The sequence below is a fragment of the Streptomyces sp. NPDC104309 genome (assembly GCF_055584025.1).
Map to the genome: position 1 here is coordinate 111,330 of NZ_JBVJMV010000002.1, position 226,794 is coordinate 338,123.

General features: G+C 69.9%; 205 protein-coding genes, 3 tRNA genes and 9 pseudogenes (1 of these 217 cut by a window edge). 114 read left to right on the plus strand and 103 right to left on the minus strand.

Annotated elements, in window-relative coordinates:
- The first annotated feature begins 519 nt into the window (after nt 1-519).
- The 4 genes from ACZ68L_RS02265 (at nt 520) to ACZ68L_RS02280 (ending at nt 2,964) form a co-directional block, all read left to right on the plus strand.
- Entirely contained in the window at nt 520-699 is a 180-nt protein-coding gene (locus tag ACZ68L_RS02265) for a 2'-phosphotransferase (RefSeq protein ID WP_469573488.1), read from the plus strand.
- Nucleotides 700-1,163: 464 nt separating this feature from the next.
- Nucleotides 1,164-2,027 (plus strand): isocitrate lyase/PEP mutase family protein, encoded by an 864-nt coding sequence (locus ACZ68L_RS02270; RefSeq protein WP_469573490.1) that lies wholly within the window; start codon nt 1,164-1,166, stop codon nt 2,025-2,027.
- A 220-nt stretch (nt 2,028-2,247) separates the two neighbouring features.
- Nucleotides 2,248-2,742, plus strand: coding sequence for a hypothetical protein (locus tag ACZ68L_RS02275; RefSeq protein WP_469573492.1), 495 nt, complete (start codon nt 2,248-2,250; stop codon nt 2,740-2,742).
- 75 nt (nt 2,743-2,817) lie between these two features.
- On the plus strand, nt 2,818-2,964 hold the full coding sequence (locus ACZ68L_RS02280; RefSeq protein WP_469573495.1) for a hypothetical protein: 147 nt from the start codon (nt 2,818-2,820) through the stop codon (nt 2,962-2,964).
- 118 nt (nt 2,965-3,082) lie between these two features.
- Here ACZ68L_RS02280 and ACZ68L_RS02285 read toward each other — a convergent pair whose 3' ends face one another.
- Nucleotides 3,083-4,213, minus strand: coding sequence for a serine hydrolase domain-containing protein (locus ACZ68L_RS02285; RefSeq protein ID WP_469573496.1), 1,131 nt, complete (start codon nt 4,211-4,213; stop codon nt 3,083-3,085).
- A gap of 309 nt (nt 4,214-4,522) precedes the next feature.
- On the opposite strand from ACZ68L_RS02285, the gene ACZ68L_RS02290 reads away from it, so the two are divergent.
- The 7 genes from ACZ68L_RS02290 (at nt 4,523) to ACZ68L_RS02320 (ending at nt 14,065) form a co-directional block, all read left to right on the plus strand.
- The gene (locus ACZ68L_RS02290; RefSeq protein WP_469573498.1) at nt 4,523-5,257 is read left to right on the plus strand and encodes a GbsR/MarR family transcriptional regulator; all 735 of its coding nucleotides are present in this window, start codon (nt 4,523-4,525) and stop codon (nt 5,255-5,257) included.
- A gap of 427 nt (nt 5,258-5,684) precedes the next feature.
- Nucleotides 5,685-6,629: an LLM class F420-dependent oxidoreductase gene (locus ACZ68L_RS02295; RefSeq protein ID WP_469573499.1), complete on the plus strand. Its 945-nt coding sequence runs from the start codon at nt 5,685-5,687 to the stop codon at nt 6,627-6,629.
- A 10-nt stretch (nt 6,630-6,639) separates the two neighbouring features.
- Nucleotides 6,640-7,437 (plus strand): SDR family NAD(P)-dependent oxidoreductase, encoded by a 798-nt coding sequence (locus tag ACZ68L_RS02300; RefSeq protein ID WP_469573501.1) that lies wholly within the window; start codon nt 6,640-6,642, stop codon nt 7,435-7,437.
- 109 nt (nt 7,438-7,546) lie between these two features.
- Nucleotides 7,547-8,674: an LLM class flavin-dependent oxidoreductase gene (locus ACZ68L_RS02305; RefSeq protein ID WP_469573502.1), complete on the plus strand. Its 1,128-nt coding sequence runs from the start codon at nt 7,547-7,549 to the stop codon at nt 8,672-8,674.
- Nucleotides 8,675-9,037: 363 nt separating this feature from the next.
- Nucleotides 9,038-10,777, plus strand: a complete 1,740-nt coding sequence (locus tag ACZ68L_RS02310; protein ID WP_469573504.1) for an N-acyl-D-amino-acid deacylase family protein — start codon at nt 9,038-9,040, stop codon at nt 10,775-10,777.
- The gene (locus ACZ68L_RS02315; protein ID WP_469573506.1) at nt 10,774-12,255 is read left to right on the plus strand and encodes an aldehyde dehydrogenase family protein; all 1,482 of its coding nucleotides are present in this window, start codon (nt 10,774-10,776) and stop codon (nt 12,253-12,255) included. The genes ACZ68L_RS02310 and ACZ68L_RS02315 overlap by 4 nt, the downstream gene beginning before the upstream one ends.
- Before the next feature lie 247 nt (nt 12,256-12,502).
- On the plus strand, nt 12,503-14,065 hold the full coding sequence (locus ACZ68L_RS02320) for an APC family permease (protein WP_469573508.1): 1,563 nt from the start codon (nt 12,503-12,505) through the stop codon (nt 14,063-14,065).
- Nucleotides 14,066-14,283: 218 nt separating this feature from the next.
- On the opposite strand, the gene ACZ68L_RS02325 is transcribed toward ACZ68L_RS02320, so the two are convergent.
- Together ACZ68L_RS02325 and ACZ68L_RS02330 are read right to left on the minus strand one after the other, a co-directional pair.
- Nucleotides 14,284-14,982, minus strand: a complete 699-nt coding sequence (locus tag ACZ68L_RS02325) for an endonuclease (RefSeq protein ID WP_469573509.1) — start codon at nt 14,980-14,982, stop codon at nt 14,284-14,286.
- Nucleotides 14,979-15,623, minus strand: coding sequence for a DNA polymerase ligase N-terminal domain-containing protein (locus ACZ68L_RS02330; RefSeq protein ID WP_469573510.1), 645 nt, complete (start codon nt 15,621-15,623; stop codon nt 14,979-14,981). The genes ACZ68L_RS02325 and ACZ68L_RS02330 overlap by 4 nt, the downstream gene beginning before the upstream one ends.
- A 228-nt stretch (nt 15,624-15,851) precedes the next feature.
- Between ACZ68L_RS02330 and ACZ68L_RS02335 the strand changes: the two genes are divergently transcribed.
- Entirely contained in the window at nt 15,852-17,300 is a 1,449-nt protein-coding gene (locus ACZ68L_RS02335; RefSeq protein ID WP_469573512.1) for an MFS transporter, read from the plus strand.
- On the opposite strand, the gene ACZ68L_RS02340 is transcribed toward ACZ68L_RS02335, so the two are convergent.
- Nucleotides 17,254-18,762, minus strand: a complete 1,509-nt coding sequence (locus ACZ68L_RS02340) for a CehA/McbA family metallohydrolase (RefSeq protein WP_469573987.1) — start codon at nt 18,760-18,762, stop codon at nt 17,254-17,256. The two genes, ACZ68L_RS02335 and ACZ68L_RS02340, sit on opposite strands and share 47 nt — an antisense overlap.
- 214 nt (nt 18,763-18,976) lie before the next feature.
- Here ACZ68L_RS02340 and ACZ68L_RS02345 point away from each other — a divergent pair, with 214 nt between their 5' ends.
- The 4 genes from ACZ68L_RS02345 to ACZ68L_RS02360 all read left to right on the plus strand — a co-directional run bounded on the left by ACZ68L_RS02345 (nt 18,977) and on the right by ACZ68L_RS02360 (nt 22,302).
- Nucleotides 18,977-19,822 (plus strand): LLM class F420-dependent oxidoreductase, encoded by an 846-nt coding sequence (locus tag ACZ68L_RS02345; protein WP_469573514.1) that lies wholly within the window; start codon nt 18,977-18,979, stop codon nt 19,820-19,822.
- 107 nt (nt 19,823-19,929) lie between these two features.
- Nucleotides 19,930-21,411 (plus strand): peptidoglycan D,D-transpeptidase FtsI family protein, encoded by a 1,482-nt coding sequence (locus ACZ68L_RS02350; RefSeq protein WP_469573516.1) that lies wholly within the window; start codon nt 19,930-19,932, stop codon nt 21,409-21,411.
- Nucleotides 21,412-21,638: 227 nt separating this feature from the next.
- Nucleotides 21,639-22,100 carry a hypothetical protein gene (locus tag ACZ68L_RS02355; RefSeq protein WP_469573517.1) on the plus strand — a complete coding sequence of 154 codons (462 nt, stop codon included), beginning with the start codon at nt 21,639-21,641 and terminating at the stop codon, nt 22,098-22,100.
- A 1-nt stretch (nt 22,101) separates the two neighbouring features.
- Complete coding sequence (locus ACZ68L_RS02360) at nt 22,102-22,302, plus strand: hypothetical protein (protein WP_469573519.1); 201 nt, start codon at nt 22,102-22,104, stop codon at nt 22,300-22,302.
- Between the two features lie 499 nt (nt 22,303-22,801).
- Here ACZ68L_RS02360 and ACZ68L_RS02365 read toward each other — a convergent pair whose 3' ends face one another.
- A complete protein-coding gene (locus ACZ68L_RS02365; protein WP_469573521.1) occupies nt 22,802-23,047 on the minus strand; it encodes a DUF7848 domain-containing protein in 246 nt (81 codons plus the stop codon).
- On the minus strand, nt 23,035-23,286 hold the full coding sequence (locus ACZ68L_RS02370) for a hypothetical protein (protein WP_469573988.1): 252 nt from the start codon (nt 23,284-23,286) through the stop codon (nt 23,035-23,037). The genes ACZ68L_RS02365 and ACZ68L_RS02370 overlap by 13 nt, the downstream gene beginning before the upstream one ends.
- A gap of 274 nt (nt 23,287-23,560) precedes the next feature.
- On the opposite strand from ACZ68L_RS02370, the gene ACZ68L_RS02375 reads away from it, so the two are divergent.
- The 3 genes from ACZ68L_RS02375 (at nt 23,561) to ACZ68L_RS02385 (ending at nt 25,987) form a co-directional block, all read left to right on the plus strand.
- Entirely contained in the window at nt 23,561-24,280 is a 720-nt protein-coding gene (locus ACZ68L_RS02375; RefSeq protein ID WP_469573989.1) for an XRE family transcriptional regulator, read from the plus strand.
- Nucleotides 24,281-24,282: 2 nt separating this feature from the next.
- Nucleotides 24,283-24,753: an NUDIX domain-containing protein gene (locus ACZ68L_RS02380; RefSeq protein ID WP_469573523.1), complete on the plus strand. Its 471-nt coding sequence runs from the start codon at nt 24,283-24,285 to the stop codon at nt 24,751-24,753.
- A 589-nt stretch (nt 24,754-25,342) separates the two neighbouring features.
- A complete protein-coding gene (locus ACZ68L_RS02385) occupies nt 25,343-25,987 on the plus strand; it encodes a hypothetical protein (protein WP_469573525.1) in 645 nt (214 codons plus the stop codon).
- A gap of 106 nt (nt 25,988-26,093) precedes the next feature.
- On the opposite strand, the pseudogene ACZ68L_RS02390 reads toward ACZ68L_RS02385, so the two are convergent.
- A pseudogene (locus ACZ68L_RS02390) lies at nt 26,094-26,358 on the minus strand (tyrosine-type recombinase/integrase); the annotation flags it as partial.
- A gap of 686 nt (nt 26,359-27,044) precedes the next feature.
- Here ACZ68L_RS02390 and ACZ68L_RS02395 point away from each other — a divergent pair.
- The gene (locus tag ACZ68L_RS02395) at nt 27,045-30,545 is read left to right on the plus strand and encodes a hypothetical protein (RefSeq protein ID WP_469573526.1); all 3,501 of its coding nucleotides are present in this window, start codon (nt 27,045-27,047) and stop codon (nt 30,543-30,545) included.
- Between the two features lie 76 nt (nt 30,546-30,621).
- Here the strand turns inward: ACZ68L_RS02395 and ACZ68L_RS02400 are convergent, their stop codons facing one another.
- Nucleotides 30,622-31,284 carry an HAD family hydrolase gene (locus ACZ68L_RS02400; RefSeq protein ID WP_469573991.1) on the minus strand — a complete coding sequence of 221 codons (663 nt, stop codon included), beginning with the start codon at nt 31,282-31,284 and terminating at the stop codon, nt 30,622-30,624.
- A gap of 171 nt (nt 31,285-31,455) precedes the next feature.
- Between ACZ68L_RS02400 and ACZ68L_RS02405 the strand changes: the two genes are divergently transcribed.
- Nucleotides 31,456-32,310: an NmrA family NAD(P)-binding protein gene (locus ACZ68L_RS02405; RefSeq protein WP_469573528.1), complete on the plus strand. Its 855-nt coding sequence runs from the start codon at nt 31,456-31,458 to the stop codon at nt 32,308-32,310.
- 25 nt (nt 32,311-32,335) lie between these two features.
- Here ACZ68L_RS02405 and ACZ68L_RS02410 read toward each other — a convergent pair whose 3' ends face one another.
- The 3 genes from ACZ68L_RS02410 to ACZ68L_RS02420 form a co-directional block, all read right to left on the minus strand.
- Nucleotides 32,336-33,268 carry a helix-turn-helix domain-containing protein gene (locus ACZ68L_RS02410; RefSeq protein ID WP_469573530.1) on the minus strand — a complete coding sequence of 311 codons (933 nt, stop codon included), beginning with the start codon at nt 33,266-33,268 and terminating at the stop codon, nt 32,336-32,338.
- A 308-nt stretch (nt 33,269-33,576) separates the two neighbouring features.
- Complete coding sequence (locus ACZ68L_RS02415; protein ID WP_469573531.1) at nt 33,577-33,822, minus strand: DUF397 domain-containing protein; 246 nt, start codon at nt 33,820-33,822, stop codon at nt 33,577-33,579.
- Nucleotides 33,819-34,685 carry a helix-turn-helix domain-containing protein gene (locus tag ACZ68L_RS02420; RefSeq protein ID WP_469573532.1) on the minus strand — a complete coding sequence of 289 codons (867 nt, stop codon included), beginning with the start codon at nt 34,683-34,685 and terminating at the stop codon, nt 33,819-33,821. Before ACZ68L_RS02420 ends, ACZ68L_RS02415 begins: the two co-directional genes overlap by 4 nt.
- A 135-nt stretch (nt 34,686-34,820) precedes the next feature.
- Between ACZ68L_RS02420 and ACZ68L_RS02425 the strand changes: the two genes are divergently transcribed.
- Nucleotides 34,821-35,240 carry an ATP-binding protein gene (locus ACZ68L_RS02425; RefSeq protein ID WP_469573534.1) on the plus strand — a complete coding sequence of 140 codons (420 nt, stop codon included), beginning with the start codon at nt 34,821-34,823 and terminating at the stop codon, nt 35,238-35,240.
- Nucleotides 35,241-35,392: 152 nt separating this feature from the next.
- Complete coding sequence (locus tag ACZ68L_RS02430) at nt 35,393-36,184, plus strand: DUF2785 domain-containing protein (protein WP_469573535.1); 792 nt, start codon at nt 35,393-35,395, stop codon at nt 36,182-36,184.
- 126 nt (nt 36,185-36,310) lie between these two features.
- Here the strand turns inward: ACZ68L_RS02430 and ACZ68L_RS02435 are convergent, their stop codons facing one another.
- The 5 genes and pseudogenes from ACZ68L_RS02435 to ACZ68L_RS02455 form a co-directional block, all read right to left on the minus strand.
- Nucleotides 36,311-37,318, minus strand: coding sequence for a hypothetical protein (locus tag ACZ68L_RS02435; RefSeq protein ID WP_469573537.1), 1,008 nt, complete (start codon nt 37,316-37,318; stop codon nt 36,311-36,313).
- A 76-nt stretch (nt 37,319-37,394) separates the two neighbouring features.
- Nucleotides 37,395-37,493, minus strand: a pseudogene (locus ACZ68L_RS02440) (site-specific integrase); the annotation flags it as partial.
- 42 nt (nt 37,494-37,535) lie between these two features.
- On the minus strand, nt 37,536-37,955 hold the full coding sequence (locus ACZ68L_RS02445; protein WP_469573538.1) for an RNHCP domain-containing protein: 420 nt from the start codon (nt 37,953-37,955) through the stop codon (nt 37,536-37,538).
- 39 nt (nt 37,956-37,994) lie between these two features.
- Complete coding sequence (locus ACZ68L_RS02450) at nt 37,995-38,396, minus strand: RNHCP domain-containing protein (protein ID WP_469573540.1); 402 nt, start codon at nt 38,394-38,396, stop codon at nt 37,995-37,997.
- 419 nt (nt 38,397-38,815) lie between these two features.
- Entirely contained in the window at nt 38,816-40,513 is a 1,698-nt protein-coding gene (locus ACZ68L_RS02455) for a TlrC/CarA/OleB/SrmB family ABC-F type ribosomal protection protein (protein ID WP_469573542.1), read from the minus strand.
- Nucleotides 40,514-41,058: 545 nt separating this feature from the next.
- Between ACZ68L_RS02455 and ACZ68L_RS02460 the strand changes: the two genes are divergently transcribed.
- Nucleotides 41,059-43,641 carry a bifunctional FO biosynthesis protein CofGH gene (locus ACZ68L_RS02460; protein WP_469573544.1) on the plus strand — a complete coding sequence of 861 codons (2,583 nt, stop codon included), beginning with the start codon at nt 41,059-41,061 and terminating at the stop codon, nt 43,639-43,641.
- Nucleotides 43,642-43,816: 175 nt separating this feature from the next.
- Here the strand turns inward: ACZ68L_RS02460 and ACZ68L_RS02465 are convergent, their stop codons facing one another.
- Both ACZ68L_RS02465 and ACZ68L_RS02470 read right to left on the minus strand, forming a co-directional pair.
- Entirely contained in the window at nt 43,817-44,707 is an 891-nt protein-coding gene (locus ACZ68L_RS02465) for an alpha/beta fold hydrolase (RefSeq protein ID WP_469573546.1), read from the minus strand.
- Between the two features lie 1,561 nt (nt 44,708-46,268).
- Nucleotides 46,269-46,760 carry a helix-turn-helix domain-containing protein gene (locus tag ACZ68L_RS02470; RefSeq protein ID WP_469573547.1) on the minus strand — a complete coding sequence of 164 codons (492 nt, stop codon included), beginning with the start codon at nt 46,758-46,760 and terminating at the stop codon, nt 46,269-46,271.
- Nucleotides 46,761-46,866: 106 nt separating this feature from the next.
- On the opposite strand from ACZ68L_RS02470, the gene ACZ68L_RS02475 reads away from it, so the two are divergent.
- On the plus strand, nt 46,867-48,168 hold the full coding sequence (locus ACZ68L_RS02475) for an MFS transporter (RefSeq protein ID WP_469573549.1): 1,302 nt from the start codon (nt 46,867-46,869) through the stop codon (nt 48,166-48,168).
- Here ACZ68L_RS02475 and ACZ68L_RS02480 read toward each other — a convergent pair.
- Entirely contained in the window at nt 48,162-48,362 is a 201-nt protein-coding gene (locus ACZ68L_RS02480; RefSeq protein ID WP_469573550.1) for a DUF397 domain-containing protein, read from the minus strand. The genes ACZ68L_RS02475 and ACZ68L_RS02480 overlap by 7 nt on opposite strands.
- Entirely contained in the window at nt 48,359-49,183 is an 825-nt protein-coding gene (locus ACZ68L_RS02485) for a helix-turn-helix domain-containing protein (protein WP_469573551.1), read from the minus strand. The genes ACZ68L_RS02480 and ACZ68L_RS02485 overlap by 4 nt, the downstream gene beginning before the upstream one ends.
- A gap of 154 nt (nt 49,184-49,337) precedes the next feature.
- Between ACZ68L_RS02485 and ACZ68L_RS02490 the strand changes: the two genes are divergently transcribed.
- Both ACZ68L_RS02490 and ACZ68L_RS02495 read left to right on the plus strand, forming a co-directional pair.
- Complete coding sequence (locus ACZ68L_RS02490; RefSeq protein ID WP_469573553.1) at nt 49,338-49,718, plus strand: hypothetical protein; 381 nt, start codon at nt 49,338-49,340, stop codon at nt 49,716-49,718.
- 138 nt (nt 49,719-49,856) lie between these two features.
- A complete protein-coding gene (locus tag ACZ68L_RS02495) occupies nt 49,857-50,972 on the plus strand; it encodes an ADP-ribosylglycohydrolase family protein (protein ID WP_469573555.1) in 1,116 nt (371 codons plus the stop codon).
- A gap of 89 nt (nt 50,973-51,061) precedes the next feature.
- Here ACZ68L_RS02495 and ACZ68L_RS02500 read toward each other — a convergent pair whose 3' ends face one another.
- Together ACZ68L_RS02500 and ACZ68L_RS02505 are read right to left on the minus strand one after the other, a co-directional pair.
- Entirely contained in the window at nt 51,062-52,645 is a 1,584-nt protein-coding gene (locus ACZ68L_RS02500) for a sodium:solute symporter family protein (RefSeq protein ID WP_469573557.1), read from the minus strand.
- 361 nt (nt 52,646-53,006) lie between these two features.
- A complete protein-coding gene (locus tag ACZ68L_RS02505; RefSeq protein WP_469573559.1) occupies nt 53,007-53,789 on the minus strand; it encodes an SDR family oxidoreductase in 783 nt (260 codons plus the stop codon).
- Nucleotides 53,790-53,869: 80 nt separating this feature from the next.
- Between ACZ68L_RS02505 and ACZ68L_RS02510 the strand changes: the two genes are divergently transcribed.
- Nucleotides 53,870-54,709, plus strand: a complete 840-nt coding sequence (locus tag ACZ68L_RS02510; protein ID WP_469573560.1) for a hypothetical protein — start codon at nt 53,870-53,872, stop codon at nt 54,707-54,709.
- A 372-nt stretch (nt 54,710-55,081) separates the two neighbouring features.
- Here the strand turns inward: ACZ68L_RS02510 and ACZ68L_RS02515 are convergent, their stop codons facing one another.
- The 3 genes from ACZ68L_RS02515 to ACZ68L_RS02525 all read right to left on the minus strand — a co-directional run bounded on the left by ACZ68L_RS02515 (nt 55,082) and on the right by ACZ68L_RS02525 (nt 57,437).
- A complete protein-coding gene (locus tag ACZ68L_RS02515; protein ID WP_469573562.1) occupies nt 55,082-55,288 on the minus strand; it encodes a DUF397 domain-containing protein in 207 nt (68 codons plus the stop codon).
- Between the two features lie 278 nt (nt 55,289-55,566).
- A complete protein-coding gene (locus ACZ68L_RS02520) occupies nt 55,567-56,436 on the minus strand; it encodes a helix-turn-helix domain-containing protein (RefSeq protein WP_469573563.1) in 870 nt (289 codons plus the stop codon).
- A 278-nt stretch (nt 56,437-56,714) separates the two neighbouring features.
- Entirely contained in the window at nt 56,715-57,437 is a 723-nt protein-coding gene (locus ACZ68L_RS02525) for a GOLPH3/VPS74 family protein (RefSeq protein WP_361443514.1), read from the minus strand.
- 164 nt (nt 57,438-57,601) lie between these two features.
- Between ACZ68L_RS02525 and ACZ68L_RS02530 the strand changes: the two genes are divergently transcribed.
- From ACZ68L_RS02530 to ACZ68L_RS02555, 6 genes are all read left to right on the plus strand, one after another.
- Nucleotides 57,602-60,274: a D-alanyl-D-alanine carboxypeptidase family protein gene (locus ACZ68L_RS02530; protein WP_469573565.1), complete on the plus strand. Its 2,673-nt coding sequence runs from the start codon at nt 57,602-57,604 to the stop codon at nt 60,272-60,274.
- 740 nt (nt 60,275-61,014) lie between these two features.
- Nucleotides 61,015-62,832: an MFS transporter gene (locus ACZ68L_RS02535; protein ID WP_469573567.1), complete on the plus strand. Its 1,818-nt coding sequence runs from the start codon at nt 61,015-61,017 to the stop codon at nt 62,830-62,832.
- A gap of 102 nt (nt 62,833-62,934) precedes the next feature.
- On the plus strand, nt 62,935-63,216 hold the full coding sequence (locus tag ACZ68L_RS02540; RefSeq protein WP_469573569.1) for a hypothetical protein: 282 nt from the start codon (nt 62,935-62,937) through the stop codon (nt 63,214-63,216).
- A gap of 62 nt (nt 63,217-63,278) precedes the next feature.
- A complete protein-coding gene (locus tag ACZ68L_RS02545; RefSeq protein WP_469573570.1) occupies nt 63,279-63,962 on the plus strand; it encodes a hypothetical protein in 684 nt (227 codons plus the stop codon).
- Nucleotides 63,959-64,969: an isocitrate lyase/PEP mutase family protein gene (locus ACZ68L_RS02550; protein ID WP_469573571.1), complete on the plus strand. Its 1,011-nt coding sequence runs from the start codon at nt 63,959-63,961 to the stop codon at nt 64,967-64,969. The genes ACZ68L_RS02545 and ACZ68L_RS02550 overlap by 4 nt, the downstream gene beginning before the upstream one ends.
- 568 nt (nt 64,970-65,537) lie before the next feature.
- Nucleotides 65,538-65,951 carry a hypothetical protein gene (locus ACZ68L_RS02555; RefSeq protein WP_469573573.1) on the plus strand — a complete coding sequence of 138 codons (414 nt, stop codon included), beginning with the start codon at nt 65,538-65,540 and terminating at the stop codon, nt 65,949-65,951.
- 43 nt (nt 65,952-65,994) lie between these two features.
- On the opposite strand, the gene ACZ68L_RS02560 is transcribed toward ACZ68L_RS02555, so the two are convergent.
- From ACZ68L_RS02560 to ccmA, 13 genes are all read right to left on the minus strand, one after another.
- Entirely contained in the window at nt 65,995-66,192 is a 198-nt protein-coding gene (locus ACZ68L_RS02560; RefSeq protein WP_469573575.1) for a hypothetical protein, read from the minus strand.
- Nucleotides 66,193-66,327: 135 nt separating this feature from the next.
- On the minus strand, nt 66,328-67,224 hold the full coding sequence (locus ACZ68L_RS02565) for a lantibiotic dehydratase C-terminal domain-containing protein (RefSeq protein ID WP_469573576.1): 897 nt from the start codon (nt 67,222-67,224) through the stop codon (nt 66,328-66,330).
- Nucleotides 67,221-69,710 (minus strand): hypothetical protein, encoded by a 2,490-nt coding sequence (locus ACZ68L_RS02570; RefSeq protein ID WP_469573578.1) that lies wholly within the window; start codon nt 69,708-69,710, stop codon nt 67,221-67,223. Before ACZ68L_RS02570 ends, ACZ68L_RS02565 begins: the two co-directional genes overlap by 4 nt.
- Before the next feature lie 113 nt (nt 69,711-69,823).
- On the minus strand, nt 69,824-71,002 hold the full coding sequence (locus tag ACZ68L_RS02575; RefSeq protein ID WP_469573580.1) for a PqqD family peptide modification chaperone: 1,179 nt from the start codon (nt 71,000-71,002) through the stop codon (nt 69,824-69,826).
- A gap of 94 nt (nt 71,003-71,096) precedes the next feature.
- Nucleotides 71,097-71,279, minus strand: coding sequence for a thiocillin family RiPP (locus ACZ68L_RS02580; RefSeq protein WP_266418116.1), 183 nt, complete (start codon nt 71,277-71,279; stop codon nt 71,097-71,099).
- Nucleotides 71,280-71,346: 67 nt separating this feature from the next.
- Entirely contained in the window at nt 71,347-71,523 is a 177-nt protein-coding gene (locus ACZ68L_RS02585; protein WP_469573582.1) for a thiocillin family RiPP, read from the minus strand.
- A gap of 40 nt (nt 71,524-71,563) precedes the next feature.
- The gene (locus tag ACZ68L_RS02590; RefSeq protein ID WP_469573584.1) at nt 71,564-71,734 is read right to left on the minus strand and encodes a thiocillin family RiPP; all 171 of its coding nucleotides are present in this window, start codon (nt 71,732-71,734) and stop codon (nt 71,564-71,566) included.
- Nucleotides 71,735-71,846: 112 nt separating this feature from the next.
- Entirely contained in the window at nt 71,847-72,605 is a 759-nt protein-coding gene (locus ACZ68L_RS02595; RefSeq protein ID WP_469573585.1) for a nitroreductase family protein, read from the minus strand.
- Nucleotides 72,606-72,608: 3 nt separating this feature from the next.
- On the minus strand, nt 72,609-74,282 hold the full coding sequence (locus tag ACZ68L_RS02600; RefSeq protein WP_469573587.1) for a nitroreductase family protein: 1,674 nt from the start codon (nt 74,280-74,282) through the stop codon (nt 72,609-72,611).
- Nucleotides 74,283-74,293: 11 nt separating this feature from the next.
- The gene (locus ACZ68L_RS02605; RefSeq protein WP_469573589.1) at nt 74,294-75,004 is read right to left on the minus strand and encodes a TOMM precursor leader peptide-binding protein; all 711 of its coding nucleotides are present in this window, start codon (nt 75,002-75,004) and stop codon (nt 74,294-74,296) included.
- 39 nt (nt 75,005-75,043) lie between these two features.
- Entirely contained in the window at nt 75,044-76,378 is a 1,335-nt protein-coding gene (locus tag ACZ68L_RS02610) for a YcaO-like family protein (protein WP_469573590.1), read from the minus strand.
- Nucleotides 76,375-77,415 (minus strand): ABC transporter permease, encoded by a 1,041-nt coding sequence (locus tag ACZ68L_RS02615; protein WP_469573592.1) that lies wholly within the window; start codon nt 77,413-77,415, stop codon nt 76,375-76,377. Before ACZ68L_RS02615 ends, ACZ68L_RS02610 begins: the two co-directional genes overlap by 4 nt.
- Nucleotides 77,415-78,623 carry a heme ABC exporter ATP-binding protein CcmA gene (gene ccmA / locus ACZ68L_RS02620; RefSeq protein ID WP_469573594.1) on the minus strand — a complete coding sequence of 403 codons (1,209 nt, stop codon included), beginning with the start codon at nt 78,621-78,623 and terminating at the stop codon, nt 77,415-77,417. The genes ACZ68L_RS02615 and ccmA overlap by 1 nt, the downstream gene beginning before the upstream one ends.
- A gap of 81 nt (nt 78,624-78,704) precedes the next feature.
- Here ccmA and ACZ68L_RS02625 point away from each other — a divergent pair, with 81 nt between their 5' ends.
- Nucleotides 78,705-79,553, plus strand: coding sequence for a helix-turn-helix transcriptional regulator (locus tag ACZ68L_RS02625; protein WP_469573595.1), 849 nt, complete (start codon nt 78,705-78,707; stop codon nt 79,551-79,553).
- A gap of 24 nt (nt 79,554-79,577) precedes the next feature.
- Here the strand turns inward: ACZ68L_RS02625 and ACZ68L_RS02630 are convergent, their stop codons facing one another.
- From ACZ68L_RS02630 to ACZ68L_RS02650, 5 genes are all read right to left on the minus strand, one after another.
- Nucleotides 79,578-80,756 (minus strand): amidohydrolase family protein, encoded by a 1,179-nt coding sequence (locus ACZ68L_RS02630; protein ID WP_469573596.1) that lies wholly within the window; start codon nt 80,754-80,756, stop codon nt 79,578-79,580.
- 25 nt (nt 80,757-80,781) lie between these two features.
- Nucleotides 80,782-81,933 (minus strand): MAB_1171c family putative transporter, encoded by a 1,152-nt coding sequence (locus ACZ68L_RS02635; protein ID WP_469573598.1) that lies wholly within the window; start codon nt 81,931-81,933, stop codon nt 80,782-80,784.
- A gap of 2 nt (nt 81,934-81,935) precedes the next feature.
- Entirely contained in the window at nt 81,936-82,529 is a 594-nt protein-coding gene (locus ACZ68L_RS02640) for a hypothetical protein (RefSeq protein ID WP_469573600.1), read from the minus strand.
- A 1,228-nt stretch (nt 82,530-83,757) separates the two neighbouring features.
- Nucleotides 83,758-83,830: transfer RNA gene (locus ACZ68L_RS02645), tRNA-Arg, on the minus strand.
- A 1,024-nt stretch (nt 83,831-84,854) separates the two neighbouring features.
- Nucleotides 84,855-86,069: a globin domain-containing protein gene (locus tag ACZ68L_RS02650; RefSeq protein ID WP_469573601.1), complete on the minus strand. Its 1,215-nt coding sequence runs from the start codon at nt 86,067-86,069 to the stop codon at nt 84,855-84,857.
- A gap of 329 nt (nt 86,070-86,398) precedes the next feature.
- Here ACZ68L_RS02650 and ACZ68L_RS02655 point away from each other — a divergent pair, with 329 nt between their 5' ends.
- Nucleotides 86,399-86,671, plus strand: coding sequence for a DUF6225 family protein (locus tag ACZ68L_RS02655; RefSeq protein WP_469573602.1), 273 nt, complete (start codon nt 86,399-86,401; stop codon nt 86,669-86,671).
- A 37-nt stretch (nt 86,672-86,708) separates the two neighbouring features.
- On the opposite strand, the pseudogene ACZ68L_RS02660 reads toward ACZ68L_RS02655, so the two are convergent.
- A pseudogene (locus ACZ68L_RS02660) lies at nt 86,709-87,323 on the minus strand (TetR/AcrR family transcriptional regulator).
- Between the two features lie 39 nt (nt 87,324-87,362).
- Nucleotides 87,363-87,739, minus strand: a pseudogene (locus tag ACZ68L_RS02665) (Tn3 family transposase); the annotation flags it as partial.
- 348 nt (nt 87,740-88,087) lie between these two features.
- Here ACZ68L_RS02665 and ACZ68L_RS02670 point away from each other — a divergent pair.
- The 3 genes from ACZ68L_RS02670 to ACZ68L_RS02680 are packed head-to-tail and all read left to right on the plus strand — an operon-like array spanning nt 88,088 to nt 90,144.
- Entirely contained in the window at nt 88,088-88,471 is a 384-nt protein-coding gene (locus ACZ68L_RS02670) for a DNA-binding protein (RefSeq protein WP_469573604.1), read from the plus strand.
- A gap of 3 nt (nt 88,472-88,474) precedes the next feature.
- Nucleotides 88,475-89,548 (plus strand): PEP/pyruvate-binding domain-containing protein, encoded by a 1,074-nt coding sequence (locus tag ACZ68L_RS02675; protein WP_469573606.1) that lies wholly within the window; start codon nt 88,475-88,477, stop codon nt 89,546-89,548.
- Nucleotides 89,545-90,144, plus strand: coding sequence for a transcriptional regulator (locus tag ACZ68L_RS02680; protein WP_469573608.1), 600 nt, complete (start codon nt 89,545-89,547; stop codon nt 90,142-90,144). The genes ACZ68L_RS02675 and ACZ68L_RS02680 overlap by 4 nt, the downstream gene beginning before the upstream one ends.
- Before the next feature lie 97 nt (nt 90,145-90,241).
- Here ACZ68L_RS02680 and ACZ68L_RS02685 read toward each other — a convergent pair.
- Nucleotides 90,242-90,544, minus strand: a pseudogene (locus ACZ68L_RS02685) (IS5/IS1182 family transposase); the annotation flags it as partial.
- A gap of 224 nt (nt 90,545-90,768) precedes the next feature.
- Nucleotides 90,769-91,005 carry a hypothetical protein gene (locus ACZ68L_RS02690; protein ID WP_469573609.1) on the minus strand — a complete coding sequence of 79 codons (237 nt, stop codon included), beginning with the start codon at nt 91,003-91,005 and terminating at the stop codon, nt 90,769-90,771.
- A 541-nt stretch (nt 91,006-91,546) separates the two neighbouring features.
- Between ACZ68L_RS02690 and ACZ68L_RS02695 the strand changes: the two genes are divergently transcribed.
- The 4 genes from ACZ68L_RS02695 to ACZ68L_RS02710 all read left to right on the plus strand — a co-directional run bounded on the left by ACZ68L_RS02695 (nt 91,547) and on the right by ACZ68L_RS02710 (nt 94,740).
- Nucleotides 91,547-92,158, plus strand: a complete 612-nt coding sequence (locus ACZ68L_RS02695; protein WP_469573610.1) for a DedA family protein — start codon at nt 91,547-91,549, stop codon at nt 92,156-92,158.
- Nucleotides 92,159-92,405: 247 nt separating this feature from the next.
- Entirely contained in the window at nt 92,406-92,774 is a 369-nt protein-coding gene (locus tag ACZ68L_RS02700; RefSeq protein WP_469573611.1) for a BlaI/MecI/CopY family transcriptional regulator, read from the plus strand.
- Entirely contained in the window at nt 92,771-93,682 is a 912-nt protein-coding gene (locus ACZ68L_RS02705) for a M56 family metallopeptidase (protein ID WP_469573612.1), read from the plus strand. The genes ACZ68L_RS02700 and ACZ68L_RS02705 overlap by 4 nt, the downstream gene beginning before the upstream one ends.
- 401 nt (nt 93,683-94,083) lie before the next feature.
- Nucleotides 94,084-94,740: a class I SAM-dependent methyltransferase gene (locus ACZ68L_RS02710; protein ID WP_469573613.1), complete on the plus strand. Its 657-nt coding sequence runs from the start codon at nt 94,084-94,086 to the stop codon at nt 94,738-94,740.
- A gap of 86 nt (nt 94,741-94,826) precedes the next feature.
- Here ACZ68L_RS02710 and ACZ68L_RS02715 read toward each other — a convergent pair whose 3' ends face one another.
- Nucleotides 94,827-96,440, minus strand: a complete 1,614-nt coding sequence (locus ACZ68L_RS02715) for a multicopper oxidase family protein (protein WP_469573615.1) — start codon at nt 96,438-96,440, stop codon at nt 94,827-94,829.
- A 951-nt stretch (nt 96,441-97,391) separates the two neighbouring features.
- On the opposite strand from ACZ68L_RS02715, the gene ACZ68L_RS02720 reads away from it, so the two are divergent.
- The 3 genes from ACZ68L_RS02720 (at nt 97,392) to ACZ68L_RS02730 (ending at nt 100,169) form a co-directional block, all read left to right on the plus strand.
- Nucleotides 97,392-98,243, plus strand: a complete 852-nt coding sequence (locus ACZ68L_RS02720) for a hypothetical protein (protein WP_469573617.1) — start codon at nt 97,392-97,394, stop codon at nt 98,241-98,243.
- 39 nt (nt 98,244-98,282) lie between these two features.
- Entirely contained in the window at nt 98,283-98,813 is a 531-nt protein-coding gene (locus ACZ68L_RS02725) for a carboxymuconolactone decarboxylase family protein (protein WP_469573618.1), read from the plus strand.
- A gap of 81 nt (nt 98,814-98,894) precedes the next feature.
- Nucleotides 98,895-100,169, plus strand: a complete 1,275-nt coding sequence (locus ACZ68L_RS02730; RefSeq protein WP_469573620.1) for an MFS transporter — start codon at nt 98,895-98,897, stop codon at nt 100,167-100,169.
- Nucleotides 100,170-100,384: 215 nt separating this feature from the next.
- Here the strand turns inward: ACZ68L_RS02730 and ACZ68L_RS02735 are convergent, their stop codons facing one another.
- The 8 genes from ACZ68L_RS02735 to ACZ68L_RS02770 all read right to left on the minus strand — a co-directional run bounded on the left by ACZ68L_RS02735 (nt 100,385) and on the right by ACZ68L_RS02770 (nt 109,060).
- Nucleotides 100,385-101,422 (minus strand): C40 family peptidase, encoded by a 1,038-nt coding sequence (locus ACZ68L_RS02735; RefSeq protein WP_469573621.1) that lies wholly within the window; start codon nt 101,420-101,422, stop codon nt 100,385-100,387.
- Nucleotides 101,423-101,668: 246 nt separating this feature from the next.
- A complete protein-coding gene (locus ACZ68L_RS02740) occupies nt 101,669-102,262 on the minus strand; it encodes a hypothetical protein (RefSeq protein WP_469573623.1) in 594 nt (197 codons plus the stop codon).
- 49 nt (nt 102,263-102,311) lie between these two features.
- Nucleotides 102,312-102,767 carry a hypothetical protein gene (locus ACZ68L_RS02745; protein ID WP_469573624.1) on the minus strand — a complete coding sequence of 152 codons (456 nt, stop codon included), beginning with the start codon at nt 102,765-102,767 and terminating at the stop codon, nt 102,312-102,314.
- A 95-nt stretch (nt 102,768-102,862) separates the two neighbouring features.
- A complete protein-coding gene (locus tag ACZ68L_RS02750; RefSeq protein WP_469573625.1) occupies nt 102,863-104,686 on the minus strand; it encodes an alpha/beta hydrolase in 1,824 nt (607 codons plus the stop codon).
- The gene (locus ACZ68L_RS02755; protein ID WP_469573626.1) at nt 104,674-105,525 is read right to left on the minus strand and encodes a S8 family serine peptidase; all 852 of its coding nucleotides are present in this window, start codon (nt 105,523-105,525) and stop codon (nt 104,674-104,676) included. The genes ACZ68L_RS02750 and ACZ68L_RS02755 overlap by 13 nt, the downstream gene beginning before the upstream one ends.
- 925 nt (nt 105,526-106,450) lie before the next feature.
- Entirely contained in the window at nt 106,451-107,251 is an 801-nt protein-coding gene (locus tag ACZ68L_RS02760) for an FAD:protein FMN transferase (RefSeq protein WP_469573628.1), read from the minus strand.
- Entirely contained in the window at nt 107,244-107,687 is a 444-nt protein-coding gene (locus ACZ68L_RS02765) for an FMN-binding protein (RefSeq protein ID WP_469573629.1), read from the minus strand. The genes ACZ68L_RS02760 and ACZ68L_RS02765 overlap by 8 nt, the downstream gene beginning before the upstream one ends.
- 11 nt (nt 107,688-107,698) lie before the next feature.
- A complete protein-coding gene (locus ACZ68L_RS02770; RefSeq protein ID WP_469573631.1) occupies nt 107,699-109,060 on the minus strand; it encodes a ferredoxin reductase family protein in 1,362 nt (453 codons plus the stop codon).
- 171 nt (nt 109,061-109,231) lie between these two features.
- Here ACZ68L_RS02770 and ACZ68L_RS02775 point away from each other — a divergent pair, with 171 nt between their 5' ends.
- The 3 genes from ACZ68L_RS02775 (at nt 109,232) to ACZ68L_RS02785 (ending at nt 113,539) form a co-directional block, all read left to right on the plus strand.
- Nucleotides 109,232-109,969, plus strand: a complete 738-nt coding sequence (locus tag ACZ68L_RS02775) for a response regulator transcription factor (RefSeq protein ID WP_469573633.1) — start codon at nt 109,232-109,234, stop codon at nt 109,967-109,969.
- A complete protein-coding gene (locus ACZ68L_RS02780) occupies nt 109,966-111,390 on the plus strand; it encodes an ATP-binding protein (RefSeq protein ID WP_469573634.1) in 1,425 nt (474 codons plus the stop codon). The genes ACZ68L_RS02775 and ACZ68L_RS02780 overlap by 4 nt, the downstream gene beginning before the upstream one ends.
- A 334-nt stretch (nt 111,391-111,724) precedes the next feature.
- Nucleotides 111,725-113,539, plus strand: coding sequence for a class I adenylate-forming enzyme family protein (locus ACZ68L_RS02785; RefSeq protein ID WP_469573635.1), 1,815 nt, complete (start codon nt 111,725-111,727; stop codon nt 113,537-113,539).
- Nucleotides 113,540-113,578: 39 nt separating this feature from the next.
- On the opposite strand, the gene ACZ68L_RS02790 is transcribed toward ACZ68L_RS02785, so the two are convergent.
- Nucleotides 113,579-114,856: a M6 family metalloprotease domain-containing protein gene (locus ACZ68L_RS02790; protein ID WP_469573637.1), complete on the minus strand. Its 1,278-nt coding sequence runs from the start codon at nt 114,854-114,856 to the stop codon at nt 113,579-113,581.
- Between the two features lie 400 nt (nt 114,857-115,256).
- Here ACZ68L_RS02790 and ACZ68L_RS02795 point away from each other — a divergent pair, with 400 nt between their 5' ends.
- Together ACZ68L_RS02795 and ACZ68L_RS02800 are read left to right on the plus strand one after the other, a co-directional pair.
- Nucleotides 115,257-115,919 (plus strand): TetR/AcrR family transcriptional regulator, encoded by a 663-nt coding sequence (locus ACZ68L_RS02795; RefSeq protein WP_469573638.1) that lies wholly within the window; start codon nt 115,257-115,259, stop codon nt 115,917-115,919.
- 363 nt (nt 115,920-116,282) lie between these two features.
- Complete coding sequence (locus ACZ68L_RS02800) at nt 116,283-117,815, plus strand: MFS transporter (protein WP_469573640.1); 1,533 nt, start codon at nt 116,283-116,285, stop codon at nt 117,813-117,815.
- A gap of 90 nt (nt 117,816-117,905) precedes the next feature.
- Here the strand turns inward: ACZ68L_RS02800 and ACZ68L_RS02805 are convergent, their stop codons facing one another.
- Complete coding sequence (locus ACZ68L_RS02805) at nt 117,906-118,418, minus strand: MarR family winged helix-turn-helix transcriptional regulator (RefSeq protein WP_469573641.1); 513 nt, start codon at nt 118,416-118,418, stop codon at nt 117,906-117,908.
- Nucleotides 118,419-118,554: 136 nt separating this feature from the next.
- Between ACZ68L_RS02805 and ACZ68L_RS02810 the strand changes: the two genes are divergently transcribed.
- On the plus strand, nt 118,555-119,337 hold the full coding sequence (locus tag ACZ68L_RS02810) for a dioxygenase family protein (RefSeq protein WP_469573642.1): 783 nt from the start codon (nt 118,555-118,557) through the stop codon (nt 119,335-119,337).
- Nucleotides 119,338-119,413: 76 nt separating this feature from the next.
- Here the strand turns inward: ACZ68L_RS02810 and ACZ68L_RS02815 are convergent, their stop codons facing one another.
- Together ACZ68L_RS02815 and ACZ68L_RS02820 are read right to left on the minus strand one after the other, a co-directional pair.
- A complete protein-coding gene (locus tag ACZ68L_RS02815) occupies nt 119,414-120,517 on the minus strand; it encodes a questin oxidase family protein (protein ID WP_469573643.1) in 1,104 nt (367 codons plus the stop codon).
- A gap of 71 nt (nt 120,518-120,588) precedes the next feature.
- A complete protein-coding gene (locus ACZ68L_RS02820; protein ID WP_469573644.1) occupies nt 120,589-121,128 on the minus strand; it encodes a GNAT family N-acetyltransferase in 540 nt (179 codons plus the stop codon).
- Nucleotides 121,129-121,276: 148 nt separating this feature from the next.
- Between ACZ68L_RS02820 and ACZ68L_RS02825 the strand changes: the two genes are divergently transcribed.
- Entirely contained in the window at nt 121,277-122,275 is a 999-nt protein-coding gene (locus tag ACZ68L_RS02825; protein ID WP_469573645.1) for a sigma-70 family RNA polymerase sigma factor, read from the plus strand.
- A gap of 87 nt (nt 122,276-122,362) precedes the next feature.
- Here the strand turns inward: ACZ68L_RS02825 and ACZ68L_RS02830 are convergent, their stop codons facing one another.
- Nucleotides 122,363-123,433 carry a helix-turn-helix transcriptional regulator gene (locus tag ACZ68L_RS02830; protein WP_469573647.1) on the minus strand — a complete coding sequence of 357 codons (1,071 nt, stop codon included), beginning with the start codon at nt 123,431-123,433 and terminating at the stop codon, nt 122,363-122,365.
- 93 nt (nt 123,434-123,526) lie between these two features.
- Between ACZ68L_RS02830 and ACZ68L_RS02835 the strand changes: the two genes are divergently transcribed.
- Nucleotides 123,527-125,107, plus strand: a complete 1,581-nt coding sequence (locus ACZ68L_RS02835; RefSeq protein WP_469573649.1) for an MFS transporter — start codon at nt 123,527-123,529, stop codon at nt 125,105-125,107.
- A 120-nt stretch (nt 125,108-125,227) separates the two neighbouring features.
- Here ACZ68L_RS02835 and ACZ68L_RS02840 read toward each other — a convergent pair whose 3' ends face one another.
- The 3 genes from ACZ68L_RS02840 to ACZ68L_RS02850 form a co-directional block, all read right to left on the minus strand.
- Nucleotides 125,228-125,998 carry a DUF6227 family protein gene (locus ACZ68L_RS02840; RefSeq protein WP_469573650.1) on the minus strand — a complete coding sequence of 257 codons (771 nt, stop codon included), beginning with the start codon at nt 125,996-125,998 and terminating at the stop codon, nt 125,228-125,230.
- 134 nt (nt 125,999-126,132) lie between these two features.
- Nucleotides 126,133-127,242, minus strand: a complete 1,110-nt coding sequence (locus ACZ68L_RS02845) for a P1 family peptidase (RefSeq protein WP_469573993.1) — start codon at nt 127,240-127,242, stop codon at nt 126,133-126,135.
- 225 nt (nt 127,243-127,467) lie between these two features.
- Nucleotides 127,468-128,616: a low temperature requirement protein A gene (locus tag ACZ68L_RS02850; RefSeq protein WP_469573652.1), complete on the minus strand. Its 1,149-nt coding sequence runs from the start codon at nt 128,614-128,616 to the stop codon at nt 127,468-127,470.
- Nucleotides 128,617-128,862: 246 nt separating this feature from the next.
- Between ACZ68L_RS02850 and ACZ68L_RS02855 the strand changes: the two genes are divergently transcribed.
- The 6 genes from ACZ68L_RS02855 (at nt 128,863) to ACZ68L_RS02880 (ending at nt 134,742) form a co-directional block, all read left to right on the plus strand.
- Nucleotides 128,863-130,149: an MFS transporter gene (locus tag ACZ68L_RS02855; protein WP_469573654.1), complete on the plus strand. Its 1,287-nt coding sequence runs from the start codon at nt 128,863-128,865 to the stop codon at nt 130,147-130,149.
- Nucleotides 130,146-132,470, plus strand: coding sequence for a molybdopterin oxidoreductase family protein (locus ACZ68L_RS02860; protein WP_469573656.1), 2,325 nt, complete (start codon nt 130,146-130,148; stop codon nt 132,468-132,470). The genes ACZ68L_RS02855 and ACZ68L_RS02860 overlap by 4 nt, the downstream gene beginning before the upstream one ends.
- A gap of 7 nt (nt 132,471-132,477) precedes the next feature.
- Entirely contained in the window at nt 132,478-133,080 is a 603-nt protein-coding gene (locus ACZ68L_RS02865; protein ID WP_469573657.1) for a 4Fe-4S dicluster domain-containing protein, read from the plus strand.
- Nucleotides 133,077-133,826: a Rieske (2Fe-2S) protein gene (locus ACZ68L_RS02870; protein WP_469573658.1), complete on the plus strand. Its 750-nt coding sequence runs from the start codon at nt 133,077-133,079 to the stop codon at nt 133,824-133,826. The genes ACZ68L_RS02865 and ACZ68L_RS02870 overlap by 4 nt, the downstream gene beginning before the upstream one ends.
- Before the next feature lie 298 nt (nt 133,827-134,124).
- Nucleotides 134,125-134,511 carry a hypothetical protein gene (locus tag ACZ68L_RS02875; RefSeq protein WP_469573659.1) on the plus strand — a complete coding sequence of 129 codons (387 nt, stop codon included), beginning with the start codon at nt 134,125-134,127 and terminating at the stop codon, nt 134,509-134,511.
- A 21-nt stretch (nt 134,512-134,532) separates the two neighbouring features.
- Nucleotides 134,533-134,742, plus strand: a complete 210-nt coding sequence (locus ACZ68L_RS02880; RefSeq protein ID WP_469573660.1) for a hypothetical protein — start codon at nt 134,533-134,535, stop codon at nt 134,740-134,742.
- A 176-nt stretch (nt 134,743-134,918) separates the two neighbouring features.
- Here ACZ68L_RS02880 and ACZ68L_RS02885 read toward each other — a convergent pair whose 3' ends face one another.
- From ACZ68L_RS02885 to ACZ68L_RS02905, 5 genes are all read right to left on the minus strand, one after another.
- Nucleotides 134,919-135,503, minus strand: a complete 585-nt coding sequence (locus tag ACZ68L_RS02885; protein ID WP_469573662.1) for a hypothetical protein — start codon at nt 135,501-135,503, stop codon at nt 134,919-134,921.
- A gap of 460 nt (nt 135,504-135,963) precedes the next feature.
- Nucleotides 135,964-136,797, minus strand: coding sequence for an S-methyl-5'-thioadenosine phosphorylase (locus ACZ68L_RS02890; RefSeq protein ID WP_469573663.1), 834 nt, complete (start codon nt 136,795-136,797; stop codon nt 135,964-135,966).
- A gap of 144 nt (nt 136,798-136,941) precedes the next feature.
- The gene (locus ACZ68L_RS02895) at nt 136,942-137,292 is read right to left on the minus strand and encodes an FmdB family zinc ribbon protein (protein ID WP_469573666.1); all 351 of its coding nucleotides are present in this window, start codon (nt 137,290-137,292) and stop codon (nt 136,942-136,944) included.
- A 66-nt stretch (nt 137,293-137,358) separates the two neighbouring features.
- Nucleotides 137,359-138,642, minus strand: coding sequence for an MFS transporter (locus ACZ68L_RS02900; RefSeq protein WP_469573667.1), 1,284 nt, complete (start codon nt 138,640-138,642; stop codon nt 137,359-137,361).
- Nucleotides 138,643-139,138: 496 nt separating this feature from the next.
- Nucleotides 139,139-140,677: a potassium/proton antiporter gene (locus ACZ68L_RS02905; protein ID WP_469573995.1), complete on the minus strand. Its 1,539-nt coding sequence runs from the start codon at nt 140,675-140,677 to the stop codon at nt 139,139-139,141.
- A gap of 288 nt (nt 140,678-140,965) precedes the next feature.
- On the opposite strand from ACZ68L_RS02905, the gene ACZ68L_RS02910 reads away from it, so the two are divergent.
- The gene (locus ACZ68L_RS02910) at nt 140,966-143,716 is read left to right on the plus strand and encodes a penicillin acylase family protein (protein ID WP_469573669.1); all 2,751 of its coding nucleotides are present in this window, start codon (nt 140,966-140,968) and stop codon (nt 143,714-143,716) included.
- Here the strand turns inward: ACZ68L_RS02910 and ACZ68L_RS02915 are convergent.
- Entirely contained in the window at nt 143,706-144,293 is a 588-nt protein-coding gene (locus tag ACZ68L_RS02915) for a 5-formyltetrahydrofolate cyclo-ligase (RefSeq protein ID WP_469573671.1), read from the minus strand. The genes ACZ68L_RS02910 and ACZ68L_RS02915 overlap by 11 nt on opposite strands.
- Nucleotides 144,294-144,399: 106 nt before the next feature.
- Here ACZ68L_RS02915 and galU point away from each other — a divergent pair, with 106 nt between their 5' ends.
- From galU to ACZ68L_RS02950, 7 genes are all read left to right on the plus strand, one after another.
- A complete protein-coding gene (gene galU / locus ACZ68L_RS02920; protein WP_469573673.1) occupies nt 144,400-145,302 on the plus strand; it encodes a UTP--glucose-1-phosphate uridylyltransferase GalU in 903 nt (300 codons plus the stop codon).
- Nucleotides 145,283-146,620 (plus strand): molybdotransferase-like divisome protein Glp, encoded by a 1,338-nt coding sequence (gene glp / locus ACZ68L_RS02925; protein ID WP_469573675.1) that lies wholly within the window; start codon nt 145,283-145,285, stop codon nt 146,618-146,620. Before galU ends, glp begins: the two co-directional genes overlap by 20 nt.
- Before the next feature lie 124 nt (nt 146,621-146,744).
- A complete protein-coding gene (gene moaC / locus ACZ68L_RS02930) occupies nt 146,745-147,245 on the plus strand; it encodes a cyclic pyranopterin monophosphate synthase MoaC (protein WP_469573676.1) in 501 nt (166 codons plus the stop codon).
- Entirely contained in the window at nt 147,242-147,823 is a 582-nt protein-coding gene (locus ACZ68L_RS02935; protein ID WP_469573678.1) for a MogA/MoaB family molybdenum cofactor biosynthesis protein, read from the plus strand. Before moaC ends, ACZ68L_RS02935 begins: the two co-directional genes overlap by 4 nt.
- Nucleotides 147,820-148,452, plus strand: a complete 633-nt coding sequence (locus tag ACZ68L_RS02940; RefSeq protein WP_469573997.1) for a GNAT family N-acetyltransferase — start codon at nt 147,820-147,822, stop codon at nt 148,450-148,452. The genes ACZ68L_RS02935 and ACZ68L_RS02940 overlap by 4 nt, the downstream gene beginning before the upstream one ends.
- Nucleotides 148,453-148,610: 158 nt before the next feature.
- The gene (sepX, locus tag ACZ68L_RS02945; RefSeq protein WP_469573680.1) at nt 148,611-149,735 is read left to right on the plus strand and encodes a divisome protein SepX/GlpR; all 1,125 of its coding nucleotides are present in this window, start codon (nt 148,611-148,613) and stop codon (nt 149,733-149,735) included.
- 97 nt (nt 149,736-149,832) lie between these two features.
- Nucleotides 149,833-149,906 (plus strand) — tRNA-Ala (locus ACZ68L_RS02950).
- A gap of 103 nt (nt 149,907-150,009) precedes the next feature.
- On the opposite strand, the gene ACZ68L_RS02955 is transcribed toward ACZ68L_RS02950, so the two are convergent.
- Nucleotides 150,010-150,282, minus strand: a complete 273-nt coding sequence (locus tag ACZ68L_RS02955; RefSeq protein WP_469573681.1) for a hypothetical protein — start codon at nt 150,280-150,282, stop codon at nt 150,010-150,012.
- Between the two features lie 229 nt (nt 150,283-150,511).
- On the opposite strand from ACZ68L_RS02955, the gene ACZ68L_RS02960 reads away from it, so the two are divergent.
- From ACZ68L_RS02960 to ACZ68L_RS02970, 3 genes and pseudogenes are all read left to right on the plus strand, one after another.
- Nucleotides 150,512-151,108: an ArsR/SmtB family transcription factor gene (locus tag ACZ68L_RS02960; RefSeq protein ID WP_469573682.1), complete on the plus strand. Its 597-nt coding sequence runs from the start codon at nt 150,512-150,514 to the stop codon at nt 151,106-151,108.
- 187 nt (nt 151,109-151,295) lie between these two features.
- On the plus strand, nt 151,296-152,093 hold the full coding sequence (locus ACZ68L_RS02965) for an SAM-dependent methyltransferase (RefSeq protein ID WP_469573684.1): 798 nt from the start codon (nt 151,296-151,298) through the stop codon (nt 152,091-152,093).
- Nucleotides 152,094-152,124: 31 nt separating this feature from the next.
- Nucleotides 152,125-152,251: pseudogene (locus ACZ68L_RS02970) on the plus strand (serine hydrolase domain-containing protein); the annotation flags it as partial.
- 14 nt (nt 152,252-152,265) lie between these two features.
- Here ACZ68L_RS02970 and ACZ68L_RS02975 read toward each other — a convergent pair.
- The gene (locus tag ACZ68L_RS02975; protein WP_469573686.1) at nt 152,266-152,745 is read right to left on the minus strand and encodes a GNAT family N-acetyltransferase; all 480 of its coding nucleotides are present in this window, start codon (nt 152,743-152,745) and stop codon (nt 152,266-152,268) included.
- 50 nt (nt 152,746-152,795) lie between these two features.
- On the opposite strand from ACZ68L_RS02975, the gene ACZ68L_RS02980 reads away from it, so the two are divergent.
- Nucleotides 152,796-153,611, plus strand: coding sequence for an exodeoxyribonuclease III (locus ACZ68L_RS02980; protein WP_469573688.1), 816 nt, complete (start codon nt 152,796-152,798; stop codon nt 153,609-153,611).
- Between the two features lie 87 nt (nt 153,612-153,698).
- On the opposite strand, the gene ACZ68L_RS02985 is transcribed toward ACZ68L_RS02980, so the two are convergent.
- A complete protein-coding gene (locus ACZ68L_RS02985; RefSeq protein ID WP_469573998.1) occupies nt 153,699-154,349 on the minus strand; it encodes a MerR family transcriptional regulator in 651 nt (216 codons plus the stop codon).
- A gap of 167 nt (nt 154,350-154,516) precedes the next feature.
- Between ACZ68L_RS02985 and ACZ68L_RS02990 the strand changes: the two genes are divergently transcribed.
- From ACZ68L_RS02990 to ACZ68L_RS03005, 4 genes are all read left to right on the plus strand, one after another.
- Complete coding sequence (locus ACZ68L_RS02990; RefSeq protein ID WP_469573689.1) at nt 154,517-156,055, plus strand: flavin-containing monooxygenase; 1,539 nt, start codon at nt 154,517-154,519, stop codon at nt 156,053-156,055.
- Nucleotides 156,052-157,035, plus strand: coding sequence for an alpha/beta fold hydrolase (locus ACZ68L_RS02995; protein WP_469573690.1), 984 nt, complete (start codon nt 156,052-156,054; stop codon nt 157,033-157,035). The genes ACZ68L_RS02990 and ACZ68L_RS02995 overlap by 4 nt, the downstream gene beginning before the upstream one ends.
- Complete coding sequence (locus tag ACZ68L_RS03000; RefSeq protein ID WP_469573692.1) at nt 157,032-157,925, plus strand: SDR family oxidoreductase; 894 nt, start codon at nt 157,032-157,034, stop codon at nt 157,923-157,925. Before ACZ68L_RS02995 ends, ACZ68L_RS03000 begins: the two co-directional genes overlap by 4 nt.
- A gap of 85 nt (nt 157,926-158,010) precedes the next feature.
- The gene (locus ACZ68L_RS03005) at nt 158,011-158,235 is read left to right on the plus strand and encodes a hypothetical protein (protein ID WP_469573693.1); all 225 of its coding nucleotides are present in this window, start codon (nt 158,011-158,013) and stop codon (nt 158,233-158,235) included.
- 367 nt (nt 158,236-158,602) lie between these two features.
- On the opposite strand, the pseudogene ACZ68L_RS03010 reads toward ACZ68L_RS03005, so the two are convergent.
- A pseudogene (locus ACZ68L_RS03010) lies at nt 158,603-159,637 on the minus strand (threonine/serine dehydratase).
- A gap of 232 nt (nt 159,638-159,869) precedes the next feature.
- Complete coding sequence (locus tag ACZ68L_RS03015) at nt 159,870-160,211, minus strand: DUF397 domain-containing protein (RefSeq protein ID WP_469573694.1); 342 nt, start codon at nt 160,209-160,211, stop codon at nt 159,870-159,872.
- A gap of 331 nt (nt 160,212-160,542) precedes the next feature.
- Here ACZ68L_RS03015 and ACZ68L_RS03020 point away from each other — a divergent pair, with 331 nt between their 5' ends.
- From ACZ68L_RS03020 to ACZ68L_RS03040, 5 genes and pseudogenes are all read left to right on the plus strand, one after another.
- Nucleotides 160,543-161,343: a hypothetical protein gene (locus ACZ68L_RS03020; protein ID WP_469573695.1), complete on the plus strand. Its 801-nt coding sequence runs from the start codon at nt 160,543-160,545 to the stop codon at nt 161,341-161,343.
- A 507-nt stretch (nt 161,344-161,850) separates the two neighbouring features.
- Complete coding sequence (locus ACZ68L_RS03025) at nt 161,851-161,991, plus strand: hypothetical protein (protein ID WP_469573696.1); 141 nt, start codon at nt 161,851-161,853, stop codon at nt 161,989-161,991.
- A gap of 319 nt (nt 161,992-162,310) precedes the next feature.
- Complete coding sequence (locus ACZ68L_RS03030; RefSeq protein ID WP_469573697.1) at nt 162,311-163,090, plus strand: helix-turn-helix domain-containing protein; 780 nt, start codon at nt 162,311-162,313, stop codon at nt 163,088-163,090.
- 14 nt (nt 163,091-163,104) lie between these two features.
- Nucleotides 163,105-163,338: pseudogene (locus tag ACZ68L_RS03035) on the plus strand (winged helix-turn-helix transcriptional regulator); the annotation flags it as partial.
- Between the two features lie 107 nt (nt 163,339-163,445).
- Complete coding sequence (locus ACZ68L_RS03040) at nt 163,446-163,793, plus strand: VOC family protein (RefSeq protein WP_469573698.1); 348 nt, start codon at nt 163,446-163,448, stop codon at nt 163,791-163,793.
- Nucleotides 163,794-164,034: 241 nt separating this feature from the next.
- Here ACZ68L_RS03040 and ACZ68L_RS03045 read toward each other — a convergent pair whose 3' ends face one another.
- Together ACZ68L_RS03045 and ACZ68L_RS03050 are read right to left on the minus strand one after the other, a co-directional pair.
- Nucleotides 164,035-164,238: a DUF397 domain-containing protein gene (locus ACZ68L_RS03045; protein ID WP_469573700.1), complete on the minus strand. Its 204-nt coding sequence runs from the start codon at nt 164,236-164,238 to the stop codon at nt 164,035-164,037.
- On the minus strand, nt 164,219-165,070 hold the full coding sequence (locus ACZ68L_RS03050; RefSeq protein WP_469573701.1) for a helix-turn-helix domain-containing protein: 852 nt from the start codon (nt 165,068-165,070) through the stop codon (nt 164,219-164,221). Before ACZ68L_RS03050 ends, ACZ68L_RS03045 begins: the two co-directional genes overlap by 20 nt.
- Before the next feature lie 117 nt (nt 165,071-165,187).
- Between ACZ68L_RS03050 and ACZ68L_RS03055 the strand changes: the two genes are divergently transcribed.
- Both ACZ68L_RS03055 and ACZ68L_RS03060 read left to right on the plus strand, forming a co-directional pair.
- On the plus strand, nt 165,188-165,409 hold the full coding sequence (locus ACZ68L_RS03055) for a hypothetical protein (RefSeq protein WP_469573702.1): 222 nt from the start codon (nt 165,188-165,190) through the stop codon (nt 165,407-165,409).
- Nucleotides 165,406-165,885 carry an ATP-binding protein gene (locus ACZ68L_RS03060; protein WP_469573703.1) on the plus strand — a complete coding sequence of 160 codons (480 nt, stop codon included), beginning with the start codon at nt 165,406-165,408 and terminating at the stop codon, nt 165,883-165,885. The genes ACZ68L_RS03055 and ACZ68L_RS03060 overlap by 4 nt, the downstream gene beginning before the upstream one ends.
- An 18-nt stretch (nt 165,886-165,903) precedes the next feature.
- Here ACZ68L_RS03060 and ACZ68L_RS03065 read toward each other — a convergent pair whose 3' ends face one another.
- Nucleotides 165,904-166,812 (minus strand): RNA polymerase sigma-70 factor, encoded by a 909-nt coding sequence (locus ACZ68L_RS03065; protein ID WP_469573704.1) that lies wholly within the window; start codon nt 166,810-166,812, stop codon nt 165,904-165,906.
- A gap of 62 nt (nt 166,813-166,874) precedes the next feature.
- The gene (locus tag ACZ68L_RS03070; protein ID WP_469573705.1) at nt 166,875-168,032 is read right to left on the minus strand and encodes an NAD(P)/FAD-dependent oxidoreductase; all 1,158 of its coding nucleotides are present in this window, start codon (nt 168,030-168,032) and stop codon (nt 166,875-166,877) included.
- A 266-nt stretch (nt 168,033-168,298) separates the two neighbouring features.
- Here ACZ68L_RS03070 and ACZ68L_RS03075 point away from each other — a divergent pair, with 266 nt between their 5' ends.
- Genes ACZ68L_RS03075 through ACZ68L_RS03085 form a run of 3 tightly spaced genes read left to right on the plus strand, consistent with a single transcriptional unit; the run spans nt 168,299 to nt 171,116 of the window.
- Nucleotides 168,299-168,607 (plus strand): FeoA family protein, encoded by a 309-nt coding sequence (locus tag ACZ68L_RS03075; RefSeq protein ID WP_469573706.1) that lies wholly within the window; start codon nt 168,299-168,301, stop codon nt 168,605-168,607.
- Nucleotides 168,604-170,541: a ferrous iron transporter B gene (feoB, locus tag ACZ68L_RS03080; protein ID WP_469573708.1), complete on the plus strand. Its 1,938-nt coding sequence runs from the start codon at nt 168,604-168,606 to the stop codon at nt 170,539-170,541. Before ACZ68L_RS03075 ends, feoB begins: the two co-directional genes overlap by 4 nt.
- Nucleotides 170,538-171,116 carry a NifU family protein gene (locus ACZ68L_RS03085; protein ID WP_469573709.1) on the plus strand — a complete coding sequence of 193 codons (579 nt, stop codon included), beginning with the start codon at nt 170,538-170,540 and terminating at the stop codon, nt 171,114-171,116. Before feoB ends, ACZ68L_RS03085 begins: the two co-directional genes overlap by 4 nt.
- A gap of 36 nt (nt 171,117-171,152) precedes the next feature.
- Here ACZ68L_RS03085 and ACZ68L_RS03090 read toward each other — a convergent pair whose 3' ends face one another.
- On the minus strand, nt 171,153-174,443 hold the full coding sequence (locus ACZ68L_RS03090; RefSeq protein WP_469573711.1) for a S41 family peptidase: 3,291 nt from the start codon (nt 174,441-174,443) through the stop codon (nt 171,153-171,155).
- Between the two features lie 165 nt (nt 174,444-174,608).
- Between ACZ68L_RS03090 and ACZ68L_RS03095 the strand changes: the two genes are divergently transcribed.
- Together ACZ68L_RS03095 and ACZ68L_RS03100 are read left to right on the plus strand one after the other, a co-directional pair.
- On the plus strand, nt 174,609-175,181 hold the full coding sequence (locus tag ACZ68L_RS03095) for a TetR/AcrR family transcriptional regulator (protein WP_469573713.1): 573 nt from the start codon (nt 174,609-174,611) through the stop codon (nt 175,179-175,181).
- 138 nt (nt 175,182-175,319) lie between these two features.
- Nucleotides 175,320-177,539, plus strand: a complete 2,220-nt coding sequence (locus tag ACZ68L_RS03100) for an MMPL family transporter (RefSeq protein WP_469573715.1) — start codon at nt 175,320-175,322, stop codon at nt 177,537-177,539.
- Between the two features lie 248 nt (nt 177,540-177,787).
- On the opposite strand, the gene ACZ68L_RS03105 is transcribed toward ACZ68L_RS03100, so the two are convergent.
- Nucleotides 177,788-178,153 carry an SsgA family sporulation/cell division regulator gene (locus ACZ68L_RS03105; protein WP_469573717.1) on the minus strand — a complete coding sequence of 122 codons (366 nt, stop codon included), beginning with the start codon at nt 178,151-178,153 and terminating at the stop codon, nt 177,788-177,790.
- A gap of 180 nt (nt 178,154-178,333) precedes the next feature.
- On the opposite strand from ACZ68L_RS03105, the gene ACZ68L_RS03110 reads away from it, so the two are divergent.
- From ACZ68L_RS03110 to ACZ68L_RS03130, 5 genes are all read left to right on the plus strand, one after another.
- The gene (locus ACZ68L_RS03110) at nt 178,334-179,392 is read left to right on the plus strand and encodes an energy-coupling factor ABC transporter permease (RefSeq protein WP_469573719.1); all 1,059 of its coding nucleotides are present in this window, start codon (nt 178,334-178,336) and stop codon (nt 179,390-179,392) included.
- 1 nt (nt 179,393) lies between these two features.
- A complete protein-coding gene (gene cbiQ, locus ACZ68L_RS03115) occupies nt 179,394-180,155 on the plus strand; it encodes a cobalt ECF transporter T component CbiQ (RefSeq protein ID WP_469573721.1) in 762 nt (253 codons plus the stop codon).
- Entirely contained in the window at nt 180,152-180,925 is a 774-nt protein-coding gene (locus ACZ68L_RS03120) for an energy-coupling factor ABC transporter ATP-binding protein (protein WP_469573722.1), read from the plus strand. Before cbiQ ends, ACZ68L_RS03120 begins: the two co-directional genes overlap by 4 nt.
- Nucleotides 180,926-180,991: 66 nt before the next feature.
- Nucleotides 180,992-182,155, plus strand: coding sequence for a serine hydrolase domain-containing protein (locus ACZ68L_RS03125; protein WP_469574000.1), 1,164 nt, complete (start codon nt 180,992-180,994; stop codon nt 182,153-182,155).
- Nucleotides 182,152-182,952 (plus strand): SDR family NAD(P)-dependent oxidoreductase, encoded by an 801-nt coding sequence (locus ACZ68L_RS03130; protein ID WP_469573724.1) that lies wholly within the window; start codon nt 182,152-182,154, stop codon nt 182,950-182,952. Before ACZ68L_RS03125 ends, ACZ68L_RS03130 begins: the two co-directional genes overlap by 4 nt.
- Before the next feature lie 61 nt (nt 182,953-183,013).
- On the opposite strand, the gene ACZ68L_RS03135 is transcribed toward ACZ68L_RS03130, so the two are convergent.
- Nucleotides 183,014-183,829, minus strand: a complete 816-nt coding sequence (locus ACZ68L_RS03135; RefSeq protein ID WP_469573726.1) for an aminoglycoside phosphotransferase — start codon at nt 183,827-183,829, stop codon at nt 183,014-183,016.
- Between the two features lie 380 nt (nt 183,830-184,209).
- The gene (locus ACZ68L_RS03140; RefSeq protein ID WP_469573728.1) at nt 184,210-184,797 is read right to left on the minus strand and encodes an RICIN domain-containing protein; all 588 of its coding nucleotides are present in this window, start codon (nt 184,795-184,797) and stop codon (nt 184,210-184,212) included.
- Nucleotides 184,798-185,159: 362 nt separating this feature from the next.
- Here ACZ68L_RS03140 and ACZ68L_RS03145 point away from each other — a divergent pair, with 362 nt between their 5' ends.
- Nucleotides 185,160-185,498, plus strand: a complete 339-nt coding sequence (locus ACZ68L_RS03145; protein ID WP_469573730.1) for a hypothetical protein — start codon at nt 185,160-185,162, stop codon at nt 185,496-185,498.
- Between the two features lie 285 nt (nt 185,499-185,783).
- On the opposite strand, the gene ACZ68L_RS03150 is transcribed toward ACZ68L_RS03145, so the two are convergent.
- From ACZ68L_RS03150 to ACZ68L_RS03170, 5 genes are all read right to left on the minus strand, one after another.
- The gene (locus tag ACZ68L_RS03150; protein WP_469573732.1) at nt 185,784-186,212 is read right to left on the minus strand and encodes an SRPBCC family protein; all 429 of its coding nucleotides are present in this window, start codon (nt 186,210-186,212) and stop codon (nt 185,784-185,786) included.
- Between the two features lie 298 nt (nt 186,213-186,510).
- Nucleotides 186,511-187,362, minus strand: coding sequence for an EamA family transporter (locus tag ACZ68L_RS03155; protein WP_469573734.1), 852 nt, complete (start codon nt 187,360-187,362; stop codon nt 186,511-186,513).
- Nucleotides 187,359-187,856: a YbaK/EbsC family protein gene (locus ACZ68L_RS03160; protein WP_469573736.1), complete on the minus strand. Its 498-nt coding sequence runs from the start codon at nt 187,854-187,856 to the stop codon at nt 187,359-187,361. Before ACZ68L_RS03160 ends, ACZ68L_RS03155 begins: the two co-directional genes overlap by 4 nt.
- A 160-nt stretch (nt 187,857-188,016) precedes the next feature.
- A complete protein-coding gene (locus tag ACZ68L_RS03165) occupies nt 188,017-189,651 on the minus strand; it encodes a penicillin-binding transpeptidase domain-containing protein (protein WP_469573738.1) in 1,635 nt (544 codons plus the stop codon).
- A gap of 172 nt (nt 189,652-189,823) precedes the next feature.
- On the minus strand, nt 189,824-191,590 hold the full coding sequence (locus tag ACZ68L_RS03170) for a dolichyl-phosphate-mannose--protein mannosyltransferase (RefSeq protein ID WP_469573740.1): 1,767 nt from the start codon (nt 191,588-191,590) through the stop codon (nt 189,824-189,826).
- Nucleotides 191,591-191,643: 53 nt separating this feature from the next.
- On the opposite strand from ACZ68L_RS03170, the gene rsmI reads away from it, so the two are divergent.
- From rsmI to ACZ68L_RS03200, 6 genes are all read left to right on the plus strand, one after another.
- On the plus strand, nt 191,644-192,540 hold the full coding sequence (gene rsmI, locus ACZ68L_RS03175) for a 16S rRNA (cytidine(1402)-2'-O)-methyltransferase (protein ID WP_469573742.1): 897 nt from the start codon (nt 191,644-191,646) through the stop codon (nt 192,538-192,540).
- Between the two features lie 159 nt (nt 192,541-192,699).
- Nucleotides 192,700-193,074 carry a hypothetical protein gene (locus ACZ68L_RS03180; protein WP_469573744.1) on the plus strand — a complete coding sequence of 125 codons (375 nt, stop codon included), beginning with the start codon at nt 192,700-192,702 and terminating at the stop codon, nt 193,072-193,074.
- 58 nt (nt 193,075-193,132) lie between these two features.
- Entirely contained in the window at nt 193,133-193,999 is an 867-nt protein-coding gene (locus ACZ68L_RS03185; RefSeq protein WP_469573746.1) for a TatD family hydrolase, read from the plus strand.
- Between the two features lie 113 nt (nt 194,000-194,112).
- Nucleotides 194,113-194,607: a ubiquitin-like domain-containing protein gene (locus tag ACZ68L_RS03190; RefSeq protein WP_469573748.1), complete on the plus strand. Its 495-nt coding sequence runs from the start codon at nt 194,113-194,115 to the stop codon at nt 194,605-194,607.
- Between the two features lie 134 nt (nt 194,608-194,741).
- Nucleotides 194,742-195,650 carry a 16S rRNA (adenine(1518)-N(6)/adenine(1519)-N(6))-dimethyltransferase RsmA gene (rsmA, locus tag ACZ68L_RS03195; protein WP_469573750.1) on the plus strand — a complete coding sequence of 303 codons (909 nt, stop codon included), beginning with the start codon at nt 194,742-194,744 and terminating at the stop codon, nt 195,648-195,650.
- Complete coding sequence (locus ACZ68L_RS03200; RefSeq protein WP_469573752.1) at nt 195,647-196,540, plus strand: 4-(cytidine 5'-diphospho)-2-C-methyl-D-erythritol kinase; 894 nt, start codon at nt 195,647-195,649, stop codon at nt 196,538-196,540. Before rsmA ends, ACZ68L_RS03200 begins: the two co-directional genes overlap by 4 nt.
- Nucleotides 196,541-196,571: 31 nt before the next feature.
- Here ACZ68L_RS03200 and ACZ68L_RS03205 read toward each other — a convergent pair whose 3' ends face one another.
- Complete coding sequence (locus ACZ68L_RS03205; RefSeq protein WP_469573754.1) at nt 196,572-197,132, minus strand: lipoprotein; 561 nt, start codon at nt 197,130-197,132, stop codon at nt 196,572-196,574.
- Between the two features lie 264 nt (nt 197,133-197,396).
- Between ACZ68L_RS03205 and ACZ68L_RS03210 the strand changes: the two genes are divergently transcribed.
- The 4 genes from ACZ68L_RS03210 to ACZ68L_RS03225 all read left to right on the plus strand — a co-directional run bounded on the left by ACZ68L_RS03210 (nt 197,397) and on the right by ACZ68L_RS03225 (nt 204,847).
- On the plus strand, nt 197,397-199,214 hold the full coding sequence (locus ACZ68L_RS03210) for an ABC-F family ATP-binding cassette domain-containing protein (protein ID WP_469573756.1): 1,818 nt from the start codon (nt 197,397-197,399) through the stop codon (nt 199,212-199,214).
- A 732-nt stretch (nt 199,215-199,946) separates the two neighbouring features.
- On the plus strand, nt 199,947-201,848 hold the full coding sequence (locus ACZ68L_RS03215) for an outer membrane protein assembly factor BamB family protein (protein ID WP_469573758.1): 1,902 nt from the start codon (nt 199,947-199,949) through the stop codon (nt 201,846-201,848).
- 132 nt (nt 201,849-201,980) lie between these two features.
- Nucleotides 201,981-203,936: an outer membrane protein assembly factor BamB family protein gene (locus tag ACZ68L_RS03220; RefSeq protein ID WP_469573760.1), complete on the plus strand. Its 1,956-nt coding sequence runs from the start codon at nt 201,981-201,983 to the stop codon at nt 203,934-203,936.
- 215 nt (nt 203,937-204,151) lie between these two features.
- Nucleotides 204,152-204,847, plus strand: a complete 696-nt coding sequence (locus ACZ68L_RS03225) for a helix-turn-helix transcriptional regulator (protein WP_469573761.1) — start codon at nt 204,152-204,154, stop codon at nt 204,845-204,847.
- A 99-nt stretch (nt 204,848-204,946) separates the two neighbouring features.
- On the opposite strand, the pseudogene ACZ68L_RS03230 reads toward ACZ68L_RS03225, so the two are convergent.
- Nucleotides 204,947-205,314, minus strand: a pseudogene (locus ACZ68L_RS03230) (sodium:solute symporter family transporter); the annotation flags it as partial.
- 69 nt (nt 205,315-205,383) lie between these two features.
- Here ACZ68L_RS03230 and galT point away from each other — a divergent pair.
- The 4 genes from galT to ACZ68L_RS03250 all read left to right on the plus strand — a co-directional run bounded on the left by galT (nt 205,384) and on the right by ACZ68L_RS03250 (nt 209,652).
- Nucleotides 205,384-206,427 (plus strand): galactose-1-phosphate uridylyltransferase, encoded by a 1,044-nt coding sequence (gene galT, locus ACZ68L_RS03235; protein WP_469573762.1) that lies wholly within the window; start codon nt 205,384-205,386, stop codon nt 206,425-206,427.
- The gene (galE, locus tag ACZ68L_RS03240) at nt 206,424-207,404 is read left to right on the plus strand and encodes a UDP-glucose 4-epimerase GalE (RefSeq protein ID WP_469573764.1); all 981 of its coding nucleotides are present in this window, start codon (nt 206,424-206,426) and stop codon (nt 207,402-207,404) included. Before galT ends, galE begins: the two co-directional genes overlap by 4 nt.
- The gene (galK, locus tag ACZ68L_RS03245) at nt 207,401-208,567 is read left to right on the plus strand and encodes a galactokinase (RefSeq protein WP_469573766.1); all 1,167 of its coding nucleotides are present in this window, start codon (nt 207,401-207,403) and stop codon (nt 208,565-208,567) included. The genes galE and galK overlap by 4 nt, the downstream gene beginning before the upstream one ends.
- A gap of 305 nt (nt 208,568-208,872) precedes the next feature.
- Entirely contained in the window at nt 208,873-209,652 is a 780-nt protein-coding gene (locus ACZ68L_RS03250) for a LuxR C-terminal-related transcriptional regulator (RefSeq protein ID WP_469573768.1), read from the plus strand.
- Between the two features lie 62 nt (nt 209,653-209,714).
- Here ACZ68L_RS03250 and ACZ68L_RS03255 read toward each other — a convergent pair whose 3' ends face one another.
- A complete protein-coding gene (locus ACZ68L_RS03255; protein ID WP_469573769.1) occupies nt 209,715-210,212 on the minus strand; it encodes a MarR family winged helix-turn-helix transcriptional regulator in 498 nt (165 codons plus the stop codon).
- Nucleotides 210,213-210,299: 87 nt separating this feature from the next.
- Between ACZ68L_RS03255 and ACZ68L_RS03260 the strand changes: the two genes are divergently transcribed.
- On the plus strand, nt 210,300-211,097 hold the full coding sequence (locus tag ACZ68L_RS03260; protein WP_469573770.1) for a trans-aconitate 2-methyltransferase: 798 nt from the start codon (nt 210,300-210,302) through the stop codon (nt 211,095-211,097).
- Nucleotides 211,097-211,459: a VOC family protein gene (locus ACZ68L_RS03265; RefSeq protein WP_469573772.1), complete on the plus strand. Its 363-nt coding sequence runs from the start codon at nt 211,097-211,099 to the stop codon at nt 211,457-211,459. The genes ACZ68L_RS03260 and ACZ68L_RS03265 overlap by 1 nt, the downstream gene beginning before the upstream one ends.
- Before the next feature lie 9 nt (nt 211,460-211,468).
- On the opposite strand, the gene ACZ68L_RS03270 is transcribed toward ACZ68L_RS03265, so the two are convergent.
- The 3 genes from ACZ68L_RS03270 to ACZ68L_RS03280 form a co-directional block, all read right to left on the minus strand.
- Nucleotides 211,469-212,071 (minus strand): Uma2 family endonuclease, encoded by a 603-nt coding sequence (locus ACZ68L_RS03270; RefSeq protein ID WP_469574002.1) that lies wholly within the window; start codon nt 212,069-212,071, stop codon nt 211,469-211,471.
- 93 nt (nt 212,072-212,164) lie between these two features.
- Nucleotides 212,165-212,851 (minus strand): TetR family transcriptional regulator, encoded by a 687-nt coding sequence (locus ACZ68L_RS03275; protein ID WP_469573774.1) that lies wholly within the window; start codon nt 212,849-212,851, stop codon nt 212,165-212,167.
- Nucleotides 212,848-213,849 (minus strand): acyl-CoA desaturase, encoded by a 1,002-nt coding sequence (locus ACZ68L_RS03280; RefSeq protein ID WP_469573775.1) that lies wholly within the window; start codon nt 213,847-213,849, stop codon nt 212,848-212,850. Before ACZ68L_RS03280 ends, ACZ68L_RS03275 begins: the two co-directional genes overlap by 4 nt.
- Nucleotides 213,850-214,189: 340 nt before the next feature.
- Between ACZ68L_RS03280 and ppc the strand changes: the two genes are divergently transcribed.
- Nucleotides 214,190-216,919 (plus strand): phosphoenolpyruvate carboxylase, encoded by a 2,730-nt coding sequence (gene ppc, locus ACZ68L_RS03285; protein WP_469573776.1) that lies wholly within the window; start codon nt 214,190-214,192, stop codon nt 216,917-216,919.
- A 27-nt stretch (nt 216,920-216,946) separates the two neighbouring features.
- On the opposite strand, the gene ACZ68L_RS03290 is transcribed toward ppc, so the two are convergent.
- From ACZ68L_RS03290 to ACZ68L_RS03320, 7 genes are all read right to left on the minus strand, one after another.
- A complete protein-coding gene (locus tag ACZ68L_RS03290) occupies nt 216,947-217,417 on the minus strand; it encodes a hypothetical protein (RefSeq protein WP_469573778.1) in 471 nt (156 codons plus the stop codon).
- A gap of 122 nt (nt 217,418-217,539) precedes the next feature.
- A complete protein-coding gene (pth, locus tag ACZ68L_RS03295; protein WP_469573779.1) occupies nt 217,540-218,133 on the minus strand; it encodes an aminoacyl-tRNA hydrolase in 594 nt (197 codons plus the stop codon).
- Between the two features lie 133 nt (nt 218,134-218,266).
- On the minus strand, nt 218,267-218,848 hold the full coding sequence (locus ACZ68L_RS03300) for a 50S ribosomal protein L25/general stress protein Ctc (protein WP_469573781.1): 582 nt from the start codon (nt 218,846-218,848) through the stop codon (nt 218,267-218,269).
- Nucleotides 218,849-219,030: 182 nt separating this feature from the next.
- Nucleotides 219,031-220,005 (minus strand): ribose-phosphate diphosphokinase, encoded by a 975-nt coding sequence (locus tag ACZ68L_RS03305; protein ID WP_366135762.1) that lies wholly within the window; start codon nt 220,003-220,005, stop codon nt 219,031-219,033.
- Between the two features lie 118 nt (nt 220,006-220,123).
- Complete coding sequence (glmU, locus tag ACZ68L_RS03310; protein ID WP_469573782.1) at nt 220,124-221,572, minus strand: bifunctional UDP-N-acetylglucosamine diphosphorylase/glucosamine-1-phosphate N-acetyltransferase GlmU; 1,449 nt, start codon at nt 221,570-221,572, stop codon at nt 220,124-220,126.
- A 110-nt stretch (nt 221,573-221,682) separates the two neighbouring features.
- Nucleotides 221,683-221,755: transfer RNA gene (locus ACZ68L_RS03315), tRNA-Gln, on the minus strand.
- Between the two features lie 15 nt (nt 221,756-221,770).
- Complete coding sequence (locus tag ACZ68L_RS03320; protein WP_469573784.1) at nt 221,771-222,634, minus strand: hypothetical protein; 864 nt, start codon at nt 222,632-222,634, stop codon at nt 221,771-221,773.
- Nucleotides 222,635-222,789: 155 nt separating this feature from the next.
- Here ACZ68L_RS03320 and ACZ68L_RS03325 point away from each other — a divergent pair, with 155 nt between their 5' ends.
- On the plus strand, nt 222,790-224,103 hold the full coding sequence (locus tag ACZ68L_RS03325) for a sensor histidine kinase (protein WP_469573786.1): 1,314 nt from the start codon (nt 222,790-222,792) through the stop codon (nt 224,101-224,103).
- 38 nt (nt 224,104-224,141) lie between these two features.
- Here ACZ68L_RS03325 and ACZ68L_RS03330 read toward each other — a convergent pair whose 3' ends face one another.
- Together ACZ68L_RS03330 and ACZ68L_RS03335 are read right to left on the minus strand one after the other, a co-directional pair.
- Entirely contained in the window at nt 224,142-224,675 is a 534-nt protein-coding gene (locus ACZ68L_RS03330) for an SUKH-3 domain-containing protein (protein WP_469573787.1), read from the minus strand.
- Nucleotides 224,676-224,685: 10 nt separating this feature from the next.
- Nucleotides 224,686-225,210 carry a YwqJ-related putative deaminase gene (locus tag ACZ68L_RS03335; protein ID WP_469573788.1) on the minus strand — a complete coding sequence of 175 codons (525 nt, stop codon included), beginning with the start codon at nt 225,208-225,210 and terminating at the stop codon, nt 224,686-224,688.
- 291 nt (nt 225,211-225,501) lie between these two features.
- Between ACZ68L_RS03335 and ACZ68L_RS03340 the strand changes: the two genes are divergently transcribed.
- On the plus strand, nt 225,502-226,479 hold the full coding sequence (locus ACZ68L_RS03340) for an SMI1/KNR4 family protein (protein ID WP_469573790.1): 978 nt from the start codon (nt 225,502-225,504) through the stop codon (nt 226,477-226,479).
- Between the two features lie 5 nt (nt 226,480-226,484).
- A protein-coding gene (locus ACZ68L_RS03345; RefSeq protein WP_469574003.1) for an SUKH-4 family immunity protein crosses the window boundary here: on the plus strand, nt 226,485-226,794 show its beginning. 2,093 nt of this gene lie beyond the right edge of the window; only the first 310 of its 2,403 coding nucleotides appear in the window; the start codon lies at nt 226,485-226,487; its stop codon lies beyond the right edge, outside the window.

Genomic DNA, 226,794 nt, shown 5'->3' on the forward strand with positions numbered 1-226,794 from the left:
CCCGACCGGTGCGACCGCGCCGGCGCGCGCCGGCCGTACTCCCGTGAAGGGGCCGGCTCAGGTACTCGGGGGCCGACGCGTCTGCCGAGGCAGCCCGCCACGCGCTGACGTTCCCTGCGTACGGCCCGAGCGTCGGCCGCGTCACCGACCTCAACTCGCCTTCCCCGCACGGCACACAACGCGTCCGGTGGCACGGGGCGGCCCGCTCCGCCCGGCCAGTTTCCCTCCACGCATGGACGAAGCGGCAGCGGACGACTTCAACCGTCCGACGACGCGCGCCTGAGTGGAGGAGAGCCTCGCGCCGGGCGAGCGGATCGACCGCTCGGAGCGGCTGCGCGGCGGGTGGACCTCGCGGATGCGCAGGCTGGACGTCTCCGGCCCGCAGGGCGGACGTTCGCTCGTACTAAGGTCCTTCGTCAAGCCCTTCCACGTGCCCACTGTTCGACGGCGTCGGCGCTGCTGCACGGCTTCCCGGCCGGGATGAGCTTCCCTGCGAAATACGCTGACGCGGGTGGGGAGTTGGCGCGGGATGCGACGGACCACCTGTACTGGCGGCTGCTGGACGCGCCGGCCTGCGCCCCGGACGCGGAGAAGATCGCGGTCCCGTGGCGGGAGCCGGGGTGGTCCGATCCGACGGCCGAGGTGCTCACGGCACGGCTGGAGGAGTACCTGCAGGGCCTGTTCGACCGGTTCGGCTGAGCCGCCACGGCTCCGGGGCCCGGCGTCGTGCCCCGCTCCTCAGCAGGACCGTCACCCCGGTTACCGAAGGTGCGCCGCATCGGCGATGTCGATGATCCGAAGGGAAACGGTCCCGGTTTCGTGACGTCGTCAACCTGTCAACGGCACATACCCGCGAAGTGTCGTACGCAAGGTCAAGCGCGGCGTGTCCCTGGGTAAAGGGACGGTCACGTCTGTATAGGTATACGCGTCTTCGTAAAAGAGGGCAGTTTTCGCTTCCCGGTGTTCCCGCACTCGCCGCATCAGCCGACTGCTGAACCGCCGGAACCCGCGAGCCGCCGATTCACCTCCCGGTGTTCCGGCGGCTCTTGGTCCCGGCCCGGTCCCGGTATCACCGGATTCCACTTCATTGAGCCGCCGCTCGGCGCATCAGCGATGCGCCGTGCGCCGATTCATGAATCAACGAGCCATTGCAAGGAGACGCTGTGCGTTACGGAAGTGCGCTGAGGGAAGAAGTCCGATCCCCGGGAACCACTCCCCTCATCGGTATTTACGACATGTATTCGGCGTCCGTCGTCGCCCGGCACTACGACGGATTCTTCGTGTCCGGATTCGGCTTCGCCGCCTCCCACTACGGGCTCCCCGACATCGGCTTCATCGCCTGGCCGGACATGGTGGCCTTCGTGGAGCGGCTGCGGCTGGCCTTCCCCTCCCACCACCTGCTGGTCGACATCGACGACGGCTATGTCGACCCCGAGGTCGCCTGCCACGTGGTGCAGCGGCTGGAGCGGATCGGCGCGTCCGGCATCATCCTGGAGGACCAGAAGCGCCCCCGCAGGTGCGGTCACGCGGACGGCAAGCAGGTGCTCCCGCTGGAGGAGTACCTGGAGAAGCTCAACCTCGTGCTGGAGAGCAGGCGCGATCTGGTGGTCGTCGCCCGCACGGACGCCACGGAGGAGGACGACATTCTCCGCCGGGCGCAGGCGCTGGCCGAGACGGACGCCGATGTCGTCCTGGTCGACGGGGTGCGCAGCGTCGAGTGGATCCGGCGCATCCGCAAGGTGGTCGGGGACAAGCCGCTGCTCTTCAACCAGATCGCGGGCGGGAAGTCCCCGAGGCTGTCGCTCTCCGAACTGACGGATCTGGACTGCCAGGTGGCCATCTACAGCACCCCGTGCCTCTTCGCCGCACACGCCGCCATCGACGCCGCGCTCACGGATCTCAAGCAGTCCGACGGGCGGCTTCCCGAGTTCACTCCCTCCGGCGGAATCGGTGTGCGGCGTTCGACGGAACTGCTGGAGAAGAACATCAGCAGGCACCACGCCCTCCGTGAGCCCGTGTCCGTCTGACGCGCACTTCGACGCGTTTCCTCCGACGCGTTTTCACCGGCGCGCTCTTCCGACGCGGACGACGCGCCGGGAGCGGGCGGCCCGGCGCGTCACGGTGCCGCCCGAACACCGGGGCCCGGCGGCACACTTCACGCGTCACCGGGGACCCGGCGCACCCGAGCCACAACGAAACAGGCCGTGCCCGGACCGGGTCCGTGCGGCCGGAAGGAAGAGCCGGATCATGGGATTCACCTCGTCGAAGGCGCGCGCGGCCCTGGTGGTCGCCCTCAGCGCGCTCTGCCAGGGCCAGTTGGCCGCCGGCACCGCCTGGGCCGACGCCCCCGACGGCGGCATGGAGACGCACCATGGGCCCTCGTTGGTCACCATCGACAACTCCAACGCCGACTCCTGGCTGGAAGTGGACCGGACCCTCAACGTGCTGGGCCCGTTCAGCAAGGGCACGGCGGGCAGCGACCACGACGGCGGCGGGGGCGCGATCGACCAGAACGTTTCGAGTTCGCAGGGCGTGGGCGTCCAGGCCGCGCCGGACGAGCAGGCGGACGAGGAGGAGGAAGAGGACGAGGTAGCGGTGAGCCCCGGGAACGCGACGGCTCCGGGCGGCGCGGCGAGGCCCGAGAGCGCGGCGACGGGAGGGGACGACGACGAGGGCGACGCCGACCGGGAGTCCACCCGTGCGCCGGGCCCGTCGGGCGCATCCGCACCGTCGCGGCCCTGAGAGGACCGGCCCTGGGAGACCGGCCCCGAGGGCACCGGGTCGGCCGGCGCCGGGGGAGGCGGCGTTCGCGCGCTGGTGGCGCCGTGCGAGGGCGGGGCCGGCGACCGCTTCCGGCTGCGCTGGACCGCGGTCTGCGAGGACGTGAACTGCTACGACGGGAGCAAGTCCCCGACCCGGGTGGAGATCGACGGCAAGTTCCTCTTCCGGGACGCCCGCGCCTGACCCGGGACGCCTGTGCCCGTACCCGCACCGCGCGGCCATGCTTCGGCCGCGCGGTGCGCGGGCGTCGGCCGGGATGAGCGGGCTGACCCGGCCCGCACGGGTCCACTCCGCTCGGCCCTTACCGAGCCGTCTCGGCCGCGTCGGCCGGCCCCGCCTGCCCGCAGCCGAACACCTCCTTGACGAGCCTTTGCGTCGCGCTCCCGAACGCCGCTGCCATGGACAGTGCGGCGTCGTCGACATAGTTCAGCGCGGCGGTCAGGGTCTTGCCGCCGTCGGGCGTGCTGTACATCAGCGCCGCATGGCCCGCCATGCCACCGTTGTGGGTGATGACGATGCCGCCGTCTTCGCCCGCGTCCTGCACGAACACCCCCAGGCCGTAGCCGGCCTTGGGATGCGGCTTGCACATCTCGGCCAGTAGCGGGGCCGGCAGGAGCTTGCCGCCCATCAGTGCGGAGATGAACGTGTGGAGGTCCTGGGTTGTCGAGATCATGTCTCCGCCGGTGGAGATCCAGGAGGGGTTCTGGCGGGTGACGTCGACCGTCTTCTGTCGGCCGGCGTCCTCGTACCGGTAGTAGGCATGGGGGTGCGGCTCGGGGATCTCCGGACTGGTGTCCGGCACCACGGTGTCCGACAGCCCGAGCGGTCCCAGGATCAGCCGCTGCATCTCCTCGGCGAGCGAGTGGCCGGTGACCTTCTCGATCAGCAGCCTGGCCAGCACGTAGTTGGTGTTGGAGTAGCTCCAGTCCGTTCCCGGCTCGAACCGCGCCGGCTTGGACGACGCCAGCCGTGCCAGTTCTTCCGGCCGGTAGGTCTTGAACCGGTTGCCCACCCACTCCTGGCCCGCGGTCGTGGCGGGGATCCCCGGTGCGAACGTCCCGTCGTCGTAGTACTCGCCGGTGAAGTTGAACACCCCGCTGGTGTGCTGCAGCAGCATCCGCACCGTGATCCTCGGGTCCAGCCCGAACCCGGGCAGGTGGTCGGCCACCGGGGCGTCCAGCCCGATCGTGCCCTCGGCCACCAGTTGCAGCACCACGGTCGCGGTGAAGGTCTTGGTGTTGCTGCCTATCCGGACGTGCCCGTTCGTCGGCGGCTTCACGGTCCCGCCCAGCTCGCGCACCCCGGCGCTGCCGACCCACTCGCCCCGCTCGTCGTGCACGCGCATCGTCACCCCGGTGAAACCGGACTCGGCCATCTCCTCGATGGCCTTCTGCAGCTCCGGGCGGTCCTGGTCGGTGAGAGTGATGGACATGGTCGTGTGCTCCTTCGGGACTGTTACGGAGTTCAGCTGAACGGATGTGACCGCCGCGCTTGGGGGGGGGCTCCTTCCACAGGCCGCGCGGTGGTTCGGCGTTCCGAATGTTGCTGACAATGGAAACGCTACGTTGCATTCATGGATGGGGCAATTGATTCGTTGCGCATATGCATCGTCGTGGCAGGTGAAGCCCAGGCAATCATTGCAATGGTGTTAAATTCAATGCAACAACCCTACGTCTGTGCGTTGCAATTGATTGGCGGTGAACGCTATGGTGGGGACACCACGGACACGAAGGAGGCCGCGATGCCGGGAGGCAGGCTCACCCAGCAGGAACGCCAGCAGATCGCGCTGGGACTGGCCGACGGCCTCGCTTACGCGGAGATCGCCCGACGCCTCGACCGTCCGACCTCGACGATCACGCGTGAGGTGATGCGCAATGGCGGCCCCACCGCCTACCGCGCCGACCTCGCCCACCGCGCCACCGAACGCCGCGCCCACCGTCGCAGAAAGGCTGCGCCCCGAGACCCCGGCGCGCCCGCGCAGGCCCACGGACGCGATGCCGAGGCCGTACGCGAGTACGAGGAGACGTTCACCACCGTCTTCATGCAATCGGGCCTGCCCAAAATGACGGCCCGGGTGCTGGCAGGCCTCTACACCACCGACGCCGGCAGCCTCACCGCCTCCGAACTCGCCGGGCGCCTCCAGGTCAGCCCGGCATCGGTCTCCAAGGCGGTCGCGTTCCTCGAAAGCCAGGGCCTCATCCGCCGGGAACGCGACGAACGCCGCCGCGAACGCTATGTCGTCGACGACGACGTCATGTACCAGTCCACGATGGCCGGCGCCCGGTCCACCGCCCGCCTCGGCGAGATCGCCCGGCAGGGTGTGGGCGTCCTCGGCCACGGCACGCCGGCCGCCGCCCGCCTGGAGAACATCGCCCGCTTCGTCGACTTCGTCTCGGAGAGCATCGCCCGCGCCGCGGATCAGGCCCGCGAGGTCCTCCACACGAAACCCGAAAGGACCTCGGACAGCCCTTCCTGAGCCACCTGCGCATCGCGGTCCGGTGGCCTCGGCGACCGCCGCCGCGTCGACCGAGCCGGTGTGCGGAGAGCTCGTCCATCCGCTCCCGGGCCTTCGCCGTGCCCGTTCCCGTCGCCCTCGTTGGCGGGCGGTGCGGCCGCACCAGCTCCGAGGACCGTCGTTCCTCCGGCGCCTGGAGCGGCGCCACCAGGTCCGCCGCAGCCGCCCACCGGGTGGTGTCCGCGGGTGCGGCACGTCACCGGGGCGGCTGACGGCGTGGTGTCCGGCGTGGTGGCGGCCGTCCTGGTGGCGGTGGCCGCCCGGGTGTGCGCCGGACGCCGCACCGGATCGCCCCCGCCTCTTGTCTGATGTGACGTCAGGTACGACGATGGCCCCCGCGCCCGTCAGTTGACGATGCGTCAGATTCCCTCGGGAAGGAGGCCGTTCGGTGCCGATACTGCCCACCGGGCCGCTGTCGTACGGGATGCAGCTCCCGATTCAGTCGCAGAGCACCATCTACGCCGAGGGGTGGGAGGTCGAGGCCACCCCCGCCGACCTCGCCGAGATCGCCCGCACCGCCGACCGCACCGGCTTCGCCTATCTGGCGAGCTGCGACCACGTGGCGATCCCGCGGCGGCTGGCCGGGGTGATGAGCACCGTCTGGTACGACCCGGTCGCCACCCTCGCCTTTCTCGCGGGGATCACCGAGCGGGTCCTGCTGATGAGCCATGTCGCCGTCGTCGGCCTGCGGCACCCGCTGGTCTCCGCCAAGCAGTACGCCACCCTCGACCACCTCTGCGGCGGCCGGCTGATCCTCGGGGTCGGGGCCGGGCACGTGCCCGAGGAGTTCCGGGCGCTCGGGGCGGACTTCGACGGGCGGGGCGGGGTCCTCGACGAGACCATCGACGCGCTGAAGGCGGCGCTGGGCCCCGAGGAGTACCCGGAGTTCGCGGGGGAGCGGTTCTCCTTCGCCGGTCTCGGGCAGCGGCCGCGTCCGGCCCAGGAGCGGGTGCCGGTCTGGGTGGGGGGATCCTCGCCCGCCGCCGTGCGCCGGGCCGCGGTGCGGGGCGACGGCTGGCTGCCGCAGGGTGATCCGCGGGAGAGGCTGCCCGCGCAGATCGCCCGGCTGAGGGAGCTGCGCGAGGCGGCCGGGATCGAGGACCCGATCGTCATCGGTGCGATCACCGAGCCGCTGTACGTCGGTGAGCCGGAGTGGTCCGTGGGGCGGCGCACCCTCAAGGGGAAGCCGGAGGCCGTCGCCGAGTCGCTGCGCGCGTACGGGGACATGGGCGTCCACCAGATCCAGGTGCGGTTCCGCAGTCGGAGCCGTAGCGAACTGACCGACCAGATGGCGGCGTTCGCCGCCGAGGTCGCACCCCATCTCGACAGGTAGGAGTCAGGACATGGGCAAGCTGGACGGACGGGTCGTACTGATCAGCGGCGCGGCGCGCGGACAGGGCGAGCAGGAGGCGCGGCTCTTCGCCGCGGAGGGTGCGCGGGTGGTGATCGCCGATGTGCTCGAAGAACAGGGCGAAGCGCTGGCCAAGGAGCTGCGGGAGGAGCTGGGGGAGGACGTGGCCCGGTTCGTGCGGCTGGATGTGAGCCGGGAGGAGGACTGGGGGGCCGCCGTCGCCGCCGCGAAGGACGCCTTCGGGAAGATCGACGGGCTGGTCAACAACGCGGGGATCCTCCGGTTCAACGAGCTGGTGGCCACGCCGCTGGAGGAGTTCCAGCAGGTGGTGCAGGTCAACCAGGTGGGTGCGTTCCTCGGGATCAAGAACGTCGCGCCGGAGATCGAGGCCGCCGGTGGCGGGACCATCGTCAACACCGCCTCGTACACGGGGCTGACGGGCATGGCGTTCGTGGGCGCGTACGCCGCCACCAAGCACGCGGTGCTCGGGCTGACCAAGGTGGCGGCGGTGGAGCTGGCCGCGAAGGGGATACGGGTCAACGCCCTGTGCCCCGGGGCCGTGGACACCGCGATGACCAATCCGGCGGCGCTGGACCCGGGCGCGGATCCGGAGGAGTCCAGGGCGGCGGTGGCCGAGCTGTACCGCAAGCTCGTACCGCTGGGGCGGATCGGGCAGCCGGAGGAGGTGGCCGCGCTGGCGCTCTTCCTGACCTCGGACGACTCCTCGTACATCACCGGGCAGCCGTTCGTCATCGATGGCGGATGGCTGGCCGGAGTGAGTCTGTTCTGAATATACCTGACGGTGCGTCAGGTATTGACGGGTACGGGTGCCGGTGGAACAGTCGGACGCATCACGATCTGACGATGTGTCAGAAGTCGATTGAGGACGGTGAATCCCCTTGGAATTCGGGCTCTTTGTACAGGGGTACGTGCCCGCCGCGCGGGCCAGGACCGACCCCGAGGCAGAGCACAAGGCGCTGATCGAGGAGACCGAGTACGTCATCCAGGCGGACAAGTCCGGCTTCAAGTACGCCTGGGCCTCCGAGCACCACTTCCTGGAGGAGTACTCGCATCTCTCGGCCAACGATGTGTACCTGGGCTACCTCGCGCACGCCACCGACCGCATCCACCTCGGATCCGGCATCTTCAACCCGCTCGCCCCTGTCAACCACCCGGTGAAGGTGGCCGAGAAGGTCGCCATGCTCGACCACCTCTCCGAGGGCCGGTTCGAATTCGGCTCCGGACGCGGGGCCGGCAGTCACGAGATCCTGGGTTTCATGCCGGGCATCACCGACATGAACCACACCAAGGAACTCTGGGAGGAGACCATCGCCGAGTTCCCCAAGATGTGGCTCCAGGACGAGTACGTCGGCTTCCAGGGCAAGCACTGGTCACTGCCGCCGCGCAAGATCCTGCCCAAGCCGTACGGGAAGTCGCACCCGGCGATGTGGTACGCGGCCGGTTCGCCGTCCTCGTACGCGATGGCGGGAAAGAAGGGGCTCGGTGTGCTGGGCTTCAGCGTGCAGAAGGTCTCCGACATGGAGTGGGTCGTCGAGTCGTACAAGACGGCCGTCAAGGAGGCCGAACCCGTCGGCGACTTCGTCAACGACAACGTCATGGTGACCTCCACGGCCATCTGCGCCGAGACGCACGCCAAGGCCGTCGAGATCGCGGTGGGCGGCGGGCTGAACTACCTGCAGTCACTGCTGTTCCGCTACCACGACACGTTCCCCCGGCCGGAGGGCATCCCGGAGTGGCCCGAGCTGCTGCCGGAGTACTCCGAGGAGATCATCGAGCTCCTGATCGCCGAGGAGCTGATGATCTGCGGCGATCCGGACGAGGTGCTGGCGCAGTGCAAGCGGTGGGAGCAGGCGGGGGCCGACCAGCTGAGCTTCGGGCTGCCGATCGGGATCAGCCCTGAGGACACGCTGAACTCGATCAAGCTGATCGGCGAGCACGTGATCCCGAAGATCGACACGGACCCGGTGCACCGGACCTCGCGGTTCCGGGGGGCGGCGGGGGCGTAGGGGGTGGGCGTCCGTGGCGGTGGTGGTGCGGGTGCGGGTTCGTCTGTGGGGGTGTGGGTGCGCCTGCGGCGGGCCTGTTCCCCTACCCGCCCCTTCCCGTAACCGGGGCTCTGCCCCGGACCTCGCGCCTCAATCGCCGGCGGGGCTGGTTTTCGGCTCTGCCCCGGACCTCGCGCCTCAATGGCCGGGGGGCTGGTTTTCTGCTCCGCCCCCGGACCCCGCGCCTCAATTGCCGGCGGGGCTGGAAGCAGCGGCGTCTTCCCGGACCGCCGCTCCGTGAGCCGGGGTGCGTACCGCGGCCGTGCGCACCCCGGCCGCACACCCCCGCACCTGCCACAGGAAACACGGAAGGGAACCCCCGTCATGCTCGACCACCTCATCCGCGGCGCGACCGTCGTGGACGGCACAGGCGGACCCTCGTACCCCGCCGACGTCGGCCTCCGCGACGGCCGCATCGCCGTCATCGCCGAACCGGGCACGCTCACCGAGGAAGCCGTCACCGCCGAGGACGCCACCGGCCTGGTCCTCGCCCCCGGCTTCGTCGACCCGCACACCCACTACGACGCCCAGCTCTTCTGGGACCCGTACGCCACCCCGTCCATGAACCACGGCGTCACCACCGTCGCCGGGGGCAACTGCGGATTCACCCTCGCCCCGCTCCATCCCGGACGCCCCGAGGACGCCGACTACACCCGCCGCATGATGGCGCGGGTGGAGGGCATGGCCCTCAAGGCCCTGGAGGAGGGCGTCGACTGGACCTGGTCCAGCTTCCGTGAATACCTCGACGCGCTCGAAGGACGGATCGCCGTCAACGCCGGGTTCATGGTCGGCCACTGCGCCCTGCGCAGGCACGTCATGGGCGCCGACGCGATCGGTGGACAGCCCACCCCCGAACAGCTCGACGCCATGCTCGCCCTCTTCCACGACGCGATGGACGCCGGAGCCTGGGGGCTGTCCACCACCCAGTCCGCCACCCACTCCGACGGGGACGGACAACCGGTCGCCTCCCGGCACGCGCTCCCCGAGGAACTCCTCGCCCTGTCCCGTGCCGTCGGCGAACACGAGGGCACCCAGCTCGAAGCGATCGTCGCGGGCTGCCTCGACCAGTTCTCCGACGAGGAGATCGAGCTCCTCGTCGACATGACCGCCACCGCCGGCCGCCCGCTGAACTGGAACGTCCTCACCATCGACGCCGCCGTGCCCGAGCGCGTACCGCGCCAGCTCGTGCCCAGCGAACGCGCCCGCCGGGCCGGCGGCCGGATCGTCGCCCTCACCATGCCGATCCTCACGCCCATGAACATGTCACTGGGCACCTTCTGCGCGCTCAACCTGATCCCCGGCTGGGGCGACATCCTCGCCCTCCCCGTCCCCGAACGCATCGAGCGGCTGCGCGACGCGGACACCCGCGCCGAAATGCTCCGTCGAGCCGACAGCAAGGAGGCCGGTGTCTTCCGCCGCCTCGCCGACTTCGGCCGGTACGTCATCGGGGACACCTACAGCGCGGCCAACGACGGGCTCGGCGGCCGTGTCGTGGGCGACATCGCCGCCGAACGCGGACAGGATCCCTTCCACTGCCTCGTCGAGATCTGCGCCGAGGACGGGCTGCGTACGGTGCTGTGGCCCATGCCCACCGACAACGACCCCGACTCCTGGGAGCTGCGCCGCCGCACCTGGGCGCACGAGGACGTCATGCTCGGCGGCTCCGACGCGGGCGCGCACCTGGACCGCATGTGCGGCGCCCCGTACACCACCCGCTTCCTCGGCGACTGCCTGCGCCGACGCGGACTCGTCCCGCTCGAACAGGCCGTGCGGATGCTCACCGACGATCCCGCCCGTCTCTTCGGGCTCCGCGACCGCGGCCGGATCGAGGAGGGCTTCCACGCCGATCTCGTCCTCTTCGACCCCGAGCGCATCGACGCCGGGCCCGCCACCCTCGTGCACGACCTGCCCGGCGACAGCCCCCGCCTCGACTCCAAGGCCATCGGCATCGTGTCGGTCCGGGTCAACGGCGTGGAGACCCTGCGCGACGACAAGGTGACCGGCGCGGTCCCCGGTACGGTGCTGCGCTCCGGCCGCGACACCCGGACGGTGAGCACCGTATGAGCGACGGAACCGTGACGCGCGACGGGAAGCAGCGTCTGTTCATCGGCGGGCGGTGGACCGAACCCGACCACGGCCACTACGAGGTGATCAACCCGGCCACGGAGGAAGTCGTCGGCCTCGCCCCCGAGGCGAGCCGCGAGCAGGTGTACGCGGCGGCGGCCGCGGCCCGCGAGGCCTTCGCCGACTGGTCGCGCACCCGTCCCGAGGAGCGGGCCGCCATCCTGGACCGGGCCGCCGACCTGATGCAGCGCGACCTCGCCGGCAACGCCGCGCTCGCCCAGGCGGAGAGCGGCGCCACCACCGGGACGGCCAGGGGCATGCAGGTCGCCGTCGGCGCCGCCCGCTTCCGCCGGTACGCCAGGGGGGCTCTGGAGCCGGTCGAGGAAGCCGTCGCACCGCAGATCAACGAGGCCGGTCCGATGGGGCGGGCCGGTGTCTTCGGGGCACTGGCCGTACGCCAGCCGGTCGGCGTCGTCACCTGCGTCACCTCGTACAACAACCCGTGGGCCAACCCGGCCGGCAAGGTCGCTCCGGCCCTGGCCATGGGCAACACGGTCGTCGTGAAACCCGCGCCGCAGGACCCGCTCTCCGTCTACCGGATGGCCGAGGCGCTCGCAGAGGCGGGCGTTCCGGCGGGCGTGGTCAACGTCGTCACCGGCTCGGGGCCGGAGGCGGGCGAGGCCGCCGTCGACTCACCGGACGTCGACATGGTCAGCTTCACCGGCTCCACGGCCGTCGGACAGCGCATCGCCGAGGTGTGCGGGCGTTCCATGAAGCGGCAGTTGATGGAGCTGGGCGGCAAGGGGGCCGCCGTCGTTCTCGACGACGCGGACCTCGACTCCGCGGCGGCGGGCATCGGCACCACGTTCTCCTTCTACAGCGGCCAGATCTGTACGGCCCCGACCCGCGTCCTCGTCCAGCGCGGCGCCCATGACGCCCTGATCGACAAGCTCACCGCGTACGCGGGGTATCTGAAGGTCGGGGACCCGACGGCCCGGGGCACGGTCGTCGGCCCGGTCATCTCCGCCGCCCACCGCGACCGCGTCGAGTCGTACGTCGAACTCGGCCGGAAGGAGGGGGCGAGGATCGTCACGGGCGGCGAACGGCCGACCGGTCTCGACCGGGGCTTCTACGTCGCACCCACCCTCCTCGCCGACTGCACCAACGACATGCGCGTCGTCCGGGAGGAGATCTTCGGCCCGGTCGTCGTGGTCGTCCCCTTCGACGACGAGGAGGAGGGCATCGCACTCGCCAACGACAGCGACTACGGGCTGATCAACTACGTCTGGTCCTCGGACGTGGCACGGGCCTTCCGGGTGGCCCGGCGACTGCGGGCCGGCGGGGTCGGCGTGAACACCATCGGCCGGAACATGGAGGCCCCGTTCGGCGGGTTCAAGAAGAGCGGTGTCGGGCGCGACGTCGGCTCGTACGCCCTGCACGCGTACAGCGAACTCCAGGCGATCGTCTGGCCGGGCTGAGGCGGCACACCCCGTGAGTGTCCGCTGAGCGGACACTCACGGGAAAATTTTGAATCACCACAAAACGGACAGTGCTGCGATTCTCGTATGGCGTTGCGATCGGGCATCAACCTCGCATCGGAAGGGGGTTTCTGAAATTGGCCTTCAATTCAATCCTGCGTAACCGTCATGTTGCTTGAATTTAAAGGGTGAGTTGGCGGAGTCTCAGCCTCCGAATGTGGATATCGCAGCGCATACCGTCCTCTACATGACACAGTTGGACGCGCGGCCGCAGGCCGGAGACCCAGTACGGGACACCGCCCCGGCCGACGGTGTACGCGGCAAGGGCCTCGGCGGGAACTCCGTCGGCCTGATGGGCAGCGCCGTCATCGGGATCTCCACCGTCGCCCCCGTCTACTGCCTCACCTCCACCCTCGGTTCCACCGCGGGTGAGGTCGGCCTGCAGATGCCCGCCGTCTTCCTGGCCGGCTTCCTGCCGATGCTGCTCGTCGCATTCGCGTACCGCGAACTCAACAAGGCCGTGCCGGACTGCGGTACGTCCTTCACCTGGACGGTGAAGGCGTTCGGCCCGCGCGTCGGCTGGATGTGCGGCTGGGGCCTGGTCATCGCGACGATCATCGTGCTGTCGAACCTGGCGGGCGTCGCCACCTCGTACTTCTGGCTGCTGGCGGGCGAGATCTCGGGCAGCGACTCGATCGCCGCCCTGGACCACAACAAGCCCGTCCACATCCTCACCTGTCTGGTCCTGATCGCGGTCGCCACGGCGATCAGCTACCGCGGGATGACGGCCACCAAGGGCATCCAGTACGCCCTGGTGGGCCTTCAGCTCGTCGTCCTCGCGCTGTTCGTGGTGATGGCCGTGCACAAGGCGCACAGCGGGGAGTTCGCCTCGTCGCTGCACTTCTCCTGGTCCTGGCTGAACCCGTTCGCGGTGAAGTCGTTCGCGACGTTCACGGCGGGCCTGTCGCTGTCCATCTTCATGTTCTGGGGGTGGGACGCCTGTCTGACCGCCAACGAGGAGACCATCGGCAGCGAGAAGACCCCCGGACGCGCCGCCCTCATCGCGATGGTCGTGCTCGTCGGCTCCTACCTGGCGACCGGTGTCGCCGCCCAGATGGCCGTCGGCTCCGGCGGCTCGGGTCTCGGCCTCGCCAACCCGGACACCTCCGACAACGTCTTCGCCGCACTCGCCGGCCCGATCATGGGTCCCGGCCTCGGCGTCCTGCTCTTCATCGCCGTCCTGGCCTCCGCCGCCGCCAGCCTGCAGACCACCTTCATCCCGGTGGCCCGCACGGTCCTGGCGATGTCCACGTACGAGGCCCTGCCCGCCTCCTACGCCCGCGTCCACCCGCGCTTCAAGACCCCGGGGAGGGCCACCATCACGGCGGGCGTGGCGACCGGCGTCTTCTACACGGTCATGACCCTCGTCAGCGAGCACGTGCTGGTCGACACGATCTACGCGCTCGGCCTCATGATCTGCTTCTACTACGCGCTGACGGCCTTCGCCTGTGCCTGGTACTTCCGCGCCGAACTGACCCGCTCGGTCCGCGACCTGGTCTTCAAGGGCCTCTTCCCGGTCCTCGGCGGCATCCTGCTCGCCGCGGTCTTCGGCAAGACCCTCTACGACATGTGGGACCCGGCGTACGGCTCCGGTTCGTCCGTCTTCGGGGTCGGCTCGGTCTTCGTGATCGGTGTCGGGCTGCTGCTGCTCGGGGTGGTGCTGATGCTGGTGATGCAGCGCCGCAGCCCGGCGTTCTTCCGCGGTGAGGTGCTGACGAAGGAGACTCCGGCGCTGGTGGTGGAGGACTGAGGGCCGGACGCCTCCGGGCGCGCGCGGCGCTCAGTCCGTCGTCGCCGGGGCCGGCCGGCATTCCTCAGCCGGGCGGCCACCGCGGGGGCGTAGACGGCCGGCCCCGCGCCACGGACGCGTCCCGGAGCGCGGGCCCGTGCTCCGACGGTGGCCGCCGGAGCCTGTGCCCGGACCCGAGCTCGGGTGCGCGTTACGGTCGGTCGGCGGTCGGGCCGGCCTCAGACGGCCCGTGCCCTGACGTCGTCCACGACGTGCTTGTCCAGCGCCGCGCGCACCAGAGCGGCCGCGAGCTCGGCGGGCCCGTGGTCGCCCGCCTGCTCGGCCTGTTCGTCCGGCCCGGCCTCTCCGGCTTCCCCGGCCTGCTCCGCGAGCCGCGCCAGCTTCGCCGGTGAGGCGGGCAGACCGAGTTTCTCGGCGCCCTGCAGTGCCTTTCCGTCCAGGAACGGCGCCGTCTCCGGCCACACCGCCTGTACCTCGCGTACGAAGATGTCCGCACCGGCCGGGCCCATGCCCGGGGTCCTGCGCAGCCCGGCCCGCAGGATGTCCAGATCGCCGTCGGCCTCCCCGCGCAGTCGCCGCAGGTCGCCCCCGTACTCGACCAGCAGGAGCTCCGCCCCGTCGGCGAGCTGGGTGGCGGTCCGTTCGTCGTAGCGCCGGTAGCCGCCCTCGCCGAGCGCGTCGACGCGCTCCTGCCACGTCGACCCGATCATCCGGTCCGGGGACCGCAGGCCATGGGCGAACAGTGCACGCGCCGCCGCCACGGCCACGGACGCCCGGATGCGGGCGCTCAACAGATCGCTGAGGACGAGCAGTTGGTACAGGGGCTGGGGAGCGTTCCGCAACCGGATGCCGGCCTCGGCGGCATACGTGGTGCCGTAACGGCTGAGCAGAACCTCCACGGTGCCGCGGGCGGTCACCGGGACCCGCCCCCTTCCTCGGCCGCGACCTGCTGCAGGGTGCGCCCCGTACGGGCCGAACGTGCGCGGTACGGGTCGGGTGTGCCCGGCCCGTCATGGGTGGCGCGCCCGTCCCTTGCCTTGATCAGCAGCCATATCTCCCCGCTCGGCGCGTCGCTCTCGTCGCGTGCCTTGAAGCGCGTGAGGGCGAACTCGCCGTGCAGCTTGGTGCCGTCGAGCCAGAAGGTCGCGTGCCCGTTCTCCAGGGACTCCTCGAACGGCACCGGTCTGCCCCGGCGGTCGTGGCTGAGCGGCCGGTAGGTGCCCTGGTCCCACACGATCACCGTGCCGCCGCCGTACTCGCCCTTGGTGATGACGCCCTCGAACGTCCGGTACTCCAGCGGATGGTCCTCCGTGGGGACCGCCAGCCGCCGCTCGCGGGGATTCTCCGAAGGCCCGCGCGGCACCGCCCATGATTTCAGTACACCGCCGACCTCCAGCCGGAAATCGAAGTGCATGCGGCGCGCCTGATGGATCTGCACGACGAAGCAGGGCGCCGCGCCCGCCCCCTCGCCGTCACCGCGTGGCTCCGCCGTCGCGTCGAAGTGCCGTTTGCCGCGATGGTCCCGGAGCCGGTCGTCGTTCCCGCCGGTCACATCCATGCGGACACCTCCTCCGGCAGCCCCGCCCGGTGCCCCTCTTCCACTGTGACGCCGCCCGCCGTGAAGCGCACAGGGACGGGCGGGGCGGGGACGGGTTCGCCGAGAGCCCGTGTGGACGGAGCGAGTATGTCGATGTCAAGTATCTTGACATCGAGAAACCCTCCCGGCAGTCTTCCCTCTTGATCCATTGGTCTTTCGATGTCGGGGCAGATCCGAGGGGGCGGGCGGATGCGACGGGCGACGCGACGCGGCAGGGGCGGCGGGGAGGCGAAGTCCCCGAGGGACGAGCGGGGCGCACCGGGGCTGCTGGCCCAGCTGCGCGATCCGCCGGGCGGGCGCAATGCGCGGGTCATGCTGCTCGCGCTGAGCCTGGACCGGACCGGCTCGGGGCTGTGGGCCGCGTCCTCGGTCCTGTATCTGACCTTCGTGACGCGGCTGAGCGCCGAAGAGATCGGCGTGCTGCTGGGCGTGGCCGGAGTCGCGGGCATCGCGGGATCACCGCTGGCCGGACGGCTGGCCGGCCGCTTCCCGCTGCGCCCGTTGCTGTTCGGCTGCCATCTGCTGCGCCTGGTGACGATCGTCCTGGTCCTGGTGTGCGGCAGCTTCGAAGCGCTGCTGCCCGTCGTCGCCGTCACGTACCTGGGGGACAGGGCGGCGAAGATGCTGGAGATGCTGTTCGCCACCCGGACGGCGGGCGAGCGGCGCGCGGCCTACCAGGCGCTGTCCCGCAGTGCGTCCAACGCGGGATTCGGCCTCGGCGCCGGCATCGCGGCGATCGGCCTGGCCGTGGGAACCACCGACGCCTACCGGGCGCTGATCCTTGGCAACGCGCTGTCCTTCGCCGTCGCCGCGGCGCTGGTGTGGCGTACGGACGAGCCACGGGAGAGGACCGTCGAGGTGGCCGGGGCGCCGGCCGGCGCGGCGCCGGCCGGGGAGCGCCCGCCCGCCCGCACGTCCGGCCCGTGGCGGGACCGCGGCTATCTCACCTTCGTGCTGCTGGACATTCCGATGAACCTGGACGACTCGATCATCGGAGTCGGCCTGCCGCTGTGGCTGGTGAACCGCACCTCGGCGCCGCACGCCCTCGTCCCGGCCTTCCTGGTCATCAACACCGTGATGGTCGTGGTGCTGCAGATCAGCGTGTCCAAGCGGGCCGAGGGGCCGCGCCGGGCCACGCGGGCGGTGCTGCTGTACGGGGCCATGGTGTTCGTGTGCTGCGTGCTCCTGGCGGCGGCCACCCGGGGCGGGACCTGGACGGCCGCCGCCGCCCTGCTCGCCGCGGCGCTGGTGGTGACCCTGGCGGAGCTGATGCGGTCGGTGAGTTCCTGGGAGCTGGCGGTCCTGCTCGCACCCCGGGATGCCCGCGCCGCGTATCTGGGGGTGGCCGGGATGTCCCAGTCCATCCAGAAGTCCGCCGGGCCGCCGCTGCTGACCGGAGTGGTGATGGCGGCCGGACCGGCGGGCTGGCTGGTGCTGGGCACGCTGGTCGCGGGCTTCTCGGCCGTCCAGGGGCGGGCCTGCGCGCGACGGCTCCGCGCGCTCCCGCCGCCCGCCGCGCACAGGCCCGTCCCCGCACCGACGGACCCGGGACGCGTGTCGGACGTCCCGCCTGCCCGGCGGTCGGACGGAGCTACTTCCGAGGCGCGTCCTCACTCTCCAGGAACACCGGATTGGTGAGCGCCGCCAGTGCCCCCGGCAGCCCCGGCACCGTCGCCGGGTGCCGGACCTCGGCCCGCACATAGGCGGCGTAGGCCGGCGTCGTACGCCACTGGACCGTCCCCGTCCCCGACTCCGGCAGCGCGGCCGTGAACAGCGTGCCCTGGTCGGTGACGAAGTGCGCGGTGCAGCCGGGCGCCCCGGTCACCTCCAGCCGCACGGTGACCGGGGTGCCGTCCCCGTCCACCCGCAGCCGCTCGCCGATCCCGGCGTGCAGTCCGCGCCCGCCCGAGGCGCCGAAGGACAGGGTGACGGCGGACGACTCGGCGATGTACGAGCGCCCGGCCCGGATCCCGGCCGTGATCGCCCCGCGCGACAGCTCGTCGGCGAGGACGACGGTCTGCGGCAGTCCCACCTTGTCCGGCTCCCGGTGCGCGTCGCTGTTGCCCATCGCCGGAACCCACGGCTTCGAACAACGGACGGCAGCGACAAGGGAGTTGTCCCATTCGGCGAGGGCGATCTCGTCCTCCGGGGTGTAGGCCCCGTTCCACACCTCCACCGCGTCCGCCTCGCCGAAACCGAACTTCCAGTGGCAGCCGATGCAGGTGGCGTGCGGATGCGCGGGCACGACCAGACCACCGGCCCGCCGCACGGCCCTCGCGTAGTGCCCGAAGCGGTTGTCGCGGGCCCGGTAGCGCCAGTCGACGAACGTGCCCGGGTCGGTGCCGAGCGCGATCACATGTCCGTTGCGGGCGGTGACCTCCTCGCCCGTGAGGACGAGCAGATCGTCACCCCACAGCCCGCCCCACGCGCCGTGCGCGGAGTGCGTGTTGTGCTCGCTGCTGTTGATGAAGTCGAGCCCGGCCGCGCGAGCGGCGGCGGCGATCTCGGCCGGGGTGCGCCCGCCGTCCGAGTGGACGGAGTGGAGATGGCAGTCCCCGCGGTACCAGGCGCGCCCGCGCCCCTTCGCCCGCTCCGGCGGGTACACGGGCTTCGGCGTGGACCCGGCGGGCCCGAAGCGCAGGGTGATCGTCACCTCGTACGGGAGCCCTTCCGGGGCGACGGTGTACGGCCCGAGCGCGATGTTCCAGGTCCCGGCCCGTACCGGACCGGCGATGTAGCCGGGCGTCGCCTCGTCGGCCCGGACGAAGAAACCGCTGCGCGCCCCGCCGGACCACCCCCGGAACCCGCGCCCGCCCAGCTCCGTGCCGCGCTCGTCGAAGATGCCGATGTCGAGGGCGTTGCCCTGCGTCCCGGCCGGGACGGGCGTCTTCCGGTACGTGTACGAGACGGCGATCTCCCGTACCCCGCGCGGTACTTCGACCGGCAGATACACATAGTCGGGCGACCCGGTCGGCAGGGTGCCGCGCGCGGTCACGGTCCGGTCGGGGGCGTCGTTGCCGGTCGCGGCGTCGGCGAAGCTCACGGTGCCCAACGTTAGAGCGGTGGCCGCCGTCCCGACGAGAAGGCCGCGCCTGGCCATCGGACGGCCGTGGGCGGATTGCGATGAGGACATACGAGTGGCTCCCCGGGGTGTCGTGGTGGCGAGGATGACGTACTCGACCCTGGCGGGAAGCCGTGAACTCCGGAAGAACGCCGAGAGGCACGAGCGGGGCCCGTACCGCGCGACCCTCGGCTTTCCGCACCGCACGGCATACGTTGGGGCCGTCACCGGACCACGACGGAGGTGTCCTCGTATGCGGATCGCCACAACGATCTTCCTCACCGATGAGACGATCACACCGCTGCGGCTCGCCCGCGAGCTCGAACAGCGCGGTTTCGCCGGGCTCTACCTGCCCGAGCACACCCATATCCCGGTGAGCAGGGACACCCCCTACCCGGCCGGTGGCGAACTCCCGCCCGAGTACGGACGCACCCTCGACCCCTTCGTCGCCCTCGCGCAGGCCGCCGCGGTCACCGAACGCCTCGCCCTCGGTACCGGCATCACGCTCGTCGCCCAGCACGATCCGATCGACCTGGCGAAGCGGATCGCCACCCTCGACCATCTCTCCGGCGGCCGGTTCACGCTGGGCCTCGGCTACGGCTGGAACGTCGAGGAAGCCGCGGACCACGGGGTGGACTGGTCGACGCGCCGTGACCTCACCCGTGACCGGATGGCCCTGATGCGCGCCCTGTGGTCGGCCGAACCGACGGCGTACAAGGGTGAGTTCGGCTCGGTGAGAGCCAGCCACGCGTACCCGAAGCCGGTCCAGGAACCCCGCGGCCCGCTGAACGGCCCCCGCACCCTGATCGGCGGCGCGGCGGGCCCGAAGCTGTTCACACACATCGCCCAGTACGCGGACGGCTGGCTCCCGATCGGTGGCCGGGGCCTGACGGAGTCCGTACCGAAGCTCCGCGAGGCCTGGGAGTCGGCCGGCCGGGACCCGAAGCACCTCCAGGTGGTCCCGTACGCGGTACTCCCGAGCCCGGGGAAGCTGGCGCACTACGCGGAGCTGGGCATCGAGGAGCTCGTCCTGCAACTGCCCCCGGCGGGAGAGGCGGAGGTGCTGCGGGCGCTGGACGACTGTGCGCAGTACCTCTGAACGACCACGCCCACGGAAACAGATGGTTGCGGGTGCAACCATTTGCCCGTAATCGGTATCTTTCTCGGTCAAGGACCGAACAGTTGTGAGCGCGGGAGTGGATGAGGATGAACAGGCCGTTGCGGCGCATAGCCATATTCTGCGGGCTGCTGGTGATGGCGCTGCTGCTGCGGGCGAACTGGCTCCAGTACTTCCAGAGCGAGTCCCTGGCCACTCATGAGAAGAACCGCCGGGTGAAGATCGCCCAGTTCGCCACTCCGCGCGGCGACATCGTCGTGGGCAGCGACACGATCACCGGTTCCAAGGCGGTCGACGGAACGGACTTCAAGTACAAGCGGACCTTCAAGCAGGGCCCGATGTACGCCCCCGTCACCGGGTACGCCTCCCAGTCGCAGGGCATGTCCCTCCTGGAGAAGACGTACGACAGCATCCTCAGCGGGCAGGACGACCGGTTCGCGTTCCGGCACGCCAAGGACATCATCACCGGCAAGCAGCGGCGCGGCGGCGATGTGATCACCACGATCAACCCGAAGGCGCAGAAGGCCGGCTACAAGGGGCTGACCGACCTCGGCGCGCGGGGTGCGGTAGTCGCGCTGGAACCGGACACGGGGAAGGTCCTGGCCCTCGTCTCCACACCCTCGTACGATCCCTCCGTCTTTGCCGGGAACTCGTTCAAGGAGGGGGACAAGTTCCAGGCGCTCGTCGGCGACAAGGCCAAGCCGCTGGCCAACCGCCCGCTGCGCGAGACCTTCCCGCCCGGCTCGACGTTCAAGATCCTCACGGCGGCCGCGGCCCTGGAGAACGGCGTGGTCAGCGACGTCGACGCGCCGTCCGGCGCCGTCTCTCCGTACCCCCTGCCGCTCTCCACGAACAAGATCGGCAGCGAGGCCGGCGACGCGGTGTGCAACAAGGCGTCCATGAAGACCGCGATGCAGTACTCCTGCAACAACGTCTTCCTCGACGCGGCGTCCAAGGTCGGCGAGGAGAAGATGCGGGAGACCGCGGAGAAGTTCGGCTTCAACGCCGACGTCTACTCCAAGGAGTTCGGCGACATGCTCGCCACCAAGAGCCTCTACCCGAGCAAGCTGGACAAGCCCGGCACCGCGCTGACGGGCATGGGGCAGGGCAGCCTCACCAGCACTCCGATGCAGATGGCGATGGTGACGGCCGCCCTCGCCAACGACGGCAAGCTGATGCAGCCGTACATCGTCGACGAGCTGCGCGGCCCCGACGTGTCGGTCCTGGAGAAGAACGAACCGAAGCTCATGAGCCAGGCCGTGTCCGAGGGGACGGCGAAGAAGGTCCAGGAAATGATGGAGTTCACGGCCAGGGAGGGCAGCGCCAAGCGCGCCCTGATCGACGGCGTCACGGTCGGCGGCAAGACCGGCACGGCGCAGCGCGGCGTCAACGTGAAGGACGAGGTGCCGTACGGCTGGTTCGTCTCGTACGGCAAGTCCGGCGGCAAGTCGGTGGCGGTCGCGGTGTTCATCGACCCGACGGACATGGACATCTCCCGATCGGACATCTCCGGTGGGCGGCTGGGCGCGCCGATCGCGAAGAACGTGATGAAGGCCGTGCTGGGCAAGTAGCCAGGGGCCCGAACCGTAACTCGTACCGCTTCGACGCCCTGTGCATCGCGGGCCCCGAGGGTCCGGCCGCCGAGTGCGAGCAGGTCAGAAGGCGTCGCAGACCTCCTACAAGGCCGAGGCGGTCTGCCCGAGGCTGTGCGGCATGGAGCGGGTGACCGTCACGAAGCTGACCCCGGCCACCGGGGTCGCCGGAAGGACAGCGACCTCACCAAGGGCACCCCGACCGCGTGTGCGGCCGCCCCCGGCGTGAAGAGCCTCGGCGGCCCGGCGCCGTACCGACGCAGGCCGATCCCACTGGTCTGGCTCCTTGCGCGGTCGGCAAGCCGGCGTTCATCTGCGCCGACCAGGAACCCGACACCGAAAAGGTCAGCCATGGTACGAACAAGGCAGCGGGCGAAGTCCAGTACGCCAGGCAGCAGCAGGGCCAGGCGAAGCAGCGCATCAAACAGACCGCCAAGGCGCGCGGAGGGGAGCCGCTCGCCCGGGCGCAGCTCGCCGTCGTGGATCGTGGCGCGCAGGACGACGAGGTGCTGATCTACTCCGTCCAGGGCCGGGGTGTGTTCGTCCGCCGGCTCAGCCCGCGCGATCAGTTCCTCAAGCGCTACAACGAGTCGTTGGAGGAGATGGCGGCTCAGCGCCGGGCCCGCGGACGAGGAAGCCGTACGGCTCAGCGGCAAGACCGACGATGAGGTGGCCGCCGAACTGGAGGTCGCCGAGGAGCGGTTCGCGAAGGCCAGCGCCGAGTTCGAAGCCGCGACCATTCACCGCGACGTCATGCGAGCGGTCATGGAACAGCGCAAGCGCCTGAGCGGCAACTACACGCCCGAGGAGAACTCCGCCAAGGCCCAGCGCCTCCTCGACCGCCTGGCCGAAGGCAAGCGCCGACGCTGACCCCGGCCGGACGCAGCAGCAGGGCACGAGTCGCCCTCCGTGCGTCCTGAGCAGAGCTGTTCAGAGTTTCTTTACTTGATCAAGGGCGTCCCGCTGGCGCGGGCCGCCGCGAGCGTAAGCCGAACCACCAATCGGAAGCCCCGGTCCGACCGCTCAGCAGCAGGCTGGCCGGGCACCTGAGAGGCCGCCCGGCGGGCTCGCGCTCCCGGACGCCCATGCTTGCTGCCTGGCTGGGGGCCGTGACGATGGAGATAACTGGGCTGATGCCGGTGCGGGGTTGAGCGAGGCACACGTGGCGGGTGGTCGGTCGGCGCGCCCACCGTCGTGGCTGACCTTCTGTGGCAGAGGCCAGAACCCCCACAGTCATGGGCACGGCACGCACGTGAGGGCCCGTCCCTGCCGGGGCTGACGAGTGCGGGGGAGCCTCGATCGGCTGCGCCCGGCAGGGGCGGGAGTCGGGTGGGTCAGCGCGGTGCGGCGCCTGGGCGAGCGAGGCGGGTCACGTCTGGCGCCAGGTCCGCCAGGGGCGGGTGATGATCTCCCGGTAGGTGTGGTGGGACGGGTTCTGGCCGCAGTGCCGCAGTACCCAGTCCTGCGGTTCGGCGAAGTCCTCGCTTGTCGGTGAGGTTTCTCCGTCCACGGCGCACTGCATCGCGTACAGGACCGGCTCCGCGTCCGGCTCGCGGTTGGGCTGGAGCGTCCAGGTCTCGTAGCGCAGGACCGAGCGAGGGGTCACCGTCCCCACCGCCGGTTGGCCACGGCCACCTTCGCGCTCAGTTCCTCCGTCGGAGTCGGCGTCCGTACGTCCTCGGGCGGCACGTCCCACTCCTGGCCACCGCGCGGTGGCCGAAGCTGCACGTACGGCCCCACATGCCCCATCACCACGCCCACCTTGCCGCTCCGTCGGTCGACCACCAGGGCGCCGGCATCGGGCGAGACGGTGTGCCCGTCGGCATCAGGGGTGGGGGCCGTCATCGTGACCACCCCGGCGAGGCGGCGCGCGACCGGGCATCCGGTCGCAGGGCGGGAACACATGGGGTGGCGCACTTTCGCACGTTGACGCTCCTCGGCGGCGTTGATGCGTGCCCCTGGGCCTGTTGGTTGCCGCAGGGTCGGCACCGATCCTCACGCCGGTCACCGGGACGGAGGAACCTCCACCAAACCCCACTTCGGGACGTCCTGCACCGTGTAGAACGTCCCTAGTGTCGTCCTGAGACGAAGGGGGAGACCCGTGCCGAACGAGAGACTACGAGCCGTCATGGCGGCGGGAGGCTGGACGCACGCCGCACTCGCTCAGCAGGTCGAGGTCGACCCCAAGTCGGTCGAGCGCTGGGTGAATCTCGGGCGTATCCCACGTCGTGCCACAGCCCTGCAGGCGGCCAAAACCCTGGGAGAAGACGTGCACGCACTCTGGCCGGCACTCCGCCAAGCCCGCCCCGCCCGCGCCATCAGCCCCGAACTGGTCGCGCTCTACGAGCAGCGGGCCGACATCCCTGTCTCGACGTTCACCGACCTCTTGACCCAGGCCCGGGAACGGATCGACCTCCTCGTATACGCGGCCGTCTTCCTCCACGAGGCGTACCCGCGGCTGAACGAACTCCTCACCGAACGCGCCGCCGAAGGCTGCACCGTCCGCATCGCGATCGGGGACGCCGACAGCGACAACGTCCAAGCCCGGGGCAAGGAGGAGCGGTTCGGCCACGGCATCGAATCCCGCTGCCGCCTCGCGCTCATGCACTACAGGCCACTCGTCGGCACCCCCGGCATCGAAGTCCGCACCCACGGCACCACGCTCTACAACTCCCTCTACCGTGCCGACGACCAGCAACTCGTCAACGCACACGTTTGGGGCGTCAACGCCTACGCCGCCCCCGTGTGGCATCTTCGCCGATACCAGGAGAGCGGCATGTTCGACACCTACGCCGAGAGCTTCGACGCGGTGTGGGCGACGGCAACCCCCGTACGAGAGGAAGGCTGACCGTGGCGCGAACCGAGTACTACGACGACCCGAACGCACCCGAGCCGAACAGCGTGGTCGTCGCCACCTCCGCCGTCGTCACCGACGACCACGGGCGCATCCTCCTCCAGCGCCGCCGCGACAACGACCTGTGGGCGCTCCCCGGCGGCGGCATGGACCTCACCGACTCCCTGCCCGGCACGGCCGTCCGCGAAGTCAAGGAAGAGACCGGCCTCGACGTCGAGATCACCGGCCTGGTCGGCACCTACACCGACCCGAAACACATCATCGCCTACACCGACGGCGAGGTCCGCCGCCAGTTCAACGTCTGCTTCACCGCCCGGATCACCGGCGGTCAGTTGGAGATCTCCGACGAGTCCACCGAGCTCCGGTTCGTGCCGCCGGAAGAGACCGAGCGGTTGCCGATGCACCACACCCAACAGCTCAGGCTCCAGCACTTCCTGGAACAGCGCGAAAGGCCCTACCTGGGCTGAACCGACTGACGGCAGTAGCTGACGGCAACGACCCCGCACAACCACGGACACCCACGCACTCACCGGACCAGTAGACCGCACTTGACCTGCGAAAAAGCAGGTCGAGGGGTTCGCGTAGCACACGTACTATGTGCTGGCAGGCGCCACGCCGGTACTCGTTCACAATTGTGGCAGCGGACCTAGGTCATCTGACCGATAGGGCCGACGACTTGCATTCTCTGATTCCGTCAGGCGGTCAGCGGTACAGGACTACCGGGGTGCTGCACGCTGATGGGGTCGGTGGAGCTATTGATCTGTCTGCTGTTGGAGCGAGGAGTAACCTCACTCTGATTCAACGGGCTGATTCTCTTGATGCCGGGGAGTTGGCTATATCGATGAGTAATGGTGCACACGCTGAAGTGAAGCTAGTAACTGCGGCTTAGCACCTAGATCTTAATCCTGGCGGGATTGCAACGAATAGGCCTTTCTGTCTCGCTTGTTCTCAGTTCCTGACAAACCAGGGCGCGACACTTGTCAGCCCCAGGACCGCTCTGTGGCTTCCGCCCGGCGTAAGGTAACTCTCAATCGTGGGGGCATCGAAGGGGTGCAAATGCTCACCAAGGAAGAGATTGGCCGGATCGAGTCGGCATGCGGCGAGCTGGCGTTGAAGCGAGTGTTCGCGCTCTCTCTGTCCGCAGCCCATCGGACTCTTCCTGTCTACCAGGCATACAGTGAGGTCCATGCTGAGCTGGAAGGATACGGATTGGTTCACGACGGCTTGGTAGGAGCGTGGCGAGTTCTGCGAGCCAGGCCGGGCGCGTCTGTCGTCGAGCTTGCTCCCAGAGTTGAGGCTGCGATCAGAGGTGCAGAGTCAGACCTCGAGTCGATCGACGCGGCTGAGAGTTTTAGTCTCGCGGAAGCTTTGACTGTGGAGTCAATTACTGCCGTAACGCTCGCGTTGCGCGCCTACCTCGAAGACTCTCGAAGCGGTGCCTTCAATGCCGCTATCGGCGCTCTAGAGGTCGATATGGTTTGGGCGGAGGGAGAAGCTGAACGGTCAGGCGCCGAAGGCGTTGTATCGTGGGACAGGCTGATGGCTCACTATGGGCAGCAAGTGCGTGATATTGCCCTCCTGGCTGACACTGGTGAGTCTGACGAGAAGCTTGCTTTCCGTGATGTTGCAATGCGCGCCGAACGAGAGGGCATGCCCTTCCTTGTTCAGATGAGGGAACTCCTTTCAACCTCGCCCTCTTAGCCTCGTAAAGATTTGCGAAAGGTCGCGCATTTCAGCAACCAAGTGCCCCGCCGGATTGATTCCGGCGGGGCACTTGGGCTGTTTGACGGCAATGGTGACGGCAACGTCAGCGGACGACGGCTGCGAAGGGCGGGTCGTCGGGGTCATTGTCCGTCGGGCTGAGGGCGGTGCCGAGGGTGTCTATGGCCTGGCGCTGGAGGCGGAGTCGCACGGGGGCGTCAGACGGTGGCGGTGACTCCGATGTGGGCGTGGCCGCGGAGTTTTTTGATCACGACAAGTTCGACGCCACGTTCCATGAGCAGGGTGGCCGTCGAGTGCCGGAGGTCGTGGAAGCGGATGTGGCGTAGGCCGGCCTTGTGGAGGAGCGTGGTCCGTCGGCCGTTGCGATGGGGAGGTCGCGGTTGTTGGTGCCGATCTTCTCGGTGAGCGCGCTGAGTTCGGTCAGCGCGTCGGATGGTGCCGTAGAGGGGACGCGCTTGTGGGTGTTGCCGGGGCGAGCGCGTATCCAGCGGCTCCCGTCATCCGTCCTTGCGTTGGTAGATGGTCCCTTCGCTGTTGGTGCGGGTGCGGGAGCGGCGGGATGAAGCGGGGTGGGGCGGAGTCAGCAGGCCGCTTCCTGTTTGAGACGGGTACGGTCGGGGCCACCTCGCGGACGAGCGGCGCGAGCAACTCGTGGCCGCCGCCGCGACGGGCCGCGCCGACTTGCTCTCGAACATCGTGGGCACGATCGCTTTCCTCGCACCCTCCGCGGCACGCCATATCACCGGGCAGGTGCCGGATATCGACGGAGTCGCGCACTCGACCCGCTGAGGCGGGCCGCTCGTCGGTCCGGTGACGAGGCGGTGGCCTGCCGTTCGCGGCCGGTGGCGGGGTGCTTCCCCGGGCGCGCGTCGGCTGCCCGGAACGTAGGCCTGTTCGATGGGCGTGCGTGCGATTATCATGTGCGTTCTTTACAATTCGCGCACATGTTGCTTGCGCCCCGGGCCGTACCGCGTTCGTGAGCCGTTCGCGAAGTCCCGGCGGAAATCCTTCACTTCACCGGTCCGGGGGGAACGGAATGCCCAGCCACCATCATCCATGTACGGCCGCGAGATCCGGGGCGTACACCGCCTTGTTGCTCGCCCTGTCTGTCCTGCTCTCGTTGCTGATCCCCGCGACCGCCGCCCAGGCGTACGCCGGGGCGGCCCCCGCGGTAGCGGCAGCCGCTCCGGCCGACCAGGACTGTTCCGTTCTGCCGCTCTCCGCCTTCGGTGAAGCCGCTTCGGCGGAAGGCACCGTGACCATCCCCGCGGACGAGACGGCCTGCCTCACCTTCACGGCCGAGGCGCCCGGCCTGCACAAGGTCGTGCTCATCGGTGGCACCGCCGGGAGCACGTACGCCCAGGTCTTCGACGGCGAGGTGGAGATCAACTGCTACGACCGCGAATGGGGTCCCGGCTGGTGCGAGTTGCCCCATGCGGGCGCCTTCACGCTTCAACTGGTGAACAACTGGCCCGAGCCGAGCACGCCCACGGTCGCCGTCGTTCCCCTCGGCTCCACCAAGGGCTGCGCCCCGGAGATCAGCACCGCCTGGGACACCGCACCCGTCGTCGCCTCGGCGGCCGGGGCGAACGCGATCCAGTGCCAGCCGTTCGCGGGCAAGCCGGGTGAGCGGATCACCGACACCATCGAGACGACCGTGTACGGCGAGAGCCTGTCCTGGATCACCGACGAGACCGGTGCCCGGATCTGCCCGCACTTCAACGAGGACGACAACGACGGCTGCGTACTTCCCGGCGACGGCCCGTACCGGGTGCTCTCCCAGGTCAGGGAGGCTGAACACGGCTTCCCCGCCGAGTACACCCTCACCGTCCGGCGCATCTCCGACCCGGCCGGCTGCACCCACGTCCCCTTGAACGGATACAACTCCGCACCCACGATCGCGGTCCCGGCCAGCGGCTGCAAGACCTTCACCGCCCCGGCCGCCGGACGCTACAACACGTACGCCGTCCACGGCGGCGCCCGTTCGGTGCTCGCTGTGTACGACCGGGACGGCAAGACCGTCTGCACCACCTGGAACGGCTGCGAACTTCCCGCCGCCGGTGACTACACCGTTTTCACCGACCACCCGACCCTCATCCTCGACGGCTCCGCCACCACCGGCTGCGAGCCCGTCGAACTCGGCCTGTACCGTTCCGCGTTCGCAGCGGCCGGTGAGATCGACTGCCTGTCCCTGCCGCTTCCCGCGGACGCCCGTCTGGCCGTGCTGAAGAACCTCAACGGGTCCGGGCCGCGCCCCGAAGTGACCGTCGTGGACGCCGACGGTATACAGCGGTGTGACTGGACCGACCTCTCGGCGGGTACGTGCGCACTCACCGGCAAGGCCCCGTTCCGTGCCCTGGTCTCCACCGACGACTCGTCGGAGCCGACCGGCCCCTACGCTCTCGCCCTGCACCGCACCGACGCGGCGAGCGACTGTCCCGCCATTCCGGCGGGGGACTTCACCGCGAAGAGCCCGGCGGCCCGGTTCTCCACCGGCGACGGCGTCTTCTCGCACTGCCTGACCATCCCGGCCGACCACAGTGCCCGGGAGAACCTTCAGCTCCAGGCGGCACCCGGCACCACGTCCACCGCCGCCTTCACCGTCCTGGACCCCCACGGCAAGCAGGTCTGCTCCGTCTACTCGTCCCTCTCCGCCTGGACGACCTGTGAACTGGCCCCCGGCGTGGCCCACACCGTGCTCGTCACCGGCCGTGACACCGCCGCCGAGTACACCCTGACCCGCCGCGACGTCACCGCGACCGCGAAGGGCTGTACCCCGAACCCGGCGACGAAGGTCGGCGGCCCGTCCACCGGGGGCGCGATGGGGGCCCCCGGCGAGCTGCGCTGCCGTCAGGTCACCACCGCCGACGCCAAGGACATCCTGCACATGGACGTCCGTGACGCGCTCGGCACCGCGAACGTGGTGGTGTACGGCGCCGACGGCACCGCTCTGTGCAACAAGAATCAGGCGTGCGCCGTCACCGGTTCCACCCACTACCAGGTCCTCGTCACCGTCCGGACGGGCCTGAAGGCCGCCGACTCGTACCGCTTCGACGCCCTGCGCATCGCCGGCGCGGAAGGACCGGCCGCCGAGTGCGAGAAGGTCCCGAACGTCGCCTTCGGATACGGCCCGGTCACCGGCACCCTCGACGAGCAGCACACCGCTGTCTGCGCCGCGCTGCCCACCGGGTACCGCGACTACTTCGAAATGAAGATCAGCGACACGACGGGCGCCACCGAGACGGCGGTCCCCGCGCTGTACGGCCCGAGCCTCGACAACGGCTGCATGCGCTTCATCCCGACCGGCTACGACTGCGCCGTGCGCGAGCCGTACACCAAGGAGACCACCCCGAGCGTCCTCGTCCTCTCGCTGCCGGAGAAGGCGTCGAAGACCTCGTACAAGGCCGAGGCGGTCTGTACGTCCGTCCTCTGCGGTACGGAGCAGGTGACCATCGGGGAGATCGCCCCGGCCACCGGGGTCAGCGGCACGAAGGCGACGGTTCAGCTGAGCGGCACGTCCCTGCACAAGGACGACGAGGTCGTGCTGTCGCTCAACGGCAAGCAGATCACTTCGACCACCACCGCGGTTTCGGCGGACCGGAGGACCTTGACGGCCGTCCTCGACCTGACCGGGGCCGCCGTCGGCACCTGGAACGTCGGCGTCAACACCCACAACGGGTGGGGGTACCAGCGCGGCAGTTTCACCGTCACCGCGGCCCTGCTGAGGAACAGCGCGCCCCCGGCCATCACCGGTACCGCGAAGGTGGGTGAGCGGCTCACCGCCTCCACCGGCACCTGGACGCCCGCCCCGGCCTCGTACGCCTACCAGTGGAACGCCGACGGCAAGGCGGTGTCCGGCGCGACCGCGTCCACGTACACCGTCCCCGCGACGCTGCTCGGCACGAAGGTCACCGTCACCGTCACGGCCCGTCGCACCGGCACCCCGGACGTCCAGGCCACCTCGGCGGCGGTCACGCCCTCCCAGGGGGCGGCTCCCAAGGCGACGACCGTCCCGAAGATCACCGGAACCGCGAAGGTGGGCGCCAAGCTGACCGCCGCGTCGGGCAGTTGGACACCGTCCGCCACCTCGTGCGCCTACCAGTGGAAGGCGGACGGCAAGGCGATCAAGGGCGCGACCGCGTCCACGTACACCGCCCCGGCGTCGCTGCTCGGCAAGAAGATCACGGTCACCGTCACGGCTCGTCGCACCGGCCACGCCGACGGCTCCGCGACCACCGCCCCGGTGAAGATCGCCACGGGCAGCGCGCCCAAGGCGACCAAGCAGCCCACGATCTCCGGCACCGCGAAGGTGGGCCGCACCCTCAAGGCCGCCCACGGCACCTGGACGCCCGCTCCGGCCTCGTACGCCTACCAGTGGTACGCGAACGGCAAGGCGATCTCCGGCGCGACCAAGTCCTCGCTGACGCTCAAGTCCGCCCAGCGCGGCAAGAAGATCACCGTGAAGGTGACCGCCCGCCGCACCGGCCACGCCAGTGGTTCCGCCACCAGCCAGGCGACCAAGGTGGTCGCCCGCTGACATCGGCAGTGTGATCAAAAGGGCCGCGCCCCTCACTGGGAGTGGGGTGCCCGGCCCTTTCGCGTGCCGCCGCCGGTCAGAGTGAGGGGCAGAGTCCGGACAGCAGCACCGGCAGCTTGCGCATGTCGTCGAAGACCACGGTGTCCGGGCCCTCCAGCCAGTGCGCCGGGGTGAGGCCGCCCGCGTAACCCAGAGACCGCATCCCCGCCGAACGGGCGGCCTGGACGCCGTACTTGCTGTCCTCGACGACGACGCAGGCGGACGGCTCGACCCCCATCCGCCGGGCCGCGTGGAGGAAGAGATCGGGGGCGGGCTTGCCGTGCGCGACCTCACTGGCGCTGAAGATCCGGCCCTCGAAGTGGGAGTAGAGCTGCGTGTGGCCGAGGGTGTGCCGCATCTTGTCGTGGCTGCCGCTCGACGCCACGCAGCTGGGGAGCGTGAGGGCGGCCAGCGCCTCGTGGATGCCGTCGACCGCGACGAGCTCGGTGTCCATGGCGGCGCGGTGGAGCTCCTCGAAACGTTGCTGCCACGCGGCGGACCGGCCGGGCAGGCGGGCGTCGATCAGTTCGCCGATGGACGCGTTGGACCGGCCCACGAACTTCTCGACGACCTCGTCCTCCGTCAGCGCCCACCCCAGTTCGGCACCCACTTGGACCTGGACGCGTACGGCGATCTTTTCGCTGTCGACGAGCACGCCGTCGCAGTCGAATATGACGAGTTCAAGGGGAGGAGCAGCCATCGTGGTCATCCGGACAGGATAGGGACCGGCCGACGGTCGGCGACGGCGCGAGGACGATGGGGATGGGGCGGGGAGGCGCGGTTCGTCGGCCGTGCGGTTTCCGGGGCCCCGGTGGCAGGTCCGGCCACCGCTGGTAAGCATGGACGCATGCCCCTCGATCAGGGAGAACCCATGTCCATCGCAGTACTCGGAGCGACCGGAGGCCAGGGTGGCGCGGTGGCCGCCGCCCTGCTGGAGGCGGGGCTCGGTGTGCGCGCCGTGGTGCGCGACCCCGGCAGCGGACGGGCCAAGGCGCTGGCGGTGGCCGGAGCGGAAGTGGTCCCCGGGGACCTGTTCGACGCGGCCTCGCTCGCCGAGGCGTTCCGGGGCACGACGGCCGCGTTCGCCGTCACCACCCCGTTCCAGGACGGTCTGGACGCGGAGGTGGCCCAGGGCGCGGCGATCGTCCGGGCAGCCGCGGACGCCGCACTGCCGCATCTGGTGCTGGCCTCCGTCGCCAGTGCGGACCGCGGCACCGGCGTCCCGCACTTCGAGACCAAGGCCAGGACCGAGGAACTGCTCGCCGGCTCCGGGCTTCCGGCGACGGTGGTGGCGCCGACCTACTTCTACGACAACGCGCTGGGAGCCCTGGACGAGGTCGCCGCCGGCCTCCTCACCATGCCGCTCCCCGGCGACACCCCGCTCCAGCAGGTGGCCCGGCAGGACCTGGGCCGTGTCGTGGCCGCGGTAGTGGCCGATCCGGACCGCTGGACCGGGCAGCGGATCGAGGTGGCGGGCGACGATCCCACACCGGTCCGGATGGCCGAGGAGATCGGCCGGGCCGCCGGCGGCACGGTCGCGTTCCGGCAGACCCCGCTGGAGGACCTGCGCACCATCAACCCCGACATGTTCGCCATGTACAGATTCCTGACGGAGACCGGATACCAGGTGGACCTGGAGGCCCTGCGGGCGCAGTTCCCCGGCGTCCCCTGGACCTCGTACGCGGCGTGGGCGGACGCCCAGAACTGGCCGACACCCCGCCCGTGACCCCCGGGCGCTCGCTCCGAGCGCCTCAGCCCCCTTGGTGCGCGTCGGCCCGGCAGTCGCGGCAGTGGCCTGGGCCAGGGGAGCGGAAGGCGCGCTCGCAGCCGTCGCAGGTCTGGAAGGGCGTCACCCGGTGTACGGGAGTGCGGAGAGGAGTGAGGGGGAGAGGAGGCGGGAGGAGTGCGGTGAGGCGGTGCCGGAGGAATCTCGCGGGGTGTTTGAGGGGCACGGGGAGGTCGGTGGTCAGGGCGCGGCGGATGGTCTCGGGAGTGGCCTCGCGTTCGAGCCAGGTGGCGAGGGCCGGGCTGAGGCCATCGACGTCGCGTTGGGAGAGGTGCAACTGCGGGGCGTCCCGGCGCAGATCGGCGAGGAGATCGGCGGCGGTCCGGAGCAGCGGGGTGCTGGGGGTGCGGGGTGAGGGGAGGGGCGCGCGTTGAGCTCTGGGTGAGGCGGGCTGCGGTACGCGGCGGCTTGTGGGCGTGGAGAGTGCGGCGGGTGTGGGCGACTGCTCGGGTGCGGAAGTCTCACGAACGGGGCGGCGCGGTCCCGGCCGGGGCTGCGGCCGTGCTGCCGGGTGCTTGTGCGGGGCGGAGTTGTCCGGCTGGTTGTACGAGCAGGTGCGGGTGATGACGCGGCCGTCGGGGAGGCGTTCGCGGGTTCGCCGCAGGTAGCAGTGGGCTTCCAGTTCGCGCAACGCGGCGGCGATGCGGGCCTCGCTCTCCGGGAAGCGTTCGGCAAGGGTCTTGATGCCGATCTTCGCTCCGGCGGGCAGTGACTGGATGTGGGTGGAGAGCCCGATCGCGAGGAGGGAGAGCTCGCGGTGCTGGGCCAGGTGATTGCCGACCACGGTGAAGCGGCTGGTGTGCCGGGAATTGATGTGCATGACACCGGATGTCGGTGTGGCGTCCACGGGTACGCGGGACGGGGCACGCGAGGGCGCGCTAATCTGCTGGGTATCCATCGGGAAGGGCCTAACTTCCTCGGTGGTCAGGCCCTCGGTCAGGATTGCCGTCCTGGACGGGGGCCGACGCATGTCTGTGGTTGTCGCGGCGAGCATATGCCAGCCAACCGGTGCGAAATCCAGCTCAGTTGGCAAACCTCACCCGTGTGAGTGACGGGCCTCTTCCTGAGGCCGGGTGGGGTTGGGTTGGGGAATTTCTTCTCCCCAAAGCCTTGAAAGCCTTTTACGTCGGGCGCCGCCTCGACGCGGCCAGCCGGGTCGAGGCGGACCGGGTCGCGGCTGTCGCGACCCGGTGCCGCGCGGGTGGCTCAGCCCTGCCGCGCGTACGTGACGAAGGCGGACCAGGTGGCGGGGGCGACGTCGAGGTGGGGGCCCTGGGTGTTCTTGGAGTCACGGATGTGGACGGTGGTGGGGCAGGCGGCGACCTCAATGCACTCGCCGCCCCCACCACTGCTGTAACTGGACTTGCGCCAGTCGTAGGCGACCTCGATGCAGGTTCCACCTTCGCCGCCGCTGTAGCTGCTCTTGAACCAGTGCAGTTGCTCGGTGTTCATCGCTCTCCCAGCATCTTCTCGATCAGCGTCAGGGACTCCTGGGGGGTGAGAGCCGCCGATTGGATAATTCCATAGCGGACGGCCAGCACGCGGACTTCCTCCATTGCGGTGATCAGCCGCGGGTACGTGTGGATCTCCAGGTATGCCACCTGCTGTCGGCCTTTGGGCGTGACCAGGGTGAACGGGCCGTCCAAGCTTGGCTGTTCCGTGCGGTCCAGCGGCATCAGCTGAAGTTCAACTGTCCGGAGACGGCCGATGTGCAGGAGCTTTCGCAACTGCTCCCGATGTACGTCCCGTCCGCCGATGGGGCGCATCAGCACGCTTTCGTCCAGGATGAAGTGGAACGTCGGCGAGGGCCAGGGGGCGAAGATTGCCTGGCGATCGAGCCGGTCGGCCACCCTCTTTTCGATGGTGTCTTCACTCAGCAGCGGCCGCCATTGAGTGAAGAGAGCACGTGCATAGGCCTCTGTCTGGAGCAGTCCAGGCACGGACTGGTTGTTGTAGACGTAGAGCTGTGCGGCCTCCGCCTCCAACTTGGCGTAGCTGCGGTACCACTCCGGATGTCGCGTGCGCGCCTTGTTCCGTGCTTCCTGTGCGTCGGGGATCGCTGCCCGTAGTACCCCTCCTGCCCCCAGCAGATCATCGGCCCGGTCAAGGAAATCGACTTGCGGCGTCCTTACGCCACGCTCCATCGCGGAGATCAGGTCCTCCCCGCAATGCGCTGCAAGCCCCAGATCCTTCTGGCTCAGTCCCGCGCGTTCGCGCAGCACCTTGATCTGTCTGCCCAGCGCCCTGAACAGGTGCGCCGTGCCGTCCGACTCGGCCGGGCGTTCCGGTCGTTCTTCGCGTTCCGCGTTCGCCATCTACCCCGTACCGCCCTCTGTCCGTCCGGTCACGGCCGACGCCCCCGTACAGCCGACCGGGCGGGCCCGTACAGCTCCTCGGAGTCGTGGTGTCACTCCTGGTCAGCGTACGAGTAACCGGACACGCTGAGTCACATGAATGCCGAAATCACCCTTGTGGGCGCCGAGTTCGTCCAGCGGTTCAGCGCAACCCGCCGCGGGGCGCGGCTCGCCCGTCGGCTCGCTGTGCATCAACTCGACGAGTGGGGTGTGCCGTACGGGAGCGAGCTCTCCGACAACGCCGCCGTGGTCGTGGCCGAGCTGGCGGCCAACGCGGTGTTGCACGGGCGCGTAGCGGGGCGGGACTTCGAACTGAGGCTCGTCGCCTTCGCGGGCACGCTCCGTATCGAGGTGTCGGACGTGCGGGGCGAGCGGCGGCCCGAGCCGCAACCTCCCCGGCCCGACGCGGAATCGGGGTTCGGCCTGCATCTTGTCGGGGTGCTGGCGACGTCGTGGGGCGTGAAGGACCGGGGCGTGGGCAAGACGGTCTGGGCCGAGTTGGCCACGACCCCGTGACGGTCAGCCGACGCGGTCCCTGTCCGGCTTCGGCAGGCAGGGTGATACAGACGCCAGAACTGCTGAGTTTGGTCGGGCAGTTGACGGGTTGAGACGATACCTGGACATAATTCGCAGGCGTGCGGCAACGACAAGGACCTATTCTGCTCGTCATGATCGGCTGGAAGAGCGTCGAGGGCGCCGACTGTGCCGTGCCCGCCGACCGGCCCATGGACGACCTCGTCCGCGAGCTGTCCTGTGCCCTGGCGGATCCCGATCCACTGGTCCGGGACGGGGCGCCCTACACCGTCCTCGCGACCTGGATCGCCCGCGGGGTGATCGGGACGTCCCGGCGGCTGGAGCTGGGGGACGAGATGGCCACCCGGTTCACCGACCCGCGGGTCGAGGCCCGCACCTTCGCGCCCCTCGTGCTCGACATGCTGGTGGCCGCGGGGGACTTCAAGGCCGGCTGGGTGGACGCGTTCGAGCACTGGTACCCGGCGGAGCAGGATCTGCGCGGCCACGACGAGACGCTCGGCTGGCTTCACGCGGTGGCGCACGGCGCGGACCTGCTTGCCGGCTTCGGTCGCCACCCCGAGGTGGCGCCGGTGCGGATGCTGGACCTCGCCGCCGCTCGGCTGACGGCGCCCACCGACCACGTCTACGACCAGATGGAGGACGACCGCCTGGCCCGGGCGATCGCCCGGGTCCTCACCCGCACCGACCTGAGCGAGCGCGACGCCGTCGGCTGGCTGGATCCGATCGCCGACCGCTTCGGGGCCGACCGCATCAGCACGCCGGTGCCCGCCCACATCAGCAACTGCCTGCGCACCCTGCGCCTGCTCTACATCCTCGCCGACCGGGGCGTGCGCCCCACCAGCGAACTGCCCGCGGAACCCCTCCACCACTGCGACGCGGTCAAGTCCGGCGTCGCCACCGTCCTCGACCGGATCGTCAGACGCTGACCAACGGCACCCGGCGCGAACTGCGCGACCGGGGCGGCGTGCGGCCCACCTCCGAGGCCACGGCAAACGTGCGCTCGGGGGTGGGGCCGGACAGCGTGGCTGTCCGGCCCCACTTGCGCTAGCCGGTCACTTCCAATCGCACGCGTCGTTACGGAGAGGGTTCAGAACCCTCGCCCAGGAAACGTCAGCGTGCCAGGATTCGAGGTCCCAGGAGATGCCGCTCGTCCCATCCCCTCCGCCTGTGGGGACGTCGTAGACGGTGTGGCAGACGAACTGCTTGTACAGGGAGCTGTTCTCCGTTTTGGTCACCCCGTGCGGGTAGGGTGCCAGGCTCCACATCTCTTTCCAGGCTCCGGCGGGAGACACGCGGGCTTGGATGGTGCCTCTTGTCGTGGGGAACGCGCGGACGACGACGTTCTTGGTTCCGACGGGAATTTCGACCCGGGTTTCCTTGAACAGGTCGGTTCCTGTGGTGCCGGAATAGCCGACGCATTCCCCGTTGCATCCCTCTACGCCGTTTCCGGCGCTCCAGAAGAGGGTCAGGTTGTTGGTCGAGAAGCGCTGGTAGAACGACAGGTACTCCTTGTCCCAGCGTTCGTCGGACGTCGGGTATCCGAACGCCCCGGTCTCCCAACCGTAGTCTGCCCACAGTTGGCCGATCTTCCCCCACACGGGGTGTGCGCCGTGGGAGAGGGTGGGGTGCCAGTAGATGGTGCCGCCGTCGAACTGCTGGCGTTTGCCCTGGCCGTCGGAGTTGGTCAGCTCGTCCGTTACCGGGCAGCCCAGCTTCTCGGCGAGTTCCTGGTATTTCTTCAGGATCTCGCCGCCGACCTTGTGGCCGCAGATCGTCGGATCGTCGGCAAGGGCCGGGGACGCTTGGACGGTGAGGGCGATGAGTGTGGAAGCGAACGCGACGGCTGCCGACTTGAGCAGGGAGGCCTGCTGGGGCCGTAACCGATGCGATGGCTCTGTCTGAGAAATCCTCTGGCGAGTCACACCAGCAACGCTAGCCGTGAGGTACCGCTCGACCGCCGCGACGTACGACGCAGGCGGGGCGGACAGCGGCACCACCCGGGCGCGCGGCAACCGCAACGCGCCCCCGCTCCCGAGTTCGGTCACCGGTTCGATCGTCACGCTCGCCCCGCCCTTCCAGCGCTGCCGCAGTAGATGCGTACACCTGGGGGTTGAGGAACATCCATGTGAGCGTGCCCTTGCTGCGGGCGCCCTTCGCCTTGACCGCGCAACGGCGCCCCGTGAAGTCCAGTTCCTCGATCTTGACGCCGAGGATTTCCTCCGCCCGCCCGGCCGTCCGGTCCCCGCCGCGCACGCGGTGAGGACCGGACGTCCCGTGTCACAACGTGAGCAGTGCTCGCACGGGAATGAAGCTGTCCGACAGCGGGCGTACCGCCATCCGCATCAGGGCGAGGGCGTTGTCGTCCCCCGCGATGCGGTTGGCGCTCAACTCGCCGCAGGTCAGGCACTCGTGGATGATCGTCCACTCCCCGTCCTGCCGGACGGACAGACTGAGTGCCGTCATCCGCCCCCGGCAGCCGGAGGCCCGGTCGCCCGGTATCCGCCGGTCGACGTGGAGGCTGTTCAGGCAGTGCGGGCAGTGGTTGCGGTGGGCGGTGCCCGGTGCGGTCAGCGGTACGTCGAGTCGGCAGCCGACGCAGCGGAACGCGTCGCCGTGGGCGCCGCCCGGCCCGTGGAGGACGTCCTTGCGTCTCTGCGGGCGGTGGGCGGCCGGTCGGCGGGGTTTACGTCGTGGCACGGTGCGGCCTCCGTCCTGTCCTCGGTCGTCGTCGACGGCTCACAGGTCACCGAACGCTTCGAGAGGGAAGGGCGGTTGGGCCAGCGGTCGCACGGCCATCCGCATCAGGATCAGCTGGTTGTCGTCCCCGCAGATCGGGTTCGAGGTCAGCTCGTCGCAGCGGGTGCAACGGTGGATGACCATCCAGTCGCCGGTGCGGAGCACCGCGATGGAGATCGGGGTCATGCGCGACCCGCAGTCGGACGGGCCGCCCTCGATGTGGTCGAGGCAGTGCTGCGAGTGCAGGCAGCTGGGGCAGTGGTTGCGGCGGCTGCCGTCGGGCGCGAGCGTGGCGACGGTCAGCCCGCACCACAGGCAGGTGAAAGTGTCGGCCCGCAGGTAGGGGCTGGCGCCGTGGGCGGGGGACTTGGTCGGACGGTGTTGGGGGTTGTCGGTGGACACCCGGTTTTCTCCTTGCCGAAGAGGATGAGCAATGCAGCAGGGAAGTACCGAGCAGCCCTCGGGGGCACGGGTCGGAGAGGCGTGAGTCGTCAGCCGCGATCACGTACTGACGAGGCGGAAACGCGCACCGGTCAGGGCACGCGGGTCAGCGCGATGCCGCGGGCGTGCGCATGCACGCAGCTCCGATCGCCCCGGCGCGGATGAAGGCGCGACGAGGGAAACTCGGAACTACTGGCCGGGGCATACATCACTTCTTTCCAGGGCGGGCGCCCATGGCTCGGAGACGGTCGACACCGTGGTCGAGGCGACCGTAACAATGCGCCCGGGCCGGATCCAGCGATTATCGGGCCGCACGGATTCGGGTGGGGTGACCCGGCCGAAGATCGGGCCGGGCCACCCGGGCAGGGGAACGTGCGTGCTCAGGGGCGAGTCGGCGGGTGGATCGGGCTCCGGGCGGGGGCGGCCTGCTCCGTCGCCGTGAGTGACCGGTGCCGAGTGACGCGGCCTGCGTCCAGCTCCAGGTGGTTGCCGGTGAAGCGGGATCGCATGCGGCGGTCGTGGGTGACGACGACGACTGCCCCCGGGTAGCCGGCCAGTGCGCCTTCCAGTTCCTCGACCAGGGCGGGGGAGAGATGGTTCGTGGGCTCGTCGAGCAACAGCAGGTCGACGGGATCGCTCACCAGGCGGGCCAGTTCGATGCGGCGCCGCTGCCCGTAGGACAGCTCGCCGACCGTCAGACGCAGGTCGTCCGGGCGGAACAGACCGAGCGAGAGGAGGGTGTCGGTGTGCTCGTCCAGGTCCCCGGCCTTGTTGTGCGCGAAGGCCTGTGGCACTGTCAGGCCGGGCGGCCACGGTGTTTCCTCCTGCCGCAGGTGTCCGACCCGGCCCGTGGTGCGCACGGTTCCGTCGTCGGGCCGCAGTTCGCCCGCGAGGACCCGCATGAGTGTCGTCTTGCCGGCCCCGTTGGGTCCGGTGACCAGCAGCCGGTCCTCGCCGTTGATCCGCAGGGACGGCACGCGCAGCCGGTCGCCGACGCGGACGTCGGTGAGTTCGGCCGCCGCCTGCGATGTCCGAGGGCCCGCGGTGGCGATGCGGGCGGCGAGGACGAGCGGGTCGGGAGGCGGCGCGACGGGGCTGCCGGTGAGACGTTCGACGCGCTCCTTGGCGTTGCGGATACGGACCATCGCCCCGTGCCCGCGGCCACGGGTACGGAATCCGCCGTGCCCGAACACGGCGAGCGGCAGCTTGCGCGGAACGGCGTCGAGACGGGCCGCGTTCGTTGCGGCCAGCTTCTGGTTATGGGCCAGCTCCGCGCACCAGTGCTCGTACTCCAGCAGCCGGCGCCGACGTTCTGCGGCCTTGGCGGCGAGGTAGTCGTCGTAGCCGTTCCCGTAACGCGACACCTTGCCCTCATCGACCTCCAGGACCGTGGTGGTGACCCGTTCCAGGAAGACCCGGTCGTGGGTGACCGCGAGCAGCGTGCCGCGATGGGCGCGCAGACGCGCCTCCAGCCAGCTCACGGCCCGGTCGTCCAGATCGTTGGTCGGCTCGTCGAGCAGGAGCAGCTCGGGCCGGGAGGCCAAGGTGGCGGCCAGTGCGAGACGTGAGCGTTCGCCGCCCGACAGCGTGCCGAGCGCCCTGCCGCGCGCCAGGCCCGGCAGACCGAGTCCGTGCAGTGCGATGTCCACCCGGGCATCCGCCTCGTACCCGTCACGTGCCTCGTACCGGGCGACCAGCCGGGCGTAGGCGTCGAGCGCTGCGGCGAGCTCCGCCCCGGCCAGGTTCTTCAGCCCGGCCTCGGCGCGGCGCATCCGGCTTTCGAGGCCGCGCACCTCGGCGAGGGCCAGGTTCACGGCATCCTGGACATCGGCTTCGGGCGGCAGCGCCAGGGACTGGGCGAGATGGCCGACGCCACCGGGCGAGACCACGGTCAACTCGCCGTTGTCGGGCCGGTCCTGTCCGGCGATGAGCCGCAACAGGGTGGACTTCCCGGCCCCGTTGTCGCCGATGATGCCGGCCTTCTCGCCCGGTGCGACGGTGAAGGACACTTCGTTCAGCACGATGTGGTCGTCGTAGCGGCGGGTGATGTTGTGAAGGGAAAGTTGTGCGGTGGGCATGGAGGAGTCCCCTGTTCTCGGCTGGTGCCGATCGGAACGGGCAGCTGGACGCATCCGCACACGCCATGGCCCCTCACGGCCTGCCGCGCAGGCGGCATCGGCGCAGGAGAGGCAGGAGCACGGATGAGAACGTGCGACGGCGGAGCCGAGCTCAACGCGGTCGCACGGAGACTGTCACAGGGAACCCATACGCAACACCGTACGGGGAGATCTGCCGGCGCGCATGTCATTTGTCGTCCACGCGCCATGTGGCCGGTCAGGCCCGCCTCCCTCCCGCGTCATGACGCGTACGGGCCGGGCGCCCCGTCCGTGGCGGGGTGCCCGGCCCGTACGGGTGCCGAATGCCGTACTCGGCCGCCGTGGCGCGTACCGCGTCCAGTCGCTCCGCGAGGACCGGCCGAACCAGCGTCTTTCGTTTGGATCAGCCGGCATGATCCGAACGGGAGGCCCTGGCGCGGGCTGCTCGCGCGGGCACTTCCGGTGCGGGCGTCCTGCTCAGCGGAGTCCCCGGTCCGGGGCGCGGGCCCCGCTCGTATGCTCGCTTTATGACCGATCCTCAGCGCGGACGTCCGACCACCAATTCCATGCGGCGAGCCCTCAAGCGGGCCCGCGACGGTGTCGCTCTCGATGTGACCGAGGCCGCCGTTCTGCTCCAGGCGCGAGGCGACGACCTGACGGATCTCGCCGCCTCGGCCGCCCGGGTGCGTGACGCCGGTCTCGAAGCCGCAGGCCGGCCGGGCGTCATCACGTACTCCCGCAAGGTCTTCATCCCGCTGACCCGGCTCTGCCGCGACAAGTGCCACTACTGCACCTTCGTCACCGTCCCCGGCAAGCTCCGCCGCGAGGGCCACGGCATGTTCCTCTCGCCCGACGAGGTGCTCGACATCGCCCGCGAGGGCGCGGCCCTGGGCTGCAAGGAAGCCCTGTTCACGCTCGGCGACCGGCCCGAGGACCGCTGGCCCGAGGCGCGGGAGTGGCTGGAGGCCGAGGGGTACGACGACACCCTCGCGTACGTACGCGCCATGGCGATCCGGGTCCTGGAGGAGACCGGTCTCCTCCCGCACCTCAACCCGGGCGTGCTGACCTGGACCGACCTCCAGCGCCTCAAGCCCGTCGCCCCGTCCATGGGCATGATGCTGGAGACCACCGCCACCCGCCTGTGGTCCGAACCGGGCGGCCCGCACCACGGCTCCCCGGACAAGGAACCCGCCGTACGCCTGCGGGTGCTGGAGGACGCGGGCCGCTCCAACGTCCCGTTCACGACCGGCATCCTGATCGGGATCGGCGAGTCCTACGAGGAGCGCGCCGACTCCCTCTTCGAGCTCCGCAGGACCGCCCGCGCCTACCACGGCATCCAGGAGGTCATCGTCCAGAACTTCCGCGCCAAGCCGGACACGGCGATGCGCGGCATGCCGGACGCCGAACTGGAGGAGCTGGCCGCGGCCGTCGCCGTCGCCCGGCACGTCCTCGGTCCGTCCGCCCGCATCCAGGCCCCGCCGAACCTCGTCGACGCCGAGTACGCGCTGCTCATCGGCGCGGGCATCGACGACTGGGGCGGCGTCTCCCCGCTCACCCCCGACCATGTGAACCCCGAACGCCCTTGGCCGCACATCGACGAACTTGCCGCGCGGACCGCCGAGTCGGGCTTCGCGTTGCGTGAACGTCTCACCATCTACCCGGAGTTCATCCGGCGTGGCGAGCCCTGGCTCGATCCCCGCCTGCTCCCGCACGTCCGCGCCCTCGCCGACCCGGAGACGGGCCTCGCGAAGGAAGGGGCGATCCCCGTCGGCCTGCCCTGGCAGGAACCCGACGAGGAGTTCGGCGCCACCGGCCGCACCGATCTGCACCGCACGATCGACACCCGGGGCCGTACCGGCGACCGCCGCGAGGACTTCGACGAGGTGTACGGGGACTGGGAGGCGCTGCGTGAGGCCGCCGCCCCCGGAATGGTCCCCTCCCGCGTCGACGCCGATGTGCGCCAGGCGCTCGGCCAGGCCGCCGACGACCCGACGAAACTCACCGACGACCAGGCGCTCGCCCTGCTCCACGCGGACGGCCCGGCGCTCGACGAGCTGTGCCGGATCGCGGACACCCTGCGCCGTGACGTGGTCGGTGACGACGTCACGTACATCGTCACCAGGAACATCAACTTCACCAACGTCTGCTACACCGGCTGCCGCTTCTGCGCCTTCGCCCAGCGGCGCACCGACGCCGACGCGTACACCCTCTCCCTGGACCAGGTCGCCGACCGCGCCGCCCAGGCGTGGGACGTCGGCGCGGTGGAGGTCTGCATGCAGGGCGGCATCCATCCCGATCTCCCCGGCACCGCGTACTTCGACATCGCGCGGGCGGTGAAGGAACGCGTCCCCGGCATGCACGTGCACGCCTTCTCGCCGATGGAGGTCGTCAACGGGGCGACCCGCACCGGCATGTCCATCCGCGACTGGCTGATCGCCGCGAAGGAGGCCGGGCTCGGCTCGATCCCCGGCACGGCGGCCGAGATCCTGGACGACGAGGTCCGCTGGGTCCTCACCAAGGGCAAGCTGCCGACGGCGACCTGGCTGGAGGTCATCCGCACCGCGCACGAGGTGGGCCTGCGCTCCTCGTCGACGATGATGTACGGCCACGTCGACCAGCCCCGCCACTGGCTCGGCCACCTCAGGACCCTGGCCCGACTCCAGCAGGAGACCGGCGGATTCACGGAGTTCGTCACCCTCCCGTTCATCCACACCAACGCCCCGGTCTACCTGGCCGGCATCGCCCGCCCCGGCCCGACCGACCGCGACAACCGGGCCGTCACCGCCATGGCCCGGCTGCTGCTCCACCCGCACATCACCAACATCCAGACCAGTTGGGTGAAGCTCGGCACGGAAGGCGCCGCCGAGATGCTGCGCTCGGGCGCCAACGACCTCGGCGGCACGCTGATGGAGGAGACCATCTCCCGGATGGCGGGGTCGAGTTACGGCTCGTACCGCTCCGTCCAGGACCTGATCGCCATCGCGGAACTCGCGGGCCGCCCGGCGAAGCCGCGTACGACGCTGTACGGGGAGGTCCCCGAGGAGCGGGTGACGGCGGCTGCCGCGTCCGACGGACACCTGCCGGAGCTGCTGCCCGTGCTGCCGGACTGACCGTGTGCCGGTACCGGTCGGCCCATGCCGTTCCCGCGGCGGCGGGGGAGGGGCCGCGGCAGCCGGGGAGGACGGTGTCCGGTGTCCCCCGCCGGAGCGGCGGCAGCAAGGGCGGGTCCGGTCCGTGCCGCCTGCGCTGTTTCTCCGCCGTTTCCTCCGCCCGGTACCAGGATGCTCAGGCGGGTTCGGTGACGCCGGCGAGGAAGCCGCGCATCAGGTCGGCCACGGTGTGCAGCCGGCTCTCCAGCAGGAAGTGGCCGCCGGACAGGAGATGCACCCGGGCCGCCGGCAGGTCGCGGCGGAAGGCCTCCGCGCCGGCCGGGCCGAAGATCTCGTCGTTGCGCCCCCAGACGGCGAGCAGGGGCACCTGGCTGGTGCGGAAGTACTCCTGCACCGCCGGGTACTGACGTGCGTTGGAGGGGTAGTCGGCGTAGAGCCTGAGCTGGATCTCGGGGTTGCCCGGCCGGTTGACCATCGCGTGGTCGTGGTGCCAGGTGTCGGGACTGACCGTCTCGGGGTCCGCCACCCCGTGGACGTACTGCCAGCGGATCATGTCGAGGTCCAGGCTGCGGCGCAGCGGCCCGGCCAGCGACTCGTCGTCCGGGTTCCGTGCGTACGTCCACAGCGGATCCCAGAAGGAGGGGACGAAGCCCTCCTCGTAGGCGTTTCCGTTCTGGCTGACGATCGCGGTGATCCGGTCGGGATCGCGCAGCGCGAGCCGCCAGCCCATGGGGGCGCCGTAGTCCTGGACGTACAGGGAGAACGTCCTGATGCCCAGCTCGTCGAGGAGCCGGTGCTCCATCTCGGCCAGGGAGTCGAAGGTGTAGTCGAAGGCGTCGGGAGCCGGTGCCGACGAGAACCCGAAGCCGATCATGTCGGGAGCCACGACGTGATAGCGGTCCGACAGGAGCGGGATCAGGTTGCGGAACATGAAGGAGCTGGTGGGCATGCCGTGGAGCAGGACGACGGTCGGTGCCGCCGGGTCGCCCGCCTCCCGGTAGAAGACGTCGAGTCCGTCGATCCGCACCGTGCGGTGGTGGACGGTGGCCGGAGCGCAGGAATTCACGGGGTCTCCAAGGCTGAGGGGGCGTTCTGCCGGCGCGGCGGGACAGGTCCGGAGCGGCGCGGTGACGCGAAGGGAGATCCGACCTCCCCGGCGACCGACCTCCCCGGCGACCGGGCGACCGGGTGGGCCCTTTCCGGTCACCGTAGGTGGGGGACCCCCGTCCCGCACCTCGGCGCCCGCACCGGGGCGACCGGCCTCCACCGGGAGGAGCGAACGCAGGGGCCGCCGGGGCCGCGAGGCGCACCGGCCCGCCGGGAGGGGCGGGGCCGGTTGCGGCGCCTCCCGCGTCGTCAGCGGTCGGCTCGGCCGTCCTGGGCGACACGCCCTTCCGCCGTGGCGATCACGTCGTCCAGTACGTCCCGGGAGCGCAGCAGCTCGCTGATCTGCCGGTCGATGCGGTCGCGCTCCACGGTGAGGTCGCCGACGCGTACCTGATGTACGTGGGCGGGCCGACGGGCTACACGGACTACCCGCCCCTGCCCGCCGGCGCGTGGGGGCGTGCGGCGCGGGGTGAGGCGGGCCGGGGCCGGTCGTGGGACGGCCGACAGCCCGGTTCGGCCTGCGGGCCGTCCGTCCGCTCGGGTTGTCGTCGGCGCCCGGCCCCGAGGCCGGGCGGCCGAACTCGACGAGCGAAACCGGTCCGGCCGTTCACAGCCGGACCGACCGACCGGCTGACGTCGGGCCGTCCGTTGCCGGGTACGCAGGCCGCGTCGCGCTCGTCGCCATAGTGCTGGCCGGATTCTGGCCGGCCGTCCAGGGCTGGTACGCAGGACTGCCCGAGTCAGTGCCGGACCACAAGCCCTAGAACGGTGGAACGCCATCACCCATCACCGAGATCGGCACAGGCGTGCACTCACTGTCGTGCAGATGGCTCTCCGGCCGCTGATACACCCGCCGCGCACCAAGCGGTCCCCCGTACGCTCCCCGCCGTAGACTTATCAGGGAGCTTGAGCCTTGCCAGACGTCCAGTTCAGGCGGGCCCCGCGAGACTGATCCCGCCAAGGGCGGCGGGATGGGAGCTTCCCACGGCTCCAGCCATTGCGGGCTCTCTCCAATGAGCGGAAGTCCCTGCCTCGCTTTGCGGGCGGTGGAATCCCCCTCAGGAAGGACGTGGGCCAGATGAGCCACCTTGTGAGCCAGGTGCCCATCAGTGACATCACACTGGCCGCTTCGGCTGTGCGCTGGATTTTCCCCGTCGGTATAGCAGTGGTCGTAGTCGCTGTTCTGCTTGGCCTCGTCCGGTGGGACGTGCGCCGTCGGTCTCGGGCACAACAGCAGGGACCACGGGCCGAACCTTTCTCCCGAAGCAGCGAAAACTTGAGGGCTGCAGATGATTTCGGGGAAGGTATCAGCCCCTATGAGATCAACCGTCCCTCTTCGCCAAGGGACCTACCCAAGGATGACAACGGTGGGACTTTTGGCAGTGGAAGACCGGGCGGCTGACGGGTCGGCGACATCGGCGGCACATGCCGAGATCACCGCGCGGTCGGATCTGCTTTCGATACACGCCTGAGGGCTGTCCCGTTATCCCTGGCGCCCGCCAGGGATAACGGGACAGCCCTCAGGAAGGCCCGGCGGAGCCTTCCGGGCGGGCTGTCCGGTACTCGTCCGGCTCGTGTGGCGGGAAGAAGTCCGTGACGTGCGGCGTGCCGCTCAGCGCGGCGTCGACCCGGCCCCGGATGTAGTCGCCGGTCATCGGGCAGTCCAGGGCATCGTCGGTGCGGCAGCCGAGCATGTGGTTCAGGACCGCCACAGCACGGTCGAGCTTCTCGATGCGCCGGCGCATCGCGTCCCGCTGGGCGGTGATGAGCCCGAGGCGGTCCTCGACCTTCTCGCTGTCGACGATCGCGCTCGTCTCCGTGAGGGTCAGCATGCCGTCGTCGTGCCAGAGCTGCGCGTAGGCGAGCCGGGCGAGATCCTCGCGGGTGTAGTAGCGGACGCGCCCCCGGCGCACGCTGTGCCGGACGAGCCCGCGCTCCTCGTAGAACCGGAGCGCCGGGACCGTGAGCCCGAACGCGTCGGCGACCTCGCTGATCGAGTACAGATCCTTCACGGGCACCTCCGCCGGGTTCCCCGGCCTGCTGCGGCCCCCGCACACTTGCGCTCAAGTCTACTTGAGCGTGAAAGCTGGCGGGGCAGCCGACCACAGGAAGGTTCCCGTGTCCGTTCCCGCACCGGCGCCCAGCCGCTCCGCCCAGTCCCCGTCGCCCGTCCAAGGTCCGCCGCCCCGGGGGACATCCTCGGCCGTGGTCCTGGTGACCGGCTTCGTCCTGCTCAGCCTGAACACCCGCGTGGCGTTCGGGCAGCTCGGCCCGCTCGCGCCCGTGGCGGGCTTCGGGACCGGGACCGTCACCCTGCTCGGTCTGCTGCCACCGCTCTGCATGGGCGCGTTCGCGCCGCTCGTCTCACTGGTCCGGCGCCGGTTCGGGGAGGAGCGCGGCCTGTTCGCGGCCAGTGTCCTGCTGCTCGCCGGGGCGGTCGTCCGCATGCTGGGACTGCCCGGCCTGTTCGTCGGCACGGTGATCGTCAGCATCGCCACGGCGGTCGTGAACGTGCTGATACCGGTGTTCGTCCGCAGCCGCTTCGCCCACCGGCGGGTCGGCGTCATGATGGGTGTCTACGCCCTGTCGATGGGCGCGGGTTCGGCACTGATCGCGGCGCTGATGGTGCCGGTGTGGCAGGCGACCGGACACGCGTGGGAAACGGCGATCGGCCTCGCGGTGATCCCGGCGGCGCTCGCGGCGATCGGTGTCGCACCGCAGCTGCGGGGGTCCGCCGGCCCCCGGCCGGTCGACACGGCGCGGACGACACGGGAGGCGCCGGAGGCCCGGAGGGCCGAGGCAGCGGAACGGGGCCGGGCCGACGGCGTCCTGCGCACGCCGCTGGCCTGGAGCCTGGTCGCGTTCTTCGGCTTCCAGACGCTGCTCTTCTACACCACGCTCGCCTGGCTGCCCGCGATCCTCGTCGACGCGGGTGTCTCCGGGGCGACAGCCGGAAACATGCAGTCGCTGTTCATCGTCGGAGTCGCCGTCGGCGGCTTCACCGCCCCGGTGCTGGCGGCCGCACGTACCGATCAGCGCCCGCACATCGTCGCGATCATCCTGATCTGCGCGGCCGGTTACGTGGGCCTGCTGACCGCACCCGCATCCGCGCCCGCCGTCTGGGCGCTCGTGCTCGGGACCGGTCTCGGCGGCGGCCAGGCGCTGGCCGGGGTTCTCTACGTCAAGCGCGGCAAGGACCACGACCACGTGGCGGCCCTGTCCGCCGCCGCGCAGACCGGCGGCTACCTCCTCGCCGCCACGGGCCCGGCGACCGCGTCGCTGCTCCACACGGTGACGGGGGCGTGGACCGTGCCTCTCGTCACCGCCGTGGTCGTACTCGCGCTGAGCCTCCTGGCAAGCCTGCACGCCGGTCACGACCGGCAGCCCGCGACGACGGCGAGACGCCCCGCACCTCAGTGACCGGCGACGAACCCGACGAAGGCGGCCCAGGCGGGGGCGGTGATGAGGAGTGTGGGGCCGGTGGGGGTTTTGCTGTCGCGTACGGGGATGAGGCCGGGGTAGTTGTCGGCGACTTCGACGCAGTTGTTGGCGCCCCCGTCGCTGTAGCTGGACTTGCGCCACACCGCAGTGCTGAGGTCGGGGATACGGCTCATGATCTGTGCTCCTCCAGGATGCCTCTGATGAACGCGATGGAGTCCGACGGGGACCACGCCAGATCCCGGAGGCGATCGTAGGACAGCCGATAACGCGTGACCTCGGTCGGATCTTCGATCAACTCGGCGCAGCCGTTGCCTTCCGTGTAGGCAATGGCGCTGCCGTCGCCCTGCCACAGCAGCGTCAAGGAACCGTCCATCAGATGGTGTGCCCCCGCACTGAAGGGGAGAACCTGGAGAACGACCGACGACGTCTCGGCCATGTCGATGAGATGGGCCAGCTGCTCGTCCCACGCCTTGCCGTCCTTCACCGGGCGACGGAGCGCGTACTCGTCCATGATGATCCTGGCGGACGGGGCGGGCTTGCGGTGCAGCAGTTGCTGCCGCCCGATGCGCGCTATGACCTGCTCCTCCACCAACTCTGCCTCGTCGTCAGTTTCCTGAGCGCCGGACAGTAATTCGCGGGCGACCGCCTCGGTCTGCAAAATCCCCGGAATCCCCAACGTGAACAAGTGCATGATCCGCGCCGCCGGCTCCAGCCGCATGAACTCCTTGTACTTGTCCTTGAACACCTCCCTCCGCGCCACCTTCCACAGCTGAACCAGCAGCCCCCCGGACTCGTAGTGCCGGTCCAGGTCCTCCATCACCGCGAGCTTCGAGAGCCGCTGGCCCATCTCCAGTCGGTACAGATAGCTCTTGTCGTAGCGCGTCTCCTCGGCCAACTGCCCCAGCGACTTCCCTGCCTTCTGCCGCAGGTACCGCAGCGCTCTCCCCAGCGCCGCCCGCCCCGACTCCTCGTCCTCTTCGCCGAGTTCGGCCATGTCGGTCCCTCCCTGTTGCCCTGTCCGCGGGCAATCGCGTGCCTCTGTCGAGCGTAGGTCGACCGGCGTGACCATGAAGGCACGAACGGTAATCACCACCCCTCCGGGCCGTTCGTCGCGTTCCCCCACCCGATCTCCGCCGTAAGGAACCGCCATGGCCGATTTCCCGCTCCGTCTGCTCCCCTGGACGTCCCCTGAAGGCAGGCCCTGCTACCTCAGCACGGACAACCCTCACAGCAGGCTCTCCCGGCTGGCCGACGAGATGGAGGACGATCAACTCGACTGCGGGGAGGCGGTCGTGGCGGGAGCCGGGGCCGTGCTTGCCGACCAGGCGGCCGGTGAGCTCGCGCTCAGGTTCGCGCTCACCAGGGCCATCGAGTCGCTGCGCGAAGTGCTCCGGGTCGCGGAGAGCCGGGGTGTGCGCATTCGGGACGAGCCCTGCGCCGCCGACGGGGGGAACGTCGACCGGGATCGCCCCATGGCCGACTGCTGCTCCGAGACCCGGAAATCCCCGGAGAATGCTGCTCAAAAGTGATCGCAGGATCTACTCCGTACATTCCGTTCAGGCTCACAACCGGTCGTTCCGGTTCGATTACAGTGCTGCGCGTCAAAGCTGCGCAGTCGTACGCGCACGGCCTGCACGGACGGCTTGCGCGGACGGGGGAGGGGCACGGTGAGCACAGGGACCACAGCCGTCTGGGGCCGTGCCGAGCAGCAGGACTTCCGCAGCCGGGTGCGTGGGGCTCTGCTCGGCGGGGCCATCGGCGACGCGCTGGGAGCGGGTGTCGACGGGCTCACGCTCGAAGAGATCCGGGCGGCCCACGGCGTCGACGCGGTCACCGACTTCGTACCCGCGCACGGTGGGCGCGGCGTCGTCACCGCGATCACGCAGCTCACCCTGTTCACCGTGGACGGGTTGATCCGCGCCCAGGTCCGCCGCGACACCGGCGCCTGGCATCCGCCCACCGATGTGCACCGGGCCCATCTGCGGTGGGCGGCCACCCAGCGCGACTGGGGGCCCGACGAGCGGCGCAAGGACAACGGCTGGCTCGCCCTGCAGGAGTGGCTCTACGCCCGCCGCGCCCCCACCCGGGAGTGCCTGACCGGTTTCGGCGACACCACCATGGGCACCCTCGACCGGCCCAAGAACCCCACCGCGCGGGACTCGGCCGCCCTCACCCGGTCCGCTCCGTTCGGTCTGCTCGTCGGCTGGGAGCCCCAGCTCGTCCTCCAACTGGCCGTCGAGTGTGCCGCGCAGACCCACGGCCACCCCACCGCGCTGCTCTCCGCGGGTGCCCTGGCCGTCATGGTGCACGGGCTGGCCCGGGGCGAGACCCTGGACGGTGCCGTCCAGCACGCGCTGGCCCTGCTCGCCGAGCGCCCGGGGCACGAACCGGTCACCGAGGCGCTGAAGCGGGCTCTCGGCACCGTACGGCAGGGCATACCGGGGCCGGCCCTGATCGAGTCGCTGGGCGTCACGGACGCCGCCGAGGAGGTCCTCGCCGTCGCCCTCTACTGCGCGCTGGTGGGCGAGGACGTGCGGCACGGGCTGCGGCTGGCCGTGAACCACGGGGGGCCTTCCGCGGCCACCGGAGCCCTGTGCGGAGCGCTGCTCGGCGCGTTGCACGGCGAGACCGCGCTGCCGCCGGCCTGGCTCGCCGAACTGGAGGGCCGGGCCACCCTCCTGGAACTCGCCGACGACTTTGCGATGGAGATGACCCAGGGGCCCGCCCTGCACAGCCCGTCGGCCGCCGCCCCGGGCTGGCTGACCCGGTATCCGCGTGGCTGAGACCTCGAACCATGGGGGAAGGGGGCGAGGGACGGCCGCCGCCGCGGCCGTCCCCCGTCCCTCGCCGCCTTCCGTACGGACGGCGGGCGTCAGTCCTTCGCGCCCTCCACGACGGCGGCGTCCCCGGAACCGGGCTGCGCCCCCGCCTGCGCCGGAACCGTCGCTCCGGCTCCCGTGCCGTCACCGTCCGAGTTGATCTGCTCGATGACGGCGTCGCGCTCCGGGGTGTCCTCCGGCCTGACGAGGCCGATCACGATGTAGAGGACCAGCGAGATCGCCAGCGGCAGCGCCACCTGGTACTGCAGCGCGACGTCCGTCTTCACCGAACCGTCGAAGTTGTAGTTGGTGAAGTAGAACGCCAGCAGACCCGCCGCCCAGCTGGTGAGCGCCGCCGTGGGTCCGGACCTGCGGAAGCTGCGCAGCAGACCCAGCATGAACGGGATCGCGATCGGGCCCATCAGACCGGCGACCCACTTGATGACGACGGAGATGATGTCCTTGAACGTCGGCGAGTTGATCTGGGTGGCCAGCGCCATCGACAGACCGAGGAAACCGAGCGTGGACAGCCGCGCCGCCAGCAGCCCGGCCCGGCTGCCCCAGCCGCGCGCCGCCTTGGAGAGGACGGGCGCGATGTCGCGGGTGAAGACCGCCGAGATGGCGTTGGCGTCCGAGGAGCACATGGCCATCGTGTGCGAGAAGAAGCCGACGACGACCAGACCCAGCAGTCCGTGCGGAAGCAACTGCTCGGTCATCAGGGCGTAGCTGTCCGAGGCGTCGGGCTTCTGCGCGTGGACCAGCAGTGGGGCGCACCACATCGGGAAGAACAGGACGGTGGGCCAGACCAGCCAGAGCACGGCCGAGAGCCGGGCCGAGCGCTTCGCCGCGGCGGCGGACTCCGTTGCCATGTAGCGCTGGGCCTGGTTCCACATGCCGCCGTTGTACTCGAAGGTCTTGATGAAGAGGTACGCCAGCAGGAAGGTCACGGTGTACGGGCCGGCCGTCGGGTCGGTGTGGCCCTCGGGCAGCTTGTCCCAGACCGTCCACAGGGTGCTGACGCCGTCGAGTTCGGCCATGGCGGTGACGAGCATCGCGACCCCGGCGAAGAGCTGGATGACGAACTGCCCCAGCTCTGTGAGCGCGTCCGCCCACAGACCGCCGACCGTGCAGTAGACGGCGGTGATGCAGCCGGTGATGAAGATGCCCTGAGTGATCGAGATACCCGTGAAGACGGAGAGGAGGGTGGCGATGGCCGCCCACTTGGCACCGACGTCCACGATCTTCAGCAGCAGACCGGACCAGGCGAGTGCCTGCTGGGTCGGGATGTTGTAGCGGTTCTTCAGGTATTCGAGCGGGGACGCGACGTGCAGCCGTGAACGCAGCCGGTTGAGCCGGGGCGCGAAGAGCTGGGCGCCGATGCCGATGCCGATGGCGATCGGCAGCGACCAGGTCACGAAGGAGGTGACGCCGTACTGATACGCGATTCCGGCGTAACCGGTGAACATCACCGCGCTGTAGCCGGACATGTGGTGCGAGATGCCGGACAGCCACCACGGCATCTTGCCGCCGGCCGTGAAGAAGTCGCTGACGTTGTCCACACGCTTGTGGGACCAGAGCCCGATCGCGATCATCACGCCGAAGTAGCCGATGAGCACGACCCAGTCGAGACTGTTCATGTGTCCCCTCCTGGGGTCCGCCTTATGAACGGGGTGCGCACTTCGTCAGTGAGGCCGCTCAGCGGTGTCCCCGTGCGGGAGCGGGGACTTCGGGGATTGAACCGCCTGTGCGGCACCCCGGTCAAGGTTTCCGTGGTCAGGGATGTGAACGAGGATCAGCAAGGCGAACGGTTTTACTTGTTCTTGACTCGCGTGGGCGTTGTCGTGAACGTGACGGCGGCCACACGATGAGCGGGCACTTCGTCAGGCTGTGCAGAGCGTCGGAAGGACCGAGAAGCACAGAAAGACCGCACGGGATGCGGGTCCCGTGCGGCCGAGAAGGAGGAGAGCTGGCCCTGCGAGCCGGTCGTGCGAACCGGCCCTACCGCATCAACTCGCCCGCGTTGACCAGCAGGGACTGTCCGGTGATCGCCCGCGCCCGGTCCGAGGCCAGGAACGCGGCGGCCTCGGCGACATCGCCGTCCGTGGCGAGGTCCGGAAGCGCCATGCGCTCGGTGAGCCTGCCGAGCACCTCGGCCTCGGGCACGCCCTCGGTGTGCGCGGTGAACTGTACGTACGCCTGCACCGGCGGACCCCACATCCAGCCGGGCAGTACCGTGTTCACGCGGATCCGGTGCGGGCCGAACTCCCGGGCCATGGAGTACATCGCCGAGGTGAGCGCCCCCTTCGAGGCCGCGTACGCCGCCTGCCGCACCTGGGACGGGGCGGCCACCGAGGACTGCGTACCGATGACGACCACCGAGCCGCCCCGCTCCTTGAGGCCGGGCAGGCAGGCGCGCGTCATCCGCAGCGTGCCGAGCAGATTGACGTCGACGACCGACTGCCAGGTGGCGAAGTCGGCGTCCTCGATCCCGCCGAAGTAGCTGTCCCAGGCGGCGACATGGACCACCGCGTCGATCCGCCCGAACCGCTCCAGCGCCAGCGCGGCGAGCGCCTCGCACTGCGCCTCGTCCGTGATGTCGGTGGTCAGATGGGCGGTGCGCAGGCCGTCCGGGTCGATCTCCGCGGCCGACTTGGCGAGGTTCGCCGCGGTGCGCGCCCCGAGCACCGCGTTGCCGCCGTCCCGTACGACCGTCGCCGCGACCTGGTGCCCGAGCCCGGCGCCCACGCCGGACACGATGACGGTCTTCCCCGCGAGCAACATCGGTGGCCTCCCGGCTCTGGCAGTTCTCCTGACGGGGCGTCAGAGTAGGACGCCGCTGCGGAGTACGGAAGGGGAACGGCATGAGCGACGAGACGCGGAGCGACACCTACGCCGAACTGGCCGCGCTGGGACCGTACGGCGTCCATCCCGGCCACGCGCTGATCACCATGGTCGAACCGCACCCGGGCCATGAGTACGCGTACAACCGCTGGTATGAAGACGATCACTACTACGCAGGCGCGATGGCGATGCCCTGGATGTTCGCCGGGCGGCGCTGGGTGGCCACCCGGGAGCTCCAGCAGTTGCGCTATCCGGAGAAGTCCGCGGTCGCGCAGCCGGTCGGCGCGGGGTGCTACCTGTCCACGTACTGGGTGACGGACGGGCGCTACGACGACCACATGAAGTGGACCGTCGGGATCAACAAGCGGCTGAACCGGGACGGCCGGGTCTACCAGGACCGCACCCATGTGTTCACGTCGTTCCAGGACCACGAGGCGACGGTCTACCGGGACGGCGCCGCGGGGCCCCGGGACTTCCACGCGCTCGACCACCCCTATCGCGGGCTGGTCCTCCAGGTGATCGACACCGAAGGCGCTCAGCGGCGGGCCGAGTTGCTGGAGTGGCTGCGCTCGCGGCATCTGCCGAAGCGGCTGAGCGGCTCCCCGGCGGCGATGGTGACCGTCTTCCGTCCCACGCCGCTGCCCGGCGACCGGATGACCTATGTGAAACAGGTCGAGGGCGTCGACACCCGGCTGACCCTGCTGTGGTTCCTCCAGGAGGACCCGCGGGACTGCTGGGCCGGGCACTTCACCGGGCTCGACGCGCTGGTCGCCGAATCAGGCCTGGGGCGAGTGGAGCTGGTGGCACCGTTCATCCCGACGGTGCCCGGGACCGATCTGCATGTCGATCAACTGCGCTGAACACCGCTCGCCCTGCCGGGCATTCCCCCGTCAGGTATTCCCTGCGGGACATCCCCTGCGGGACATCCCCTGCAGGACATCCCCTGCAGGACATCCCCTGCGGGACATCCGCCGCAGGGCATTCCCCGCAGGGTATTCCTCGACCGGTCCCTTTCGGGTGGCCCCTTCCAGGCGGTCCTTTCCGGGCCGGCCGTTGCCGTTTCTGCCGATGTGCCCCGGTGTCCGGCAACGCCTACGCCGGTACAAGCGTGCCCCGGGGCGGGAATTCCCCGGGGCAGGCACCGGGCACCCTCGGCCAGGACGGCGGACCAGCCGAGAGAGCCGCACGCGACACCGGTACCGATGCTGCGGGCGAACGGTGGAAAGCAGCGGTCAGGCGTCGATGGCGCCCTTGCCGACGTCACGCACGAAGGCGTTCCACGCGGCGGGGACGAACGTGACCGAAGGACCCTCGGGGGCCTTCGAGTCGCGTACGGCGATTGCCTGCGCGAGAGGGGACTTGACTTCGACGCAGGCGCCGTTGCCCCCGGAATACGAGGACTTCGTCCACTTGTCCGTAGCACCCTGACGAATGGCCATGTTCACTCCGGTTCAGAGAGTCGTGTAAAGGACACCGACAGTGTTCCGTCAGTGCTCCATTTGGCGTGATCGACGCTACTCGCCAAGTCTCTTGAGTGAAGGGGGCATTCACTCGACCGGATGGTATATACCACCAAGGTCTTCCTCTGTGGGTGGGCGGCGGTGTACCTTACCGCCGCCCTTCCCGTTGCATCACTTCATTTCCCGCATACCGGACCATTGGGCTGTCCGGTTTTACGCGCCGGCGCGCTCGGTTTCACGCACCGGAGCTTCCGGTTTCACGCACCAGGGCTTCCCGCGTACTTCTTCGCGATGTCGCTGATGAAGTCCCGGGTCTGCTCCACGTTCAGCGCCTGGGCCCGCAGATGCTCGTACATGACGCTGTACCGCTGCACGTCATTGGATTTCTCCAGGTAGAGGTCGCTGGTGACGCCCTCGATATAGACGACACTGGAGTCCGCGGCGTCCGGGAATTCCAGGATGGCGTACTGCCCGTTGATGCCGGGGTGCGCGCCCATGTCGAACGGCAGGACCTGCACGGTGACGTGCGGCAGGTGCGACAGTTCGACCAATTGCTCCAACTGCTCGATCATCACCTGCCTGCCGCCTACCAGTCGGTGCAGCGCGGACTCGTCGATCACCACCCACAGCCGCAGCGGATGCTCCGGGTCGGTGATCCGGTCCTGGCGGCGGGCCCGTACGCTGACGCGCTTGTCGATCTCGCTCGGCGGGGCCTCCGGCAACGCGCCGCTGATCAGCGCCTCGGCGTAGCTCCGCGTCTGCAGCAGGCCCGGTACCACCTGGGGTTCGTACACCCGCAGCGACTCGGCGTCGGTCTCCAGACCGATGTAGACGCTGTACGGGATGTCACCGAAGGCGTGCCACCAGCCCTGCTGGCGCGAGTCCTTGGCCATCTGCATGAGCGAGTCGACGATCCGGTGGTCCTCGACCTCGTACACCCCGCAGAGATCGCGGACGTCGCGCTGACTGATGGAACGGCGGCCGTTCTCCAGGCGGCTGATCTTCGACTGCGACACCAGCAGTCGCTCCGCCACCTCCTCGGCCGTCATACCTTTGAGTTCGCGCAGTCGGCGCAATTCCTGGCCCAACCGGCGTCGCCTGACGGTGGGATTGACGTTGGACGGCACGGAAACGGCACCTCCGGCTATGTAGCTGTGCGTATCTACTGCTGAGCAGATTGCCACCCCTGCCCCTGGCCGCGCTGGGAAATGGACACACACGCAAGAGCGCGGGGCGGCCGTGAATCCGGCTGCCCCGCGCTTGGTGCGGCTCCCGAACCGGGTCTTGGGGACGGCGGTGCGGCGGTATTCGATTGGTGCGTCCGTGCCGTTGGTACGGCCGTGCCGTGTGGTGCCCTGCGCTGCCGTGCGGTGTGCCGCGCCCGCCAGGGATGACGGGACAGCCCTTAGTGGGCCGCGGTGTGCGCCATACTGCCGCGGCGTGACTGCGACTGCACTTGCGGTTGCAACGGCATTCCGGCCGCCTGGTTGCGGCGCGGCTGTGCGACCGCCCCGTTCTGGACGTCCATCACGGCATGCGCCACGAGTCCGCCCATCGGGTCGTGCCTGATCAGGTCCCGGAGCCTGGAGCGCGATGAACGCCCCTCGTTCCCGGGGTACAGGTGCTTGCCGAGTCCGACCGCGTGGGCCAGCGCGGCGAGCGCCGCGGTCCGCGGGTCCGGCGGTACGCCGGTGCGAATCGCGCTGTCCAGCCTGGCTCTGATGTCCCGGCTGATCGCCGTGTCCGTCGCCTGGTAGCGAGTCGTCGGCAGAACTCCGCACATCTGGCCCGCCACGGCATGCACCATGCCGCACCGCTCCAGATGAGCGAGGTAGATCTGACGCAGCCCCAGCCGGGGCCCGCCAATCCAGTGGACCGCCCGGACCGGGCTGCCGCGTCGGCGCAGCAGTTCCAGTGCGGAGTCCAGAGTCGGATCTCCTGTCGGCCGTGGCATCACCACGGCGATACGATCCCCGTCAGGGGCTATCCGTCCTGCCAGAGCCAGCTCCACTAGCTGAGCTCCGGCGAGGCCGAGGTCGAGCGACTGCGGCTGCGCTGTGGTACCCGTGGTCGGGTCCAGAGCGAGCAGCAGAAGCTCCTCCGGAATTGTTCTGCGGCTCCTGCCCATCCATGCCTCCCCGCGTGGATGAATGACAGGGTGACCCCTCTCACATTGGTCTGTCGAGAGCGCCTGGGTGCTTTGTATGGGAACCAGTAGGTATGTCGTTCTCGTCTAGCAGCCGGGCCGGTGGTTCACACAGGACACTGGTAGATGGTTCGGACAGCGCGGGGATGTCCCCGCGCCGCATGGAGGAGGCATCGGTGGCGGGCGAGTCCCCCGACAAGTCGAAGCAGCAGGAGTCGTCGGGGACGGCTCGCAGCGGGAGCGATCCGCGGCTTGCCGTCTTCCGTGAACCGCCCGCCGAGGCCGAGGCCCGCGGCGGGACGGACACGGCGACAGCGGTTTTCCGTACGGGGTCGTCCGGCGACGGCAACGGCGAGGGCGGCAAGGCGGACACGGCGACGGCCGTCTTCCGTACGCGATCGTCCGGGGACGACGAGGACGGGAAGCGCGACGAGAGCCCGGCGGCTCGGGAGGCCTCCTCGGACGGAGAGGCCTCCGGCGACTCCGACGGCTCCGAAGCCTCTGCGGGCGCCGAGGGTGCCGAGGGTGCGGAGAAGGCCGCTCAGGGCCCGGAGAAGGCGTCTGAGGCCCCTGAGCCCGCGAAGAGCGCGGCGGACGCGGACGTTGCCGAGCCTGCCGATGCGGCGGCTCCCGAGGCGGGTGACGCGCGGCTGCGCGCGGCGGTCGTCGCCTGGGTGTCGAAGGACGGCGGCGAGGGCGACGAGAGTGGCGAGGGCGGCGAAGGCTCGAAGGAGGCCGTCGACGCGAAGGGCGCCACGTCCGAGAGCGCGGCCGAGCCGGACGCGGACGCTTCGGGCGCGGACGTCACCGATGCGGATGCGGATGCTTCGGACGCGGCGACCGCGTCGAGCGATGACGCTTCCGACGAGGCCCGGGTCACCGCACGCGAGAAGACCTCGGACGACGAAGACGACGAAGACGACGAAGCCTCGGAAGGCGAGGCCGAGGTCACGGCCGGTGCGTCTGACGCGGGCGACGCGGGCGATGGCGACAAGGCGACGATCGCGGGCGGCGCGGCGAAGGCCAAGCGCACGGACAAGACCAAGAGCGCGGACGACGCCAAGGCGAAGGACGTCGACACCGGCAAGGACACCGCCGAGGCGAAGGACGTCGACACCGCCAAGGCCAACGCCAAGGACACCGGCAAGGACACCGCCGAGGCGAAGGACGTCGACGACGCCGAGGACGCGGACGGTGAGGACAAGGACGACACCTCCGAGGGCAAGCGCGGCGCCGATCAGCCGACCGCCGTCTTCAGGGCGCCCGCGGCGGCCAAGGTCGACCAGCCGACGACCGCGCTGAAGATCACTTCGCCCCCGTCGAAGCCGGACGCGGAGTCGAAGCCCGAGTCCGCCGCCGAGCGGACCAGCAAGTTCGTCCCCCTGCGCGGCGACGACGTGCGGCCGGCGCCGGCGCCCGCACCTCGCAAGCCCGAGGCACCGGCGGCCCTTTCCACCGCGACGCCCGGCGCGCCGCTTCCCGCTCCCGCGCTCTCCACCGCCGAGCGGACCACGCAGCAGCCGATGCCGCCCAAGCCGCCGCTCGATCTGCTGGCCGAGCTGACGAACACGCCTCCGCCGCCCGAGACGCCGGTCCGCTCCGCCGTGCGCCGGGTCAAGATCTGGACCCCGCTGGTCCTGCTTCTGCTGATCATCTTTGCGATCGTGCAGATGGTGCGCCCGCTCCCGGACCCCGAACTCCGGCTGTCGGCGAAGCCGACGTACACCTTCAAGGGCGATGGGCTGGACCTCGCCTGGCCGGCGCAGGGGCAGTCGGCGGTGAGTGTGGACGGTGTCGGTTCGATGGGTAGCGCCGGGGCCCGGAAGCCCGCGCCCATCGCCAGCGTCGCCAAGGTCATGACGGCCTACGTGGTCCTCAAGGACCATCCCCTCACCGGCAAGGAGCAGGGCGAGAAGATCACCGTCGACCAGCGGGCGGAGGACGAGTCCAAGCGTGAGGACGAGTCGACGGCGCCGATCACGAAGGGCCAGCAGTTCACCCAGAAGCAGTTGCTTCAGCTGCTGATGATCCCCTCGGGGAACAACGCCGCGCGCCTGTTCGCCCGTTGGGACGCCCCGTCCGAGGCCGAGTTCGTCACGAAGATGAACGACGCCGCCAAGGACCTCGGTATGAACGACACCACGTACACGGACCCGAGCGGCCTGGAGAAGACGACGGTCTCCACCGCCGAGGACCAGCTCAAGCTGGCCAGGGCGGTCATGCAGAACGAGGTGTTCCGGGAGATCGTCGACACCCCTCAGATCGAGATTCCGGGGATCGACCAGACGATCTACAACAACAACACCATCCTGCTGGAGCCGGGTGTGAGCGGCATCAAGACCGGCTCGTCCACTCCGGCCGGCGGCAACCTGCTCTGGTCCGCGAACACCGTTGTCGACGGGAAGAAGCTCTGGATCTACGGCGCTGTCATGGGCCAGCAGGCGGGCACCGGCCAGCCTTACGACAGCCTCAAGATGTCGCTGGACAACAGCCTCAAGCTGATCAAGGGTGCGCAGAAGGCCGTCACCTCGGCCACGGTCGTGAAGAAGGGGGATGTGGTCGGGTACGTCGACGACGGACTCGGCGGCCGGACGCCGGTGGTCGCGACCCGCGACCTGAAGGCGAAGGGCTGGCCGGGCCTCAAGGTCGAGCTGACCACGTCGGACAACGGCAAGCAGATCCCGCACAGCGCGGCGGCAGGCACCGAGGCGGGTGTGGTGACCGTGGGCACGGGGCCCGGCAAGGTCAGCGCGCCGGTGGCACTCCAGCAGGATCTGAAGCCTCCGAGCTCCGGCCAGAAGCTGACCCGGATCGGTTGATCCTGTCCGGCGGTCCGGCCTGTCGGCTGAAGTGCTGAAGACCTGTGCCCCGCAGCGCGACACGCGCCGCGGGGCACAGGTCTTCCGGGGAAGCGGTCGGCCGGTCAGCCGCAGTGGCTCCATCCGCTCGTCCACGACTCGTCGCTGCCGAACATGCCACCCCACTTCACACACGTGCCGCCTGCGGCCGGTCGCAACGGGCCGGCGTACGCGGTGTTAGGAGCCGCTGTCGCTCTGGGAGGCCGCCGCCCCGGACCTGGAGCGTGGCCTCCATGCAGGCGGCTCTCCCGGCCTGGTTGCGAATCGTCATGACGCAGTTCTTGCCGGCGCTGCCGCTGCAGAGGAGGTGGGCGGCGCCCCCGACGCCCTGGAATCTGTGCGAGTCGATGACCGAGTAGCCCGAACCGCAGAGGCCGGCCGGATCGGCCGCAGCTGCGTATGCGGGGGTGACCACTGGTGCCGAGCGCCATCACGCCTGCGGCGGCGGCAAGAGTTGCCGTGCGTGCCTGCCATCTGTGCATGGGAACTCCATGGTCGTTCGTGAGCTGGTGATCTCGAACGACTACTGCATGTCACTTTGTGAACTTCCCGCTTCAAGGAACCTTTCCGGACAGGGAGAAAAGCCGCGTGCTAGCGTCCCGGAAGCAACGCGTGGGCCCCGGAACGCGTCTTCCGGCCATGAGGCCCGTGCAGTAATTCGTCGGTTCCGACACGTCCGGGCGAGGACGGGGAGAGTCGCAGTGACCACTGCTGAGCCCACACGGGCGAAGCGCAGTACAGCCCGTACGGACTCGGCCGAGGGCTCTGCACGGGTTCCCGCGCCGGGCGGCAGCGGCCGGGTCGACCGCTTCAAGGAGCGCTGCCGCCGCCACCCGGTCCTGCTGACGACCGTGGTCGCCGCGGTCACGCACCTGCTCTGGTTCTTCTTCTTCGCGAACAGCGGCGGCGACCTCGCGGCCCAGGACGCCTGGGCGGAGTTCGTCGGCCGGCATCCCGGTACGGCGTACAACCTCGCCTGGTACGGGGGCATGCACCCCGTCTCGTACAGCGTCGTGTCGCCGTATCTGATGTCGGTGTTCGGCGTGCGGACGACGATGATGATCGCCGGGACCGTGTCGGCGGCGCTGACGGCGCTGATCCTGGTCCGGGTCCGGGCCGTGCGCAATCCGCTCGCCTGCTCGCTCGCCGGGCTGTTCGCGTATCTCTGCAACGCGCTGTCCGGGCGGGTGACGTTCGGGCTCGGCATGATGTTCGCGGTGGGGGCGGTCGCCGCGGTGTTCTGCTGGCCGCACCGCTGGCGGTACAAGCGGTGGGCGAAGGCGGCCGTCGCCGCCCCGCTCGCCGGCCTCGCGACGGCGAGCAGCCCCGTGGCCGGACTGTTCCTCGGCGTGGTCGCCGCCGCGCTCTTCCTGAACAAACGACGCCCCGGGGCGTACGCGCTGGGCCTGGCGCCGGTCGTGGTCGTGGCGCTGTCCGCGTGGCTGTTCCCGTTCTCCGGCACGCAGCCGATGTCGCTCGCGACCCTGTCGCTGCCGTTCCTCTTCGCGGCCCTCGTCTTCGTCCTCGTACCGCGCGACTGGAAGACGGTCCGCACCGCCGCCGCCGTGTACGGCGTCGGGACGCTGATGACCTATGTGATCGACTCCCAGATCGGCTCGAACGTCACCCGGATGGCGATGCTGTACGCCGGTGTGGTGCTGCTTGCCGCGCTGCCGTACGCGAAGCCGCGCTCCCGGCGCTGGTACGCACTGGTTCTGGCGTTCGTCGGGCTGAACTTCTGGATCGGCTTCAAGAGCGTCGACGACATCGTCCGGACCGCCCCCGCCGCCTCCTGGACGCGTGAGCTGGCGCCTCTGGTCAATCAGCTGCAGCAGGTCGGCGCGGAGCGCGGCAGGGTCGAGGTCGTGCCCGCCAGCAGCCACCGGGAGGCGTCCGCGCTCGCGCCGTACGTCAATCTGGCCCGTGGCTGGAACCGGCAGGCGGACATGGAGCGCAACCCGCTCTTCTACGACGACACCCTGAACAGCGCCGCCTACCGCGAGTGGCTCGACCGCTGGGCGGTGCACTACGTGGTGCTGCCCAAGGGAACCCCGGACTCCAGCGGCGCCGTGCAGGAGGCGGAGCTGGTCGACGCGGGGCTGCCGTACCTGAAGCCGATCTGGTCGGACGCCAACTGGCGGCTCTTCGCGGTCGACAGCCCGGTACCGCTGGCGGACCCGCCGGCCACGGTGGACCGGGCCGGCGCCGGCGAACTGACCATCCATGTGAAGAAGCCCGGCCGGATCCTGATCCGCATCCCGTACTCGCACTGGCTCGCCCTGGTGGACGAGAAGGGCAAGAGCGTGAAGCGGCCTCAGGAGACCGAGGCGTCCAAGCAGCGCGAGGACGAGAACACCCCCCGGACCTTCGTCAACACCAACGGCTGCCTGATCAAGGTCGAGGAGGACGCGGAGGGCGACGAGTGGACGGAACTGCTCGCGCCGCGGCCGGGCGTGTACCGGCTGGCCGCGCCCTACCAGCTGTCACCCGGCACACCGTGCCCGGAGGAGCTGCGCTGAACCCGGCCCCGGAGCCACCCGGTCGAGGACGAGATCCGGGGCCGGTGGCTCGATGGCCGGGAATCGGCATCGCCGGGCCGACTCCGCGGCCATAGTGGACGTATGAGCCTGACCACAGACGGAGAGCCGCCCGGCCCTGTGCGGTTCTACCTCGCGTGCGACCGCCGGGGCTGCCAGTCACGGGCCGTGTTCGACCTGGTCATCGCGGAGCCGCCGCCGGACATCGAGACCGACCTGTTCGGCCATGTGCTGCACAGCGCGACCGTCGCCTCCCCGTACATCGGGGAGCTCGGATGGATATTCATCCAGCAGGAGGGCTACTGGTGTCCGAACTGCGCCTCGCCGGGCCGGCGCCCGCGGTCGAGGGACGTCACGTCGTCCTGACCCCGAGAAGCGCCGACGACGGTTCGGCGGGGACCGAAGCGTTACGGATCTAGCGTCGAGGCATGACGGACACGAAGCACGTACCCGACGCCCTCGACGTACTCGACGCACTGCACGCACCTGACGGCCCCGACGCGCGGCACACGACCGACGCTCCCGTAGCACTGCACGCATCTGACGCATCGCACACACCTGACGCGTCCGGCCTGCTCACGCCGGACGCCCCCGACGCCCTCGACGACGCCCCGGTGACCGACGACCGCGACCCCGCGCGGGTCCTGACGGCCATGGTCGACCACGTGCTGGGCCTTGCCGGCACCTGGACCGGATGGGACGGCCGTCCCATCCCCGCCGACGACCGGATCTACACCCCGCACAAGGCGATCCGCCGCGTCGCCGACCACCTGGTCGACCATCTCGCGGAGATGGAGGCCAGACTCGTGGGTGAGGAGACGCAGCCGGACCACTGGCACGCCTCGGCCACCACGACCGAGGCGGACCTCGCCCCGTTCACCGAGGCCGACCTCGACGAGGCGCGCAGCAGACTGGTCCGCCTGGCCAGGATCTGGGCGAACCGCCTGGAAGCGCTGACACCCGATCAGCTCGACCGGTCGCCCGGAAAGGGGTGGACGTTCCGTCAACTCGCCTTCCATCTGGAGGGATCGGCGTACTACGCCGACTCCGTGGGGGACCTGACGGCGAGCGGCGCACCCGCTTCCTGCCCGGACCGGACAGCGAAGCCATGACACCGGACAACACGCCCGTCGAAGCCGCGCTGCCGGAAGACATGGGGGAAGACGCGAGGGGAGACGCGAGGGGAGACGCGAGGGAAGGCGCGAGGGGAGACGCGGCGCCCGACGTCACAGCACCCGGCACCACGGCGATCGGCCCAGCCTCCGCTACCGCCTCCGCCCCTGCCACCGCCTTTGCCGCCCTGCACTGTTCGTCCGGCCCGCCGTTCCTGATTCCCAACGCCTGGGACCATGCCTCGGCGTGCGCCCTTGCCGGGCAGGGCTTTTCGGCCATCGCCACGACCAGCCTGGGAGTGGCCGCCGCGGCGGGCCTGCCGGACGGTGCGGGAGCGACCCGGACGGAGACGCTGCTGCTGGCCCGGCGGCTCGGTACCGGGCCGTATCTGCTCTCCGTGGACGCCGAGTCCGGGTTCGGCGACGACCCCGACGAGGTGGCCCGACTGGCCCGTGAACTGGCGGACGCCGGGGCGGTCGGCATCAACCTGGAGGACGGCCGCCGCGACGGCACCCTCGCTCCGGTGGCGCTGCACGCGGCGAAGATCGCTGCGGTGAAGGCCGCCGTACCGGACCTGTTCGTCAACGCCCGTACGGATACGTACTGGTTGGGCGGCCGGGAGAAGGCCGCGACGACGTCTCGACTCCAGGCATACGAACAGGCGGGCGCGGACGGTGTGTTCGTGCCGGGGCTGACCGATGCCACGGAGATCGCCACCCTGGTGAAGCGGCTCGAAACCCCTCTCAACATCCTCTACGCGCCCTCCGGTCTCACTGTCCGCCAACTCGGTGACCTCGGGGTACGTCGGGTGAGCCTCGGCTCGCTGCTGTTCCGGACGGCGCTCGGGGCGGCGTTGGGCGCGGCAGCGGACATCCGGGCGGGCAGGCCGGTGGCCGGTGGAGGGCCTACGTACGCGCAGGTGCAGGCCCTGACCGGTCCGGCGTACGAGCAGGGAACTTCGCCCGGTAGCCGGGCAGATCCTGCAGGGGGCGGCGCCGGCCGGTGAGGAACCCGTCGGCGAACAGGGCCCGGAGGCGAACAGCGCGGTTGGGGTGAGCCTGGTCCCGGAGCGTTCGACGTCGTGCTTCACCAGCGTGTACCAGGCGTCCGGGAAGTGCTTCACCTCAAGGGTCTCGCGCGGAGGCAGCCGGCGGTGGGCGCTCTCCGTCTCGGCGACGTCCACGCTGATGTCATGGCCGCCCAGCGCCGGCAGGACAGGGATGCCGTACATCGCGCGCAGGTCCGCGGTGGCGTCAGCGGTGTAGTTCTTGGCGATGAAACGCCAACGGTCGGCCGACACGTCCCGGGTGTCTCCGGTCTCGCGGTGGTACTCGTCGAAGGTGAACGGAGAAAGAGGACACGGAGGCTTTGCCGTTCACGGTGTGGGCCGAATCGTTCGTTCTTGAAGTGAACGTATTGCACCCGAACGTACGTGACGGAACAGCGGCTCCTCGGGTGAGGGGGAACGATGAAGGAGCGCGGGCACGGCCTCGTGGAACACGGCGGGCCGGTGGTGCGCCGAGGGATTCCCGAAGGCGCCGAGACGCGCGTCGCGAAGCCCTGCTGGGACGCCTTTGGCCGCACGCTGGGCCGGGCCCTCAACCCACTCGACACCGCACGGGCGCCTTCCCCACGACGAGGCCATCGCGCGGGCCGGTGTCGCCGCCATTCTGCTGGGTGTTCCCGACATCGAGGTCGTCGCCGAGGCGGGCGACGGGCGCGAGACGATCGAGCTGGTCCGGCCGCACCGGGCGGCCGGACCGCTCAGCGGTGACGACCCGCCGTGGCTGCGGATCGCCGAGGTACCAGTGCGTGGTGCCGCGGTGGCGCTGAGCTGTCGCCTGACCGTCGTGGCGTCGGCTGTCCCGGTGGGCCCTGAGCCTGACAGGGGCCGGGGGTGCTGCCCGTTCACGGCGGAAGGAATCGGACTGTGTGTGGTTCACCGGGGAGCGCAGCGACTTGTGGAGCCGGATACGGCAACCACGTAGCCGCGCGCTTCCCGTACTGGTTCTGCGGCGAGTCTGCCACCGACTATCGACGGGCCCACAGCCGAGCCGCAGGGATCCCCACACCGATCGCACTGCCGATGCCGATGCCAACGCCTATACCCAGCCCGACGTTGTCCACGATGAACAGCCCGACCAGTAACCCGATAACGATGCCTGACAGCATGCCTACGACCAACCCTGTAGGGACGGACGGGGCTTTGAGTTCCTCATTGTTCGTCACTCGATCATTGTGCAGGAAAGCTGCGCGTAGCGCTGGCAACTGCTTGCGGTTGCGGCAGTGGGGGGGCGAGACGGCCGTCCAGACCGCTCAGGTCCGTGGGATGGCCGGAGCCGCGCGCCGGCGACGCCGAGCCGTCTAGATCTCTGCATCCAGCAGACTTTTCAACCGAGCGGCCTTGATCCCGAGGAGAGCCTCCTCGCGAGGCAGAATTCCCAATCGGTTGCACATCATGTGCGCTTGATGAAAGATCAAGTGGCCTGCACTGTAAGGTATGTGCTTCTCCGAGGCGCGAGCGAGATATTCTGACAGGGACTCTGTCCAGCTCTTGGTGTGCGCCTTCACTATCGGATCGCAGGCCAGGAGTTCAACTTTCTGGACGATTCCCCAGGGGTCCTGATCTGCGAGCCTGCGGAGCTGAGTGCGAAGCCCTTCACCTTCCCTTCCTGCGTCATGAGTCCACCAGGCCAGGTGCCGCTCCCAGAACTGTGGCACGCCAATGCCTCGTCCGCGTACATCAATTGCTGCCGCAGACGCATTGAGCAAGAGCACAGCCAGCGCCGCCCGGTCCGGGTGCCGTGGAAGTCGACTGGCCCACAAGGCCAGGTCGCTGGAGCGCTGGAACAGGACCTCGGCGAGTTCCGTACCGTCCGGCCCCCCATATTTGGTGTCTTCGGGTTCATAGACCGTCACATCAGCTCCCGCATGCCGGCCGCTGAAGGGGCGCAGCTCCAACGGGACCAGGGCCCCACGGCTCGGGACCGGCCGGCGTGTCAACTGCTTGAGCTCCGAATCAAGGTGGGGCAGTCGGCGATGCAACTGGTCGAGCACGCTTCGTGGCCCATGGACCCGGAGTCGTATATGAGGGCCCTTCCAGTCGGTGTACTGGATGAAGAACCAGCGATCGGCGCCGTGCGCGACCGCCAATTCGGCGAGCGGGGGCAGGCATGTGGAAATCGCCAGATCCAGACGGTCGATCCCGCCGGGATAGAGACGCGCGTACCACCAGTCCGCTTCAAGCAGAGCATTGCTCATCGGCTTTCTCCCATGCGCGCGCGCCCCGTTTCAGCACAAGGAGGGGTTCCCGGGGAAGGACGTTCCCACCGCATCAGTGCAACGTGTTCTGCGGCGTGATGACGCCCCAGTTCGTCGCGGACCCAAAAGGAAGACCGATCCGGATATGCCTCGGACAGGCGGATGGCTGTCGCCTGATTCGCTTTGCCGATGTGATTGAGGGCAGCCCATATTGCATGAGGGCTGCGGAAAGACAGCCAGAATGGCTTTCCGCTGGATGGTGTCATTTCTGTAAGGAGTGATGGGGACTCGACAGAGATGAACACCTCGTCCGGGATTCCCTGGTCGCTGCGCCACTGGTGCATGCGCCGAAAATACGCTGCAGAAGCTTCACCGGCACCGGGACGGGGCAGCGCGGACGGATCAAAGCGCCAAGTGCGCCGCCCGAGCACGAGGCGACGGTGTATTCTGCGGGGAATCAGTTCTATGGCCTTGTCGACAGGCGGTGGAGTCACGTCAATCGGGCTGCGTGTGCAGCACATTCGGGAACCATTGACCCACGGGTCGGCGAGGCAGAGCAGCAACCGTGCGACCCCTGGGACGAGATGCTGAGGCACAACGCCCAAATACACCGGGGCAATTGTTCCACCTTCTCGCCCTACGAATTCTAGGGTGCCAGTGGTCGGGTCGTGCCTCATTTCGAAGGGCACATCAGAATGTGGCGACTCGTCCCGTCTGCAGGGCTCATTCGGCCAGCGCAGCCGAGGCAGTATCCCGTCGGCCGCGTCATGCATGCCGTTGACGTCGCCGGCCAAGGTGACCTGGTGTGGGTCGGCCTGCGGAAACAATTCCGTCACCCAGTCCTGTAATTGTTGCGTGAGGCCTCCGCGGCGGGGTTTCGAGGAATCCAACTGCTTACGGAACCGGGCAATCAGCCCTCCGACCCCCGAGTTGTACTGATTGACGATGGTCTGGTGCCGACCGAGTTGGATATCCTCGGGTGACTGGGCCGCGACCTGATAAAGGGTGCCCGCCGTGGGGGGTGCACTGCTGGCGGACACAGGCAGCCACGCCCGGTCCGTGGGGCGACCTGAATCCCGGTGGTCCAGCTGAAGCGCCTGGAAAAGTTTGTTTTCGAAGCCAGGAGCAGCCGCAACCGCCCACAGGAATTCGTAAGCGTCCGCGCAGTATCCTCCTCGGCCGTACAGCGCAACGAACTCGTCCCGAACCCAGTCGTACACATGCGAACGAAAGATATAGGGTCGGATCAATTCGCCCAGCTCGACCAGGTCTTCCTGAATCCGCTGAGCCGGCAGGCTCAGCGGGATATCCGAGACGGCGTCCTCATATACCGCGAAGTGCACCGACGGTTGCGGATCGCCCTCCGGTGCCGACCCGATAGCCGAGATGAGGCGACCGACAGTCCGAACCCGCTCGCTTCCCGGAAGCAGATGAAGTCCCGCTGCTCCGCTCTGCAGTTGCCCGAGCAGTTCTGCGGTGCGTTGAGCAGCCGGGTGACGGACTGTTTCCACGGTCCGGGCAAGTGCCTGGAGAGGGTTCTGTTCGCCCGTGGTCCAGGGGAGCACGAGACAGATCCAGCCCGTGTCGAGTAGGCGCAGGAATCCTCCGAACGGGTCTTCGCCGCCAATCCGGACGAGACTCTCGGCAATGGTCATCCGGGGCCACGAGGCGAACTCTTCCGAAAGCGTGCTGTAGAGGGATGCGTCGACCAGCGTGTCTGTGCGCCAGGCGGCGTCGCCCGAGCCACCGTACGAGGGCATCAACAGGTGTGGGCGACCGGAGACGTAACGGGCCGACCGGTTGGGCTCGACCTGGAATGCCGCCGCGAACCGCTCGTCCCGCGCTAGGGTGTCCACCCAGCTGCGGACGTGCTGCTGGTCGGCATAGCTGTGACCGGCCCCATCGGCATGCTGCCCGTCGAGGGCGAGGGCCGTCAGGCGGCTGAAGGGACTGGTCTTGAGCGCCGCTCTGGAGACATACCCGAGTACCGAGCGAGCTGCCTTGCTGTTCGGTTCGAGACCCTTGGATGTCAGATGAGTCAGCAGATGGGGGCTCGCATGGGAGAGGCCCTGCTCGAAGCGCTGATCGGCAAGTACATCCCGGAGTCGCTTCGTCGCCAGTGCAGTCTCTGCTTCGTACTGTTGGTCGGTGTGCATGCGAAGCGCGGTCAGCTCTCGCATGTTGTCGAGCCATTGCGCCACCATGCGACCAGTGGTGCCGTCGAAGCTCTCCGGCAGCGACTGGACGACGTCCGCCGATAGCTTGGCGGGCCGGTGGTTGTGCACGGCTCGGCGTAGTTCAAGGGCTGCACGCCGGATGGCGGGTGCTTCCTCAAGCGTGGGGATCGCTTCATGCAGCGCGTCGGACAACGCCCCGGCATCTTCCTTGAGCAGCTGTTCCAGTGCGGTCTCACGCTCCAGCTGTTGTGAGGTGAGCGAGAGATCAAGGTCCAGCGCTTCGACCGGGAGCTGATTGATCCGGTGCACTGTACAACTGGAGAGGACGGGAGCGAGGACGCCTGTCGCCGGATCAACCGGTGAGTGGTTCTCCAGGGGCAGGGGCAGGGGCAGGGGCAGGGGCACGGTCGGTTGGGTGGTCATCAGCGTATGAATCCTTCGACGAGATGCCACCACCACATCAGGACAAACCCGACCATGAGGAGACCGTAGATTCCGCACACGATGCCGAAGACGCAGTACCCGACGCGCTTGGGCTTGCTGCTCGCCAAGAGGTGACTGGGCAACGGGGCCCTGGTGACCAGATGTACCAGGTAGGCGAAGGACCGGCCACGGATGTTGACGGAACCCATGGCGGACTCCAGCGCGTGATACCCGTCAGACGGCAGGAGCGGATTGAGATTCACGATCATCAGCAACAACTGGAGTTGGAGCAGCGCTCCCGCGATGTCGTGCACCGCCCCGCTGCTGTCGAGCAGGACCACACCGGTGATACCTGCCCAGATGGCATCGCTCATGGGACCGGCCAGCGCGATGAGCGCGCGGGGTGCGCGGCCGCGCACCCGGTAGGCGTCCGTACGGTCCACGTACGCCACCGGCATCACGTACAGCATCAGAGTGATACCGGCTTCTCTGACAGGGACGCGCAGGGTCTGGCACACCAGTGCGTGCGACAGCTCATGGACAGCGATCTGGAGCATGAGCAGCAGCGCTGCGAGCCACGACCACGATGAGTAGGACGGCATGCCCTCTTCGGCCAGGGCGTAACCGGCAGCAGCCAAGCCGGCGAGGGTCAGAACTGTCCACGCGGCGACGACAATCGAGACACGCGACTTCTGAACCAGGCGGGCCAGGGGCTCCAGCAGGACGTGAACTGAACTCGTCAGTGCCTTGCGTGGCATCTTCTGTTGCAGCGAATACTTCAGGACCCGCTCTCGGCGAGTCTGCTCCTGCGGTTCGAGCGTCAGGACGCCAGCCTGTCTGACCTCGGTCAGGAAACGTACGACTGCTGTCTCGATGAGGCCGGGGTCTCCGGACGATGACGAGGCCACCCGACGGACCACGTCCCGTGCTGTGGCACCCTCGGTCAGGAGCTTGAGAACGACCGTGCCTGCCTGGGAGACAGCCACGTATTTGCCGGTTTCGGCGTCGAAGAGCAGTGGTCTTCCGTCGAGGCCCACTGTCTGCTCGATGGTGTCCCTCAAGGCCAGGGGCTCGGTGTCCAGCCATGCGGTGTCCGTCGTGTTCACGTCCGCGGATTTCGAGTCGCTGTCGTCTGGCGCGGTTTCCTGGGGCGGGGTAGCCGCGGCGGTGGATCGCATGGGTGGCCTCCTGAGGGGGATAATGCTGAGGACCCTGCCCGGCCGGCACACTGAGACTGTGCCGGCCGGGCAGGGGGTCAGCGTCGGATCTCGATCAGCCGGCCGAGGAGGCGCTGCTGGCGGTACCGACACAGGCAGCCGGGCAGCTGGCCGAGGCGGCGGTGCCGAAGGACGCGGCGGTGCCGAGCAGGGCGCTGTCGGCGAGCGGCTCCACAGTCATGTCCTCAACGGACAGATCGATGACCATGACGTCCTGGGCGTTGTTGTCTGCGTACATGTTGATGCTCCTGTTTTCTCGGTGTTTTTATGGATGGACGGCCGGCATGTTGCCTGCCGTGGCTGGGTCAGCCCGCCGAAGAGGCGCTGCCGCCGGTCGAGGCGGTGGACGCGGGGCAGGTGGCACTGCCGAACGTGCCGATCGAGCCCCAGGTGCCCAGCAGCGCCGCGTCGTCGAGGACTTCAGCGGTCAGGTCGCCGGCGATGTCCTCGGCGAACAGGTCGATGATTGCGGTGTCGTTCACTGTGATGCTCCTTGCCTGTATGGCGGGTTGGGGAAGGTGGTCAGCCCTGGGAGCTGGCGGTGGCGGCGGTACCGATGGTGGAGCCGCCGAGGCTGCCGAACGTACCCACCGTCGAGATGGATGCCAGAGCCGCGTCGGTCGGCAGGGCGTCGATCGTCAGGGAGGCGTCCTCGGCGAACAGGTCGATGAGCATGTCGGTCTCGTTGGGCATTACGCCGCTCCTTGTGTGGTGTCTTGAGTGATCGGCGGTCGACACGAGAGGAAGCCGCCGCTTGACCGCACCCTTTTCGGGCACGGAGTCTTGGGGGGTGACGTTGTCGCTGTCAGAGTTCGTCGGCAGCGAGCGGGTAGCCGCAGGAGAAAGCCAGCAGCTGTGAGCTGCGGTAGCCGTCCGCCGGCACCAGCGGCTTGAGCGCCGAGGCCAGGAAGCCGGCGAAGATGCTGCCGACCAGCCCGCGGTCCAGGGCCGTGAGCCATGCTGTCTGGGAGGCGGCGCCGGCCCTGGCCAGCAGGAGCCGGTGGCCGTGTTCACCGTGGCGGTCCAGGGAGGCTGCCATCGGGCCGCAAGCCATCACGATCGCCGGCGCGTCGGCGAACTCCAGCTGAAGGACCAGGTCTCCCGCCGCTTCACCGGCCGGCAGATCGGCGAGCCGGATGAACTCACCGCTCGTCGGCGAGTAGAGGTGGATGCCTGTGGACAGTCCGGCTACGTTGCGGGCCGCCACCAGAAACTCCAGTTCGGCGCCGGCGTCGTGGTCGGGCCAGGCAAGGCGGTCGAACGCCGCAGCACGCTCGACCACGGCCGCGATCACTTCTACGGGGACGGACTGCGAGGCATAGGTACGCACCGACGACCGGCGGCGCAGTACCGCTTCCAGCGATTGCTCACTCGGTGGTGCGGCAACAGCGGCGGTCCTGTCGTGGTGCGTCGCACCGGCTGCCTGGAGCGCCCCGCGAAGTTCGGGAGCCGGTGCAGCGGGCGCTGTGCGCAGGGCTTCGGCGTCCAGCCGGGTGCGCACCTGTAACTGCCGCATGACTTCCTGGGAGTCGAGAAGCGCGGGCAGCGGAGAGATCGTCTGCATGGATCAGGCCTCGTCTGTGGTGAAGGGGCGGAGCTCCAGCACGCCCGTGATGGGCTCGGCATCAAGGTCGAGATCGAAGGCGGCGGCGAGCGCCGCATCGTCCCAACGGTCCATCGGGTGAGCCGAGATGCCGAGGGCACGTGCCGCATGGACCAGCTGCGCGATGGCCACACCGGCGTCGAGATGAACGATTCGCCAGGCGAAGGTGGAGTACTTTGACGCCACGCGGGCCAGGGCACCGGTGAAGACAATGGTTGCTGAGCACCCGGCGCCGGGCAGTTGGGCAAGGTCCATGGCAGCGGGCAGCTGGGCCAGACGGTGGCCCGTCGCGTCGTAACCCCACATGCCGGACGGCACACCTGTCACGTCCCGGACGACCGCGTGAAGGGTCACCGAACCCAGATTTCCTCCGGTGGGTGACCACCGGGCGACGCTCCGGGCCGAACCCGCCTCGTCCTTGCGTCCGGCGGCCACCAGCAGCAGCGACGCCAAATGGGATAGGTCGAGTTGGTTGATCACCGGCGGTATCGCCGGTTCCAGCGGCGCTTGCGGCAGTACCCCTTCCGTCGGAAGGGCGAGCGTGTACGCGCTCGGCCAGCGCTTGCTCTCGTGCTGCAGCGCGACGTTGCCCGGCTTGTAATGCACTTGGTGGTCCCGAGGGTTCAACAGTTTCCGAGGCGGGAAAGCGACCGAGGTCTCGAACATGACGGCGAGTGGGACGCCCGCCGTGGTGAGTGACGACCTGTTGTCCGCCTGCTCCGGGACCGGAGCCATGACGTACAGGTCCTGCTGCCACGCGTCCAGGTCGGTTCGGACGAGGCCGCGAAGGACCACGATGGAGCCCACACGCCCCACGATCGCCGTCACTTGATTGGTGATCATGGCAATGGCCATGGTGCGTGCAGCCGTTTCGTTCCGCACGGAGTTCTGTTGCTTCACAGCGGTGGCCGCGGCGCGCTGGCGTTCCACATCGTCGTAGGAGACGGTGAACGCGGGGTCGATGTACGGACCGAGATCCAGCGTGGAGCCGCTGAGATGTGCCGGCAGCATCGGAATCCCGCGGGCCGCGCACCACTGGCCCACCGCACGCAGATCCGTTTCCACACCGTCGCCGACCGCGACCACGAGATCCGGTTCGTCCTCGGGGGTGTCCGGCCCCTGGGAGACCTGAGTGAACCCGGCAGCGATCAGGCTCTCCTGGAGCAACGCTCCGTTCTCGCTGTCGCCGATCACGGTCACCCGTGTGCTTCTCAGCCGCTGGAGCACTTCGGACGCGTTGCGGTTGACCCTCGTGGAGTCGAGATTGCGTGACAGGAAGACGGCTGTGGGGGTGTCGGCCGCGGGGTCTCCCGCGCTTGTGCCTTCTTCCAGAAGCCCGCAGGTGTAGAGGAGGGCGAGAGCTTGTTCGACGTGCTGTACGGGGACTTCGGCCAGCCCAGCCACCTCCGCCGCGTCTCTCGTGCCGTCGAGCAGAGGAAGGAGGCTGGGGATCAGCTCACGCGTGGCGGCGCCGCGAAGTACCTGCCGTGTGGGCCCGCCTTCGACCAGTAATCCGTCCGTGAAGGGCACCACGACCAGGCCACGGCACAGGGCGGGGCGGACGGGGGCGTTGAACTGAGGATCCTGTGCGACGGCGCGTCGCATGTCCTCCGCGGATACGAGTCTGTTGTCGGCCATGGCGCGCTACCTCACTGATGAGCGGATATCGACGGTGCAGTCAGGGGGCCACCGTGGGCGGATGCAGCGGACTCACCGGGGGATGTCAGGAGGGGGGCCAGGTCCCGGGCCAGCTCTCCCCAGGTCGCCGTGGCCGGGTCCCTCGGCGAAGTGCGACAGCGGTCGCATCCGTGCACACCGACCACGTGCGCGCCCGTCACGTGCTGTTCGAGGACATGCCAGTGGCGTACATTTCCGGCGAGCTGGGCGGACTCTCCCGCCTCCAGGCGCCGTAGTACGTCAAGGGCCATGCCGGCCGCCATGTCCACGTGATGGGGCAGGAAACCGCCGGTTCCCGAGGTGGGGAAGGTGTCGTAATGGGCATGCAGGGTGGCGGTGTGCGCACCGTCTCGCTCGTGCTGACTGCGCCTTCGCCGGAAGCAGCGGTAACAGGCGCCTTCGCCGGGTACGACCACAGGACCGATGCGCAGCCGGGGGTGCTCGGTGACTACGGGGAACCAGATGGTGCCCCAGTCGGCCGACCGGGCATCCAGGATCTCCGCCAGCCTGGGGGTCTCTCGCCATGAGGCCAGGATTCTGACTTGTGCCGCCGGCCAGAGGGAGGAGTGTTCCAAAGCGCTGTTCTGGTCCGAGGTCACCGCGATGTCGTGGTGCTCCGGACGCAACCGGTCTGCCACGGCCGACCCGAAGTCACCCACTGCGAGTACGTGCACCTTCGTCATGGAATTGCCTTCCTGGGGCATGGGGTATCTGTCGGCGTATCAGGCGAAGGGCTGTGGCAGCGGATTGATCTCCGCCTCGCTCAGCACGGGATACCCCATACGAGCCGGCGCTTCGTACAGACGGGGATGCGCCAGGAAGCGGGCCCGGTGAGTGAAGGACAGCGGCATCAGCTCCGGCACTATGACACGGACCACCCTGAACCCCACGTCGCGGGCTTCGTCCGTCGTGCACTCCACGGCGACGACATTGCAGCCGGCCTGCTTGAGCCGGTTCACCAGCAGAGCCAGGTCCTGTCCGCTGTCACCGCTGGTCAAGGTGGGCATCATGCCGAACGGGCGGCGGGCGTCGTTTTCAAGGAGGAAGTCATAGTCCCCGCGTCGCTCCGGGCGTCCCATGTAGGAGGCGCCGTGGAATACGTGCAGGAAGTCGTCCACGGAGTCCGGCATCTCGCGCTGGACTTGCATGGCGATGCGCGACGACGCGGATTCGCGGATGATTTTGGCGATCGAATCGGCCGGATCCAGGCTGGTGTTGCACATCACCATCTGCCCCAGCACTTCGTTGTGCGGGGTGAGGTCGACCGAGTACACCGTGGGGATTCCGAGGTCGGTGGTCGCGTCGAAGAAGACCGTTTCCACCAGACTGTTGCGAGACTTCTTCAGGAACGGTGCCAGGTTCTCCGGCACGGCATCGAACTCGATCCGCGGGAGCGCCAGGCGCTGGTACCAGGTCAGTGCGATCGCGTCCCGCTCCACCACCTCGCACACCGCATTGACCAGCGCTTGGGCGAGGTCGGTGTGTGTGGCGCATCCGGTGGAGATGGGGTTTGCGTAGCGTTCGCCCCTGGACTGAGGCGGGATGTGCATCCACACCCCCACCGAGGGCACCCACTGCGGCTTTTCCAGGGTGAGGGACCACCCACGGACCCAGCGCATCGGTGACGTGGTGTCGATGTCGAAGGTGAGTGCCCTGGGGTGGGACAGCTCCCTTTCGGAGCAGCGGGGCAGTGTCGTCAGGTCGATGGCATCTTCACCGAGTTCCTCCGCGGTCGCCCAGATCACGCTTGCGGGCTGCATTACCGAGGTGGCGTAGCGCTCCAGAGCCTCGGCGACGCTCAGCCGGGCCGCTCGTTCCGGATCGGCGGCGCCACCGGCTCCGTCCATCTCGCCTCGGGCGCTGCGTCCTCGGGTGGACTCGGCGACGTTGTCGGCGACATGGCCGATCTCGCCGAGGGATGCGGAGTAGATCGGGAACCGAGGGTCTCCGGGGTGGTTGGGCAGCCTGTGGGTTCTCTCCACGACTCCGTAGGGGCCCACCAGAACGTCCAGGTCGGTGAGACGACCGAGCCCGGCCTGCAGTGCAGCTGTATTCATCGTCCTTCTCCCTGGTCCCAACGGAACAGTCGGGCTGCGAGCCCGCCGAAGATGATCGCGCCGGCCAGGAGGATCAGCCAGTCGGCAGTGAGGCTGTGGGCGGATGCGGCCGTGTTGAGGTCATGGTTGAGCGCGTCCACCAGGTAGGTCGTGGGCAGCGCTTTCGAGACCGTCTCCGCCACCGAAGGCAGCATGTCCATGGGAAGAAACAACCCACTGGAGAAGAGGATGAGGGGCATCAGCAAGCCCAGCAGACCGTTCACCACTTCGGCGTTGCGCATGCGAGATGCGATCAGGTAGCCGAAGGCGAAGAGCATGACCGCGCCGAGCAGTCCCGTCCCCATCAGTCGCAGTGTGCCGGCGAGTGGAAGGAAGCCCATCCAGACTGCGACAATTCCGAGTATCACCAGTTGTGCGGCGACCAGTGCAAGCCGGACAGGCGCCTGGGCGAGTACGAAGGTCATCCGGCTCAGCGGAGTGGTACCGAGCAACCGCAGTGTGCCCCGTGACCTCAGGGCGATCAGTGGAGTCGCGGTACCGAAGAAGGCGATGGACATCAAGGCCATGAGCAGCCCCGTCGGCAGCGCTGCCTTGAGCGGGTCGAAGGGGGCTCCGCCCTCCGGCGTGGTGAAGCTCATGTGCGCTTCACTGATCCCGCTGTCCGAGAGAGCAGATCGTAGATTCTTCAGCGCACCGAACTTCCCCGGGTCGATGACGACGGTGGCTGATGTCGATGTGACGCTCACGATTGCGTCGTAGCCTGCCAGGTCACCGGTTCGGGGCGGTTCTGCCTTCTTCCACTTCTCCACGTGGAAGCCATCGACCTTTTTCAAATGGCCGATGGGTGCCGTCTGTTCTGATGTGGATATCACCGCCATGCGGTAAGAGCTGCCCGCAGTCAGAGTGCCCAGACCGAGAAACATCGCGAGGAAGAGAAGAGGAAACACCAGGGTGAAGAACGCTGTCTTGCCGTCCCGGAAGAGCTCCCGGGAGTTCGTCTTGACCATCTGGCGAAATGCGGGGGTCATCGCGCTCATCAGTGTCCCGCCTTCCCCTTCTCAGACTTGCCTTCGTTCGCTGGTCCGTCGGCGGCAAGGCTGCGGAAGACCGCATCGAGCCCGCCCTTGCTGACACCGAGATCGGTGGCGAGCAGGTTCTGGTCGGCAGCGATACGCCTCAACGTCTGATCGCCGATCGTCGTACGCACCTGGACGGCGATCCGGCCCTCGGAGTCGGCAGTGCTCTCCACTGCTGTGACGCCAGGGAAGGCGTTGATCTCGCTGAGGTCCGCGTCCGCTGACGTAGTGAAGGTCACGGTGCTGCTGTCCGCGAGTTCCGAGACCAGGCGGGCCGGTGTGTCACAGGCGGCCATACGCCCACCCACGAGAACCGCCACCCGGTCGCACAACTCTGTGGCCTCGTTCATGTCGTGCGTGGTGAGAAGTACCGTGCCACCCGTGTCGCGGTGCTTCCGTATGACGTCCCACAGGTGTTCCTTGGCCTGGGGATCGAGTCCGGCGGCCGGTTCGTCCAGGACGAGTACGCGCGGGCGACCGACGACGGTGACTGCGAGAAGCAGCCGCCGCGCCTGTCCGCCGGACAGCGCCTTCACGCGCTGATGCCCCTCGTCCAGAAGTCCGACGCGTTCCAGTACTGCGTCGACGTCGTCGTGATCCTCGTAGAACGAGGCCCATAACTCGACGGTCTCACGCACCGTCAACTGTGGGAAGAGTGTGGCTTCCTGGGGCTGAACGGAGACCATCCGGCGCCATGCCGCATCTCTGGACGACGGGTCGGATCCCATGACGTCGATGGATCCAGAGGTCGGTCTGCGCAGCCCCGTCAGGCATTCCAGGAGTGTCGTCTTGCCCGCCCCATTGGGCCCGAGCAGTCCGAAGACTTCCCCCTGCAGGATTCTGAAGCTGACTCTGTCCAATACGGTACGAGAGTCGTACTGCTTGAAGAGATCACGAACGGTCGCGACAGCACTGCCGTGTCCTTCCCGTTCCATTCCTTCTCCCGTAATCTGCGCAGAATGCTTCATGCTCGATCCCGCCGTGCGGTTGTTCTTCGCTGGATGGACTAAGGGCCAGAGGGCGATGACGGCGGCCTGCCGCGAGGCAGGGTCGCTCAGGAGCTGGAAGGTGCTGGCCACGTAAAGAGGTGGTGGAGAATGCCCTGGGGTGTACGCCGGAGGCCGTTCGTTCGCTAAACTGAAGCTACCCCGATTTGGGAAACCAGTCAACTGTCTAAGGTTTCCTTTGTTTAGAGAACCAAGCTTGAGGGATGGGTCAACATGCCTACTCGTCGCTTTGACGGACGCCGAGTGCGGGCAGTGCGACGCGCCGCCGAACTCACGCAGAGCGAGGTGGCCAAGGCGGTTGGTGTCGCCGACCCGACCGTCGCCAGCTGGGAGACAGGCCAGTCATCCCCTGACGGAGAGAAGCTGCCGGCGCTCGCCAGGGTTCTCGGGCGGGCTCTGGATGACCTCTTCCCGCGGGCGGGTCTGCCCGACCTGACCGATCTGCGGTGCGACGCGGGCTACTCCCAGTACCGGACCAAGGCCCTGATCGGGACGAAGAGCGCAGGTCCGGTGGCCAACGCGGAGCGAGGCAAGCGACGGCTGAAGGACGACTACGCCCACCTCCTGGCTGAGGGGTACCGGGTGAGCCTGGGTGAATTGCTGGCGGCTCAGGAGCGGTCTTTCGGCCGCGATGTTCCTGCCCCGGCAGGCACGGGCGCCGATCCGGCCGTACAGGTTCCCCGCTCGTTGGCAGAGAAGATCGCCTACCTGCTCAGGCACTCATATCCGGGCAAGCAGACACCGCCCACGGACGCGGAGATCGCCGAAGCGGTCAGCGAGCATGCGGGCGGGCCGGTCATCTCCGAGGACGGTGTGCGCGATCTGCGGACCGGGGCTGTACGGACGGCCTCGCCCGTGGTCTGCGAGGGACTGGCCAGGGTGTTCGGCGTCTCACCCATGTTCTTTCAGCCCGATGACGCCGTGGCTCGGCAGGTACTCGAAGGGCTGCGGCTTCTGGCCTCTGCCCGTAAGGGAGCCGTCGGCCGGGTGGAGGCTCGCGGACTCGGTTCCGAAGGTCTTCCGGAGGACGTCCTGTCCTTCCTCAACGAGGTCGTCGCGGAGATGCAGGAACGAGATCTGCCCGGTCAGTAGCACCCCTTCCGATCGGCAGCTTCTCTACGGCTGGTAGCGGGTGCCCGCAGTGAACACGGCCTCGACTGCCCTCAGCGCGCTGAGATCGGCGAGAGGATCCCCGTTCACGATCAGGAGGTCGGCGGTGTATCCGGGGGTGATCCGGCCGGTCTGGTCGGCCACGCCCAGTGCGCGAGCCGCCTCGGTCGTGGCCATCTCGATGATGCGATTGTTGGTCAGTCCCAGGTGCTCGTAGAAGGCGAGGCTGGAGACCAGCCCGTCGAACCCGGCGCGTTGGACTCCGGCGTCGGTGCCGGCGATCAGACGTACCCCGGCATCGGCCATCTGCCGTACGAGGTCAAACATCGCTGCAGCCTTCTCGGGCCCGAACACCTTGGGCAGCATCTGCCAGTGGGGGCTGACGGCAGGGCAGACATGGATGTTCTTGGCGATGATCTGCGCCAGGACGTCCTCTCGGAGCCCGAAGCCCTCGGGCGTCATCCACGTGCAGTGCTCAAGCGTGTCGACTCCGGCCTCGACCGCGGCAGCGATGCCGTCTGTGCCATGGGCGTGGGCTGCGACAGGCAGCCCGGCCTGATGAGCCTCGTCGACGAGCGCGGCCAGCTCGTCCGGGCTGAACTGCGACTCCCAGCTCTTGGCGCCGCCCTTGGTGAGACCACCACCGGTTTCCATCACCTTGATGACCTTTGCGCCCGCGGCGACGTTGCGCCGGACAAGGCCGCGGATCTCGTCGATGCCGGACACCTCTCCACCGAGGAACCAGCAGTGTCCGCCGGGCGGAGTGACCGGCGTGGCCGCGGAGATGATGTGAGGACCGGCGACGGTACCGCCGCTGATCGCCTCGGCCAGACGCAACGTCAGGCCGTTGCGGTCACCCAGGTCGCGTACGGTCGTGACGCCGATGCTCAGGAGCCTCTCTGCCCGTACCCCCATGTCCTTGAAGAGGCGTTCGTCGTCGCGGTCCTGCAGAGTGGCGACAGGGTCAGGCCCTGCGTCAAAGGCGAGATGGACATGCGCATCGATCAGCCCGGGCAGGACCGTGGCGTCAGGAAAGGACAGGAGCGGTTCACCAGCGGGTGCTTGAGCCTCGATATCTGTACGTGGTCCTACTGCGACGATGGTCTGGTCATCGACGAGGACTGCGCCATCGGTGATGACTTCGCCCGATGTTCCGGTCATCACGCGGGCAGCGGTGATCAGCATCTCAACTCTCTTCCACTGAGGGGGGTCAGGTGGTGGAACGTAGGGCCTCTGACAGCGACAGGAGCTCCTGCACATCGGCATTCCGGTACTGCTGCTGAGGTATGGTCGGCGACACTCCCGGAGCCGCCCCCGCCGCCCATGCCGGCCCAACCGCTCCCGCGGTCTCGCGGTCACATGCGTGTGCGGCGTCTCGCAGGCGCCGAGCCACGCGTTCTGGCGTCGTGGCGTCAGAGGTCACGCTGCTGTGATCGAGTGCGGCGAGATAGGGGCTGATCTGGACCAGGCCATCGCGGCATTCGATGATGCGCCGGTGGTAGCGGCGATGCACACGGCGCGCACGCCACCTGTCCAGCCGGGAAGCCGACTTGCTGGTGTGAAGCACCGTGTTGGGAAAGGCCTCGGACAACAGCAGCCACAACGGGTGTAGTCGTCGGTGGAGTTGGCGGTGCTGGCGCCATAGATGCATTGCGGTGATGCGATTCCGGACAGCGGGGTAAGTGACACCGATCACGAACAGGGGCACCGTCATGACCAACATCACGGACGCGGCTGCCGTCAGCCCGTCAGGAACCGAGCTGCCCTGACTGCGGATCACCACGAACACCGCGCGAATGAGACAGGCCGCAGCCATGCCGGCCAGTCCCACCGCGGCCAGCCAGAGGCCGGTGGACAGCGGGCGCTGGGAGATGCGGGCGTAGCGCTGTGTCCAGCAGAAGGAAGCGGTGAGGGCGTACATCAGATAGAGACCCGCTACGAGATAGAACGCGGCGACGTGGGGGACAGTCATGTCCGCTGTGGAGAAGCTACCGACCAGCACGGTGCGTGGAGCAGTGATCGTTACGGTTGTGATCACTGCGGCGATCAGGAGCAGCCCTACGGCCTCCCGTTGAGCCCGTCGACGTCCTGCGCGACCGTCTGCTGCCGAGTACAGGTAGAAGCACATGAGGAAATAACACGTCGCCATCAAGAGCACGTTCTGCGTCAGCTTGGCTGCGCCGTGTCCGGCGACGGCATCGAGGCCTGTGGCACCGCCGGGCATGGCTAGTGGGTAGGAGCAGCCTGCACAGACCAGACAGAGCGTGATCGCGCGGAGCGACCGGTTTCCGGGGTCCTTGAACAGAAGGAAGAGCTTCCACACCACGGCGCATGCAAGCGCGGCCAAAAAGAGAACAGCCATCGTCAAAGCCACCCCCGTTTGTCGCCCAACACGTCCTGAATTCGTTGTGTCGACGGATCACCGGAGCTGGAAGGCATGACGTGGTCGAGTACGGAAGCCCACTCCAGGATGATCGTCGCGATGAGCTCCGCCTCGTGTTCCTGCTCGGTGCCGTACGAGCAGCGCTGCAACACGCGACGTATCGCGTCGATCCCAAGGCCGGGCAACAAGGCATCCCATTGCACGTCGACGCCTGCGCCGCGGTGGTCAGCCAGGATGTGGCCGACCTCGTGCAGGATGATGTGGTCCTGATGGAGCGGCGTCGTGTCCCTCTGGAAGATGATCAGATCCGCTTTGGCGGTTTCGAACCACAGGCCGATCGGGCCGGACGGTGGCAGCGGATACGACCGCAACTCGATGTGCCGACCCCTGCTCTGCGAGAGGGCCTGGCACAGCTCCTTCACATTGAGCGGAGGGCGCACATTGAGCGTCCGCAGGAGCTGGCTGATGCGTCGCTCCAGCTGCCACTCGGATTCACGGCTGCCCCCCGAAGGCTGTTTGTGGGATCTTCTGAGTCTGGTGCGCGCCGAGTTGGAAATGATGGTTCGCCACGACATGAATGGTTCGGTCCCCCCGCTCACGACCATCGATGCTGCTCGCAGTTTCGACAGTCGCCGTGTCGCCCGCCGGGGCTCCGTGCTCCGACAGGGTGGCGGAGGGGGAGCCAGGCGAGTAGGACGAACCCCGCAATGCGGTCCGTCCGATTTACATTGGTCTGGTGTCAGTGGTTCTGTAGTACGGAACGCGTTACAGCACTGCCCATCCGATGCCCCCGGTTGGTTCGATTGGCGGGATCCCCTTGTTTATTGCCTGCGAGGCCACCGTTTGGCCGAACGGGGCCGCTTTACTTCCGCCGTTGACCATGTTTGCACAAGTGGGCCTGGAACGGGCGAGGAGCCATCAGAAGAGATGGCTGAAACGCCGGCCCCCAACGGCGACGGCCCAGTTCGGACTACCTGGACCGGTGCGGAGCTCCGGGAGGGCGCACAGCTGCATTGGTGGCCCGTACGCATGCGGGGCACTGGGACAGGGTGGGGCGAGCGTCGCGACGGCTGATCCGGGCATGACACTCCTCACTCCTTTGCGAGACGGAACGTTTGGCTGGTTCTTCTCGCTACTCGTCGTACCCGCGTCGGTCGCAGGATGTGGGTGTGGATTCGCGAGTGAAGGCGCCGCTGCCGGACATCGAGGCGATCCGCAGGCGGCTCAGAACGGCCTGGACCTGACGAGCCGTCTCACCTTCGGCGAGTGACCGGACATGTGGCCGACGGGCAAGAAGGGGCGGCAGAGCGTCATCAGTCGCGCCGAGGGCAACATCCGCGTGCTACCTCAAACCGCGGATCGGGTACTACCGGCTCGACCGGCTTGAGGTTACTCACTTGTAGGAGACGTTCGAGGTCATCGCCGCGGCCGACGTGGAGATCGCCGAGGGCAACGCCGCGCGACGAAAAGCTGTGCGGATACGTACACACGAGGCTGTTCCCAGAGACCGACCTCGCCATCGCCGAGGCCGCTGCCCGGCTGGTGCCGCGCGCCAGCGCCGCCCGGGAGAACGCCGAGCTCGAAGCCGAGCCGGGGCCTACGAGTGTTGAAGAGTCCGGCACTGAGCCTGTGCCTGATGGTGCTGTGGAATCCGGAGAAATCTCGGGGCCTGGCAACCCGTCTGCTCACGCACCGCTCACGCACCGCTCACGCACCGCTCACGCAAACGACCCCGGACGAGGAGTCCGAGGCCGAGTACGGCTCCCTGGGGGAGAAACCCCAGGTCAGCCGCGTAATGCGCTGTGCCCCCGGCAGGATTCGAACCTGCGACACCCGCTTTAGGAGAGCGGTGCTCTATCCCCTGAGCTACGAAGGCGGGGGCTTGTAGGAAACCTTGGGGAAAACCCAGCGAGTGGATCTTCGACGAGGCGTACAAGCCCGCTGGTCAGGCGGGGTGCGGCGCTTTCTGCGATCTTGCTTGGGCAGACAGCGGGACACACCAGTGACCGACCAGGGACAGCCTAGCGGATCCGCGCCGCTGGGGGGTCTCCGTATCGGGCTGAGGGCTGTCCCGCAATCCGTGGTGGATCAGCGCGCGGCGTCGGATGCGGTGCATCGCAAGGCGGAGGGACGTCCGCATACTGGAGGTATGCGGATGTTCCGACGACGCGGCGAGGTGCCGTAGCTGGCGTCGTGCGCCCGCCAGGGATTACGGGGCAGCCCTTAGCTGCGTGAAAGCGGGCGTCGCACTGATACCAGAGGGCGGACGAGGCGCAGAATCTGTTCGCGGTGCTGGTGGTCAGCCGGCTGAGCAGTGCGCTCAGGCGTGCGATGACAGGGGTCGGTTGCAGACGTCAGCCGACCCCGATCTGCTGCTGAGGCATGCGCTCGCACAGGAGCCCGACGGGTGTGGTGCCGACGCCCAATTCACGCGCGAATGACCCCGGCGCTGTGGTGGAACTACCCTGCATGGCTGATCAACTCTGTACTTGAAGCGCTCCTCGTGGCCACCTATGCGCGTATCGGTGCGTCCGGAGCCTTTGAGCTCGCACCCGCCCGAGCACCCCTGCACCGGGCACCTGGTGCAGGGAGGAGAGGAGGCGGTGGTCATAACTCCATCGCATGCGCCGGTCTCGACTGTTCTACCGACGTCCAGCTCGGTGTACATGCCGTCCGCGTAGTGGCCCGGGAAGTCGCTTACCAGCTCGTAGCGGCCGGGCTGCGGCGTCACCGTGGTCCAAGCCGTCGCACCTGGGGCGATGCCGTCCCCGGCCCCCGTGCCGCAGCTGTGCGACGCCTCACCCAGGCTGCCCGTCTCATCGACGCGTCCATCGGACCCGGTGGGCCGACCGGTCCCCTCCGGCCGGACAATCGTGACCATCGCGGTCCGGGAATCCGGGTCAGTCCAGGTCGGCCTGCCACAGGTCGGGGCCGAACACCTCGTACTGGATGTCGCAGGGTGCGACGCCCTGCTCAATCAGTCGGCTCCGTACGGCCTGCATGAACGGCAGCGGGCCGCACAGGTAGTACAGCGCGTCCTCAGGCAGGTCGACCGCTGTGGGGTCCATCTGCCCCTGGAAGGCCCCATTCACCGGCTCGTGGCTTCGGGTGTCCTGTTCGTACCAGACGTAGAGCTGCGCGTTCTGCAGGGCCAGGACGTCGCTGACCACCTGGCGGCGCAGGGCGAAGGACGCCTCGTCGAGATCGGCGTGCAGAAGGATGACCTGCAGGCCCGACTGAGCCGCGACGAGGTGGGACAGCATCCCGGCCATGGGGGCGATCCCGATGCCTGCGCTGGCGAACACGACCGGCCGCCCGGAGTCGTCGAGCACGACGTCGCCGTAGGGCACCGACAGCGTGAGTGTGTCGCCCAGGCCCACCGAGTCGTGCAGAAGCGTGGACATCTCGCCGTCGGGCTCGCCGCCGCCGTCGCCGCCGACCCGCTTGACCGAGAACTGGCGGTGCTCGCCGTCGTCGGCCCGCGTCAGGCTGTACTGGCGCGGCTGGAGCACCCCGTCGGACATCCGCATCCGCACCGTGACGTACTGGCCGGGCAGCGAGCTCTTCACCAGGCGGTCGTCGGTCCGCTTGACCACGAAGGTGAGGACATCGGCGGTCTCACGGACCTTCCGTACCACCTGCCAGTTCCGCCACACCGTCTCCGGCCTGACGCCGCGCGCGCTGTAGAGGCCGCGTTCCTGGTTGATCAGGGCGTTGGCCATCAGCCAGTAGACCTCGTCCCAGGCCGCGGCGACCTCCGGGGTGACCGCGTCGCCCAGGACGTCGACGATCGCCCACATCAGGTTGTCGTGGACAACCTGATATTGGTCGGGACGGATGCCGAGGGACGCGTGCTTGTGCGCGATCCGGGAGAGCAAGTGCTCGGGTACCCGCTCCGGGGTCTCCACCAGGGTCGTCGCAAACCCCGCCACCGAACCGGCCAGCGCCTGCTGCTGGTCCCCGTGGACCTGATTGCCGCGGTTGAACACACCGTCCAGAAGCTCCGGATGTTCGCTGAACATGTGCTGGTAGAAACGCTGGGCGATCTCACCGATGTGCTCGGCGACGACCGGGAGCGTGGCAGTGACGACTGGCCGGGACTTGTCCGAGAGCACGAAGCATCCTCCAGACGTGGAGCGCGAGATGGATGACGCCATCCAGCCTTGTTCATACTTTCCTGTCGCGCTCGTCGGTACATCGACACGGCCTAAAGGCCCGCCCCTGGCGGGAGCCCCGGCGGTCAGCCGGCGAACGCTGCGGCGAACATGGCGGACAAAGGACTCTCCCGGGCTCCAGAACACGGACGGACGGTGCGGACGGATCAGCGGTCCGGTCCGGGGCACAGCCGCTCCCCCGCGCGACGACACGCCTTTTACCGAGAAGACTGCCCGGGGCGCAGCCGTGTCTTCACCGGCAACACGTCCCGGTCCGGCACTCTGTGCCCATGACCGACGTCTTCGAGCACACCCCGCAGGTCTGGAACGCCGCGCAACTGCGCGACGCACTCAAAGACCTGCCCGATGAAGCACCCATCCACATCGGCGTGGCAGACGACCCCGGCGACTTCGACGGATACCGGGGCTTCGTCCTCGTGGACGCGCATCAGGTGGAGAACTGGTGGCCGGCCACCTCCACGGCGCCGGAGCGTACCGAGACAGCGGAGGCGCTGACGCTGTTCGCCGACTGGGAGCCGGGCGTATACGACCGTCTGGACTGAACCGGCGAGATCGCCCAGTGCGAGGTCTGGCGGTGGCTCATGGGACGGGTGGCGGACGGTGAGCGCGCGGCGGTGGCTGCGCCGGTTCGGCGCATGGGCGCGCTTCAGGACACCAGTGCGCCAGGTGCAGTCCTGCGATGAGGATTTCGGCCAGTCGACGTGCGTCGTAGCCGGGATCGATGTCCGCGCCGATGCAGAGGTTGCCGACTCCGCGCATGAGTTCGTAGGCACTGATGTCGGAGCGGATCTCTCCAGCAGCTGCTGCGGCTTCGAGCAGCTGGGCGCAGACGGGCACGAGGCGGTCGAGGAACTAGGCGTGCAGCGTGTCGAAGGCGGCGTTGTCGGGCTGGAGCACCGCGGCGAGTCCGTGCTTGGTGACCAGGAAGTCGACGAAGAGGCTGATTCACCGTCCCAGTACCGCATGAGGAGTTGGGCTGGTCGCCAGGAGCGTTGGACCGGCCTCGGCGCAGGCGTCGACCTGGTGTCGGTAGACGGCGATGATGAGGTCCGCTCGCGTCGGGAAGTGGCGGTAGATCGTGCCCAGCCCGACGCCGGCCTTGGTCGCGATGTCGCGTACGGGCGCTTCCACTCCTGACGTGACGAAGGCCGCGGCAGCCGCGTCGAGCCCGCCCCCACGTCCTGATCCCGGCACGGATCCGCCATGCGGAACGCCCCCGCTGAGCGGCTCCCACTCTTCGGCGATGGCGTCCTTGTCACGTAGGGGCCGCATGCCGCCGGAAGGGTCCGGAAGGTGGAAGGAGTACCGGCCGAACATGTTGATGTGGTGCCGTACGAACGGCGAGAGGCGAGCCACGTCCTCGTCGCGGACGTCGAAGCCGTCCGCCCGCAGTTGGTTCACCGCAGCGTCCGTGTACCGCGTGTTGAACAGCACGAGGGCGTTGAGGACCAGGCCCAGGGCGCCGATCTGGTCTTCCATGCCGTCCTGGTAGCGCTGGTAGAGCTGCCCGGAGCGGCCGTGGAAGATTTTCCGGGCGAGGGAGCGGCGGCCCTTCTGGAGGCGGCCCGGCTCTTGATCTGGCGGCGGTAGCCGGGCTCGTCGGCCGGGCGGGACAACCTCATGTTGTCGCGTGGACAACATCCAACCCGTTCGGCACGGCCTCATGCGGGTGGATCGTTGTTTCGTGCTCGTGTGCCAAAGCGCACTGCACGACGCAAACGATCTCGGAGGAGGAGTCGTTGTGAGCGTCACGGCACCACATCAACATGCTCGGCCGTTACTCGTTCCGGCTCCCCGACCTGCCCGGTCGGCTGTGCCCGCTGCGCGACAAGGACGCAGCCGAAAACGAATGATGCGGGTCCGTGGGCGTCCTCCTCCACGGGTACTCCGGGCAGCCGCCAACTCCAGAGCATCAACATCATGTTGACAACATGATGTTGATGCTCTGGAGTGGTCGCATGGCCAGCACCGACCAGGACAACGCCGCCGATCTCGATCGGGCCCGTGAGGTCCTGAACACCGCCGGCGCGGCGGACCTGGAGCGCAGGCCGTGGCAGCACCCGGGTCAGCCGGCCTCGGACGCCGAGCTCGTACGCTTCGCCGCCTGGGCCGTGCGTGAACCCGACGCCGGTTCTCAGGTGCCGGCCGCAGGACTGCGCCTGCTGGCGTCGGCACGCGCGGAGCTCGACCAGATCGAGGCCGGACTACTGTTCACTGCCAGGGGAGCGGGAATGACGTGGCCGCAGATCGCGGGCGCGCTCGGCCTGGACTCGGCACAGGCAGCCCAGCAGCGCCTGAACCGACTGCTGGCCCGCGTCAGCGGCCCGACTGAGAAGGTCTGACCCGTGTTCGTTTCGCTGTCCGACGCCTCCGCGCGCTGTGGGACCAAAGCCGCCAACCTCGGACTTCTGCTGCGCGCAGGCTTCGCGGTGCCCGACGGTTTCGTGATCGACGACCCATGCGTCCACGGCTGGGAGCACGAGCTGGCGCCGGCCCTGCGGGCACTGGGGCGCGGGCCGTTCGCCGTGCGGTCCTCCGCGCTGGGTGAGGACGGGCCTGCGGCGTCGTTCGCGGGCCAGTTGCACACCACTTTGAACGCGGCCACCCCAACCCAGGTGGCTGAGGCGGTGCGGCGTACTTCGGCCTCGGCCGGCAGCAGCCGGGCCGCCGCTTACGCCGCTCGGACCGGTCACCGAGCGTCGGTTTCGCCGCGGGTGATCGTGCAGGTCATGGTCGCTTCCGAGGTCGCCGGGGTGGTGTTCACCCGGCATCCGGTCACCGGGGCCGACCAGGTGGTGATCGAGGCGACCGCAGGGCTTGGTGACAGGCTCGTGGACGGCACCGTCACACCGGAGCGCTGGACCCTCGACGCCGAGGCGACGGCCGGTCCGCACAGTGCCGGGGTCCTGACGCCGCGGCAGGCACGCGGTCTTGCCGAGATCGCTCGGCGGATCGAGGACCTGTTCGGCTGCCCGCAGGACATCGAGTGGGCCGTCGCCGGCGGCAGGGTGTGGGTGCTGCAGGCCCGCCCGATCACCACCGCCCCCCGCGCTGCGCCACGAACGGCAGCGCCTGCCGGGCAGGCGCTGGTGGCCGGGACCGCGGCCAGTCCCGGCATCGCCGTCGGCCCGGTGCGGGTGATCACCGGTCCGGACGACTTCGACCGCTTCACCGCCGGCGGCGTGCTGGTCTGCCGCACCACTTCACCGGCCTGGACGCCGCTGCTGGCCCGCGCGGCCGCGGTGGTCACCGAGACCGGAGGCATGCTCGCGCACGCCGCGATCGTGGCCCGGGAGTTCGCCATCCCCGCTGTTCTGGCCGCCGAGGGCGCCATGACGGTACTCGCCCATGGGCAGCCCGTGATCGTGGACGGCACCAGCGGTACCGTCACCGCCGTAGACGAAGGGACAGCCCGATGAGCCGGACCACCCCGAACGACCTTCTGGTCCTGCAGGCCACCCGCACCCTCGGCCACGCCACCGCCGCGCGCCTGGCCGAACGGGCCGGACTCTCCCAGGCCGAGACAATCGAGCACCTGTTGGACGCGCAGGCCTGCGGATGGGCAACCCACTCCTGCTTCGCCGGTGAGGGCGGCTGGTCCCTGACCGAGGCCGGCACACAGCACGGAGAGCGGCTCCTGGCGGCCGAACTCGACACTGCGTGCGCCCGTACCGCATTGGAGGAGGTCTACCAGGACTTCCTGCCGGCAAACGACGTGGTGGCCGCGGCCTGCACAGCTTGGCAGCTCGCTGAGATGGGCATCGGAGGGCAGCCGGTCACCCTCACCGCCACGATCATCGCGCTCACGCAGCCGGCCCGCACGCTGGCCCAGCTCGAGACCCGCCTGACCACCCACCTGGCCCGGTTTGCGGGATACCACCATCGCTTCACCACCGCGTTGCACCGAGCAAGCACCGAGCCGACATGGATCACGGGCACCGACCGGGACTCGTGCCACCGGGTCTGGTTCGAACTGCACGAGGACCTGATCGCAACACTGCGGCTGACCCGTTGATCACCAGCGCAACCGAGAATGATGCTGAGGCGCTGCCTATTCACGAAGAAGGATCAAGAAACGGCTCAGCGGCTGCTGTCGCCGGGTCGCTCGGTCCGAGGCCGATCATGCGGTCGTACGCCTCCAGTGGGAGGGCGCGGACCCTCTCGGATATCCCCAGTTCAGCCCACTGTTTGACGCGACGTCCGATGGTGCGGTCGGAGCATCCGGGGGTGGAGATGCGCTCGTAGCCTGAGCCGTGGACCAGCGCGAGCACGACGTGCTCGAAGGCCGTCCGGTCGGCGATCCGGCGCCGGTGGCAGCCCAGCGGGTGGTCAGCAGCGAACTCTCCCCGGGTGGGCAGAAGCGCAGCGAACTGGTCCCAGAGGGGTTTGAGCAGGCAAGACGGCAGTGCTGGCACGGCCGTCCTGCGTGATCACTGAGCGCAGAGAACTCCGTGATCACGTGGACCCGTGCCCGCACTGCACCCACCCCGCCCGATCACTCGACAGCTGCTGCCTCTTGCCGGTCGGCCTTGGACGGCGCTTGTTCGGCGCTGGTCCTGCCCGTCCGGTGCGGCCGTCCCGTCGCTCTGGACTTCGAAGCCGATGTCGACGGCCACCCGGTGCTGGTTGTTGTACGGGATCAGGTGGGGGCGGTCCGGTCGGGGACGGGCCGGCGCGGGTCCCGGGACCATACGGAGATCCCGGAGTCGTTCTGAACCGCTCCGGTGCGGAACCGGAGCGGCAGAACGAAGTCGCTGAAGGGCTGGCGCGCGTAGTACGGCAGGGCGAGTGCGGTCGGATGGGACGGCGAGAACAGGGGCACGGTGGCTCCGGAATCAGAGGAGTCGATGGTGCTGCGTGCGCTGTTGTCGCGCAACGCGGACCTCGTCCGGTGGGCAGCCGGGAATGGCACGGCCGCAGACGTCGGGAACTTCCACGCGCGTGTAGAAGTTCTACACGACGTAGGACTTCCGCGAAGCCTGCGACGGCTGGCTTCGAGTGAACAAACGGTGATCTGCACAGGCGCGCACCGAGCAGAAGGCAGACGATGCAGCCGATCCACAGCAGCACCGGATTGAGGCAGCCGGTGCGCAAATCGGTCGGCACGGTACGATCCGGGCCGTGTGCGTCGTGACCAGCCCTAAGAGTGATCGCCGCAGCGAAGACAACGATGGAGTTGCGGAGCCAGTGGCGCACCTGGGGCGTGGCGCGTCCTCACGCGGGGACAGTGGGAGCCTGAAGCGGCCGCCGCGCCAGGTGTGACATCAACCGACGCAAGGGCGGGCTTGATGGCGCACCAGTGAACACTGAGCGCCCCCCAGGCCCATGTACTACACATCGCAGAGTCCCGATCGGGTTCAGTTCTCGCCAGGATGCAGATCGTTACCGCGCGGACGCGGTAGAGAGAGGAACGGGGCATGCAGGCGATTACCGATTGGCTCGCCGGGCTGTCCGGACCCGTCGTATATGCCGTCGTCGCGGCCCTGGTCTTCTGTGAGGATGCGCTGTTCATCGGCTTTGTCCTGCCGGGGGAGACGGCTGTTGTTCTGGGCGGGGTGCTGGCCAGTCAAGGTCAGGTTTCGGTGTACTGGCTGGCCCTCACCGCCGTGGCGGCCGCGATCGTCGGAGACTCTGTCGGCTACGAGGTCGGCCGACACTTCGGGCCCGCGATTCTTCGCGTCCGTCCGCTGCGGCGGCACCAGGACGGCATCTCCGGCGCCCAGGATCTGATCCGCCGCCGCGGACCGGCGGCTGTGTTCCTCGGCCGGTTCATCGCTTTCTTCCGGGCGATGATGCCCGCACTGGCCGGCGTATCCCGTATGCACTACCGAACGTTTTTGCTGTTCAACGCGCTGGGCGGCCTCGTGTGGGGCGTCGGGTTCACCCTGCTCGGATACTTCGCCGGAACGGCCTACGCGCAGGTTGAGCATGCCGTCGGCCGGGCCCTGGCGATCATTGTGGCCGCCGTCGTCATCGCCGCCCTGGCGGTCTGGCATCTACGTCGCCGCCGCGCCCACCGCAGCAGGTGATGCTTCCAGCCGCGCGGAGGACATCACACCGGCCCCTGACGTCCGGTAGCTGCCGACGGCTTTGGACTCACATTCTCCGTTGCCGACCTCGGAGGTGGCGATCCGGGTCCCGCTTCCCGTCGGATCGCGGCGGCCGTGCACCGCCGGAGCCGATGACAGGCCCGGGCAAATCCCCTGGTTCCTCTGTCTGTCGTCTTGCCCATCTACTATGGAACTGCGTACTGAGCGACGGAAGGAAGGCAGAGCGATGCGGCGGCTGGGGGACCTTGAGGCGGAGATCATGGATCGCCTCTGGACGTGGGATCGTCCTGCGACTGTGCGCGAGGTCGTCGACGACATCAACGAGACCCGCCCCCTCGCCTACACCACCGTGATGACCGTCACCAACATCCTGTACTCCAAGGGCTGGCTGCTGCGCGACAAGGAGCGCCGTGCCTGGCTGTACACACCGGTCCGCAGCCGCGAGGCGTACGCTGCCGCGCTGATGGAGGACGGTCTGGGGGCCAGCAAGGACCGCTCGGCGGCGCTGGTGCATTTCGTCGAGGGCATGTCGAAGGACGAGGTAGCCGCCCTCCGCAGGGCGCTTCGCACCGTGGGGCGACAGGCCAAGCCGTGATTTCGGCGCCTGCTCTGATCGGCTATACGGCAGCCGTCGGATTCCTCGCCCCGAGAGTGTTGCTGCGCAGCAGTTGGCCGTACTGCGCTCCCGCCCTGGCGGCAGCGTTGTGGCAAGCCCTGGCGGTCTCGTTCTCGGTTGCGGCCGCGCTCACTGCCTACGCCTTGGCCACGCCGACCGAGCATCTGCACGCCGGCCTGTTGGCTCTGCTGCTTTCCTGCGGACTGGAGGCGAGTGCGGGTCGGCCCGACCCCGGCATGGCAGACCGGCTCGCCATCGCTCTACAGGCTGCCCTCGCGCTCGCCTTGGTCGCGAGTTTCTCCTGGCACGTCGTACGCGCGTGCAGAGCCCGAGCGCGGCATCGGGAAGCCGTGGACCTGGTGGGACGCCACTCGGCCCGGCTGTCTGCCACAGTCCTGCCGTATGACGTTCCCGCCGCGTACTGCTTGCCCGGCCGCCGCTCACGGATCGTGATCAGCGACGCGGCGGTACACCAATTGACGCCCGAACAGCTCGATGCCGTACTGAAGCACGAACAGGCGCACATCGCGGGCCATCACCACCTCGCCCTGGCCGCTGCTGAGGCGTTCCACTCCGTGTTCCGTCGGCTGCCGCTGGCTCGCCATGTCCGGGACCAGACAGCGCTCTTGCTGGAGATGGTCGCGGACGATCGCGCACTGCGCAGCCACTCCCACGAGGTGCTCGTCACCGCGATGTACGAGATGGCCGCGGCCCGGACCCCGGATGGAGCGTTCTCGGCGGGCGGCCATTCCGTACTGATCCGGGCGAAGCGGGTCCTGGGGCCGCGCACAGCGCCGCACCCGGCGCTGTGGGGGTCCGTCGCCGTCATGGTCGTGGTGGTTCCTCTGCTCCCGCTGCTGGTGGCCTGTCCGCCCGGTCTCGGCTGACCACAGTCGCGCCGAGGAGTCCAGATGGGGAACGTGCCGTCGGCCGATGCCACCCAACGGTGCGTGGCCGACCCACTTTCGTACGGGGCTCCGGCGCCGCCAAAGACCGCTTGTTGCTGCAAAGCAGGCAGCCACACGGCCACGGGGCTGCTCGACGCGCGGATCACTCAGCTCGACGCGGGCCTGCCATCACGACCTGCGCTTCCTGCCCGATGGCGGGTGCCGTCTCCCTCGCCGCAATCGCCGCGTACGCCTGGTTACTTGCAGGCTCAGTGGTGCTGATCGGTGCCACACCACTGAGCTGCGTGCCTGGCTGAACCAGTCATCCACTGCACAAGCTTGCTGCCTACGACGTGGGGGTAGTGGCTTGGGGCTGTCGCCTACCGAGGGAAGTTGCCGTCATGCCTGCTGCTACCGCCGGACATTCACGAGTGCGGCACCCGCTGTTCGCGCGGATCTATCCGAAGATCAACGCCTACGCGGAAGCCCATGGCGCTGTGGAGCACCGCAGAGAACTGCTCGCCGGCGCCAAGGGCTGCGTCGTCGAGGTCGGCGCCGGCACGGGAGCCAACTTCCCGCACTACCCAGCGCAAGTGGACAAGGTCATCGCGGTGGAACCTGAGCCGCGACTGAGGGCATTGGCCACGCGGGCGGCGGCCCGGTCCACCCTCGTGGAGGTCCGCGAGGGCCGGGCGGAGAACCTGCCGGTGGCGGATGGATCCGTCGACGGGGTCGTCGCCTCGCTCGTCCTGTGCAGCATCGCCGATGTCGAGCGGGCGCTGGCCGAGGTCGCTCGCGTGCTGCGGCCCGGCGGTCGGCTGTACTTCTACGAGCACATCCGCTCGGCCGATCCCCGGTTCGCGAGGAAGCAACGCAGGATCAACATCATTTGGCCGCTGCTCGGCGGAGGCTGCAACCTCGACCGGGACAGCGAGCGGGCCATCACGGACGCCGGGTTCACGATGGAACAAGCGCGGCACTTCGACTTTGTCGTCAACGGTCGCACAACGCCCAGCTCGCCGTGCGTCATCGGCGTCGCTCGAAAGCCGGAAGGCTGAGGAATCGCCGTGCCTCACGCCCCGGCCATCCCGTCCGAACGTGCCCATTCCAGGAAATGAGCCCGTCCGGACGGTGCGGGCACGAGTCAGCCCCGGTAGGCCACGTTCGCCATCATTCCGGCCTCACCGTGGTAGGCGTTGTGGCAGTGCAGCATCCACTGGCCCGGGTTGTCGGCATCGAAGAAGACGGAGAGCTTCTTCTTGGGCAGCACGATCGCGGTGTCCTTGCGTGGCCCGGAGACGCCGAGCTGGTACGTGTGGCCGTGCAGGTGCATCGGGTGCCACATGTCGGTGCCGTTGACGAAGTCGAGCCGTACCCGCTGTCCCTTCTCGACAAGGATCGGGTTCCCTTCAGGGTCGGCCATGTCGAACGGATGGCCATTGATGGTCCAGTTGTACTTCTCCATGCCGCCGCTCAGCCTGATCCGGTGTGTGACGTCGGCCTTCGCGGTCTTGAGCCGCACGTCGTCGGCAGCTCGAAGCTGTGACGACGTCACGAACACGCCGTCGAGTTCCTTCGGGCGGACGGTCGCCGACGGCTTCCTTCCCGAGCCAGTACGCACCAGAGCCAGGCCGTTCATGTTTTTGCCCTCGGCCAGGGCCACGAGCGGGAACACTCCATCGCCGAGGGTGACAAGGACGTCGTAGCGCTCGCCCATGCCGATCAGCAGGGTGTCCACCTCTCGATGCTGGACCGGGAAGCCGTCGGTGTGGGTGATGGTCAGCTTGTGCTCGCCGAGGGCGACTCGATAGGCGGTGTCCGAGCCCGCGTTGATGATCCGGAGCCGCACCTTGTTGCCGGGCTTGCCGGTGTAGACGTCAGGATCGTTCGCCACCCGCCCGTTGATGAGGTGGTGCGGGTACTTCACGTCGCCGGCGTCGCCACCGAGCAGCTCGCTGGTGGCGCCCATGAGCATGAACTTCATCGACATGCCGCCGGACGAGGCGGAGCCCGAAGGAGAAGGGGACGTGGAATCGCCCATGTCCATCCCGCCCATATCTCCCATGTGGCCGCCGTCCGGGCTACTGGAAGTCGAGCTGTGGCCCATGTCCATGCCGCCCATGCCCTGCTTGATTTCGGCGAAGGCCTCGTCGGGGGTCCCGGTTATGCCGTCGAGCCAGTCGTCGAGGACAATGACCCATTCGTCGTCGTACGCGAGAGTCTCCTTGGGATCGTCGACGATCAGCGGAGCGTACAGGCCGCGGTCGAGCTGGACGCCCACGTGCGGGTGGAAGAAATACGTGCCGGGGACGTCCGCGACGAAGCGGTAGGCAAAGGTGGACCCGGCACGGACAGCGGTCTGCGTGGCGGGCGGCACGCCGTCCATGTCGTTGCGCAGCGCGATGCCGTGCCAGTGGATCGACGTGGTCGTCTTGTTCGGAAGCTGGTTCGACAGCTCGGCAATCAGCGTGTCGCCAACGGAGAGCCGGACCTCCTTGCCCGGGGTGCGACCGTCGAAGGCCCAGGTTCTGGGCATGACGCCACCACCCAGGTCGATCTTGGCGGGCGCCGCGGTCAGGGTGAGCTTCTGCTGTCGTCCGGAGCCGGCGCGCTTCTTCTCTGCGTCGGCGACGACCGAGCCGGACGGACTGATCAGGCCGACACTGCTGCCGGAGCCATTGCTGCAGGCGGCGAGCGCGCCGACCCCGGCGGCTCCCAGCCCTGCGAGCAGGACTGAGCGGCGGTTGATGCTGTTCATTTCGTTGTGTCCTCTATGTCGAAACTGCTCATGCGGTCGCGAAGGGACGGCGCAGCACGTGCCGTCCGGTCGGCCTATACGCGCAGTCGAGAGAGGACGGACAAGTCGGGTGGGGCTCGGCCGACCGTGCCGACGGCGTAGCGTCCGCCGGCGGACCGGTGCGAGTCGGCGAGGGAGGCGAACCCGCTCTGCCCAGGCACTGTGAGGTGTACGGAGTCGACGCTCGCCGTGGTGCAGTGCTGCATTCCAGGGGTCGCGCACCCACCAGCGTCGGCGCTGTGAGTGGAAGAGCCCGACAGGGACTGTGCGGCCTCAGCCGATGTGGCATGAACCGCCGATGTGGCATGAACCGCATGGACGGAATTCTGTCCCGACGAGACTCCGGTCGTGGACGTCTCATGGTGGACGAGCACGGCCAGCGCGACGCACAAGGTGAGGAGCAGTCCGTACGCTCCGCGGACGGCTGTACCGCCGCAGCGAGCTGTTCGGATCGTCATGGTCTCCCACCCGTGATCACGTTCGCCTGGGTTCGACCACCTTACCCCCCGGGGGTTCCTGCCGGACTGTGAGCCTGCGCGCCGCCGTGGTTCCGCCTCGTGAGCCATCACTCAGCCACGCCCGTCAGGTCTCCGCTCGACGGTCCGATCCTGAGGAGCGGTTCCATGTGCGCCTGGCCCGCCCGCGGATGGGCAGCGGTGGCCGTAGTCGAGGGTGCCGGATTCCCTGCCGCGCGTCGGCGGACGCACTGACCCGTTCGTGCCGCCCGGCCGCGGCGGCCACCGCCGGGGCGGCCGTGCCGACACGCCGATGCCACGGGGTCGACAGGTGTCGGTGAGCCCCCTCGCGAGATTTCGACCATCGAGGCTCCGGAATACCCCCCGGGGGTATATGGTTATGGGCGTCGTCCTGAACGGATGACGCCAGAAGGCGCGTTACACCTAGGGAGATGCCATGAGAAATCACTCCGGCCACGACCAGACCAACCACGGTGTCCACGGCGGCCACGGCGGAGCCCAGCCCGGTGGGCTGTCGGTCTCCCGGAACGGGTACACCCTCGAACTCGACTCGACGATCCTCACCCCCGGAGTGCAGCCGATCAGCTTCCGGGTGACCGGCCCCGACGGGCAGGCGGTGACCGAGTTCATACCCGAGCACGAGAAGGAACTGCACTTCATAGCCGTCCGGCGCGACACGGCCGGGTTCCAGCACGTGCACCCGGTGATGGACGAGAAGGGCACCTGGAGCGTCGAACTGGCCCTGGAACCGGGGGACTGGAGGTTCTTCGCCGACGTCCACCCGGCCGGCCACGACGGGACCATGACGCTGGGGATCGACGTCGCGGTCGCCGGGCCGTACGACCCGAGGCCGCTCCCCGAGGTCACCGGGATCGCACAGACAGGCGCGTACACCGTCGCGCTCGACGGCGAACTCCTGCCCGGCGAGGCGAGCGAACTGACCCTCACCGTCAGCCGGAACGACCGCCCCGTCACCGACCTGCAGCCCTACCTGGCCGCGTACGGGCATCTGGTGGCACTGCGGGTCGGCGACCTGGGCTACCTCCACGTCCACCCGGAGGGCGAACCCGGTGACGGCACCACCGCACCGGGACCCGAGATCGCCTTCATGGCGGTCGCGCCTTCGGCCGGCACCTACCGCCTGTACCTGGACTTCCAGCACAACGACGTCGTCCGGACAGCCGAGTTCACGGTGCGGACCACCGCGACCGCCCCTCGCCCGGACGCGGCATCCCAGGCCGCACCCGAGCACAGGAGCCACCACCACGGCGGCCACGCACACCACTGACCGCATGAACGCCGCCATCCCCACATCGGAAGGAGCGTCATGCCCCGCCTGACCCGACTCACGCCCGACACGGCGGTCGGCACCTCGCGCGACCTCCTCGCCGAACTGGTCTCCCGTCATGGCCAGATCGGTGACATGGTCTCCACGATGGCGCACTCGCCGGCCGTACTGGGCGGCTACCTCCAGCTCAGCCGGGCCATGGGGCGAGCCGAACTCGACCGCAGGGCCAGCGAACGGATCGCGATCGCCGTCCAGGTCCTGCAGGGGTGCAGGCTGTGTCTCGACGCGCATGTCAGTGCCGCCCGCGCCATGGGAGTGGACGAGGAAGAGATCGAGCGAGCCCACGCGGGTACCTCGGCCGATCCCGCGATCGCGGCGATCCTCACCCTCGCCCTCCACATCTGTCGCGAGCCGACGTCGATCACCGACGAGCAGGTCATCGCGTTGCGTGAGCACGGCTGCAGCGACCGCGCGACAGCCGACGTCGTCGGCGTCGTCGCACTCAACATCCTCACTGGCGCCTTCAACCTGCTCGCCGGCCTCACACCGGGGAGCGACACCGGTGCGTAGAGACATCCCCGCCTGTACTCGCGGGACACGGCCGCCACCCCGGGGTCGTGCCCCGCCGCATGGATACGGAAGGAAGCCGCCATGCGTCTGTTCGCCATCCGCGACTACCGCCACCTGTTCAGTGCCCAGGTCATCGCCCTGTTCGGTACCGGGCTGACCACAGTGGCCCTCGGGCTGCTCGCCTACGACCTCGCCGGCCCGCGCGCCGGCATGGTCCTCGGCACCGCCCTGACCATCAAGATGGTCATGTACGTGGTCATAGCCCCTCTGGCTGCCGCGTACGTCGACCGGTTCCCCAGAAGAACTCTCCTGTTCCTCCTCGACGTGGTCCGCGGTGCGGTGGTCCTGGCACTGCCGCTGATCACCGAGGTCTGGCACATCTACGTCCTGATCGGCCTGCTCCAGGCCGCGTCCGCGGCGTTCACCCCGACGTTCCAGGCCGTCATCCCCGACATCGTCACCGACGAGTCCGACTACACGCGTGCCCTGTCCGCCTCCCAGGTCGCCTCCACCATGGAGAGCCTGCTCAGCCCCGTGCTGGCAGCCGTCGCCCTGGCGTTCATGAGCTTCAACCGGCTGTTCCTGGGCACCTCCGCCGGATTCCTCATGTCCGCCCTGCTCGTCCTGTCGACGCGTATCCCCGACGCCCGTCCCAGTGCCCACACCCAGGCATGGGACAAGGCGACAGCGGGGATCAGGACCTTCCTCATGACACCGCGGCTGCGCGGCGTCATGGCGCTCAATCTCGTGGTCGCCACGGCAGGATCGATCGTCGTCGTCAACACCGTCAACTACGTCCGTGACGAGCTCGGCGGCTCGCAGTCGGACGTCGCCCGGATGCTCGCCGCCTCCGGCACCGGAACCCTCCTCGCCGCCCTCGTACTGCCCCGCGTTCTTGACCGGATCACCGCCCGCACCGTCATGATGACCGGCGCCGGAGTCCTTGTCGGCGGCACGACCGCCGCGGTGACGCTCAACGCGGCCGGCCTCACCACATGGACCGGTACGGCGATCATCTGGGCCGTGATCGGCATCGGCATGGCACTGATCATCACACCGACCGGCAAGGTCCTGCGCGCCTCCGCCGGACGGAACGCGATCCCCGAGGCATTCGCGGCCCAGTTCTCCCTGTCGCACCTGGCCTGGCTGATCACCTACCCCATCGCGGGATGGCTCGGTACGAACGGAGGCTTCACTCTCACCTGGTCCGTCCTCGCGGTCCTCGCCGGGGCGGGCACCATCGGCGCCCTCCTCCTGTGGCCGCGCCATGACGGACGAGGAGCCGTGACCGGCCCGGCGACGCCCGTCCGGCACGCACCCCGGATGGACCGGTCCACCCTGTCCAAGGCCGCGTGAAGTGCCGCGTACAGCGCTCTGATCGTCTGCGTCGTGCACAGCACGCGCTGCCGGCCGGACACACCGAGAAGGCCGTGGCCGCCGTGCCGCTCCGCGCGGGCGGCGGCCACGGCCTTCTCGTGCGAGACCGAACACGGGGTCGAAGTCCGCCTGCACACATCCGGGTGCTGCACGGTGTGCAGCTGAACTGTCGCCTCGCTCTCGTGTGCTGGTGGTCAGATACGCACGCCCCACATGAACGGCATTCCACTCCGCGCGATCGACTCGTAGCGCACCTGGGCGCCCGGCTTCGGAGCGTGCAAGATCTGTCCGTTGCCGGCGTAGAACCCAACGTGGCTGAGGTCCGTCCGCATGATGATGAGGTCGCCCGGCTTGAGTGCACTCAGTGAATTGATGCGCGTACCGACGTTGGCCTGAGCCTGCGAGGTGCGGGGGATGGACACCCCTGCCTGACTGAACGCCCAGGAGGTCAGACCGCTGCAGTCGAACGAGCTGGGTCCGGAAGCGCCCCACACGTAGGGAAGGCCGACTCGGCCCTTAGCCGCGCCGAACGCCGCTGCTGAACGCTGTGACGCACTGGCCTCATTGCCGAGTTGCACCCGCTCACTGGACCGATTCGCCCGCGCCTCCTTCTCCGCGATCCTGGCCCGTTCCTCCGCCGTCAGAGTGTTGAGGAGCTTCTGGGCCTGCGCCAGCTTGCCCTGGATCTCCTTCTTCCTTTCACCCAGCTCCTTGCGGACACCCTGCAGGTCCTGGAGCTTCTCCGTAGCTTCGCGCTGCTGCTGCCGGAGACCGCGCTGCTGCGACTCGTACTGCTGGAGCGCGGCGACCTGCTGCGCACTCAGGCGATCCATCGCGGACGCCTCGTCGAGGAACCCGTCGGGGTCCGAAGAAAGCAGCAACTGAACGGAGGGATCAAGCCCCCCGCTGCGATACTGAGCCGCGGCTATGGAACCGATCTGGTTCCGGAGGCCGTTCAGGCCACTCTGCTTACGAGCAGCAGTTTCCTGAAGGTCCTTGACCTCCCTCTCCAACGTGCCGGCTGTCTCCTTGGCCCCGTTGTACTTCTCGGTGGCCTGCGTGGCTTCCTCATAGAGACGGTCGACTTGGGCCTGCACGCCCTTCTTGCTCGGATCCGGAAGCGGGTCGGCCGATGCGGACTGTGCCGACAACGCAACGGCCGCCGCGGCTGTCGCGGTGAGCACGGTCGCGTAGGTGTGGCTGGGCTGCTTAGGACGACGATGGGACGCCACTGAGGCGAACTCCTTCTTCCTCGGCCGCCCGCCAGGACCACTCCGGTATCCCAGCTCCGCCCGCACGGCACGGATGCGGCGGTTCCTTCGCCGCCGCCCCGAACGGGCGACCGACAGTTCGAAGGACCGGGATGAGACTAAACTCCTTAGTGGATAAGTTTCAACCGAGGTTTCACGGAAGGGCGTTGTCACGCGGCATTGCGACTGCGCAGGACTCGATGGGAGCTCAACAGCGTTTTCGTTCTCTCAGTGCGACGCAGTCCCTCCGTTGCTGGGCGGCGACGGCCCCGCGTCGGCTTCGACCCGTTCACCGGACCTGCCCTGCTGCTCGGACGCAGCCGTCACACACGATGGACAGCGGCCTCTGTCCCTGCTCAACGGCGAGGTGGATCTCTGTCGTCCACCCGCCTCGGGAGCGTCCGAGACCGTGATCGGCCGGCTCGACGGCAGAGCCGCTGGGCGGCTCCTTTTGCAGATCCCCTTTTTCGACGCCCCGGCGGCGTGCTGGTGGGCCCGGCAGACGGTGGAGTCGACGTCCACCTCCCAGGTGATCAGGCCCTTCGCGTCCGCCTGGGCTTGAAACCGGGTGACGATCCTGGCCGAGGTGCCATTGCGTTGCCAGCGCCGGAACAGGCCGTAGACCCGGCGCATGTCGTGCGGGAACCCGAGGCCAATCGTGCTGGCCTCGTCGAGGCGGGCCAGTTGGGAGGCGGTGAAGTCGACGTCATCGACCGCACCCGCACTCAGGTCGATCAGCGTCTGAAGCAGGAGATCAGCTACTGGTACGCCCAGGCCGGCAAGTTGGAGCAGGACCTGGCCGAGGGTAAACGGATCCGACACCGGCCGGAGCGCGCGCGGTCGTGGGCTGAGGAACTTGAGATCCGCTGCGTCAGCTTGAGAGGGGCGCGTCGCTCGACCAGAACGTCGACTTCACGTTCGGCGCCGGCATCTCCTGCTTCGAGTAGTCCGGGCCGTTCGGCTTGCTGGTCGGCGGAGCAACCTCGGACTTCTCCGCACACGGGGTGGTGACGCTCACGTGGGCCTGGCCAGTGGTCCCGATCAGGGCTTCGAGCTGGAAGCCGTCCTGGGTCTCGAAGTTGGCCGCCAGCCCGTTCGGACTCGTGGCGACGAGCTTGTAGCCCTTGCCTTTCCAGTGGCGTTCCAGCACGCCGAGGAAGCCGCCACGCCGTTCAGGAGAGATGATCGTCATGACGGAACGCTCGCGGTCCACATAGCAGTCACCCGGCATGGAGTACCTATGTGTCCACTGAACGGGAGGCTTGATGGACGCAAACGTCTCGTCCAGAATCGTGTCCGCCCTGTCGGCCGCCTCTTGCATGTTCATCTTCGATTGGCTTTCCTTGGTTGAGGACGCGGTACCTTGCGCGCCGCATCCGGGAAGAAGTAGAGCCAGTACTGCGGCCGCTGCAACCCTTTTCCTCATCGCGGCGTCTCCCTTGTGACGTATCCCGGCTGCCCTGCGACAATGGCAGCGATGTTTCGCGCAGAGACCCTGTCCTTCCCTTCCTCTGGAGAGAAGTAATTGCTATGGGCTTCGATATCAAACTTCGAGTCCAGTACGTTGGGGAAGGAAGGCTGGACCAGCTCCGGTCCGGGCAAGGTCTCGAATCTGTTGGCGCCGAACGCCTTGCTTGCCGGATCCTTGCCGAACCAGATGTCGTCGTCACCCGGGTCGGCAATTTCTGCCATGAGGTACGCGCCAGGCGGCCCTCCTCCGAGGAGCCCCATGGTTCCGGCCAAAGCTTCCATTTTCGAAGGGAGTTTGGTGACGATGTCGTTCTCGGCCGCTCCCACCCAGACGTGCTCCTTGCCCACACCCAGGTCTTCCGCCCTGTTGACGCCAACGCCGGGACTTCCGACGAGGATGATGTCATCAGCCCCCGGAATGCCTCCTGGCTCCTGCGTGGCGGCCCCCACCAGTCGAGAACCATAGGAATGTCCAATGGCAGTGACATGGGAATCGGCGTTCTCATTGGTTGCCGAAATTCCACTCATGAAACTGTTGTACGCGGGAGCGCCGCGCTCGGCGTCGACCATAGTCATCACATCGATCGATTGAGGGGCATCGTAACCGAGCCATACGATCGCGGATGAGGAGGGATCGATATCCTGGGCGCCCGTTGCTGCTTCGAAGGCGCGTTTCACTGTGCCGTCGGCAAAATCGGCGTTGAATTTAGTACCCAAGCCGGGCACATAAGCCGAGACGTTCTTTGAGGTGTCAGGGTTTCCGAAGGCGACGATCGCCCTCCCATTTCCTTCGAGCCCAATCCCCAGGAGGAACATCGGCGGCTGGCTTCCCGAGTTGAGCTTGTGCTGGATACCCTTCAGTCCGCCGAGCTTGTCTATGGAAGCCTCGTCGTGCCGGCCCTCCAACTGTGCGATGAGAAGGTGGATGTTCTCCCGGTTCACCTCGTCCCGGACCGCTGACGGGATGCCGTCCAAGTTGCCGATGACTTCCGGGAAGGCCGTCCTGTACTCCTCGCGCTCCTCGTTGCTGAGGCTGTCCCACCACTCCTTGCGGTCGGCCGGCGACTTGTCCAACGGGATCTGATCCTGAAGGTATTTACCGGCGGCCGAGCTGACAGCGTCGACGTCGTCTGCCACATTTGCCCACGTCTTGGTGTCGACGTTCAGTCCCGGCGCCGCCTTGAGCTTGCGCAGCGCCTTGCTGTACCGATCGTCGATCTCCTGGGCTTCCCGTACGGCGTGGGCGATGCGGTCGGCGATGTCCACGGCTTTGGCGTGGTGTGGGTTCGGGTTTTTGAGCCGAGTGTCGCTCGGTAGCAGTCCCGGCGATTGGAAATTAGTGTTGTTGCCCGTGATCAGGTAGGTGTTGCCCAGGACTGTGCCGCCAGCGATCGGCTCACCGGTGAGCTCGCTCTTACCGCCGGCGGGATACGTGACGGTGCCGTCTCCGTTCACGGAGTATGCCAGTGTGGCCGCATCGTCCAGTGCCTCAGTCAGGCGCCGCTTCGGAGCGGTGATTTCGGACGAGAAGCCGTCGAGAGCGCCGGTGATCAGACTGCACTCGACCTGGGTGTAGTGGAAGTTCTCCGACAGCTTCCGCAACTGCTTGAGGGCCGCGTCCGCAGCCTCGCCCGCGTTGGCCTTCCGCATGGTCGCGGTGATCTGGTTGTCGATGCGGTCCTTGGCCGAGTCGGTCATGGCGCTGATCGCGCGGTACCCGTCCGCCGCTTCCACGTACTCGGTCGGTTTAAGGGCCTTGAGCGTCAGGTGGTCCATTCTTGCGGGTCACCGCCCCTGGGCTCGCCGCCGGCGGGCGGATCCTCGTAGTACTCGGTCTTCAGCTTGGCGATCTCGGCCTTGATGGCCTCGTCGGTCCGTAGCTGGTCATTTCCCGATTTCTCCAGCACGTTGGCAAGCCCGTCGCATACCTTGCCGACATCCTTGACGTAGCGCCCCCAGGAATCGTAGACATCCTGCTGGGCTGCCGAGGTCAGGCACCCGGACTCCTTCCCGAGTCCCGTCTGGCCCAACTCCGCCTTCACCCACGCCTTGTCAAGGTCCTTCCGCAACGAGCCGACGCCTTCCCCTGCCTTGGTCCACGCCGCCTTGTCGGACCTCAGCTTGCCGGCACCGCCGCCGCTGCCACCGGAAGTGGAACCTCCGGGGTCGGCAGGCAGTTGGTTGAGCTGCATCTGCGTGGTGTGCCGCTCGACCGCCGCGGTCTTGAGCTGCTCCCACTCATCCCACGCCATGCGTGGCCCCCTCCCCGTGCTGGCGTGAACCCTGTATCGGTGTAAGGGAATTGGCTTGGGTAGCGTGGCCGCCTGGAATGAAACTGCAGGGGCCCGACGCTTGCGGATGGCTGCGGAAACCGTGATCGCCGCTCCGAAGATGAAGTCCGGGATGCGGATCGGCAGGATCTTCGTGCCCGGGGCCAGGCCGTAGGAGCCCGTGGTGGAGCCTTTGGCTCCGGTTCCGGCGATGAGGACGGCCAAGGTGGTGCCGTGGCCGTCGTAGTCCGTGCGTTCGTTGCCCGGGTGCTTGGAGAAGTCCTTCCCACCCTCGGTCGTCCCCGACCTCCGCCCGGCGACTCGCGTGGCCGCGAGAATGCTCATCGTCGGTCGGGCGGTCACCACGGTTCGGAGCAGCGGCGGATGCGCCGTGGGCTGTTCCGCCGCTGTGCGGCAGTGCACTGTCTGTGGTCGCTCCACGTACGAGTTTGGCCCCTCCCGAGGTGAACCCTGATCGTTCACGCTGTCGCGACGGCTTGGGTTGCCCGCCGACGATCCCACCGGACTGCGCAGGCGTTCGGGGTCCGTTCAAGGCACTTTCGCGGTTCGTCGTGCGACCTTCGCCACGGGGCGGCGTGGCGGCAGGGCCCGCACCACCCGACGCAGCGCCACGGCCCATGGGTGTCTGCGGCCGGCTTGGAGTACCGCCGATAACGGTGCCGCGTGGAATCGCACCAGTCGGCTGTCCGAAAGGCGGCGAGGCGGGACGGCCGCCGGTGATTCCATTGGTATCCCGGGCCGGGCCGGGGCCGACTGGCCCGCGACCGGGGACGGGCTGGTTACCGGACATACCGGGGCCGAAGGGGTCGGAGAGTCCGAGCCTGGGTGTGCGCGGACTGGCGGATGCAACCGGTTCGAACGGCGTAGACCGTGGGCCCCGGCCTCCGTACACGGGCCGTTCTTCACCTCCCCGGGCGCCCGGCGGAAGCCCTGCCCCGCCTCCGAACGCAGGCGGAAGCAAGCCGGTGGACGAGGGGGTCCTGCCTTCCGGGCCGCCCAGTCCTGACGGCGGCACCCCCGTCTGGAGCAGCTGCGGCGTTCGCGCCGGCAGCCGCTTCCAGCCCGGCGGCAGTGCGAGTTCTCCGCCACGCCCGCCGTGATCGTCCGCTGCGTCGAGGCGGCGGTGTGCCGCGTCGTCCTCGGCAGGCCAAGCGCGGCTGTGCGCTTGGCGAGGTCGCCAGCCCTCGGCCGCGGTGGGGAAGCCCTCGGCCGCGGTGGGGAAGCGCTCGGCTGTGAAGGGGGTGCCCGTTCACGGCGGGCAGGACTGGGCCCGCATGCCACCTCGTGATCCGTATCGACTGAATCCCGAGGTCTGCCACGCCCGGCCGTCGGGCAGGACGGCGAGTGCCTCGTAGCCGTCCAGTGCTTCCAGCCAGTCCCGTGCGTCCTCGCCCATGGCGAACGCCGCGGTGGCGTAGGCGTCGGTCATGGTCAGCCGGGGGCCGACGACGGTGAGGGAGGCGAACGCGGTGGCGGGTGTGCCGCTGTGCGGGTCGAGGATGTGGGCGCCGCGTTCGGCGGTGCCCGAGGTGGCGACGGCCAGGTCGTGGCCGGCGGTGATGACGGTGAGCAGTTCGCCGGGCCGCAGCGGGTGGGCGATGCCGATGCGCCAGGGGGCGCCGGGGGTTGCCCGGCCGCGAAGCCGGAGGTCGCCTCCGCCGTTGACGCAGGTGTGGTGCGCGCCGGCTTCGTGGAGCAGCCGGGAGGCGGCCTCGGTGGCCCAGCCCTTGACGAGGCCCGAGGGGTCGAGGACACCGGCCGGGACGATGCTGAACCAGCCATCCGTGACGTGGGCGGCTCGCGCGCAGAGGGACAGCACCTCGTAGACCTCTGGCGGGCAGTCGCCGAGGCGGATCTCACCGCGGTCGAGGCGGCTGATGTGGCTGTCGGGCCGGTAGGTGGAGAACACGGCATCGACCTGGTGGAGTCGCCGCACGGCCTCGGCGAGGGCGCGGTGGACGGCAGTGGTGGGCTCGTCCCGGATGTCGAAGGAGAAGACCGTGCCCATCACGTGCTCGACGTGGCGGAGCCCGTGCGCGGTGTCAGGCATGGGCCTGGTCCAGGGCGCTCTGCAGGGACTGGACATAGCCCTCGCTGGTGTAGCTGGCGCCGGAGACGGCATCGATGTGCGCGCTCTGGGCGCCGATCGCCTCCTGGGTGAGGCGAGGCAGGGCATAGGAGGCGATCTGCTGGTCGCGGCCGTTCTCGTCCGGGGCCCGGAGCACCTTGACGGCAGTGATCTTTCCCTGGGTGAGGGTGGCGGCGACCTGCACGGTTCCGTACGGGGTGTCGATGGGATCCCCGGTGAACGTGCCCGTGCCTGTGGACGCGCCCGACGCGGTGCCCGCAGGGGCGGACGGGGACGAGGAGGCCTCGGGGGACCGGGGGGTCACTCCTGCGAGGACGGGGCGCTGGTGGGGCTTGAGGGCGAGCAGCGCGATGACGAGGGCGCTGATCCCGGTGGTCGCCAGGACGGCTCGGCGCATGGCGGTTCTCCTCAGAACGCGAACGACTCGTGATGGATGCGCCGTGCCGGGACGCCGGCCTCGCGCAGGGCTTGGATGGCGGCCTGTGTCATACCGGGCGGACCGCAGAGGTAGACGTCGTGGGCGGCGAGATCGGGCACCAGAGCGCTCAGGCCCCGGGCGGTGAGGGGTGAGGAGTACCCGGCCGGTTCGTCGACGACGTAGTGCACGGCGGCCCGTCGGCGGACGGCTGTCGCGTCGATCTCACCGCGCAGGGAGAGGTCGACGGCGCGACGGGCCCGGTAGACGAGCGTCACCTGTCCCGGCAGCGTCTCGAAGAGCGTGCGCAGGGGGGTGATACCGACGCCGCCGGCCAGGAGAAGGACCTTGGGAGCGGTGCGGAGGTTCGCCGTGAAGCCGCCGTAGGGCCCCTCGGCCCACACCCGGGTGCCGGGCGCGAGGTGGGCGAGCGCGGCACTGTGGCCGCCGGCGGTCTTCACCGTGATGCGCAGATGGCGGGGGTGCGCGGGTGCGGAGAGGGAATAGGGATTGGCGGTCCACCACAGGCCGCGGGTCAGGAAGCGCCAGCGCAGGAACTGTCCCGGCTCACCCCCCAACTCGTCCAGGTGCTCGCCGGTGAGGTGGACGGAGACCACGCCCGGCGCCTCGGGGAGGACCGCGGTGACGCGCAGGCGGTGACGCAGCCCGCGCCGGACGGGGACGGCGAACCGGTACCAGGCGACCAGCGCGGCGACGCCGAGAAACAGCGTGTACCAGGCCACCTGGGCGAGGCGGTTGCCGACGAAGTCGGCGCCGTTGGAGAGCTGGTGGCCGAAGGCGAGGAAGACGGCCAGGTAGGTGGCGAAGTGCAGATAGTGCCAGGTCTCGTAACTCATCCTCCGGCGGGCCGCGCGGGCCGAGAGGACTGCGGTGGCCAGGAACAGCAGGAAGCCCGCCGTGCCCTTGAGCAGGTCGGGGTAGTGGAGGACGAGCGCGGAGGTCTGGCCGAGCACGCTCGTGTGGGAGGTCAGCGAGTAGCCCCAGATGATCAGCAGGGTGTGGGCGAGGGACAGAGAGACGGTGCAGCGGCCGCCCAGGGCGTGCCAGCGGGCGAGGCGGTCCGTGCCGATGGTGTGGTCCAGCAGTGGCATGCGGGCCATCAGGGCCAGCAGCACCGCGCAGGCGTAACCGGCCAGCAGCCCCGTGATGCGCCCGGCGCCGGTGAGCCAGCCCGCCGGGCCGACCACCGAGGTCGTGTCGCTCCACCACAGGGCCAGCACTCCCGCGGCCCCCGCCCAGATCGCCGACGGTGCCAGGAAGCGCACGGCGCTGCGGCGCGGACGCCGGTGGCGCATCCCGCGGCTCGTGTGTGGGGTGGTGAACGTGGTGGTCATGGGGGCTCCTCCGGACAGGCCTCGCTCCGGCGATGGACGGCCAGCCTCCCGGCCCAACTTCTGTGTATCTTCTGAAAGCGACCCGCCGACGACTGCCAGAGCCGATTCAGAGGGAACTCAGAGACACGGCCCGCCCTGCCGTGGCCGGCGCCGGGGGATGCTGAAGGAACCATGGACGAGCCGCGTACGACATCGCCTCTGCACCGCCCCGACGGAGAACCGGTAAGGGTTCTCGTCGTCGACGACGAACCCGACGTCACCGATGTCCTGGCCGGGGTCATGGCCGGGGAGGGCTGGCAGGTCCGCACCGCTGCCGACGGCGCCACCGCGCTCGCGACCGCCCGTGCCTTCCGGCCCGACGCGGTGGTCCTGGACTGGATGCTGCCGGACCTCGACGGCCTGCAGGTCCTGCGCGCGCTGAGACGCGAGGCACCCAGCGTGTGCGTGCTGTTCCTCACCGCCCGGGACGCGGTCGAGGACCGCATCGCCGGCATCAGCGCCGGCGGCGACGACTACGTCACCAAGCCCTACAGCCTGGAGGAGGTCCTGGCCCGGCTGCGCGGGCTGCTCCGGCGGGCCGGACTGACGGCGGAATCCGCCGGTACGAATTGGCTCACCGTCGGGGACCTCACCATGGACGAGGAAGCCAGGGAGGTCAGGCGCGGCGGGGCCACCGTCGATCTGTCCCGGACCGAGTTCGAACTTCTGCGGTTCCTGATGCGCAACCCGCGCCGGGTGCTGTCCAAGGACCAGATCCTCGACCGGGTCTGGGCCTACGACTTCGGCGGACGGGCCCACATCGTCGAGCTCTACATCAGCTACCTGCGCAAGAAGATCGACGCCGGACGCGCTCCGTTGATCCACACGGTGCGCGGTGTCGGCTACGTCCTCAAGGCGGAGCCCCGATGAGACGCCCGCTGCCCCGCACCCTGCGCGGCCAGCTCACCGTCGGACTCGTCACCCTGCTCGCCCTCGCCTGCCTCGCCGTCGGCATCACCACCGCCCTCGCCCTGCGCGGCTTCCTGATGGGGCGCCTGGACGAGCAGCTGTCCGCCTCCGGCGGCCGGTTCGCCGCCAGCCTGGAACACGAGGCCAGGCCCGACGCGGACAACCGCCCCGACACCCGGGGCCAGGCGGAGTCGACCTTCGGTGCGCGCCTCCTGAACGGCGTCGTCACCCAGGCAGCCGTCGTCGACGACGCCACCGACCGCCCCCTCCCGCTCACCCCCGGGGACCGTCACGCCCTGGCGGGGATCCCCGCCGACGGACACGGACACAGCATCCGCCTCTCCACCCCGGGGGCGTACCGCGTCACGGCTGTCCGGGGCGACGATCAGGACACCCTGATCACCGGCCTGCCCCTGCACCCGGTGGAAGAGACCGTTCACCGCCTCGAAGCGGTCGAAACCGTGCTGTTCGGCGCCGCCCTCGTGGTCACCGGCATCGCCGGGGCCCTGTGGGTGCGGATCTCGCTGCGCCCCCTCCAGCAGGTCACCGCGCGGGCAGCGGAGGTGGCCGGGCTGCCGCTCGCCAGCGGCGAGGTCGCCATGCCCGGTCCGCTTCCCGACACCGACCCCCGTACCGAAGTCGGTCAGGTCGGCAGCGCCCTCAACCACATGCTCGGCCATGTCGAGGGCGCACTCACCCAGCGCCAGGCCAGTGAGGAGCGGCTTCGGCACTTCGCCGCCGACGCCAGCCACGAGCTGCGCACCCCCGTCGCCAACATCCGGGCCCACGCCGAACTCGCCCTGCGCCACCGCGGCCCCGTTCCCGGCGAGGTGCGCCACGCCCTGGAGCGCATCGACGGGGAGTCGCAGCGCATGACGCGCCTCGTCGACGACCTGCTTCTCCTCGCTCGCCTGGACGCCGGACGCCCCCTCGAACACGAGCCGGTCGATCTGACCCTGCTGATCCTGAATGCGACAGAGGACGCACGCGCCGCGGGCCCCGGCCACCGCTGGCTCCTCGACCTCCCCGGAGAACCGGTCACCGTCACCGGCGACGCCCACCGGCTCCAGCAGGCCGTCGGGAACCTCCTCGCCAATGCCCGTACCCACACCCCGCCCGGCACCGAGGTGACCGTCGCCCTCACCACAAGCCGGACCGGCGTCGCTGTGAGCGTGAGCGACAACGGGCCAGGGATTCCCGCCGAGCTCCAGCCCGAAGTCTTCGGACGCTTCGTCCGTGCCGACCACGCCCGCTCCCGCAGCACGGGAAGCACCGGTCTCGGCCTCGCCATCGTCCACGCCGTCATCACCGCCCACGGCGGAACCGTCACCGTGACCAGCGGCCCCGGACATACGGCCTTCCGCCTGGCACTCCCCGCCTGACGTGCTCGATGCGCCCCGACGCGCCTGGCACGCCTGACGCGCCTGACACCAGTTCCGGTCTTGTCGGCCACGTTCCTCCCTTGGGAAGCCCGTCCATCCCTTGGGAAGAAGCCCGGCCCGGATACGTTTGGCGCCGGTGACGCCGCGTTCGAGCCGTTGCCGCCCGAGGCGGAGCGCCCAACCCGCAGCAGAACGGAGTGCCCGGGGACCCCACCCATGTCGTCGCCCACGTCGTCGCCGGGCAGCGGGCGCGGGCCGGATGGCTCCCTTGACGGAGGGTGGGCGCGGGCATACCGTCGCGCATGTACTGAGCAAGCGCTTAGAGAGGTCGTTCGTGCCGCACATCGACCCGATTCCCGCCGCATCGGCCCCGCACGCCCGGCCCCCGGCCGCCGCTGCCGATGAGGCCGCCGCCGCGGATGCCGTGGCCCGTGTCGAAGCCGTGCTCACCGCTCCGGGAGCCCCGTTCGCCGTGGTGCGGGCAGAGGACGGGGCGCACGCCGGAGCCCTCGTGTACGCGAACGGGCCGCGCACACTCCGTGAGTTCGTGGAGACCACCTGGGCCTACGGGGACCGGCCGTTCCTGATCGCGGGGGAGCGCGGCTACTCGTACGCCGAGTTCTTCGCCGCCGCGTCCGCGCTGGCATGCCGGCTGACCGGGACGTACGGGCTGCGCCGGGGAGAGAGGGCCGTCGTCGCGATGCGCAACCACCCGGAGTGGCAGATCGCCTTCTGGGCCGCGCAACTGGCCGGGCTGGTGGCCGTCCCGCTCAACGCCTGGTGGACCGAGGACGAGTTCACGTACGCGCTGGAGGACTGCGAGCCGCGGGTGCTCCTGGTGGACGGCGAGCGGCTGCCGAGGGTCGCCGGCTGGGCGGCGAGGAGCGGGGCGCGCGTGGTCGTCTTCCACTCGGAGGGGACGGTTCCGGACGGCGTCGAGCGGTACGAGGACCTGCCCGCGCCCGATCCGCTCGCCGCGCCCCCCGAGGTCGAGATCCGGCCGGAGGACGACGCGACGATCATCTACACCTCCGGCACCACCGGCCGGCCCAAGGGCGCGGTCGCCACCCATCTCGCCCAGGTGGGTGCCGTACTCAACCCCCGCTACCACGCCGCCGCCTCCGCACTCGGGCGCGGGACCGTCCCGGGGCAGGGCCCCGCCCCGGTGTCGCTGCTGACGTTCCCGTTCTTCCATGTCGCCGCGTTCACCGGCTTCTACGCGGCGATGGCGGCGGGAGGCACGATCGTCCTGATGCGGAAGTGGGACGCCGAGGAGGCGTTGCGGCTGATCCGCGCACACGGCGTCACGCACTACGCCGGAGTCCCGACGACCGCGCTCCAACTCCTCGCGGCGGCCGAGCGGGCGGGCGACGGCCTGGAGAGTCTGCAGATGCTGAACACCGGCGGGGCCGCCGCCCCGCCCGATCTGGTCGCGCGGCTGACCACCCGCCACGGCGACCGGATCGAGCCCCGCAACGGCTACGGCCTGACCGAGACCAGCGGGGGCGTCCTGGCGAACTTCGGCGCCGAATACCGGCTCCACCCGGGCAGTGTCGGCCGTCCGACCCCCGCCACCGAGGTGCGGATCGCGGGCCCCACGGGCGAGGCGCTGCCCGACGGCGAGGTCGGTGAGCTGTGGCTGCGTGGCCAGTCCCTGGTCCGCGGCTACTGGCGGGACGAGGCGGCGACCGCTCGGGCGTTCACCGACGGCTGGTTCCGGACCGGTGATCTCGCGGTGGTGCGCGCGGGGCGGGTCGATGTCGTCGACCGGATCAAGGACATGGTGATCCGCGGCGGGGAGAACGTGTACTGCGTCGAGGTCGAGGCGGTGCTCCATGACCACCCGGACGTCGAGGACGCGGCGGTGCTGGGGGTCGCGCATCCGGTTCTGGGCGAGGAGGTCGCCGCCGTCGTCCGGCTGCGGGCCGGTGCCACCGTCACTCCCGAGGAGCTCAGGGCGCACGTCGCTCGGAGCCTGGCCGCGTTCAAGGTCCCGGCCCATGTGCTGGTACGCATGGAACCGCTGCCCCGCAACCCGACCGGGAAGATCCTCAAGCGGGAGCTGCGCGGGCCCGTCGAGGCGGAGGTGCGGCGGACCGACGGGGACGCATCGGTCACGGATCCGGACGGAGAGGCCGGTCGGCCGTGACCGTGGCCGAGCGGGGCGGACGGCCGCGGATCCGGGCGGTCAGGGGCGAGTGATCCGGACGTGGTAGTTCCCGTTGTCGTCCTTGTCGACCACGGATATGCGTATCCCGGCTGCCCGGTCGGTGAAGGTCTGGCCGGGCTGGTAGGCGGCGTCGGAGAGTTCGGCATGCACATTGGGCAGCCGGGTGCAGCCGCTGCTGCCCTTGGCGCTGTCCGCGACGGACACCGGCCCCTGACCGGTGTCGACGTCCGAGTTCACCTTGTAGATCAGCACCCCGGGCCGGCAGACCGCCTGGTCGTTGCCCGCCCGGGTCCGAACCTCCACGGCGTAGCCGGACTCGCTGCTCAGCGGTACGAAGGCCAGCTTGATGCCGCCCCGGGTGGCCAGTGGTTCGAGGACGTGGTCGCTGGTGCCGGGCCGGGCGGCGCAGCTGACCTGCTTGTTGTCCAGCCAGCCGAGCTTCCATTTGTGCCAGCCGAGCAGGTCGTTGTTGGCCCCCCAGTCCTCCGACATGATGTCCCAGTGCCCGACCGCGCCGCCGCCCTCCACGGTGTAGAGGTCGGGGAGGCCGAAGACATGGCCGTTCTCGTGCGGCAGGACGCGGTAGCCGTTCTGCTTGAACGACCCCGAGCCGTCGTCCTGGCGGCTGTAGATGAACGACGTGTTGGCGAGCGGGATGCCGTCCGCGTGCGGGGCGTCGTCATTGCCGGAGAAGGTCACGGACAGGACGGTGTCCAGGGCGGGGGGTCCGGCGTTCGGTGTGACCAGGATGTTGACCAGGTCGTACGTACTGAAGTCGACCTTCGATCTCGTGGCGGCGACGATGTCCTGGACGAGGTGGCGGTAGCCCGGCTCGTACGGTGATCCGCGCTCTATCCCGTACTCGGAGAACGGCAGCGGCATCCGCAGCCAGGTCTTCATGGGCGCGTCGGGGATGTAGGTGAGCCGTCCGTACGAAGCGGTCCGGAACCAGTTGACGGTCTGCGGGAAGAATTCGTCGTACCGGTCCATCGCCGGTTCGGTGCCCGGCGCGTCGGGGAAGTCGATCATCAGGTTGAGCGCGTGGATCCTGCCCGTGGAGTGGGCGTAGTTCGCCGCCGTCGGCATGCCCTCCGACATCTGTACGCCCATGGTCGTCGCTATGCGGCACGCGGCTATGCCCGCCGACCGGGAGTTCGCCACCGGTCCGGCCGAGGCCCGGTTGGATATCGGAAGCGCACTGCTGCCCGAGGCCAGTGCCGCGATGACCAGGGTCGTGGCCGAGGCGAGCGCGATCGGGTTGCGGTGCTTGCGTATCCGGTGGCGGGTCTTCTGCATACAGGCGCCTCGCGGTCCGCGGCAGCCGGCCGGCCCTGACTGCGCTCTGCGGTTCAGCCTGTGACGGGTGGTGCGGCACCGCTCGTCGGGTGCGCCGAACGGTTGGTTTTCCCGTTCCGAGGTGTGCCTCAGGTCACATCGTGGTGGGGAAATAACCGGGGACCGTTTCCCCGTTTGAACTCGTGTCCCCGCGAAACGGGGAAGCATTCCCCGGTTGTGGGAGGGGAGTGCTGCGAAGATGGAAGCAACCAGGAGCAGCGGCAGAGCAGAACCAGGACCGAAGCAGGATCAGGACCGAGGTCGAAGCAGGGCCGAGGCCGAAGAGACCATGACCGAAGTCCGGCACCACGAAGACCGTGGCGCCGGGAATCGCAGGAGTCGGAAGGCAGGGAGAGCCGTCGTGGACACCGTCACTCGCACCGCCACCGGAACGGCGCAGCCCCGGACGCACCGTCCGAGAGCGGACGCGCTGCGCAACCGGGAGCGGATCGTGACGGCCGCGCGCGAGATGTTCGTCGAGTTCGGGCCGGACGTGCCGCTCGACGAGGTCGCCCGCCGCGCCGGCGTCGGCAACGCCACGCTCTACCGGAACTTCCCCGACCGGGCCGCGCTGACGCACGAGGTCGTGCTCGCGGTCACCTGCCGCACCACCGACCGCGCGGAGGAGGCGACGGCCGAGGAGGCCGATCCCTTCGCCGCACTCTGCCGCTTCGTGCACGCGGCGGCCGACGAACGGATCGGGGCCCTGTGCCCGATGCTGTCCGGCGGCTTCGACAAGGACCATCCCGAACTGCTCGCCGAGCGTCGGCGCCTCGAAGAGGCCGTCGAAGGACTCGTGGCGCGCGCCATGTCCGCCGGGCGCCTGCGCACCGACATCGCGGTCGGTGACGTACTGGTCGCCCTCTCCCAGCTCACCCGGCCGCTGCCCGGCATCGGATGCCCGGACATCGACCGGTTCACCCACCGTCATCTACAGCTGTTCCTGGACGGACTGGAGGCTCCGGCCCGGTCCCGGCTGCCCGGAACGGCGGCGACCTTGGAGGACCTGCGGCGCCGGCCATGAGGCCCCGCGCCGGGCCCCCGAACCGGGTGCCCGGCGGCGCGACCACCGCACTGTGACCACGCCTTTCCTTTCACCGCACCTCGACCACGCCTCCCTTTCACCGCCTCGACCCGCAACGACCTGTCATGCCCGACCTGTCATGCCCGAGCGGTAACGCCCGATCCGTCAGGCCTGATCCGTCAGGCCTGATCCGCCACGCCTGACCGACGACGCCTGATCCCGCCCGACCGACGACGCCTGACCCGTCCCGCCCGGCCTTCTCCGGCGGCCGTTCTCGCCGGCCGTCCCTGACCGACTGCCCGTTCGCCGACCTCTCGGTTCACGACTTCGCGCGCCCACGTGCGTCCTTAGGTGGATACCCCCATGTCAAAAACAGCTGATATCCGACTCCCGGACCCCAGTCGCTGGAAAGCGCTGGCGTTCATCGCCCTCGCGCAGCTGATGGTCGTACTCGATGCCACGATCGTGAACATCGCGCTGCCGCACGCCCAGACGGCCCTGGGCATATCCGACGCCAACAAGCAGTGGGTCATCACGGCCTACGCGCTCGCCTTCGGCGGACTGCTGCTCTTCGGGGGCCGGATCGCCGACCTCTGGGGCCGCAAGCGGACCTTTGTCGTCGGCCTGATCGGCTTCGCACTGGCCTCCGCGCTCGGTGGCGCGGCCCAGAACCAGGGCATGCTCTTCGGCTCCCGAGCCCTCCAGGGCGTCTTCGGCGCGCTGCTCGCCCCGGCGGCGCTGTCGCTGCTCGCCGTGATGTTCACCGACGCCAAGGAGCGCGCCAAGGCGTTCGGCATCTACGGTGCGATCGCCGGTGGCGGTGGTGCCGTCGGCCTGATCCTCGGCGGCTTCCTGACCCAGGCGCTGAACTGGCGCTGGACGTTCTTCGTCAACATCCCGTTCGCGGTCGTCGCGGCCGCGGGCGCGTACTTCGTGATCCGTGAGCCGGCCGGCAGCCGCAACCGCTCGCCGCTCGACATCCCGGGCGTCGTGCTGTCCGCACTGGGTCTGGTCTCGCTGGTGTACGGATTCACCCGTGCCGAGTCCGCCGGCTGGTCGGACGCGCTGACCATCGGCATGTTCGTCGCGGCCGGTGTGCTGCTGCTGACGTTCGTCCTGACCGAGTCCCGGGTCACGTCGCCGCTGCTGCCGCTGCGCGTGGTGCTGGACCGCAACCGCAGTGGCGTCTACCTCTCGCTGGGTCTGGCCATCATCGCGATGTTCGGGCTGTTCCTCTTCCTGACGTACTACCTGCAGGTCGTCAAGGGCTACTCGCCGATCAGGACGGGCTTCGCCTTCCTCCCGATGATCGCGGGCATGATCACCGGTTCGACGCAGATCGGTGCCCGGCTGATGACCCGCGTCCCGGCGCGCAAGCTCATGGGCCCCGGCTTCCTGACCGCCGCCGTCGGCATGCTGCTGCTGACGCAGCTGGAGATCGGCTCCTCGTACACCACGCTGATCCTGCCCGCGCAGCTCCTGCTGGGGCTCGGTATGGGCACGGCGTTCATGCCGGCCATGTCGCTGGCGACGCACGGTATCGAGCCGAGGGACTCGGGCGTCGCGTCCGCGATGGTCAACACCTCGCAGCAGGTGGGCGGCGCGATCGGTACGGCGCTGCTGAACACCATCGCCGCATCGGCCGCGACGGCGTACGCCACCTCGCACGCCGCGCTCGGCGCCCGCGACCCCGAGCTGTTGAAGCTCCAGGCGATGGTGCACGGCTTCACCGGTGCCATCTGGTGGGCCGTCGGCATCCTGGTGGTGGCCTCCGCGATCGCGGTGACCTTCATCAACGCCGGGCGTCCCTCGACGGCCACGGCGAGCGGAGGCTCCGGTTCGGGTGACGTCGACGGTGTCGAGGACGAGTTCAAGGTCCCGGTCGTCGCCCACTGACGCCGCCCGGCGGGGTGACCTGAGGTGAACGCGGCTCTGCCCCGGTTCCGGTCGACGGAGCCGGGGCAGAGCCGCGTCCCGGTGAGCGGCTCAGCGCAGCCAGGGCAGATCCGCGTCCGTGCCCTCCGGCTGCAGCCCGGTGGCGATGACCTGCATGATCTCGCCGAGCGAGCACACCTGCTCGGGTGTGAGCCGGTCGAACATCGCCTGGCGTACGGCGCTGACATGGCCCGGCGCGGACCGGCGGAGCATCTCGTAGCCGTCGTCGGTGAGGACGGCGTTCTGGCCGCGCTTGTCGGACGGGCAGTCCTCGCGGCGCACCCAGCCGCTCTTCTCCAGTCGTGCCACGGCGTGCGAGAGCCGGGAGCGGGTGATCTTGGCGTCCTTGGCCAGCTCGGTCATCCGCTTCCGGCGGCGGGGCGCCTGGGAGAGCTGGACGAGCAGTCCGTAATAGATGTGCGGCATCCCCGCGTCCCGCTGCAACTGGCGGTCGAGGTGGTCCTCCATGAGCGTGGTGGCGTGGAGATACGCACGCCAGACACGCTGCTCTTCGTCGGTGAGCCAGCGGGGCTCGCCGGGGGATGCCGTGGTCATGTACTCCACTGTACGACCTTTTCTTGAAAGTTTAACTAGATAGAGCTAAGGTCTCGGGAGGTAGGAGCTTGAAGATTAAAGAATCCTTCCTTCTCAAAGAGACCAGTAGAAGACTTACCTCGATCAGCAGCGGATGGGGAGTGCCATGACTGTCACCGCGGAGCGCATGCCCGCCCTCTACCTCTCCCACGGCGCACCGCCGCTGGCCGACGACCCGGTCTGGCCCGGCGAACTGGCCGCCTGGTCCGCCGGGCTGCCCCGCCCCCGCGCGATCCTGATGGTCTCCGCGCACTGGGAGGAGGCCCCGCTCGCCCTCGGCGCGACGGAGACCGTCCCGCTCGTCTACGACTTCTGGGGCTTCCCCGAGCACTACTACCAGGTGCGGTACGCCGCCCCGGGTGCCCCGGAACTGGCGGAGAACGTGCGCAAGCTGCTGCGTGGCGCCGGTACGCCGGTCCAGGACATCCCGGACCGCGGACTCGACCACGGGGCATACGTCCCGCTGGTGGAGATGTTCCCGGACGCCGACATCCCGGTACTCCAGATCTCCATGCCGACGCTGGACCCGCAGAAGCTGATGGACATCGGGCGCAGGCTCGCGCCGCTGCGCGACGAGGGCGTCCTGATCGTCGGCAGCGGCTTCTTCACCCACAACCTGGCCGCCCTGCGGCACGCGGGCGGGGGCACCCCCGGCTGGTCGGCGGAGTTCGACGACTGGGGGAAGCGGGCCCTTCAGGCGCAGGACATCGACGCCCTGCTGGACTTCGAGCACAAGTCCCCGGCCGGCCGGCTCGCCCACCCGCGCACCGAGCACTTCGCGCCGCTGTTCGTGACGCTCGGCGCGTCGGAGAGCGAGCTGGACCGGGGCCGCAGCGTCATCGACGGGTTCTGGATGGGGCTCGCGAAACGGTCGGTGCAGTTCGGCTGAGAGCGCCGAAGGGGCCAGGGGGAACGGGAGCAGGGACGGGGCGGCCCGGGGCGGCGAAGGGCCCCGGAAAGATCCGTCACAGGGACGGCGGGTTCAGCTCGATCGAGCGGAGCGCGGCGGCCAGGGCCGTGGAGTCGCCGACGTCCAGTGCGGTGTCGGTGAACTTGATGGTGTGATCGTCGCCGTGTGCCGCCGCCCGCGCGAAGAGCTCCTCGGCGGACGCGGTCGTGGGCGTGTACGGGGCGGGCTCGGCCGGACCGTACGCGGCGGTGACGGCGGCGCTCGCCGCCCAGGCGGCCTCCAGACTCGGCGCCCACAGCGCACGGGGGAGTGCGGGCAGAGTGCGCAGCACCGCGTTGGGCGCGGTCGCGGCATGTACCAGCATGATCGGCTCGCCGTGCCCGTGGGTCGCATAGCGGTGGGTCGCGGCCCGCACCAGCTCCTCCAGCCGGGTCCGGGCCTCGTCCGGGTCGTCGGTGAAGCGCTGCGGCCACACCGGGAACGCGGTGAGCTGCGCCAGCCGGTCCCGGATGCCGCCGCTCTGCTCCGGCACCGGCGGCACGGCGTCCAGCGCGGCCCCGGCGCTCGGCGCGGGCGCCAGCGGAGTCAGCGCGGGCAGTGGCTGGTGGCGGGCGGCCCAGTAGCCGAGGCCATGGGCGAGCTCGGTGATCCGGGGTGCGCTCGCCTCGCCCGCGAGCAGGGTGCGTACGGAGTGGCCGACCCGGATCACGGGGTGGGTGGCGCCCGCCGCGATGCCGGGCAACAGCCGCGGCCACCACTCGGTCAGGACGTCCCGCCAGGGGCGCTCGGCCGTCTCCCGCTGGAAGTACACCGTCCAGTCCGCGATCCGGCGCGGGTCGCCCAGGGCCTCGCGCCAGTTCTCCGCGGTGACCCGGGACGCGGTGTCCGGCATGTCCTCCAGCTTGTGGCGGTAGTGGTCGAGCCAGCGGTGGACGACCGGTGCCTGGCCGTGCCGGACCAGTGCCTCGACGGCCATCGGACCGTGATTGCTCAGCCAGCCGTTCCGTTCCGGGCCCGCGGTGTGGAGGCGTTCCAGCGCCTCGTCGAGCGTGCCCGTGGTGTCCTCGGTGGTCCCGCCGGCTGTCGCGGCGCCCCTGACGCCCGCCGTGTCGTCGTCCCGGCCGCCCGCTGTGCCGTCCGTGCTCGTCGTCTCTTTCATACGGAAGGACGCTAGGCGTGGCGCCCGTGCCGCGTAACGGGCCGTGGACCTGGTCCGGGACCGTGCGAGGCCTAGGCCCCGGGTCCCATCCGCTTCTCGTACCAGGCCACGTCCCAGTAGGTTCCGAACTTCCGGCCCACCTCGGCGTACGTACCGACATGGCGGAAACCGAAACGCTCGTGCAGCCGGGCCGAGGCGTCGTTGGGCTGGGTGACGCCCGCGTACGCGCGGTGCAGGTCCTCCTCCGCGAGCGCCTCGAACAGGGACGAGTAGAGGAGTGTGCCGACACCGCGGCCGGTGGCCTCCGGCGCGCAGTACACGCTCACCTCGACCGAGGTCGCGTACGCCGCCTTGGGGCGGAAGGGGCTGCTGGTGGCATACCCCAGGATCGAATCGGGGCCGACAATATGGACATCCTGAGCAACCAGAAGGCGGTGGGGCCCGTCTTCCGGGTGGGAACGAAACCACGGCATCCGCTGTTCGAGTGTGAAGGGAGCCGTATCGAATGTGAGCGCGGTCTCACGTACGTAATGGTTGTAGATGTCCGTGAGCGCCACCAAATCGCCTTCGATGCCCGGCCTGACCTGCACTTCTTCCCGGCTGTTCGGCATGCGCACTCCTCTCGCGGCGGCACAGGGTACTGCATGATCGCGAAAATGAATGCCAGGCATGGGAATTCTGTCCGGATTCCAGTCGTTGTTTCCATCGGATGCAGGGCACCCGAGAGGGTGTCGCGACCTACTCAGCAAGGGAGCACGCATGGCAACCCGTGCCGTCGCCCGTCGTTCGTCCGCCACCGGCGGGACCAGCCGGGCAAGCAGTGTTCGCGCAGCGGGCGGAGAGATCGCCGATCGCGACCTGGTCGGCATGTACCTGGACGAGATCGCGCGTACGCCGCTGCTCGATGCCGCCAAGGAGGTCGAGCTGTCGCAAATCGTCGAGGCGGGCGTCTACGCGCGGCAGATACTCGGCGGTGAGGTGGAGAGCGAAGCCGGTGGAGCGACGCGCGAGGAGCTGGAGGCGCTGGTCGCCGAGGGCGAGCGCGCCAAGGACATATTCATCCGTTCCAACCTCCGCCTCGTCGTTGCCGTCGCCCGCCGCTACCCGCGGGCGGGGCTGCCCCTGCTCGACCTGATCCAGGAGGGCAACGCGGGCCTGGTGCGCGCGGTGGAGAAGTTCGACTACGCCAAGGGCTTCAAGTTCTCCACGTACGCGACGTGGTGGATCCGTCAGGCCATCACCCGTTCCATCGCCGACCAGTCCCGTACGATCCGGCTCCCCGTCCACCTGGTGGAGGAGCTCGGCCGGATCCGCCGGGTGCAGCGTGAGTTCAACCGTGAACACGGGCGCGAGCCGGAGCACACGGAGATAGCCGCCGAGCTGGACTCCACGCCGCAGCGCGTGGGCGATGTCCTGGACTGGGCCCGTGACCCGGTCAGCCTCAACATGTCCGTGGACGACGAGGGCGAGACGCAGTTCGGCGATCTGCTGGAGGACACCTCCGCGGTGTCGCCCGAGCAGTCGGTGATGACGCTGCTGCGCAGCGAGGAACTGGAGGACCTGATCGGCAAGCTCGACAACCGCACCGCGTCGATCATCCGTATGCGGTACGGCATCGAGGACGGCCGCGAGCGGACCCTCACCGAGGTGGGCAAGCAGCACGGGCTGACCCGTGAGCGGATCCGCCAGATCGAGAAGCACGCGCTGCTCGAACTGAAGCGAATGGCGCACGACACGGGTTTTGACGCTGCGGCGTGAGCCAGAGTCCAGTAACCTCCGAAATAGGTCGCTTCGTGTGACCCCCTGAGCTGAGTCCCGGCGCCCACCCCCCCCTGGCGCCGGGGCTCATTCTTTTGTGCCCTCGGTACCTGCGGCCTTGTCGGTCGGCGGCGGCGTGGTCCCGGCGCGCAGGCGCGTGGCCGGTCGGTCAGCGTGCCGGCCTTCCGCCCCCGCGCCTTCTGCCCCCGCGCGGGTCAGCCGGGCGCCCAGATCGCTCAGGTACTCCACCAGCTGCGGCGGCTCGTGCGCGGTGAACTCGCAGTCCACCAGCGCGAGCCGGACCGCCACCCATTCCAGTGAGTCCGACAGCACCGCCCGCAGTCGGCAGCTGTTCTCGCCGGTCCGCTCCAGTGGGCCGATCGAGGCCGGGAGGCGCGCGGACACGAAGTCCGCCGGGGCCGCGAAGCTCACGTCGACCGCCAGCTCGGGCTGCCGCCGGGCGATGGAGCCGGCGAGGAACTCCGCCGCGTCCCCCGTGGGCAGCTCGCGCGGTGTGAACCGGGCCCCGGTCGCGAACGGCTCGCTGACCCGGTCGACCCGGAACGTACGCCAGTCCTCGCGCCCCAGGTCGTATGCGACGAGATACCAGCGCCACCCGGTGCTCACCAGCCGGTAGGGCTCGGCCTGCCGCTTCGTCTCGGCGCCGTCCCCCGCGCGGTAGGCGAACCGCAGCCGCTCCCGCCCGGTGACCGCCGCCGCCATCACCGTGAGCGTGTTCGGGTCGATGGTCGAGCCGTCGCCACGAGTCAGCGGCATCGTCGCGTTCTGCAGGGTCGAGACCCGGTGCCGCAACCGCGAGGGCAGCACCTGCTCCAGCTTCGCCAGAGCGCGTACGGACGCCTCGTCGACCCCCTCGATGGCATGCCCCGCACCGGCCCGCAGGCCCACCGCGATGGCCACCGCCTCCTCGTCGTCGAGGAGCAGCGGCGGCATGGCGGTGCCCGCGACCAGGCGGTAGCCGCCGACCGATCCGCGCGAGGCCTCGACCGGGTAGCCGAGCTCGCGGAGCCGGTCGATGTCGCGGCGGATCGTGCGCGGGCTGACGTCGAGCCGCTCGGCGAGCTCGCTGCCCGGCCATTCGCGGGGCGTCTGGAGGAGCGACAGCAGGTTCAGGAGTCGTGCCGGTGTGTCGGTCATGGGCTCAGCCTCGTGCCGGAGTGTCGGTCATCTCACCAGGATGCCCAGCCCATTGGGTCATGACCTGTCCTAATGGCTGCTTACTTTCTTCCCATGACTTCTTCCACATCTCTGCCGTCCACGGCATCCGGGCCCACGGTGTCCTCGGACCCGTCGGACCGGCGACGCTGGTTCGCGCTCGCCATCGTGATGACCGCGGCCTTCATGGACCTGGTCGACGTCACGATCGTCAACATCGCCGTCCCGAGCATCCAGCAGGACACCGGCGCCTCGTTCAGCTCGATCCAGTGGATCACCGCCGGATACGCCCTGGCCTTCGCCGCCGGTCTGATCACCGGCGGCCGGCTGGGCGACATCTACGGCCGCAAGCGACTGTTCCTCATCGGTATCGGCGGCTTCACGCTGGCCTCCGCGCTCTGCGGCTTCGCCGCGAACCCGGAGATGCTGGTCGCCTCCCGCATCCTCCAGGGCGGCACCGCCGCGCTGATGGTTCCGCAGGTGCTGTCGATCGTGCACGCCACCTTCCCGGCGCACGAGCGCGGCAAGGTCTTCGGCCTCTTCGGGGCGATCGTCGGCCTCGGCGCCGTGCTGGGACCGCTGCTGGGCGCGCTGCTCACCGAGTGGAACATCGCCGGTCTCGAATGGCGGCCCATCTTCCTGATCAACCTGCCGGTCGGCATAGCGGGTCTGATCCTGGGACGGAAGTTCATCACCGAGTCCAAGGCCCCGAAGGCGCTCCGGCTCGACCTGACCGGTGTCGCCCTGGTCACGCTGGGACTGCTGATGCTGATCTACCCGCTCACCCGTGGGCGCGAGCTGGGCTGGCCGCTGTGGGGCCATGCGCTGATGGTCGGCAGCCTCCTGGTGTTCCTGGTTCTGGTGGTGTTCGAGCGGAGGAAGGCGCGCAAGGACGGTTCGCCGCTGGTCGAGCTGTCACTGTTCCGGGTCAAGAGCTTCGCGGCGGGCATCGCCGTGCAGCTGACCTTCGGTCTCGGCCTCGGCATCTTCTTCCTGGTCTGGACGCTCTACATGCAGATGGGGCTCGGCTGGAGCGCGCTGAAGGCCGGCACGACGGGCATCCCGTTCTCGATCGCCGTCTCGTTCGCCGCCGGCATCTCCGTACAGAAGCTGGTGCCCCGCTTCGGCCGCAAGGTCCTCCAGTCGGGCGCGCTGCTGATGATCGTCGGCGTGCTGCTGTACATCTGGGAGTCGGACCGGTACGGCATGGGCATCACGTCCTGGCAGATGGCGCTGCCGCTGGTGGTCATGGGTATCGGCATGGGCCTGATCGTGGCTCCGCTGACGGACGCGGTGCTGTCCGAGGTGCCGAAGGAGCACTCCGGTTCGGCCTCCGGACTGATCAACACCGTGCAGCAGATGGGCAACGCGCTCGGGCTCGGACTGGTCTCGGTCGTCTTCTTCGGCTCCATCGGGGACCGGTTGGCGCCCCAGCAGGTGGGCCCGGCGTTCGCGGAGGCGTTCCAGCACTCGCTGTGGTGGGTGGCCGGGGTGCTCGCGGTGATCTTCCTGGTGATGTTCGCGCTGCCGGCCCGGCCGCGGCAGCACGTGGAGGGCGGCGACGGGGCCGTGGGCGACGAGAGCGTCTCCATGACGTCCGTGAACGAGGCCGGGGCCGGTGCCGAGCTCGGCAAGGAACCCGCGCTGACGCGATGACGCCGTGACGGTGCCCGGCGTCCTGAACATGAGCCGGGCGTCCTGAACATGAGAGGTGCCCGCACTCCCCCCCCTCGGGGGGGGGGAGTGCGGGCACCTCTCATGTGCGGCGGGATCCGGTCAGCAGATGTGCGTACGGCTCTCCATGGCGCCGCGCGCGGCGTCCTCGTCGCCGTACACCTCGCACATGTGGCGGCCGTCCGGCGTGGCCGTGTGCTCGACCTCCCACAGGCTCGTCTCGCTGCCGTCGAGAAGCAGGAAGGCGTGCTCGTACAGGGTGAAACCGGCATCCCGCCCATCCACCCGGCACTGCCGGCCGAAGACCTGGGTGATGTGATGGGCGAACGCGGCGCGCAGCAGCCGGGCGGTCTCCTCACCGGGGCCGTCGCTGTTCTCCGCGCGGCGCAGGACTCGGCGGGCGTGGTCGGCGGAATTGTCCGGGGCGTACATCCGGGGCAGCGGGACCGGGGGCGCGGTCATCAGGACCGTGAGTACCTCCAGATCGGCCTGCGGTCCGTCGTCCCCGAACACCGGGGCCTCACCGAAGCCACCGGCCAGCCGGGCGGCGGCGACATGGACATCGGCCTCGTCGTCGTACAGCTCGTGGTGGCGGAGGTCGGGCTCCGTCCGGGACCGCGGGGCCGTCGCGCTCCGCGGACCGCCGTGCACCAGCTCCCACAGAGTGAGAGGAGTGCCGTCGGACAGCAGATACGTGTGCCGGTAGGTCTCTCGGTGGAGTACGGAACTGTGATGCGAGGAGTGCAGGGAACTGCTGTGGGCGAGTGCGGTACCGAGTCTCTCGACCGTGCTGTCGGGCAGGTCGAAAGAGTTGAGTGCCCGTCGCAGGAGTCGCTCGAGGTGCTGCTCGGTTGTCTCGTACGGATCGCTCAAGGTGCTGTCTCCAGGCCGTCGCCGCGTGTTACTTGGTGCGTGCTTAACGTAGTCCCTGGGTCCGACATCGTGACCGGGGTTCAGAAAAACGTACGTCGCGCACAGAAGGTTCCTGGCGGTTCGTACGAACTTCCTTACTCGGGAGGCGAGTCGGATGCCGGGCGTTCGCGCGGCGAGGGCTGTGCCGGGGGCCGGTGCCCGTCGTAGAGATCGCTGTACGAGGGGTAGCTGTCGCCGCCGGGGCGGCGGTCGACGCTCTGAGCTGCCCGGACGGCCTTCACGATGGCGCGGGTCAGGACGTCCGCGCCGGCCGCCAAGAGGTCGTTGAGCGCGATCGGGTTCTGCGAATCCAGCTGCCGGGCGCCGGTGGCCAGCGCGAAGACGGTGTCCCCGTCGGTCAGCAGATGCACGGGGCGGACGGCGCGCGCCAGTCCGTCGTGCGCCGTACCCGCGAGCTTCTGCGCCTGGGCCCGGGTGAGATCCGCGTCCGTGGCGACGACCGCGAGCGTGGTGTTGAGCGGCGGCCGGACGTCCGCCGCCCGCGCCCCGGCCAGGCGTCGCTGTGCCGCACGGTGGACCTCGGGCGCGGGGTGCGCCGGCGGTTCGGCGGCGCCGTACTCCCCGTACAGCACCCCCGTACGCGGATCGACCACCGAACCAGCCGCGTTGACCACGACGAGCGCGCCCACCGTGATCCCGGACTCCAGCCGCACGCTCGCCGTGCCCACCCCGCCCTTCAGCTGCCCGGCGACCGCACCCGTACCGGCGCCGACACCCCCCTCGACGACCGGAGCCCCGGGCTCCGTGCCCGCCGCGTCCTCCACCGCCGCGCGACCGGTCGACGCGTCGGGGCGGGCCCGCCAGTCACCGCCCCGCCCCAGGTCGAAGACGCACGCGGCCGGAACCACCGGCACCACCTGCGCCGGATCGGGCCCGACCCGCACCCCGCGCCCCTGCTCCTCCAACCAGGCCATCACACCCGACGCCGCGTCCAGGCCGTACGCACTGCCGCCCGTCAGGACGACGGCGTCGACGCGCTGCACCAGATTGCGCGGATCGAGCGCGTCCGTCTCCCGGGTGCCGGGGCCGCCGCCGCGTACGTCCACGGCCGCGATCGCGCCGCCCTCGGGGGCGAGGACCACTGTGGTGCCGCTCAACGCGCCGGCGCCCGCCACCTGTGCGTGGCCGACCCGCAGCCCGGCGACATCGGTCAGCGCGTCGAGCGGCCCGGCGGCAACGGGCAACGGGAGGGGGGCCGTCGGTTCCTGCGGTTCTTCCGTCACGCGTGCTCCTCACTGGAAACTGGATTCACCACTCGCGCCGTGCGACGCTCGCGACTCGCCGCCCGGCACCTCTGCCGCTCGTGCCACCGATGTCGTGGGCGCCGGCCGTGCCCCTCGGGCCACTCGCGACTGTCGCTCACCGCCTGCTCACCGCCCGCGCCCTCACCCGCGCCCTCACCCGCGCCCTCACCCCGCCACGTCCGGCCGCCGGGACAGGGCCACCCCCACGGCCACGGTCGCCGTCGCCACCAGGCCGGCCGCGAACACCGCCCACGCCCCGGCGAACGTACAGGCCAGGATCGCCAGCGCGGCCACGGGGAGGGGCAACTGCTCCGCGAGATCGCGCTTGAAGTGGCGGGCGTGCAGCGCCCACACCGTCAGCAGGAAGAGCGCGGAGGGCACGGTCACCGCGGCGGCCGCCACCGCTTCCGAGACATGGGCCTTGCCCACGGCCTGTTCCACGGCGACCTCGATGCCCGAGCCGATCGCCGCCGCCGAGCCGAAGATCAGGTAGTGCCCGTATCCCCAGACGAACGCTTCCCTGCTGCCGCGGAGGTAGTCGTGGATCGGCACGGCGAAATAGATCCACCACGCGGAGAAGACGATCAGCAGCCCACCCGCGGCGATCGGCAGCAACTCGCGGAACGCGTCGTGCTCGTCCACCGCCTCCTGGACCGCGACGGTGGCTGCCGCGATCGTCTCGCCCAGCACGATGATCGTGAACAGGCCATAACGCTCGCCGATATGGTGCGGATGCCAGCTCGTCGCGCGGTCGCGCTCGGCCAGCGCCGGAACGGACATCTCCGCGAGCACCAGCACGACGAAGACGGCGGCACGCGCTCCGCCCGAGTTGTCGGTCAGCAACAGCATGCCGATCCAGCCCAGTTGCACGACGGTGATCCCGACGGCGTACCGCAGCGCGACGCGCCGCTCGGCGCCCCGGGTGCAGTACGCGGCGCGCAGCCACTGGCTGGTCAGGGCGAGCCGCATCACGACATAGCCGACCACGCCGACCGTCCAGTCGCCCGCGTCGAAGGCGCGCGGCACGCCGGCGGCGAAGATGAGCACCCCGGTGATCTGGACAAGGGTGACCACGCGGTACAGCGGGTCGTCGGTGTCGTAAGCAGAGGCGAACCAGGTGAAGTTGACCCAGGCCCACCAGATCGCGAAGAAGACGGCCGCGTAGCTGATGATTCCGGTGACGGTGTGTCCCTCGGCGACGGCGTGCAGCAGCCGCCCGCCCGCCTGCGCCACGGCGACGACGAAGCAGAGGTCGAAGAAGAGCTCCAGCGGGGTCGACGCACGATGTTTCTCGGCGCGGCTGCGGGCAGTCATGCGGGGCATGGGCATCAGCACACCAGATGGGTCGGCGGCGCTCGGGTGACGCGTCCCGGACGCCGGTCAGCGGATTCTCGTGCATGCGTTCATGAGCGGACGGGGATCCAAGGCCCTCGGGGAAACCGCAGGCCGGTGCGGCTGTGCCGGGCCCGGTGACAGGCTACGGCCCGGACGGGCGAACGGGCTCACCCAGCCGAGCCGCAAAACAGGGCAAATCACCCCATGCGGCCCTACGGTGACGGAGTGACCGAGCCACCAGAAGCCTCCGCCGCAGCCGCGCAGCCCGCCCCCGGCGCGCGCATCCCCGGAGGGCCCGGCACCCAGTCCACCGGGACCGGACCCGGACCCGGTCGCACCGGGCCGGGCGGACCCCCGTCCTCCGGACCCGGGCTCGGTCGCACCGGGCCGGGCGGCCCGCCGTCCTCCGATCCGCCGTCCTCCGGACCCCCGTCCTCCGACCCCCGGCCCATCGGCCCCTGGCCCTCCGACTCCCGGCCCGTCCGGTCCCGGTCCGTCACCGTTCGCGCGACTGCGGCCGGCGTCCTCGTCTCCGCCCTGCTGATCCTCGCGATCGTGTTCGGCAGCCGGCTTCTGGAGAACTTCGACTCCGCCCTCCTCCCGTACGCCGTCGCCACCGTCTTCCTCGCCTTCGGCGTCGCCTACCGCTACACCGTCTGGGTCTCCGCGCCCGGCGCCCGGCGCCTGTTCACGCAGGGATGGCGGAGCTTCTTCTCCGTGGCCAACTTCCGCAAGGCCCCCACCGCCCTGCCCCGGATGATCGCCACGTATATGGGCTTCCAGAAATTCCTCGGCGCCCGCTCGCACGCCCGCTGGGCAGCCCACCAGCTGATCTTCTGGGGCTGTGTCCTGGCCTCCCTGATCACCTTCCCGCTGACCTGGGGCTGGTTCACCTTCACCTCCGGTTCCGGCTCGGGCCCCGGTTACGAGATGCGCGTCTGGGGCTTCAAGATCATCGGTTTCGACTCCCTGGACATCCTGGGCTGGCTGATGTTCCACGGCCTGGACATCGCCGCCGTACTCGTCATCCCCGGCGCCGCGTATTTCCTCTGGCGGCGGATGAAGGACCGCGGTGCCATCACCGGCCAGCGCTTCGCCTACGACCTGGTGCCGCTGATCGCCCTGATCGTCATCTCCGTGACCGGGCTGCTCCTCACCTTCTCGTCGATCTTCCTGCACGGCGGCGGATACGAATTCCTGGCGATCCTCCACATGGTGGCGGTGGTCTTCACCCTCATCTACATCCCCTTCGGGAAGTTCTTCCACATCGTCCAGCGCCCGGCCGCGGTCGGCATGCAGTTGTTCAAATACACCGCCCGGCAGGACCAGAAGGTTTTCAGCTGCCGCCGCTGCGAGGAGCCCGTCGACACCGCGCCGTATGTCGAGAACCTCCGCGGCACCATGCGCGATCTCAGCCTCGACTTCGACGAGTGGGCCGAATACTGCCCGCGCTGCAAGCGGGTGCTGCGCGGCAGCGCCTATCTCTCCCAGGTGAAGAAGGGCTTCCAGTGACGCCGGATCCGCGACCAGCCGACCCCCGTACGGTCCTCCCGCTCGACCCCTCGCTCGCACCGCCCGGCACCCGGGCCTTCCGGGACGCGGGCGGCATCCCCGCCGACCGGTGGCACGCCGACCAGAACGGCGAGACGCTCGTCCCCACCCACTGTTGCTTCTGCGGTGTCCAGTGCGGGATGTATCTGCGCGTCGACCGCGGCGGCAAGGTCTTCGGCGTCGAACCCCGGAACCACGACATCAACCGGATGCGGTTGTGCCCCAAGGGAATCAACGCGTATCAGCAGGTCAACCACCCCGACCGGCTCACCGCACCGCTGATGCGCCGCTCCCGTGACGAGGACTTCCGGGAGGTCTCCTGGGACGAGGCACTCGACTTCACCGCCTCCGAGATCAAGCGCATCCAGCAGAACCACGGGAACGACGCCTTCGGGCTCCTCGGCGGCGCCAGCCTCTTCACCGAAAAGACCTATCTGGTCGGTAAATTCGCCCGGGTCGCGCTCAAGTCCCGGCATGTCGACTACAACGGCCGGCTCTGCATGGTCAGCGCCGCGGGCGCCAACAAACTCGCCTTCGGCATCGACCGGGCGGGCAATCCCTTCTCCGACATCCTGCTCACCGACTGTCTGCTGATCGCCGGCTCCAACGTCGGTGAGTGCTTCCCCGTGATGACCCAGTACGTGTGGGGGGCCCGGGACCGCGGCGCGAGCCTGATCGTCGTCGACCCGCGGGAGACCGCGATCGCCCGCACCGCCGACATCCATGTCGCCCTCAAGCCCGGCACCGACTCGGCCTTCTTCAACGCCGTACTGAACGTGGTCATCGAGGAGGGCCTGACCGACGAGGCCTATCTCGCAGCCCACACCACCGGCTGGGAGGCGGTGAAGGCCAAGGCCGGTGAGTACCCGCCGTCCCGGGCGGCCGAGATCTGCGGCGTCCCCGCCCAGCAGATCGTCCAGGTGGCCCGCGCCTTCGCCCGCGCCCCCAAGGCCATGGCCTGGCACGCCCGCGGCATCGAACACCACTCGCAGGGCGTCGAGAACTGCCTCAGTGTGATCAATCTCTGCGCCGCCACGGGCCACATCGGCAAGCCCGGTGCCGGATACGGCACCCTCACCGGCCAGGGCAACGGGCAGGGCGGCCGCGAGCACGGCCAGAAGTCCGACCTCCTTCCCGGCGGCCGTTCGATCACGAACGAGGAGCACCGCAGACAGATCTGCGAGATCTGGGGCATCGAGGAGTCCGAACTCCCGCCCGCCGGTACCTCGATGATGGAAATGGTCTGGCAGATGCGGCGCCGCGAGATCCGCGGACTGATCGGCATCTGCAACAACCCCTTCGTCTCCCTCCCCAACTACGAGGTGGTCAAGGAGGGGTACGACGCCACAGAGTTCCACGCCCAATTCGACTTCTTCCTTTCCGAGACCGCCGCCAACGCACATGTCGTCCTCCCCGTCACCACCTGGGCCGAGGACGAAGGAGTGATGGCCAACGCCGAGGCCCGGGTGGTCAAGCACAACAAGGCCCAGGACCCTCCTCCCGGGGTACGCACCGACACCTGGGTGATGTGCGAACTCGCCAAGCGCCTCGGCGCGGGAGACAAATTCGCCTTCGCCGACTCCCGCGAGGTCTTCGACGAGTTGCGGACCGCCTCCGCCGGCACGGTCAACGACTATTACGGCATCACCTACGAACGGCTGGAGGAGACCGGCGGGATCGCCTGGCCCTGCCCGTCCACCGACCACCCCGGCACCCCCCGGCTCTTCGAGGACGGGAAGACCTACCACCCCGACGGCAAGATCCATCTGCAGGTCGTCGAGTGGCACCCGCCGATGGATCCGTACGACGACGAGCACCCCATGTCGCTCACCACCGGACGCACCGTCGCCCACTTCCTCTCCGGCAACCAGACCCGCCGTCTGGGCGCCCTCGTCGAACAGACCCCGCGCCCCTGGGCCGAGCTCCACCCCGCCCACGGCTTCCGCAACGGCGAACCGGTCCGTGTCGTCACCCGGCGCGGCAGCGAGGTCTTCCCCGCCCTGGTCACCGAGGCGATCCGCCCCGACACCATCTTCATCCCGTACCACTGGCCCGTCCCCACCTCGGCCAACGCCCTCACCATCGACGCCCTCGACCCCCGCTCCAAGATCCCCGAGTACAAGGTGTGCGCCTGCCGTATCGAGCACGCCGAGAAGATCGACGAAGTCCCCGCACCCCCTGTCGCACCCGGCCACGTCGCCTACCCGGAGACCCAGGTCTCCCGTACCGATCCGCTGCCGCCCACGTCCCCACAGGGCCGTGGCACCTCGGAAAGGGGCTGATCCCCGCATGATGGGCAGAACGATCTTCATCGATCCGGGACGCTGCATCGGCTGCCAGGCCTGTGTATCCGCCTGCCGGGAATGCGACTCGCACCGCGGCACGTCGATGATTCACCTCGACTACACCGACGAGGGCCGCTCCGTCGCCTCCCTTCCCACGGTCTGCATGCACTGCGAGGACCCGGTCGCCCCGTGTGCCGAGGTCTGCCCCGCCGACGCGATCCTGGTGACCGCCGACGGTGTGGTGCAGCAGGCCGACACCACCCGCTGCATCGGCTGCGCCAACTGTGTCAATGCCTGCCCCTTCGGTGTTCCGAAGATCGATCTGCGGGCGAAGCTGCAGATGAAATGCAACCTCTGCTACGACCGCACCGCGTACGGCCTCGCCCCCATGTGCGCGACCGTCTGCCCGACGGGTGCGCTGTTCTACGGGACCGCCGAGGAGCTGCAGGCCGAGCGTCCCGGCGTCCAGGTCGCAGACTCCTTCGTCTTCGGCCGGAGCGAGGTCCGCACCGGCGTCGCCATGGTCGTTCCCGCCGACAAGGTCCGGTGGCCGGTCCCCGGCGGACTTCCCGTCGTCGAGATCAACGGGAAGGACGTCCGCCCGTGACCGTCACCGGCCAACCGCACTCCGGCGATCCGCGCGATGCCCTGCACGACCGGATCGCCGCCGACTCCCTCACCACCCGGCGCGACTACCTCCGGATCGTCACGACCGTCTCCGGCGGGCTCGCCGTCGGCAGTCTCGGCGTGGCCGGCGGAATCCTTCCGCGACACGGCGAACCCGACGACGGCAAGACTCCCCGTCCGAAGAAGATCAGCACTCAGCTTCTGCCCGGTGAGTCCCTCGCCTTCCGCTACCCGGACGAAGACGACCGGGCGGTCGCCGTCCGGCTTGACGACGGCACCCTCGTCGGTTACTCCGCGATCTGCACCCATCTCGCCTGTGCCGTGCTCTGGCGCAAGGACCGCGGCTCGGAAGGCGAGTTGTACTGCCCCTGCCACGAGGGCGTCTTCGACGCCCGCACCGGCGAGGTCACCGCCGGGCCGCCACCCCGGGCACTGCCCAAGGTGGTGCTCACCGAGCAGGCCGACGGCAGCGTTTGGGCGGTCGGCACGACCCGCTCGGGCGAGAGCATCGAACACGGCCTGTGCCGCCGGCTCGACGTCGACCGCCCGGACCTCGCGTCCCGCATCGGCTGTCCCGCGGTCAAGGGCGGGGGCGCGGAGGCCCCCGAGGCCGACGCACCCGGTGCGGCCATGGCACCGGGGGTGGCCGCTGGGCCAGGGCCGGCCGCTGGGCCAGAGGTGGCCACCGGGTCGGGGACGGCGACGGCTCCGGGGCGTCGGCCATGACGCCGGGATGGGGCAGGGCGCCGGGTTCGGTTGGGGCGCCGGGTTCGGTCGAGGCGCGGGGTTCGGTTGGGGCGCCGGGTTCGGCCATGACGCGGGGATCGGTCAGGGCGCCGGGTTCGGCCATGACGCCCGGGGCAGGCGGACCATTTGCCGGAGGGGGCCGACCGGTCGGCGGGGCCGAGGCCCCCTTGAGAACCGCCGTGACCGGTGCAGCCGAGGTGGCCCGGGCCGCGCGCCCGCGAGGCAGGACGTCCCGTACCCAGGCTGTCGTCGAGACCGAGCCCCATGGCAGGCACACATGACCGAGGCCCAGCAGCACCGGAGCCAGGAGCCCCCGGACCGCCCGGAGTACCACCCGGGCAGTGCCCGCCCCGAGCTCAATCGCCCCCTCCACGAGCGGTATCCGCAGATCCGCCCCACCAGCGGCTACGGCGACCCCCGGGTCCGGCACACCGGTCCCGGCCCGGGTGCGGGAACCGATCAGGAACCGGAACGCTCCTCGAAACTGACGGCCCGGCTGGCCCTGGCCATGACCGTCGTCATCGGACAGCTCTGGGGCCTGACCGTCGTCATCGACGCGTGGATGGAGGGAAACACCGGCACGGCCTGGTGGGGCGCGGCCTTCCTCTGTCTGTCGTTCCTCGTGGTCCTCGGGCTGTGGCTGCTCGACCCGAAGGATCGCTGACCGCCGCCGTACTCTGGATGTATGAGCACCGCCCCCGCCCCCGGCCCGCGCGATTCGAAGCCCACCCAGCCGGTACAGCCGAAACCCAGACCGGCTCTGATCTTCGACGATCCGCTGGACCAGCAGTCCGCGGACGATACGGACCGAGGGTGGGGCGAGCGGGCCCCGGCCGGTGGCAGCGCCGCCGATCTGGCGCGTTTCCTCGACGAGAAGCCGCCCCACCACATCTGAGCCCCCGCTCCGTGGTGGTCCGACGACGCTGCTGCCGGCTTTCTTGCCACGCGTCCCGCTACTGGTCGTGACCTCGGCCGGGGTCGTCGCTGCGGTTCCCGCCCGCCGAGCCGCTGCCGCGCTGCGAGACGAGTCCGCGCCTTTGATTTCATTGTTTGACTGCTCATCAGCGCGCGTCAGCACAGAGTCACCGCCAGCCTGGCCGAAATACCCGCACCGGCCAGCGACGCGGCCACGGCCCGGGGGACCGACAGCACAATCAGCGCTCCGTCTTCCGCAGGACCTTCGGCCGGAGGTTGTGGGACGTCGGCCACCCGCGCGCCCTTCGCCAGCACCCGGACATCGGTTCCGGTCGGCTCGGCAGCGATCACGTCGACCCGGTCTCCAGGCCGTAGCAGCCGCACCGTCGCGGCATCCGCGATCCGGACCGGTGCGGACGCCAGCGGAGCCGACCGCCGCGCCTGCTCCGGAGCCGTCCGCGCCGTGCCGCCTTGCCTCATCCGTGCCTCTTGCGTGGTGTCGCCGCCCGCGCCACCACCGCCCAGCCCCGTCGCAGCGAGTGCGGCAGTTGTCAGGGCCAGCCCGGCGGCCACGGCGCGGCGCTGTCGCCACAGTGCACGCCGCAGCCGGTGCCCACCACCTCCGCGTACCCGCAACGGCTCGAACACGGGCACACCACACGGTGGGGGAGCCGACGCCGGTGGTCCCGGAGCTGTCGGGCGTACCGCCTCTGCACTCGCAGCGGGATGTTCAGGGCGCACGGACGCGCACGACGGGGGCGATGAGAACGGCGATGGCGAGAACGGCTGAGAGGTCTGAGGCGGCGGGGAGAGCAGGGACGGCGGCGAGACCGGCTGAGAGGACTGAGGCGGCGGGGACGGCGGGGAGTGCGAGAACGGCGGGGACGACTGAGACAACAGGGACGACTGAGACAACGGGCGTGACTGAGACGACGGAGACATGGCCAACACCACCTGCCGTGAGGAGATTTGGGCGAACACCCCTCACGATCCACCGTCCGCGAGATCCCCGCCGAAGCCTGTGGACGCCCCGGGCGTTGTGGACAACTCCGTCACCCACTCACGCCGCAACGGTCACCCGCTGCCCGGTACCCGCAACCGCCCCCCGTTTCCCGCTTCCCCCGCCCCACTCCGCTCCATCCCGCACCGCCCCGCTCCATCCACCGCCCCGCTCAGCCCCACGGCCGTCCCCAGCACCTCGTCAAGGAAGCTCGATCCCCGTGTTCAGCCCGTCCAGCGCGTGGGAGCACGGGCAGTCTCGGTCGGCCACCGCCGGCAGCGCGGCCACCACGTCGAAGAGCACCGCGCGCAGTCGGTCCACATTGGCCGCGAACACCTTCAGCACATCCCCGTGGGAGACGCCCTCTCCAGCCTCCGCCCCGGCGTCCAGGTCCGTCACCAACGTCATCGTCGTGTAGCAGAGGCCCAGTTCGCGGGCGAGGATTGCCTCCGGATGCCCGGTCATCCCGACCACCGACCAGCCCATCGCCGCATGCCAGCGCGATTCCGCCCGGGTCGAGAAGCGCGGCCCCTCGACGACCACCAGCGTTCCGCCGTCCACCGGCTCCCAGCGCTTCGCGCGAGCCGCCGCCAGCGCGGCCCGGCGCCCCTCGGGGCAGTAGGGATCGGCGAAGCCCAGATGCAGGACGTTCGGCTCCGCTCCGTCGGTCCGGGTCTCCCCGTCGTAGTACGTCTGCGTCCTGACCTTGGTGCGGTCCACCATCTGGTCGGGCACGAGCAGCGTGCCGGGCCCGTACTCCGGGCGCAGGCCGCCCACCGCGCACGGGCCGAGCACCTGACGCACACCGACGGAGCGCAGTGCCCACATGTTGGCCCGGTAGTTGATGCGGTGCGGCGGCAGATGGTGGCCGCGTCCGTGGCGGGGCAGGAAGGCAACCCGTCGGCCGCCCACCTCGCCGAGGAAGAGGGAGTCGCTCGGCCGTCCGTACGGGGTGTCCACACGCACCTCCGTGACGTCCTCCAGGAAGGAGTACAGGCCCGAGCCGCCGATGACACCGATCTCTGCGTTCACCATGCGATCACACTAAGGGCTGTCCCGTAACCCCTGACGCCGCGCGCTGATCCACCGCGGATGACGGGACAGCCCTCAGCGGCGCGGGAAAACGCCAGGGACCCCGCCGAACGGATCGGCGGGGTCCCCGGGAACGTGCGGTTCGGCTCAGGCGGCCGACGTACCACTCGTCGAGGACGACGAGGAGGACGAAGAAGACGCGGAGACCGAGGAGGAAGCGGGCGACTTCGAGTCTGACCCGGTCGACGACGACGATGAATCGGACGAAGCGGAACCGGATGCCTTCGCCGAGGACGCCGCGGCAGTGCTGCTCGACGAGGAGCCACGGCTGTCGTTCCGGTAGAAACCGGAGCCCTTGAAGACGATGCCGACCGCCGAGAACACCTTCTTCAGGCGTCCTTCGCAGCTCGGGCACACGGTCAGGGCATCATCGGTGAACTTCTGCACCGCCTCAAGGCCCTCGCCACATTCGGTGCACTGGTACTGATAGGTCGGCACTTGCTCCTCCTGGCACTCTCACTCAATGAGTGCTAACGACGCTCCATACTGACGTATTCCGCGGGATCAGTCCACCGTGACCGGCTCCCGGTGACCGACACCACGTGCCACGGTCCGCGGCGAGGCGGCGGGCACGAGCCTCGAACGCAGTGCCAGCAGCGTGGCCAGCGCCAGTACGGTCCCCACCAGCGGCACCACGAAACCGGTGCTCGCGCCATGGGCGTCGGCGAGTCGCCCGGCGACCGTCACCGCGCCCGCCTGGCCCAGAGCGACCGAACCGGTCAGCCAGGTGAACGCCTCGGTCCGGGCGGACTCCGGCACCAGCGCCTCGACCAGCGTGTAGCCGCTGATCAGGGCCGGGGCGATGGAGAGCCCGACCAGCAGTCCGAGCCCGGCCAGCAGGGGCAGGGAGTGCACCGCCCACAGTCCGGACGCGGTCAGGGTCAGCGCCGCGTACCCGACGATCAGCCGCCGTCGCGGCCCGCTCTTCCAGGCGATGGCGCCGCAGGCGATCCCGGCCAGCATGTTGCCTGCCGCGAAGACCCCGTACAGCAGACCGTTCGCGCCGGGCCGGCCGACCTCCTCGGCGAAGGCGGTCAGCGAGACCTGCATGCCGCCGAAGACCGCGCCGATCCCCAGGAAGGTCACCGCGAGCACCCGGACACCCGGTACGGACAGCGCGGACGCATGCCGCCGGGAGGTGCTGGTCGCGGGAGCGCTCACCGCGGGCTGGGTGCGGCGCTGCGCGGCGAAGAACAGGCCGCCGACCAGGGTGAGGCCGGCCTCCGTGATCAGGCCGGCCGCCGGGTGCACGCCGGTGCACAGCGCGGTGGCGAGCACCGGGCCGATGACGAAGGTGAACTCGTCCGTCACCGACTCGAAGGCGGCCGCGGTGGGCATCAGCGGGGAGGCCGCACGCCCCGGTGCCGCGCCCAGCACCGCTGCCCAGCGGGCCCGGACCATCGGCCCGACCTGCGGAATGGACGCGCCGGTCGGCACGGCCGCCACGAACAGGGCCCACAGGGGCGCGTCCGCCAGCGCCAGCGCCGTCAGCGCCGACACGGACACCGCGTGCACCAGGACACCGGGCAGCAGTACGGCGCGCTGGCCGAAACGGTCGGCGAGCTTTCCGGTCTGCGGTGCGAACAAGGCCATGGAGACACCGGTCACGGCGGCGACGGAGCCCGCGCTGCCGTACGAGCCGGTGGTGTGCTGGACCAGGAGCACGATGCCGATCGTCAGCATCGCGAAGGGCTGCCGTGCGGCGAAGCCCGGCAGGAGAAACGTCCACGCACCAGGGGTGCGCAGCAACTGCCCGTATCCGGGGCGGTCGGAGACCGTGGACGCCACGGTCCATGCCTTTCTGCCGCCTGGTGGCCGAGCTCCCGCTCTGCCGGCACAGGTGGTGCGGGCTCGTACGGGTGCTGCCGAGAGCTGTCCTCTGCGCGGGACTGCGGTAGATGCCGGGCGCTCAGCAGGGGCGGAGGACGCCACGACCGCCATACGGTCGCGCCAGCTCTGCGTCAGGCAGAGTTGGTCGTTCAGGTTGGTCGTTCAGGTTGGTCGTTCAGGTTGGCCGATCGGGCCGTCCGACCCCTACCAGGGGTCGATCAGATGTCCTTCATGATACAGGCAAATACCCTTGCGGGCCTCTGATTGTGTGCAGGGACCCGGTTCCAGCCTCGGATAAAAACGCACAGCCCCTTCCGTTCCTTCCGTTCCTGCCATCCCAGCGGCCTCAACAGCCCCCGTGGCCTCGGCAGTCCCGGCAGTCCCCTCTGTCCCGACGGTCGTGGGCCGCCGAGACGGAGGGGGCTTCAGGGCCGCCTCGATGGCCTCGACGACCTCAGTGACGGGTTTTCGGTCCGTCCGCCTTCCCCATTCTCTTCACGGATTTCAGCGCGTGCGCCACGTCATGGGCCACATCGGCCCCGGCGAGGCTCTCGCCACCGCTGCCGGTGGTGCCCAGCCAGCCCGCGAGCTTGCCGCCCTCGCCGACCGCGCGCAGTCGTTCCTCCGCCGAGTCGCGCACCGGGTCGGTGGTGACCACGAGCAGTTCGTCACCGCGCCGCAGCACGGTCGACGGCGCCGGTACGAAGCTCTTCTCGTCCCGTACGACCAGGGTGACCGCGGCCCCGGCGGGCAGCCGCAGCTCCCCGACCTCCACGCCGTGCATCTTCGACCTGCCGGGGATCGCCACCGACAGCAGATGGCCGCGCAGCCGTTCCAGGGGTGCCGACTCGATGCCCAGGTCGGTGGCCTCGGCCGGATCGTCGGCGATCTTCAGGACCTTCGCCATCCAGGGCAGGGTCGGGCCCTGGATGAGGGTGTAGACGACGACGAGCACGAAGACGATGTTGAAGATCCGGGTGGAGCCCTCGACTCCGGACACCATCGGGATGGTCGCCAGGATGATGGGTACGGCGCCGCGCAGCCCGGCCCAGGACATGAACGCCTTCTCCTGCCAGGGCAGCCGGAACGGCGCCAGCGAGATGAAGACCTCCAGTGGACGTGCCACCACGGTCAGCACCAGCCCGACGATGACCGCGGGCCAGAAGTCGTCGTACAGATCGTGCGGGGTGACCAGGAGGCCGAGCAGCACGAACATGCCGATCTGGGCCAGCCAGCCGAGCCCGTCGGCGAAGCCGCGGGTGGCGGGCCAGTGCGGCAGCTTGGCGTTGCCGAGGATCATCGCGGCCAGATAGACGGCGAGGAAGCCACTGCCGTGGACGAGGGCGCCCGCCGCGTACGCGGACACCGCGATCGCCATCACCGCGATCGGGTACAGGCCGGACGCGGGCAGCGCCACGTGCCGCAGTCCGAACGCGCCGAGCCAGCCGACGGCGAGACCCATGGCCGCACCGATCGCGAGTTCCAGGGCTATCTCCCCGACCAGCACGTACCAGCTGTCCACCGGTCCCGCGGTCGAGAAGGCCACCACCAGGATCACCACGGGGGCGTCGTTGAAGCCGGACTCGGCCTCCAGTACGCCGGTGACCCGGGCGGGCAGCGGCACCTTGCGCAGCACGGAGAAGACCGCGGCGGCGTCCGTCGACGAGACGACCGCGCCGATGATCAGAGACTGGCGCCAATCCAGGCCGACCAGGTAGTGCGCCCCGGCCGCGGTGACACCGACGCTCACCGCGACGCCGACGATCGAGAGCACCGCGGCAGCCGGCAGTGCCGGTTTGATCTCTTTCCACTTCGTGCCCAGGCCGCCCTCGGCGAGGATCACGACCAGCGCGGCATAGCCGATCACCTGGGTCAGTTCGGCGTTGTTGAACTTGACGTCGAAGAGGCCGTCCTGCCCCATGACGATCCCGATGCCGAGATACAGGAGCAGGCTGGGGAGCCCGCTGCGGGACGAGACGCGCACTGCCGCCACCGCGACGAGCAGGACGAGTGAGCAGACGAGCAGGAGTTCGTTGAGCACGTGGACAGTCAGTGGCCGTTCCTTCCCTGCGTACGCCTGCCGAATCGACCCTCGGCATCGGCCATGGGTGGCCGGTACTTCGTTACCTTACCTAATCTTTAACGTTTTCTTGACGTGCTCGATCATTCGTACGACCGCTTCGAAATTCGAACCATCTCGATGCCGCGTCAGAGCCGCGTCGGCGCTGCGCCTATGGTTGCTCCTGCACTCCCAGGACCACCTGCCCCTCGAAGGACAGCGATGCCCGCCAACACAACCGCCTCTTCCGGCACCACCGGTTCCACCGGTGGGAAGACCGGCAGGAAGAAGGGGCGACGTGCCCGCCTGATCGTGATCGTCCTGGTGCTGGCGCTTGTCGCGGGTATCGGTTACGGCGCGTTCTGGTCCGTATCAACCGTGCGGGCCTCGTACCCGCAGACGACCGGGTCGATCAAGATCGACGGCCTCGACGGCAACGTCGACGTCAAACGTGACAGCTACGGGATCCCGCAGCTGTACGCGGACACCGACGCCGACCTCTTCCGCGCCCAGGGCTTCGTGCAGGCGCAGGACCGCTTCTGGGAGATGGACGTCCGCCGTCACATGACGGCGGGCCGCCTCTCCGAGATGTTCGGTTCCGGGCAGGTCGACACGGACTCCTTCCTGCGCACGCTCGGCTGGCGCAAGGTCGCGCAGGAGGAGTACGACAACGTCCTGTCCGCGGACACCAAGAAGAACCTCCAGGCGTACGCGGACGGCGTGAACGCCTACCTCAAGGGGCGCGACGGCAAGGACATCTCCGTCGAGTACGCCGCCCTCGGTCTCACCAACGACTACAAGCCGGCCGAGTGGACCCCGGTCGACTCGGTCGCCTGGCTCAAGGCCATGGCCTGGGACCTGCGCGGCAACATGCAGGACGAGATCGACCGCTCGCTGATGACCAGCAGGCTCGACGCGAAGAAGATCGAGGACCTCTACCCGCCCTACCCGTACAAGAAGCACAAGCCGATCGTCGAGGGGGGCGCGATCTCCTCGGTCACCGGGAAGTTCGACCCGGACGCGACGCCGTCGACGGGCCTCGGCCAGAACACGGCCCAGGGCGCCACCGAGGGCGTGAGCACCCAGCTCGCCTCGCTCTCCGACACCCTCGACAAGATCCCGGCGCTGCTCGGCCCGAACGGCAACGGCATCGGGTCCAACTCCTGGGTGGTCGCGGGCCAGTACACGACGACCGGCAAGCCGCTGCTCGCCAACGACCCGCACCTGGCGCCCCAGCTGCCCTCGCTCTGGTACCAGATGGGGCTGCACTGCCGCGAGATCTCGGCGAAGTGCCAGTACGACACCGCCGGCTACACCTTCTCCGGCATGCCCGGCGTGATAATCGGCCACAACCAGGACATCGCCTGGGGCTTCACCAACCTCGGCGCGGATGTCACCGACCTCTTCCTGGAGAAGGTCTCCGGCGACGGCTACCTGTACGACGGCAAGATCAAGCCCTTCACCACCCGCGAGGAGACCATCAAGGTCGCGGGCGGCAAGAGCAGGCAGATCACCGTCCGCGAGACCAACAACGGTCCGCTGGTCTCCGACCGCAGCAGCGAACTGGAGACGGTCGGCCAGAAGGCCCCCGTCGGCAACTCGGCTCCGGACCGGGCCGACGGGTACGCGGTCGCCCTGAAGTGGACCGCGCTGGAACCCGGCAAGTCGATGGACGCAGTCTTCGAGCTCAACCGGGCCAAGGACTTCAAGAGCTTCCGGGCGGCGGCCGAGCACTTCGAGGTTCCCTCGCAGAACCTGATCTACGCCGACACCAAGAACAACATCGGCTACCAGGCCCCCGGCAAGATCCCGGTCCGCCTCCAGGGCGACGGCACGATGCCCAGCCCCGGCTGGTCCTCGGAGTACGGCTGGAAGAAGGACCCGATCCCGTTCGAAGAGCTGCCCTACGAGTACAACCCGAAGAGCGGCTACATCGTCACCGCCAACCAGCCCGTCGTCGACGAGAAGAAGTATCCCTACCTGCTCACCAAGGACTGGGGCTACGGCACCCGCAGCCAGCGGATCAACGACCTCATCCAGTCGAAGATCAAGGGCGGCGGGAAGATCTCGACCGAAGACATGCAGAAGATGCAGATGGACAACACCAGTGAGATCGCCGCGCTGCTGGTGCCCGAGCTGATGAAGATCAACATCTCGGACAAGAGCGTCCGCGAGGCGCAGAAGCTCCTGGAGGGCTGGGACTACACCCAGGAGTCCGACTCGGCCGCGGCCGCGTACTTCAACGCGGTCTGGCGCAACATCCTCAAGCTGGCCTTCGGCGACAAGCTGCCCAAGGAGCTGCGGGTCAAGGGCGAGTGCCTCAATGTGACCCGCGCCGACAGTTCGGGCCCGGTCGACGAGCAGGGCAAGCTGGTGCGCGAGTGCGGCCGGCGCGACGCGGACACGGCGCAGCCGGACGGCGGTGACCGCTGGTACCAGGTGGTCGCCAACCTGATGGACGACCCGAACAGCGACTGGTGGAAGTCGCCGAGGAGCGGCCGGGACGCGGCGACCGAGAACCGCGACCAGCTCTTCGCCCGCGCCATGGCGGACGCCCGCTGGGAGCTGACCGCCAAGCTCGGCAAGGACATCACCACCTGGAGCTGGGGCCGGCTGCACCAGCTGACCCTGAAGAACCAGACGCTCGGCACGGAGGGCCCCGGTGTGCTCCAGCGGGTCCTCAACCGCGGACCGTGGAACATCGGCGGCGGCGAGGCCGCGGTGAACGCCACCGGCTGGAACGCGGCCGGCGGCTACGACGTCGTCTGGGTTCCGTCGATGCGCATGGTGGTCAACGTGGGGGACTGGGACAAGTCCCGCTGGATCAACCTCACCGGCGCCTCCGGGCACGCGTTCGCGGCGCACTACACCGATCAGACCGACAAGTGGGTCAAGGGCGAACTGCTCGACTGGTCCTTCGGGACGAACGCCGTCATGAAGTCGACGACCGACACCCTGACCCTCAAACCGTAGGGCCCGTCCGGCGGGTCATGGCCGGAGTCACCACCGCGTCCACGGGGTGGTCGTGCGGTTCCTCAGGGACCCGCGCGACCACCTCGTTGTCGTACAGCAGGACGATCAGCGCGGGATGCGCCCCCGCCGCGGCGAGCCGGGCCAGCACCCGGTCGTAGCTGCCGCCGCCGCGGCCGAGCCGCATCCCGCGGGCGTCCACCGCGAGGCCCGGCAGCAGGACCACGTCGGCCTCCAGGACCGCGTCCGGGCCGAGCCGCTCCCCGTCCGGCTCCAGCAGCCCGCGGCCGGCCGGGACCAGACGGCCGGCTCCTTCGTACGGCGCCCAGTCCAGGTCGTTGTCCGGGAGGAGCACCGGCAGCAGCACCCGCACGCCCCGCGCGCGGAGCACGTCCAGCAGGGCGCGAGTGCCCGGCTCGCTCCCCACCGAGACGTACGCGGCGACGGTGCGGGCCCCGGACAACTCCGGAAGACCCAATGCGACCCGGGACAGAACCACCCCGGCGTTTTCCACGTCTTCCCTGCTGAGAAGGCGCCGTGCGGCCAGCAGTTCACGCCTGAGAAGCGCCTTTTGGGACATGTCGGTGTTCAACGATCACCCATGAATCTCTCGTATGTGCAGATAGGTGTACAAAATTAACCGGAGCCTCATCTTCCGCCCATAGGCACCAGTTATCGTTCTTCGCATGACTCAGTCGCACACCAGGATCAGCAAGGCTGTCATTCCGGCCGCAGGGCTCGGTACCCGCTTCCTGCCCGCCACCAAAGCCACTCCCAAGGAGATGCTGCCTGTCGTCGACAAGCCGGCGATCCAGTACGTCGTCGAGGAAGCGGTGGCCGCCGGTCTCTCCGACGTACTGATGATCACCGGTCGCAACAAGCGCCCTCTTGAGGACCACTTCGACCGCAATTACGAGTTGGAGTCCGCGCTCACCCGCAAGGGAGACGCCGAACGGCTCCAGAAGGTCCAGGAGTCGAGCGACCTGGCCACCATGCACTACGTCCGGCAGGGCGATCCGCGCGGCCTCGGCCACGCCGTGCTGTGCGCCGCACCGCACGTCGGCGAGCAGCCGTTCGCGGTCCTTCTCGGTGACGACCTGATCGACCCGCGCGATCCTCTGCTGGCCCGCATGGTCGAGATCCAGGAGCGCGAGGGCGGCAGCGTCGTCGCCCTGATGGAGGTCGCGCCCGAGCAGATCCACATGTACGGCTGCGCGGCCGTCGAGCCCACCGCCGCGGGCGATGTGGTGCGCGTCACCGGCCTGGTCGAGAAGCCGGAGACGACCGAGGCGCCCAGCAACCTCGCCATCATCGGCCGCTATGTCCTGGACCCCGCCGTCTTCGACATACTGCGCAAGACCGAGCCGGGCCGCGGCGGCGAGATCCAGCTCACCGACGCCCTGCAGCTCCTCGCCGAGGACGAGAAGATCGGCGGCCCCGTGCACGGTGTCGTCTTCAAGGGGCGCCGCTATGACACCGGTGACCGGAGCGACTACCTCCGTGCCATTGTCAGACTCGCGTGCGAACGTGAAGACCTGGGCCCGGACTTCAGGGCCTGGCTCCGCAGTTATGTCACCGAGGAGATGTAGCACTTTGAGCAGCAGCACGATCTGGTCGGTGGACGAGCACCTGGAAGACATTCTCGGCGCGGTGCGACCGCTCGAACCCATCGAGCTGCAACTGCACGACGCCCAGGGCTGCGTCCTCGTCGAGGACGTCATCGTGGAGATCGCCGTGCCGCCCTTCGACAACAGCTCGATGGACGGGTACGCGGTCCGGGTCGCCGATGTCGAGGGCGCCGACGAGGAGTTCCCCGCCGTGCTCACCGTCATCGGTGACGTCGCGGCGGGCAGTGACGGGCTGCCCGGCGACCGGAGCGTCGGACCGGGCGAGGCCGCCCGCATCATGACCGGCGCCCCGCTGCCGGCCGGTGCCGAGGCCGTGATCCCGGTCGAGTGGACCGACGGCGGTACGGGCGGCGGCCCCGCCGACACCATGCGCGCCCACCGCGACGCCCCCGAGGGCGCGGGCGGCGAGGTCCGCGTCCACCGCCCCGTCGAGGCAGGCGCCCATGTCAGGGCGCGCGGCAGCGACGTCAGGCCGGGCGATCTGGCCCTGAGCGCCGGATCGGTGGTCGGCCCGCCGCAGATCGGGCTGCTCGCCGCGATCGGCCGCTCCACGGTGAAGGTGCGGCCCCGGCCGCGGGTCGTGGTCATCTCGACCGGCAGCGAACTGGTGCAGCCGGGCGAGGAGCTGACCGGCGGCCAGATCTACGACTCGAACAGCTTCGCCCTGACGGCCGCCGCCCGGGACGCCGGAGCGATCGCCTACCGGGTCGGAGCCGTCACGGACGACGCCGATACGCTCCGCGCCACGATCGAGGACCAGTTGATCCGGGCCGACATCGTCGTCACGACCGGCGGGGTCAGCGTCGGGGCGTACGACGTCGTCAAGGAAGCCCTGTCGTCGCTGGGCGACGAGGACGAGCCCGGCGGCGGCATCGATTTCCGCAAGCTCGCCATGCAGCCGGGCAAGCCGCAGGGCTTCGGCTCGATCGGCCCCGAACACACGCCGCTGCTCGCGCTGCCGGGCAATCCCGTCTCCAGTTACGTCTCCTTCGAGCTGTTCGTACGGCCCGCGATCCGCGCCCTGATGGGGCTTCAGGACGTGAACCGTCCCACCGCCAGGGCCATGCTGAACACCGACAAGGCGTTGTCCTCACCGGCCGGCCGACGGCAGTTCCTGCGGGGCACGTACGACGCGGAGGCCGGCACCGTCACCCCTGTCGGCGGCTCCGGATCGCATCTGATCGCGGCTCTCGCCCAGGCCGACGCGCTGATCGTGCTGCCCGAGGACGTCACCTCCGCCGAGCCCGGCACGGACACCGAGGTGATCCTGCTCCGCTGATCCCCGGGCGGTGGCGGTACGGTATCTGCCGCTGTGCCTTCCCGGGGACTCCCCCGGGGCCCCGGGCCCGCACCCCGGTGCGGGCCGAGCGGGCAACCGGCGCCCTACCGCGAGGCGGAGTGAGTTGAGTACGCAGAACAGGCTGACGCACATCGACGAGGCGGGCGCGGCCCGCATGGTCGACGTCTCGGAGAAGGACGTCACCGCGCGGGTGGCCCGCGCCAGCGGCCGGGTCCTCGTCTCGCCGCGTGTCGTCGAACTGCTCCGCGGCGAAGGAGTCCCCAAGGGCGACGCTCTCGCCACCGCCCGTATCGCCGGGATCATGGGGGCCAAGCGCACCCCCGACCTGATCCCGCTCTGCCACCCGCTCGCCGTCTCCGGCGTCAAGGTCGACCTGAGCGTCGCCGACGACGCGGTGGAGATCCTGGCCACGGTGAAGACCACGGACCGCACCGGCGTCGAGATGGAGGCCCTGACGGCGGTCTCGGTCGCCGCGCTCACCGTGATCGACATGATCAAGGCGGTCGACAAGTCGGCGGTCATCACGGACGTACGCGTCGAGGCGAAGTCGGGCGGCAAGTCCGGCGACTACCGGCGCACCGCACCGGACGGAGCGGACGCGTGACGGCGCCCGGAACCGGGCAGGCCGGTGACGGCCGACCGGCCGGGGCTCCGCTCGGTGGCGCTCCGCTCGGTGGCGCTCCGACCACCCCGTACGCCGCCCTCGTCGTCACCGCGTCGAACCGGGCCTCCGCCGGGGTCTACGCGGACAAGGGCGGCCCCCTGATCTCCGAGGCGCTCACACAGCTCGGCTTCACCGTCGACGGGCCGCGGGTCGTGCCCGACGGCGACCCGGTCGAACAGGCGCTGCGCGAAGGGGTGGCCGCCGGGTACGACGTCATCGTCACCACCGGCGGCACGGGCATCTCGCCCACCGACCGCACCCCCGACGTCACCCGTCGCGTCCTCGACCACGAGATCCCCGGCATTCCCGAGGCGATCCGTGCCGAGGGTCGCGACAAGGTGCCCACCGCCGCGCTCTCCCGAGGCCTCGCGGGCGTCGCGGGCGGCACGCTCATCGTGAACCTGCCGGGCTCCACCGGCGGGGTGCGCGACGGCCTCGCCGTCCTCGCACGTCTCCTGACGCACGCCGTCGACCAACTGCGCGGCGGCGATCACCCACGACCCGGGAGCCCGAGCTGAACGTCCCGACCTGGCCGGTCGTCCTCAACGACGGCAAGGTCACTCTCCGTCCGGTGAAACTGCGCGACCAGAGCATGTGGCGCGAGGTCAACCGGCGTAACCGTGACTGGCTGCGCCCCTGGGAGGCGACCGTGCCGCCGCCCGCCCCGGGCGGTCCGGTGGCCCAGCGCCCCACTTACCGTCAGATGGTCCGTCATCTGCGCTCCGAGGCCAACGCGGGCCGGATGCTGCCCTTCGCCATCGAGTACGAGGGCCGTCTGGTCGGCCAGCTGACGGTGGCCGGGATCACCTGGGGCTCGATGTGCTCGGGTCACATCGGCTACTGGGTCGACCAGGAGGTGGCGGGCCGCGGGGTGATGCCGACCGCGGTCGCCCTCGCCGTCGACCATTGCTTCCGCAGGGTCGGACTGCACCGCATCGAGGTATGCATTCGGCCGGAGAACAGGCCCAGCAGACGGGTCGTCGAGAAACTGGGATTTCGTGAGGAGGGCCTGCGTCCGCGCTATCTCCACATCGACGGCGCCTGGCGGGACCATCTCATCTACGCGCTCACGGCGGAGGAAGTGCCCGACGGGCTGCTCCGGCGCTGGCACCAGGCACGACCCGGAACGCCACGGGAAATGAAATAAGTGTTCGATATTGATCGGCATATGGCCGCAAACGAACGCGCAAACTCGCACGGGCGATCTGAACAATCACAAAAAAAGTCCTTGAAATCAGCCGGATCGTGCGACACACCGGGCCAATTGGCGGATGCCTCCGTGCAAACCCCTCTACGGTGTGAGACGTGAGCAGCAGCGGCCTCATCTACGCAGTCATCGTCGGGGCCTGGGCCGCCTACTTGGTGCCGATGTGGCTCCGCAGGCAGGACGAGCTCAATGAAGCCCGCCCGACGGAACGCTTCAGCACCGCCATCCGGCTGCTGTCGGGACGGGCGGCCATGGAGCGCCGGTACGCCAAGGAGTTGCGCGGACGCAGCGCCGAGGAGGCGGAGCCCGACGCCGACCCGGACGTCGTCACGGACCGATTGGATACCGTGGACGTCCGGGCCTTCGCCGCGCCTCCGGCGCACACCGAAGCCCGGATGCACGACCCGGCGCACCCGCCCGAGCACTCGGACCGGGAACGCCCCGGGCCCGGTTCTTCGCGGCGCGCGCGCCCGCGCGCCGGTGCGGCGGACGCTGAGCGCGTCCGGCGCGCTCAGCGCCTGCAGGTCCTCGCGCGTCGGCGGCGCACCACCGTCGTCCTCTTCCTCGCCTTCACCCTCGGCGCGGTCGTCGCGGCGGTGGGCGGCCTCGGCTTCCTCTGGGCGCCCGCGGTTCCGGCGGTCCTGCTGAGCACGTACATCGTGCATCTGCGGTCCCAGGAGCGACGCCGGTTCGCCTTCACCATGGACCGGCGGCGGGCCGAGGTGGCGGCGCAGCATCTGCGCGAGAACCGCCCCCGCAGGCACCAGCCGGCCGCGGCGGCCCCCGCCGAGGCCGACGAGGAGCCCGAAGCGCGCCGCCCCGAGCCCGAGCCCGCACCCGCGGTCTCCCCGCAGGAGGCAGGCCGCCGCGCCTTGGTCGAGCAGACGGACCACGCGGAATGGGTCGACCAGCAGCGCGAACGCGGCCGGGTCCAGGGCGACAGCTGGGAGCCGGTCCCGGTCCCGCTGCCGACGTACGTGACCGCCCCGGTCGCCCCGCGTGTCACGGGCGGCGTCGAGGTGGGCAACCCGGAGACCTGGAGCGCGGCCCGCTCCAGCGCCGCCGAGCCCTCCCAGACGGGCACCTCGCACCCCGTGGCGCCCCCCGTCGACCCGGCGCCGCGCCAGCGCACCAACCAGTCCCGCCGCACCCGCGACCGCGGCCGGACCCCGCTCTTCGACCAGTACGAGGACGGGGAACGCCCCCGTGCCGCCAACGAGTGAGCCCCTTCGTGCCCCGCTGCGACGCCGACTCGGCTGACCAGCAAGGACCGGATTTCCGAGCACCCCAGTGGGGGTGCTAGAGTTTCACTCGTTGCAAGGGCCTGTGGCGCAGTCTGGTAGCGCACCTCGTTCGCATCGAGGGGGTCTGGGGTTCAAATCCCCACAGGTCCACCGCACACACAAGATCCCGTCCGATCGAAAGATCGGGCGGGATCTCGTCGTTCCGGGACTTCCTCCCGCACGGGTCCGTGCAGGGAAGGGGCCTCACGGGCCGTCAGCGGCGGCGGGCGACCCACAGCCAGGTGACGTCGATCATGGCGATGGCGCCCCAGATCCAGCAGACGGCGGCAATGCCGGGCGGCGCGAGTGCTGTTGCGAGGGCGCCGAGTGCGACCGTGCCCAGCACCAACCGGACGCCGCGCCCTGCGGTCAGGGAGGCGCGCAGCGGTCCGGGTTCGGCCAGCCGGTCGGACAGGTAGGCGTCGAAGGCCTCCGCGACCTGGTCGTCGATCTCGTCCCGCAGTCGGGCATCCAGGGAATCAGGCATGAGGGGCCGCCCAGGTCGCTCCCGTCGTCGGCCCGACGGTCGTTCCTGCCGTCACCCCGACGGTTGTTCCGGCTCCCGGCGACAGCCTTCCGGTCAGGTCTCTTCGCATCTCGCCCCCGCGATTCCCGGCGCCCGGCGGCGCCTCCCGGACCAACGTAGCGATTGCAGAGATATTCTGCAAACAGTCTCTGCAATGATTGCAGAGAATCTCTGCACTATGCTGGCGGGCATGGTCGAGCGTCCCGAGACGAGAGTGCTCACCGGTCCGGACCTCAAGGCCTTCTACAAGGCGCTGTCCAATCCGGTGCGCCGCGACATCCTGGGCTATCTCAGCGAACACGGCGAAGCGAACTCCACCGGCGTCGCCAAGGCCCTCGGTGAGTCCACCGGCACCACCAGCTATCACCTGCGCAAGCTCGCCGACCTCAAGCTGATCGAGGAGATCGAGGAGCGGTCCACCGGGCGGGAGCGCTGGTGGAAGTCGCTCATGACCAACATCTTCACGCCGCCCGGCCTGGAGATGACGGCGGACGAACGCGAGGCCGCCGTGAAGATCGGCGTGCTGAAGATGACCCATGACCTGAATCTGGTCGTGCGGGCGTACGCCGGGTACGACGCCTCGGCGGGCTGGAACCAGATCTACCGGGCCGGGCTGCGGATGACGAAGGAACAGGTCGCCTCGTTCACCGAGGAGTACCAGGCGCTGCTGCGCAAGTACGCGAGCGCGCCCGGTGAACACCCGCCGGGATCGCGCCAGATGGCCGTTCGCCTGGTGGTCCTGCCCGACGACGGGCGAGGTGCACCGCCCCCGGCCGACGGGCCGTGACGGCACGGACGCCGCACCCAAACGCGGTGTGTGCGGCCGCGGTTGCCCGGTGGCCGGTGCGGGGCGATGTCGGCGGGGCGGTCTACGCTGATGATGCTCGGCTGCTTCCGTGGGCCCTGCCGGGGGGTGTTCCCGCGACGGACCGAGTGGTTAGGTGCTCGTGACTTCCCGTACGGAGGAGCGTCCTGTGACGGCCGGAACACCCAAGCTCCAGATCGACACCAGCAAGCCCCACCCCGCGCGCGTCTATGACTGGCTCCTGGGCGGCAAGGACAACTATCCGGTCGACCAGCGGGTGGGGGAGACGCTGCCCGAGGAGGCGCGGGGCAACGCGGCGCGGAACCGGGCCTTCATGCACCGGGCCGCCGCGTGGCTGGCGCGGGGCGGGGTCGACCAGTTCCTCGACATCGGCACCGGCATCCCCACGGCACCCAATCTGCACCAGGTCGTCCAGGCCATCACCCCAGCCGCCCGGGTCGTCTACGCGGACAACGACCCGATCGTCCTGCGGCACGCGGAAGCGCTGCTGATCAGCAGCGCGGAGGGGGCCACCGACTACCTCCACACGGATGTGCGGGAGCCGCAGGCCATCCTCGAACGCGCGCGTGAGCTGCTGGACTTCAACCGGCCCATCGCGCTGTCGCTCATCGCGCTCATGCACTTCCTGCCCGACGACCAGGACCCGTACGGCATCACCCGCACCCTGGTCGACGCCCTGCCTGAAGGCAGCTTCCTGGTGCTCTCGCACGGCACGGCCGATCAGCATCCGGAGCTGCGGCAGAAGACCGAGACCGCGTACAAGAAGGGGGCGATCCCGCTGCGGATGCGGACCCGGAGCGAGGTCGAGCCCTTCTTCGAGGGCCTGGACCTCGTCGAACCGGGGCTGGTGTACGCCACCCAGTGGTACCGGGAGGAGCCGGCGCCCCTCGATGAACGCAGTGGCTTCTACGTGGGTGTCGGGCGGGTGCGCCGAGCCGGGGCGTGACGTCCGGGACCGATGAGTTCGGGGCGGTGCGGTCGACGCCCCTGACGGGCGGTGGAGCAGGGTGTCGGCTGTTCCGTCCGGGGCCGGCGGCCTGGTCCCGACTGTGGACGACTGGTACCCCTTCGCCCGGATGCTGCTCGCCGAGGGGAGGTCCGACGGGTGCCGGGCCCCGTCACCGCAGCGGCTTCGCGAAGCAGAGGCTGCTCTCGTAGGTGCGGTAGTGGCCGAACTTCTGGCACGGGGCGTAGCCGCTGGACTTGTACAGCGCGATGGCCTCGGGCTGTTTGTCCCCGGTCTCCAGCACCATGCGGGTCCGGCCCGCCGCCCGTGCGTCGGTCTCCAGAGCGGCCAGGATGCGGCGCGCCAGTCCGTTGCCGCGGCCCTCGGGAATCACGAACATCCGCTTGATCTCGGCGTCGCCGTCGGAGTATCCCTCGGCATTGCGTTCCTGGGAGCGCCAGCCACCGGTGGCGACCGGGCGTCCCTGCGCGTCGTAGGCGAGGAGGTACAGGCCGTACGGCGGGTCGAACATCGACGGGGCGAGTGGTGTGACATCGCCCTCGTCGCCGTAGCGCTCGGCGTATTCGAGCTGCACCTGGTCGTTGAGTTTGACGGCATCGGCGTGGTCGAAGGGCCGAGGGTGGATAATCATGCGATACATGGTACAGCTATGCAGATTGTCGGTCCCGGTATCGTGCCGTAATGCTCACTGTGACCAGCGTCAATGTAAACGGGCTCCGTGCCGCCGCCAAGAAGGGCTTCGTCGAGTGGCTGGCCGGGACCGAAGCCGATGTGATCTGCCTGCAGGAGGTGCGGGCCGAGCCGCAGCAGCTGCCCGCCGAGGTGCGTGAACCGGAGGGCTGGCACACCGTGCACGCACCGGCCGCCGCCAAGGGCCGGGCGGGTGTCTCCTTGTACACGCGGCGTGCGCCCGAGCGGGTGCAGATCGGGTTCGGCGGCTTCGGGGACGCCGGGAGCGAGGAGTTCGACGCGAGCGGGCGCTACGTCGAGGTCGACCTGCCCGGTGTCACGGTCGCGAGCCTGTATCTGCCCTCCGGCGAGGTCGGCACGGAGAAGCAGGAGGAGAAGGAACGGTTCATGGCCGCGTTCCTCCCGTATCTGCAGGGCCTCAGGAAGCGGGCCGCGGCCGACGGCCGTGAGGTGGTGGTCTGCGGCGACTGGAACATCGCCCACCGGGAGGCCGACCTGAAGAACTGGAAGGCCAACAAGAAGAGTTCCGGCTTCCTCCCCGAGGAGCGGGAGTGGCTGACCCGGGTCTTCGACGAGGCCGAGTACGTCGATGTCGTACGGGCGCTGCGTCCGGAGGAGGAGGGGCCGTACTCGTGGTGGTCCTACCGTGGGCGGGCCTTCGACAACGACGCGGGCTGGCGGATCGACTACCAGGTGGCGACGCCGGGGCTGGCCGCGCGTGCGGTGAAGGGCTGGGTCGAGCGGGCCGCGACGCACGGTGAGCGGTGGAGCGACCACGCGCCGGTGACGGTGGTCTACGAGCGGTAGACCCGCGGGTGTGCGGGGCGGGGCCGGGCTCCGGGGGTCGTCGACAGGGTGGGGTCGGGAGGCGGGGCGGGAGGCCAGGGGCCCGGGTCAGGACGCGCGTTCCCGCGACGGGCGGTCCGGGTCCTCGCGGTGCAGGCGCCGGTCCAGCGCCATGGAGAGCTCGGCGTCCACCACCGCGCGGGCCAGGGGGCGGAGCTGGGGCGGCTCGGTCTCGTCGCTGTGCGCCTGAAGGATGCCGACGAACAGCTCGGCGAGCGCGTCCGCGTGCTCGCGGACCAGGCGGCCGGCCGAGAGCACCGTGGCGAGCGATATCCCCTCCCGGACCAGTTCCGCCGACACCTCCAGCAGCCGGCGGCTGATGTGGACGATCTCGTCGCCGTCGGTGGCCAGGTAGCCCAGGTCCAGGGCGGCGGCCAGATTCTCCGGGGTGACCTCGCCCTCGAAGTAGTCCGCGAGCTGTTCGGGGGTCAGGCGCACCGGGATCTCCTCCGTCGGCTCGCCCAGGCCCAGCACTTCGGCGACATCGCGACCGCTCTCGAAGGTACGGGCGAGATCGGCGATGCCGGTGAGGGTGTGGCCGCGCTCCAGCAGGCCCGCGATGGTGCGCAGCCGGGCCAGGTGATGGTCGTCGTACCAGGCGATGCGCCCCTCGCGGCGAGGCGGTGAGATCAGCCCGCGCTCCCGGTAGAAGCGCACGGTCCGCACGGGGATGCCGGCCTCCTCGGCCAGCTCCTCCATCCGGTATTCACGGTGCTCGCGTCCGTCAGCCACACCCGCACCCTATGTTGTACCGCCGGTAACTTTCCCTTGCCGCCCCCTACCCATCGGTACGGAGCTGCTCTACTCTCCCAACAATGCCAGTGATTGCTGGCAGAGTGGTGTGACGTACCGCGGGAGGCGCCGGCATGGCCCAGCACGAGCACGTACGAGTGGCGGTGATCGGATCCGGATTCGGGGGCCTCGGGGCCGCGGTCCGGCTGCGCCGCGAAGGCATCACGGACTTCGTCGTCCTGGAACGGGCCGGCTCTGTCGGCGGCACCTGGCGCGACAACAGCTATCCGGGCTGCGCCTGCGACGTACCGTCCCACCTCTACTCGTTCTCGTTCGCCCCCAACCCCGAGTGGCCGCGCACCTTTTCCGGGCAGGAGCACATCCGCGCCTACCTGGAGCACGTCGCGGACACCTTCGGGCTGCGCCCGCACCTCAGGCTCAACCATGAAGTGCTGCTGATGAGCTGGGACCGCGACGCGCTCCACTGGGTCATCGAGACCGGCAACGGGACCACGTTCACGGCCGATGTGGTCGTCTCCGCGACCGGGCCGCTCTCCGACCCGAAGACTCCCGACATCCCCGGCCTCGACGGCTTCCCCGGCAAGGTCTTCCACTCGGCCCGCTGGGACCACGACTACGACCTGACCGGCAAGCGCGTCGCGATGATAGGCACCGGCGCCTCCGCCATCCAGATCGTGCCCGCGGTCCAGCCGAAGGCCGGCAGGCTGACGCTCTTCCAGCGCACCCCGCCCTGGGTCATGCCGCGCATGGACCGGAGGATCAGCGGCGCCGAGCGCTGGCTGCACCGCACGCTCCCCTTCACCGGCACCGCGCGCCGCGGACTGCTCTGGGGCATCAGGGAGTTGCAGGTCAGCGCCTTCACCAAGCGCCCCGACGAGCTGGGCGTGATCGAGTCGATAGCCAAGTCCAACATGGCGCGGTCCATCAAGGACCCGGCGCTGCGGGCCAAGCTGACCCCCTCCTACCGCATCGGCTGCAAACGCATCCTGCTCTCCAGCACCTACTACCCGGCGCTCGCCCGGCCCAATGTCGATGTGGTCGCCTCCGGCCTGGCCGAGGTGCGCGGCTCCACGGTCGTCGCCGCCGACGGTACGGAGACCGAGGCCGACGCGATCATCTTCGGCACCGGCTTCCATGTGACCGACATGCCGATCGCCGAGCGGGTGGTGGGCGCGGAAGGCATCACGCTCGCCGAGTCCTGGAAGGACGGCATGCAGGCGCTGCGCGGCGCGAGCGCGTCCGGCTTCCCCAACTGGATGACGATCATCGGGCCCAACACGGGGCTCGGGAACTCCTCGATGATCCTGATGATCGAGTCCCAGCTGAACTACATGGCCGACTACCTGCGCCAGTTGAACGTGCTGGGCGGCCGCGTCGCACTCGACGCGCGCCCCTCGGCGGTCGGGGCCTGGAACCGGCACGTCCAGCAGCGGATGAAGCGCACGGTGTGGAACGTCGGCGGCTGCGACAGCTGGTACCTGGACGCCAACGGGCGCAACACCACGGTCTGGCCGGGCACCACCGCCGAGTTCCGCAAGGTGACCCGGTCGGTCGACCTCGCGGAGTACGAGGTCGTCCGGACGCCGAAGAAGGCCGCCGCGCCCGGGGAGCCCGCCACGGTGAAGTCCGTCGCCGAGGAGGTCGTGCGATGAGCCGGCTGCTGCGGCGGGACGACGCCCCGCCCACCCCCGTGCGCGAACTGACCGCCCTCTCCGCCGACGGCGCGCGCGTCCATGTCGAGGTGCACGGGCGGGAAGGCGCCCCCGCGGTGGTCCTGTCGCACGGCTGGACCTGCAGCACCCACTTCTGGGCCGCGCGGATCCGGAACCTGGCGGTGGACCACCGGGTCGTCGTCTACGACCAGCGGGGCCACGGCCGTTCGCCCGCGCCGGGCCGCGCGGGGTACAGCACGGACGCCCTCGCCGACGACCTCGAAGCGGTGCTGGCCGCCACGCTCGAACCGGGTGAGCAGGCCGTGCTCGCCGGGCACTCCATGGGCGGCATGACGATCATGGCCGCCTCGCGGCGGGCTGGACTGCGTGAGCACGCGGCGGCCGTACTGCTGTGCAGCACCGGCAGTTCGCGGCTGCTCGCCGAGTCGCTGGTGGTGCCGTTGCGGGCCGGGGCCGTCCGGACCCGGATGACCCGTGCGATCCTCGGGGCGCGGGCCCCGCTCGGACCGGTCACACCGGTCTCCAGGCGGATACTCAAGTACGGGACGATGGGGGCGGGTTCGGCCCCCGACCGGGTCGAGACCTGTGCCCGGATCGTGCACGCGTGTCCGCGGGTGGCCAGGGTCGCCTGGGGGCATGTCCTCGCGGAGCTCGATCTCGACGCGGGAGTGAGGGAGTTGCGGGTGCCCACGGCGGTGATCGCGGGTACGGAGGACCGGCTGACGCCGCCCGTGCACGCCCGCGCCATCGCGGCGGCGCTGCCCGACTGCCTGGGGCTCACCGAACTGACGGGCATGGGCCACATGACACCGGTGGAGGCGCCGGAGGCGGTCACGACGAAGCTCCGGGAACTCGTCACCGCGTACCTCCCGGTGGGCGCGGTCGGTGCGGACGGCGCGGTCGGTGCGGACGGTGCGGACGGTGTGGACGGTACGGCCGAGAAGGAGGATGTCGCATGAACGACAGGCGGAGTCTGGAAGGACAGGTCGTCGTCGTCACGGGCGCGGCGCGTGGCGTGGGCGAACTGCTGGCACGCAAGCTCTCGGCGCGCGGCGCCATACTCGCACTGGTCGGTCTGGAGCCGGACGAGCTGAAGAAGGTCTCGGAGCGGCTGCACTCGGAGAGCGACCACTGGTTCGCGGACGTCACCGACCACGCGGCGATGGCGCGCGTCGCCGAGGAGGTCAAGGAGCGGTTCGGAAAGGTCGACGTCGTCGTCGCCAACGCCGGAGTCGCGGCGGGCGGACCGTTCCTCGACTCGGACCCGGAGGCGTGGCGGCGGGTCATCGAGGTCAATCTGATCGGCGGCGCCGTGACGGGGCGGGCGTTCCTGCCGGTGCTCATGGAGAGCCGCGGGTACTTCCTGCAGATCGCCTCGCTCGCGGCGATGACACCGGCGCCGATGATGACCGCGTACTGCGCGTCCAAGTCGGGCGTGGAGGCGTTCGCGCACAGCCTGCGGGCCGAGGTCGGCTACCGCGGGGTGAAGGTCGGGGTCGGATACCTCTCCTGGACCGACACGGACATGGTGCGGGGCGCCGACCAGGACGACGTGATGCGGGAGCTGCGGCAGCGGCTGCCCTGGCCCTCGAACCGTACGTATCCGCTGGGACCGGCGGTCGACCGGATCGTGGCCGGCATCGAACGGCGTTCCGCGCATGTGTACGCGCAGTGGTGGCTGCGCGGGATGCAGTCCGTACGGGGCTGCCTCCCGTCGGTGATCGGGGTCGTCGGCCAGCGCGAGATGCAACGCTTCGGGTCGCGGCTGGAGGGTGTGAGCAAGGCGCTCGTCGGTGCCGGAGGGGCCGCTGACCAGCACGAACGGGCGGTGCGTACGCAGCGTAAGTGATCGAAATGCGATGCCTGCCGGGGCGTGTAACTCTGGTCGAGGTCCTTACGGACCGTCCCCCACGCACCCACTAGGAGTGAACAGCATGGGTATCGCAGACCAGTTCAAGGACAAGGCGCAGGAGCTCGCCGACCAGGCGAAGAAGAAGACGAACGAGGGCAAGGGCGCGGGCCGCGAGGCCCGCGGCGAGGGCCGGGAGCGGGCGCAGGGTGCGTCCCAGCGGGCCTCGAAGACGACCTCGAAGACGTCGCAGCAGGGCCGTGACAGGGTCCAGGGCGCCGGCGACGACCGCGAGCGGTTCGACCGCTGACGCGTTCGCGACTTCGCGGTTCCGCGCGTTGTCTGTGAGGGGCGTGCCCGGGTGACCGGGCACGCCCTTCACGCGTGGACCGGGGCTTTCGGCCGGTCCGCCGGCCGGGCGGCAAGCCCTGGCCGGCCACCGCGCCGTACGACGCGGTCTGCCGAGGGTCGTGACTGCCGTACGGGGGCGGTGATCTCCATGCCGTGCCCGGCCGGGTCGATGAAGTACGGACCGCGCCCGCCGTGGTGGTGGTTGATCTCGCTCGGCTGCTTCGGACGCGGACCGGCGCGGTAGGTGAAACCCGCCCCCTCGATCCGCGCGAAGGTCGCGACCGTGACTGCCGGGCCGCCGTCATGGCCGGCCCGGCCACCGGATATCAGTTCTCGGCCGGGTGCACCAGGTCGCTCGGGTCGGTGTTCGCCCCGCACAGCACCACGGCGACCCGCTCGCCGCTGCCGGGCCGGTAGCCGCGGCTCGACAGGTCCTGGCCCGGCACATGGAGGTCCGGAGCGGTGAGCGCGGCCAGTGCGGTGGCGGCGGCGTGCTCGACGGCGACGCGGCGGTGGTCCCACAACGCCTGGCGGGCGCGGACGATTTCGCCGTCCGGCACGAGGACGGAGCGGATGTCGTCCTGGCGTGCCGCGTGCAGGGCCAAGGCGGTCGCGCGGCGGGCGCCGAGGGCGTCGACGGCGACCGAGTCGACGGGGACGTCGACCGGCTGGCCGGCCTCGATGGCGGCGTTCAGCGCCCGGCAGTTCTCCGGCTCGACGGCGACCGCGCGGATTCCGTGGTGCCGGGCGGCGGTGGCCACTCCGGCGAACAGGCCGCCGCCGCCGACCGAGACCACCACGGTGTCCAGGCCGGGGATCAGGGCGTGGATCTCCTCCAGCAGGGTGCCGGCCCCGGCGGCGATCAACGGATGATCGTAGGCGTGCGCGGCGAGAGCGCCGGTCGTGGCGGCGAACTCCTCGCACGCTTCGAGCGCTTCGGCGTACTCCGCCCCGACCACCCGCACGTCCGCCCCGAAGTCGCGGAGCTTGGCCACCTTCACCGCCGGGGCGACGGACGGCAGGAACACGGTGGCGCGCACACCCTGCTGCCGGGCGGCCCACGCGCAGGCCAGCCCGGCGTTGCCGCCGGAGGCGATGGTCACCCCCGCGCCCGGCAGGGTGCCGGTCTCGCGGTGGGCCTGGATGAAGTTCTGCGCGCCGCGCGCCTTGAAGGAGCCGGTGTGCTACATGAACTCCAGCGCGAGCCAGACCTCGCAGGGCTCCTCGGGCCGGTCGCCGAGGGGGCCGCGGTGAGCAGTACGGATCGTTCCCGGATCGACGGGGGCGACGGTGACCGGGCGGATGTGTCCGGCTGTCCGGTCAGTGGCAGCCTTGATGTCGTCGTACGTGAGTTGGTGCACGTCGTTGCTCCTGCCGAATGAGGATCACGGCCGGGTGATGAGCCGGCCGGTGGTGGTGAGGGCGAGGAAGTACGCGAAGGCGATCCACCGCCCGCCCGCGTTCGGTTCCCTCGCGTGGTGGGACGCGCGCCGACCCGGCGGCGACGAAGTCGGACCCGTACCTGGACGGCGCCGCCGCCGTCCGGTGACCGCTCGCCGAGCTTGCCCCGCATGGCGGCGAACGGCGTAGTGGTCAGGACGCCTTGACGGACTCGACGAACGGCGTCCAGGCGGACGCGGGGATGACGAGGGCCGGGCCTTCGGGGCGCTTGGAGTCGCGGACGGGGACGATACCGGGGTGACCGTCCGCGACTTCGAGGCATTCGCCGCCATCGCCGTTGCTGTGGCTGCTCTTGTGCCAGGTGGCGAACCCCTCGGCGACTTCGAGGCAGTCGCCGCCGGAGGAATTGCTGTGGCTGCTCTTACGCCAGTGGGCGAACTCCTGCGCCACTTCCAGGCAGTTGCCGCCATCGCCGTTGCTGTGGCTGCTCTTGTGCCAGGTGGCCGTGCGGAGAGCGAGATCGATGCTGGCCATGCCGGTGCTCCTCAGCCGCATTCTCGATCAGGGCGAGGGACGCCTCCGGCGGCAAGGCTGCGGCCCTGAGTCGATCGTATGCCTTGCGGTACTTCATCACGGAGGTCCGCTTCGCGGAGTCGCTGGACGCAGGGCCGTCGCGATGGGCGCCCTGCAGGGGCTTGGTCCCGAGAAGGTCATCCGTCTCGGCTTCGCCCGTTGCGAGGCTGTCGGGCCGGTGGTTCGAGCCCGACCCTCTCGAACCGGATCCCGTTCGGGGGCTGTTAGCCTGCGGCGATCCATTCTTTCCTCACCGGACTCATACCAGTCCCTCACCAACAAGAGGTTGCGCATGCGCGCAGGCAGATCCGGCTTCGCGGTCGTGGTCGCGGGAACGCTCGCCCTGGGGGCACTCACCGCGCCGTCCGCGCAGGCGGCGGACACCGGCGTCAAAGTGTCGAAGCTGGTCCTGAACAAGGGCAAGCCCATCATCGTGGGTACGTCCGCAGAGGTCTCTCCCACATTCACGTACCACGTGTCGTGGCCGTCCGGCCTCAAGCAGTCCGACGTGAACACCTCTGTGCTCCTGTACCACGACACCACCCCCGCCAAGGCCTCGGAGCGCGGGGCCATCTACACGGTGCTCACTGCCTGTGAGGACGGCTCCGTGGCCGCCGACTGCGAGGGCAAGCTGTACATCGACCCGCGCTACACCCTCGACTCGAACAACGACGCCACGACCTGGAAGAGCGCCATCTGGGTACGCATCTGGAACTCGAAGGGTGGGCTCAAGAGCGAGGAGTTTCTGCCTCTCTCCCCGACCGTGCGGGTCAAGCGTGCGGCGAAGGTCACCGTCGACGCCTCGCCCGAGCCCGTCGTCAAGGGCGGCAAGCTCACCGTCACCGGCAAGATCACCCGCGCGGACTGGGTGAAGCACACGTACACCGGCTTCGGTGGCAAGGCGGCCAAGCTCCAGTTCCGCAAGGCCGGTACCAGCACGTACAACACGGTCAAGATCGTGAAGGCGAGCTCGACCGGCGCTCTGAAGACCACGGTCACCGCCTCCGTCGACGGCTACTGGCGATGGACCTTCGGCGAGACGAACACGACCGGTGGCGCGACCGCGGCCGGCGACTACGTCGACGTCAAGTGACGGTCTCCCTTCCCCGGAACAAGCCGACCCGGTAGTCCCGGGGAGGCGCGCCAGGCTCCTGGAGCGCCGGGTGGGAGGACAGCGCCGGCCGTCGGCCCGGTCGGCCCGGCCGTCTCACCCGGCGCGCAACCATCCACCCGAAGGGCCAACCGGGCGGGCGCATCGCCATCAAGTGGGACGCCGTACCTGTGGACCCTGAGAGCGCTGACTTCACAGGACTGCTTAGTCCGCCCTCTCACGCCGAGAGCCCCGTTCTCCCAAGCTGGAGCGACGGGGCTCCGCCGTTCGCGGAAGGCGTCCGGCTCACTGGGCAACCTTCCCGCTCCTGTCCGGAGGGCAGGGCAATACCGCACGTGCGGGGAGACGCTGACCCACTTGCCGCCATGAGGGCAGCCGCCCGCGCTGCCGTAGAGGAGTCCCGCCGTCCCTGAGATCCTGCACGACCGTCAACGCCGGTGGGCCGAAAACTTGCCGCTCTTGAGTGATGAACTCAAGGAACCAGCCCGCATGTTGGTCGATGAAGAGTTCTGGAAGATTGGCGCGCGTCCGCTGTGGCCGCTCTTCGTGGAGCTGTTCCGTGCTGAGGCCGACAGCGACCCGGATCCGGCCATCCTGAGCGTCGTCTGCGGTTGCCCGGAACACTTCTGACCACCGCCCACCGAGGGCATTCGCAGGCGGGCCACGTGGCGGAAGCCATGGGGGTCAGCGGCTCCACGGCCCGGTCGGACGGGCAGACGACTTCTCCGCCGTACGTCCGTCCGCCGTCGCGGGATACCCGCATGGTCATCGTCATCCGCCCGCCTCCCTCGTAGCTGCCCTCGGTTCGCCTTGATGTTCCTGCCAGGAGGTAGGGCAGAGCGACGACGGAACGGGCGTCGCCGGGGCGTCACTCGCCGGGGCGTCAATGACGCTTCCAGGGGCGTCAATTGGGTGTCATTGGACGCCGGTTCGGTCTAGCTTTGACGTCATGACGACGACCGCCGTGGTGCCGAATGATGTGCTGCGGGCCGTGCGTATCAGCCTGCGCTTGAGCCAAGACGACTTCGCCAAGGCGCTCCGCCGGGCAGGTGCGGAACTGGGAGAGCCGAACGAGGCTTCAAAGCGTCTGGTGCAGCGGTGGGAGTCCGGTACGAGCAAGACCCCTCGGGGGGTGTACGCCAGAGCCTTGGAACGGGTCACTGGCCGTCCGGTCGAGGCCCTGGGGTTCACCGTGCCAGTACCGATGGCATGGGTGCACGGAGACGGGAAGGGAGGGAATGACATGGAGACGGGCGCAGGTGGTGTCACTTCTGCCGCAGTGGGCGTGCAGCCCGCCGCGCAGACGAGTGAGGAGACGTTCTCGGGGGTGTGGCTCAGCCGCTACGAGTTCTTCTCTTCGAGCCGGGGTGACTCATATGAAGGCAAGCACTACGTAGTGATCGTCCAGCACGGAAACCGGCTGACCGCTCAGAGTCTGCCCGGGGCGAGCAGCAATCCGGACAGCCCGCTCACGCTGGACCTGACCGTTGACCGCAACGTGGTCACGGGTACGTGGGTCGAGCAGACAGCCTCGGACGGCTACTACAACGGCGCCCGCTACCACGGGGCAATTCAGCTCCTGGTTGAGCCGACCGGCCGGCGCATGGCCGGGAAGTGGGTCGGCTTCGGCAAGGACTTCGACGTGAACACCGGACCGTGGGAGCTGCGGCTTGTTGACCGGTCCACAAGTAAGGCGACGCTGGAGGGGTACAGCCAGCCGCCGGAGTGACGCATCACCCACACCAGATCGGGGGCATCAGCTCCAAGGTCCTCACCGAGACTCTGCGGCGGCCGCAGTTCGACGGACTGGTCGACCGGCATTCGCACCCCGACGCACTATCACGGGCCGAGTACGAACTCGCCGGTCTGGGCCGCACCTTGCTGGAGCCCATCGACGCTGTCGGCGCATGGGCCTTCGAGCACGGTGATGAAGTCATGGCAGCCCAGGAAGCAGCCTGCACTCCGGCCCGCAGCCCGCTCCTCCCACGTGCTGACGCCTGTTGCGAAAGTATGTGCGGCGGGGGCTGCGCCGTAGTACTTGTGGAGGGTCTCGGAGACAATTCTGTTCTCACCTGGAGTCGTCGATGGCCGTTCGCCGTGTCGTGCCCAACATCCAGTCAGAAGCTGCGCAGGAGAGCCGGGAGTTCTATGGCCTACTGGGCTTCGAGGAGGTCATGAACCACGGCTGGATCACGACGCTCGCCTCCCCGTCCGCTCCGGCGGCGCAGGTCAGCTTCATGACCAGCGACAAGACCGCCCCGGTCACTCCCGATATGAGTATCGAAGTGGATGACGTGGACGCGGCCTATGCGGTCATGCGGGACAGCGGTGCGGAGATCGTCCATGCCTTGCAGGACGAGGAGTGGGGCGTGCGGCGCTTCCTCGTCCGCGACCCTAATGGGCGGGTGGTCAACGTGCTGGGTCACCGCTGACGCCGGTCTCGCACGACCTGCGAAGGTGCTGGTCACAGACACTTGTTGATGGCCGCGACCAGCACGGTCGCTTCGTAGCGGACCGCGAGCTTGTCATGACACGTGGCCACAGCCCTGTGGCGCTTGAGTCGATTGATGCCGCATTCGACCGCGTGCCGCTCGCGGTAGTCGATCTTGTCAAACCTCGGCGGGCGACCACCGCGAGAGCTGCGCCTCTCGCGGTTTTGGACGTCGCGGCGGGTCAGGATGCCTTGACGGACTCGACGAACGGCATCCAGGCGGACGCGGCGATGACGAGGGCCGGTCCCTCGGGGCGCTTGGAGTCGCGGACGGGGACGATGCCGGAGTGACCGTCCGCGACTTCGAGGCAGTCGCCGCCACTGCCATTGCTGTAGCTGCTCTTGCGCCAGGTAGCCGTGCGGAGATCAAGATCGATGCTGGCCATGCCCGTGCTCCTCAGCCGCCTTCTCGACCAGGGCGAGGGACACCTCCGGCGGCAAGGCGGCGGCCCTGAGCCGATCGTATGCCTTGCGGTACTGCCTCACGAGAGACGGATCGTCGATGGTCTGACCGTGATAGGGGCCCTCGGTGTAGAGCAGTGGCGGTTCGTCGTCGAAGTCCATGAAGAGGAGCGGCAACTCGGTGAGGGGGCGGGTTGGACCGTTCCACGGAAGGATCTGTACAACGACGCGGCTGCGCCGTGCCAGGGCGGCGATATGGTTCAGCTGCTCGGCCATCTCTGCAGGCGGCATGATGGAGTGGTGCACGAGGGACTCGTGCAAGACCACCCAGTACTCGGGCTTCTTGGGGTTGTCGAAGAGCCGGGCTCGCTGCATTCGGGCGTCGATCCTGGCCTCGCTCTCCTCCAGCGTGTTCAGAGAATGCGTGGAGTGGACGACAGCATGGGCATAGGACCTGGTCTGGAGCAGTCCTGGGATGAGAGTGCCGGACCACTGGTCGATGGTCCGGGCCCGTGTCTCAGCTTCCGCCACCGGGGCGAAAAACGCGGCGTGAGCGCCCTGTTTGGCCTTCCTCACGTCCTCGCACCGCCGTTGGAAGAACCCGTCCGTAGTCAGTACCCGGTCCACATGCTGTGCCAGATCCACCGGCATCCGGCGATGGCCGTGCTCGATCTCGCTCAGGTACGTGATGCCGTAGAAGCTGCCGTCGACCAGCTTCTCCAGGGTCAGGCCCGCCTCCTCCCGTTTGAAGCGGAGTTCCTTGCCGTAGAACTGCGGGACGCCCGCCGAGCCGTCGATCTCCTTGCGTGTAGCCACTCTTGACCACCTTTCGCGCTGTGCGTTGTGGAGCGGGAAACCCTTTCAAGGTAGAGCCCCGTGCGGCAGCGTGTGAGGGGTTCGTCACAGTGTGCAACGAAAGGTGGACGGCCTCTCATGGACGACTCACAGGACACCCCCGACTACGACATCGGTTCGGCCATCGACGCGCTCCGCGCCGCGCTCGCGGCTCACGGCATCACCTTGCCGTCGCTCGGCGTCGATCCGCTGACGCTCGCCGGGTGGACGACCCGGCCGCCGTTGGTCGCGCTCGGCAACTGCACTGCGGAGACCGCGCGTCGGCTGGCCGAGGCGCTGCGTACGGCGGCCGGTGGATGAGCCCGTTGCCGATCGCGATGGACCTGCTCGCTGTGCCGAAGGCCGTACCGGAAGTGCGGTACACCCTGCGGGAGCGGTGCGGGGGTGTGGATTCGCCCGATCTGCTGCTCTGCGTCAGCGAGTTGCTGACCAATGTGATCGTGCATCTCGGCGAGGGAACGCCGGTCACGCTCCGGGTCAGCGGCACGTGCACCGGTCGTGTCCGTGTCGAGCTGAGCGATCCCGAACCGTGTGCCTGGCCGGCGATGCGGAGCGCGGCGGGCGGTGACGAGTCGGGGCGGGGGCTGGCGCTCGTGGACGCGTTGGCGCTGCGGTGGGGGGTGGACCAAGGGATGCGGGGCAAGACGGTCTGGTGCGAGCTGCCGGCGCCCACCGGGTGGGACCGGGCGGTGGACGGGCCGGTTGCCGTCGGCTCCGGCGGGCCGGGAGCGGGGGTCGGCCCGTCCGCGCGGTCCCGGGACGGCGCGGACGGGTGAGGGGGCGACGAAGGGTGTTCACCGCAGGGTGAGCGAGGTCTCGGAATCGACGTGGGTCAGCTTCGCCGGGTTGCGGACGTAGTAGAGGCCGGTGATAAGGGCGTTCTCGACCCGGGGTGCCAGGACGCCGTCGAGCTCACCGTCCAGGCGCAGCACGAGTGCGGGGTTGCCGTTGACCACGGTGGGTCCGACGGTGAGTACGCCGGTGGCCTTGCCCGAGCCGCCGACGATGAAGCGGGCCACCTTGTCGGCGCCGATGACCGGGCGCCGCGCGGCCTGTTTGACGCCGCCGCCGTCGCTCATCAGGACCACCTCGGGGGCGAGCACGTCGAGGAGGCCCTGCAGGTCACCGGTTTCGAGCGCGCGCCGGAACGACTCCAGTGCTGCCCGGGTCTCGCTCGCGGAGACCGTCGTGCGAGGCCGGCGGGCATCGACGTGACGGCGGGCGCGGTGCGCGATCTGGCGGACGGCCGCGGGGCTCTTGTCGACGGCGGCGGCGATCTCGTCGTAGTCGACGTCGAAGACCTCGTGCAGCACGAAGACGGCGCGTTCCGTCGGGGACAGGGTTTCGAGGACGAGCATCAGGGCGATCGACACACTCTCGGCGAGCTCGACGTCCTCTGCCACGTCCGGCGCGGTGAGCACCGGTTCGGGAAGCCAGGGGCCGACGTACGTCTCCTTGCGGCGTGACAGCGCGCGCAGGCGGTTGAGTGACTGGCGGGTGGTGATCCGGACCAGGTAGGCGCGCGGGTCGCGTACCTGCCCCGGGTCGACCCCGACCCACCGCAGCCAGGTCTCCTGGAGGACGTCCTCCGCGTCGGCCGCCGATCCGAGCATCTCGTAGGCGACGGTGAAGAGCAGGTTGCGGTGGGCGACGAAAGCCTCGGTCGCCGGGTCGGTGGCGTGGTCGTCGTGGTCGTCGTTCACATCTCGCCTCTCTTCAGCTCTCAGCTCTCAGCTCTCAGCTCTCGGCTCTCGGCTCTCGGTCCTCAGGCCACCCGCTCGGCGGTGGCCGGTGCCTCGCCGCGTTCGGGCCGCGGACCGCTCTTGCGCGCCTCGTTCACCAGCTGCTTGACGGTGGACTTGCAGATGAACTCCTTGAGCTTCGCACCTGGGCGGCCGCCCAGGTAGAACCGGTTCGCGTGATCGTCCAGGGAGGCGAACTGGAAGATCCCGGCGCGGCGGCCCAGGCTGATGCACTGGCCGGCGAACCGCACGTTGAGGGGCGCGGGCCGCTCGCCCGCGATCCGGCTGAGCACCGTGCGGGCAGCGCGTGAGCCCAGCTGCCCCGCGGCCTGACAGCTCATCCGGAACGGCGCGTCCGCCGGTGCCGCCGCGTCCCCGGCCGCGACGATGCGCGCGTCGTCCACGCTCGTCAACGTCTCGTCCGTGAGCAGGCGGCCCACGGCGTCGGTGCTCAGCCCGCTGCGGGCGGCCAGGTCCGGCACTCCGAAGCCGGTGGCCCAGACGGTGACCCGGCTGGGGAGCTCGCGGCCGTCGTCGAGCCGTACGGCGTCGCGGGTCACGGCCGCCACCCTCGCGCCGGGGCCTTCGAGCACGGTCACACCGAGTTCGGCGAGGGTCCGGGCGACCGAGCGCCGGCCCCGGGGGTGCAGATACGGGCCGAGCACCTGGCCGCAGACCAGGGTCACGGCCCGGCCCTCCTCCGCGAGTTCGGCGGCGGTCTCGATGCCGGTCGGGCCGGACCCGACCACGGTCACCGGGGCCGACGCGGGCGCGGCGTCGACAACTGGCCGCAGCCGGCGCGCCTCTTCCAGGGTGGCGATCGGGTGGGCGAACTCCGCCGCGCCGGGCACGTCCGGTTCGGCGCTGCCGCTGCCGACCGCGTAGATCAGGTAGTCGTAGCCGACTGTGCCGCCGGTCGTCAGTGCCACGCTGTGCCCGGCCGCGTCGATGGTCGCCACGCTGTCGACCACCAGCCGGATGTTCTCGGCCAGGACCTCCCCGTAGTCGACGACCGCGTCATGCGTGCCGCCGACCAGTTGGTGGAGGCGGATGCGTTCGACGAAGTCGGGGCGTGGGTTGATCAGCGTCACTGTCACGTCGTCGCGCTGCGTCAGACGGTTGGCCGCCGTGACCCCGGCGTATCCTCCGCCGATCACGACCACATCGGTGTTCTCGCTCACGGTGTCTCCTTCGTTGCCCGGATTCGGCATCAAGACACCGCGTGGCGGGCCGCCGTGACAGCACGTGAGGCAGATCACTCGTGCGGGCGCGGGTATGTGGGGCGCGGAGGCTCCGGCGGGGGCCGTCGAGGCGCGGCAGGTCGACGTGGGTGGGGCCAGGGGGGAGCCAGGGGGGCGAGGTCTATATTGTCGTTATCGGGATAAAAGGTTAGCCTCACCTAAGGCGTTCGGATGCTCGGGTGCTCAGGTGGTCGCGGGGATTGAGGATGTCAATGGTCTCAGTGCAGTTGGGTGCGCGCCTGAAGGGCGGCCCGTCCGTGCCGGTGGAGTCGGCGCCGGATGCGCGACTGGCCGATCTGCGCCCCGGGATGAGTGGCCGTGTGATCGACATCGACGAGTCGGTCGAGCCGAGCACGGCGCGACGACTGTTCGACTTGGGGTTCGCCCCCGGCGCGGAGGTCACCGTGCTGCGGAAGGCGCCACTCGGCGACCCCGTTGTTCTCCGTGTCGCGGAGTACGAGGTGGCGCTGCGCAAAGCACAGACCGCGGGCATCCGCGTACGGCGCATCGCGTGAGCGCGCACTGCGGTCCGGTGGCCCGGACGGTCACCGGCGAGACTCGCCTGGCTCTGGTCGGCAGCCCGAACTCGGGCAAGAGCACGCTCTTCAACGCCCTTACCGGCCTGCGGACCAAGACCGGTAACTACCCCGGAGTGACCGTCGCTCGCTATGAGGGGGTGGCGCGTGTCGGCGAGGACGAGGTGGTCATCGAGGATCTGCCCGGAACCTACAGCCTCGACCCGATCAGCCCGGACGAGCAGGTCGTCGCCGACGTGCTCGACCCGGACAATCCGAACTTCGGTACGCCCGACGGGATTCTCGTCACGCTGGACGCGACGACCCTGCGCCGTTCCCTCGGGCTGCTCGCCCAGGTCATGCAGACCGGTCTGCCGATCTGTGTGGTGCTCACCTTCCGTGACGAGCTGACCCGTCGCGGCGGCACCCTCGACATCCCGGCCCTCCGGCGTGCTCTGGGCGTGCCGGTCGTCGGGGTGACGAGCGGGTCGCGCAACGACTTGGCGCAGTTGCAGTCCATGCTGCTCGACCGGTCCGTATGGGAGCGGCCGGTCGTCGCGCCGCCCACCGATCCCTCGCAGCGACGGGCCTGGGTGGAGTCGCTGCTGCAGAGCGCGGGCTACGAGGTGCCCGAGGTCGATCACCGCACGCGGCGCATCGATGCCGTGCTGCTGCACCCGCTGTGGGGCACGCTCATCTTCTTCGCGACCATGTTCGCGTTCTTCCAGGTCATCTTCACCGCCGCGGCACCGCTGCAGGACGCGGTGCAGAGCCTCTTCGACTGGCTCGGCACGCTGGTCACCGAGCACGTCTCGAACCGCTTGCTCTCCGGCTTCCTCGGCAGCGCCATGATCGGTGGCGTGGGCAGCGTACTGGTCTTCCTGCCGCAGATCGCCCTGCTCTTCCTCATGATCTCGTTGCTGGAAGGCAGCGGATACCTCTCCCGCGCGGCATTCCTGATGGACCGGCTCATGGCCAAGGCCGGGCTGGAGGGCCGGGCGTTCGTCGCCCTGCTCTCCTCCCTCGCCTGCGCCGTCCCGGGCATCATGGCCACCCGTTCCCTGCCGTCGGCCAGGGACCGCTTCGCGACCATGATGGGCGCGCCGCTGATGACCTGCTCGGCGCGCCTGACGGTCTATGTGCTGCTGACCGGCCTGCTGGTGAGTCCCGGTGCCAGGGTCGGTCCCGTCGGCGCCCAGGGCGTCGTCATGTTCGCCCTGTACCTCGTCGGCGCGCTCTCCGCCATGGCGACCGCCTGGGTCTTCAAACGGTTCAGCAGCCGGGGCGGGCCGGCGCTGCCGTTCTACATGGAGATGCCGTCCTACCAGCTGCCGCGCCCGCGGTCGGTGGCCGAGGCCGTCTGGAGCGCGTGCAAGGGCTTCCTGTACAAGGTCGGCAAGATCATCCTGCTCGTCACCGTCGGGCTGTGGCTGCTGCTCAGCCTGCCCATGCACAGCGATGCGCAACTGCGCTCCGCCGGGGTCGACCCGGCCGACCGGACCGCGGTCTCGGCCTACGAGGTCGACCACAGCTACGCCGCCCAGATCGGTCGCGGCATCGAGCCCGTCTTCGCCCCCCTCGGCTTCGACTGGCGGATCAACATCGGCGTGCTGGGATCGCTGTCCGCCCGCGAGGTGTTCGTCGCCACCCTCGGCCAGGTAGCCGCCGCCGAGAACCCCGACCAGCCGGCCGAGGCCCTGGCGAGCATGACCTACACCGACGGGCCGCGTCAGGGGCAGAAGGTCTTCACCCCCGCCACGACGGCCGCCTTGCTGGTCTTCTTCCTCTACGCGCTGCAGTGCATGTCGACCATCGGGGTCATGCGCCGTGAGACCGGCTCGTGGAGATGGCCCGCGGTCGCCTTCGGCTACATGTTCGTGCTGGCCTGGACCATGGCCTTCCTGACGCACACCCTCGTAGGGCGGCTGGCATGAGCGTCGTCCCCATGCACCCCGAGGCCATGGCCGACCCGCAGGCTGTCCGCTGGGTCATCCCCGCCGGCACGCTGCCGGTCGTCGGAGAGATCGCCGAGGCTCCGGACGAGCTCGGGAAGATGCTGCACTCCGAGGACGTCGCCGCCATCGAGGTGGAGACGCAGGCCGTGGTGATCCGGCTCGCCGACGGCCAGAGCTGGTCCGGCGCCGGAGCACGGGTGCGCGACGCGCTCAGCGCCGCACTGCGGCACCCTCAGCGGTGGAGGCCGGCCTGCGCGGTCACCGAGGACGACATGCTGCGCGCCGCACTGCAAGACGTCCTGGACGGACCCGTTGGCGACTACATCCGCTCCCACGGCGGCGAGGTGACGGCCGTATCCGCCCACGACCGGCACGTGGAGCTGCGGATGGCGGGCACCTGCACGCACTGCCCGGCTGCCGGATTCACCCTCCACTCGCGCCTTGAGTCGGCGCTGCGTGCCCGTTTCCCCGACCTGGTCGAGCTGCGGGCCACGGAGGAGCCCGGCAAGACGGCGAGGCCCACCTGGCTCACTCTGCGCCGCCGCGGCGCGTGACCGTCCAGGGGGACAGGGGGACAGGGGGACGGGGGGTCAACGCGGGGGCAGGGGCGGACGCCGCCGGTCCGGGACGGTGTCGTACGTCGGCGGGGTCGCCGCCGGATGTGCGGCGAGCAGGTCCAGCGCCACCCGTACCGCGTCGTCCAGTACCGCGTACCGGCCCTCGGCCCAGTCGAGCGGGGTGCGCAGCGCCTCCAGGTCCGGTTCGACGCCGTAGTTCTCGATCGACCAGCCGTACGTGTCGAACCAGGCCGCGTTCATCGGCACGGTGATCACCGTGCCGTCGCCCAGCCGGTGCCGTCCGGTCATGCCGACCACGCCGCCCCACGTCCGCTGGCCCACCACCGGGCCGAGCTTCAGCAGCCGGAACACGGCGGTGATCATGTCGCCGTCGGAGGACGTCGCCTCGTCGGCCAGGGCGACCACCGGGCCGCGCGGTGCGTTGGAGGCGTAACTGACCGGCTGGGCGTTGCGGGTCAGGTCCCAGCCCAGGATCGTGCGGGTGAGCTTCTCCACCACCAACTCGCTGATGTGGCCGCCCGCGTTGCCGCGTACGTCGACGATCAGGGCCGGACGTGAGACCTCCATGCGCAGGTCCCGGTTGAACTGGGCCCAGCCCGAGCCGCCCATGTCGGGGATGTGCAGATAGCCGCACTTGCCGCCGCTCAGCTCCCGTACGACCTCACGGCGTTTGGCCACCCAGTCCTGGTAGCGCAGGGGGCGTTCGTCGACCAGCGGGACGATCGCCACGCGGCGCGAGTGGCCTGCGCCGTCGGCGGGCCGGAAGGTGATTTCGACGGTGGTGCCGCCCGCCGCGGAGAGCAGCGGGTACGGGCCGGTCACCGGGTCGACCGGGCGGCCGTCGACATGGGTGAGGACCGCGCCCTCCCGGATGCCCGTACCGGCCAGCGGGGAACGGGCCTTGGAGTCGGAGGAGTCGCCGGGCAGGATGCGCCGGATCGTCCAGTCGCCGTCCCGGCACACCAGGTTCGCGCCGAGCAGCCCGATCGCGCGCTGGTAGTGCGGCGGGCCCTCGTTGCGGCGGGCCGGTGCCACGTACGCGTGCGAGGTGCCCAGCTCGCCCAGGACCTCGCGCATCAGATCGGCGAACTCGTCCGGGGAGGCGACCCGTTCGACCAGCGGGCGGTACTGGTCGAGCACGCCGTCCCAGTCGATGCCGCACATGTCCGGTTCCCAGAAGTACGCGCGGATGATGCGGCCGGCCTCCGCGTAGGCCTGCCGCCACTCCGCCGCCGGGTCGACGTCGTGCAGGATGCGGCGCAGGTCGAGGTAGACCGTCGTGTCGCTGTCGGCGATCTCGGTGGCGGGGACGGCGCGCAGTTCGCCCTCGTCCATCACGACCAGCCGGGTCGCGTCGCCGCTGACCGCGAACGAGTCCAGATGCCCGACGAGTTCGGTCTTCCTGGCCTTGGAGATGTTGAAGTGTTCGAGCGTGGGGCGGCCCGACATGTCCGCCGGGTTGGCGAACGTCTCGCCGAGCGCGCCCGAGATCGGCCAGCGCAGCCAGACGAGTCCGCCACCGCTCACCGGATGCAGGGCCGAGTACTTCGACGCGGAGACCGGGAACGGCGTCACGCGGTTCTCCAGCCCCTCGAACTCCACCGTGACCGTGGACGGCCCCTCGCCCGCGCCGGTGTCCGGGACGTCGTCGGCCGGGTCGAGCCCGCCCGCCGCCGGGCGGCCCTCCGGGGACAGGGCGAACGGGGAGGGGGTCGCCGAGGAGAGCGGCACCAGGTAGGGGCGGCAGCCCAGCGGGAAGGAGAGGTCCCCGGTGTGCACGTCGTACACCGGGTCGAAACCCCGCCAGGAGAGGAAGGCGAGGTAGCGGCCGTCGCCGGTGAAGACGGGATTCTCGTCCTCGAAGCGGCCGTTGGTGACGTCGACGATCACCGGCGATCCCGTCCCCAGGATGCGGGCCAGTTTGATCTGGCGCAGCGAACGGCCGATCCCGGGGTGGGACCAGGTCAGCCACGCGCCGTCCGGGGAGAACGCCAGGTCGCGGACCGGCCCGTTGATGGAGCGGATCAGTTCCACGGGCTCGCCCGTGGAAGTCTCCTCGTCGGTGTCCAGGAGCAGCAGGCGTCCGTCGTTCGTGGCGATGGCCAGGCGTTCGCCGTCCGGGTCGGCGATCAGTTCCTGGACCCTGCCGACCTGTCCGGAGGCCAGTCGGCGCGGCTCGCGGTCGCCGCTGGCGCGCGGCAGGTACGCGATCTCGATCGCGTCCTCGCCCTCCGCGTCCGTGACGTAGGCGACCTGGCCGCCGCTGCCGAGCATCTCGGGCAGCCGGACCCGGACCCCCGGGGTGTCGGCGATCGTCCGGGCGGGGCCGTCGCGGTGGGTGAGCCAGTACAGGCTGCCGCGTACGCAGACGGCGCTGGCCCGGCCCGTCTCGTCCACGGACAGCGAGTCGACGTTGGTGGCGGCCGGCACCTGGTACGTACGCCGTCCGGCGCGCGGCCCGCCGAGCCGTACCGCCAGCTTCCGCGGCACCGCGTCCGGCGATGCCAGGTCGTCCACCAGCCACACGTCGCCCGCGCACTGGTAGACGACCCGGTGGCCGTCGCTGGACGCGTGCCGGGCGTAGAAGGCGTCGTGGTCCGTGTGGCGGCGCAGATCGCTGCCGTCGGGCCGGCAGGAGTACAGGTTGCCGACGCCTTCGTGGTCGGAGAGGAACGCGATCCGCCCGCCCACGAACATGGGGGAGTCGAGGTGCCCGCCGATGTCCGGGAGCAGCCGCTTGCCGTGCAGCCACAGCCGGCCCATGGCACCGCCCCGGTACCGCTTCCAGGAGGCCGGTTCGTGCGGCGGTTTGCCGGTCAGCAGCAGGGTGCGCCGCTCGCCGTCGATGTCGGCGACGGCGATGTCGGCGACGGGCCCCCAGGGCAGCTTGCCGCCGGGGCTGCCGTCGGTGGGGACGGTGTAGGCCCAGGAGACGTGTGAGAACGGCTGGTTGTGCGAGGACACGGCGAGGATCTGCGAGGCGTCCCCGGGGTCGGGGGTCCAGCCGCAGACCCGGGCGTCCGTGGACCCCCAGTAGGTGAGCCGGCGCGCCGGGCCGCCCTCGACCGGCGCGAGATGGATCTCGGGGTCGAGGCTGCGCCAGGTCGTGTAGGCGATCCGGGTCCCGTCGGGCGAGAACCGCGGATGACTGACCCTGGTCCGGTCGACGGTCACCCGCCAGGCCCGGCCGGGCCGCTGCCCCTCCGGGGCCAGGGGAGCGACCCAGAGGTCGTCCTCGGCCGCGAAGCAGAGCAGATCGTCGTGGAGGTGCGGGAAACGGAGATACGCGACGTCGTCACTCACCCCTCAATGCTTTCCGCGCGGGAGGGCCCCGGCAACTTGTGGTGCGGAACACAAGCGAAACGATCTCGTTTCGCTGGACGGGCGGGGTACCGTCGATGTGTACGAAACAGTTTCGTTCGATTGGCTGATGTGCGAGACCGAGAAACGGGAACGGGAGGTCGGCACATGGCACGCACCCGGCTCACGCCCGAGCGCGAGAGCGAGCTGTACGCCGCCGTGCTCGACCTGCTCCGCGAGGTCGGTTACGACGCCCTGACCATGGACGCCGTCGCCGCCCGCACCCGTTCCAGCAAGGCCACCCTCTACCGCCAGTGGGGGAGCAAGCCCGAGCTGGTCGTCAAGGCCCTGCGGCACAACAAGCCGGTGTCCCTCGCGGAGATCGACACCGGATCGCTGCGCGGTGACTTCCACGCCGCGCTGAGCCGCAGCGACGACTGCCAGATGGAGAAGAACTCCGCGCTGATGCGGGGTCTGAGCCATGCCGTCCACGACAATCCCGATCTGCTCCAGGCCCTGCGCGACCTGCTGATCGAGCCGGAGATGACCGGTCTCGACACGCTGCTGCGCCGAGCCGTGGACCGGGGTGAACTGCGTCCGGACAACCCGGCGCTGAAATATGTACCGCACATGCTGGTCGGCGCCTTCGCCGCCCGGCAGCTGGTCGAGGACCGCCCCGTCGACCAGGCGTTCCTCACCGATTACGTCGACTCCGTGATGCTTCCCGCTCTCGGAGTCTGACCCCTTCCGTCCCCTTCGCGCGACCCGTCCCCTTCGCGCGGCCCCCTCCCCAAGCCTCACCTGACACGCCGCTCTCGTCGTCGGGCCGGTTCCTCACGCCCTTTTCCACTCACACGACCTGACCGGGAGTACGCCTCCGTGGCCACATTCCTCTACAAACTCGGACGGCTCGCCTTCCGGCGCCGCCGCTATGTCGCCCTGATCTGGGTGGCACTGCTGGCCCTCGCCGGATTCGGCGCGGCCTCCGCGTCCACCGCCACCTCCAGCTCCTTCTCCATCCCGGGCACGGAGGCGCAGAAGGCCTTCGACCTGCTGGAACAGCGCTTCCCGGGCGCCGGCGCCGACGGCGCGACCGCGCGGGTCGTCTTCAAGGCCCCCGAGGGCCAGAAGATGACGGACCCGGCGAACAAGGCCGAGGTGAACAAGGTCGCCGGCGAGCTGAAGTCCGGCTCGGACCAGATCGCCTCGGTCACCGACCCGTACACCGCGGACGCCGTCAGCAAGGACGGGTCCACGGCGTACGTCTCCGTGTCCTACAAGGTCAACTCCATGGAGCTGACCGACGGGACGCGCAGCGCTCTGGAGGACGCGGGCCACGCGGCGCAGCAGAGCGGGATGACCGTGGAGATCGGCGGTGACGCGCTCCAGGCGATGCCGGAGACCGGGGTCACCGAGATCATCGGTGTCGCGATCGCCGCGGTGGTGCTGGTCATCACCTTCGGCTCGCTGATCGCCGCCGGACTGCCGCTGCTCACCGCCCTGATCGGGGTCGGCATCGGGGTCTCGACGATCACGGCACTGGCGAACGTGCTCGACCTGGGCTCCACCACCTCCACCCTCGCGATGATGATCGGCCTCGCGGTCGGCATCGACTACGCGCTGTTCATCGTCTCCCGCTACCGCGCCGAACTGGCCGAGGGCCGGGAGCGCGAGGAAGCGGCCGGGCGGGCCGTCGGCACGGCCGGTTCCGCGGTCGTCTTCGCCGGTCTCACCGTCGTCATCGCGCTGGTCGGCCTCGCCGTCGTCAACATCCCGATGCTCTCGAAGATGGGCTTCGCCGCGGCCGGCACGGTCGCGATCGCCGTCCTCATCGCGCTCACCCTGGTCCCGGCGCTGATGGGCTTCGCGGGCAAGCGGGTCTTGGGCCGCAAGGCGCGCAAGGCCACCGAGGCCACCGAGGCCGCGAACCGTCCCGAGGCGAAGCCGAACATGGGCACCCGCTGGGCGCGGTTCGTGCTGCGCAGGCCGGTGTGGGTGCTGCTGGTCGGAGTCCTCGGCCTCGGTGCGATCGCCGTACCGGCCGCGTCCCTGGAGATGGGCCTGCCCGACGACGGCTCCCAGCCCACCAGCACCACCCAGCGCCGCGCCTACGACCTGCTCTCCGACGGCTTCGGCCCCGGTTTCAACGGGCCGCTGATGGTGGTCGTCGACACCGCGCACAGCTCCGACGGCAAGACCGCCGCCAAGCAGGTCTCCGACGAGATCTCCGGCATTCCAGGCGTCGTCGCCGTCACCCCGGCTCAGTTCAACAAGGCCGGCGACACCGCGATGATCACCGTCGTCCCGAAGGACAGGCCGAGCTCCACCGAGACCGAGAACGTGGTCCACGCGATCCGTGACGCGGGCAAGGACATCAAGTCCGACACCGGCGCCGAGGTCCTGGTCACCGGTTCCACGGCGATGAACATCGACTTCTCGCAGAAGATGAACGACGCGCTGCTGCCGTATCTGGCGCTCGTCGTCGGCCTGGCGTTCCTGCTGCTGATGCTCGTCTTCCGGTCGGTGCTGGTGCCGCTGAAGGCGGCCCTCGGCTTCCTGCTCTCGGTCGTGGCGGCCCTGGGCGCGGTCGTCGCGGTCTTCCAGTGGGGCTGGCTCGGCTCGCTCTTCGGCGTCGAGCAGACCGGCCCGATCATGTCCATGATGCCGATCTTCATGGTCGGTGTGGTCTTCGGCCTGGCGATGGACTACGAGGTCTTCCTCGTGACCCGGATGCGTGAGGCGTACGTCCACGGCGAGAAGCCCGGCCAGGCGATCGTCACCGGCTTCAAGCACGGTGCCCGGGTCGTCACGGCCGCGGCCGTGATCATGATGGCGGTCTTCGCCGGCTTCATCGGCTCCAGCGAGCAGATGATCAAGATGATCGGCTTCTCGCTCGCCATCGCCGTCTTCTTCGACGCGTTCGTGGTCCGGATGGCGATCGTGCCCGCGGTCCTCGCCCTGCTCGGCAAGCGCGCCTGGTGGCTGCCGCGCTGGCTGGACCGGCTCCTGCCGAACGTGGACGTGGAGGGCGAGGGGCTGCGCCGGCAGCTCGGCGAGAAGCCCGACGCCGAGGGCGAGCGTGAGCCGGCCCTGGTCTGAGCCGGGCCCGGCGTCCCGGCCGTACGGTCCGGGCCGCTCCGGCCGGACCGTGAGGCCTCCGGGATCGGGGGCCGGTCCGTAGAGCCTCCGGGGTCCGCGTCCGAGCGGAGCGCGGCCCCGGACGCGCCGGTTACCTGTGGGGACGGGGGGCCGGGGCAATGACGAAGCCCCCGTGCGAGCGGCACGGGGGCTTCTGTCGTGCGTGTGAGCGTGTGTGTACGTCAGGCGCGCGTCGCGTCTGCTCCGGGTCACGCGGGTGCGTGGGTACCGACACCCTCGTCGTCGACGTTCTCGTCGTGCGTACGGTGCAGGAACCGGATCAGCGGCGCGTTGTCGAACTGCACCACCTCCACGCCCTCCTTCGAGCGGAGCTCCACGACCAGCTGCGTCCGTCCGCACGGCCACACCCGGATCCCGCCGCGTTCGGCGGGGGAGAGCAGGCCGCGTTCCAGCAGATCGCGGCTGAACGACCAGTCGATGCCGCCGGGGAAGGCGACATGGACGTTGCGCGGGTCCTTGTCTGCGTCGTACAGCAGATCGACCGGCACCGCCGGGAGGTCGGGGGTGTCATTGACGAGCCAGGCTTCGGCCTGCTCGTGGATCACGGGGGGCATGGGCCGATTCCTCCTTTTGTCCACCTTCGCCATCCAATGTCGCATATTTTTCACAAAGGGCGCGGCGAGGCCAGCTGTGACGTACCCGCTCTTGCGAAGCGTTTGCAACAAGGCCCTATCATTGAGCGGTTAACGACACCGTCCGCAGCAACGCGGCATCGCAGGAAGCGGAGCCCCTCCATGCACGTACCCGACGGATTCATCAACGCGCCCGTCTCCGCCGCCGCCGGGGTCGTCGCCGCGGGTGCGGTCGCCGTCAGCCTGCGGGGCGCCCGCCGGGAGCTGGACGAGCGCACCGCGCCGCTCGCCGGTCTCGTCGCCGCGTTCATCTTCGCCGTGCAGATGCTGAACTTCCCGGTCGCGGCAGGCACCAGTGGGCATCTGCTGGGCGGGGCGCTCGCCGCCATCCTGGTCGGGCCCTATACCGGGGTGCTCTGCATATCCGTCGTCCTGCTCATGCAGGGTGTCCTGTTCGCCGACGGCGGCCTCACCGCGCTCGGCGTGAACGTGCTCGACATGGGCATCACGACCACCGTCGTCGCGTACGCCCTCTTCCGCGGACTGGTCGGCGTGCTGCCGCGCACCCGGCGCTCCATGACGGTCGCCTCCTTCGTCGCTGCCCTGGTCTCCGTACCGGCGGCGGCCTGCGTCTTCACGCTGATCTACTGGATCGGCGGCACCACCGACATCCCGATCGGCAAGGTCTTCACCGCGATGGTCGGGGTCCACGTCCTGATCGGCATCGGTGAGGCCGTGATCACCGCGCTGACCGTCGGCGCCGTCATCGCCGTACGCCCCGACCTGGTCCACGGCGCCCGCGGGCTGACCGCCCCGCTCAAGCTCCGGGTCGAGGGCGAACTCGTGGACGCCCCCGCCCCGCAGCCCGTCGCCCCCGTCGCCGCCCGCTCCACCCGGGGCATCTGGATCACCGGTCTGATCACCGCCGTCGTCCTCGCGGGCTTCGTCTCCTTCTACGCCTCCGCCAGCCCCGACGGCCTGGAGAAGGTCGCCGCGGACCAGGGCATCGACAAGAGGACCGAGGAGCACGCCGCCAAGGACTCCCCGCTCGCCGACTACGGTGTCAAGGACATCAAGAACGCCCGCGTCTCCGGCGGTCTCGCCGGAGTGATCGGCGTCGGTGCCACGATCGTGGTCGGCAGCGGAGTCTTCTACGTGATCCGTCGCCGTCGCACCGCGGAGGAGACCGTCGGTACGCCGCGCACCGGGGAAACCGTCTGACATGGGCGCCGGACACGCACACAGGCTCTACCGGCACGGGCATTCGCCGGTCCACGACCTGCCCCCGCACTGCAAGCTCGCCGCCGCCTTCCTCTTCGTCGTGGTCGTCGTCTCGACGCCGCGCGAGGCGGTGTGGGCGTTCGCGCTGTACGCGGTACTGATCGGCGCCGTCGCCGCGCTGGCCCGCATCCCCGCGCCCTTCCTGCTCAAGCGGCTGCTCATCGAGGTGCCGTTCGTGGCGTTCGCGCTGCTCATGCCGTTCGTGGTGCCCGGCGAGCAGACCCATGTCCTCGGTCTCTCCGTCAGCGTCCCCGGCCTCTGGGGCGCCTGGAACGTCCTCGCCAAGGGCACCCTCGGCGTCGCCGCCTCCGTACTCCTCGCCTCCACCACCGAACTGCGCTCGCTGCTGCTCGGCCTCCAACGGCTCAGGCTGCCGCCGCTGCTCGTCCAGATCGCCTCCTTCATGATCCGGTACGGCGATGTGATCACCGACGAGATGCGCCGGATGTCGATCGCCCGCCGCTCCCGCGGCTTCGAGGCGCGCGGGATACGGCAGTGGGGTGTGCTCGCCAAATCGGCCGGCGCGCTCTTCATCAGGTCGTACGAGCGCGGCGAACGCGTCCACCTCGCGATGGTCAGCCGCGGCTACGCGGGTTCCATGCCGGTGATCGACGAGGTGACGGCCTCCCGGACCCAGTGGGCGCACGCCGCGGCACTCCCCGTCCTCGCCCTTGTCATCTGTCTGTTGGGATGGACCGTATGAGCAGCATGCCCACCGCCCCCGCACCGTCCCTGGAAGTCAGCGGACTCGCCTACGCCTACCCCGACGGCCACCAGGCGCTCTTCGGGGTGAACCTGACGGTCGCCCGGGGCGAACGTGTCGCCCTGCTCGGCCCGAACGGAGCCGGCAAGACCACACTCGTCCTCCATCTCAACGGCATCCTCGACGCCGGCGCGGGCACCGTCCACGTCGCCGGTCTCCCGGTGGACAAGCGCAACCTCGCCGAGATCCGCCGCCGCGTCGGCATCGTCTTCCAGGACCCCGACGACCAGCTCTTCATGCCCACCGTCCGCGAGGACGTCGCCTTCGGGCCCGCCGCCTCCGGGCTGCGCGGCGCCGAACTGGAGGAACGCGTCACCGACGCGCTGCGGCAGGTCGGCATGGAGGAGTACGCGAACCGCCCGCCGCACCACCTCTCCTTCGGCCAGCGCCGCCGCGTCGCCGTCGCCACCGTCCTCGCCATGCGGCCGGAGATCCTCGTCCTGGACGAGCCGTCCTCCAACCTGGACCCGGCCTCGCGGCGCGAGCTCGCCGACATCCTGCGCGCCCTGGACGTCACCGTGCTCATGGTCACGCACGACCTGCCGTACGCCCTGGAGCTCTGCCCGCGCGCGGTCGTCCTGAGCGAGGGCGTCATCACCGCCGACGACCGCACCCAGGACCTGCTCTGCGACGAGGAACTGATGCGCAGCCACCGTCTGGAACTGCCCTTCGGGTTCGACCCGCGTTCCGTGACGGTGAACATGGGGTGACCCGCCCCGCGTCCGGCCTGCGACGGGATGCACCATGGGGGGATGAGCGGGAGCGCAGGAGCAGGCGTGGACGTACGGGGCACGGTGGCGGCCGGATTCGAACCGGTCCGGGATGCTTTCGTCCGTAACTTCGAACAGCGCGGCGAACGCGGAGCGGCCGTCGCGGTCTACCGGGACGGCCGCAAGGTCGTCGATCTGTGGGCCGGTACGAGAGACGTCGACGGAGCCGAACCATGGGCCGTCGACACCGTGCAGATCGTCCGCTCGGCGGGCAAGGGCATAGCCGCCGCCGTACCGCTGCTGCTGCACCAGCGCGGCCAGGTTGATCTGGACGCCCCGGTCGGCACGTACTGGCCGGAGTTCAAGGCCGCCGGCAAGGAACGCGTGCTCGTCCGCGACCTCCTCGCCCACCGGGCCGGAATCCCCGCCCTCGACCGCCCGCTGACGCCCTTGGAGGCGGCCGACGGGATCTCCGGTCCGCGGGCCGTCGCCGCCCAGCGCCCCCAGTGGGAACCCGGCACCGACCACGGCTACCACGCCCAGACCTACAGCTGGCTGGTCGGCGAACTGGTGCGCCGGGTCACCGGCCGCACGGTGGGCCGCTGGATCGCCGAGGAGATCGCCCGCCCGCTCGGCCTGGACTTCTGGTTCGGCCTCCCGGCCGACGAGGCGCACCGGGTGGGCCGCATCGGACCCGTCGAACCCCCGGCCGCCGCGGGCAACGGCGGCGCCCTGCGGGTACGCCCCAAGCGGTCCGTCGTCGAGGCGTACCGCGACCCGGAGTCCCTCACCCGCCGCGCCTTCGGGGCCATCGACCCCCTGCCCGACGAGAACGACCCCGACTACCGGACGGCCGAACTCCCCGCCTCCAACGGCATCGCCACCGCCCGCGCCCTGGCCCGCTGCTACGCGGCGATGATCGGCCCGGTCGACGGCCACCGCCTGTTCGCCCCCGCCACGCTCACCCTCGCCCGCACCGAGGAATCGGCGGGCCCGGACCGGGTCCTGGTCGTGAACACCCGTTTCGGCCTCGGCTACATGCTGCACGGCCCGGCGGCCCCGCTGCTGGCCCCCGGCTCCTTCGGCCACCCCGGCCGGGGCGGCTCGCTCGGCTTCGCCGATCCCGAATCCGGCATCGCGCTGGGCTATGTGACGAACGGTCTGCAGAAGGGAGTTACCGCCGATCCCCGTGCCCAGGCCCTGATCAGGGCAGTACGGTCGGCGCTATGACTCCTCCTTACCCTGCGGGTGCACGGTTCGACGGACACGGCGTACTCATCACCGGAGCGGGCCAGGGCATCGGCGCGGCCACGGCCCGCCGCCTGGCCTCGGAGGGCGCGCGCGTCCTGGTCACCGACCTGGACGCCGCACGCGCCGGACGCACCGCCGAGGCGATACGCGAGACGGGCGGGACCGCCGAGTCGCTGCCCTGCGACGTGGCCGACCGGGCGGCGGTCGAGGCCGCGGTCGCCCACGCCGTCGCCGCCTTCGGCTCCCTCGACGTGCTGGTCAACAACGCGTACGCCTGCACCCCCGACGCACCGCTCTTCGAGGACGAGCCCGACGAGGCGTGGCAGCGCGACCTGGATATCTCGCTCACCGGCCCCTACCGCTGCGCCCGCGCCGCCCTGCCGCACCTGGTGGCCTCCGGCCGGGGCGCGATCGTCAACATCGGCTCGGTCAACGGCGAGCAGGACTTCGGCAACCACGGCTACAGCGCCGCCAAGGCCGGCCTGGGCAGCCTGACCCGCACCCTCGCGGGCCACGCGGGACCGCGCGGCGTGCGCGTCAACCTGGTCGCGCCCGGCACGATCCGTACGGACGCCTGGGCGGGCCGTGACGCCGAACTGTCCCGGGTGAGCGGTCTCTACCCGCTCGGCCGGGTCGGCGAGCCGGACGACATCGCGTCCGCCGTCGCCTTCCTCGCGTCGCGCGACGCGGCCTGGATCACGGGGACGACGCTCCGGGTGGACGGCGGGCTCACCGCGGTGAACTACGGCTTCCGCCAGGCGGTTTCGGGGGAGTAGCGCGGCCCGTGGCCGTGCCGCCGGGGTCGGACCGTGGCCGTGCCGCCGGGGTCCGTCCGCTTCAGCTCCCCAGCCGGTACGCGGCCCAGCGGTCCGCCGAGGCCCGCAGTCGGTGCGTCCACTCGTTGGGGTGCTCGTCCGCGGTGGACCGCCAGTAGCGCTGGAGGGCGGTGGCGGCGACGTCGCGTTCGCGGGTGGACGCGGCGGACCAGGCCGGGACCTTGGCGGCCCACTGTTCGGCCCCGTACGGGTCATGCCCGGCGAAGCCGAGCCAGACGACCCAGCACGCCGGGTCGATCCAGGCGGCGCCACGGGTGGCCCACGCCCAGTCGACGAGGCGGGCGCCGCCGCCGGTGGGCGGGCCGTGGGTGACGTGGACGTTGGTGTGGAACCAGTCGGTGTGCAGCAGCGTCGTACCGGCGAGCAGCGCCGCGTCGGCGGGGTCGTCGAGCGGGCCGCCGAACCGTTCCACGGCGTCCTCCAGCTCGATGTCGGGGCACGGAATCCGTCCGAGCGCCGTCAACACTTCGACGACGAGGGGCAGATCGGCGGAGCCCGGAGCGAAGTCGGCGCTGCGGCCGGGAAGATACTCGAAGCCGAGCAGGTCCCAGTCGTCGGTCGTGACGCGCCACAGCAGCCTCGGCCCGACGGGGACGACGTACGGATTGACGGCGGCCTCGCGCGCCTGCGTCCACACCAGCGGCTGTTCCCGGTGCACCCCCTTGAGGAAGACCCGGCCGCGTGCGGTGTCCAGGGTGGCGGCGAACTGACTGCTGAACCCGTGGCCGGCCGACTCGACTCCTTCGATCGCGCCGGTCCGCTCGCGGATCGCCGCGCGGACATCGTCGGGGAGCTCGTCCCAGCTTTTCCTCGGCATGGAGCGGAGTTTAAGGGCTGTCCCGTAATCCCTGGCGGGCGCGCGACGCCGGCTACTTCCCCAAGCTCTCGGCTGCGCTCGAACAGGGGAGGCCCCATCCTCGCCGCGTTGTCGGAACGTCCGCATACCTCCAGTACGCGGACGTCCCTCCGCCTTGCGATGCACCGCATCTGACGCCGCGCGCTGATCCACCACGGATTGCGGGACAGCCCTTAGGGAGGGGTGCGCTACGGATGTGACACATCGGGGCTCGGGTGCCTCGTGTGGGCGAAGGGGTGGGTGGCGAGCCCCCGAGCCCGTCGCCCACCCCGCCCGAACCAGGGCCTCTCGTCTGGATCACGCCGGACTCGCGGGCTCCGGCCTGATCCAAACGGAAGACCCTAGCTGTTGGCCGCAGGGGTGTCGTTGTCCACGCTGCGCCACAGCCGGTCGGAGCTGGGCTGTGCGATGTTCAGGTAGAGGGTGTCCCAGCTGCCGTCGTTGTACCTGTTCAGGCTGAGGGCGAGGTCCTTGTTGACCACCGGGCGGTACATCCACCAACCCGTGTGGGTGTCGCCGACCTTCTCGCCGATCAGGCTCCACTTCTGGAGCTGTGAGCCGTCACAGGTCCGGACGACGACGGTCGTACCCCGCTGCGGTGTCGCGGCGCTGGGCTGGAGGCACTTGTTCGCGGCCTCGTTCCTGATCGTGGCCGTGTAGGTGTTGGGGCCGTCCGCCTGCCAGGCCGAGAAGTCCAGCTCCCAGCGCTCGGTGCTGTAATTCCATGCCGGGTCGCGCAGGGTGATGCCGGTGGCGCCCTCGGCGGTGCTGTTGTTGAGCAGGGCCAGACGGCTCCCGTCCATCTTGTTGATCACGTCCCGGTTGGGACTGGGCGCGGCGGAGGCCGGCGTGCCGCTGGCCGCGGCGACACCGCATGTCGCCAACACGGCTGCGGCGAGGGCCAGTACAGGATGATTGCGCTTGGACACAGCAGATGTCCCTTTCGGTGCATGGATGTCCGCAATGGCAGGACTTGGGCATCCAAGCAGCCCGGATTCCCGCTGAAACGATCACGCTGGGGCGATCGGCCCCTTTTCACTCCATCGGGCCCATCTCGCCCGCGGGCCCCGCGCACGCCGGTCGCACGTCCTGGAGCCTGGCGCGCCGTCCCGCTCAACTCGTGTACACCAGCAGCCCGATGTCGACCGCCATCAGTCGTGGTCCGGCCCGGAAACCCTCCGTCCCTACTACTTCCGGAAGAGAGACCAGGGATTACCGCGCACCCCGCCAACCGGCGGACCGAGTGCCCGACCGCCACACGCCCCCGTGCGCCCGGTGCGCCGGGGCCTCCGTGCAGCACTGTCCGTTCCTGCGTCGCACCGAGTGCGCGGTCCTGCGGGTGCGGAAGCCGCAGCTCTACGGGGTGTCGGGGGCCGTCCGCACCGTGCCGGCGGACGGCCGGCAGGAGTCCGGAACCGACTTTCTTTCCGCATACAGCAAGCCCCGGTTTCCCGGCATGCTCGCGTCCCGCCCGTTCCGCGAATTGCGCGGCGTGACGGTCGTGGACTTCCCGCCGTCCGTCGGGACCGCCTGCGACGAACGGGAGAACATGCAGTCACTGACAGTAGTGAAGCAACCGCACTGCGACCCGGCCCGGCAACGGCCGTCAAAGAACGCCTTCCGGTCCTGAAGCTGCTGGCCTTCACCACAACCGGGGAGAAGCGGCATCCCGGAAGGACTGACCAGGCCCGCTCCGGCCCGCCCGGTGCAGAACCAGCCCTCCGGCGGTCAGGCCCCGCCGGACACCGGGCCTTGCCTGCGTCCCGACTCCGGCGGGGCCCGGGAGGGCGTTCTGTTCAGCACGCTTCATCTCTCCCGGTGTCGTCAGTGGTGGTTCACACGCCGCGGCCGGGACAAAGCCGGTGGTGTCGGCCTGTGCGCCGGCCCTTACCCGAGCAAGACCGGCACGTCGGGACTAATGCCGGCTCTCCAGCAGGTCCTTGAGCTTCTCCAGGTCGGTCCGGACTGTGTTCTCGATCGCATGGACCTGGGCGAATCCCTTCGGGCCGCCGAAGGTCGCCCGCACGGTGTCCGGGTCGTACTCCAGCCGGACTTGCAGCTGGGTATGCCTGTCATCCAGCGGGTTCACGGCGAAGGCAGCTTTCAGTTCCGGGCTGTCCACCGTCCAGTCCATCACCTGGCCCTTGCCGCGATCGGCAATGCGAGTCTCGAAAGCCTGCTCGTCGTCCCCGATCCGGACGTCGAGATGGGCTCGGCTGCTGCCGTGCGCAGCGGCGCTCTTCACGCCCTCCATGAACATCGGGTACTCATCGATACGGTGCAGCTGCGCCCAGACCTCCTGCGCCGGGACATCGACGTCGACCTGTTCTTCGAGCCTGCTCATCGGGAGCCTCGCTTCCCGGCCCGGCCGCCCGGGCCACCAGTACCTCCAGCCTGCTCTGCTCCCCGCCCTCCGGCCACCCAGCCCGGTCCCGGCCCAGTTCCGCGATCCGGTCACGTCGAGGAGTTGGCCACTCAGCGGAACCACCGGTCAGCTCGACGTAGTCGAGGGCGGGCTGCGGTCCGGAATCGGCGTCGTCGTGGTCGGCGCCACTTTCGTACACGCACAGTTCTGGGGCGAAAGCCGGAACGATCCCGCCGTACTCGGGCCGGGCCACGGGCACCCGGCCTTTTCCTCCCGCTCAACTCGTGTGCAGCATCAGCCCGATGCCGACCACCATCAGCCCCGCCGCCGCGATGCGCGGGGCGCCGAACCGTTCCTTGAAGAACAGCGTTCCTATGGCGGCGCCGACGATGATCGACGACTCCCGGAGCGCCGCGATCGGGGCCAGCGCCGCCCGGGTCTGGGCCCACAGCACGAGGCCGTACGCGGCCACCGACAACGCCGCCCCCAGCAGCCCGCGCGCGGCGAACGGCCGGAGCCGGGTGACGAGTTCGCCCCGATGGCGGTGGAGCGCGTAGGCCGGGATGGCCAGTCCCTCCAGGATCATCAGCCAGGCGATGTAGCCGAGCGAGGTGCCGGAGGCCCGTACCCCGACCCCGTCCACCGTGGTGTATCCGGCGATGGCCAGGCCGGTCGCGACGGCGGCCAGCAGCGCCGGCCAGTCCGGGGGCCTGCCGGAGCCGCGGATGCCCCAGAGGGCGAGCCCGACCAGCCCCGCCGAGGCCACCGCGACGCCCGCCGTGGCCCAGCCGTCGGGGTGTTCACCGACGAAGACGGCGGCGAGAACCGTCACCACCAGCGGCGCCGTGCCCCGGGCGATCGGATACATCTGACCGAAGTCGCCCAGGGTGAACGAGCGCATCAGCAGCATCATGTACGTCACGTGCAGCACGGCCGAGACGAGGAGATACGGCCAGGCCCCGGCGGCGGGGAAGGGGACGAAGCAGGCGCCGGCCGCGCCGATCAGCACCCCGCCCCCGGAGATCAGGGTGAAGGAGAGGAGCTGATCCTTGATCGCGTGCGCGATCGCGTTCCAACTGGCGTGCGTGACCGCGGCGATCAGGACGGCGAGGGCGACCAGCGGTGTCACTTCGGCTGCTCGCGCACATCCACCACGGTTCCGCCGGCGTGCCCGATCAGCGTCTTGGGGTCGAGGGGGAAGACCGTGTGCGGGGTGCCCGCCGCCGCCCACACCACGTCGTGGTCCAGCAGCCCGCGGTCGGCCAGCACCCGGGTCCGCGTACGGTGCCCGAAGGGCGGCACACCCCCGATCGCGTACCCGGTCGTCTCCCGGACCAGGTCGGCCCCGGCCCGCTTGACCTTCCCGGCATCCAATTCGCCGCGTACGAGCTCCACATCGACGCGCGAGGAACCGTCCATCAGGACCAGCACCGGGACGCCGTCGGCCTCGAAGATCAGGGACTTGACGATCTCGCTGAGCTCGCAGCCGATCGCGGCAGCGGCCTCGGCGGCGGTACGGGTGGCCTCCGGGAACCGGCGGATCTCGACCTGAAGACCCAGTTCCCGCAGGGCCTCGGCGAATCGGGGGTGGGCTTCGGCGGCGGTGGTGTCAGGAGCGCTCATGCCCCGCACGCTAGCGAACGCGGCGCGGGACGCGCGACGGGGTTGCGCACGTGCGGGGGCAGGTGCCGCCGGGCCCGTGGTGAGGCGTGGACGGGCCGAGGCCATTGTCCAGTGCCGCACCCGCAGAGGCCGGCCGCGCCGACGGCTCCGGCGGTGGGCGTCACGGCCCCGCGCGCAGCACCGCCGCCACCACCGGGCCCGCCGCGTCGCCGCCGTGGCCGCCGGACTGGACGACCGCCGCGGCGGCCAGGTCGTTGCTGAATCCGGTGAACCAGCTGTTGGAGGTGGCCTGGCCGTCCACCTCCGCCGAGCCCGTCTTGGCGCCCTTGTCACCGCCGACCGAGGCCATCGCGGCCCTACCGGTGCCCCAGCTCGCGGTCTGGCGCATCATGTTGGTGAGCTGCTGGGAGACGGAGGGGGACAGCGACCGGGAGGCGGTGGCGATCTGCCGGCCGTCGAGGTCCCGGTCCACGAGGACCGGCTGGCGGAAGGTGCCGTTCTTCGCGGTGGCGGTGATGGACGCCATGTTGAGGGCGTTCATCTGGACCGTGCCCTGGCCGATGTACTGGGCGGCCGCCTCGCCTTCGGTCTCCTCGGGCACGCTGCCGTCGAAGGTGACCACGCCGGTCTGCCAGTTCAGGCCGATGCCGAAGACGTCGCGGGCCTCCTTGGCGAGCGCCGCGTCGTCGTTCGCCTCGTCGATCAGCTTGATGAAGGCGGTGTTGCAGGAGCGGGCGAAGCTGGTCGTCAGGGTGCCGTCGGGGATGGAGAAGCCGTCCAGGTTCTTGAAGGTGCGGCCGTAGTACATCGCGGTCGGCGGGCACTCGATCTTCTGGTCGGCCGAGGCGAGGCCCTTCTCGATCAGCATCGCCGCCGTCACGATCTTCATCGTCGAACCGGGCGCCTGCTTGCCCTGCATCGCCGCGTTGAATCCGGTGGCCGGATTATTGGCGACCGCGCGGATCGCGCCCGTGGACGGCCGGATCGCGACCACCGAGGCCTGGCTGAACTTCTTCACGGCCACCTCGGCCGCCGCCTGGGCATGCGCGTCCAGGGTGGTCTGCAGCCTGCCGGGCCTGCCCTTGCTGATCGTCAGCAGGGTCTTGTCCGGGCTGCTCTCGTTCGGGCTCTCGATCCAGGTCTCGACGCCGGCGGTGCCGCCGGCCTTCTCCCCGTACTTCTCGCGCAGGGCTTCCAGGATGGGCCCCAGCGACGGGTACTTCTCCTTGCTGAGCACGTTGCCGTTGTGGTCGACCGCCTCGATCGCCGGCGCGGACGCCTCGCCCGTCTTGAGCGACGCGCCCTTCGCCAGATCGGGATGGACCACGGTGGGGGCCCAGTCCACCAGCGGCCTGCCGGTGGTCAGGCCGCGCACCACGGTCAGTTCGGAGGAGTACGACCAGGGCTTGGACTTGCCCTCGAAGGAGACGGTCGCCTTCACCGTGTACGGCACCTTCGAGCCGACCGCCGGACCGGGAGTGATCACCGCCTTCGCGACATGGGCGCTCTCGCGGTAGTCCGTCAGTATCGGTTCGGCCTCGGTCGCGTTGTTGGTGAGCTGCGACGCGACGGCCGCGTCACCGCTCGCCCAGGCCTTGAGGAACTTCTTCGACACCTCGTCGATCTCCGTGTCGGTGACCGGCCCCGTACGCACCTTCGCGGAGGCGGTCTCGGTGCCCGTGTCACCGCCCCCGCCGCCCAGCCCGTCCAGGACGTTGTACGCGCCGTACCCCACCCCACCGACCACGACCGCGAACACTCCGCCGACTATCGCGACCTTCGCTCCACTGCGCATCCCTGCAGTCCCCCTCCCCAGGAGTTCCCCTTGAACATGTTCAAGGGGATGCTGCCGGGCACCCTACGGGACGGTGGTGACAGCCGAGATGGTTGTTATAGGAACGCGATACGTGAGGCATGAATGCGCCGGTCAAATCCAGGTGTGCCGCTCATATCGAGTCGTGTCGGTCTCAGATCCAGGTGTCCAGCCACATCCGGTCCCGCCAGGAACCGTCGGGAATGGGTGTTCCCGTGTAGATCGGCCAGAAATAGATGAAGTTCCAGATGATCAGCAGCACCAGCACGCCCGCCGCGACCGCCCCCAGCGCCCGCCGCCGCTCCCCGGACGGATCGCCGGACAGCCGACCGGTCTCCAGTCCGGGCCCGGTACCCGCCCCCGGACCCAGCAACGCGCCGATCATCATCGTCACCGCCAGGCACAGGAACGGCACGAACACGACCGCGTAGAAGAGGAAGATCGTCCGCTCCTGGTAGAAGAACCAGGGCAGCCAGCCCGCCGCCACGCCGCAGGCGATGGCCCCCGCCCGCCAGTCGCGCCGGAAGAACCAGCGCCACAGCACGTACACCAGGGCGAAGCACGCCGCCCACCAGAGCACCGGCGTCCCGATGGCCAGCACCTCGCGGGAGCACTTGCCGGTCTCCGACGCCGCGCAGCCCGACTGCTCCTCCCAGAAGTACGAGACGGGCCGGCCGAGCACGATCCAGCTCCAGGGATTGGACTGGTACGTGTGGCCGGACGTCAGATTCACATGGAACTCGTAGACCTGGTACTCGTAGTGCCACAGGCTGCGCAGCCAGTCCGGCAGCCACGTCCAGTTGCCGCCGCTGCCCTCGGTCTGCGCCCAGTCGCGGTAGTAGCCCTTGCCGGTGACGATCCAGCCGGTCCAGGAGACGAGGTACGTGAGGATCGCGACCGGGACCGTCGAGACGAACGCCGGCAGCAGGTCCCGCTTCAGCACCGCCATGTACGGGCGGACGGCCCCCGCCGTCCGTCGCGCGCCCACATCCCACAGCACCGTCATCAGGCCGAAGCCGACCAGGATGTACAGACCGTTCCACTTGGTGGCGAAGGCCAGCCCGAGCATCAGACCGGCGGTGAGCCGCCAGGGGCGCAGGCCGAGGCGCAGATTCTCCGCGACCCCGGCATCGGGGCGCAGCACCCCCTCCTCGTCGACCGGCAGCGCGGCGGCGAGCCTGCGCCGCGCCCAGTCGCGGTCGATCAGCAGCGCGCCGAACGCCGCCAGCACGAAGAACATCAGCACCAGGTCGAGCAGCGCGGTGCGGCTCATCACGAAATGCAGACCGTCGACGGCGAGCAGCGTGCCGGCCAGGCACCCCAGGAACGTCGAGCGGAACAGGCGCCGCCCGATCCGGCACAGCATCAGCACCGACAGCGTGCCGAGCACCGCCACCATGAACCGCCAGCCGAACGGCGTGAAGCCGAAGATCTGCTCACCGAGGCCGATGATCCACTTGCCGACCGGCGGGTGCACCACATAGCCCGGATCCACCGGGACGTGCACCTTCGACGGATCGGCGAGGATCAGCTTGTCGATGTCCTTGGGCCAGTTGCCCTCGTACCCCTGGTTGATCAGCGCCCAGGAGTCCTTGGCGTAGTACGTCTCGTCGAATATCAGGGCGTGCGGGCTGCCCAGGTTCCAGAACCGCAGCACCCCGGCGACCAGCGCCACCAGCAGCGGACCGCCCCAGGCGGACCACCGCACCAGGCGCGCGGCCAGGGGCGGGGAGATCCCGAGTACCGCCCACAGCTGGGCGCCGGGCCTGGCGTACGGCGGGACCAGCCGTTCACGCAGCCCGATCCCGGGCCGGGGCGAATGGCCGAAGCGGCGTAGCCGCTGCTGCCAGGAGGCCGCTTCTTCGCCGTGCGGTTCCCCGGCGTCTTGGCCCTGCCGGGCTTCGGGCGCAGTACTCGTCACCGCGCCATCGTAGGGAACGCATCTGTGCGAGTGCTGTCGCCCGTGCTGGGAGGATGACTCATGTGACTGGAACGACTGGAACGCTGGTACTCGCAGGAACCCCCATCGGCGATGTGGCGGACGCCCCGCCGCGCCTCGCCGCCGAACTGGAGACGGCCGATGTCGTCGCCGCCGAGGACACCCGGCGGCTGCGCCGCCTCACCCAGGCGCTCGGCGTCCGCACCACGGGGCGGGTCGTCTCCTACTTCGAGGGCAACGAGTCGGCCCGTACGCCCGAACTCGTCGAGGCACTGACCGGCGGCGCCCGGGTGCTGCTGGTCACGGACGCCGGGATGCCGTCCGTCTCCGACCCCGGCTACCGGCTCGTGGCCGCCGCGGTGGAGAAGGGCGTCAGGGTCACCGCGGTCCCCGGCCCGTCCGCGGTGCTGACCGCTCTCGCCCTGTCCGCGCTGCCGGTCGACCGTTTCTGCTTCGAGGGCTTCCTGCCGCGCAAGGCGGGCGAACGGCTGGGCAGACTGCGCGAGGTCGCCGACGAGCGCCGCACCATGGTCTTCTTCGAGGCCCCGCACCGGCTCGACGACACCCTCGCGGCGATGGCCGAGGTCTTCGGCGCCGACCGCCGGGCGGCCGTGTGCCGGGAGCTGACCAAGACGTACGAGGAAGTGAAGCGCGGCCCGCTGGGCGAGCTGGCGGCCTGGGCGGCCGAAGGGGTACGCGGCGAGATCACCGTCGTCGTCGAGGGCGCGGCCGACTCCGGACCCGAGGAACTGGACGCCGCGGAGCTGGTGCGCAGGGTGCGGGTGCGCGAGGAGGCGGGGGAGCGGCGCAAGGAGGCCATCGGCGCTGTGGCCGCGGACGCGGGGCTGCCCAAACGCGAGGTGTTCGACGCGGTCGTCGCGGCCAAGAACGCGGCGCGAACCGGCTCTGCGGAGGGCAAAGGACTTTCCTGAAAAGCAAAGCGCGAGCCGCGTACCGGGCCTTTCTGCCACGAGAAGGCCAAAACCGCTCCAACAGTCGACAGGGCCCGATGCGCTCCGGCCGGCAGGGGAGTCCACTGGACCGGGGACGCACTCCCCGGAGTGTTCGTCCGGCGGACAGAAGGAGCGGACATGAGCGAGATCGCAGCGACCACGGTGCACGAGGCGTACGCATTCGCCTGCATGAGGTGCGGACACGGCTGGGAGCAGGCCTTCGAGATAGAGCACCACGTCGACGGTTCCAACAACGGCTTCGTCATATACAAGGCGGACGGGGAACGGGTGCCCTCACCCCTTTCCGCGCCGACCTGCGCGAACTGCGGCGGACACGTGGTCCGGATCATGCGGTCCGGCCGGGTCTCGACCGTCCAGAAGCTGCTCCACGACCCCCAGCCGAGGCGGTCGGCGGGCAAGGGCGTCGACGCCCGGGAGGGCGAGGCCGCGGCCGTCGGCGCCGGGCACCACTGGCACCTGTCCGACCTCCTGCACCCCTTCCACCGCAAGTAGGGCGCCCGGCCCCCACCACGGGCGGGGTGCCCGGCGCGGTCCTCGTACGATCGTCCTCATGAGCCGTACCGAAGCCCCGCCGTTGCCCGAACCCCTCCGGGTGCCGGTCGCCGATTCGCACACCCACCTGGACATGCAGGACGCGACCGTCGAGGAGGGCCTGGCCAGGGCCGCGGCGGTCAATGTGACCACCGTGATCCAGGTCGGCTGCGACGTGGCCGGTTCGCGGTGGGCCGCCGAGACCGCCGCCGCGCACGTGAACGTGCACGCGGCGGTCGCCCTGCACCCCAACGAGGCACCGCGCATCGTGCACGGCGACCCCGAGGGCCGGTCGCGGCAGGGGGCGCGGGAAGCGGGCGGAGAAGCGGCGCTGCACGAGGCACTCGCGGAGATCGACGCACTGGCCGCGCTCGACCACGTACGCGGTGTCGGCGAGACCGGGCTCGACCACTTCCGCACGGGCCCCGAAGGCATGGCCGCGCAGGAGGAGTCCTTCCGGGCCCATATCGAGATCGCCAAGCGGCACGGCAAGGCGCTGGTCATCCACGACCGCGAGGCGCACGCGGACGTGCTGCGCGTCCTCGCCGACGCGGGCGCCCCCGAGCGGACCGTCTTCCACTGCTACTCCGGCGACGCCGACATGGCCCGGATCTGCGCGGACGCCGGGTACTTCATGTCCTTCGCGGGCAATGTCACCTTCAAGAACGCCCAGCCGCTGCGCGACGCACTGGCCGTCGCGCCGATGGAGCTGGTCCTGGTCGAGACGGACGCACCGTTCCTGACCCCCGCCCCGTACCGGGGACGGCCCAACGCGCCCTATCTCATTCCGGTCACCCTGCGCGCCATGGCAGCGGTGAGGGGCGTGGACGAGGACACCCTGGCGTCAGCCGTCTTCGACAACACCGCCCGCGCCTTCGACTACTGACCACATCGGGGCCGATGACCGTGCGTGGTCGCCCCGTTTTGAAGAGTGACCGCTGCTCCGCTATCGTCCCGGGCGCCATTCGGCGACCGGCCGATCGGATCCTCGGGAGCGTCGTGAGCAGTTCCAAGGGCAGCCACCGTGCCGCACGTGGCAGAGGGCGTACGGTGTCGCCCGCCGTCCCCGCACCCGTCCCGTTCCACGAGCGGATGACGCTCGCCGCGCGGGCGCTCCACACCCCGACGCTCGTCGGCCCGCGCGTTCCGCCCGCCCGGCCGTCCGTCCCCCGCCCCACCGGCGGCCGGGCGGGCGCGCGCCGGGCCGCCCACCACCGCAAGGCCCCCCTCCGGCCCGAGAACCTGCGCCGCCTCGTCCCCCAGGCCCTCGTCCTGGCGTTCCTGGCCGGTGGCACCACGGCGTTCGTGGCCCTCGACAAGGCGGTGACGCTCGACATCGACGGCAGACCCCGCACCCTGCACACCTTCGCGGACGACGTCGGTGAACTCCTCGCCGACCAGGACGTCGCGCTCGCCGCCCGCGGCACCGTCACGCCCGCCCCCGGCACCGCACTCGCCGACGGCGACGAGGTCGTGGTCCGGACGCGGAGGTAGCGCAGGGCGCACACGCGGCGGGACGGGCGGGCAGGCCGCGGAACGCCCCGGCGGCCGGGCGCGTCCGCCTGGCGAGAGGTCTTTCACGCGACGGGGGCGGGCCCCGGGCCGCACCGCGGCCGTAGGCTTACCGGGTGAGCACCACTGAGCCCGACGCCCTCCTGGGCCCCGCAGACATCCGCGAGCTGGCGGCCGAGCTGGGCGTACGCCCGACCAAGCAACGCGGTCAGAACTTCGTCATCGACGCCAATACGGTCCGCAGGATCGTGCGGACGGCGGAGGTCCGCCCGGACGACGTCGTCGTCGAGGTCGGTCCGGGGCTCGGCTCGCTGACCCTGGCGCTGCTGGAGGCGGCGGACCGGGTCGTCGCCGTCGAGATCGACGACGTGCTGGCGGGCGCGCTGCCGGCCACGGTCGCCGCCCGGATGCCGGGGCGGGCCGACCGGTTCGCCCTGGTGCACTGCGACGCGATGCTGGTCCGGGAGCTGCCGGGCCCGGCGCCGACCGCGCTGGTCGCGAACCTTCCGTACAACGTCGCCGTGCCGGTGCTGCTGACCATGCTGGAGCGGTTCCCGTCCATCGAGCGGACCCTCGTCATGGTCCAGGCGGAGGTCGCGGACCGGCTGGCCGCCAGGCCGGGCAACAAGGTCTACGGCGTGCCGTCGGTGAAGGCCAACTGGTACGCGGACGTCAAGCGGGCCGGATCCATCGGCCGCAACGTCTTCTGGCCCGCCCCGAACGTCGACTCCGGCCTGGTGTCGCTGGTCCGGCGCACCGAGCCGGTCACGACGAGCGCGAGCAGGACCGAGGTCTTCGCGGTCGTCGACGCGGCCTTCGCCCAGCGCCGCAAGACCCTGCGGGCGGCCCTGGCCGGCTGGGCGGGCTCCGCCCCCGCCGCCGAGGCGGCCCTGGTCGCGGCCGGGATCTCGCCGCAGGCCCGCGGTGAGTCCCTGACGGTCGAGGAGTTCGCCGCCATCGCGGAGAACAAGCCCGCCGGGACCGCCGGGGCCGACGGCAACCAGCCCTCGGGGAGTGGCGAGTGAGCGTCACCGTCCGCGTACCCGCCAAGGTCAACGTCCAGCTCGCGGTCGGCGCCCCGCGCCCCGACGGCTTCCACGACCTGGCCAATGTCTTCCTCGCCGTCGGCCTGTACGACGAGGTCACCGTCACCCCCGCCGACGGGCTGCGCGTCACGTGCTCCGGCCCGGACGCCGCGAAGGTCCCGCTGGACGCCACGAACCTCGCCGCCCGCGCCGCGATCGCACTGGCCGAGCGGCACGGCATCGCACCCGATGTGCACATCCACATCGCCAAGGACATCCCCGTCGCGGGCGGCATGGCGGGCGGCAGCGCCGACGGTGCGGCGGCCCTGCTGGCCTGCGACGCCCTCTGGTCCACCGGCGCCACGCGCCAGGAACTGCTCGACATCTGCGCGGAGCTGGGCAGCGACGTCCCGTTCAGCCTGGTCGGCGGCGCGGCCCTCGGGGTCGGACGCGGTGAGCGGCTGACCCCGATCGACGTCGGCGGAACCTTCCACTGGGTCTTCGCGGTCGCCGACGGCGGGCTCTCCACCCCGGCCGTCTACGGCGAGTTCGACCGGCTCACGGCCGGTACGGACGTCCCGGACCCCGCCGCGTCCGCCGCGCTCCTGGACGCGCTGCGGTCCGGTGACACCGCCGCGCTCGCGGGCGCCCTGAGCAACGACCTCCAGCCCGCCGCGCTCTCGCTGCGCCCCTTGCTGGCCGACACCCTCGCCGCGGGCACCGCGGCCGGCGCCCTGGCCGCGCTGGTCTCGGGCTCCGGGCCGACCACCGCGTTCCTGGTGGCGGACGAGGAGTCGGCGCGGAAGGTGGCCGAGGCGCTGATCACCTCGGGGACGTGCCGGAACGCACGGGCCGCGGTGTCCCCGGCGCCGGGCGCCACGGTCCTGTGAGCCGGGCCGGCCGGGCGGCATCGCCGCCCGGTCAGCCGAGCCGCAGGCTCTTCCTGGCCAGCTCGTACGCCGGAAGCATCGCCTCGTGCTCCTCGGAGTCCATCCCGCCCAGATGGACCACGACCGGCCCGTCCGGGGTGGCGACGGCGAAGGCCCGCTCCTTCTTGAGCTCGTCCAGCAGTTCGCTCCTGACCGTGTAGCCGGCCTCGGCCGCGGCCAGGTCACCGGCCCTGGTCGCGGTGTACGTGACCTTTCCGGCGCCTTCCTCGTCGGCGATGAACGCCTCCAGGACCTGGCGCGGGGTGCGATCGGACTTCTCGCCCTGCCACACCCGCAGATAACCGATGTTCCCCGCCGGCTTCGCGTCGATCTCGCAGACCATGGTGACCTGGCCCTGCACGCCCAGTGCGGCACCGAGCTCGGAGTCCGGATCGACGCTGACGGCCTTCGGCTTCCAGGACGCCGCGAGGTCGAAGGCGACGGGCAGCGGGCAGGCCGAGCCGGAGCCGCCGACCGTGCCACCCCCGGCGGCGGTTCTCCCGCCCGTCCCGGCCTTCTGCGACGGCTTCCCGCCGGCCGGCTTCTCGGCCACGGACCCCGCATCCTGCGACGCCGACGAACAGCCCGCCAGCACAAGCGCCGTCAGCAGTGCCGCCGGAACCACGCCCCGCACCGGCCCTCGGACAGCATTCCGCGCGGTGTCACGCACCGTCGAATTCCCCACTGAAGTCCCCACCCCTGAGATGTTCGAAGATCTTCCGACCGGGCCCCCCGCCCCTTGATCGATCGCCGCACGCTATCGCAGCCGCGAGCCGACTACCCTGGGACGTCGATCGATCCCCCAGGCAGGAGTGAAATGGCCGTCAATCTGGTCAATGTCGAGCAGGTCAGCAAGGTGTACGGCACCCGTGCCCTGCTCGACGGTGTGTCCCTCGGAGTGTCCGAGGGGGACCGGATCGGTGTCGTGGGCCGCAACGGCGACGGCAAGACGACCCTCATCCGGATGCTCGCCAGGCTGGAGGAGGCGGACAGCGGCCGGGTCACGCACAGCGGCGGGCTGCGCCTCGGCGTGCTCACCCAGCACGACTCGCTGGACCCGGCGGCGACCATCCGCCACGAGGTGATCGGCGACCTCGCCGACCACGAGTGGGCGGGCAGTGCCAAGATCCGTGACGTGCTCACCGGACTCTTCGGCGGGCTGGCCCTGCCGGGCTTCGAGCACGGTCTGGACACCGTCATCGCCCCGCTCTCCGGCGGCGAGCGGCGCCGGATCGCGCTGGCCAAGCTGCTCATCGCCGAGCAGGACCTGATCGTCCTCGACGAGCCGACCAACCACCTCGACGTCGAGGGCATCTCCTGGCTGGCCGGCCACCTGCGGGCACGCCGCTCGGCGCTCGTCTGCGTCACCCACGACCGCTGGTTCCTCGACCAGGTCTGCACGCGCATGTGGGACGTCCAGCGCGGCACGGTCCACGAGTACGAGGGCGGCTACAGCGACTACGTCTTCGCACGGGCCGAGCGGGAGCGGATCGCCGCGACCGAGGAGTCCAAGCGGCAGAACCTGATGCGCAAGGAGCTGGCCTGGCTGCGCCGCGGCGCCCCCGCCCGTACCTCCAAGCCGCGCTACCGCATCGAGGCGGCCAACGAACTGATCGCCGACGTGCCGGCGCCGCGCGACACCAGCGAGCTGATGAAGTTCGCCAACGCGCGGCTCGGCAAGACCGTCTTCGACCTGGAGGACGTGACCGTCCAGGCGGGTCCCAAGACGCTGCTCACCCACCTCACCTGGCAGCTCGGCCCCGGTGACCGGATCGGCCTGGTCGGGGTCAACGGCGCGGGCAAGACCTCGCTGCTGCGGGCCCTCGCCGAGGCGGCCCGTACCCAGGGCGAGGCGCAGCCCGCCGCCGGGAACATCGTCGTCGGCAAGACCGTCAGGCTGGCCTACCTCTCCCAGGAGGTCCACGAACTCGACCCGAACCTGCGGGTGCTGGAAGCCGTGCAGCAGGTACGGGACCGGGTCGACCTGGGCAAGGGCCGGGAGATGACCGCGGGGCAGCTCTGCGAGCAGTTCGGCTTCTCGAAGGAGAAGCAGTGGACCCCGGTGGGCGACCTCTCGGGCGGCGAGCGGCGCAGGCTCCAGATCCTGCGCCTGCTGATGGACGAGCCGAACGTCCTCTTCCTCGACGAGCCCACCAACGACCTCGACATCGAGACGCTGACCCAGCTGGAGGACCTCCTCGACGGCTGGCCCGGATCGATGATCGTGATCTCCCACGACCGGTTCTTCATCGAGCGGACCACGGACCGGGTGATGGCGCTGCTCGGCGACCGCGCACTGCGGATGCTGCCGCGCGGGATCGACGAGTACCTGGAGCGCAGGCAGCGGATGGAGGAGGCGGCGACGCCCTCCGCCGCACCCGCGGCGGCCAAGGAGAAGGCCGCGCCGGCCGCGGCGGTCTCCCCGCAGGCCGCACGTGCGGCGAAGAAGGAACTCCAGAAGGTGGAACGGCAGCTCGACAAGATCTCGACCCGGGAGACCGCGCTGCACGCACAGATCGCGGAGCACGCCACGGACTTCGAGAAGGTGGCGAAGCTGGACGCGGAGCTGCGTGAACTGGTCGTGGAGCGCGACGAGTTGGAGATGCGCTGGCTGGAACTGGCCGAGGACGCCTGATCGCTGAGGCGCCTTCGGTGTGACCGGTGTGGCCTGTGGGGCGGGTGATGGAAAGAAAGCTCGCCCGGCGCAGGTACAGATGCCGGACCGGTCCGCGCGAAGGGGGACGTGCTGATGACCCGGCCGCCCGGCCGGCAACCGCCGCAGGGGAGCTTCGGGGCTCCGTACGATCCGCCGCCGACGCCGGTTCAGCCGTCCCCGCCACCACCCGGCCACGGCTCAGCGCCCCCGTCGCCGCCCGGCCAGGCCGGTGGTCCGTACGGCGCGCCCGGTCAGGCGGCAGGGCCGTACGGCGCGCCCGTACAGCCGGGGTCGTACGGCGTTGCGCAGCCCGGTCCGTACAACGCGCCCACGCGGCCGGGACCGTACAACGCGCCCACGCAGCCGGGTCCTGGACGCAGTTTCCTCGTGCACACGAGGATCAGCGGGATCGACGGCGAGGCGGAGAAGCCGATGAAGTCGATGGTGGGCTCCGGCAGCTGACGGTCCGAGGCGTAACGGCGGCATCACGGGCCGGTTCTCCCTTGGGAACAGGGGGTGGACCGACCCGGTGGGCGCGGTGTTGCGGGTGGTACAAAGAAGCCCCGCTCGACTGTCGTGACACTGCGGGATCCATGCCCGATTCGCTCCTTTCCGCGGAGTTCAGGGGGGTCTTGTCGGACCTCTTCGAGCCCTGCGGAATCGCGGGGGAGACCGGAACGGGCACCGGACCGCATGAAGGGGGACGTGCTGATGACCCAGCCGCCCAGCCAGCAACCGCCGCAGGGAGGCTTCGGCGCACCGCAGGAGCCGCCGCAGGGGAGTCCTCAGCCGCCCCAGGGCCCGCCGCAGACCCCGCCGGTTCCGCAGGCGCCGCCGCCCGCCCAGCCCGGATACGGCTACCCGCAGACGCCCGGTCAGGCACCGGGCCAGGCCCCCGGTTATGGCCACCCCCAGCAGCCGGGCCAGCAGCCCGGCCCGTACGGTCAGCAGCCCGGTCCGTACAGTCAGCCGACGCAGCCCGGCCCGTACGGTCAGCAGCCGGGTCCGTACGGTCAGCCGACGCAGCCCGGCCCGTACGGTCAGCAGCCCGGTCCGTACAACCAGCAGCCGGGTCCGTACGGTCAGCAGCCCGGCCCGTACGGCCAGCCGACACAGCCCGGTTACGGCTACCCGCAGCAGCAGTACCCCGGCGCACCGGCCCCCGGTGGCCCCGGCGGTGGCAACCTCTTCAAGCGCAAGCCCGCGCTGGTGATCGGCGCCGCGGCCGCCGCGCTCCTGGTGATCGGCGGCGGCATCTTCGTCGCCACGAGCGGGGGCGACGACAAGAAGCCCGTCGCGCAGAAGAGCGACGACGCCAAGCCGAGCGGCTCGCCCTCCGTCAACGAGGACAACAGCGACGGTCGCCAGACCGACGACGACCTCAACGCCGGACGCAAGAAGGGCGAGGCGAAGATCCTCTGGCTGCAGACGAACGACGTCGACCTGCCGCGCAACGGCGCGGATGTGTATGGCCCCTGGGTCGTCGGCGACACGGTCGTCAAGGGCATGTACCGCACCGTCTCCGGCTACTCCGTGGCCGACGGCAAGCAGAAGTGGACGCTGAAGCTGCCCGCCGACCTGTGCGCGGCCCCCTCGCAGCCCACCACCGACGGCAAGATCGTCATCGGGGTCCAGAACGGCACGACCGACAAGGCGGTCTGCGCGGACCTCCAGATGATCGACCTCAACACCGGCAAGGCCGGCTGGAAGAAGTCGATCAAGAAGAACGGCATCTGGGACATAATGTCGGACATCTCGCTCGCCACCAGCGGCGACACCGTGGCGGTCGGGCGCACCGGAAACTCCAACGCCTACCGGGTCAGTGACGGCAAGGAGCTGTTCGGGAACCAGCCGGGCAACTGCCAGCCGTTCGCCTTCGCGAGCGGGCCCAAGCTGATCGCCGCCTCCAGCTGCCGCACCGATGACGTCAGCAATCCGCAGCATCAGATCCAGGAGCTCGACCCGGTCACGGGGAAGCCCCGGTGGACGTACCGGCCCAAGCGCGGATGGGAGATCGACCGGGTCTTCTCGGTGAGCCCGCTGGTGGTCTCCCTGAAGAAGGACAAGGAGTGGAGTGTCCTCTCCCTCAAGGAGAACGGCTCGCTCCGCACCGGACTCGTCAGTGACAAGGGCGACACGTTCGCGCCGGACTGCGGCAACGCCTTCGCCATCTTCGGCAAGTCCCTGGACGGTTGCTCCGGTGTCGCCGCCGACGCCAACACGTTCTACATGTCGACCGCGCCGAACTCCAGCGGCATCACCGATACGAACAAGGTCGTGGCGTTCAACCTGAACACCGGTCGTTCCAAGTGGAAGGCCGCGGCCCCGGCCGGGCGCGTGGTGAAGCCGCTGCGCATGGAGGGCGGCAATGTGCTGCTCTACGTGAAGGCCGGGTACAACAAGGGCGGCGGGATCGCCACCCTCGCACCGACCGGTGGTACGCCGCAGATGGTGCTGCGGCACCCGGTGAAGACGGCCGAGATCGAGAGCTCCTTCTACAACTCGAAGATCGTCTACGCGGACGGCCGTTGCTTCATCGCGAGTGGACGGGTCAGCGCCAGCAACGACAAGGAAGAGCTGGAGACGAAGACCATGATGGCCCTCGGCAACTGACGGCTCACGAGGACTGTTGACGGAAGCGAGCCGTCGGCGCCCGACGGTTTCACGACCGGCAGCGGCCGGAGCACCCCCCGGCCGCTGCCGGCCCCGACCCACCGACTCCCTTTCCCCAGAGGTACGTACGCCATGACGCAGCCGCCCCAGCCGCCCAACGAGCCGCCCCAGGGCGGATTCGGTGCCCCGCAGGACCCCCCGCCGGGTGGGTTCGGCGCCCCGACCCCGCCGCCCGCCGGCACCGCGCAGACCCCGCCCGCGGGCCCGCCTCAGCAGCCGGCTCCGGGTTACGGCTTCCCGCAGGGGCAGCCGCCGCAGCCCGGTTACGGCTATCCGCAGGGGCAGCCGCCGCAGCCCGGTTACGGCTATCCGCAGGGCCAGCCGCCGCAGCCCGGTTACGGCTATCCGCAGGGCCAGCCGCCGCAGCCCGGTTACGGCTATCCGCAGGGGCAGCCCCCGCAGCCCGGCTACGGCTACCCGCAGTCGCCCGTGCCCGGTCAGCCGCAGCAGGGTTACGGCTTCCCGCAGGGCCTGCCGCCCGGTCAGCCGCCGCAGCAGGGCTACGGCTACCAGACCGCCCCGATGCAGCAGCACTACCCGCCGCCGCAGAACGGGAACGGCAACGGGGGCAAGAAGTTCACCACCCAGACGCAGATCATCGTCGCCGCGTCGGTCGCCGTGGTGCTGATCGTCGCCGGGGGCATATGGTTCGCCTCCAGTGGTGGCGGCGACGGCAAGAAGGACAAGGCGTCCCAGTCCAGCGGCACCACCGAGGGCAAGGGCGGCGGCCAGGGCGGCGCCGTCGGTGGCGGCGGCAAGGAGAAGGCACCGGCGGACCCCAAGTCCAAGGTCGCCTTCCAGCTGCCGGAGCCGAAGGTCACCGACGTCACCAAGGTCGACGGTTCCTGGATGACCGACAAGGCGTACGTGAAGACCGGCTTGAACGAGGTCGTCGGCTACGACGCGGTCAAGGGCACCAAGCTGTGGTCCATCCCGCTGGCGGGCCAGCTCTGCGCCGCCTCCCGGCACATGTCCAAGGACTACAAGACGGCCATCGTCTTCGAGGAGTCCAAGCCGACCAAGGCCAAGAAGTACCAGCCGTGCAACCAGGTCGGCGCGCTCGACCTGAACACCGGCAAACTGCTGTGGAGCAAGTCGTTGACCGCGGCCACCAGCGGTGACGCGCCGCTCAGGTTCGACGGGATCACGCTCAGCGGCACCACGGTCGCCGCGGCCGGCACCGAGGGCGGCGCGGCGTTCGACCTCGACACCGGTGCCGAGCGCTGGAAGCCCAAGGTCTCCGCCGACGGCTGCTACGACGCGGGTTACGCCGGCGGCGAGGCGCTCGCCGTCGTCCGCAAGTGCGGTACGTACAACGACCCGCAGCTCGTCGTCCAGGCGCTGAACCCGACCACCGGCGCCCCGGTCTCCTCGTACAGGATGCCGCCCGGTGTCGACTACGCGAACATCGTCTCCACCAAGCCGCTGGTCGTCGCGGCCGACGTCGGCGACACCGCCGGTGACGGCAGCGGCATCTCGGACTTCTTCTCGATCGACGCCTCCACCGGCAAGCTGCTCACCAGGATCGCGGCGGACGGCGAGAAGTACGCCGCGCGCTGCGCCTCCACCAAGGTCGAGAGCTGCCAGAAGCTGGCCGTCGGCAACAACCGCATCTACGTGCCGACCGAGGACCACGAGGGCGGCGGCGAGTACGGCGACACCAACGAGATCGTCTCCTTCGACCTCACCACGGGCAAGCCGACCAGCGACCGGGCCGACGCGGGCGACCGCTACACGATGTACCCCCTGCGCATGGACGGCGGCAACATCATCGCGTACAAGGCGCCCCCGTACGACAAGGGCGGCCAGATCGTCTCCATCGACGGCTCCACCTTCAAGCAGACCGTGCTGATGGAGAACCCGAGCGAGAAGCCCGTCCGCGACGCCGAGAGCAACTTCTCCGGGGACTACTCCGAAATGCTCTACTCGGCCGGCCGGCTGTACATCTCCCAGACGATGATCAGCAAGTCGACCGGAAGCTCGCTGGGCGGCAGGAAGTACCTCGCCATGTCCTTCGGGACCAGCTGATCCTCACGCGGTACCTGTGACCCGGCCCTGCCGGTCGATCATTCGACCGGCAGGGCCGATCGTTTTCCGCCCGTCGAGCGGTCCTGAACGGCGCATAATCCGACACTCTGCGGGTCTTCTGCCGGGTAAGGGGTCCGGAACGTCGAACAAGCGTGTAGCTTGCCGGGTCAGGACGGGCCGGGGGGCCTGGTGCCGGTGCTACGGGGGTGTGCTCGATGGGCGTGCGGCTCATGGTGGTCGATGATCACCGACTGCTCGCCGAGGCGCTCGCCTCGGCGCTGAAGCTGCGGGGCCACCGGGTGCTCGCGGCGGCGGCGCCGACCACGGGGGCGGCGGAACTGGTGGTCAGCAGGGCCCCGGAGGTCTGCCTGTTCGGCACCGCGGCACCCGCCGAACCCGGCGCCTTCGACCCGATCGTACGGATCCGGCGGGAGCGCCCGCAGGTGGCCGTGGTGGTGCTCGGGCCGGTGCCCAGCCCGCGCGGGATCGCGGCGGCCTTCGCGGCGGGCGCGGCGGGCTACGTCCGTCACGACGAGCGGATGGAGGGCGTCGAACGGGCGATGGTCAAGGCGCGTGCCGGAGAGGCCGCGGTGGCACCGCAGCTGCTCCAGGGGGCCTTCGCCGAACTGCTCAACCCGGCCGCGGCACCGGACGACGAGGGCCAGCGGCTGCTGCGGCTGCTCACCCCGCGGGAGGCCGAGGTCCTGGTACGGGTCGCCGAGGGCCAGGACACCCGGCTGATCGCGGCCGGGATGCGGATCGCGTCGAGCACCGCGCGTACGCATGTGCAGCGGGTGCTGATGAAGCTCGGCGTCGGTTCCCGGCTGGAGGCCGCGGCGCTCGCGGCCCGCACCGGGCTGCTGGACCGGGCGGTGCCGCTCGGCGAACAGGGGCCCGACGGCATCGGGTGATGTCGTCGGGCCCCTGCCGGGGGCGGCGCGTCAGCCGTCGGCCGGGTCCGGTCCGTCGGCCGGGGCCTGCGCCGGGCACAGCTTCAGCCGGACCGGGAAGAGCAGCCGCCCGAACCGCAGGTAGTACGTGTCCGGCCGGTCCCTCTTCACGTAACGGGCCCAGACGTCGGTGGTGAACACCGTGTTGAACGACGACACGTTGGCCGCCATGCCGGCCATGAACGCGGTCAGCCGACCGGTCACCGCGATGCCGAGCACACCGTTGGGCGGCAGCTCCTGCATCAGCGGCGGGATGGCGTCGTCGTAGGTGAGGTCGGAGCCGGGGTGCCGATCTGTGGCACGAGCACGGCGGCCACCAGGCCCGGGATCACCACCAGGAAGACGATCAAGATCTTCGGGAACGCGGCGATCAGCGGGGTGCGCCGGGCGGCGGAGAGGTTCTTCACGGACAGGGCGCGCTGCACCTCGATGTCGGCGGCATTGACGCGTCTGTTGAGTTGTGGTTCATTGTGTTTGGTTATGTTTGGAGGAACCTGGTGAAGAAGACGGTTACGACGCTCGCCGACGGCCGGGAGCTGCTCTACTACGACAGTCGTGACGACGTCGTGCGCGATGCCGTCGACCGGCGCCCCCTGGACGCCGTCGCCACCTCGTCGGAGATCCGCCGCGACCCGTTCCTCGGTGACGGCGTCGCCATCGCCTCGCACCGCCAGGGCCGCATCTACCACCCGCCGGCCGACGAATGCCCGCTCTGCCCCTCACGGGACGGCCGGATGAGTGAAATCCCCGAGGCGGACTACGACGTCGCCGTGTTCGAGAACCGCTTCCCCTCGCTCGCCGGTGACTCCGGCCGCTGCGAGGTCGTCTGCTTCACCTCCGACCACGACGCGTCGTTCGCCGACCTCACCGAGGACCGGGCCGCCCTGGTCCTGGAGGCCTGGACCGACCGCACCGCCGATCTCGCCGAGCTCGACCAGGTCAAGCAGGTGTTCTGCTTCGAGAACCGGGGCGCCGAGATCGGCGTCACGCTCGGTCATCCGCACGGGCAGATCTACGGATACCCCTTCGTCACCCCGCGCACCGAGCTGATGCTCCGCTCGATGGCGGACCACCGCGCCGCGACCGGCCGCAACCTCTTCGACGACGTCGTGGCCCGCGAGGAGAAGGACGGCTCGCGGATCGTCATCGCCGGCGAGCACTGGATCGCCTTCGTGCCGTACGCGGCGCACTGGCCGTACGAGGTCCATCTCCACCCCCGCCGCCGCGTCCCCGACCTGCGGGAGCTCGACGCGGCCGCGCGCATGGAATTCCCACAGGTCTATCTGGAACTCTTGAGGCGATTCGACCGGATCTTCGGTCCCGGCGAGCCGCCGACCCCGTACATCTCGGCCTGGCACCAGGCCCCGTTCGGGGTCCCGGAGCGGGAGGACTTCGGACTCCATCTGGAGCTTTTCACCATCCGACGCACCTCCGGCAAGCTGAAGTTCCTCGCAGGTTCCGAATCCGGCATGAACGTGTTCATCAACGATGTGCCGCCGGAGGCCGCGGCCCAGCGACTGCGAGAGGTAGCGAGCGAGTGAGCAAGCCCCAGAAGAAGTACCTGGTCACGGGTGGCGCGGGTTACGTCGGCAGTGTGGTCGCCCAGCATCTGCTGGAGGCCGGTCACGCGGTCACCGTCCTCGACGACCTCTCGACCGGGTTCCGGGAGGGCGTCCCGGCCGGGGCCGAGTTCATCGAGGGCCGCGTCCAGGACGCGGCGAAGTGGCTGGACGCCTCCTACGACGGGGTGCTGCACTTCGCCGCGTACTCACAGGTCGGCGAGTCCGTGGCGGACCCGGAGAAGTACTGGGTGAACAACGTCGGCGGTTCCGTCGCGCTGCTGGCCGCGATGCGGGACGCCGGGGTGCGGACCCTGGTCTTCTCCTCCACCGCCGCGACCTACGGCGAACCGGTCACCACCCCCATCACCGAGTCCGACGCGACCGCGCCCACCAACCCGTACGGCGCCACCAAGCTCGCCGTCGACCACATGATCACCGGCGAGGCGGCCGCGCACGGACTGGCCGCGGTCTCGCTGCGCTACTTCAACGTGGCCGGCGCGTACGGCAGTCGCGGGGAGCGGCACAGCCCCGAGTCGCACCTCATCCCGCTGGTCCTCCAGGTCGCCCTCGGGCAGCGCGAGTCGATCTCCGTCTACGGCGACGACTACCCGACCCCCGACGGCACCTGCGTCCGCGACTACATCCATGTCGCCGATCTCGCCGAGGCCCATCTGCTGGCCCTGGACGCAGCCACCGCCGGCGAGCACCTGATCTGCAATCTCGGCAACGGCAACGGCTTCTCGGTCCGCGAGGTCATCGAGACCGTCCGCGAGGTCACCGGCCACCCCGTCCCCGAGACCGCGGCCCCGCGCCGCGCCGGTGACCCCGCGGTGCTCGTCGCCTCCGCCACCACCGCCAGGGAGCGGCTCGGCTGGACGCCGTCGCGCGCGGACCTGACCGGAATCGTCTCCGACGCCTGGACGTTCGCCCGCCGAGAGGAGCCCACCGCCCCATGACCGAGAACAGTGCGCCGACCGCCGCTTTCACCGAGCTGTACGGGAGCGCCCCCGAGGGTGTCTGGGCGGCGCCCGGCCGGGTCAACCTGATCGGCGAGTACACCGACTTCAACGACGGCTTCGTGATGCCGCTCGCGCTGCCGCACGCCGCGCGCGCCGCCGTCGCCCGCCGCACCGACGGCGAGCTGCGGCTCCACTCGGCCGACGTGCCCGGCGGAGTCGTCCGGCTCCGGGTGGATGAGCTGGCCCCGCACCAGGGACACGGCTGGGCCGCGTACCCGGCCGGCGTCGTCTGGGCGCTGCGCGAGGCCGGTCACCCGGTCACCGGGGCGGACATCCAGCTGACCTCCACCGTCCCCACCGGCGCCGGGCTCTCCTCCTCCGCGGCCCTCGAAGTCGTCACCGCGCTCGCCCTGAACGACCTCTTCGAACTGGGGCTCTCCGCCCCGGAGCTGGCGGTCGTCGGCCAGCGCGCCGAGAACGCGTTCGTCGGCGTGCCGTGCGGGGTCATGGACCAGATGGCCTCCGCCTGCTGCACCGAGGGCCATGCGCTGTACCTCGACACCCGCGACCTCACCCAGCGCCAGGTCCCCTTCGACCTGGCCGCCCACGGGCTGCGGCTGCTGGTCGTCGACACCCGGGTCAAGCACGAGCTCGGCGACGGCGCGTACGCGGAGCGGCGGGCCGGCTGCGAGGCGGGGGCCGCCGCGCTCGGCCTGCGCACGCTGCGCGAGCTGCCGTACGACGGTCTCGGCGCGGCCCTGGACACCCTGGGGCGAAACGGTGCGGACGAGTCCGTGGTGCGCTACGTACGCCATGTGGTCAGCGACAACGAGCGGGTGGAGCGGGTCATCGCGCTGCTCGACGCGGGCGATGTCCGGGGCGCGGGCCCGGTTCTCGACGCCGGGCACGCCTCGCTCCGCGACGATCTGCGGGTCTCCTGCCCGGAGCTGGACCTGGTGGTGTCGGCCGCGGGCGAGGCCGGGGCGCTCGGTGCGCGGATGACCGGCGGCGGCTTCGGCGGCTCGGCGATCGTGCTGGTGGACGAGGCGCAGGCGGACACGGTCGCCAAGTCCGTCCTGGAGGCGTTCGCCTCGGCCGGGTACGCGGCACCGCGGATCTTCCCCGCCGTTCCCTCGGCGGGTGCCCGGCGCCTCGCCTGACGCTCCGTGGGCGGTGACTCCCGTCCCAGGACGGAACACGAACCACACCCGGCGGAGCGGGCCCTGCCAGTTCTGCGAATCGCCTTCCACACCGGCCGCCCGGCCGTACGCTGATGGACAGCACCGGTGGGGGCCGGTGCTGATTCAGGGGTACGAGACAGTCGGGTACGGCGCCCGGGGCGGGTGGCAGTCGGCACACACGGCGGCGGCCGTGGGACTGCGGTCCATCTCCCCGATCCGGGCGGCCGTACCCGCGCCGTTCCGTCCCTTCGGCGGGCCTGGGGTGGCCCAGCAACAGAGGCGGTATGGGGGTGCCTGTGGTTCGTATCCGGGTTCTCGTGGTGGACGACCACCGTATTTTCGCCGAGTCGCTCGCAGCGGCGCTCGCGGCCGAGCCGGACGTCGACGTGGCGGCGGCGGGCAGTGGCCCCGCCGCGCTGCGGTGTCTGGAGCGGGCCGCCGCCGAGGGGCGCGGCTACGACGTGATGCTGATCGACGCCGAACTGGGCATCCTGGCCGCGACGCGAGGCCGCCGGGCGCCCGTCCCGGCCCCCCGCAGCGGGGAGGACGGTCCGGTGGACGGCATCTCGCTGGTCGCCGCGGTCCGTGCGGGCCGGCCCTCCGTGCGCACGGTGGTGCTCGCCGAGCGGGACGATCCGGCCCGCGCCGCGCTGGCCCTCCAGGCCGGGGCCTCGGGCTGGGTCGCCAAGGACTGCTCGCTGCAACGGCTGCTCACGGTCGTCCGGGGGGTGCTGCGCGACGAGACGCATCTGCCCCCGGCCCTGCTCACGGGCGTGCTGCGGGAGCTGACGGCGGCGCGCAAGCACCGCACCGAGAGCGAGCAGCTGGTCGAGTCGCTGACCCCGCGCGAGCGCGAGGTGCTGCGCTGCATGGTGGCGGGGCTGGGCCGCAAGGCGGTGGCGGAGCGGCTGTTCCTCTCCCCGCACACGGTCCGTACACATATGCAGAACGTGCTGGGGAAGCTGGGCGTGCACTCAACCCTGGCCGCGGTCGCGCTGGCCCGGCGCGCGGGCGTCGGCCCCGTCGACCTGGAACCGGTGCTCCTGGGGTCCGTCCGCCCCTGATCCGGACGAAGGACGCGCGGGTCGAGACGGCCTACGGGACAGCCCTTACGGCCTGGTGGCCGTCAGCCCGGGATGTTGTCGAACGGGGCGGTCAACTGGCGGAGCAGTCCGGCCAGTTGGGCGCGCTGCTGAGTGGAGAGCCGGCTCAGGATGGCGCGTTCCTGGGCGAGCAGGCCGGCCAGCGACTGGTCGGCCTTGTCGCGGCCCTCGGCGGTGAGCCGGACGAGCACGCCGCGGCGGTCGCTGGGGTCGGGGAGCCGCTCGACGAGGTTCTTCTTGGTCAGCCGGTCGATGCGGTTGGTCATCGTGCCCGACGTGACCAGGGTCTGGGTCAGCAGCTGGCCGGGGGAGAGCTGGTAGGGCGCGCCCGCGCGACGCAGGGAGGTCAGTACGTCGAACTCCCACGGCTCCAGATGGTGCTCCGAGAAGGCGATCCGGCGGGCCCGGTCCAGATGGCGGGCCAGGCGGGAGACGCGGCTGAGCACCTCGAGTGGTTCCACGTCGAGGTCCGGGCGCTCGCGGCGCCATGCAGCGACCAGTCGGTCGACCTCGTCCTCCATGTGGATCAGTGTAGAGGGTCTGTCGACATGAAGTCTCTTGAATTCAAGTGTCTTGAAATCAAGATACCTCTGCGTGATCCTGCTTCCATGACCGCACCCACCTGGGATCCGCAGCAGTACCTGCGTCACGCGGACCACCGCACCCGCCCCTTCCGCGACCTCCTGGCCCGTATCGCCGAACCTCCGGCCGCCCCCGCGCCCCGCATCGCCGACCTCGGCTGCGGAGCGGGAAACGTCACCCTCCTCCTCGCCGACCGCTGGCCGAAGGCCCGGATCACCGGTTACGACAACTCCCCGCAGATGCTGGAGCGGGCCCGGGAACACACCGGCCCGCTCCTGGACTTCGCCGAGGCCGACGCCGCGACCTGGACCCCCGCCGAGCCGTACGACCTGATCGTCTCCAACGCCCTGCTCCAGTGGGTCCCGGACCACACCGCCCGCTTCCCCGGCTGGCTGGACGCGATCACCCCCGGCGGGACGTTCGCCTTCCAGGTCCCCGGCAACTTCGACCAACCCAGCCACGCCCTGATGCGGGAGCTCGCCGGATCCCCGCGCTGGCGCGACCGCCTGGGCGGCGAGCTGCGCCACGCCGACGCGGTGCTCGCCCCCGCCGCCTACCTCGACGCGCTGACGGCCCCCGGCATCACGGCGGACGTCTGGGAGACCACGTATCTGCATCTGCTGCACGGCGAGGACCCGGTGCTCGACTGGGTGAAGGGCACCGGTCTGCGCCCCGTCCTGACCGCCCTGGCCGACGACCCCGAAGCGCGCGGGGCCTTTCTCGCCGAATACCGCGACCTGCTGCGCGCCGCGTACCCCGCGGGCCCGCACGGCACGGTCTTCCCGTTCCGGCGCGTCTTCGCCGTGGCCCGCAAGGAGAAGTGATGATCGCCGCCCTCGACCACGTCCAACTGGCCGCCCCGGAAGGCTCGGAGGACGCACTGCGCACGTACTACGTGGACACCCTCGGCATGACGGAGACCGCCAAGCCCCCGGCGCTCGCGTCCCGCGGCGGCTGCTGGTTCCGGGCCGGCCCGGTCCAGCTCCATCTGGGCATCGAACCCGATTTCCGCCCGGCGAGGAAGGCCCACCCGGGCCTGCGCGTCACGGACATCGAGGCGTTCGCGGCCCGGCTGGAGGCACAGGGTGCACAGGTGCTCTGGGACGGCGACCTGCCGGGGCACCGGCGCTTCTTCAGCCACGACCCGGTGGGGAACCGGCTGGAGTTCCTGGAGCCGGTGAAGTGATCGGAGGAGTCAGAGCCGGTCGAGCGCGTCCGGCGTGATGTCGATGTCGATCGGGAACGGAACACCGGTCTTCAGCCGGTCGTGGTGGATCCCGGTCAGCGCGTACCCCTTGGACAGCGGGTCCAGCTCATAGACCCGCACCACCGGGTGCTGGTCGCTGCCGGCCGTCTCGACCAGCCAGAAGTTCGGGATACCGGCCGCCGCGTACTTCTGTGGCTTGGCGTCGCGGTCGCGGGCCTCCGAGTCGGGGGAGACGACCTCGACGGCGAGGAGGACGTCGGCGGCCTGGAAGCGGGTCAGTTCCGGCCCCGTGACCGAGTCCGCGTGCACGACGGAGATGTCCGGCTCCGGGCCGTTGCGGCGGTCCAGGACCACCGTCATCTCCCGCACTGCCTTCAGCTCGCGCGGCGCGGAGCTCCGCAGGCCGCACATCAACAGATCGATCATGCAGCTGTGGAAAAAGCGCTGCGGACTCAAGAAAACCAGGCTCCCGTCAAGCAGTTCCGTGTGCGGCGGGAGATCGGGCAAGGTGAACAGGTCGTCCACCGTGTATCCGTCCTGGGGCGGCACCGGCCAGCGGGAGCTGCGCGCGGTGATCGGCTCGGCGGTCATGGTTCCTCCCATGGACGGGATTCTTGGCCCTACCGACCACAGTAGAGGTCGTTTTCCCGTGATGTCATCACAACGAGTGACTATCACCCTTGCTCAGCTCTTCCGGTGCCCGATCAGCCGCGGCTTCGACTCCAGGTTCTCCAGGCCGTGCCAGGCCAGGTTCACCAGATGGGCCGCGACCTCCGCCTTCTTCGGCCTGCGGGCGTTGACCCACCACTGGCCGGTCAGGGCCACCATGCCCACCAGCGCCTGGGCGTAGAGCGGGGCCAGCTTCGGGTCGAAACCGCGGGCCTTGAACTCCAGGCCCAGGATGTCCTCCACCTGGGTGGCGATGTCGCTGATGAGGGAGGCGAAGGTGCCGGTCGACTGGGCGACGGGGGAGTCGCGGACCAGGATGCGGAAGCCGTCCGTGTACGTCTCGATGTAGTCGAGCAGGGCGAACGCGGCCTGCTCCAGGAGCTCGCGGGGATGGCCCGCGGTCAGGGCGCCGGTGACCATGTCGAGGAGCTGGCGCATCTCGCGGTCGACCACGACGGCGTACAGGCCCTCCTTGCCGCCGAAGTGCTCGTAGACGACCGGCTTGGAGACACCGGCGCGGGCCGCGATCTCCTCGACCGAGGTGCCCTCGAAGCCCTTGTCGGCGAAGAGGGTGCGGCCGATGTCCAGCAGCTGCTCGCGGCGTTCCTTGCCGGTCATCCGCACCCGGCGGGTGCGCCGGGCGGAGGAGGGACGTTTGTTCTCGCTGCTGGTGCTGGAGTCGGTCGCCACGTCGTCAATCATGCCGCGTCGGCGCGCGCGGGGTCGCGCCGGGCGCCGATACGACGGGAGGCGATCCGGGCGGAGTCGGGCCAGCGCGCGTCGGAGGCCCAGCCCAGCTTCTCGAACCAGCGGATCAGCCGGGCGCTCGAATCGATCTGCCCCCGCATCACCCCGTGCCGCGCACTCGTCGGGTCCGCGTGGTGCAGGTTGTGCCAGGACTCGCCGCAGGACAGGACCGCGAGCCACCACACGTTGCCGGACCGGTCACGGGACCTGAAGGGGCGCTTGCCGACCGCGTGGCAGATCGAGTTGATCGACCAGGTGACGTGGTGCAGCAGCGCCACCCGGACGAGCGAGCCCCAGAAGAAGGCGGTCGCCGCGCCCCACCACGACATCGTCACCAGACCGCCGACCAGCGGCGGGATCGCCAGCGACACGATCGTGAGGGTGAGGAAATGACGGGAGACGGCGCGGATCGCCGGGTCCTTGACCAGGTCGGGCGCGTACTTCTGCTGCGGGGTCCGCTCCTCGTCGAACATCCAGCCGATGTGGGCCCACCACAGCCCCTTCATCAGGGCGGGGAGGGTCTCGCCGAAACGCCACGGCGAGTGCGGGTCGCCCTCCGCGTCGGAGAAGCGGTGGTGCTTGCGGTGGTCGGCCACCCAGCGCACCACCGGACCCTCCACGGCCAGCGAACCCGCGACGGCCAGGGCGATGCGCAGCGGACGCTTCGCCTTGAAGGAACCATGGGTGAAGTAGCGGTGGAAGCCGATCGTGATGCCGTGGCAGCCGATGAAGTACATCGCCACGAGCAGGCCCAGATCGAGCCAGCTCACGCCCCGGCCCCAGGCCAGCGGCACCGCGGCGACCAGCGCCACGAACGGCACCACGATGAACAGCAGAAGGGCGATCTGCTCGATCGACCGTTTGTTGTCCCCGCCGAGCGTGGCGGAGGAAAGGGACTGACCGTCGGCCGCCGATGGCAGGGCGTCGTCGATCACGGAGGGGCTGGTGTTCATGGGGAGTCCCCTGGGGATGAGGAATACGACGGACAGCTCTGGCTACGCATCCGTAACCTACGGCTACGTAAGTATGGCAGCGCAGGGGCCCGTGGCACGAGAGCGCGACGGACCGCCCGCCGAAGGGAAACCCGAACGGGGCGCGAGCGTCGCCGATGGCGTGGACACCTATCCTGGTGGGGTCGGACAGCGCGGTCCGCACTCTGCTTTCCCGGGGTGGCGTCAGCACCGCTGCCGACCGCGGCCTCGGAGACCCCGTGCCCGCACGTCTCCCACCACCACCCTTGTTGGGAGTCGCTTCGCGACACACCTCCTCATTCACTGCAAGGAGCCGCACACTGTGAGCAGTGCCGACCAGACCCCCGCCGCCAGCCCCGAGCTGCGCGCCGACATCCGCCGCCTCGGCGACCTGCTGGGCGAGACCCTCGTACGCCAGGAGGGGCAGGAACTCCTCGACCTCGTCGAGCGGGTCCGCGCCCTGACCCGCACCGACGGCGAGGCCGCGGCCGAACTCCTCGGCGACACCGACCTGGAGACCGCCGCACGGCTCGTGCGCGCCTTCTCCACCTACTTCCACCTCGCCAACGTCACCGAACAGGTCCACCGCGCCCACGAGATGCGTGACCGGCGCGCCGCCGAGGGCGGCCTCCTCGCGCGTACCGCCGACCGGCTGAAGGACGCGGACCCGGAGCACCTGCGCGAGACCGTCAAGAACCTCAACGTCCGGCCCGTCTTCACCGCTCACCCGACCGAGGCCGCGCGACGCTCCGTGCTGAACAAGCTCCGCCGCATCGCCGAGCTGCTGGAGACGCCCGTCATCGACGCCGACCGGCGCCGCCAGGATCTGCGGCTCGCGGAGAACATCGACCTCATCTGGCAGACCGACGAGCTGCGTGTGGTCCGGCCCGAACCCGCCGACGAGGCCCGCAACGCCATCTACTACCTCGACGAACTGCACGCCAACGCCGTCGGGGACGTCCTGGAGGACCTGGCGGCCGAGCTGGAGCGGGTCGGCGTCGAGCTGCCCGCGGGCACCCGCCCCCTCACCTTCGGCACGTGGATCGGCGGCGACCGCGACGGCAACCCCAATGTGACGCCCGCCGTCACCCGGGAAGTGCTGATCCTCCAGCACGAGCACGGCATCACCGACGCGTTGGAGCTCGTCGACCACCTGCGCGGCCTGCTCTCCAACTCCATCCGCTACACCGGCGCCACCGACGAGCTGCTGACCTCGCTCCAGGCCGATCTGGAGCGCCTCCCCGAGATCAGCCCGCGCTACAAGCGGCTGAACGCCGAGGAGCCGTACCGCCTCAAGGCCACCTGCATCCGGCAGAAGCTCGTCAACACCCGCGAGCGGCTGGCCGGCGGCACCCCGCACCGCCCCGGCTGCGACTACCTCGGCACCGCCGAGCTCATCGCCGACCTGGAGCTCATCCAGACCTCGCTGCGCGAGCACCGCGGCGGACTGTTCGCCGACGGGCGGATGGACCGCACCATCCGCACGCTCGCGGCGTTCGGCCTGCAGCTCGCCACCATGGACGTGCGCGAGCACGCGGACGCCCACCACCACGCCCTCGGCCAGCTCTTCGACCGGCTCGGCGAGGAGTCCTGGCGCTACGCCGACATGCCGCGCGACTACCGGCAGAAGCTGCTCGCCAAGGAGCTCCGCTCGCGCCGCCCGCTCGCCCCGACCCCGGCCCCGCTGGACGCCGCGGGCGAGAAGACCCTCGGCGTCTTCCACACCGTCAAGGAAGCCTTCGAGCGCTTCGGCCCCGAGGTCATCGAGTCCTACATCATCTCGATGTGCCAGGGCGCCGACGACGTCTTCGCAGCCGCCGTCCTGGCCCGTGAGGCCGGACTGATCGATCTGCACGCCGGCTGGGCCAAGATCGGCATCGTGCCGCTGCTGGAGACCACCGACGAGCTGCGCGCCGCCGACGTCATCCTCGACGAGATGCTCGCCGACCCGTCGTACCGCCGGCTCGTCTCACTGCGCGGCGATGTGCAGGAGGTCATGCTCGGGTACTCCGACTCCTCCAAGTTCGGCGGCATCACCACCTCGCAGTGGGAGATCCACCGCGCCCAGCGCCGGCTGCGCGACGTCGCGCACCGCTACGGCGTACGGCTGCGGCTCTTCCACGGCCGCGGCGGCACCGTCGGCCGCGGCGGCGGCCCCTCGCACGACGCGATCCTCGCGCAGCCCTGGGGCACCCTCGAAGGCGAGATCAAGGTGACCGAGCAGGGCGAGGTCATCTCCGACAAGTACCTCATCCCGGCGCTCGCCCGGGAGAACCTGGAGCTGACCGTCGCGGCCACCCTCCAGGCCTCCGCGCTGCACACCGCGCCCCGCCAGTCCGACGAGGCCCTCGCCCGCTGGGACGCGGCGATGGACACCGTCTCCGACGCCGCGCACGCCGCGTACCGCAGGCTGGTCGAGGACCCGGACCTGCCCGCGTACTTCTTCGCCTCCACCCCGGTCGACCAGCTCGCCGAGCTGCACCTCGGGTCCCGTCCGTCGCGGCGCCCGGACTCCGGCGCCGGTCTGGACGGACTGCGGGCCATCCCGTGGGTCTTCGGCTGGACCCAGTCACGGCAGATCGTGCCCGGCTGGTACGGCGTCGGCTCCGGGCTCAAGGCGCTGCGCGAGGCCGGTCCGGACACCGTGCTGGACGAGATGCACGAGCACTGGCACTTCTTCCGGAACTTCATCTCCAACGTCGAGATGACGCTCGCCAAGACCGATCTGCGGATCGCCCGCCACTATGTCGACACGCTCGTCCCGGACGAACTGAAGCACGTCTTCGCCGACATCGAGGCCGAGCACGCGCTCACGGTCCAGGAAGTACTGAGGGTCACCGGCGGCTCCGAACTGCTCAGCACCAGCCCGGTGCTCCAGCAGACCTTCGCCATCCGGGACGCCTACCTGGACCCGATCTCCTACCTCCAGGTCTCGCTGCTGGCCCGTCAGCGCGGGGCGGCGGCACGCGGCGAGGAAGCGGACCCGCTGCTCGCCAGGGCCCTGCTGCTCACCGTGAACGGTGTCGCCGCGGGTCTGCGCAACACCGGCTGAGCCGCCGGGGCGCGGGTGCGGTCCCGCTCACAGGGCGAAGAACGTCGCCACCAGCAAGGCCGCGCCCGCGATCCCCGTGCCCCAGGCCGTCCGGGGCATCCGCAGACCGCCGCCGATGATCAGGGCGGCCAGCACCAGCGCGCCGCCCAGCGGCACCCAGGCGTGCAGGAAGCCGGCGGTGCCGGTGCGTACGACATCGTCCGTGCCGGGCTTCACGACGACCGGGAAACGGTCGCCCCTGCGTACCGCGACGGACTTGTCGATCGTCACCCGGGAACGCGCGGCGTCCTGCCCGGACGGCGCGAACGGACCGGTGCAGACATCGGCGCCGCAGCCCGTGACGGTCATCGTGCCGTGCTCGCGGCCCTTGGCCAGAACGATGTGGTGCGCCGAACCCCACGAGGAGTACCCGCCCGAGGCGAGCAGCAGCAGGACGACACAGCCCATGGCGGCGCTTCGGAGGTGGGCCAGGGCGCGGTGGGAGGAGCTCCGCTTCATGGGGAGCGATCCTTGGGCAGAGCAGCGCGCCTGGTCAACTTGTGGCCGAAAATCGCCGGGGTACCGGCGGGAATGTCAGCAGTTGTGCGCGCCGCGGCCTCGCCCGATTCGCGCTGCGGGCATCAGGAGTTGTACGCGCTCTGCGCGCGCTCCAGACCCTCCGCCAGCAGGCACTCCACCGAGTCGGCGGCCCGGTCCACGAAGTAGCCGAGCTCCTTGCGCTCGGTGGACGAGAAGTCCTTCAGCACGAAGTCCGCGACCTGCATCCGGCCCGGCGGCCGGCCGATCCCGAACCGGATCCGGTGGTAGTCGGCACCCATCGCCTTGGTCATCGACTTGAGCCCGTTGTGCCCGTTGTCGCCGCCGCCCAGCTTCAGCCGGAGCGTCCCGTAGTCGATGTCCAGCTCGTCGTGGATCGCCACGACGTGGTCGGTCGGCACCTTGTAGAAGTCGCGCAGCGCGGTGACGGGGCCGCCGGAGAGGTTCATGTACGACATCGGCTTGGCCAGGATCACCCGGCGGTTCTCCGGTCCCGGCGGGCCCATGCGGCCCTCGACGACCTGCGCCTGGGCCTTCTGGGCCCGCTTGAACTTCCCGCCGATCCGCTCGGCGAGGAGATCGGCGACCATGAAACCGACGTTGTGCCGGTTCGCCGCGTAATCGGGACCGGGGTTGCCGAGGCCCACGATGAGCCAGGGTTCGGTGGCGTCGGACATCTGCGCTCGGTCTCCTTCGCGTACGGATGGTTCCGGATGGCCCGGATACAGGGAAACGGGGCGGCGGGCCCTGGATAAGGAACCGCCGCCCCGTCAGTGAAGCAGTGAATCAGTGAAGCCGGGAGGGCGAGGCTCAGGCCTCGGCGCCCTCGGCGGCCTCCGCGGCCGGCTCCTCGGCCTGCGCGGCGACGACCTGCAGGACGATGGCGTCCTCGTCACCGGCCAGCACGGAGCCCTTGGGCAGCGGGACGTCCTTGGCGAGGATCGAGTCGCCGGCGTCCAGGCCCGCGATGGAGACCGTGACGGACTCGGGGATGTGGGTGGCCTCGGCCTCGACGAGCAGCGTGTTCTGCACGTACTCCAGGAGGTTGCCGCCCGGGGCCAGGTCGCCCTCGACGTGCACGGCGATCTCGACGCTGACCTTCTCGCCGCGCTTGACCGTCAGCAGGTCCACGTGCTCGATGTCGCCCTTGATCGCGTTGCGCTGCACGGCCTTGGGGATGACCAGGGTGTCCTTGCCCTCGATCTCCAGACCGATCAGGACGTTGGCGGTCTTGAGCGCCATCATCAGGTCGTGGCCCGGCAGGGTGATGTGAACCGGCTCGGCACCGTGGCCGTAGATGACCGCGGGAACCAGGTTGGCGCGGCGGGTGCGACGGGCGGCGCCCTTGCCGAACTCGGTACGGGCCTGGGCGGCGAGCTTGACCTCAGCCATGACTGCACTCCTCGTAGGGTGACGAAACTTGGACGGTCACCCGGCCCACGACAGGCCTGCTACGAAGAGCGCGTCGATAACGGACCGCCGTACACATGAGTACGGCCTCCCTCGCCGAGCAACTCGCTGAGTCTACCCGGCGGGGAGGCCGCACCCAAAGTGGATCTACGGCGGCGCTGTTCCTACTGCTCCTCGAAGAGGCTGGTGACCGAGCCGTCCTCGAAGACCTCGCGCACCGCGCGGGCGATCGTCGGGGCGATCGAGAGCACCGTGATCTTGTCGAGCTCCAGCTCGCCCGGGGTCGGCAGGGTGTCCGTGAAGACGAACTCACTGACCTTGGAGTTCTTCAGACGGTCCGCGGCCGGACCGGAGAGCACACCGTGCGTCGCCGTCACGATGACGTCCTCGGCGCCGTGCGCGAACAGGGCGTCGGCGGCGGCGCAGATGGTGCCGCCGGTGTCGATCATGTCGTCGACCAGGACGCAGACCCGGCCCTTGACGTTGCCGACGACCTCGTGGACGGTCACCTGGTTGGCGACATCCTTGTCACGGCGCTTATGGACGATCGCCAGCGGGGCGTCCAGACGGTCGCACCAGCGGTCGGCGACGCGCACACGACCGGCGTCCGGGGAGACAATCGTCAGTTTCGAGCGGTCGACCTTGGCACCGACGTAGTCGGCCAGTATCGGCAGCGCGAAGAGATGGTCGACCGGGCCGTCGAAGAAGCCCTGGATCTGGTCGGTGTGCAGGTCGATGGTGAGGATGCGGTCGGCACCCGCCGTCTTCATCAGGTCGGCGACCAGACGGGCCGAGATCGGCTCGCGGCCACGGTGCTTCTTGTCCTGGCGGGCATAGCCGTAGAACGGCACGATCACCGTGATGGAACGGGCCGAAGCGCGCTTCAGCGCGTCCAGCATGATGAGCTGCTCCATGATCCACTTGTTGATCGGAGCGGTGTGGCTCTGGATCAGGAAGCAGTCGGCGCCGCGGGCGGACTCCTGGAAGCGGACGTAGATCTCGCCGTTGGCGAAATCGAAGGCCTTCGTCGGCACGAGGCCGACACCCAACTGGTGCGCAACCTCCTCGGCCAGCTCGGGGTGGGCGCGGCCGGAGAAGAGCATCAGTTTCTTCTCGCCGGTCGTCTTGATCCCGGTCACAGCACAGTCTCCTCAGACGTGTTCCTGGCGCCGCGCATGTGTCCCGATGTGCGACGAGCCAGCCGAAATGGGATGAGCATCTATCACGGTACGCTGTGCTCGGCGCACCTGTTTCCGGTCAGCTTTCGCCTTCACGCTCCGAAGCGGCGGCCTGAGCAGCCTGCGCGGCGGCACTTCCCGGACGCTTGCGGGCCACCCAACCCTCGATATTCCTTTGCTGGCCGCGGGCGACGGCCAGCGAACCGGACGGCACGTCCTTGGTGATGACCGAGCCGGCCGCGGTGTAGACACCGTCCCCGACCGTGACGGGCGCCACAAACATATTGTCCGACCCAGTACGGCAGTGGGAGCCGATGGTGGTGTGGTGCTTGGCCACGCCGTCGTAGTTCACGAAGACGCTGGCGGCGCCGATGTTGGTGTGGTCGCCGATCGTCGCGTCGCCGACGTAGCTCAGGTGCGGGACCTTGGTGCCCTCGCCGATCGTGGCGTTCTTCATCTCCACGTACGTACCGGCCTTGGCCTTCGGCCCGAGCTTCGTGCCGGGACGCAGATAGGCGTACGGGCCCACCGTGGCGCCCTCGCCGACCTCGGCCCGGTCCGCGACCGTGTTGTCCACCCGCGCGCCCGCGCCCACGGCGGTGTCCGTGAGCCGGGTGTTGGGGCCGACCTCGGCGTCCTCGCCCAGGTGCGTGGCGCCGAGCAGCTGGGTGCCCGGGTGCACGATCGCGTCCCGCTCGTAGGTGACGGTGGCGTCGATCAGCGTGGACGCGGGGTCCACGACGGTCACACCGGCCAGCATGGCGCGCTCCAGCAGCCGCTGGTTCAGCAGCCGCCGGGCCTCGGCCAGCTGGACCCGGTTGTTGATGCCGAGGATCTCGCGGTGGTCGACGGCGACCGAGGCGCCGACCCGGTGTCCGGCCTCGCGCAGGATCGAGAGCACATCGGTGAGGTACTCCTCGCCCTGGCTGTTGTCGGCGCGGACCTTGCCGAGGGCGTCCGCGAGCAGTCGGCCGTCGAAGGCGAAGACCCCGGAGTTGATCTCCCGGATCGCGCGCTGGGCCTCGGTGGCGTCCTTGTGCTCGACGATCTCGGTGACCGCGCCGGTGGCCGGGTCGCGGACGATCCGGCCGTAGCCGGTGGAGTCCGGGACCTCGGCGGTCAGCACGGTGACGGCGTTGGAGTCGGCCGTGTGGGTGGCGGCGAGCGCGGTGAGGGTCTCGCCGGAGAGCAGCGGGGTGTCGCCGCAGACGACGATCACGGTGCCCTCGACGGCCCCGCCGAGCTCGTCGAGACCGACACGCACGGCGTTGCCGGTGCCCCTCTGCTCGGCCTGGTGGGCGGTCCGCAGCAGGTCGTCGACGGCGGTGAGGTGCGCGCTGACCCGCTCGCTCTCGTGGCCGACGACCACGACGAGGTGCTCGGGGTCCAGTTCTCGGGAGGCGGCGACGACATGTCCGACGAGCGAGCGCCCGGAGATCTCGTGCAGGACCTTGGGGGTCTTCGACTTCATGCGGGTGCCCTCACCCGCTGCGAGGACGACGACGGCTGCCGGGCGGTTGGCGCTCACGGGTATGTCCTTCGGCTTCGGGTGGGGGACATCCGAAGGATACCGGGGGCGTGGGAGTCGGACATGCGTGCGGGCCCCGACCGTGGTGGTCGGGGCCCGCATTTTGTGGGCTCCGCCGCTAGGACTCGAACCTAGACCGAACATCTCCAAAGGATGCCGTGCTGCCGATTACACTACGGCGGATCACTGCGTCAGACCTTACCCGAGCCGGAGTTGGGCTTGGGTGGCGATTCCGCGCCACCATCCCTCAATACGACGATACAAGTCGGCGCCTTTGGACACCCGGACGACAAGACATCCCCTGTACTCGGCGCCCACGTTCTTCCGTACCGTCTTGGGGTTGTGCTTCTTCAGCGTCGTCTTCCGGAAGATCGAGACGTCTGCATGAACCAGGTCGGCCCAGGAGAGCTCGGCGGCCGTCACGTCGGCGGACTCATGGATCATCACTCGGTACTGCAGGCGTTCCCGCGCGATGCCGAGCAGGTCGAGCCATGCGAGGAAGACCTTCACGACGTCCGGGTCGCTGTTGATGAAGGTGACTGTCTCCCGTCGGCTGTACGGCTTGTCCTTGCTCCCCTCCGCCCAGTAGAGGGCCACACCTGCGAAGAAGAGTTCTCGGTCACTCATCGTTCCCACCTCGCCCTCCGCGGCGTCCTTCGTCTGCTGCCGCGTGGCGTCCCGTACCGCCAGCTCGTGGTCCCAGCGCATCCGCCCGGCAAGGCGAGCCTGCTCGACAGCACTGTGATCGGGAACAGGCTTCGGGAGATCCCGCACCCACAGTGAGATCGAGCTCTTCGAGCAGCCCAGCTCCACCTGGATCCGGTCGTACGTCATGCCCTGACGCCTCAGCTCCCGCGCCTTCTCCCGCAGGCCGTCCTTGGCGTTCGGGCGCTTCGTCCACTCGGGGGCGGGCTCGCCCTCCAGGAGGCGGTTGAGGATGTCGTTGTTGTGGACGTGGAGCCGGTCGCGGATCTGTCGGCGGCTGAGACCCTGCCGACGCAGGGCGATCGCCTGTTCGCGCAGCCCTTCGAAGTCGGCGTACTTGCTCGTGATTTCCGTCATGCGCCGAGCGTCGTCCGGAATGCGGACGTCCGGTGCGAAAGCCTGATCGATTCACTATTTCAAGCGATAAGTGGTGGTTCGATCTCTGTTCGGCAGACGTACGTGCTGCCCAGGTCACCCCAGAACGAGGTGCGCCCGCCCGTAGGCTGGACGCCATGACCGCAACGGGGGCATACCGGGAAGCCGCGGGTACGACCACCCGCGGCTATGGGTGGTGGGAGCGGCGGCGCGGCGTCGCTCTGGACGTGGGGCTCGCGCTCCTGTCGGCGCTGGAATGCGCACTGGAAGGGGTGGAGTTCGCCCAGGACACCGGGCTGCCGGTGCCGGTCGGCGTGGTGTTCGGGCTGCTCGCGGGGTCCGTACTGGTGGTGCGGCGGCGCTGGCCGATCGCCGTGGTGCTGGTGTCGATCGCGACCACGCCCGCCGAGATGGGCTTCCTGATGGGCCTGGTCGGCCTCTACACGCTGGCCGCCTCCGAGGTACCGCGGAGAATCACCGCGGTGCTGATGGGGATGTCCTTCGCGGGGACGTTCATCGTCACGTACGTACGGCTGCGGCAGAGCGTCTCCCAGCAGGCCGACTTCGGGCCCGGCAACTGGTACGTGCCGCTGATGTCCCTCTTCATGTCCCTCGGGCTCACCGCGCCGCCCGTGCTGTTCGGCCTCTACATAGGGGCGCGGCGCCGGCTGATGGAGAGCCTGCGGGAGCGGGCGGACTCGCTGGAGCGGGAACTGTCGCTGCTCGCCGACCGCGCCGAGGAGCGGGCCGAATGGGCGCGTACGGAGGAGCGCACCAGGATCGCCCGCGAGATGCACGACGTGGTCGCCCACCGGGTCAGCCTGATGGTCGTGCACGCCGCCGCGCTCCAGGCCGTCGCGCCGAAGGACCCGGCGAAGGCGGTGCGGAACGCCGCGCTGGTCGGCGACATGGGCCGCCAGGCGCTGACCGAGCTGCGCGAGATGCTCGGGGTGCTGCGGGCGGGGGATCCGGTGACGCCCCGGTCGGCGCAGGTGCCGCTCGCCTCGGTCGGGAAGGCGGCCGCCGCCGCGGCTGCCGCGGCGGCGGAGGACGGGCCCCGGCTGCACGAGGTGGAGACCCTGGTCGGGGAGTCCAGGGCGGCCGGCATGACCGTGGAGCTCTCGGTGGACGGCGAGGTCCGCCCGTACGCGCCCGAGGTGGAGCAGACCGCGTACCGGGTGGTGCAGGAGGCCCTGACGAACGTGCACAAGCACGCGGCGGGCGCGAAGACGTGGGTACGGCTCGCGCACCGTGGCGCGGAGTTCGCGATGCAGGTGGAGAACGGCCCGTCGGACGCGGCCACGGCGGACGCGGGGCTGCCGAGCGGGGGCAACGGGCTCGTCGGCATGCGGGAGCGGGTGCTGGGGCTCGGCGGCGTCTTCGTCTCCGGCCCGACGGACGCGGGGGGCTTCCGGGTGTCGGCGGTGCTGCCGGACCAGGGGGCGGCCTGAGGGCCGGAACGTGCCGGCGGGCCGGAGGATCGGGCCGGTCAGCCCGAGACCAGGCGTTCCGGCTGGATGCCGCCGACCAGGGTGGCCAACGCCTGGTCGATGTCCGGGCCGAGGTACCAGTCCCCGGTGTGGTCGACGCTGTACACGCGTCCTTCGGTGTCGATCGCGAGGACCGCCTGCCCGTCCCCCTCCTCGCCCAGCGGGCTGACCTCGGTCTCCAGCGCCCGGCCGAGGTCACCGAGCGTGCGGGCGAGATGCAGCCCGCACATCGGGTCGATGCGCACCGGGGCCGGTGCGATCTGCCGGCCAGGCGCGGACGCCGTGATGTGCAGTCCGCCGAACTCCGCCCACGCCTCCACGGCCGCGGGGAAGATCGCGTGCTGATGGCCGGCGGGCGAGGCGTGCGAGCGCAGCGCGTCGGCCCACTCCTCGGCCTGCCGGATGTCCCAGCGGCCGGGCTGCCAGCCCGCGGCACGCAGGGCGGCGTCGACGGCGACGGGGAAGCGGGTCGAGGCATGGCGGTCGCGGCCCGTGGGGCCCGCCTGTTCGGGTAGGTCGGTTCGGTCGTGCATCGGCGCGCGATCAGCCCTTCTCGGCGGTGGTCGCCGCCTTGGTGGTCGTGAGGTCGACGGGACGTACGCCGAAATGGGCGAGCATCGCCGTGCAGGAGCGGCACGGCGGCGCGTAACTGCCGTGCATCGGGTCGCCGTCCTCACGGATGCGCCGTGCGGTGAGTCGCGAGTGCTTCAGCGCGCGGCGGGCCTCGCCGTTGGTCAGCGGCTTGCGCTGGGCCCGCTTGGAACGGCCGGCCTCCGCCGCGGTGAGCTGCCGGGAGAGCAGTATCGCCTCGGGGCAGCGGCCGGTGAAGCGTTCGCGCTGGCCGCTGGTGAGGGTGTCGAGGAAGTCCTGGACCAGCGGGTGCAGCACGGGCGGCTGGTCGCCCTTGCCCGCGGTGCAGGTGAGCGTCTCGCCGCGTACGGACAGCGCCGCCGCCACCGCGGGCAGGATGCCGTCGCGGCGGTGGTGCAGGCGGGGCGTGCTGCCGGCCTCGGTGCTGCTCCAGCTGAGGCGTGGGTCCCCGGATGTGACTGGTTGTGCAGTGTGCATGGTGCGTTTCCCTCCCGTGCCCGCAGCGGCAGCTGCGCGATGTGCACGCCCCCCGAGTTGCGGTGACAGCCTGCCAAATGTCCCGGCTGGTCGGAAAGCTGGGGCAGGGATACACCCGTCCGTGTCGCCTCGCGGTGGCAGTGGCGTCGCCCGTCCGTCACGCCGCTGTGACGGTTCGTGACGGCGGGCCCGGGGGCGGGACCCCCTCTTGCGCCACCGCATAGGCTGTGCCCGGACCGCCCCTTGGGCAGGTCGGTCCTCACCAGTCAGACGCAGCAGGGGGCAACCGCCATGACGACAGGTCGGCTCGGGCAGCAAGCCGCGCCACCGAACGCGGCCTACGCCGGGCAGCTCGTGCATTTCCCGGACCCGGTCCGGGCGTCCCGCCACCCCAGAGGTGTGCGCATGGACGAGAACGGCAGCCCGGACTTCGCGCCGTACGCGCGCGCCGCCGCCGAGATCGCCGAGCCCCCGCAGGGCTTCGGCGTCGACGAACTGCGGCTGACCGACTACGTCTCGGCCAACGCGGCGCTGGCGGCGTCCGGCCATGAACTGTGGGACACGATTCCCGCGGTCGCCACCCCGCACGGCTGGACCTGGCACCACGCGCCCGGCGGCCGTCGTATGGAACTGATCCCGGTCGAGGTCAAGGCGCTGCTCCGGCACCACGGCGGCCTGGCCGCCACCGCGGTCGACCAGAACAAGCGCGGCACCCGCCCGCTGCAGGAGACGCGGCCCGCGCACTTCCGGCTGCCCAAGGGTGCCGTCGCGGTGAGCGAGCAGCAGATCCTGGGCGTCGAGGAGGACCTCGGGTACCGGCTGCCCGGCGCCTACCGCTCCTTCCTCAAGGCGGCGGGCGGCTCGGCCCCGGTCGGCGCGGCGCTCGACGCGGAGCTCGGTCTCCTGGTCGACCAGCCGTTCTTCACGGTGCGCGAGGAGGCCGCCGTGAACGATCTGGTGTACGTCAACAAGTGCCTGCGGGACCACCTCACCAAGGACTACCTGGGCGTCGCCTTCGTCCAGGGCGGCATCCTCGCGGTGAAGGTGAAGGGCAACGGTGTCGGTTCGGTCTGGTTCTGCGCGTACGACGACGCCCGGGACCAGGACGGCTGGAACGTGCAGGAGCGGGTGGACCGGCTGCTGCTGCCGTGCGGCGGTGACTTCGACGCCTTCCTTCAGCGTCTGGCGGGCAACCCGCCGGAGCTGGAGACCGTGGCGAACCTGATGGTGGACGGCGGCTTCGCGCGGGCCGTCCCGGTGGAGGGGTGAGCGCGATGGTGACCTTCGCGCAGGCGCAGGAGCGCGCGGACGACTGGATCAACGGCGACATGCCCGCGTACCAGCACCGCGAGGTGCGGGTGCGGGAGTTCGAGCTGGGCTTCGTGGTGTGGGGCGAGGACCGTGCCGATGGTCCCGTCTCGGACGGCGGTCGGCAGCGGCTGGTGATCGCCCGGGACAGCGGTGAGGCCACCCTGTGGCCGGGGCTGCCGGTGGGCGAGGTGATCCGGCGCTACGAGGAGGAGTACGGCGCGCAGGACGTGGCACCGGTCGCTCCGGAGCCGCCGCAGCGCATCGACCTGAATC

What these genes read in the sequence shown, in the direction of transcription:
- ACZ68L_RS02275 (WP_469573492.1), top strand. Translation starts at nt 2,248, where the DNA reads ATGGGATTCACCTCGTCGAAGGCGCGCGCGGCCCTGGTGGTCGCCCTC.
- ACZ68L_RS02285 (WP_469573496.1), bottom strand. Translation starts at nt 4,213, where the DNA reads ATGTCCATCACTCTCACCGACCAGGACCGCCCGGAGCTGCAGAAGGCC.
- ACZ68L_RS02290 (WP_469573498.1), top strand. Translation starts at nt 4,523, where the DNA reads ATGCCGGGAGGCAGGCTCACCCAGCAGGAACGCCAGCAGATCGCGCTG.
- ACZ68L_RS02300 (WP_469573501.1), top strand. Translation starts at nt 6,640, where the DNA reads ATGGGCAAGCTGGACGGACGGGTCGTACTGATCAGCGGCGCGGCGCGC.
- ACZ68L_RS02310 (WP_469573504.1), top strand. Translation starts at nt 9,038, where the DNA reads ATGCTCGACCACCTCATCCGCGGCGCGACCGTCGTGGACGGCACAGGC.
- ACZ68L_RS02315 (WP_469573506.1), top strand. Translation starts at nt 10,774, where the DNA reads ATGAGCGACGGAACCGTGACGCGCGACGGGAAGCAGCGTCTGTTCATC.
- ACZ68L_RS02320 (WP_469573508.1), top strand. Translation starts at nt 12,503, where the DNA reads ATGACACAGTTGGACGCGCGGCCGCAGGCCGGAGACCCAGTACGGGAC.
- ACZ68L_RS02330 (WP_469573510.1), bottom strand. Translation starts at nt 15,623, where the DNA reads ATGGATGTGACCGGCGGGAACGACGACCGGCTCCGGGACCATCGCGGC.
- ACZ68L_RS02335 (WP_469573512.1), top strand. Translation starts at nt 15,852, where the DNA reads ATGCGACGGGCGACGCGACGCGGCAGGGGCGGCGGGGAGGCGAAGTCC.
- ACZ68L_RS02340 (WP_469573987.1), bottom strand. Translation starts at nt 18,762, where the DNA reads ATGGCCAGGCGCGGCCTTCTCGTCGGGACGGCGGCCACCGCTCTAACG.
- ACZ68L_RS02345 (WP_469573514.1), top strand. Translation starts at nt 18,977, where the DNA reads ATGCGGATCGCCACAACGATCTTCCTCACCGATGAGACGATCACACCG.
- ACZ68L_RS02350 (WP_469573516.1), top strand. Translation starts at nt 19,930, where the DNA reads ATGAACAGGCCGTTGCGGCGCATAGCCATATTCTGCGGGCTGCTGGTG.
- ACZ68L_RS02375 (WP_469573989.1), top strand. Translation starts at nt 23,561, where the DNA reads ATGGCGGCGGGAGGCTGGACGCACGCCGCACTCGCTCAGCAGGTCGAG.
- ACZ68L_RS02385 (WP_469573525.1), top strand. Translation starts at nt 25,343, where the DNA reads ATGCTCACCAAGGAAGAGATTGGCCGGATCGAGTCGGCATGCGGCGAG.
- ACZ68L_RS02395 (WP_469573526.1), top strand. Translation starts at nt 27,045, where the DNA reads ATGCCCAGCCACCATCATCCATGTACGGCCGCGAGATCCGGGGCGTAC.
- ACZ68L_RS02400 (WP_469573991.1), bottom strand. Translation starts at nt 31,284, where the DNA reads ATGGCTGCTCCTCCCCTTGAACTCGTCATATTCGACTGCGACGGCGTG.
- ACZ68L_RS02405 (WP_469573528.1), top strand. Translation starts at nt 31,456, where the DNA reads ATGTCCATCGCAGTACTCGGAGCGACCGGAGGCCAGGGTGGCGCGGTG.
- ACZ68L_RS02410 (WP_469573530.1), bottom strand. Translation starts at nt 33,268, where the DNA reads ATGGATACCCAGCAGATTAGCGCGCCCTCGCGTGCCCCGTCCCGCGTA.
- ACZ68L_RS02415 (WP_469573531.1), bottom strand. Translation starts at nt 33,822, where the DNA reads ATGAACACCGAGCAACTGCACTGGTTCAAGAGCAGCTACAGCGGCGGC.
- ACZ68L_RS02420 (WP_469573532.1), bottom strand. Translation starts at nt 34,685, where the DNA reads ATGGCGAACGCGGAACGCGAAGAACGACCGGAACGCCCGGCCGAGTCG.
- ACZ68L_RS02425 (WP_469573534.1), top strand. Translation starts at nt 34,821, where the DNA reads ATGAATGCCGAAATCACCCTTGTGGGCGCCGAGTTCGTCCAGCGGTTC.
- ACZ68L_RS02430 (WP_469573535.1), top strand. Translation starts at nt 35,393, where the DNA reads ATGATCGGCTGGAAGAGCGTCGAGGGCGCCGACTGTGCCGTGCCCGCC.
- ACZ68L_RS02455 (WP_469573542.1), bottom strand. Translation starts at nt 40,513, where the DNA reads ATGCCCACCGCACAACTTTCCCTTCACAACATCACCCGCCGCTACGAC.
- ACZ68L_RS02460 (WP_469573544.1), top strand. Translation starts at nt 41,059, where the DNA reads ATGACCGATCCTCAGCGCGGACGTCCGACCACCAATTCCATGCGGCGA.
- ACZ68L_RS02480 (WP_469573550.1), bottom strand. Translation starts at nt 48,362, where the DNA reads ATGAGCCGTATCCCCGACCTCAGCACTGCGGTGTGGCGCAAGTCCAGC.
- ACZ68L_RS02485 (WP_469573551.1), bottom strand. Translation starts at nt 49,183, where the DNA reads ATGGCCGAACTCGGCGAAGAGGACGAGGAGTCGGGGCGGGCGGCGCTG.
- ACZ68L_RS02490 (WP_469573553.1), top strand. Translation starts at nt 49,338, where the DNA reads ATGGCCGATTTCCCGCTCCGTCTGCTCCCCTGGACGTCCCCTGAAGGC.
- ACZ68L_RS02500 (WP_469573557.1), bottom strand. Translation starts at nt 52,645, where the DNA reads ATGAACAGTCTCGACTGGGTCGTGCTCATCGGCTACTTCGGCGTGATG.
- ACZ68L_RS02505 (WP_469573559.1), bottom strand. Translation starts at nt 53,789, where the DNA reads ATGTTGCTCGCGGGGAAGACCGTCATCGTGTCCGGCGTGGGCGCCGGG.
- ACZ68L_RS02510 (WP_469573560.1), top strand. Translation starts at nt 53,870, where the DNA reads ATGAGCGACGAGACGCGGAGCGACACCTACGCCGAACTGGCCGCGCTG.
- ACZ68L_RS02515 (WP_469573562.1), bottom strand. Translation starts at nt 55,288, where the DNA reads ATGGCCATTCGTCAGGGTGCTACGGACAAGTGGACGAAGTCCTCGTAT.
- ACZ68L_RS02525 (WP_361443514.1), bottom strand. Translation starts at nt 57,437, where the DNA reads ATGGGCAGGAGCCGCAGAACAATTCCGGAGGAGCTTCTGCTGCTCGCT.
- ACZ68L_RS02530 (WP_469573565.1), top strand. Translation starts at nt 57,602, where the DNA reads ATGTCCCCGCGCCGCATGGAGGAGGCATCGGTGGCGGGCGAGTCCCCC.
- ACZ68L_RS02540 (WP_469573569.1), top strand. Translation starts at nt 62,935, where the DNA reads ATGAGCCTGACCACAGACGGAGAGCCGCCCGGCCCTGTGCGGTTCTAC.
- ACZ68L_RS02545 (WP_469573570.1), top strand. Translation starts at nt 63,279, where the DNA reads ATGACGGACACGAAGCACGTACCCGACGCCCTCGACGTACTCGACGCA.
- ACZ68L_RS02550 (WP_469573571.1), top strand. Translation starts at nt 63,959, where the DNA reads ATGACACCGGACAACACGCCCGTCGAAGCCGCGCTGCCGGAAGACATG.
- ACZ68L_RS02565 (WP_469573576.1), bottom strand. Translation starts at nt 67,224, where the DNA reads ATGAGCAATGCTCTGCTTGAAGCGGACTGGTGGTACGCGCGTCTCTAT.
- ACZ68L_RS02575 (WP_469573580.1), bottom strand. Translation starts at nt 71,002, where the DNA reads ATGCGATCCACCGCCGCGGCTACCCCGCCCCAGGAAACCGCGCCAGAC.
- ACZ68L_RS02580 (WP_266418116.1), bottom strand. Translation starts at nt 71,279, where the DNA reads ATGTACGCAGACAACAACGCCCAGGACGTCATGGTCATCGATCTGTCC.
- ACZ68L_RS02590 (WP_469573584.1), bottom strand. Translation starts at nt 71,734, where the DNA reads ATGCCCAACGAGACCGACATGCTCATCGACCTGTTCGCCGAGGACGCC.
- ACZ68L_RS02595 (WP_469573585.1), bottom strand. Translation starts at nt 72,605, where the DNA reads ATGCAGACGATCTCTCCGCTGCCCGCGCTTCTCGACTCCCAGGAAGTC.
- ACZ68L_RS02600 (WP_469573587.1), bottom strand. Translation starts at nt 74,282, where the DNA reads ATGGCCGACAACAGACTCGTATCCGCGGAGGACATGCGACGCGCCGTC.
- ACZ68L_RS02605 (WP_469573589.1), bottom strand. Translation starts at nt 75,004, where the DNA reads ATGACGAAGGTGCACGTACTCGCAGTGGGTGACTTCGGGTCGGCCGTG.
- ACZ68L_RS02610 (WP_469573590.1), bottom strand. Translation starts at nt 76,378, where the DNA reads ATGAATACAGCTGCACTGCAGGCCGGGCTCGGTCGTCTCACCGACCTG.
- ACZ68L_RS02615 (WP_469573592.1), bottom strand. Translation starts at nt 77,415, where the DNA reads ATGAGCGCGATGACCCCCGCATTTCGCCAGATGGTCAAGACGAACTCC.
- ACZ68L_RS02630 (WP_469573596.1), bottom strand. Translation starts at nt 80,756, where the DNA reads ATGCTGATCACCGCTGCCCGCGTGATGACCGGAACATCGGGCGAAGTC.
- ACZ68L_RS02635 (WP_469573598.1), bottom strand. Translation starts at nt 81,933, where the DNA reads ATGGCTGTTCTCTTTTTGGCCGCGCTTGCATGCGCCGTGGTGTGGAAG.
- ACZ68L_RS02640 (WP_469573600.1), bottom strand. Translation starts at nt 82,529, where the DNA reads ATGTCGTGGCGAACCATCATTTCCAACTCGGCGCGCACCAGACTCAGA.
- ACZ68L_RS02655 (WP_469573602.1), top strand. Translation starts at nt 86,399, where the DNA reads ATGACCGACGTCTTCGAGCACACCCCGCAGGTCTGGAACGCCGCGCAA.
- ACZ68L_RS02670 (WP_469573604.1), top strand. Translation starts at nt 88,088, where the DNA reads ATGGCCAGCACCGACCAGGACAACGCCGCCGATCTCGATCGGGCCCGT.
- ACZ68L_RS02680 (WP_469573608.1), top strand. Translation starts at nt 89,545, where the DNA reads ATGAGCCGGACCACCCCGAACGACCTTCTGGTCCTGCAGGCCACCCGC.
- ACZ68L_RS02695 (WP_469573610.1), top strand. Translation starts at nt 91,547, where the DNA reads ATGCAGGCGATTACCGATTGGCTCGCCGGGCTGTCCGGACCCGTCGTA.
- ACZ68L_RS02700 (WP_469573611.1), top strand. Translation starts at nt 92,406, where the DNA reads ATGCGGCGGCTGGGGGACCTTGAGGCGGAGATCATGGATCGCCTCTGG.
- ACZ68L_RS02710 (WP_469573613.1), top strand. Translation starts at nt 94,084, where the DNA reads ATGCCTGCTGCTACCGCCGGACATTCACGAGTGCGGCACCCGCTGTTC.
- ACZ68L_RS02715 (WP_469573615.1), bottom strand. Translation starts at nt 96,440, where the DNA reads ATGAACAGCATCAACCGCCGCTCAGTCCTGCTCGCAGGGCTGGGAGCC.
- ACZ68L_RS02720 (WP_469573617.1), top strand. Translation starts at nt 97,392, where the DNA reads ATGAGAAATCACTCCGGCCACGACCAGACCAACCACGGTGTCCACGGC.
- ACZ68L_RS02725 (WP_469573618.1), top strand. Translation starts at nt 98,283, where the DNA reads ATGCCCCGCCTGACCCGACTCACGCCCGACACGGCGGTCGGCACCTCG.
- ACZ68L_RS02730 (WP_469573620.1), top strand. Translation starts at nt 98,895, where the DNA reads ATGCGTCTGTTCGCCATCCGCGACTACCGCCACCTGTTCAGTGCCCAG.
- ACZ68L_RS02745 (WP_469573624.1), bottom strand. Translation starts at nt 102,767, where the DNA reads ATGAACATGCAAGAGGCGGCCGACAGGGCGGACACGATTCTGGACGAG.
- ACZ68L_RS02750 (WP_469573625.1), bottom strand. Translation starts at nt 104,686, where the DNA reads ATGGACCACCTGACGCTCAAGGCCCTTAAACCGACCGAGTACGTGGAA.
- ACZ68L_RS02755 (WP_469573626.1), bottom strand. Translation starts at nt 105,525, where the DNA reads ATGAGCATTCTCGCGGCCACGCGAGTCGCCGGGCGGAGGTCGGGGACG.
- ACZ68L_RS02760 (WP_469573628.1), bottom strand. Translation starts at nt 107,251, where the DNA reads ATGCCTGACACCGCGCACGGGCTCCGCCACGTCGAGCACGTGATGGGC.
- ACZ68L_RS02765 (WP_469573629.1), bottom strand. Translation starts at nt 107,687, where the DNA reads ATGCGCCGAGCCGTCCTGGCGACCACCGGGATCAGCGCCCTCGTCATC.
- ACZ68L_RS02770 (WP_469573631.1), bottom strand. Translation starts at nt 109,060, where the DNA reads ATGACCACCACGTTCACCACCCCACACACGAGCCGCGGGATGCGCCAC.
- ACZ68L_RS02775 (WP_469573633.1), top strand. Translation starts at nt 109,232, where the DNA reads ATGGACGAGCCGCGTACGACATCGCCTCTGCACCGCCCCGACGGAGAA.
- ACZ68L_RS02780 (WP_469573634.1), top strand. Translation starts at nt 109,966, where the DNA reads ATGAGACGCCCGCTGCCCCGCACCCTGCGCGGCCAGCTCACCGTCGGA.
- ACZ68L_RS02790 (WP_469573637.1), bottom strand. Translation starts at nt 114,856, where the DNA reads ATGCAGAAGACCCGCCACCGGATACGCAAGCACCGCAACCCGATCGCG.
- ACZ68L_RS02800 (WP_469573640.1), top strand. Translation starts at nt 116,283, where the DNA reads ATGTCAAAAACAGCTGATATCCGACTCCCGGACCCCAGTCGCTGGAAA.
- ACZ68L_RS02810 (WP_469573642.1), top strand. Translation starts at nt 118,555, where the DNA reads ATGACTGTCACCGCGGAGCGCATGCCCGCCCTCTACCTCTCCCACGGC.
- ACZ68L_RS02815 (WP_469573643.1), bottom strand. Translation starts at nt 120,517, where the DNA reads ATGAAAGAGACGACGAGCACGGACGGCACAGCGGGCGGCCGGGACGAC.
- ACZ68L_RS02820 (WP_469573644.1), bottom strand. Translation starts at nt 121,128, where the DNA reads ATGCCGAACAGCCGGGAAGAAGTGCAGGTCAGGCCGGGCATCGAAGGC.
- ACZ68L_RS02825 (WP_469573645.1), top strand. Translation starts at nt 121,277, where the DNA reads ATGGCAACCCGTGCCGTCGCCCGTCGTTCGTCCGCCACCGGCGGGACC.
- ACZ68L_RS02830 (WP_469573647.1), bottom strand. Translation starts at nt 123,433, where the DNA reads ATGACCGACACACCGGCACGACTCCTGAACCTGCTGTCGCTCCTCCAG.
- ACZ68L_RS02835 (WP_469573649.1), top strand. Translation starts at nt 123,527, where the DNA reads ATGACTTCTTCCACATCTCTGCCGTCCACGGCATCCGGGCCCACGGTG.
- ACZ68L_RS02850 (WP_469573652.1), bottom strand. Translation starts at nt 128,616, where the DNA reads ATGACTGCCCGCAGCCGCGCCGAGAAACATCGTGCGTCGACCCCGCTG.
- ACZ68L_RS02865 (WP_469573657.1), top strand. Translation starts at nt 132,478, where the DNA reads ATGATGGGCAGAACGATCTTCATCGATCCGGGACGCTGCATCGGCTGC.
- ACZ68L_RS02875 (WP_469573659.1), top strand. Translation starts at nt 134,125, where the DNA reads ATGACCGAGGCCCAGCAGCACCGGAGCCAGGAGCCCCCGGACCGCCCG.
- ACZ68L_RS02880 (WP_469573660.1), top strand. Translation starts at nt 134,533, where the DNA reads ATGAGCACCGCCCCCGCCCCCGGCCCGCGCGATTCGAAGCCCACCCAG.
- ACZ68L_RS02890 (WP_469573663.1), bottom strand. Translation starts at nt 136,797, where the DNA reads ATGGTGAACGCAGAGATCGGTGTCATCGGCGGCTCGGGCCTGTACTCC.
- ACZ68L_RS02910 (WP_469573669.1), top strand. Translation starts at nt 140,966, where the DNA reads ATGCCCGCCAACACAACCGCCTCTTCCGGCACCACCGGTTCCACCGGT.
- ACZ68L_RS02915 (WP_469573671.1), bottom strand. Translation starts at nt 144,293, where the DNA reads ATGTCCCAAAAGGCGCTTCTCAGGCGTGAACTGCTGGCCGCACGGCGC.
- galU (WP_469573673.1), top strand. Translation starts at nt 144,400, where the DNA reads ATGACTCAGTCGCACACCAGGATCAGCAAGGCTGTCATTCCGGCCGCA.
- glp (WP_469573675.1), top strand. Translation starts at nt 145,283, where the DNA reads ATGTCACCGAGGAGATGTAGCACTTTGAGCAGCAGCACGATCTGGTCG.
- ACZ68L_RS02955 (WP_469573681.1), bottom strand. Translation starts at nt 150,282, where the DNA reads ATGCCTGATTCCCTGGATGCCCGACTGCGGGACGAGATCGACGACCAG.
- ACZ68L_RS02960 (WP_469573682.1), top strand. Translation starts at nt 150,512, where the DNA reads ATGGTCGAGCGTCCCGAGACGAGAGTGCTCACCGGTCCGGACCTCAAG.
- ACZ68L_RS02975 (WP_469573686.1), bottom strand. Translation starts at nt 152,745, where the DNA reads ATGATTATCCACCCTCGGCCCTTCGACCACGCCGATGCCGTCAAACTC.
- ACZ68L_RS02980 (WP_469573688.1), top strand. Translation starts at nt 152,796, where the DNA reads ATGCTCACTGTGACCAGCGTCAATGTAAACGGGCTCCGTGCCGCCGCC.
- ACZ68L_RS02985 (WP_469573998.1), bottom strand. Translation starts at nt 154,349, where the DNA reads ATGGAGGAGCTGGCCGAGGAGGCCGGCATCCCCGTGCGGACCGTGCGC.
- ACZ68L_RS02990 (WP_469573689.1), top strand. Translation starts at nt 154,517, where the DNA reads ATGGCCCAGCACGAGCACGTACGAGTGGCGGTGATCGGATCCGGATTC.
- ACZ68L_RS02995 (WP_469573690.1), top strand. Translation starts at nt 156,052, where the DNA reads ATGAGCCGGCTGCTGCGGCGGGACGACGCCCCGCCCACCCCCGTGCGC.
- ACZ68L_RS03000 (WP_469573692.1), top strand. Translation starts at nt 157,032, where the DNA reads ATGAACGACAGGCGGAGTCTGGAAGGACAGGTCGTCGTCGTCACGGGC.
- ACZ68L_RS03005 (WP_469573693.1), top strand. Translation starts at nt 158,011, where the DNA reads ATGGGTATCGCAGACCAGTTCAAGGACAAGGCGCAGGAGCTCGCCGAC.
- ACZ68L_RS03015 (WP_469573694.1), bottom strand. Translation starts at nt 160,211, where the DNA reads ATGGCCAGCATCGATCTCGCTCTCCGCACGGCCACCTGGCACAAGAGC.
- ACZ68L_RS03020 (WP_469573695.1), top strand. Translation starts at nt 160,543, where the DNA reads ATGCGCGCAGGCAGATCCGGCTTCGCGGTCGTGGTCGCGGGAACGCTC.
- ACZ68L_RS03025 (WP_469573696.1), top strand. Translation starts at nt 161,851, where the DNA reads ATGTTGGTCGATGAAGAGTTCTGGAAGATTGGCGCGCGTCCGCTGTGG.
- ACZ68L_RS03030 (WP_469573697.1), top strand. Translation starts at nt 162,311, where the DNA reads ATGACGACGACCGCCGTGGTGCCGAATGATGTGCTGCGGGCCGTGCGT.
- ACZ68L_RS03040 (WP_469573698.1), top strand. Translation starts at nt 163,446, where the DNA reads ATGGCCGTTCGCCGTGTCGTGCCCAACATCCAGTCAGAAGCTGCGCAG.
- ACZ68L_RS03045 (WP_469573700.1), bottom strand. Translation starts at nt 164,238, where the DNA reads ATGGCCAGCATCGATCTTGATCTCCGCACGGCTACCTGGCGCAAGAGC.
- ACZ68L_RS03055 (WP_469573702.1), top strand. Translation starts at nt 165,188, where the DNA reads ATGGACGACTCACAGGACACCCCCGACTACGACATCGGTTCGGCCATC.
- ACZ68L_RS03060 (WP_469573703.1), top strand. Translation starts at nt 165,406, where the DNA reads ATGAGCCCGTTGCCGATCGCGATGGACCTGCTCGCTGTGCCGAAGGCC.
- ACZ68L_RS03075 (WP_469573706.1), top strand. Translation starts at nt 168,299, where the DNA reads ATGTCAATGGTCTCAGTGCAGTTGGGTGCGCGCCTGAAGGGCGGCCCG.
- ACZ68L_RS03085 (WP_469573709.1), top strand. Translation starts at nt 170,538, where the DNA reads ATGAGCGTCGTCCCCATGCACCCCGAGGCCATGGCCGACCCGCAGGCT.
- ACZ68L_RS03095 (WP_469573713.1), top strand. Translation starts at nt 174,609, where the DNA reads ATGGCACGCACCCGGCTCACGCCCGAGCGCGAGAGCGAGCTGTACGCC.
- ACZ68L_RS03105 (WP_469573717.1), bottom strand. Translation starts at nt 178,153, where the DNA reads ATGCCCCCCGTGATCCACGAGCAGGCCGAAGCCTGGCTCGTCAATGAC.
- ACZ68L_RS03110 (WP_469573719.1), top strand. Translation starts at nt 178,334, where the DNA reads ATGCACGTACCCGACGGATTCATCAACGCGCCCGTCTCCGCCGCCGCC.
- cbiQ (WP_469573721.1), top strand. Translation starts at nt 179,394, where the DNA reads ATGGGCGCCGGACACGCACACAGGCTCTACCGGCACGGGCATTCGCCG.
- ACZ68L_RS03120 (WP_469573722.1), top strand. Translation starts at nt 180,152, where the DNA reads ATGAGCAGCATGCCCACCGCCCCCGCACCGTCCCTGGAAGTCAGCGGA.
- ACZ68L_RS03130 (WP_469573724.1), top strand. Translation starts at nt 182,152, where the DNA reads ATGACTCCTCCTTACCCTGCGGGTGCACGGTTCGACGGACACGGCGTA.
- ACZ68L_RS03135 (WP_469573726.1), bottom strand. Translation starts at nt 183,829, where the DNA reads ATGCCGAGGAAAAGCTGGGACGAGCTCCCCGACGATGTCCGCGCGGCG.
- ACZ68L_RS03150 (WP_469573732.1), bottom strand. Translation starts at nt 186,212, where the DNA reads ATGAGCAGGCTCGAAGAACAGGTCGACGTCGATGTCCCGGCGCAGGAG.
- ACZ68L_RS03160 (WP_469573736.1), bottom strand. Translation starts at nt 187,856, where the DNA reads ATGAGCGCTCCTGACACCACCGCCGCCGAAGCCCACCCCCGATTCGCC.
- ACZ68L_RS03165 (WP_469573738.1), bottom strand. Translation starts at nt 189,651, where the DNA reads ATGCGCAGTGGAGCGAAGGTCGCGATAGTCGGCGGAGTGTTCGCGGTC.
- rsmI (WP_469573742.1), top strand. Translation starts at nt 191,644, where the DNA reads ATGACTCATGTGACTGGAACGACTGGAACGCTGGTACTCGCAGGAACC.
- ACZ68L_RS03180 (WP_469573744.1), top strand. Translation starts at nt 192,700, where the DNA reads ATGAGCGAGATCGCAGCGACCACGGTGCACGAGGCGTACGCATTCGCC.
- ACZ68L_RS03185 (WP_469573746.1), top strand. Translation starts at nt 193,133, where the DNA reads ATGAGCCGTACCGAAGCCCCGCCGTTGCCCGAACCCCTCCGGGTGCCG.
- ACZ68L_RS03210 (WP_469573756.1), top strand. Translation starts at nt 197,397, where the DNA reads ATGGCCGTCAATCTGGTCAATGTCGAGCAGGTCAGCAAGGTGTACGGC.
- ACZ68L_RS03215 (WP_469573758.1), top strand. Translation starts at nt 199,947, where the DNA reads ATGACCCAGCCGCCCAGCCAGCAACCGCCGCAGGGAGGCTTCGGCGCA.
- ACZ68L_RS03220 (WP_469573760.1), top strand. Translation starts at nt 201,981, where the DNA reads ATGACGCAGCCGCCCCAGCCGCCCAACGAGCCGCCCCAGGGCGGATTC.
- ACZ68L_RS03225 (WP_469573761.1), top strand. Translation starts at nt 204,152, where the DNA reads ATGGGCGTGCGGCTCATGGTGGTCGATGATCACCGACTGCTCGCCGAG.
- galK (WP_469573766.1), top strand. Translation starts at nt 207,401, where the DNA reads ATGACCGAGAACAGTGCGCCGACCGCCGCTTTCACCGAGCTGTACGGG.
- ACZ68L_RS03250 (WP_469573768.1), top strand. Translation starts at nt 208,873, where the DNA reads ATGGGGGTGCCTGTGGTTCGTATCCGGGTTCTCGTGGTGGACGACCAC.
- ACZ68L_RS03255 (WP_469573769.1), bottom strand. Translation starts at nt 210,212, where the DNA reads ATGGAGGACGAGGTCGACCGACTGGTCGCTGCATGGCGCCGCGAGCGC.
- ACZ68L_RS03260 (WP_469573770.1), top strand. Translation starts at nt 210,300, where the DNA reads ATGACCGCACCCACCTGGGATCCGCAGCAGTACCTGCGTCACGCGGAC.
- ACZ68L_RS03265 (WP_469573772.1), top strand. Translation starts at nt 211,097, where the DNA reads ATGATCGCCGCCCTCGACCACGTCCAACTGGCCGCCCCGGAAGGCTCG.
- ACZ68L_RS03270 (WP_469574002.1), bottom strand. Translation starts at nt 212,071, where the DNA reads ATGACCGCCGAGCCGATCACCGCGCGCAGCTCCCGCTGGCCGGTGCCG.
- ACZ68L_RS03275 (WP_469573774.1), bottom strand. Translation starts at nt 212,851, where the DNA reads ATGATTGACGACGTGGCGACCGACTCCAGCACCAGCAGCGAGAACAAA.
- ACZ68L_RS03280 (WP_469573775.1), bottom strand. Translation starts at nt 213,849, where the DNA reads ATGAACACCAGCCCCTCCGTGATCGACGACGCCCTGCCATCGGCGGCC.
- ACZ68L_RS03290 (WP_469573778.1), bottom strand. Translation starts at nt 217,417, where the DNA reads ATGAAGCGGAGCTCCTCCCACCGCGCCCTGGCCCACCTCCGAAGCGCC.
- pth (WP_469573779.1), bottom strand. Translation starts at nt 218,133, where the DNA reads ATGTCCGACGCCACCGAACCCTGGCTCATCGTGGGCCTCGGCAACCCC.
- ACZ68L_RS03300 (WP_469573781.1), bottom strand. Translation starts at nt 218,848, where the DNA reads ATGGCTGAGGTCAAGCTCGCCGCCCAGGCCCGTACCGAGTTCGGCAAG.
- ACZ68L_RS03320 (WP_469573784.1), bottom strand. Translation starts at nt 222,634, where the DNA reads ATGACGGAAATCACGAGCAAGTACGCCGACTTCGAAGGGCTGCGCGAA.
- ACZ68L_RS03325 (WP_469573786.1), top strand. Translation starts at nt 222,790, where the DNA reads ATGACCGCAACGGGGGCATACCGGGAAGCCGCGGGTACGACCACCCGC.
- ACZ68L_RS03330 (WP_469573787.1), bottom strand. Translation starts at nt 224,675, where the DNA reads ATGCACGACCGAACCGACCTACCCGAACAGGCGGGCCCCACGGGCCGC.
- ACZ68L_RS03335 (WP_469573788.1), bottom strand. Translation starts at nt 225,210, where the DNA reads ATGCACACTGCACAACCAGTCACATCCGGGGACCCACGCCTCAGCTGG.
- ACZ68L_RS03340 (WP_469573790.1), top strand. Translation starts at nt 225,502, where the DNA reads ATGACGACAGGTCGGCTCGGGCAGCAAGCCGCGCCACCGAACGCGGCC.